The sequence below is a fragment of the Luteimonas suaedae genome (assembly GCF_008312895.1).
In the GTDB taxonomy this organism is placed as follows: domain Bacteria; phylum Pseudomonadota; class Gammaproteobacteria; order Xanthomonadales; family Xanthomonadaceae; genus Luteimonas; species Luteimonas suaedae.
This window is the reverse complement of sequence record NZ_VSSP01000007.1, coordinates 1-211,833: the sequence shown is the minus strand read 5'-3', so window position 1 is coordinate 211,833 and position 211,833 is coordinate 1. Positions and strand designations below refer to the sequence as shown.

The window sequence follows — 211,833 nt, the reverse complement described above, 5'->3', positions numbered from 1 at the left end:
GCCAGCTCACCTCTCTGTTATTGGGGGTCTCGGATGTCGCACTTAGTTTGGCAATCCTTGGCGCCTAACAGTTCGTTCAAGCCGAACTTGTCCCGCTACGCGGGCCAAGTCGGCTTAACTCAGGTGTTAGTCAGCAGAACATGCTCATTCGCGACTTCATTTCAGGCGAGGAAACGGAACTTCGACGTGTATTCATGTCGTCCGTTCATACGCTCGCCTGCGACTTCTATACGAAAGAACAACTCAATGCCTGGGCACCTGCTGCTTACGACCAGGAGAAGTGGATAAGCAAGATCGCCGCCCTGCGTCCGTTCGTTGCAACAATTGGCGGTCGAGTAGCTGGCTACGCGGATCTCCAAGAGTCGGGCTACATTGATCACTTCTTCGTATCAGGAGATTTTCCTGGGCGAGGCATTGGAAGCGCACTTATGCAGCATATCCATGAAGTTGCGGCCAAGCGTGGGTTGTTGCAGCTATCTGCTCATGTGAGCCTCTCAGCAGAGACGTTCTTTACCAAGCATGGGTTCCTAATAGATGAGCGTCAGACGTTAGCTGTCATGGGCATTCCAATAGGCAACTCAAGAATGAGCAAGGCGCTGCTGGCTAACAATTCATTCAAGCCGAACCCGCTTCGCGGCTCGGCTTAACTCAGGCGTTAGGCATCGTGTACGCCATCTCAATCCTTCTCGTGCTGGTGCTTGGCACTTTGCTAGCCTGCCGTCGCAGGCGTCGCCAGAAGGCCGAATTGGCTCTTCGCTCTTTGTTTGAGCCAGGCAGAGACTTCATCGGGAAGGACATCAAATACATTGTCACCAAAGCAGGGCCGTGCACGTTCTTTGGCGGCATGGATCATGGTCGAGATGTTGCCCAATGGCAGGCAGGCGGCTGGTTGCCGAAGCTTGGTTCCAGAGTGGCATCTGCACTGACGTCCAGGTTCGCTGAGAGCGAAATCGCTATTGCCTATAACGCTGATAGAGGACATGTGTATGAGCACATGAAGCACGTGTCCTACTCGATGACCGCCGCCCCCTTTCGATAGGCGCTTGGCGCCAGCCCGACATGGCGCCGGAACGCCACGCTGAACGCACTGCTCGAGCCGTAGCCCACGCGCTCGGCGATCTCCGAAGCGCGCAGTTCGCCCTGGCGCAGCAATTGCCTGGCGATCTGCATGCGCCAGGCCAGCAGGTATTCCATCGGGGCGACGCCCACTGTCTGGGTGAAGCGTTCGAAGAAGCTGGAGCGCGACAGCGCGGCGGCACTGGCCAATTGCGCCACGGTCCACGGCCGGTCGATGTGCGTGTGCATCCGGGTCAGGGCCACGGCGAGGCGCTCGTCGCCCAGGCCCCTGAGCAGCCCCGGCGGTGCGTCGCCCGCGGTCGTGGCGCGCATCGCCTCGATCAGCAACAGTTCGACCAGCCGCGACAGCGCCGACTCGCTGCCCGGCCGGGGCTGCGTGGTTTCCTCGGCCACCATCGCCACCAGTTGCGACAGCCGCGCGGCGCCACGCACGTGCACCACCGGCGGCAGCAGCGAGACCAGCAGCACCGGGTCGGCGCTGGCGAACAGGAAGGCGCCGCCCAGCGAGCGCATGTCGGGGGCACCGCCAGCGTCGCCGTAGCGCACTTCGCTGCCGTCGCTGGGCAGGGCGTCGGCGTCCCATAGCACCGGCGCAGGCGGATCGTCGCTGGAAAGTGTGAAGGCCGGGGTGGCGGGCAGCAGGACGAAATCGCCGGCGCCGATGTCGAAGGACGGGTGGCCGTCGACGGCCAGCCGGCAGCCGCCTGCCAGCACGATGCAGAAGCTCGGCCTGCCGTATTCGGCATAGCGCACCGCCCAGCGGCCCTTGCCGCTGATGACATTGGCGAAGGCCGCCCGCGGGCGCAGCAGGCCGACGACTTGGGAAAGCGGATCGGCCATCTTCGGACTTCTGCTAAATAAATACGGACATTTGACTATCGATCATCCGATGATCCTGGCCCACGCTGGCCTCCCCGTCAAACCAACCAGGGAGTCACCCATGAAGACCGCACTGATCACCGGCTGCTCGTCCGGCTACGGCCTGGCCACCGCCCGCCACTTCCATGCGCAGGGCTGGCAGGTCGTCGCCACCATGCGCCGCCCCCGCGCCGGGCTGTTCGACGGCGCGGCCGGCATCCGCGTGCTGGCGCTCGACGTCACCGACACCGCCAGCATCGCCGAGGCGCTGGAGGCCGCAGGCCCGATCGACGTGCTGGTCAACAATGCCGGCCTCGGCCTGTTCGGCGCCTTCGAGGCGACGCCGATGGCCACCGTGCGCGAGATCTTCGAGACCAACACCTTCGGCACGATGGCGATGTGCCAGGCGGCCATTCCGCGCATGCGCGCACGCGGCGCGGGCACGATCGTCAACGTCACCTCCAGCGCCACACTGGCGCCGTTCCCGCTGGTCGCCGCGTACACCGCCAGCAAGACCGCGATCGAGGGCTTTACCGGATCGCTGGCGCTGGAGTTGGCCGAATTCGGCCTGCGCGCGAAGCTGGTCGAACCCGGCTACTGCCCTGGCACGCGCTTCGCCGACAACGGCGCCGAGCGCATGCGGGGGCTGGTGACCGAGCCCTACGCGCCATTCGCGCACAAGGTGTTCGAGGGCTTCTCGCAACTCGAGGCCGTTACCCAGCCGGGCGACGTGGCCGAAGCCGTGTGGCAGGCGGCGAGCGACGCCACCGGGCGCCTGCGCTTCGCGGCGGGCGCGGACGCGCTGGCGCTGGCGTAGACGCGCACAGAGGGGACGGAGGGAATTCACCGGGATGTGGTGGCCCAGTTCCCTCCGTCTCCGTTTCTGGGTGCCCGACGCTGCGGGCGCGGCTTCGACCATTCGATCCGGTGGAGCGGAGTGCCGAGCTGGTGCAAGCACGAAGCCCTCGGGTAGTCTCAGGGGCGCCGACAAGGAATCCAGATGACCATCGAAACCGAAGCTGATGTCATAGCGCTGCAGCGCATCGGAGGGATCGTCGCCTCCGTTCTCGGGGAAATGCTCGAAGCCGCCGAGCCGGGCATGACCACACGCGAGCTGGATGCGCTGGGCGGGCGGTTGCTGGCGCGGCACGGTGCGCATTCGGCGCCCAAGCTGGTCTACGACTTCCCGGGCTTCACTTGCATCAGCATCAACGAAGAGGCCGCACACGGCGTTCCCGGCGAGCGGGTGATCCGCCCTGGCGACGTGTTGAACGTCGACGTGTCCGCCGAGCTGGATGGCTACTTCGCCGACACCGGCAGCACGATCGTCGTGCCCCCGGCCAGCCCGCAGAAGACGCGCCTATGCCACGCGGCCCGCGCCGCCCTGACCCACGCCATGCAGCAGGCCCGCGCGGGCCGCCCCTTGAACGCGATCGGCGCCGCCATCCAGCGGACCGCCAAGCATCACGGCTTCAGGATCATCCGCAACCTCGGCAGCCACGGCGTCGGCCGCGCGCTGCATGAGGCGCCCGAGAACATTCCCGGCTACTTCGATCCAACCGACCAGCGCATCTTGCAGGACGGGATGGTCATCACCATCGAGCCGTTCCTATCGACCAGGAGCCGCCTGGTGAGCGAGGCCACCGACGGCTGGACGCTGGTGGGCGGGCGCGGCAACCTGTCGGCGCAATACGAACACACGATGATCATCACCAGCGGGGAGCCGATCGTCGTCACCCGCCACTGAATAGCGACCTGGACCAGTTAAAGGGGAAGATTCCAGTACAGAGGCGGAGGCACTCACGATGGGTCCGGCGCCTCAATTGTCTCCGGTGGTTCCCGTTCACAGGGCGAATCCCGATTGACGATGGTGTCGGATGGAAATGGCGTAGACGGTGTCGCCCTCGATGGCATACAGCACCAGGTAATCGCCGAGGAGATACTCGCGCACCTCGCCCGCAGCGCCCAGCCGCACGCGCACCTGTTCGTGCAACGCCCGCGCCTGCGCGGTGGCGGGACGACGCAGCATGAAATCACGGCCGATGCGCGGGTCCTCGCGCAGCAACGCAGGCAGGTGTTCCAGCACGATGTCGGCCAACTGCGACGCGGCGTCGGGCGCATCGCCATCCAGCAGGAAATCCAGCGCCTGCTGTAGCGTCGACTCGAACTGCTGCGTGAACCGAAAGCGCACGCCCCGCCTTCCGGCTATTTCGCCAGCCTGCGCGCCAACTTGCGCTTCAGTTCGGCAGGCGTGGTGGTGCGGCCCTCGCGCACGTCCTCCAGCCCCTTCACCGCATCGCCCAGCAGATCCTGGTGCAGCAGTTCGCGCTCCAGGCGGTGGTAGTAATCCAGCTTGCGCGCATCCACCAGGGCCACGTAGCCCTCGCCGTTGCGGGTGATGATCTTCTCGCGCCCCCCACGCACCTCCTCGGCCAGCGCGGTCAACGACGCCCGCACCTTGTTCAGCGGCACGATGTCTTCACTGGTGATGGTCATGACGGGCTCCAGACCACGGAAACGTTAACGGATACATTAATCTCGGGATGGACCGACTTCAAGCGTGTCGGTGCCAGACCAGCCGCCAGCACGCCCAAGCGAAGGCGGTTTGCGCCTGATCGACGTCATCGGCGTCTCGCCGCTCCGCGCGCTCCGGGCTCATCGGTACGGCCTCGGGCCGGTCCAGACCCTTTCCCCGCGCCGATAGACCTGCTGCACGGTGATGACTTCGCGCGCGTCGCCGATGTTCGCCATTTCCGGGTCGTTCGGCGCGAGTAGGCGGCACGGGCCGGATTCGCGCTTCAGCGCGGTTTCCAGCGGGCAGACCATGTACTGCCGCGTGCCCGGCAAGGGAAGGAAGAGTTCGGTCATGCCCTGGTCGCGCCAAGCGCGCAGGCGGGTCTCGCTGCGCAGGTCGTAGACGACCTGGTAGCCGCCCACCTCGAGGTTGGGTTCGGAGCCGGACGCGTTGTACCTGCGGCCGCTTTCGGCGGCGGGGCTGCGGGCCGGCCCCGCGTTCACCGGGGCGTGGTCTTCGACCAGCATGCCCGGCGGCTGTCCCCAGGTGGGCGAGCGGCGCTGGCTGGTCGGGGGCGGGCTTGTGGCGGGGGCCGGTGGGGCCGGGCGCTGCGCGGGCCGGGGGATGCGGGAAGGGGTCGGAGCATTTGAAGTGGCCGCCGTGTCGGCGGGCAGCGGGTCCTCGGCCTGCGCCACCTGCGTGGTCTGGATGCGCGGGGCTGCGGGGGCCGCCTCGGCGGGTTCGCTCGCGGGCGCGGTGTCGGGTGGCGTCAGCGTGGGTTCCGGCGGGCTCTCGCCGATGAAGTTCACCTCCACCCGACTGCCGCCGGCGGCGTCGCCTTGCGGCTTCGACATGGTGATCGGGGGCGACAGCATCGCGACGAGCAGGACCAGCAGATGCAGCAGCACGCTGCCGAGCGCGGCGATCCACGGCTGCAAGCGTTCGATTCGGTGGTTTGCCCCGGCACCCGCTCGGGTAGACGCCCGGCTCATGCCGCCGGGGGGGTGTTGGATGGCGCCGCGAACCTCCGCGCGAACGCCGCCACCGCATCGCGATTGCGCGCGGCCAGCCCGCGAAGCGCTTCGGAGCCGATGCGCCGGTCGCCGGCCACCTGCTCCCAGAAGGCGCCGGCGATCGCTGCCGCGCGCGCGATGTGGTCCCGTTGACCGGTACGCTCCGGGACGCCGGGCTCGACCGGCACCGCCGGGCGCACCACCCCCGCGCGGGAGGGCGCCAGGTACATCGGCAGCATGTCGTAGGCCGGCGTCAGCGTGAGCGGCCCTTCATCGACCAGGCGGAAGCCGAGGTTGCCCGGGTGCATGTCGCTGTTGCCGATCAGGCGGCCGAACCAGTACAGCACCGCCATGTGCGCTGCGGTGGCGTCGTCGATCCAGCGCAGCGCGGCCAGCTGTTCGCCGGCCTGGCTCCAGTCGCGGCCGTCGTCGCCGACGAATGCGCCGTTGAGTGCCAGCAGCGAGACGAAACCGCGGCGGCCGAGGCTGTCGGGCGTCCGGTCGAAGCGTTCCACCTCGAGGAACTGGTGGCCGCCGGTCTCGATCAGCTCGGCCTGGGCGGCGGGAATGCCGGCCGTGCGCAGGCACTGCAGCGCGAGGTGCTCGCACACCAGCAGGTCGATCCGGCGCCGCGCTGCCGGGTCGTCGCCGGCAACGGCGAACTTCACCAGCGCGGCGTAGCGCCCGCCGGTGGTGGCGACGGTGGCGGTGAACTTGGGCTGCTCGCCGCCGGGCGACGACCCGATTTCTTCGCCGGCAAGCGCGGCCTCGGCCCACTGCGGATAGCGGGCGGCGCGGTTACCGGCCGCCACGGCGTCGGAGGGCGCGTCCAGATCCGCCAGGGCCTGCTCGACGGCGCGGCTGCCCAGCAGCAGGTCGCCGATGGCGGTGCCGCCGGTGAGGGTCATGGCGAGCAGGTTGTCGCGCAGCTGCCAGCGGTTGAGATCCACCGGCACGCCCAGCCGCGGGCCGCGCCGATGGGCCAGGCTGCGACCGAGGAAGCCCTGGGGCCGCAGGTCATCCAGGAACCAGGGCAGGCCGGGGAAGTGGCCCGGCACGCCTTCGACCGGCCGGGTGAGGTTCGGCCGCTCGCCTTCGGGCAGGAACTGGAACCGCTCGCCGCGCAGCAGGTACAGGGTGCCCAACTCCTCCAGGGTGGCGTCCGGCCGCATCCGCCACAGCGGCCAGGCGCCGCCGGCATCGGTGCTGGCGCGCGCGACGTAGGCCGTGGCCCGCGCCCGTCCGGTCCGCAGCACCTGGTCGCCGGCTTCCCTGACCAGGCGCGAGAGCACGGGCCGGGTCACGCCCAACGCCTGGAGCAGGCGGGACGCAGGCACCGCCTCGCCGCTGATGAGCAAGGCCATCAGGTCGGCGACAGTGGCGGAGGGCGGACGGGGCACGGAAGCTTCTGTTTCTTTACGATTAAAAGACGATACTGCGAACCTTGGGTGCCGTCAATCGCCCAAGCCATGCGCTTCTATGAGGAGAGTCGCCCTTGTTTCTTTACGTTTTTGAAACGAGCAACTTAAGGGGCGGAGGAATTAACTTGGATACGCCCCCTTAATTACGTACGTCCCCCCCTTGTGGCGTGCTCACGATAGAACATCCCCATTGACACATTTCGATAATTAGCTAATCATCGCAATATGAGCCAGGTGTTCAAAGCCCTTTCCGATCCCACCCGCCGGCGGGTGCTCCAGCTCCTGCGCGACGGGCCGATGAGCGCGGGCGAGCTGAGCGACCGGTTCGACGTGTCCAAGCCGACGATGTCGGCGCACTTCGCCGTGCTGAAGGAGGCCGACCTGGTGCACGCCGAGAAGGCCGGCAAGTCCGTCATCTACCACCTGAAGCTCTCGGTGCTCGAGGAAGCGCTGCTGGGCTTCGTCCACTCCGTCGGCGTGGGCGCAAAAGCGCCGAAACCGGAGAACAAGAAGGAGGTTCCGCGGTGAACAGAGAATTGATCGGATACTTCGCCTGGGCCCTCGGCATCGTCGCCGTGGCGCTCGGCGCGAGTTACGCGCGCAAGCTGGGCTACATCGACGGCGAGACGACCACCCGGGTAGTGATCGGCCTCAACGGGCTCATGATCGCCTGGATGGGCAACCGGATGCCCAAGGCCGTCGCCCCAAGCGCCAGGATCCGCCAGGTCAAGCGGGTGGGGGGCTGGTCCATGGTGCTGAGTGGACTCGTCTATGCCGGACTCTGGGCGTTCGCTCCGATCCCGGTGGCGAAAGTGGTCGGGTCCGGCGCGGTCATCATCGGGATCGCGGTGACGTTCGGCTATTGCCTGTCGCTGCGGGCCAAGGCGAAAGCCACCTGATTTCCGGTTCGTCGGGGTGTGCCTGGCGACCTCGCTCCATCGGCGCATGCAGCGCCCGGGTGTCGAGGAAGATAGTGGTGTCAGGGACGAATGGCGCTTACTTGAGCTGCTTCGCCCAATTGCGGGAGACCACAGTCATGCGCCGCTGCTTCGTAGGAGCGCGCCATGCGCGCGATGCCGGTGACGTCTCCGGTCCCGATCGTCGGCGGTCCCGCCGCGAACCGGAAGGCGCGCCGGTAGACGGAATCGCATGGCGGCACAGTGCCCGCGGCATCGCGCGCATGGCGCGCTCCTACGGATCTCCGGCCGTGTGCCTGAACCGCCCGGTTGATGCCTTGCATGCCCACGCAAATAGGCAAAAGGACCTTAAGTAAGTGCCATCCGGTCAAACATAAACAAGGCTGGGTTGAAACGGTGGCGTAAAAAGCAAAGGAGATTCAGTGGGGCTACAAAAGTAGAGTGCGGCGTAAAGGGCGGCTTGAGAGGTTGAAGTAGTGCACAGGGCGCCTTGTCGGGTGTCGCCTGACATTCATTCAAGCTGACGCCGTTTCGCGGCGGGGATAAACTCAGGCGCGAGGCCAACTCACTGGAAGGAACCCATGAACAGCAACATCCTCGATCGAATCTCGGACGGGCGCACCGATCTGGTGTTCGAATACGTTTCGGATGGGCACCCTGCGGCCTCCACGGATCGAAACGGCGTGCACCTCATCAGTTGGTGTGCGTACTACGGCGATGTCAGCGCGATACGGTTCCTGCTCGAGAAGGGCGAATCCCTGCAATCACTAGGCGAGAACATTGGCCTGAACGAGGCCGCATTTCACGGCCACTGGCCTCTATGCCAGTTCTTGATCGAGAACGGCGCAGATGTGAATCATCCGCTACCCGCCACCGAAGAAACGCCCCTGCACGCAGCGCTGTGCAAAGCCAATCGGCCCGCCTACGATCTCGTCTTGAGGGTTCTTCTGGCAAATGGTGCAAATCCAAACCGTGCGACCAGGCCTGGCGTCGAAACTGGCGGGTTCATGCGAGATTGCAGAACCAAGGCTGAAACGCCACTCCACCGCGCAGCTGCTTTTGGTAGCGAAATGGCCGTCGATCTGCTTATCGAAGCAGGTGCGCTCATCGATGCGAAGGACATGAACGGAGACTCTCCGCTTGCTTGGGCCAGCTGGCACTTGCGCCCGGATTCCATCCTCAGGAAGCTTTGCTATGGAGAACATTCTATCCATCCTGCGCGAAACTCGACCTACGATCACGGCACCGGCTGGAGCGTGATGGGTGTTGGTAGGCCCCATCTCTAGGATCGCGCGTTATGAGCCGTCCTTCGCTTTCGCGCGACAATGGAGAGGCGAGGATGTCCGTGACGGACTAGATGGCAAAGATCGCTTCAAGGGCCATTGCCCCACATCGCCGCAATTTGAAGGAGCAAATCACATGCCCGTGATTACGCACAATCCAGCTGGCCTGTTCCCGCAGTATCGCTGCTACAGCCATGCCACCGAGATCCGTGGCGACTCGAGGCTCTTGATCATCAGTGGCCTCAATGGCTATTTGGCCGACGGCACGACCATGCCGGACTCGTTTGAGGAACAAGCTGAGATCATCTGGGGCCACATTCGCACGCTGCTTCAATCGGCTGATATGGACCTGGGCAATCTCGTCTCCCTCCGCACTTATCTCGCCGACCCGATGTACGATGAGGCCAACGTGCAGATGCGGATCAAGCATCTAGGCGCCCATGAGCCGTCCTTGACTGTCATCTGCTGTCGGTTGCTGGATCCCAAATGGAAGCTTGAGATCGAGGCAATGGCCGCTGCATAGCAGTCCGGTTCGTTCGCCCCGAAGACGCTTCGCGGCTCGGCTTGAATTGGGCGTTGGCGGCCCATCCCTGGCTGAGAATGTCGCACCTGGCGGAACGCCCCTTGAAGAAACGACGGCTCATGTCGCTACTCGGTCGGATCGCGCTTTGCACGTTCGGCGCCGTCGCGATCCTGGTGGTCGCCGGTATCGTCTTCTTCTTTGCGACGCTCTACAGGGCCGGGGCCGCGCAGGAGGGAGATCTGGCCCTGGTCGGCGCCACCGTGCTGGTCGGCGAGGGCTTGGAACCCCATAGGAACGGCACCGTCCTGATCCGGGAGGGCGCGATCGTCCAGGTCGGAGACGCCGAGGACGTCGATGTCCCGCCGGAGGCGACCGTCCTGGACGTGAGCGGGTACACCCTCATGCCCGGCCTGATCGATCTCCACGTCCACCTCGGATCGCCGGCGCTCGAGGCGGACCAACGGCCGGGCGCGATGATGTTCCCGAGGCTGGTCGCCGACTGGATGCGCTTCTTCCCCGGCAGGCGGCGGGCCTTGCTGGAACATGGTGTGACCACGGTCCGGAGCCTCGGCGACGAAACCGAATGGGTGTTGGAATTTCGCCAATCGATCCGGGATGGCGAACTCGAAGGGCCGAACATCTTCGCCGCCGGCCCCATCTTCACGACGCCGGGGGGGCATCCCGTGGCGACCTTCGGGGTCGAGCCCGACTCGGGCGTCGTCCGGCTCCCGTCCACCGCAGAAGCGGCCCGGGCCGCCGTGCGCGAACTCGCCGGCGGTGACCGGGGTGTCGATCTCATCAAGGTCGTCCAGGAGCGAGGGCGGCCCGAATACCCCCTGGAACCGATCAGGCTCGAAGTGCTTCGCGCGATCGTCTCCGAGGCGCACCGACATGGCCTTCCCGTTATCGCGCATTGGGGCACGCTCGAAGACCTCGAGGACGTGCTCGATGCCGGTGTCGACGGGCTGGAGCACCTGGAGGCCCGGGGTGTGCTGGGGGGCTGGCCCCCGCAGATCCTGGACGAACTGGTGGGGCGTGACATGCCGATCTCGCCCACGTTGACCGTCATGGCGGTGGTCATTCCACCCGAGATCCTGCGGCAGTTGCAGCGAAGGGTCGGCGAATATCGTGCGGCCGGCGGTCGCGTGACCGTCGGGAGCGACGCGGGGATGCCGGGGGTCCCCTTCGGAGCCGGTGTTCATCGAGAGCTGGAACTCCTGGTGGGTAGCGGGCTCACGACTCGCGATGCGCTGAAGGGGGCGACCAGCGAGGCGGCCAAGGTCCTGCGGTCCGACCGGATCGGCGCCATCGCCAATGGACGTGCCGCCGACCTGGTGGCGGTGGCCGGGGACCCGCTCCGCGATATCACGGCGGTCCGGAGCGTGGTCATGGTCTTCCGGGATGGCAGGCTGGTGGTCGATCGTCGGCGTCGGTAAACCGTAAACCCGTGGGGTCGCCGGATCGGTTGCCTAACTCACGCGGCAGCGGACTCGGTCCGTCGCCGCGGCTTCTGGGGATATAGGCTTGTTCTCGGCAGGAATGATGTCAGGGACGAAGGGCACTTGCTTGAGCTGCTTCGCCCGATTGCGGGAGACCACAGTCGTGCGCCTCTGCTTCGTAGGAGCGCGCCATGCGCGCGATGCCGGCGACGTCTCCGGTCCCGGTCATCGGCGGTCCGGCCGCGAACCGGAGGGGGCGGCGGCAGCCGGAATTACATGGCGGCACAATGCCCGCGGCATCGCGCGCATGGCGCGCTCCTACGGATCTTCGGCCGTGTGCCTGGGCCGCCCGGCCGATCCATCAAGACGGCCTTGTCGTGGTCCAGAAGTCCTGGATGCCATCGAATGCGATACCCCAAACGGTCGAGGTCGCTTATGAAAGTTCAACGAATTGTCGCCAACATCGAGAACGTCGATATCGCTGACGCAGATGCGTTCTATCGTGATGTCCTGGGTCTTGAAGTGGTCATGGACCACGGGTGGATTCGCACCTACAGCTCCGGCGCAAAAATGTCTGTGCAAGTCAGCTTTGCTACGGAGGGTGGCTCGGGCACGCCCGTGCCACATCTCTCGATCGAGGTGGATGATCTGTCGGAAGCCCTGCGAAGAGTCGAAGATGCGGGCATTCCTGTCGAATATGGACCCAAGAGCGAGCCATGGGGTGTTCGTCGGTTCTATGTTCGGGACCCGTTTGGCAAGCTCGTCAACATCCTGCAGCATGAGTAGGCGATTCCCTTGTCCGATCCTGGAACTGCCGCTGCCCGGCGGGCTGCCAGTTGCTCTGTTATTCGCTGCGGCAAACGCCTCGACCGCACGCGGGGATTGGTAGCAGTCATGGCCACGTCAAAGACCACAATCGCCGTGCTCTTGGGGTCCACGGCGTTCGCCGTGTTCTCGCTCGTGTCCGGTGCCCCGTACCTCGAGGCGCGGCTGCCTGGCGGTTTGCCCATCGGCAATGTGCTGGCCGCGCTGGGCCTCTGTTCGCTGGCGGGCGCCGCGGTCGCGCTCAGTCCTCGCGGCTCCGTCGTCCGGGGGTTCTCATGGGTCTCGCTGGCGCTGGCCATTGCGTGGCTTCCCGTTTCCATTGCCCTGGCCGGGAACCTGGAGCTGACGTTCGGTGGCGGGCGTGGCACGTTGTGGATCACGGTCACCTTGGCGACCGCCTTCGCCGGAGTGGCCTGCCTGGGTTGGGCGCTGGCCTGGTCGCTGTGGAAGGCCGTTTCATCTTCGGGTGCGAGCTGACGGTCATCAGGCCCAAGCGCGTCGCGGTACGATTCACGCATCAGCTTCTTCTAAGAACCAAACGACGATGACCATCCGGGAATCCGACTGGAAAGTCTTCAAGAGGCTGCGGGCAATCGCGCTAGAGCGGCTGTCGCAGCGAATCCTGGACGAGTGCCGGGAGATCTGTGCAAGAGAAGGTGCCACGGCCCATGAACGCTACGGTGAGTTGTACGGATTGATCCGTGAGCGCAATCGGGAGATGGCGCAAGCTTTCGATGGTTTCAGCCGTTCCGATGCTGTTTTGCAGCTTCGATTGATCCGGGCGCACGACTTGTTGACGGAGGCCGAAATGGCCGAGTTCAGCGAGGAGACGCGGAGGATGGCCGACGTCACGATCTAGCGAACGCGCGCATTGCGCTGCGTTCGGGGCCGCGAAGCGGCGCGAGGGAGCTTCGTCGTGGCGCGGGAGGCCTGATCTTGGGTGCTCGAGTTCGTTGTCGTGCCCGTGTTCAAGCCGCGCCGGCATCGCGCGCATGGCGCGCTCCTACGAAAAACCGGCGCCCATATGCGTGGCGGACGCGCCGCCGCCCGTAGGAGCGCGCCATGCGCGCGATGCCGCGGGCATTTCACCGCCTGCGAATTCCGGTGACCGGCGTGCCTGCCGGTCCTGAGTCGCGGCATCCACCGGATCCTGCCGGCACCCGCGGTATCGCGCGCATGGCGCGCTCCTACGGAGGGCGGCGCGATCATGTTCAACAGGGGTTTGCGGCAAGCGCAGTCAGGAGCGTTTGGCGCGGGCGAAGGCGTCGGCCAGGGCGCTGTTGGACGGGGCGGGCTGCGGTTTGCCGCTTCCCTTGCCGGCGTGCTGAGCGCGGTCCGGGCGCGGGCCGCGGTTGCGCGCATCGCGTTCGCCGCCGCGCTGCGGGCGTGGGGCGGCTTCGCCGACGGGGTCGTCGAGGCGGCGGGTCAGGGCGATGCGCTTGCGGGCGACGTCGACCTCCAGCACCTTGACCTTGACGATGTCGCCGGCCTTGACCACCTCGCGCGGGTCCTTGACGAACCGGTCCGACAGCGCGGAGATGTGGACCAGGCCGTCCTGGTGCACGCCGATGTCGACGAAGGCGCCGAACGCGGCGACGTTGCTGACCACGCCCTCGAGAATCATCCCCGGTTCGAGATCCTTGATGTCCTCCACGCCCTCGGCGAAGGTCGCGGCCTTGAACTCGGGGCGCGGATCGCGGCCGGGTTTCTCCAGTTCCCCGAGGATGTCGCGCACCGTCGGCAGGCCGAAGCGTTCGTCGGTGAACTGCTCGGGCCGCAGCGTGCGCACGAACGAGGCGTCGCCGACGATCTGCTTCACCTCGCGGCCGCAGGCCTGCACGATGCGCTCGATCACCGGATAGGCCTCCGGGTGCACGGCGGAGGCGTCGAGCGGCTCGTCGCCGTCGGCGATGCGCAGGAAGCCGGCGCATTGCTCGAAGGTCTTGTCGCCCAGGCGCGGCACCTTCAGCAGGTCGCGGCGGCGCTTGAACGGGCCGTTGGCGTCGCGGTGCACGACGATGTTCTCGGCCACCGACGGCGACAAGCCGGCCACGCGCGCCAGCAGCGGCGCCGAGGCGGTGTTGACGTGCACGCCGACGGCGTTCACGCAGTCCTCCACCTTGGCCTCGAGCGCGCGCGCCATGCGGAACTGGTCGACGTCGTGCTGGTACTGGCCGACGCCGATCGACTTCGGCTCGATCTTGACCAGCTCGGCCAGCGGGTCCTGTAGCCGGCGCGCGATCGACACCGCGCCGCGCAGCGAGACGTCGAGGTTCGGGAACTCGCGCGCGGCCAGTTCCGAGGCCGAGTACACCGAGGCGCCGGCCTCGCTGACGACGAGCTTCTGCAGTTTCAGTTCCGGGTGGCGCCGGATCAGCTCGCCGGCCAGCTTGTCGGTCTCGCGGCTGGCGGTGCCGTTGCCGATGGCGACCAGTTCGACGCCATGTTCGCGGCACAGCTTGGCCAGCGCATGCAGCGACGCCTCCCACTGCCGCCGCGGCTCGTGCGGGTAGATGGTGTCGGTGGCGACCAGCTTGCCGGTGGCGTCGACCACGGCGACTTTGACGCCGGTGCGCAGGCCCGGGTCGAGCCCCAGCACCGCGCGCGGGCCGGCCGGCGCCGCCAGCAGCAGGTCCTCGAGGTTGTTGCCGAACACCGCGATCGCCTCGGCCTCTGCCTTCTCGCGCGCCTGGTTGAACAGGTCGATCAGCAGGTGCAGGTGCAGGCGGGCGCGCCAAGCCAGGCGACAGGCGTTGCGCAGCCAGGCGTCGGCGGGGCGGCCGCGGTCGGCGATGCCGGCGTGAAGCGCGATGCGCCCTTCGGCGTAGGCATTGCCGGACTCGGGATCGGTGCCCGGGTCCAGTTCCAGTTGCAGGAATTCCTCGCGGCGGGCGCGGAACAAGGCCAGCAGGCGGTGCGAGGGGATCTTTGCCAGCGCTTCGGCGTGGTCGAAGTAGTCGCGGAACTTTGCGCCGGCCGCTTCCTTGCCTTCGACCACGCTGGCGCGGATCACGCCGTGGGCCTCCAGCCAGGCGCGCAGCTCGCCGAGCAGCGTCGCGTCCTCGCCCCAGCGCTCCATCAGGATCGCGCGCGCGCCTTCCAGCGCCGCCTTGGCGTCGGCCACGCCCTTGTCGGCATCGACGAAACCGGCGGCGTAATCCTCCGGCACCCGGGTCGGGTCTTCGAGCAGGCCGTCGGCCAGCGGTTCCAGCCCGGCCTCGCGCGCGATCTGCGCGCGGGTGCGGCGTTTGGGCTTGTACGGCAGGTACAGGTCTTCCAGCCGCGCCTTGCTGTCGGCGGTCTCGATCTCGGCGCGCAACTCGTCGGTCAGCTTGCCCTGTTCGCCGATGCTGGCCAGGATCGTCGCGCGGCGGTCTTCCAGCTCGCGCAGGTAGGCCAGCCGCGTCTCCAGGTTGCGCAGCTGGGTATCGTCCAGTCCGCCGGTCGCCTCTTTGCGGTAGCGGGCGACGAACGGCACCGTGGCGCCGCCGTCGAGCAGGGCGATGGCGGCTTCGGCCTGTGCGGGCTGGGCGCCGATCTCGTCGGCGATGGCGTGGGCGATCTTGCGCGCGAGCGCGGGTGTGGAATCGTGCATCGTGTCCGTCGGCGTGCGGCCGTTCGCCGCGGAGCGGGGATTGTGGCAATGCGACGGGGCCGGCGGTAGCCGTTGACAGCCGCGGCCGGATCGCGATGGGTTGGCCGCGACGCCGTAGGAGCGCGCCATGCGCGCGATGCCGCGGGCATTTCACCGCCCGTGAATTCCGGTGACCGGCGCGCCTGCCGGTCCGGAATCGCGGCATCCATCGGATCCTGCCGACACCCGCGGTATCGCGCGCATGGCGCGCTCCTACGGAGGTTTAGAACGGCCGCGCCACTTCATCGCTGTCGTGGCGCCGCCGCCACGGCAGCGGGATGCCGAGCAGCATCAATGCTGCCCACGCCAGTCGGCTCGATCGCGACTCCCGGTACGGAGCGCGCAGCTCCGTGCCGGGAACCACGGGGACGGTCTCGTCCTCCAGTGCATAGGCGCCGTCGTCGAGCGCCTGCAGGACGCGCCGCGCGTGCATGGCCTGCTCTTCCGGCACCCGCAGCTTGACGCCGCCGATCGCCAGCCGCCATTCCCAGTTGGCCAACGCGCTGTGCTCGTCGCCCAGGTGCACCTCGATGCCCTCGGCCGCGAGCAGGCCGCGCGCGATCTGCGCCTCGATCGGGTCGGTGTAGCTGGCGACGATGACGAGCATGGGAAGGGCCGTTCGGTGGGACGGGACGCGCGCGCGGGCAGGGATCGCCGACGCAGGTTACGCTTGCGGGATGAACGCTGTCACGCCGTCTCGAATCCGCCGTTTCGCGCCGTTGGCCGCGCTGCTCCTGCTCCTGGCGGGCTGCGGCGGCGATCGCGATACCGCCCCTGGAATCGCGGCTGCCGGCGGCGACCCGGCGCTGCCGAGCCAGATCCTCGACTGGCCGTTGCCGGCCGTCACGCCGGGCACGACGGCGCCGGACCTGGTGCTGGCGCCGGACGGACGCGTGCTGCTGTCCTGGCTCGACTCGCGGCCCGGACGCCGCCACCTGTTCCGCTTCAGCGCCTGGGACCCGGTGCAGCAGCGCTGGCAGACCCGGTCGGTGACGATCGCCATCGGCAGCCGCATGTTCGTCAACTGGGCCGATACCCCGCACATCCTCGCCACCGCCGACGGCGCGCTGTGGGCGCACTGGCTGCAGAAGACCGCCGACGCGCCCTACGCCTACGACGTGGTGCTGACCCGCTCGCAGGACGGCGGCGCCAACTGGGCGCCGCCGATCACGCCGCACGACGACGGCACCCCGACCGAGCACGGTTTCGTGTCGCTATGGCCACAGGGCCGCGACCTGCTCGGCATCGCCTGGCTCGACGGCCGCAACACCGGCGGCGACGAGCATGCCGGCCACGGCGCGCACGGCGGCTCGATGATGCTGCGCTCGGCGCTGTTCGACCGCGATTTGCAGCCGGTGCAGGAGGCCACCGTCGACACCCGCACCTGCGAATGCTGCAAGACCGACGTGGCGATGACCGATCGCGGCGCGCTGCTGGTCTACCGCGGCCGCACCGGCGAGGAGATCCGCGACATCCTCGCTACCCGCCTGGACGGCAATGTGTGGACCGCGCCCAGGCGGGTGCATGCCGACGACTGGACGATGCCGGCCTGCCCGGTCAACGGCCCCGACCTCGCCGCGCGCGGCAGCGAGGCGGTGGTGGCCTGGTACACCGCGGCCGGCGACGAGCCGCAGGTCAAGCTGGCGCGCAGCAGCGATGCCGGCGACAGCTTCGGCGAACCGCTGGTGCTCGATCGCGGCGATGTGGTGCAGGGGCGCGTTGCGATCGCGCTCGACGCGCAGCAGGTGCGGGTGCTGTGGCTGCGCGAGGACGGCGACGGCCAGTCGCTCTGGCTCGCCCGCTATGCGCCCGACCTGTCGCGCGAGTTCGAGCGCATCGAGCTGGCGAAGCTGCAGGGCCGCGGCCGCGCCACCGGCTTCCCGAAGCTGGTGGTGCACGGCGGCGTGTCCCACGTGGTCTGGACCGACCTGCTCGACGGCCAGCCGCAACTGCGTGGCGTGCGGATCGTCGGCGCCGCGGCCGACTGAGCGGCCCGGCGCGACCAGCACCCGGCCTCTCTTGTAGAGCGGTGCTTGCTCCGCTGCCTCGCCGGCTGGAAGCCATCTCTTGCAAGAGCTATCTGCCACGTATCGACGCGGATGAACGCAGATAAGCGTTCAAGTGAATGCAAAGCGACTTCTCGCATCCTCACCGGCAGCTTATCCGTGTTGATCCGCGTCTATCCGCGGCTAAAAATGCTTTTTGAGACGAGCGCCAGACAAGCCCGGTTCCGCATGCAGGTGTGAATGCAGTCCAGGCGCATGCTGTGCGAGGCTTGTGCCCCCCGTCGCTGTCGGAGCAAAACGCATGGACTTGGGCATGATCGGACTCGGTCGCATGGGCGCGAACATGGCCGAACGGCTGTTGCGCGGGGGCCATCGTGTGGCCGGCTTCGACCCGGGCGAGGCGGCGCGCACCGCGGCGGCCGCGCGCGGGGTCGAGGTGGCGACGTCGCTGCCGGAGCTGGTCGCGCTGCTGCCGGCGCCGCGGGCACTGTGGCTGATGGTGCCGGCGGGCCGGATCGTCGACGACACGATCGCCGCGCTGCGTCCGCTGCTCGCGCCCGGCGACGTGGTGATCGACGGCGGCAACAGCTTCTATCGCGACAGCCAGCGCCGTGCGGCGCTGCTGGCCGAGGACGGCCTCGGCTGGCTCGACGTCGGCACCAGCGGCGGCATCTGGGGACTGGACGAAGGCTACAGCCTGACCATCGGCGGCGATGCCGCGCTGGCGCAGCGGCTGGCGCCGCTGTTCCGGGCGCTGGCCCCGGCACCGGAACGCGGCTGGGGGCACGTCGGCCCCGCCGGGGCCGGTCATTTCGCCAAGATGGTGCACAACGGCATCGAGTACGGCCTGATGCAGGCCTACGCCGAAGGCTTCGCGATCCTGCAGCGCAAGCAGGATCTCGGCTTCGATCTCGCCCAGGTTGCCGACATCTGGCGCGAGGGCAGCGTGGTGCGGTCGTGGTTGCTCGACCTGACCGCCGATGCGTTGCGCGGCAATCCGGGGCTCGACGGCATCGCGCCGTTCGTGGCCGATTCGGGCGAGGGCCGCTGGACCGTGGCCGAGGCCATCGACCTGAACGTCGCCGCGCCGGTGATCACCCAGGCGTTGCTCGAGCGCCTGCGCTCGCGCGACGACGATGCCTTCGCCGACAAGCTGCTGGCGGCGCTGCGCGACGCCTTCGGCGGGCACGGCGTCAAGCGCGACTAGGGGCCCGTCGCACGCACTGTTCCGGCGGATCGTCTGCTTCTCCGGCCGTGCGCCTTGCCGCGATCGCCTGACGCCCGGCTGTTGCGATCGTGGAACGCAGCACCCCGGTGCCCGGGGCCAGGATTCCGGAGACGGCGACGGCCGAATCGCGTAACGTCTGGCGCTGGCCACATGCCTCCGGATCGCCGACATGCCCGAGTCGTCCCAGCTGCTCGCCTTCGCGCTGATCTCGCTCGGCATGGTGCTCACGCCCGGGCCGAACATGGTCTACCTGATCTCGCGTTCGATCAGCCAGGGCGCGAGCGCCGGGCTGATCTCGCTCGCCGGCGTCGCGCTCGGTTTCGTGTTCTACATGGTCTGCGCCGCACTCGGGATCACCGCGCTGGTGATGGCGGTGCCGTACGCCTACGACGCGCTGCGGCTGGCCGGCGCCGCCTATCTGCTGTACCTGGCGTGGCAGGCGGTGAAACCCGGCGGGCGTTCACCATTCCAGGTGCGCGACCTGCCGAAGGACGGCCCGCGCAAGCTGTTCCTGATGGGCCTGCTGACCAACCTGCTGAACCCGAAGGCCGCGGTGCTGTACCTGTCGCTGCTGCCGCAGTTCATCAGCCCCGAGCACGGCAACGTGCTGATGCAGTCGCTGCTGCTGGGCAGTGCGCAGATCGCGATCAGCGTGATGGTCAACGCGCTGATCGCGATCCTGGCCGGGTCGATTGCCGCTTTCCTGGTGGCGCGGCCGCTGTGGCTGGCGGCGCAGCGCTGGCTGATGGGCACGGTGCTGGCCGCGTTCGCGGTGAAGATGGCGAGCGAGGCGCGGCGCTGAGCAGACATGCCGCGGCCGCGATGGTGTCTGGTGGCGGTTCTGCCGGGGCTGGATGCGCATTCGTAGGAGCGCGCCATGCGCGCGATGCCGCGGGTGCCGGCAGGATCTGGTGTAGGCCGCGATCCTGGACCGGCAGGCGCGCTGGTCGCCGGAATTCGCGGGCGGTGAAATGCCCGCGGCATCGCGCGCATGGCGCGCTCCTACGATGAATCCGGGTTGCTATGTCGCCACGGGCGGTGTGGGCGCCATCGTCACCGCCGCGCCGCGTTCGGCGCTGTCGCGTGCCGCCTCCAGCACACGCATCACCGCGAGCGCCTGCGGCGCGGTGACCGGGGGCGGCGTGCCCCCCACGATCGCGTCGCGGATGCCGGCGTAATAGTCGCGGTAGTCGCCGGGCACGCTCGCGGTCGTTTCCCGGCGCAGGGTTTCGCCGTCGGCGCGCACCAGTTCGCCCGGTAGCGGGTCGTGGTCCCAGCCCGCCGAACCCGGCGCGATGCCGGCGCGCAGCCGGTCCTCCTGCGGGTCCAGCCCGTGCTTGATCCAGCTGCCGGCGGCGCCGTGCGCGGCGAAGCGCAGGCCGTTGGCGGCGACCAGGGTCGAGGCGTGCAGCACCACCCGCCGCCGCGGCCAGCGCAGTGTCACCTGGAACCAGTCGTCGACCTGCGCGCCGTCGCGCATCAGGGCCAGGTCGGCCTGCACCGCGTCGGGCATGCCGAACAGCTGCAGCGCCTGGTCGACCAGGTGCGGGCCGAGGTCGAACCACAGCCCGGCGCCCGGCCCCGGGCGCTCGCGCCAGCGGTCCGGCACCTGCGGGCGGAAGCGGTCGAAATGCGAGTGCAGCTCGACGATCGCGCCCAGCGCGCCGTCGTCGATCAGCTTGCGCAGGGTGAGGAATTCGGTATCCCAGCGCCGGTTCTGGAACACGCTGACCAGGCGCCCGGCGCGGTCGGCCGCGGCGACGACGGCCTGCGCCTCGGCGACGGTGACGGTGAACGGCTTGTCGACCACCACGTGCCGCCCGGCCGCGAGCGCCGCCAGCGCCAGCGGCGCGTGGGTGCGGTTGGGACTGGCCAGCACCACGAGGTCGACGGCATCGTCGTTGAACGCGGCCTCCGGGTCGACCCGCACGCGCACGTCGGGGAAGTCCGCCCGCACCTTGGCGGCATCGCCCGACACCACCGTATGCAGCCGCAGCCCGGGCGTATGCGCGACCAAGGGCGCATGGAACACCTTGCCGACGAACCCGTAGCCGACCAGGGCCACGTTCAGCGGCGTCACCGGCACGCCACCGGCCGGCGGAATCGCGGTCGAGGCAACGGGATCGGCATGGCACGCTCCTGCAGTTTTCGGTCCAGTCCGATTATGCGGCGTCGCCCGGCAAGGCGCTGCGATGCCGGGCATGAAGTCACGGTGCCGTCCCGCACGCGCTAGCGCGTGCCGCGCTGGGCGACAGTCGGCCGCTCCATCGCCAGGAAAACCGGATATGCACAGCCAGCTTCTTCGCCGCATGGCCTTCAGCACGATCCTGCTCGCCGCCACGGCGCCGCCGGCGTTCGCGCAGGCCGCCGATCCGTCGCAGTGCGCGCGTATCGACGACGTCGATGTCCCGCACGAGGTGCGGATCGACCCGGACCAGGTCGTTTTCGGCGCTCGTGATGCGGCCGTCGCCGTGCGCGCGGATGCGATCGTCTTCGATGGGCGGCAGGTGGCGCAGGCCGACCCTGCCTACTACGCCGACCTGCGGCGTTTCCTCGGCGAAGCCGACCGCACGGCGCGCGAGATCAAGCCGCTGGCGGCATTGTTTCGCGGCCGCGGTGCGGAAGTCGCCGAAGCCGCGACCCGCATGTGCGGGGCGATTCTGGCACTGGCAGAGTCCACGGGCCGGGTGGAGGCGACCGTGCCGGGATTCGAGTCGCCGGTGCGCATCCGGTTGAAATGAACCCCGGACGCGCCCGCGCGATCACCACTCGAACAGCTTGAAATAGGTCTGCGGCGGATCGTCGATGTCGCTGTCGAGGCTGCCGTCGCCGTCGCGGTCGTAGAGGTAGTACGTCGGCCCGCGCGCCGGCTTCACCTGCACCACCCGCAGCTGTCCGCCGACCCGGTATTCGGTGATGACGTCGCCGTTGGGCTCGGTGCGGGTGGCCTCGACCGCGTCGGCCGGGATCTCCGGCCCCAGGCTTTCGGTGGTGGCGCAGGCGGCGAGCAACAACAGCGGGACCAGCAGCAGGAACTTCATCATGGACTCCATGGCATTCGTGGGCTTCGGGCGTGTCGCATTCGCGTTCGATTATGCGCCGGGCCGCGGCGAACGCGCCGTGACCGCGATTGGACGAAGCGGCGTCGGCGCCGGCACGGCGGTAGAATCGAGCGATGCCACGCCTAGTCCTGATCGACGGGTCCTCGTACCTGTATCGCGCCTTCCATGCGCTGCCGCCGCTGACCAACGCCCAGGGCGAGCCCACCGGCGCGCTGTTCGGCGTGGTCAACATGCTGCGCGCCACCCTCAACGAGAAGCCCGACTACGTCGCCTTCGTGGTCGACGCGCCGGGCAAGACCTTCCGCGACGACATCTATCCCGAATACAAGGCCAATCGCCCGCCGATGCCGGACGAGCTGCGCGCCCAGGTGCAGCCGATGTGCGACATCGTCGAGGCGCTGGGCATCAGCATCCTGAGCGAGCCCGGGGTCGAGGCCGACGACGTGATCGGCACCCTGGCGCTGGCGGCGGCGCAGGACGGCATCGAGGTCACCGTGTCCACCAGCGACAAGGACTTCGCCCAGCTGGTGCAGCCGCGGATCGCGCTGGTCAACACCATGAGCGGCAGCCGGCTGGACAGCGAGGCCGCAGTGATCGACAAGTTCGGCGTGCGTCCGACGCAGATCATCGACCTGCTGGCGCTGATGGGCGACACCGTCGACAACGTGCGCGGCGTCGACAAGTGCGGCCCCAAGACCGCGGCCAAGTGGCTGGGCGAGTACGAATCGCTGGACGGCGTGATCGCCAACGCCGACGCGATCAAGGGCAAGATCGGCGACAACCTGCGCGTCGCGCTGCCGCGCCTGCCGCTCAATCGCGATCTGGTGACGATCAAGACCGATGTCGCCATGGCGCGCGGCCCGCGGCAGCTGCAGCTGCGCGAGCGCGACGCCGACACGCTGCGCACGCTGTATACCCGCTACGGCTTCACCCAGGCGCTGCGCGATCTGGACGGCGCCGCGGCCGCGCCGCCGGTGGCCGGCGAGGCGCGGCGGATCGGCGTGCGCGGCACCGAGGCCGGCTATGCGCGGCCGGCGGCGAGCGCGGACGGCACCGCCGACCCGGCGCTGGCGGTCGCCGGCGAGTACGAGGCGATCCTCGAGCGCGCGCAGCTCGATGCCTGGATCGAGCGCCTGCGCGACGCCGGCGAGTTCGCCTTCGACACCGAGACCGATTCGCTCGACCCGATGCGCGCCAACCTGGTTGGCATGAGCTTCAGCGTCGAGCCCGGCCGCGCCGCCTACCTGCCGCTGGCGCACGACTACGGCGGCGCGCCGCCCCAGCTCGACCACGACGAGGCGCTGGCGGCGCTGCGGCCACTGTTCGAGGACGCGGGCAAGAAGAAGCTCGGCCACCACGGCAAGTACGACCTGCACGTGCTGCGCCGGCACGGCGTCGAGGTGCAAGGCTATGCCGACGACAGCATGCTCGAGAGCTTCGTCTACAACGCCACCGCCAGCCGCCACGACATGGACTCGCTGGCGCTGCGCTACCTCGGCTACACCACCGTCAAGTACGCCGACGTCGCCGGCAAGGGCGCCAAGGCGATCGCGTTCTCGCAGGTCGCGATCGACGACGCCACCCGCTACGCCGCCGAGGACGCCGACGTCACCCTGCGCCTGCACCGGCTGCTGGCGCCGAAGCTGGCCGAGGTGCCGTCGCTCGAGCGCGTCTACCGCGAGATCGAGGTCCCGCTGGTGCCGGTGCTGGCGCGGATCGAGGCCAACGGCGTGCGCATCGACGGCGACGAGCTGCGTCGGCAGACCGCCGACCTGTCGCGGCGCATGCTCGCCGCGCAGCAGAAGGCGACCGAACTGGCCGGCCGCACCTTCAACCTCGACTCGCCCAAGCAGCTGCAGGCGCTGCTGTTCGACGAACTCAAGCTGCCGGCGGTGCTGAAGACGCCCAAGGGCCAGCCCAGCACCAATGAAGAAGCGCTGGAGGCGATCGCCGACCGGCACGAGCTGCCGCGGGTGATCCTGGAATACCGTGCGCTGGCCAAGCTGCGCAGCACCTATACCGAAAAACTGGCCGATATCGTCAATCCCGAGACCGGCCGCGTGCACACCAGCTTCCACCAGGCCGGCGCCGCCACCGGACGCCTGGCCTCCAGCGACCCCAACCTGCAGAACATCCCGATCCGCACCGAGGACGGCCGCCGCATCCGCCGCGCCTTCATCGCCGACCCGGGCAACAAGATCGTCGCCTGCGACTACTCGCAGATCGAGCTGCGGATCATGGCGCACCTGTCGCAGGACGACGGGCTGCTCAAGGCGTTCGCCTCCGGCGCCGACATCCACCGCGCCACAGCGGCCGAGGTGTTCGGGCGGGCGATGGATCAGGTGACGCCGAACGAGCGCCGCGCCGCCAAGGCGATCAACTTCGGCCTGATGTACGGCATGAGCGCGTTCGGCCTGGCGCGCAATCTCGGCATCGGCCGCGGCGAGGCGCAGGACTACATCGCGCTGTACTTCTCGCGCTATCCGGGCGTGCGCGACTTCATGGAGCGCACCCGGCAGCAGGCGCGCGACCAGGGCTACGTCGAGACCGTATTCGGCCGCCGGCTGTACCTGGAGAACATCGCCGCCCGCAACCAGGGCCTGCGCGCCGGCGCCGAGCGCGCCGCGATCAACGCGCCGATGCAGGGCACCGCCGCCGACATCATCAAGCGCGCGATGATCGCGATCGACGCCTGGCTGCAGACTCAGGCCGGCGCCGCCCGGATGATCCTGCAGGTGCACGACGAACTGGTGTTCGAGGTGCGGGCGGACTTCGTCGACACCCTGCTGGCCGAGGTGGTGCCGCGGATGACCGGCGCCGCCGAACTGCGGGTACCGCTGGCGGTCGACAGCGGCGTCGGCGAGGACTGGGACCAGGCGCACTGACCGCCCGTGCCGGCGGGCGCCCGGCCTTCCTGAACCGGGCTTCGGCCCACCGGGGGCGGGCCGCTCCTGGCGTGTTTTTCGACGTCCCGGGGCCTTCTGGCTGATAGAAGCGTCAGGCGCGGATCCGGCGCCGATCCGAAAATGGCCCCTTCGGGTAAACGGTGGCTGAATTCTTCCGGGAAATGATCGGAATCTTCACGAACCATCCATGTGCGAAGTGGTCATATAGCTCGCGACAGATGCAACGTCTGTCGCTGATCTCTCCCTTCCCCTGGAGTGATCCCGGAACGTAAGGCTTCTCCCCGAGCCCCGTTCCACCGAGCCCCGCCGGCCCCCCCTGCCTGCGGGGCTTTTTATTGGGCGGGAATCGGGAATGGGGAGACGGGAATGGTATGAAGCCAGACGCCATCAGGCTTCGGTCCGCCGCTTCCGAGCCAGCTCTTACGATTCCCGACTCCCCATTCCCGATTCCCGGCTCTTCAGTCCGTCTCCCGCCGCCAATTCAGCGAGCCGCGGTTCTCGAGGGTGCTGGACTCGATCTCGATGTCGAAGCCGCGGCTGAGCAGGTATTTCAGGGTCAGCACCTGGCCGGTGCCGAGCAGGGACACGCCGAAACCGACGTACAGCCGCGGCGACAGCTGCTTGCCGACGCCGAGCACGCTGCCGCCGAGCGCGCGCGAGTGGCTGACGCCGGCGTCGTCCAGGCCGATGCTGGCGCCGAGCTGCGAGGCCAGCAGCCCGCCGCCGGCCGACAGCGCCGCCGAGGCCGCGTCGAGCTGACGGCTCTCGTCGCCGGTCACGCTGGACAGCGAGCGGCCCAGCGCCAGGTAGGCCAGGGCCTCGGACTGGTCGCGGGACGGATCGGTCCAGACATTGGCCTGCGGCGCCGAGGCGCGACCGGTGACGTCGATCCCGGCGGTCAGCTCCTCTGCCTCGATCCGGCGCTCGGCGCGGATGTCGAGTACCGGGTCGGAGATGATGTCGTTGCTCCAGACCAGGTTGCCGCGGGTGATGCGCAGTTCCTGGCCGTAGGCCTTGTAGCGGCCGCCGACCTGCAGCGTGCCGCTGCCGCGCATCTCGCGCCCGGGCGTCTGCCGCACCCGCAGTTCGCCGCCGAGCGTGCCCTCGAGACCGAAGCCGTTGAGCACGACGTCCTCGCCCATCGCCAGCGTCAGGTCGAGCTGCAGCACGGTCGGCGGGCCGTCGTTGGGGTCGGCCGGGTCGAGCACCACCACGTCGGGCGAGGCCGACACGCCGTCGTCCAGCCGCTCCAGGTCGATCCGCGCCTCGGGCACCGTGACCGTGCCGGTGACCGCCAGCGGCCGGCCGGCGCCGTAGCGCACGGTCAGGTCGGGATTGGCGATCGCGCGCAGGTCGCGGGTGTCGGAGACCAGCAGGTTCTCGCCGCGCAGGGCGAGTTCGAGCGGCGTCGCCGCGGCGTCGCCCCAGCCGAGCGTGCCGTCGATGTTCAGCGTGCCTGGGCCGGAACGCACGCTGCCGGCGATCCGGGCGCTGCCGTCGGCCAGCGCGTCCAGGCGCACGTTGCCCTCGGTCAGTGCGATCGCCAGCGAGGGGATCTCGGTGCCGAAATCGCTCAGCTGCGCTTGTCCGGCCAGCTGCGGTTCGGCGCGGGTGCCGCCCAGCGTGACCTGGCCCGCAAGCCGCCCCTGCGGCTCGACGATGTCCGGCGAGAACAGCTCCAGCCAGGTCAGCTCGTCGATGTCGACGTTGATCTGGCCCGCCAGCGCCGAATAGGCATCCCAGCCGGTGCGCACCTCGGCGCGCACGCGGCCGCGTTCGTCGATCACCGTCGACAGCGTGCCGGTGATCGCCTGTGGATCGAACTCGGCATCGAGCTGCAGCGCGCCGTAGCTGATCACGTCGCGCCGCGCGCGCTCGCTGAAGCGCAGGCCGCCCTCGTCCGAGCGCACGCTGACGTTGCCGCTGTAGGCATTGCCGGCCGGGCGCACGCGCGCATCGAGTGCGATCTCGCCACGCAGCTGCCACGGGCGGCCGTCGTCGCGCTCGGGCAGGTACGGCTCGGCCAGCGCCAGTGGCAGCTGCCGGCCAGTGGCGGTCAGGCCGTTGCGCGGCCAGTCGGCTTCGACGCAGAGCGAGCCGCCGCCGTCGCTGCCGAAGCAGGACTCGGACACCCGCCAGTTGGCGCCGTCCTGGGCGAAGCGGGCCGGGCCCTGCAGGGTCCAGGCGGCGCCGCGTGTCGGCGCCAGCCGCAGCGATTCCAGCACGCCCCGCCAGCCGCCGCCGCGCTGCTCGGCGCTGCCGGTCAGGTCGAGCGCGCCGATCTCGCCGCGCACGCTGGCGCTCGCGCGCAGCGATTCGATCGCACCGCTGGCCTGCACCGACACCGTGTCCAGCGCGACGCCCGCGTTGACGCCGCTGGCATCGATGTCGAGCTGGCCCTCGCGGCCGCGCTGCCACGGCAGGCGGCCACGGATGGCGGCCTGCTCGGCGCCGTAGGCGCCCCAGGCCAGGCCGCTGCCGTCGAGGTCGACGTCGATATCGGGCGCGGTGCGTGCACCGGTCAATCGCAGCTGCCCGTCGAGCCGGCCGCGCGCGTCCGGCAGGAAGTCGTCGAGCTGCAGCGGCGCCAGTTCGGCGTCGATGTCGAGGGTGTCGGTGACGCTGCCGCGGGCGTCGACGCGGCTGTCGCCGAGCGACAACGCGATCTCGCCCTCGTAGTGGCTGGGCGCGTCCTCAGCGGCATCGGCGGCCGGGCCGCGCATGGCGAAGCGGCCGCGGCCCGCCAGTGCGCGACCGCGCAGGCGACCATCGAACTCTTCGGCATCGACGGCGATGTCGAGGCCGCCGTCGTTGCGAGTGGTGCCGCGGGTCGCCAGGCGTCCGTTCACCGCGCCGTCCCAGTCGGGCACGAAATAGCCGGGATCGAAGCCATCGAGCGTCGCATCGATGTTCCAGCCCAGCGCCGGCGCCCAGGCGACCTCGCCCTGGCCGTCGAGGGTGCCGCTGGGCATCGTCGCGCGCAGGGTGCGCAGGGTCATGCGCTCGCCGTCGCCGCGGCCGTCCAGCTCGACCGTCGCGCTCTCGCCGTCGCGGGCCAGGGTGGCCTTGCCGATCGCCGCCCAGGCGGCCATGCGCCCGGCGACGCCGAAGTCGGCATCGGCGGTGACCGGCACGCCGGGGGTGCCGTCCGCGGCCGCGGCGCCGCCCCAGCGCAGCTCGCGCGCCGTCACCGCGAACTTGCCGGTGGGATCGGCGCTGTCGCGGAAATCGGCGCGCCCGCGCAGGGTCACGGTGCCGTCGAACAGCGCCAGCGCCAGCGGTTCGGCTTCGATCACTTGGTCCTGCAGCCGCAGCACCGAGGGCAGCAGTTCGGCGGCGAAGTCGCCCTGCGCGAATCGCCCCTGCAGTTTCGCCTCGCCGCCGACGCCGTCGGCGGCGAGTTCGAACGCGATCGGCATGCCGGGCTCGCCACTGCCGGCCAACAGGCCGGGGTCAAGCGCCTCGGCGTCGGCACGCAGCCGCCAGCCGGGGTTGTCGCGGCCACGCAGGGTGAGCACCGCGCGCGCCGGGGCCGGCGCATGGCCGGAGATCGCCACGTCCAGCCGCGTCACGTCGCCGCGCGCGACCAGGCCGATGCGCGGCCGGGTGCGGCCGGCCGGCGCCGGCAGCACCGCCGTGCCGGTCAGGTCCATGCGGTAGTCGGCGCGCGGTGCGTATTCGCCGTGCAGGGTGAAGCGGCCGCGGTCGCTGTCGGCCTGCAGCCGCTCGACGCGCAGGCGACCGTCGCGCGCGTCTAGCCCGCCGCGCAGGCTGTGGATGTCGATCAGCGGACCTTCCGCGCCAATCACGCGGAAGTCGTCGACGACGATCGCATCGGCCTGCAGCGCCAGCGGCAGCGGCCCGATCTGCGGCAGCGACTCGGGCCAGCGCGGCAGTTCGACCGGCGCGTCGCCGGACGGCGGCAGGGTCAGCACCGCGTCCTCGATCACCAGCGTGTCCAGCCGCAGCAGGCGGCCGAGCAGCGGGCGGATGTCGGGGTCGATGGTGACGCGTGCGGCCGCGAACGTCAGCGTCCGGGGATCGGTGCACTGGCCGTACGGTACCGGCTCGCCGTCGCGGTCGGGACAGCTTTTCATCGTGAAGCGCACGTCGTGCATGGTCAGCGGGCCCGAGGCCGGCCCTTCCGCCTCGCGCCATTCCAGGGCGGTGCCGGCCGGCAGCCGCGCCACCACCTGCGCCAGCAGGAAATCGCGGCCGCCCAGGGTCATCAGCAGCCAGTAGGCCAGCAGGCCCGCCGCCAGCAGCAGCACGCCCAGGCCGATCGCCGAGCGCAGCGCCAGCCAGCGCAGTCGCGCACGCCGGCGCGCGCGCAGTTCGGCGATGCGCGCTTCGCGCTCTTCGGGCGTGAGGTCCGGATCGAGCCGGCGGCGGCGCAGGATCGGGGCCATCAGAACGTTGAGCCGATGTCGAGATGCAGGGTGAACGGCGAGTCGGGATCGTCGAGGCCGCGGGCGATGTCGAAACGCAGCGGGCCCACCGGCGAACGCCAGCGCACGCCGATGCCGACGCCGGTGTGGAAGTCCGGCCTGTCGTCGAAGGCGCTGCCGCTGTCGACGAAACCAGCGACGCCGAAGCTGTTTTCGAAGTAGTGCTCGAACTCGACGCTGCCGGTGGTGACGTTCTTGGCGCCGACCGCGAAATCGCCCAGCCGCGGGCCGACCTCGCGCCAGTCGTAGCCGCGGATGCTGCGATCGCCGCCGGCGTAGAAGCGCAGGCTCGGCGGCATGTCGACCAGCGCGTCGGTATAGGTGTGGCCGAGTTCGCCGCGCACGATCAGCCGGTTGCGCTCGCCGATGCCGCGGTACCAGCTGGCGCGGGCGTGGATCTGCGCGAACGACGCGTCCGAGCCCACGCCCTCGACGCCGCCGCGCAGCACGATGTTGCCGCCGATGCCGCGGGTCGGGAAGATGCGATCGTCGACATTGACGTACTCGGCGCGCAGCGATGGATAGCTGAAGGTGGCGTAGCGGTAGTCCGGCTCCACGTCGGGCGCGTCGCCGTTTTCCTCCACGTAGGCCCAGCGCTCGCGCAGCACGTGCATCGAGGCGATCAGGTTGAGGTGCTGGTTGTACTGGCCGCTGCGGCTGCCGACCAGTTCCACGCGCCGGGTGTCGATGTAGTCGGTCTGTTCGTCGGCGGCCTGCAGGCTCACGGTGTACCAGCCGTCGAGCCAGGCGAAGGCGGGGATGCGGTACTGCAGGGTGAGGGTCTTGCGGCGCTGCGCGTAGTCCAGCTGCCACAGCGCCTTGTGGCCGCGGCGGTTGACGTAGCGGCGTTCCTCGCCCAGGCGGATGCCGGCGCCGCTGTCGGTGCCGTAGCTGACGCCCGCGGTCTGCACCTTGCGCTTGGCCGGCGAGAGCGTGACATCGACCGGCACCTGGCGGTCGGCGCCGGCGTTCTCCGGTTGCGGGCTGATGTCGATGCGGCTGAAGTAGTCCAGCCGCATCAGCGAGGTGCGCAGGCGATCCAGGCGGCCCTGGTGGTAGTACTCGCCTTCGTTCCAGTAGATGAGTTTTTCCAGCAGGTCGTCGTTGACGATCGATTCCGGCTCCTGCGTGAAGGTGATCGTCCCCATGTCGTAGCGCTCGCCGCTGGTCCAGACCAGCTCGATGTCCGCGGCCTGCTCGGCGCGCGTCACCGCCACCCGGCGGGCGCTGAAGTCGGCGTCGAAATAGCCGCGTTCGGCCAGGCGCCGGCTGATCCGCGCCTTGCTCGCCTCGTACACGGCGTGATCGAACACCGCCCCGGGCGACGGCGCGAACGCGCCCAGGTCCCGGCGCAGGTAACGGTCGTCGCTGCCGGCGCCGATGATGGCGATATCGCTGTTGCGCACCCGCACCGGCTCGCCCGGGTCGACGGTGACGGTCACCGACACCGCGCCCCCGCCGCGCTGGGGTTCCACCTGGATGTCCGGCGAGTAGTAGCCGAACGGCTCCAGCGCCTCGCGGGTCTGATCCTCGACCTCGCGGATCATGTAGCCCAGGCGCCGGCCGGGCACGTCCTTGCCGATGGCGTCGACCAGCGACAGCGACACCCGCACGTTCTCGGTCATGGCCTCGTCGAGGCCGCGGATCTCGACCTCGCCCACCTCTACGGCCTGTGCCGTGCCGCTGCCGAACAAAAACAGCCCCGACAACAACAGCGCCGGCAGACGCGGGGTCTGGGCGGGTGGAAAACGGGAACAGGCAGGCATGCGGCGAGCATACCGGGCCGCCATCAAATCTTCCTTAACATGGTCTGGCAAATCGCGATCAGCGAAGCGGTCGACGACGTGCCGCATTCGTGGAGGTGCTGCGCACATGTTCTGCCGCGCCGCGTGCGGCAGGAGACGAGGCGGCCTCACCGGCCAGGGACGTGATCGTCCCTGGCCGGTCCGGCGTCATGCCGATGGAAGTGGAATCAGGTGCGCTGGAATTCGATACCGCAGTTCTTGCTGGCCGAGGCGGCTTCAAGGGCTTCCATCTCGCCCTTCAGGGCAGCCAGGTTGGTCGCCGAGGATGCATTGTGCCCGTGGGCGAAGAACAGCGCCGGCCAGAACACGACCAGCCCGGCAGCGGTGATGCCCTGATCCTGGCGGCGATGCTTGCGCTCGAGATTGGCGGCGTCGTGGGCCTTGTTCGAAACCGTCACCGACTCCGCGGCGATCTGATCGCAGGACAGGTTGTTGTAGACCGCCTGCGACGCGTACGTCGGCTTGACGTTCTCGGGTTTCGGTGCGCAGGCCGCCAAGGCAACGCTCGCAACCACGGCAAGACACGAGAGGGTTTTCATCAGCATCAACTCCTTTGTGAGGGATATACCCACTCCCTGCATCGGAAAAACCCGGCCGCACAGGACACCGACGGCAAGCGCACATGGTTCACCGGGCTCCATCCCGGCACATCAGCGCTCGTCGACCATCACCCGCAAGACCAGCACCGTGCGGTCCGGGCGGACGATCCGCACCGGCACCGCGCCGTGTGCACCCGCGGGGATCCGCAAGCGGAAACGCATGTCTTCCCCGACCTCCAGCGTCTGGCCCGCGGCTTCGACCCGCGAGCCGGCCGGTGCACGCCCTTCGATGATGCTGCCGGCCCGTGCACGGTCCGGCAGCCCGACCTGGCTCCCGGGAACGGTAATCCCCGGCTGGCGGACACGCTCCCTGGTGCGCTCGTCCGGCCGGGACGGCGGCGCGGACGTGGCCGGAGCCGGCGGCGGCAGGCTGCAGGCGATGCCGGCGATCAGGAGCAGGCCGGCGCCGGCAACACGTGTGATGCGCATCACCTCTCCCGGACCGTCGTGCAGGCCGGCATCATCTGCTGCAACCGCGGGCGTGGGGTCGGGGAAACGGTTGGGCCGCATCTCGCCGGCCAACGCGGACAGCGTTTCGACGCCGGCCCTGAATCCGGCAATTTCATCTCCAGATGCCGCGATCATCAGGTCCTGGATCACCAGGATCCGGGCCAACGGCCAACTCACCGTCTCATCCCGATGATTCTCGTACTCACACGGCGGTTCGTTCCGCAGCACAGCCTCTACGTCGGAGGGGGCGGGAAGATCGAAGTATCGAACCTGGAAGTCGACCGCGTCCGTCGGGACGCCGTCGATCCGGCATCGATATGCCGCAATTGCAACCCATCCGGTCATACGTTCCCGCGCAACCTAGAACCTCGCGGAGAAACGGACGTTGACGCCGTGTTCCCTGGCGTCGCTGGCATGCTGGCCGCTGTAGCCGAACTCCAGCATCGTGTGCGCGCTGGTGCGGGCCGCGAATCCGGCTTCGGCCACCACCGCATTCTTCTCCACCGGCACGCCGCGGACGCCGAACGCGTCGCTGCCGTCGAACGCCAGCCAGGTCTCCGGCGTGCGGTGGCCGCCGACGCGCTGATAGCCCAGCATGCCGCGCAGGCTCAGCCAGGTCTGTTCCTGGCCGCTCGCGTTGAGATGGATGGCGAAGCGTGCACCCAAGGTGCCGACGTTGACGCGGTTGGCGACCCGTGGGCCGTGCAGCGCCGCGGAACCACCGGCCTCGTCGATCGCATCGTGATGGACGCGGATGTTGGCGTACTGCAGGAACGGCTCGGCCTCCCAGCGTTCCCGGCCGAAGCGGTAGCCGGCCTCGATCACCGCCTGGCGTGTGCGGCCGTCGAACGTCGCCGATGCGCGCTCGTCGAAGCCGGCAAAGACGATCCGGCGCTCGGTGTCGATGTCGTGGTGGGCCTGGATCCACGCCGCGCGCACGCCGAAGCCACCCCAGTGGCCGCCGCCGTAGACGCCGAACAGGCGGTTGTCGGCATGGCCGCGGTCGCCGAGGCCGCGCACATCGAAGTCGGTGCGGCCGGTGCCGATCATCGCGCCGGCCTGCCAGCCCGCGGCGAAGCGATGGTCGTAGCCGAGCAGCAGATCGCGGGTGCTGTGGTCGATGCGGTGGGCGTTGCCGTCGCCGTCGATGTGGCCGCCGCCGCGGTGGGCGTCGACCCACAACCCGTGGCCGCGGTCCTCGCGGCCCTGCATCGCGAAGCCATCGGCGCCGCTGCCCGCGCGCGCCATCACTGCGGCGCGTGGTGCGCGGCTGCTCTCCACCAGCACCGAGCGCAGGCTCGGGTACAGCTCGCCGGACAGCTGGTCGAAGGCGGCGACCGCTTGTTCGCCGTTGAGGTAGACCAGCGACTGCAACAAGGAGTCGCTGTCCGACAGGCCGTCCAGCGCGGTGGCGGTGGAGGTCTGGTTCCAGGTGGCGGCTACCGAGGCGAACGACGCACCGCGGCTCACGTCCAGATCCACCGCGAACGGCGAATAGGCCAGATCGAAGGACAGGAACGGCACGTCCCAGGCCGAGGTGTCGAGGCCGGCAAAGCTGCCGTCGACGCCGCCGTCGGCAGACAGGATGCGATAGCGCTGGCCGAGCACGGACTCGCCCGGCATCGCGGCCGCGGCCACGCTGCCGCCCTGCAGGTCCGCGCCGCCGCCGACCGCGATGCGATCGGAAGCGTCGGCCGACAGATCGACCCTGTAGACCGAGCCGGCGGCCTGGGTGTAGTCGCCGTTGAAGGTCAGCGCGCCGATCCCGCGCCCGAACCCGTCGCCGGGGGCGATGGTGCCGACGATGGTGGCGTCGCCGAGGGCGCCATCGCCGCCAAGCCCGCCGGCCACCCACGTGCTGCCGCCGCTGACGGTGCCCGCGATCAGGGCGAATCCGTTTTCGAACACCTGCAGCGCGCTGCCCTGCAGGCTGCCGTTGAGGATGAGGTTGCCGCCAACGACCTCGACATCGCCGGTCAAGGCGTTATCGCCGTCGAGCTCCAGAATGCCCGCACGCACCGAGGCGCCGGCGAAGCTGTTGTCGCCGGACAGGCGCAACCAGCCCGCGCCATCCTTGAACAGGCGGCCGGGACCGCCGATGTCGTTGGTCCAGTCGTCCCAGGCGTCGCCTTCCCAGACCTTTGCGCCGCCGGCGGCCTGGTCCATGTCGACCACGGTGTCGTAGCGCAGCATGCCCGGGCCCTCGATCGCCTTTTCCAGGTCGAGCAGGCCCCAGCCGTAGATCTCGTCTACGCCCGCTGCGCCCAGATCGGCAGCGGTGGTGAACATCACGTCACGCACCTGGGTGGCGGTGAGATAGGGAAAGCGCTCGAACAGCAGGCCTAGCGCCCCGGTTACGTGCGGGGTGGCCATCGAGGTGCCGTCCATGTCCTTGTAGAGCGGTTCGTGCTCCGTGGGAAGCATGTCGGTCAGCGCCGTGGCAAAGGCGTTCGGCTGGGTGAAGTCGATCCCGACCAATGCGTAGAGGTCCTGCAGCTGCTTCAGCTGCTCCGGGGTCGCTTCGCTGATGAGCGCCTGGCGGACGTTCTCCAGGACTTCCGCCGCGGTCTCGCCTTCGCTCTGGCGCCGCTTGGCCTCGGCCAGCAGGAAAGCGACGAGGTTGAGCCGGCTTTCACTGTCGTCGTACGGGTCGAAGCCGGTACTGGTGATGCCGCTCCCGGGCGCAGCGATGCACCAGTCCCTGGCTTCACCGCAAATGCTGGAAAAGCCGCTGCGCTCCAGGTCGCTGGTGACGGAAACCACCGAAACCCAGTGGCTTTCCAGCGCAGGAATGAAGGCCGGCAGGCTGGGTTCGACATCGGCATGGGTGAGCGTGCTCTCGTTCCCGCTGTTGCCGGCCGCAAACACGAACAGGACGCCATGGTCGCGCACGGCACGCACGGCGGCATCATGCATGGGCTGATCCTGCCTCCTGACATCTTCGTATGTCTGGGCGATGGCTTCGAACCCGCTGCCCAGGTCCGCAGTACGTCCCCAGCTGTTGCTGATCACGCGCACGCCCTGCTCCGCCATCTGGTCGAAGCCGTCGGCGACCAGCCTGGGGTCGAACGGGTCTGCCGACCATTCGCCTGGCAACAATGCAAGCACCTCGTCCTTGTCCAGGAGCGGCAGCTGTCGGTCCGGAGGGAGCTGCTTGTTCTGTTCCTCCAGGTACTTGTTGATCTCTCCGAGGATGCCGTAGTTGTCTTCGGTGCCTTCGCCCACCAGCTCGATGGTTCTGTCCAGCGCATAGCCGGATGCGACGAACAGGTTCGTGCCGAACGCCACGCCATGCATGCCAAAGCCATCGCGGCTGGCCGCGATGGTGCCGGCGGTGTGGGTGCCATGATCGCCGAACACCAGGCGGCCGATGCCGCCGTCGGCCTTCCACGGCGTGGAGTCCTGGAATTCGACGCTCGACAGAATCGGGTGCAGGCGCCCGGAACCGGCGAATTCCGGATGATCGGCCATGGCCCCGGTATCCAGGATGCCCAGCCTGGCGCCCGCGCCGGTCAGTCCACGCGCATAGGCATGGTGCGCGTTGACGGCGGCCAGACCCCAGTCCGCCTTGAACTCGTCAGTGACCCAGCTGTCCGGATCGCCGATCGCGCCCGGCTCCTGATAGTCCTGCGCGGCAGCGGTGGCGCTGACGCCGAGCAGCAGCGCGCAGGCCACGGCGTGCGAAAGCGAGGAGCGGGCGGGGCGAGGCGTGGAACCGGCAGCGGTCCTCCTTCTGGAAGCCGGACGCATGAGATCTCCTTGGCGGTTGGCATTTCGTGAGCGGGTAGGGAGGTGCGGCCACGCGCGGCCCGAGGGCCGGGATCGCTGCGGACCACTTCCCGCTTTTCATTCGCGAAACCGGTCCCGGACAGGACATGTCCTCTCGCCCGGGCATTTCCCGAGGCATTCACCATGAGGGACAGGTCGAAGAGAGGTGCGGATGCAGATCAATGGCTTGCCCGGCGCGGCGGACAAGCGTGCTCCCACGGGGACCATCTTCCAGGCCGCCTGGACATCAGGGCGCCAGACGACGCCTGCATGCACACCTGATCGAATGAAATGAGCAGCAAGCACTACATCCTGCACGTTGTCATGGTGCTCCTTGCCGTCACGCTCGGTACCGAGGTGCTTGCGCAGGACGCCGGTCCCGATCCTGCCGAGGAGGACACCAGCTTCTCCTTCTTCCCGTCCGAAAGCACCCGCGGCATCGAAGCCGTTCTCGATCAACTCGCCGAACCCGATGACGCCAGCCTCCAGTCCCTGGAGGAGCTCCTCTCGCCGGCGAACACCAACAGCCCCCGCGACACGATTATCAGCTTCCTCAAGCGGACCCAGCGCTACTACGACCTCCTGCGACAGGACACGTACACGGCGGAGGACGACGCGGAACTGCAGCATCTGTACGACGAGATGCAATGGTTCTTCGATCTCAGGAACGTCGCGCCGTCGCTGCGGCAGGATGTCGCGGTGAATTCCGCGGTCTATCTGCGAGAGGTCATCGACCGGGTCGGCCTGCCCCCGGTCGAAAGCATCCCGGACCGGAAACAGATGCTCGCCGCCATCGATGAGGGCTACCCGCCCGCCTGGAAGATCGGCAGCAGTCCGCTCGTCATCGCGCGCATCGACGATGGACCCAACCAGGGGAAATACCTGTTCAGCGAGGAGACGCTGGAGACGGCCGAGGATCTCTTCTGGCAACTCAAGTCGTTTCCGTACCGCAGCACCGCCGCGCAAGGTTTCTACGAGGCGTCCTTTCTGACGCCGCGCCCGACCCTCCAGGCATGGTCGGACGGACTGCCCGCCTGGATGCACAAGGGAATCCTGGGACAGACCATCTGGCAATGGATCGCAATGGTCCTGCTCTTTGCCGTTGCGTTCCTCTCGATCTGGTTCCTGTCGTCCATCCTCAAGCGGGCGACGCGGGACGCCGCGCCCCTTGCGCGCGATTCGACGCTGCTGCTCGTGCCGCTATTGACGATGTTCGCCAGCTATCTGCTCTATGACCTAATCGGCGACAAGATCTTCATCACCGGACCGGTGTTCCAGGCTGCCGTCTACATCATCTACGGCATGGGCCTGTTCGCGGGCATCGTCTTCCTGTTCTCGCTCGGAACCGTGTTGATCGAGCTGGCGGCCGCGACCGAGCGCGCGAAACGGCGCCCGGCCGACATCCATCTGGCGATCCTCGGCATTCGCGTCGTGAGCATCATCGCGATCGTCGCCGCTCTGCTGAAAGGAATGCACCTTCTGGGCTTCTCGCTGGCCACCATTCTCGCCGGTGCCGGCGTCACGGGCCTCGCGGTCGCGCTGGCTTCGCAGAACACGCTGCGCAACGTCTTCGGCAGTCTCATGCTGCTCCTGGACAAGCCTTTCGAGGTTGGCCAGCGGGTCAAGCTCCAGGGCTATGACGGCGTTGTCGAAGATGTCGGCATGCGCTCCACCCGGCTGCGGCTGCTTTCGGGGCATCTGGTCAGCATTCCCAACGAGAAGGTTGCCGGCATGGATGTCGAGAACGTCGACATGCGCCCATCCATCCGGCGCACGATCGACCTTCCCCTGGCCTACGACACGCCGCAGGAGAAGATTCAACGCGCCGTGGAGATCCTGCGTGAAATCCTGTCCGTGCCCGATGCCGGCGCCGCGGAATCGGACGGCGCGCCGCAGGCGGATTTGCATGGTGGGCAGGCGCCGGGAACGCGGCATCCGAACGAGGCCATCAATCATCCGGACCGGCCGCCGCCGCACGTCGTCTTCAACGAGATCAACTCCGATTCCCTCAACATCACGGCCACGTATTGGTACGGCCCGCCAGACCATCGGGCCTATCTGGAGCATTGCCAGATGATCAATCACGAAATCATCCGTCGCTTTCGCGAGCAAGGTCTATAGGGTTCCTTGGACGAAGTCCGAACGCAGCGCCGCTTCAGGAGATCGAATGAAGATGAGAGGGTGGAGTCGAGCCATGGACCTGCGTCCCGTGCTGATCGGGACGTGTGCTTTGCTGATGTCCTGCGGCAAGGGGGAGGTGGCCATCGTGGAGGAAGATGCAGCCGTCCTCGAGATGGGCGCTGCGTCGATGTTCGACAAGGCTTCCACGCCTGTCGGTCTGCCGAAAGCCTGCCGGGACTACGTCGAGCGCGTGGACGCATGCCTCGCCCGGATCGAGGGCCATCCATCGGCATCATTGCTGGAGGACTCGCTCGATCGGGCCAGGTCGCAGTGGACGGAAGCGCCCGACGTGCACGCCCTCGTTTCTTCCTGCAGGGCCGAGAACGCGGGATTTACCAAAAAGGCGGCCGCAATGGCTTGCGAGTGATGGCCGACGCTTGGCCGGCACCTCGCGTACTGGTTCGACCGAATCGCTACCGGCTGGCTTCGGATGTCAGGGGAGCCGTCTCGCCGCAGCCTTCCCACAGGGCGGCAGGCGTGTCTTGGATGCCGGCAAGATGGCACTGCAGGAAAGCGCGCGCCTTGCGCCAGTCGCGGCGCACCGTGCGGCTCGTCACCCCCAGAAGCTCGGCGATCTCGGTCTCCTCAAGGCCGCCGTAGTAACGCAGCTCGACCACCCGTGTCAGGCGGGGGCTGATTTCCGCAAGCGACTCGAGCGCCTTGTCGAGTGCAAGCACCTCCTCCAGCCGGTCATCCTCGGCGGCCGGTTCCCGGATCGAAGACAACCTTTCCGCAACCTGGCGGCCGCCCCGCTTGCTGGCCAGGGCCCGGCGCACCTCGTCGACCAGAACGAAACGCATCGCGCGGGCGATCAGGGAGACCAGGTGCGGGCGACTGCTGGCCGAGATCTGCGAGCGCACCAGCTTCAACCAGGTCTCGCTGATGAGCGATGTCGGCGACAACCCCGGGTTCATCTGCTGCCGGATCTGGGAACGGGCGATCCGGTGCAGGTCCTGATAGATCAGGCCGTAGATCCGGTTCCAGGCGTCGCCCCCGGTCTGTTCGGCTTCAACCAGGAGCTGTGTGACCGACTCGGCCATATCATCGCCGAGCGCAGGTGCCGTCAGATCCCCCGATGAAGACGGAAGCAGATTTTGACGGTACTCCATGTCCCCTCAAGCCCTGTTTTCACGAATCGATTGGATGACCGAAATCGTTCGGACAACCGCGGCAGCGCTTTGGTCCGAGCATAAGTCGGGCGCAAGTTCATATGACGTGAAGGCACAAGCCGTGATTGCAATCGGGCGTATCCAGCGGGCACACGGTATCCGGGTAATAGAACTCGATCACAATTTGAGGGGATTGCAATGAAACATTCAAACGACCTCCGCATCCGGACCGTGCTCGCCCTGGCCCTTCCGGCGATGGCCGTCGCCACCGATGCCGCTGCCGTGGAGGCGGTCGACAGGTTCTACATTTCGGCGGGCGCCTACAAGGCCAACAACGACGTCACGCTGCGCCGGGATTCCGCAACGGGAACGCGCCAAGGCACGCACGTCGACCTCCAGCGCGACTTCGGCCTGGACATGGACAAAACGGAATCCTATCTCGAGATCGGCGGCACGATCGGTCGGCGGCACCGACTCAAGGCGTTCCGCTACGGCCACGACGCCAGTGCCACGCGGGTCCTCGAACGGGACCTCGTCATCGGCGACGATATCTACCGCGAGACCGCCGCCGCCACGGGTGATATCGACATCAACCTGCTTGGCGCATCCTATTCCTGGCTGCTCCATCATGGCGAGCGAAGCGCCTTCGGCATCGGCCTGGGCGCAATCCGCTACAAGGTCTCGGCGAACCTGGCTGCCGCGCTTGATGACGACAGCGAGTTCGAGGCCGTTGCCAGTTCGATCTCGGAGTCCCACTGGGCACCGCTGTTGCACCTGGAGTACACCCGTTCGATTGCAGACCATTGGCGCGTCGGTATCGACGCGTCCTACGTGCGCAAATCGGGCGGCAAGGTTTCCGGCGATGCCGTCGACCTTGGCGTGAAGGCCGAGTTCTTCCCATGGGAACACTTCGGCTTTGCGCTGCGTTACAACTACAACGACATCGACCTGGAGTTCGAGCATAGCGCGCATCGCGACGAGATCAACATCAAGAACCGCGGGCCGCAATTGGTCGCGACGTATCGGTTCTGAGATCGCCTCGATGTCGCCGGAATCTGCCTCGTCATCCTCGGCATCGGCCCCGGGCCGGGCACGGCGCAGGCTTGCAGGGGCGATCGTGCCGCTGGCCCTGCTTGTGGTCGCGTTCGCCGGGGATGCGGTGGCGCAAGGGGGCGAATCGGGCGCCATGGAACGGCCCCGCACCTGCCTGGTGCTGGGCGGCGGCGGCGCTCGCGGCGCCGCCCACATCGGGTTGCTGAAGGTGCTCGAGCGCGAGCGTGTGCCGGTCGACTGCATCGTCGGCACTTCGATGGGCGCGATCGTCGGCGGCATGTACGCGGCCGGCTACGGCGCCGACGAAATCGAAACCATCCTGCAGCACGTCGACTGGGCATCGGTGCTGCACGACCGCACCCCGCGTGCGCAGCGCACGATGCGCCGCAAACGCGACGACCTGCGCCGCCTGGGTGGGATGCAGCTGGGCCTGCGCAACGGCAAGATCGCGTTTCCGCGCGGCATGATCCAGGGCCAGCGGCTGGAACTGCTGTTGCGCCGGCTGCTGCTGCCGACCTGGCGGATCGAGCACTTCGACGACCTGCCCATTCCCTTCCGCGCCATCGCCGCCGACATCGTCACCGGCGAGAAGGTCGTGTTCGACCGTGGCGACCTGCCCATGGCGATCCGCGCCAGCATGTCGGTGCCGGCTGCGTTCGCGCCCGTCCGCGTCGACGGACGCCTGCTGGTCGACGGCGGCATCGTCGACAACGTGCCGATCGACGAAGCGCGCAAGCTTGGCGCAGAGCGCCTGATCGTGTCGCGGGTCGGCTCGCCGCTGCTCGACGAGGCGCGTCTGAACACGCCGCTCGATGTCAGCCAGCAAGCGTTGCGGGTACTGATGAAGCACCTCGTCGAGGCCCAGGTCGCCAGTCTGGACGACGACGACCTGCTGCTGACGCCGCCGCTCGGCTACTTCGGCGCCCAGGAATTCAACCGCGCTTCGACGGCGATCGGCATCGGCTTCGAGGCGGCGGACAAGCGGACCCTGGACATCCGCCGCTTCAGCGCCTCGCCGGCCGAATACGCGCGGTTCGAACAGCACCACCGGCTGCCCGAATCCGATGCCCCGCTGATCGCCTTCATCGACGTGCTGCGTGACTCGACACGCACCGGAACGTACATCGCACGTACGACCCAATCCCATCTCGGGCATCCGCTAGACCTGGACGCGCTGGATGCAGACCTCGGCGCGGCCTACGGCGAGGACCGCTACGAACAGCTGCAATGGCAGCTGCAGACCCGTGACGGCCGGACCGGCCTGGTCATCGAGCCGCAGGACAAACGCTGGGGGCCGGGCTTCCTTCATTCGACCCTTGGCCTGTCCAGCGATTTCGATGGCAACAGCGCCTACCAGCTCGATACCGAGCTGACCCTGACCGGCCTGTCGGCCATGGGCGCCGAAGCGCGCCTGGGCCTCGGCATCGGCCGGATCGATCGCCTCGGCGGGGAATTGCATCAGCCCGTCGGCAGCGGCCATCAGGCCCTGCGGTGGCACGCCGGTTACCGTGCCTTCGACCTCCCCGTGGATGCCACCGCCCATCGCAGCACGGCCGAGTATCGCTACAGCGCCTGGAGCGGCGGGCTGACCTGGTCGTACGCCCTTCGCAACCGCTGGGAGCTGTCGGCCGGCCTGGCACGCGGACGCGAGCGGGCCCGCCTGCTGATCGGGGATGACGGCGAATACACCCGCGCCGACCTGGGCAGCTTCGCGCTCGGCGTCGCCTACGACACGCTCGACAGCGCGGCCTTCCCGCGCAGCGGCCAACGGCTCGACGCCAGCCACCGGCTGTACCGGGAATCGCTCGGCTCCGATCTGCATGCCGGTGTCACCCGGCTGGTCTGGGATGCGGTCTGGTCTTGGGGCGCGCACAGCGTGCTGGCCGGCATCCAGGGCTCGTCGGCGCACATCGACAAAGGGCTGGCATTGGATGCGTACGGCTTCCTCGGCGGACTCGGCCGGCTGTCCGGTTACCAGGACGACGCGATCTTCGCCAAGCACACCGGGCTTGCACGACTGGTCTACTACCGGCACCTCGGCCACGCGGATTCACTGCTGTCGATGCCGGTCTACCTGGGCGGAAGCCTGGAGGCGGGCGGCCACTCCGACGAATCGGGCTTCCTCGGATCGAAGGACCTGATCGGTGCGGGCAGCCTGTTCCTGGGGATCGATACCCGGATCGGGCCGATCTTCCTTGGATACGGTCGCGCCGAGCACGGCATCGATTCGCTTTACCTCAAGGTGGGGTCCATGCTGTCGACAAGCCGCCATCCGTGAGCCCGGACATCGCCTTCCTTATCAGGAGCAAACCATGAACATGAAGCCCACCGTATTGGTCGTCGCCGCCACCCTGGCGTGGCTCGGATTGCCGGCACCCGCGGCCGCGGAGACGACCGTGGAGTGCACGTCGCACAACTATCAGTACAACGAGTGCTATGCCCCATTGGGAGCGCCGCAGCTGGTCTATCAAAGCTCGCATGCGGCCTGCATCGTCAACCGGACCTGGGGCTTCAATCCCGCCACCAACCGGATCTGGGTCTCGGACGGCTGTTCCGGCGTCTTTGCCGACCCCGGCGGCTATCACCATGGCCAGGCCGGCACGCATGACGATGGCGCGCGCAGCTACGGCCATCGCGGCCACGATACCGGTGCGGTGGTGGCGGGCGCGGTGCTGGGCGCGCTGATCCTGGGCGCGGCCGAATCGGACCACAAGCACCACAGCACCAGCAACGCACACCACCATACCGGCAACTCGGGCTCCGGCTATACAGGCTGCCATGGTGTCGGCTGCCTGGTGGACGACCCGGATGGTCCGCCGGAACCGGGACAGACCACGTTCGAAGGCGGAGATTGACCGCGACATCCGACCCCACGACGGGATGCCTGCCGCAAGGACGTCAATGCCTCGTGTCCCGACCCAGCCACCAGGAGCGCGCCATGGACATGAAACTCCCCGTATTGACCATCATTGCCAGCCTTGCTTGGATCGGACTGCCGGCGCCCGCCGCAGCAGAGACGACGGTCGAATGCCTGTCCCACAACTATCAGTACAACGAGTGCTACGCTCCGCTGGAGGCGCCGCAGCTGGTCTACCAGAGCTCGCAGGCGGCCTGCATCATCAATCGCTCCTGGGGCTTCAACCCCGCCACGCGCCGGATCTGGGTGTCGCAGGGCTGCTCCGGCGTGTTCGCCGATGCCGGCGGCTACCACCACGGCCAGGCCGGGACCTACGACAACGGCGCGCGGACCTACGGTCCACGCGGCCACGACGCCGGCGCAGTGGTGGCGGGCGCGGTCCTGGGCGCGCTGATCGAAGGTGCGGCGGAGTCCGGTGACCGGCGTCACAGCACCACCAACAGCTACCATTACACCCGCAACTCCGGCTCCGGCTACACCGGCTGCCACGGCGTCGGTTGCCTGGTGGACGATCCGGACCAGCAGGTCGTCGATGATCGTCCGCAGTACGACCGCGAAGGCAATCCGAACTTCGACACCCATGGCAACTACCAGGGCTGCCATGGCATTGGCTGCGAGGTGGATGACCCCGGCTCGGACGACGATGCATCGGACAACGACGACTCGGACGACCCGCCAGAGCCGGGCCAGACGGAGTTCTCGAGCGACGAAGACGATGGGGACGATTGATCCGTCGTGTCCGGACCACCGGGTGCGCGATCCGCAGCATCTGCGACAAGGAGACCGAAATGCAGATCAGACAGGCAACCGCGCTGGCAGTGCTCCTGTTGCTGTCGGCCTGCGGCGACCCCGTTGATGACGCCCTGGACACCTCGCCATCTTCGGCAGGCACACCGAACGCAGCCGCCAGCGACAACGACACCGCGCAAGTTGCCCCGGCCCGGCCCGCAAGCACGACGCAGAACGCGAGCGATGACGACGACTGCTACAGCAAGGCCCAGAGCCAGGCCGAGCTGACAGCGTGTTCCGAGCATGACCTGAAGCCGGTCGATGACGAGCTGAACAAGCTGTACCGGGAAATGGAAGCGCGCCTGGAGGACGATGACGATACGAAGAAGCTGCTCATCGATGCGCAAAGGAAGTGGATGGCGTTCCGCGATGCGGAATGCAACCTGTCCGCGGCCCGATCGTCCGGCGGTAGCGCCTATCCCATGAACTTCAACAACTGCGCGACAGATCTGACGCAGAGGCGCGTCAATGACTTCCAAGGCTATCTGAACTGCGGCAAGGAAGAGGATAGCGATGACGGATGCGTAATTCCTGGTGCGAACTGAAATCGCACGGATCACAACACGAGGATGCTCTGGATGAACAGCGTAAATTCGATGGCCATCGTTGGCATGTTGCTGCTGCTGTCCGCATGCGGCGGTTCGGCCGATACCGCGTCGGAAGCATCGGCGCCGGTGGCCGATGCACCGGACGCTGCCGCGCCCTCGACCGGGGCCGTGGCGGATCCATTCGCCGCTGCCGCCGCGGGCGATGCGCCGCTTTGCACCGGCGCCGACATGGAACTCGCTGACGCACATCACAAGCAATACCCCAAGCTCGTTGTCGATGCGATGAACGCCGAGGTGAAGCCCACGGAGGTGGAAGTGGTCCGCTTCATGGGGATCGGCACGTGGAGCGCCGTGTTTGCAGCCACGCCGATCGCGGACCCTGGTTGGTTCGTGTTCGAGTCCGCCGATGGCCGGCTGCAGTTCAAGGGCGTCTGGGCAGGGATGGCTGAGGAAGACGACAGGCAGGGATTGATCGAATGGGCGGCGGGACTCGGTGCCCCGGCTGATTTCGCGGCGTGCTTTGCCGAGACGGTCATCAGCTGACGCAAGTGTTGCGCACGCATCTGTCATAGCGACCTGGAACGCGGGGAGGTCTGGATGAACACCGGAAACTCGATCATCTTCATTGGCGTGTTGCTGCTGTCCGCATGCGGCGGATCTTCCGACGCCGCGCCGGAAGCGTCGGCACCGGCGGCCGAAACGCAAGCCGCCGCCGCCGCCGACGGCACCGATGGTGCAGGCAATGACGGGGCGGTGGACGCACCTGCGGCGCCTGGCGAAGACGACGCCTCGGTCGCAGCGGACATCGAATCGATACTCGGCGGCAATGTGGATGACTACAGAGCGGCCTTCCTGGCCTTGCAGAAGGCCGTGGCTGCAGGCGACAAGGATGCCGTGTCGCAGATGGTGCTGTATCCGCTGGAAGGCGCCGTCGACGGAAAACGGACCATCAGGGACGCCGATCAGTTCGTGCAGGAATACGACAGGATCATCACCCCGGCTGTCTCCAATGCGATTGCCCGGCAGAAGTTCGCCGACCTGATGGTCAACAAGAACGGCCTCATGTTTGGCAATGGCCAGGTCTGGCTGACCGGCATCTGCGAGGACGACGCCTGCGAAAAGCAATCGATCATGGTCACCGCGCTCCAGGACACGAGCGATCTCGACGGCTAGACAGGCGGCCCGGAAACTCCGGGGAAGGCCAGCGGATGAAGCGCGCGGGGGGAACGACGATGACTGGCGGCAACGAGTTGCTGCTGCACGACAGTCTGCAAGGCGGGGGAGGACCACGACATGAAAATCAAAGCCACGTTGGTCTTGCTGGGGGCAATACTCTGGTTATCGGCATGCGGTGGTCGCCCGGGCACGGACCCGGACGCCTTGGTGCAGACGGGCGGACAGGACGCGGAAATCCGCAAGACGCCGGCCGGCGCAGAGCCCGCGGACGCGGTGGAACCGGCGGAGGAGGGCCGCGACGTCGTCGCCCAGATCGAGACGTTGTTCGGCAGTGCGGAGGAATACAGGTCGGCCTTCACCGCGCTGCAGACAGCTGTGGCCGCGGGTGACAAGGCCGCCGTATCCCGGCTGGTCGACTTCCCGCTGAGTATTTCGGTAGACGGCCGGAGGGTCGTCATGAACGCCGATCAGTTCGTACAGGAATACGACCGGATCATCACCCCTGCCATTGCCTCGACGATCACCACGCAGAAGTTCTCGGACGTCTTGGTCAACACCCAGGGCGTGATGTTCGGCGACGGCGAAGTCTGGCTCAGCGGCAGGTGCGAGGACGAGGCGTGCCAGACGCCGCGGGTCTCGATATCCCGGATCCAGGAAGCGGCCAAGGACGCCGTCGAGTTTCCGCTGACCGTGGACATCGAGCTTTCCGACGCCGCCGCCAGGCGGTTGCACAAGGACACCGAGACCATCGTGGTCTATGTTTCCTACTTCGGGTTTGCGACGCCTGCCGCCAGGGACATGGCGGACGACCTGGGCATGGTGGACCTGGGCTCCGCGTCACCCGAGCTTGCGCCCGGGAGCCATCAGGCCGTCTTTGACGGAAGCCAGTTCAAGCGCGACCGCGTGCGGCTCATTTCCGGTGGCCCGCGGGTCAACATCAACGTTCTTTCCGGCCGCCGTTCTTCCGAGGACAACATCCTCGACTGCGACTTGTACGAAGACAGTCTGGCCATTGCCACCCGTTCTCCGATCCGCCTCGGCTGCAAGCTGCTGCCGGACGAATGAAGACTGGCTTGAAACGTCCGTCCGGGCGCCATCCGGCTTTTGGGAACTGGTCCATCGCAGTGCACGGACATCATCGGCAACATGGGCGGCACGGCAAGCACAGCGCCGACCCATGCAGGAATACGGACCCGGCACCGCCTTCCGGTCATCCTATCGTTCTGCCATAGAAGGCACCATGACCAGCCCCGAGATTCGCGCCCTCCTGCTTTTCGATCGCTACGTCGGCATGCCGGAGAAAGAGCGCCGCCTGCGCCTGGCCGAGCTCGAGCACGCCGATCCGCAACTGCACGGCGCGCTCGCCGCGCTCCTGCGGGCCGATGCCAGTATCGACACGCGGCTGGACCGTTGGTCGTTGGATGCACTCGCCCCGCTGCTCTCGGACCACGAGGCCCCCCCGGCTCCCGACAAGCGCATCGGTCAGGAGGTCGGGAACTGGCGGATCGTGGATACCATCGCCAGCGGCGGCATGGGCACCGTCTACCAGGTGGAGCGCATCGACGGCCAGTACCAGCAGGTCGCCGCCCTGAAGTACGTCCGTGCGGATATTTCATCGCCCAGGCTGGTCAGCGCGTTGCTCAACGAACGCGACGTGCTGGCCCAGCTCAATCATCCCGACATCGTGCCGCTGCTGGACGGCGGCATCGACGATGAAGGCTATCCCTGGTTCGTGATGCAGTGGGTCGATGGCGAACCGATCACCGCGTGGTGCGATCATCATCGACTGGCGATCCGGAAGCGGGTCGAGCTGTTCATCGATGCCTGCGATGCCATTGCCTATGCGCATGCACGCGGCACGCTGCACCAGGATGTGAAGCCTTCGAACATGCTGGTGACACCGGAGGGTCGGCCGCGCCTGCTTGATTTCGGGCTGTCGAGCTCGCTGGTCGATGCCAGCGTCGGGGACTACAAGTCGCTGGCAATGACGGCGGGCTACACGCCTCCGGAGCTGAAGAAGGGAGAAAGCCCGGGATTCACGACCGACATCTATGCCCTCGGCGTCGTCCTGTGCCAGCTGCTCTGTGCCCGCCTGCCGGCCAAGCCTGCCGCGATCCGGCATGTCCCCATGCCTCCCAGTCGGTTGGCCGAAGGCATCACCGACAACGAGGTCACCGCCCGCGGCGCCCGCGGACAGCACGAGCTGTCCAGCCAGCTGAAAGGTGAACTGGACACGATCGTCCTGCGCTGCGTAGCGACCGATCCGGAAGCCCGCTATCCGGACGTCGAGTCGTTGCAGGCCGATCTGCGCGCCTGGCTGGCCACGCGGCCCGTCGCCACCCACGGGCGGGGGGTGCGCTATCGCTTCGGCTGCTTCGTCCGACGCAACCGCGACCTCTCGATCCTGGTCGCGGCCGCCGTCATCGTTGCGGCGGTCGCGGCGGCGTTTTGGGGCTGGCAGAGCCAGCGCGCACGGAGCGAATCGGTGGTGACCCACCGGGTGAACCAGTTGCTGGAAAACACCCTCGGCATGGCGACGCTTTCCGGATTGGGCGACATGTCGATGCAGGCGACCGAGCTGCTGGACCATGCCGAACGCACCCTGCGGGAGCAGGCGCGGGAAGGAGAGGCCGGAAGCCCGCAGGTGCTGGCGCGCGGCCTGTCCCTGTTGGCCCGGAGCCGCGCCCTGACCGGCGACTATCCGCGTGCCGAGGCACTGGCGCGCGAGGCCCTGGAGCACAGCGGCCGGGACGCATTGCAGACCGCCTTCAACCTTGCGACGCTGGCCCGGATCCAGAACTTGCAGGCTCGGCATGCAGAGGCCGAGCGCACCACGCGGCAAGGGCTGGCCGCGCTGTCGCTGCGCCTGACCGACCCGCATCGGCTCGCCTGGGTACGCCTGCAGGACCAGCTCGCGATTGCGCAGTCCGGACAGGGGCGATCGAAACTCGCGTTCCAGGCCCTGGCGCGGGCCATGGCCGAAGCCCGCAAGCTGTCGCCCTCGATCGGCGACCCGGTCCTGGCGCAACTTTTGATCCAGCGCGGGACCTGGTATCGCTGGCGCATGCGGCTGGCCGAATCCGAGGCCGAGCTGCTGCAGGCGATCGAACTGGCCGGGCAGAGCGACCCGGTTACCGCCGACGATGCCCGCGAGTCGCTCATACGCACCGTGCGCGCTTCACGCAAACCGGGGCGCGAAGCGCGGGCGCTGGAAATGGCGGAGCAGCTGCTCGCCAGTCGTCAGCGCACGCTCGGCAGCCAGCACATCCAGACCGGCCAGGCATGGACCGAGCTGGCCTTCATGCAGGGCCTCAATTCCGACTACGACTCGGCACGGACATCGCTGCAACAGGCACGCGACCTGGTCGAGACGCCGCTCGGGAAAGACCACCCGGCCACGGCGCGGATCGACATCGGCCGCGCCTTCGTCGAGATCCATGCCGGACGGGTCGACGAAGCCATCGCCCTGACGGAAAAGGCGCGGGCGATCTACGAGGCACACAACGGGCCGGCCCACGAACTCACCCTGCATGCCCGCTCCCTGCTCGCCAACCTGTACTGGTCGCGTGCGTCGATGACCGGCGACGAGGCGATGCGAGAAAAAGCGATCGACACACTGGGCGACGCCATCGCGGATGCCGAACGGGCACACGGCACGGTGGACGCGACCAATCGTATCGCCTTTGCCGATCTGCTCAGGAGCGTTGGCGAGAACGAGAAGGCGCGTCGGCAACTGCTGCGGGCACGGGAGGACACAGTGTGGCAGTACGGTGCGGACAGCCAGGAAATGCTGGCGCTGCGGCTGTCCGAGGCTTCGCTCCTGGCCGGCGACGACGACACCGATCCCGAGACGATGGAGCCCGCCCTGGATCGGCTGATCGCCGATGCCGCCAGGTTCGACACCCTCTATGCCATCGCCATCTTGCATACCGCCTGGCTGGTGAAAGGGGGCTGGCTGCAGGACCAGCAGCGGTTCGACGAGGCAGCAGCGGCATTCCGGCATGCCCGTGAAGCCGCGGAGCACGTCGGCCACCAGGGCTGGGTGACCACGGCCGAGCGTCGGCTCGCGGCACTGGAGCAGACCGCCGCGGTCGACGGATCCGGGCCGCGACCGTGACGCGGCGCCAGCGGACCTCCGGACAGGTTCGAAAGCTCCCCTGGGGCTGGCGATGTCCTGTCACGCGGCCAATTTCCGATAACACCCATGACCCCGACCGGTGACCGTCTGCGGCAGCATCGGCGGCAGGAAATCGACTGCCGCTGCCGCAAGCGCGGATCCGCCCTCCCTACACGACATGAGGCGTGACACGATGAAATCCTCCGCTGTTGTCCTGGCGATCGCGCTGGTCCTGGCGATGAGCGCCTGCGCTTCGCCGCAAGCCGCCGCGACCGGCCCTTCCAGGGCAGTGGCACAGGACACCGAGTTCCTGAATTGGGTCGTCTCATTGGGCGACGCCGCCGAACGCGATCCCAAGTACCGGCGGATTCCGCTGGACACCCCTCCGCAGGTGAATGCCTTCACCGAACGCCTGCACCGTCTGTATCGGGGCCAGGACGGCGAAGCCGAGTTCAGGACCTGGGTCGATGCGGAATACCCGGGCCACCGCTACGAGCAGGACTTCATCATCCAGTACCTCGCCCTGCAGGGGCATGGCGGGCACTGAAACGGAGACCGATGCCATGCGCACGGGCAGGACGTCCGGAAGCCGCCCCATGCCGGAGCCGGCCCGTACGCATGGCCGAGCGTGGTGGATCGCGCTTCCGGCGCTGCTGTGGGCCGCCATGGCCGTGCCGAGCCTGCATGCCCAGCAGCGGGCCTATGCGCCGGAGGACCTGCGGACGCTTTCCGTGCCGGACCAGACCCGGGTCATTCGTCTGGAATACAGCGAACAGTCGGGGGGAGGTTCGATCCCCAGCGACCAGTTGCGCTTCTATCTGGATCAGGTCAACCGCTCCGACTGGACCTTCAGCCGCATCAAGCAGGACATCGCCCGCTCCCTCGGCGACGGCCATGGCGGCGAGGGCGGCCCCGAGCCGAGCATCGTCTGCGGAAGCGAGCGCGGCGGCTATGCCGAATGCCGCACGGGCTGGACCAACGCGGCCCTGTCGCAGAACCTGTCCTCGATCCGCTGCAGCGAAGGCGTGAACTGGGGCGTGCGTCCGGGTCTGGTCTGGGTCGACCAGGGCTGCCGCGCACGCTTCGTGGAAGCCATGGCCGCCAGCGAGACCGTCCGCTGCGAAAGCCCGCGTGGCCGCCGCCAGGAGTGCCGGACCGGCTTTCGCGGCCAGGCGCTGCTGACGCGCCAGCTTTCGTCCACGGCCTGCATCGAAGGCCGCACCTGGGGGCAATCGCCGGGCCGGGTCTGGGTCGATGCGGGCTGCCGTGGCGAGTTCACCCGGATCCCCGGCAGCGCTCCGCCGCACCGTCCCACCCCGCCGCCGGTCGACGGCTACACGGTGACCTGCTCGAGCACGGACGGGCGTCCCTACAGCTGTGCCTGGGACAGCCGCCGGGGCCGCCCCGTGCTGGTCGAGCAACTGTCGCAGAATCCGTGTGACGAAGGGTTGGGCTGGGGCTACGTCGGCGACCGGCTGTGGGTGAACCGGGGTTGTCACGCACGGTTCGGCGTGGCCGGCTCGGCACGGCCCGAGTACAGCGTCCAGTGCACCAGCAGCGCTGGCGCGATCAGCTGGTGTGAATGGGACGACCGCAACGGCCGGCCCCGGCTGGCCCAGGAGTTTTCTTCCGGTCTGTGCCGCGAGGGCCGGACATGGGACTATCTGCCACGCCGCGGTATCTGGGTCAGCAATGCCTGCAGTGCGCGATTCTCGAATCGGTAGACCGCCACCCGAACAATGGGAATCGATCCCATGAAACACGGGTTCCCGCGCGCGGCATGCCTTGCGATCCTGGCCGTGCTGCTCGTGGCTGCGGGCACGGGCGCGGCCAACGCGGCCAAGGCACAAAATGACGCTGCCGATGCGGCTGAGGCCACTGCAGCGCCCAGGGAGCTGACGGTCGGGGTGTACGTCAGTCCTCCATTCGTGATGAAGCGGGACGACCGCTACACCGGCATGGCGATCGACCTGTGGGATGAGCTGGCCGGGCGGCTCCGCCTGCAGGCCCGCTATGTGGAGATGGAGACGTACCGGGAACTGGTCGATGCCACGGCCCGCGGAGAGGTCGATGTCGCGGTGACCAACCTGACCATCACCCGGAGCCGGGTGGAACGCATCGATTTCACCCATCCCTGGTTCGATGCCGGTCTCAGGATCATGGTCGGCAATGAACGTCGCGTGGGTTTCCGGGGCCTGATCGCGGGACTGAACCAGTCGGGCCACCTGCGGGCGTATGCCTGGATCGCCCTGGTCATCGTCGCCGCCACGATCCTGGTGACCTTGTTCGACCGGCATTTCGACAAGGAATTTCCGCGCAGCTGGCGCGACGGCGTTGCCGAGAGCTTCTACACCGTCATGTCGATCACCACCTCGGGCAAGTCGCCGTCGCGCAAGAACCTGTTCGGCTGGATCGGCCGGATCTGGCAGGGTCTCTGGCTGATCTGCGGCATCGCGGTGCTGGCCTACGTCACCTCGTCGGTGACCAGCGTGATGACCACCCTGTCATTGACCAACCAGATCAACAGCGTCGCCGACCTGTCCGGGCGTCCGGTCGGGGTCAGGACCGGCAGCGTGGCCGAGGAATATGCGCGTCAAGCCGGGCTGGAAGCCCGCAGCTATGCGCACATCGAGGAAGCCGTCGACGCCCTGGTCGACGGCCGGATCGACGCCATCGTCGGCGACGCGCCCGTGCTCGAGTATTTCGCCCATGGCAATCCGGACCGGCCGGTCGCGGTGGTGGGCGCCATCTTCGAGCCGGACAAGTACGGATTCGGGTTGTCCCGCCACAGTGAATTGACGCGACCGCTCACCGTGGAGCTGGTCGGTGCGCATCGAAGCGGCCTGATCGAGGAGCTCAGGACCCGCTACTTCGGCGAATCGCCATGAGCAGGCCCCGTCTCCATCGACGCCCGGCGCTCAGATCGACAGATGCTCGATCGCGGCGACGCTGCCGAGGCGGTCGCTCAGGCGCCTGAGCAGGGCCAGGCGGTTGCGGCGCAAACCCGGGTCGTCGACGTTGACCATCACCGCGTCGAAGAACGCGTCCACCTGCGGCCGCAGCCGCGCCAGGTGCGCCAGCGCGTCGACGTAGTCGCCGTGGGCGAGCGCGTGGCCGGTCTCGGCATACACCGCCTCCACCGCCTCGGCCAGCGCCAGTTCGGCCGGCTCGCGAAGCAGATCGCGATCCACGCTGCCGGGAATCTCGCCGTCGGCCTTGCGCAGGATGTTGCGGATGCGCTTGTCGGCCGCGGCCAGCGCCGCGGCCTCGGGCAGCGCGGCGAAGGTGCCGACCGCGTCGATGCGGCGGTCGAAGTCGTACAGCGACGGCGGACGTTTCGCGGCGACCGCGGCGAAGTGCTGCGGCGGTACGCCCTTGTCGGCGTAGTAGCCGCGCAGGCGGTCGAGGATGAAGTCGTAGAGATCGAGAAGCGCGGTTTCCGTATTCCGGTCGGCATGCGGCTGCACCGGTTCCGGCAGGGATGCAAAGGCCTGTTCGGCCAGCCGTGACAGATCCAGGTCGAAGCCGCTCTCGATGATCGTTCGCGCCAGCCCCAGCGCGTTGCGCCGCAGCGCGAACGGATCCTTGTTGCCGGTCGGCTTCAGGCCCGCGGCAAAGCCGCCGGCCAGGGTGTCCAGGCGTTCGGCGATCGCCAGCACCTTGCCGACGCCGGACAGGGCGATGTCGTCGCCGGCGAAGCGCGGGCGGTAGGCTTCGTCGATGGCGTTGGCCAGTGTCAGGCGGTCCTCGCGCGGCAGGCCGTCGAGCGACGGGTCCTGGGAGGCGTAGTAGCGGCCGGCGATGCCCTGCAGCTCCGGGAACTCGTTCACCAGCCGCGACTGCAGGTCGGCCTTGGACAACTCCGCCGCGCGCCGGGCCAGCGCCGGGTCGACGTCGACCTGCGCCGCGATCGCTTCGGCCAGTACCGCCACGCGTTCGACCTTGTCGGCGACGCTGCCCAGCTTCTGCTGGTAGGTGACGGTGCGCAGTCCGGCGTTCATCGACGCCAGCCCCTGCTTCATGTCCGCGACGAAGAAGAACTTGGCGTCGGCGAAGCGCGGGCGGATCACCCGTTCGTAGCCCTTGCGCACCTCGGCCGGATCCTTCGATGCGATGTTGGCGATGCCGACGAAGTGCTCGCGCAGGCGCCCGTCTTCGCCGAGCACCGGGAAGAACTTCTGGTTCGTCTCCATGGTCGCGATCAGCGCTTCCTGCGGTACCGCCAGGAATTCGGTCTCGAAGGCGCAGCCCACCGCCTGCGGCCATTCGACCAGGCAATTGACCTGCTCGAGGTTGTCATCGTCGATGCGCGCCTCGCCGCCGGCCGCGGTCGCCGCCTGCATCACCTCCTGCACGATGCGTGCGCGGCGCTCGTCGGGGTCGGCCAGCACCTTCGCCGCGCGCAGGGCGTCGAGATAGTCGTCCGCGCGCGCGATCCACACCGTCTTGTCGTGCATGAAGCGGTGGCCGCGGCTCATGCGGTCGGCCTGCAGGCCGAAGACTTCGCCGTCGACCACGGCGTCGCCGAGCAGCAGCACCAGCCAGTGCACCGGCCGCGCGAACGCATGCGTGTGCGCGCCCCAGCGCATCGGCTTGGGAATCGGCATCGCCGCCAGCGCCTCGTGCAGGATCTCCGGCAGCAGCGCCGCGGTGCGCGCGCCGGGCTTCACCGCGCGGTGCACGAAGCGCTCGCCCTTGGCGTCGCTGGTGCGCTCGAGCGCCGTCCACTCGACGCCGGCCTTCGACGCGAAGCCCTGCAGCGCGCGGGTCGGCTGGCCGTCGGCGTCGAGCGCGATGTTGAGATAGGGACCGAGGACTTCCGAGTGTTGCTCAGGCTGCTCCATGGCGACCGCCGGCAGCTGCACCGCCAGCCGGCGCGGGGTGTACAGCGGCTTCGCCTCGCCGCGCTCGACCGTGATGCCGCGCTTCGACAGCCCGTCGAGCACGCCGTCGAACAGCGCCTGCGCCAGTCCGGGCAGCGCCTTGACCGGCAGTTCCTCGGTGCCGAGTTCGATGAGCAGGGGCGCGAGCCGGGTCATGCCTTGTCCTTCCGCGTTTGAGCGAAGCGTTCGAGCCGGACCGCGTTCTTGGACAGCAGCGCGATGCCCGCGATCGGTGGCAGCAGCAGGCCGAGGAAAAACCAAAGCCAGGCGCTGCGTCCGGTTTCCTGGGCCCAATACGCGCAGAACACGCCGAACAGGAATGCGACCAGCCCGTACGGTGCGAAATCGCCGCCAACCGCGCTCATGCCGCTTCGGCCTCGCGCTTCAGGCCCGGGAAGCCGAGCTTCTCGCGCTGTGCGTGGTAGCTCTCGGCCACCGCCTGCGACAGCTTGCGCACGCGCAGGATGAAGCGCTGGCGCTCGGTGACGCCGATCGCGCGGCGCGCGTCGAGCAGATTGAAGCAGTGCGAGGCCTTGCACACCTGCTCGTAGGCCGGCAACGGCAGGTCGAGGCCGACCAGCTTCAGCGCCTCGGCCTCGCAGGCGTCGAAGCGGTGCAGCAGTTCCGGCACGTCGGCGACCTCGAAGTTGTAGGTGCTCTGTTCGACCTCGTTCTGGTGGTACACGTCGCGATAGGTCACCGGGGTGCCGTCGGGGCCGTGGGTCCACACCAGGTCGAACACGTCGTCGACGTTCTGCAGGTACATGCACAGCCGCTCGAGGCCGTAGGTGATCTCGCCCAGCACCGGTCGGCACTCCAGGCCGCCGGCCTGCTGGAAGTAGGTGAACTGGGTGATCTCCATGCCGTTGAGCCAGACTTCCCAGCCCAGCCCCCAGGCGCCGAGCGTCGGCGACTCCCAGTTGTCCTCCACCAGGCGCAGGTCGTGCACCTGTGGGTCGACGCCGAGCGCCTCGAGCGAGCCGAAGTACTGCGCGACGATGTCGTCCGGGCTCGGCTTGAGCACCACCTGGTACTGGTAGTAGCGCTGCAGCCGGTTGGGATTGTCGCCGTAGCGGCCGTCGGTCGGGCGCCGGCAGGGTTGCACATAGGCGGCGTTCCACGGTTCCGGTCCCAGCGCGCGCAGGAACGTCGCCGGGTGGAAGGTGCCGGCGCCGACCTCCAGGTCCAGCGGCTGGATCAGCACGCAGCCGCGCTCGGCCCAGTAGGCATTGAGGCGCTGGATCAGCTGCTGAAAGGTCGGACCACTCATAGGCAGGCGTCGGGCTCGAAACGCGGGCGCGCTAGTATAGCGGCCACCCCCGCGCCGCCCGGCGCCCGCACCGGTCCGGCCATCTCCGCGACAGCGAGCACGCCTTGAACGACCTGCGCCATTCGCCTGCCGATCGCCCCGCCTCCCGGCTGCCGCCGGGGCGGCTGGCGCTGGAATCGATACTTGACGCACTGGTCGCCGACGGCCTGGTCGATGCGCAGCAGGCGGAGCGCGCGCGGGTTTCCGGCCGCCACGGGCGCGGCCTCGACGCGGTGCATCCGCTGGTGCTGCTGGCCAACCTCAAGCTGCCCTCGGCGCGCGTGGCGGGCACCGATCTCGGCCTGGAACAGCTGACGGAGTGGCTGGCGGAAGTCAGCGGTCACCCGTACCGGCGCATCGACCCGACCCGGCTCGACGTCGCCGGCGTCACCGAGCTGATCTCGCACGCCTACGCCCGCCGCCATCGCATCCTGCCGCTCGAGGTGACCGGCGAGCACGCGCTGATCGCCACCAGCGAGCCGCTGGCGCTGGACTGGCTGCCGGACCTGCAGCGGCTGCTGCGGCGCCGGATCGACGTGGTGGTCACCAGCCCGCTCGACCTGCATCGCTACACCATGGAGTTCTTCGGCGTCACCCGCTCGATCCGCGGCGCGCATGACGTGCGCGAGGGCGGCAGCGAGGCGCCGAGCTTCGAGCAGCTGGTCGAGCTGGGGCGTTCGGGCGACGTCAACGCCGACGACCACCACATCGTCCACATCGTCGACTGGCTGCTGCAGTACGCCTACCAGCAGCGCGCCTCCGACATCCACCTGGAGCCGCGCCGCGACGTCGGCCGGGTGCGCTTCCGCATCGACGGCCTGCTGCACAAGGTGTTCGAAATGCCGCCGCCGGTGATGAACGCGGCGATCAGCCGGATCAAGGTACTCGGGCGCATGGACCTGGGCGAGCGCCGGCGGCCGCAGGACGGCCGCATCAAGACCCGCTCGCCGGGCGGCAGCGAGGTCGAGATGCGCCTGTCGACCATGCCCACCGCCTTCGGTGAGAAGACGGTGATGCGCATCTTCGATCCGGACACCGCGTTCAAGCCGATCGAGCAGCTCGGCTTCGACGCCGCCGAGGCCGCGGCCTGGAACGACCTGGTGCAGCGTCCGCACGGCATCGTGCTGGTCACCGGCCCGACCGGATCGGGCAAGACCACTACGCTGTACTCGGCGCTCAAGCGCCTGGCCACCCCGGACCTCAACGTCTGCACCATCGAGGACCCGATCGAGATGGTGGCGCCGGAGTTCAACCAGACCCAGGTGCACGCGGCGATCGATCTCACCTTCGCCTCCGGCGTGCGCACCCTGCTGCGCCAGGACCCGGACATCATCATGATCGGCGAGATCCGCGACCTCGACACCGCGCAGATGGCGGTGCAGGCCTCGCTCACCGGGCACCTGGTGCTGTCGACCCTGCACACCAACGACGCGCCTTCCGCGGTAACCCGCCTGCTCGACCTCGGCCTGCCGCACTACCTGATCGCCTCGACCCTCAACGGCGTGCTGGCGCAGCGCCTGGTGCGCACGCTGTGCCCGCACTGCAAGCAGCCGCGCAGCGTGCCGGAGGAGGCCTGGCAGGCATTGCTCGGCACCGACGCGCGGCCGCCGGCCGGGGAGACGCAGGGCGCGGTCGGCTGCCTGGAATGCCGCAACACCGGCTATCTCGGCCGCGTCGGCCTGTACGAGCTGATGCCGGTCACGCCGGCGCTGCGCAAGCGGATCCGCCCGGACATGGAGCTGGCCGACTTCGCCGCCGCCGCGCAGGAGGGCGGGCTGCGCACCCTGCGCGCCGCCGGCGCCGCCAAGGTCGCGCAGGGCGTGACCACGGTGGAGGAAGTGCTCACGGTGCTGCCGCCGCGGGAGTGAGGCAGATGCAATCGGAACCGGAAATCCAGGTTCGGATTCTGGATTCGTTCGGAGATGGCGCGGTCTGCCGCCGTAGGTCGAGCCAGGGAAATGACAACGGCGGTTTTGGCGTCGTCCTCCACGCGACGGCGCGACAGAGACGGACTTTCGGGGCGTTATCCCGGCGCAGGCCGGGATCCAGCTGCTCTTGCCGTTCTCTCTTCCGAAGGGCTAAAGGCACTGGATCCCGGCCTGCGCCGGGATGACGGGTCGAGGTGCGTATGCTTTCTCACTCCTCACTCCTCACTCCTCACTCCTCACTCCTCACTCCTGCACCCATGTCCCACGCCGCCCCGCCCCTGCTGATCATCGATACCGGCCAACCCGTGGCTCCCCTGCGCCGGCACGGCGATTTCGCGCACTGGATCCGGGTGGCGGCCGGGCTGCGGCGCCACGAGGCGACGGCGCTGAACGTGGAAGCGGGGGACGCGCTGCCGGCTCCCGCAGGTTTCGCCGGCGTCATCGTCAGCGGATCGGCGGCGATGGTCACCGAGCGCCTGGACTGGAGCGAGCGTGCCGCCGCCTGGCTGCGCGACGCCGCCCACGCCGGGCTGCCGCTGTTCGGCATCTGCTATGGGCACCAGCTGATCGCGCACGCGCTCGGCGGCACCGTCGGCGACAGCCCCGGCGGGCGCACGATGGGCACGGTGGAGGTCGCGCGCACCGCGGCCGCGCCCGAGGACCCGCTGTTCGCGGCGCTGCCGGCCCGCTTCGCCGCACAGGTCACGCACCTGCAGAGCGTGCTGCGCGCGCCGCCGGACGCGGTGGTGCTGGCGACGGCCGGGCACGATCCCTGTCATGCGTTCCGCTGGCGCGATCACGTCTGGGGCGTGCAGTTCCATCCCGAGTTCAGCGCCCTGCACATGCGCGGCTACATCCGCGCCCGTGCCGAGCTGCTGCGGCGCGATGGCGCCGATCCGGAGCGCCTGGCCGCGGCGGTGCGAGCCGCGCCGCAGGCGCGCCGCCTGCTGCGGCGCTTCGCGCGGCGGACGCGTACACTGGCAGCGACTCTGACCGATCGGGGACATGACAGATGACGGAAGCAAGGAAGGCGTCGGCTGGTAGCGGCGCGGAATGGTTGCTGGCGGGCTTCTCGCTGCTGCGGCGCTCGCCGCTGGGATTGGGCGTGCTGGGGGCGATCTTCGGCCTGCTGAGCGCGGTGCCGATGCTGTTCGCGGAGAGCAATCTCGGCATGTTCTTCGCCCTGCAGTTGCTGCTGGTGCTGCTCGGGCCGGTGCTGATGGGCGGTTTCATCTATGCCGTGCACGAGGTCGAGAGCGGGCGCCAGGCGCAGCCCGGTCATTTGCTGCAGGGATTCCGCGAGGGCAAGGCACTGCGCCTGGTGGCGCTGCTGCTGCCGCAGGTGGCGCTCGGAATCCTCGCCGTGTTGTTGCTGGTGGTGATGGTGGGGCCGGCGCAGCTGCAGGAAGCGATCGCCGTGCTCGAGCAGGTCGAGAGCCAGGCCAATCCCGATCCCGCGCTGTTCCAGGAACTGCCGGTGGGCGCCTTCCTGCTGTGGCTGTTGGCGGTGTTCGTGCTGGGCGTGGTGACCTACTTCTTCACCTTCGTCGCCACGCCGCAGATCATGCTGGAGAACCGCGGCGCGTTCGCATCGATGAAGCGCAGCTTCCGCGCCTGCGTGCGCAACATCCCGGCGATGCTCGTGTTCTTCGTGCTGCTGATCATCATCGCGTTCCTGGTCAGCCTCGGCGCGCAGCTGGTCGCGATCATCGCCCGCGTGGCCGCCGGACCGACGGCGATGCAGTTCGTGTCGCAGCTGCTGCTGATGGCGGTGCTGCTGCCGGTGATGATGGGCGCCACCTACCGCGCCTGGAAACAGCTGTTGCCTGTGGACGGAACCGGAACCGCCGCCGCTGCGCCGCCGCCGTCCGGCATCGAGGTCTGAGCGCTCCTGCCGCCGCCGCGTAGGAGCGCGTCATACGCGCGATACCGCGGGTGCCGGCAGGATCCGGTGGATGCCGCGATGCTGGACCGGCAGGCGCGCCGGTCACCGGAATTCGCGGGCGGCGCAATGCCCGCGGCATCGCGCGCATGGCGCGCTCCTACGCCAGCGCGCGCTTTACGGGCGGCTTGCAGCGCCCTGCATGTTCGTAGGAGCGCGTCATACGCGCGATACCGCGGGTGCCGGCAGGATCCGGTGGATGCCGCGATTCCGGACCGGCAGGCGCGCCGGTCACCGGAATTCGCGGGCGGCGAAATGCCCGCGGTATCGCGCGCATGGCGCGCTCCTACGCCAGCGCGCGCTCCATGGCCGCCTGCAGCACGCCCTGCATCGCCGCCAGCAACCACAGCGTGGCCGCGGCGGCGGCGAGCGCCTGTGCCGCGATCCAGATGCGCGCCCACCGTGGCAGTCGCGCCGTTCCGGCCGTCCACACCACCCGGGCGCCGGCGATGCGGTCGTGCAGCGCCTGCCGCTGCGGCGGCAGCGCGGCCAGGGCGTGGCCGAGGTTGAGCGTCAGCCATGACAACGCGCCGGCGATATGGCGCAGCAGGGCACGCGCCACGCTCACGCGGCCGCCGCTCTCGTCCGCCACCTGCAGGCGGAGTGCGCGTTTGCCGGCCGTCGCCTGCCCGGGCGCGGCTTCGCAGGCGACGTGGTAGAGCAGGCCGAGGACGACGAACGCGGCCAGCGGCGGCGCCAGCGTGGCGGCGATGGCATCGCTCAGCACGAGTGCCGCGGCCTGCAGGCGCGGGTCCGCGGCGGCCTGCAGCAGGCCTCCCAGTAACGCGCCCGGCGCGGCCAGTGCGGCCACCAGCGCCGCGGCGGCGGCATCGGCGAGCAGCGCGAACGACGCCACGATCTGCCCGGAGCCCGCAACGAGACGAGGCCAGCCGAACAGCAACACCGGGACCGCGACCAGTGCGGCATCCAGCGACCAGGCCGCATAGCGTTGCCAGAAACCGGCCGCCGCCGGCACGGTCACGGCAACGGACGGTCGGTTTCGTCGCTGTCGCGATCACCCTGCGACTTCGGCGCCAGCAGCCGCGCGGCGATGATGCCGGCCTCGTACAGCAGGTACATCGGGATCGCCAGCATCAGCTGCGAGATCACGTCCGGCGGGGTGATGATCGCCGCCAGGACGAACATGCCGACGACCGCATAGCCGCGCCACTCGCGCAGCTGCGTCGGCGTCACCCAGCCCAGCAGCGACAGGATCACCAGCGCCACCGGCAGCTCGAAGCTCAGGCCGAAGGCGAGGAAGATCACCAGCACGAAGTTCAGGTAGGCATGGATGTCGGTCATCATCGCCACGCCCTCGGGCGTGACGCTGGTGAGGAAGCCGAACACCGCCGGCAGCACCAGGAAGAACGCGAACGCGCAGCCGATGTAGAACAGCAGCACCGCCGAGACCAGCAGCGGCATCGCCAACCGTTTCTCGCGCCGGTACAGGCCTGGCGCCACGAACGCCCACAGCTGGTACAGCAGCCACGGCATGGTGGTGATGACGGCGACGAAGAGCGCCAGCTTGAGCGGCGCGAAGAACGGCGAGGCGACCTCGACCGCGATCAGGTGCGCGCCTTCCGGCAGCTTGTCCAGCAGCGGCTGCGCCAGTTGGCCGTAGAGGCGGTTGGCGAACGGCAGCAGGCCCAGCAGCACCAGCACCACGCCGGCGATCGCGCGCATCAGGCGCGAGCGCAGTTCGACCAGGTGGTCGAGCAGGCTGCTGTCGGTGGCGCTCTCAGCGTCGCTGGACATCGTCGTCGTCGTCAGGGGTATCGGGGCGCGCCCGCGGCGCGTCGAGGTCTTCGTCGTCCTCGCCGGCAACCCGGCCGCCGTCGTCATAAAAGAGAGTTTCGTCGGCGTCGGCGTCGGCGTCGGCATCGGCCGCGTCGATCGCGTCGCGATCGGCGAACTCGGCCTCGACCTCACGCGCGGTCTCGCGCACCGAGTCGCGCACCGCGTCGACCTCGCGCTTCACGTCGTCACCGACGCCGCGCATCGAGCTGTCGACCTCGCGCATCGCCCCCTCGGCCTCGTGCAGGCTGCGTTTGAGTTCCTCGGCGGCCAGTTCGTTTTCCAACTCCGACTTCACCGAGTACCACTGCGCGCGCCCGCGCCGCACCCACAGGCCGACGAAGCGCGCAGCCTTCGGCAGGCGCTCCGGGCCGAGTACGACCAGCGCCACGATCGCGATGAAGAAAATCTCGCTGAAGCCGATATCGAACATGGCCGGGCGCCGCGGGACGCGGCGTCAGCGCGGGGTCTTGTCGTCGTGCCGCTGCGTGTCGCGGGCGGCCGCATCGTCACGGTTGCGGTTGCTGTCTTCCAGCTGCGCCGACGGCTTGTCGTCGTCGCCGTCGGCGTCCTTCACGCCCTTCTTGAAGCCCTTGATCGCCTCGCCGAGATCGCGCCCGGCGCCGCGCAGGCGCTTGGTGCCGAAGACCAGCAGCACGACCACCAGCACGATGATCCAATGCCAGATGCTGAAACTGCCCATGGGGTGTCCGAAAAATGGGAAAGAGGCTCAGGATACCGCAGCCGCGCTGCCGGATGCGCTCACGTTGGCGATGAATGCGCACGCCGTCAGCAAGGTTGCGACGGCGCGCCCGGAACCGTCGTCGCCGGACAGGTTCGGTTACAGCGAATCGTCGAGCGGCTCGCTGTGGATTTCGCCCTCGGACACCGGCTCGAACGGCTGCGGCATGGGCGCGTCGGCCGGCGGCGGCAACGGCAACGCCTCGGTGCCGGCGGGCGCGGCCACCGGGCCCGGCGCCACCGGCTCACCTTCGGTGCCGCGGTTGGCGCGGGCGATGGCGGTGGCCTCCTCGAGCCGGTCGCGGAAATCGACCACGGCGTTGGATGGCGGCTGCGGTACGCGGCCCTCGAAGATCATCCGCGGGGTAATGCCCTGGCCATAGACGTCCCGGTTGGCCGCGTCGTCGATGCGCAGCACCGCGCCGTCGAGGGCGACACCGGCGAACAGGCCGCGCGCGCGCGACCACGACCAGATCTCTGCCTGCAGCTGGCCGTCGGTGGCGGTGGAGGCATTGCGGCCGAGCGGGCCGGCGGCGACGCCGGCGTCGGCGCCGAGGGTGAACTTGCCGTTGACCAGCGATTCCAGGCTGCGGTCGTTGCGGAACACCAGCACCACGTCCGCCGACTGCACCCCGGCCTGGAAACCGATGCTGCCGCCGGTCAGGGTGACGAAGACCGGCTGCGACCAGGTGCCGTCGGGGCTCTTGACCGACATCATGCCGTGGCCACGGCGCCCGCCGATCACCAGGCCGGCCTTGATCGTGTCCGGCACGATCACGATCGCGCGGGCGTCGTCGAGCAGCTTGTCGGGAATGGCGCTCTCCGGGATCGCCTGGATCTCCGTCAGCACGCGCACCGCGTTGCGCGCGCGCGCATCCTCCTGCGGGCCGGCAAAGGCGTTGGCGGCGGCCGTCAGCGCCAACGCCGCCAGGGTGGCGAGCAGCATCAGGCGCGGGGCGGGCGTACGGCGGGACGGCAGGGGCATGTGGGAGCTCCGAAGGTCGAAGGATCGGGCGATGGAAGACGGACCATGCGCGGCGGTGCAAAGTTCAGGCTAGGGCCGGGGCAATGAATCGCCGGTGAGCCGGCGCCGCACTGACAGGCGCCGCTCGCGCCTGTCATCCTATGCCGATGGCCGCTTCCGTTCATCCTTCCCGCGCCGACGCAGCGCCAGCCACCGGCCCGGAACAGGCGTTGCTACTCGTGAACCTGGGCACGCCGGCAGCCCCCACGGCGGCCGCCGTGCGCCGTTATCTCGCCGAGTTCCTGTCCGACCGCCGGGTGGTGGCGCTGACCCCTTGGCTGTGGTGGCCGCTCCTGTACGGCGTGATCCTGCCGTTGCGCGCGCCACGGGTGGCGAAGCTGTATGCCCAGGTCTGGATGACGGACGGCTCGCCGCTGGCGGTCCACACCGCACGCCTGGCGCAGGCGGTGCAGCGGCAACTGCCGGAACTGCGCGTGGCCCACGCGATGCGCTACGGCGAGCCGGCGCTGGCGAAGGGCCTGCGGGCGCTGCGCGACGCCGGCGCGCGGCGGGTGCTGGTGCTGCCGCTGTATCCGCAGTACTCGACCACCACCACCGCCTCGGTGGCCGACGTCGCCGCCACGGTCGAGGGCGTCGACGTCCAGGTGGTGCCCGATTACCACGACGATGCCGGCTGGGTGGCGGCGGTAGCGGACTCGGTGCGCGCGCACTGGGAAGCGCACGGGCGCGGCGAGCGCCTGCTGTTCTCGTTCCACGGCATTCCGCAGCGGCTGGTCGACGCCGGCGATCCCTACCAGGCGCAGAGCCGCGCCAGCGTCGCCGCGATCGCCGCTGCGCTCAGGTTACGCGACGAGGACTGGCTGCTGACGTTCCAGTCGCGCTTCGGCCGCGAGCCGTGGCTGCAGCCGTACACAGACCAGACCCTGCGCGCGCTGGCCGAAGCCGGCGTGCGGCGGGTCGACGTGGTCTGCCCCGGTTTCGCGGTCGACTGCCTGGAGACGCTGGAGGAGATCGCGCAACAGAACGCCGCACTGTTCCGCGCGCACGGCGGCGAGGCGCTGCGCTACATCCCCTGCCTCAACGATGCGCCGGAACACGCCGAGGCGCTGGCGATGCTGGCGCGGCGGGCGCTGGCGGAACGCGACTGATGCAGGCGTTCGAAGTCGGGATCGCCTGCGGCCGCATCGCCGGCCTGCGCAACGGCAACGTCGGCGCGCCGCGGGTGCTGGCGCTGCATGGCTGGCTCGACAACGCCGCCAGCTTCCTGCCGCTGGCGCCGTACCTGGCGCACCTGGACCTGGTGGCGCCGGACCTGCCCGGGCACGGGCGCAGCGCGCACCTGCCGCCCGGGACCGACTATTCCTTTTCCGGCGCGCTGCACGTCGTGCTCGACGTGGCCGACGCCCTGGGCTGGGAGCGCTTCGCCCTGCTCGGACATTCGATGGGCGCCGGCATCGCCAGCCTGGTCGCCGCCGGCTGTCCGCAGCGGATCGAGCGCCTGTTGGCGATCGAGGCGCTGGGCGCGCTGCCGGAGGACCCGGCACACACCGCCGCGCGCCTGCGCGAGGCGGTGGGCGCCACCCGCGCGCTGCGCGGCAAGCGGTTGCGGCTGTTCGTCGATCCGGCGCCGGCGATCCGCGCCCGCATGCAGGCCAACGGGCTCAGCGAGCCGGTCGCGCGGTTGCTGGTCGAGCGCGGTCTGCTGGCGGTCGACGGCGGCCACGTCTGGAGCAGCGATCCACGCCTGACCCTGCCGACCCCGATCCGCATGACCGACGCCCAGGTCGATGACCTGGTCGCCGGCATCGCCTGCCCGACCCGGGTGATCTACGCCGACCCGCCGCAGGCCTACCTGCCCGAACCCGAGCGCAGCCGGCGGGCACGGCTGCTGCCGCGGGGCGAGCTGGTCGTGGTGCCCGGCAGTCACCACCTGCACATGGAGGATCCGGCGGCGGTCGCCGCCGCGATCGGCGATTTCCTGGGCCCGCGCGCCGCCGCAGTCAGCGCCTGAAGCGGCCGCGGCGGTATGTCCCGACGCCCGTGGATGGGCCCAAGGACATGTCGACATGCCTGCTCCTGGTAGGAGGGGCTTCAGCCCCGACCCCGGCAAACGAGCGGAGCGCGAATAGCTTCACGCATGCAGCTTCCTGGCCGGCACCGCGCGCTTCCTGTTTCCTCGCGATCTTCGGCAGGTCGGGGCTGAAGCCCCTCCTGCAGCGGTCCGCGGAGGGCGTGACCGTCGATCGGCCCTAGTGCAGTCGATCGCGCAGCTGCAGGCCGATCACCGTGCCGCCGGCCTCGGGCTCGCGGCCGAACGAGAACACGGCGGCGCGCGGGCCCTTTTCGAAGGCGAGCATGGCGCTGCCGTCGCTGTCCTGCCGCGACAGCGTCTGCCGCCAGCCCAGGTGCATCATCGCGCTGCGTGTCTCGGCGAACAGCGCCCCGGCCGGGCCCGCGGCGCGCAGGCTCAGGACCGTGGCGCCCTCCATGTCGAGCACGCTGTCGATGCCGTAGCCGGGCGGCAGGTACACGTCCTCGGGGAAGTCGGCGGGCAGCGGCAGCGGCGCACGCGGGCGCACGGGCGTCGGCACGACCGCCATCGCTGCAGGCTCGCCGCCGTCACTGCGGGCGATCGCGGCATCGACCGTCTCGCCGGTGCGGCTGCAGCCGGCGAGCGCGATGCCGCCGATCGCGGCCAGCAGCACGGCGCCGCACCGGGCGGCCCCGCCGATTCGCATATTCGATGTCCTCGGTCGCGGCCGTGCCGTTGCCTGGGACAACGGCAGCCGGCCGCTCAGCCGGACAGCAGGGCGTGCAGCCGCGCCTTCAGGCGCCGGCCCTCGGCATGGAAATAGGCGCGCTGCAGGCGCCAGTCGGGGCAACGCGCCTCGACCTCGCGCCAGAACGCCGGCGAGTGGTCGGCGTGGACCAGGTGGCACAGCTCGTGCACCAGCACGTACTCGAAGGCGGCCGGCGCGCCGAGCACCAGCGACAGGTCCAGCGACAGCACCCCGTTGGCCGCCAGCGACCCCCACTGCGACGACATCGGCCGCAACCGGATGCGCGCCGGCGCGCGCGGCAGCCCGGACAGGTAGCGCGGCAGCCAGCGCCCGATGTCGGCGCGCGCCTGCGCCTCGTAGAAGTCGCGCAGGGTGCGCTGGATCGCCGAGGTGCCGGCGCGCGCCGGCAGCCGGAACTCGACGCCGTCGCCGCTGCATTGCAGCTGGGCAAAGCGGCCCTCGCTCCAGCGCAGCGGCAGCAGTTCGCCGCGCAACGGCAGGAACGCGCTGTCGCCGCGGACCAGCGCCACCACGCCGCCGGTGTCCTGCGCCGCCAGCTGCTGCGCCAGCCAGTCGCGGTGCTCGTGCAGGAAACGCTGGCCCGAGACCAGGCTCGCCCGTGGCGGCAGGGTCAGGCGCGCGCCGCGTTCGCCCACCGTCAGGCGCAGCCGGCGCGCGCGCGAATCGCGCACGCGTTCGATCTCGATCTCGCGGCCGTCGTCGAGATGCACGGCGGTGCGGTCGCGCAGCAACGTGCGCGGACGTGGACCGATCAGGCGGCGCAGGGGCGGGGGCATGACGGGAATTCTAGGTTCAGTCGACGGCGGGAGACCACGCCGGAGCGCAGCACGGCGGGGCGGAGACGCGTACCGCGAATCGGAAACCAAAACCGGGATTCGGAAAAGCGTAACGTCTTTGCTCGTCATCCCAGCGCAAGCTGGGATCCATCTTGGATGGTGCGGAAGGGCAAATGGGATCCCAGCTTACGCTGGGATGACGGTTGACAGGTCACCGGCAAGACGCACGCTGCCGTCCCGATTCCCGATTCCCGATTCCCGATTCCCGATTCCCGATTCCCGCCTCACGCGTCGGCCCGCGACAGTTTCAGCGCCGGCTCCAGCACCGAGAACAGGCGCCGGAACTCCGCGCTCATCAGCGCGAAGCGCGCATCGAGTTCGGCGCGCAGGTCCTCGCGCTCGGTGCTTTCCAGCTGGTCGACGGCGCCGTCGAGGAACTTCAGCTTGCGGATCACCAGGTCCTCGCCGAGCACGAACGAGACATGGTCGTCGAGCGTCAGCGCCAGGCGCGTGACCTGCTTGCCCGATTCCAGGTGCCGGGCGATCTCGTCCGACTGCAGGTCCTGGCGCTGGCATTTGACCACCGCGCCGTGATCGGCGGCATCCTTCAGCTCGCATTCCTCGCCCAGGCTGAGGCTGTCCGGCAGCGGTTCGCCGGCGATCCAGCCGGTCAGCACCGAGCGCGGCGCCACTTCGGCGTTCAGCGGCAGCGCCGGGAAGCTGCCGAGCGCGCGGCGGATTTCCGAGACCGCGGCTTCGGCGTTCTTGCGGCTGGAGGTATCGATCGCGCACACGCCGTGCTCGAGATCGAGCAACGCATCGGTGCGCGACGGCCGCACGAAAGCGCGCGGCAGCAGCTCGTGCACCAGTTCCTCCTTCATCCGCTTGCGCATGCGCCCGCCGGGCTTGCGGCCTTCCCGCTCCTCGAGTTCGGCGAGCTTCTTGGCCAGCATGTCGTTGACCACGGCGGACGGCAGCAGCCGGTCCTCGCCGCCCACCGTCAGCCATAGCGCATCGCCGATGCGGTGTGACAACGCTTCGGCGTCGCGGCCGAACGGCGAGATGAAGCCGCGCGAGGACAGCTCCAGCGGACCGACCGGCTTGAGCCGGGTTTCGGCGAGGCCGGCGTCGAGTTCGGACAGGTCGATGGTGGCGGGAAAGCGGAACAGGGTGAGGTTTTTGAAGAACATTTAAGGGCCGGGAATGGGGAATGGGAATTCGGGATTCGAAAGGGGGCGCTGCTCGTGTCGTTCCCGCCTGGACGGGAATGACATCTGCGAGGGCATCGGGATGTTCAGCGCTCGCCGTGGACGGCGGTTCGATCGTTGTGCGTCTCGTCCGTGCGCCAGGCATGCGCATCGGGTATCGCGGCGCCATCGCCGGAGCCCAGGGCCAGGAAGTCGAACAGCTTCGGATCGCTCAGCTGCGACGGGCGGACGTCGCCAAGCGCGTGCGCGATGGTCTCGACGCGGCCGGGCGTTTCGCGGTCCCAGGCGGCGAGCATGCGCTCGATTTGCTTGCGCTGCAGGTTCTCCTGCGAGCCGCACAGATTGCAGGGAATGATCGGAAACGCCTTCGCCTGCGCATAGGCGGCGATATCGGCCTCGCGCGCATAGGCCAGCGGCCGGATCACCACGTGCCTGCCGTCGTCGGACAACAGCTTCGGCGGCATGCCGCCGAGCCTGGCGTGGAAGAACAGGTTGAGGAAGAACGTGGCCACCAGGTCGTCGCGGTGGTGGCCGAGCGCGATCTTGGTGTAGCCGTGCTCGGCAGCGTAGCCGTACAGCGCGCCACGGCGCAGGCGCGAGCACAGCGCGCACATCGTCTTGCCCTCGGGCACCACCCGCGTGACCACCGAGTAGGTGTCCTGCTCGAGGATGCGGTACTCGACGCCGATCGAACGCAGGTAGTCGGGCAGCACGTGTGCGGGAAAACCCGGCTGCTTCTGGTCGAGATTGACCGCGGTGATCGAGAACGACACCGGGGCCTTCTTCTGCAGCTGCAGCAGGATGTCGAGCAGGGTGTAGCTGTCCTTGCCGCCGGACAGGCACACCATCACCCGGTCGCCGTCGTCGATCATGCCGAAGTCGGCGATCGCGCGGCCGGCCTGGTGGCGCAGGCGCCTGGCCAGCCGCTCGGCCTGGTGCGCAGCACTACGATCGTGGCGCGGCGCAGGTTCGGGCAGGGGCAGGACGTTGCTCATCGTGCGCATAGTCTACCGGCTGCGGCTGCGGTGACGGCGCGCCCGGCGAGCGCTAAGCTGCGATCACGATGCATCCCGTCGATCCCGCCGAAGTCTCCCGCAAGCTCACCGAACTCCGGATCGAGCATCGCGACCTCGATCTCGCCATCGCCCGGCTACAGGACGACCGCGGCGACGACGACCTGGCGGTCAAGCGCATGAAGAAGCGCAAGCTGCAGCTGAAGGACGCGATCTCGCGTCTGGAATCGGCGCTGATCCCCGACGAGCCGGCGTAGAAGCGGGCGAGCGCCGGCGCCGCGGCGGTCAATCCGCGGCGGGCTCCGGTTCCGAAGCCGGTTTCACCGCTTCCGGGCTCACCTTCTCGATGGTGTGGCGCAGCTCGCGGCCGAGGATGATCTTGGCGTCGCGTGCCCAGGCATCGAGGCGCTGATCGAAGCTCAGCTTGCTGTTGCCGTCCAGCTTCACCAGCTCCAGCTCGCGCAGCTTGCGGATGAAGCCGCGGAACAGCGACTTGTCGAAGAACTCCGGCGCCGCCGGTGCGTACAGCAGGCTCAGGCGCTGCGCGGCCAGCTGGCACAGGCCCTCGAGCTCGCCGGCGCCGAGGGTTCCGGGGCCGTTCTTGGCCAGCACCGAGATCGCGATGTAGTAGCGCTCGAACGCCTGCTGCAGCGGGTGGCCGAGCGCGCGCAGGCGGAACACCTCGTCGGTCTGGCCGGCGTTGCGCTGGAAGATGCCGCCGTCGTCGTCGCTGACACGCCGCAGCAGTCCTTCGCGCACGAACACGGCGATGGTGCGGTCGATGCGCTCGGCGAACCCGTCGGCGTCCCAGGGCAGGAACAGCTCGCCCTGCAGGAACGGGTACACCGCGCGCCCGAGCCGCAGCAGGTTGGCGTGGCTCATGCGGCGGTTGTGCAGGAAGCAGCAGGCGATCCAGGCCGAGGCCGTGTACAGGTGCACCACGTTGTTGCGGAAGTACGAGAGCAGCACCGCGGTGTCGTCATCGACCCGGAACACGTCGCCGAGCGGATGCGCGACGCGGTTGAGCACGCCGATTTCCTCGCCGTGGGCGACGATCTCGGCCGGCGCATGCGGCGTCACCGTCACCAGGTCGCTGTACGGCACCTCGGTCAGCAGGGTCTTGGACAACGCGATCTGCGCCAGCAGGTCGGCCTCGCCCATGGCGTGCTTGGGCGTGGACAGCAGCGCCAGCGCCAGCAGGTTGATCGGATTGACGTCGGCGGCGCGGTTGATGTGTTCCTGGATGCGCTGCGCGGTGGCGTCGACGGTGCGCGACAGCCACTCCGGGCGCTCCTCGTCCGGCAGCGGCTTGCCGTCCCACGCGGCGGCGTGCGTGGCCAGCATGTCGGCCAGCGGAATCGCCTCGCCGAAGTTCACCACCACCTGGCCGTAGTTGGAGCGCAGCACCTTGGGAATGCCCAGCAGCAGCTGCCAGATCGATTCCTTCGGCTTGGTCTTGCCCGACAGCTCGTCGAGATAGCTGGTGCCCTCCATCAGCTTCTCGTAGCCGATGTAGACCGGCTGAAACAGCACCGGGCGCGTGGGCTGGCGCAGGAATGCGCGCACCGTCATCGACACCATGCCGCCCTTGGGCGCGAGCAGGCGGCCGGTGCGCGAGCGCCCGCCCTCGATGAAGTACTCGATCGAATAGCCGCCGGCGACCAGCTGCGCGACGTACTCGGCCAGCACCGTCGAGTACAGCGCGTTGCCGCGGATCGAACGGCGGATGAAGAACGCACCGCCCTTGCGCAGCAAGGTGCCGATCACCGGCAGGTTGAGGTTGATGCCGGCGACGATGTGCGGCGGCACGATGCCCTTGTTGTACAGCAGGTAGGACAGCAGCAGGTAGTCCATGTGGCTGCGGTGGCTGGGCACGTAGACGATCTCGTGCCCGGGCGCGGCCGCCTTCAGCGCGTCCAGGTGGTGCACCAGCACGCCACGGAAGATCCGGTTCCAGACCGTGGTCAGCAGGAAGCTGGCCGAGCGCACCACCGGGTGCGAATAGTCGGCGGCGATCTCGTAGGCGTAGCCGTATGCCTTCTTCCAGGCATCCTCGGGCTTGCTGTCGTCGCGCCGCGCCTGGTCGGCGATGGCGTCCTTGACCGCCGAGGCCGACAGCACCTTGTCGACCAGCAGCCGGCGGGTCGACAGGTCCGGGCCGATCACCGCCTCGCGGATGCGGTTGAAGTGCGTGCGCAGCACCCGCGAGACCTTGCGTACGGTGCGCTCGGGGGTCAGGTCCTCGGCGATGCTGGCGCGCAGGTCGACCGGCGCGGCGAAGCGCACCAGGGTGTCGCGGCCGTTGAGCAGGATCGCCAGCAGCCGGCGGAAGCGGCCGACCAGCGCCCAGTTTTCCGAGAACAGCACCGAGAACCAGCCGCTGGCCTTGTCCGGCGAACGGCCGACGAAGATCGACACCGGCAGCAGCTGCACGTCCAGGGCCGGATCGGCGCGGTGCGCCTCCAGCAGCCGGGCCAGCGATTCGGAATGGGTCTTCTGCGGCGAACGCTTGCCCGGCGCCAGCGCGTTGAGGGCGCTGCCGGCGTTGCGCCGCGACAGCGCCACGTAGGCGCGCTTGCGGCCGAGCGGATCGCCCGGCAGCGGCTGCAGCGGCGAGGGCATGCCGGCGCTGCGGCAGGCGCGCTCGAGGATCAGGGCGTTGGACAGGCCGTAGTCCTCGAGCACGTAACAGACCGGGCGCCGGTCGATGAATTGTTCAGGCTCCGGCGGCTCGATCTTCAGCCCGATCCACGGTGCCAGCAACCGGCCCAGCAGGCGTGCCCACAGCGGCGGCCTGGCCGTGCGCGGTGCGCGGACGCGCCCGGGCGGTCGCGGCGCCGGCCCGGCATCGCCGGCCCCGGCTTCGTTCTCGACCCGGGCGGACGCAGCGGATTGCGCCGCCGGCGTGTCGGCGCGGCCGGAAGCCTCGGGGAAAGGCAGGGGGGACTGGTCGGGTTGCTGCGGCATAGGGCGGCATTATCGCCCAGCAGGGGGCGCTACCGGGGCCGGTGGCCCTCAGGTCCCGTCGGCCTGCGGTGCCGGCGGCGGCGCCCGCGGCGCCGGCGCGCCGGCGCTGGCTTCAGCGTGCTGCAGATAGTCGCTGCGGTACCAGCGGCCGTCATGGCGCTCGACGCCGATCCGGGTGTCCACCGGATGCCCGGCCACCTCGTAGCGCACCCGCAGCAGGGCGCTGTCGCCGGTCTGGCGCTCGAGGCTGATGTCGGCGCCGGACAGCGATGCGTCCACGTCCAGGCCGTAACCGCCGAGCACCCGCTTGACCTCCGCCAGGAACGGCGACAGCCGGCGCAGGGCATCCTCCATGCCGGCGGCGGCGAAGGCCTCCTCGTCGCGCAGCCCGGTGGCGCGGGCCGCCGCCGCCAGCCGTGCGATCGCCGCATCCGCGCGCGCGGGATCGGCCAGGGGTGCGTCCAGGCCCCAGCGGCCGAGTGCCTCGATCAGCTGCATCCGGCGTTCGCGTTCGTCCTCGTCCAGGGTCTCGTCGTTCTGCACGTAGTGCATGGCGAACAGGCCCAGCGTCTCCACCGCGCCGCGCAGCTCGCCGTCGGCGCCGGCGAACTGGGTGCGGAAGGCCTGGCGCAGTCGGGCTTCCGAGCCCTCTTCGGCCAATGTCGCCAGCAGCCTCGGCAGTTGCTCGTGCAGCGGCAATTCGTCCAGCGGCCAGCGGCTGCCGTTGCTCCAGGCCGTCTCGAGCTGCGCGTAGAGGGCCGGCGGAACCGCGTCACGGGCGAACGCCACCAGGTCGTCGTCGTGCAGGTGCCGCGCCGGCAGCCGCACCGCGTCGGCCGGGCGCGCGGCGGTTGCGGGCGCCGTGGCACCGGCCGGTTCGCGCTTGCAGGCGCTGGCGGCGCAGGCCAGCGCCGCGGCCAGCAGCAGCAGGCGGATGGTTGCGGACATGGTGCGTACTTCCCGGGACGCAGACGGCATCTTGGCCGTCGACCTCGACCGCGGCAAGTCGGACGCCAATGCGCCCAGGGCGTATCGACATTCGCTTTCCGTGCCAGTCGCCCATGCAGGAGGGGCTTCAGCCCCGACCCCGCGCGCGACCGGTCAATGCCCTCTGCCGGCGTTTTCCCTCGCAACGCGCGGCGGCGCGTTCATATGGTCGCCACCGGGGCGTCTGCCTGGCGCGGGCGGAAGCCCCGCCTACAGGTCGCGCACCACCCAGCCGCCGGGCGCCTGGTCGGGGACGGCGTCGAGCGCCGCCTGCGCCACCTCGTCGGGCGATCGCCCGGCCTTCCAGGCGGCCGCCACCGCCGCCAGCCGTTCGCGGGTGGCGCGGGTGTAGGCGCCCTCGAGTTCGTTCTCGGCGTCGGCCGCCAGCTTCTGCGGATACAGGCTGCGCGCGTCCTCGCTGTGGTTGAGCAGCGCGATCAGGTGCGCCAGTGCGTTGCGGAAGGCCTGCGCGCCGAGCGGCGTGCGCTGGGTGCGCTGCAGGTGCCAGACGGTGAGGTATTCCACCGGTCCGAGCAGGCGGCGCGGGGTGGCGCCGAAGAACTGCCCGGACAGCGCGCCGGCGGAGAACGGGGTGACGTTGTCCGGCAGCCGGGTCGCGCCCCAGGAGCTCAGCGCACCGCCGGGCAGGTCCATGCGCCGCAGCGCGGTGCCGAAGGTCTCGGCCAGCAGCCGCTTGGCGCGGTCGTCGTCGCTCTCGGCGACCACCGCGAGCAGGCGCAGGAACATCGGGTAGTGCTCCTCGCCGAGCCGCCGCGCCAGCCGCTTGAGCACGGTCAGGCGGTACTCGGCGTCGCCATGCGCGGCCAGCGCCGACACCAGGCGATCGGCGGCGGAGCGCAGGGAGGCGGGGGAAGGCACGGCTTCGGTCATGACGGCGCCGCGGTGGGGACGGCTTCGGACTCTAGCGCGGCGGGCATGCCGCGCGGAAGCGTCTAGGCGAGAGCGTCGAGGATCGCGTCGGTGGCGTGGTCGGCGGCCTGCGACAGGTCGAGTGCGCCGAGGCCGCTTTCGAAACCGAGATCGCCGGCCAGCAAGCGTGCGCCGGGATCGATGTCGTCCCAGGCGCTGGCGGCGAGCACCTGCTCGCCGGGATCGATCGCGGCGGGGGTGTCGGCCCGCAGCGCCTCGCGGGCGACGTCCGGCGCCTGCTGCGGTGCCTGCTGCCGCTGCAGATCGTCGAGCGCACCCTGCCCGCCCAGCCGGCCGAGACCGGTGACGTTGAGATGCGGATCGGAACCGATGCTGCTCATGTGCGGCGAACTATCCTGGTGTGCGGAGCGTGGTATGCGGAACGCGGAACGGGCCGCTTCTGCGGCGTTGCCGGCAATGTAACGAGGCTGCCGCGAGGCTGTCACCCCGGGGCAACCCTAGGTCCGGGGTCGCCATCCGGGCGCTGTTCAGGATCGATCGCGCGGCTGCGCCGGGCTGGCGGGCGCTGCGTGCCATGCTAGCCTCGCGCCGATGTCGCGGCAATGCGGGTAGGCACGGATGGCAGACAAGGACCAGGGCGCCGACAAGACCGAAAAACCGACGCCGAAAAAAATCCGCGACGCGCGCAAGGAAGGCAACGTCGCCAAGAGCAAGGAGCTGACCAGCACCGTGCTGGTGATGGGCTGGATCGCCGGCGCCTGGATGCTGATGGGCTTCATGCACACGCGCATCAGCGCGCTGTTCGACCGGAGCCTGGAGGCGGTCGGCGCGCCGTTCTTCGAGACCCTGCCGCGGCTCGCGTACCTGGCCTTCCAGACCCTGCTGTGGCTGACGTTGCCGTTGATGCTGCTGGCGATGCTGCTGGCGGTGGTGACCGAGTTCCTGCAGGTCGGGCCGATCGCGAGCATGAAGAAGCTCACCCCGAACCTGGACAAGCTCAACCCGGCCGAGGGCGTCAAGAAGATGTTCTCGATGGACAACCTGGTCGAGCTGATCAAGTCGGTGCTCAAGAGCGCGGCGCTGCTCGGCATCGGCTACCTCGTGCTGCGCGGCATGCTCGACGGCCTGCTGAAGCTGCCGTACATGACTCCGGCGGCGATGGGCTCGGCGATCTGGCACGCGCTGAAGTGGATCGTGCTCTGGACGGTGGTGGTGTTCTTCTTCGTTTCGGCGCTCGATGTCTGGTACCAGAAGTTCTCCTACACCAAGAAACTGAAGATGAGCCGCCGCGACATCAAGCGGGAGGTCAAGGAGAACGAGGGCGACCCCTACGTCAAGCAGCGACGCAAACAGTTGCACCAGGAGTGGTCGCAGCAGAACATGCTCAGCTCAGTCCGCAAGTCGAGCGTGGTCGTGACCAATCCCACCCACATCGCCGTCGCCCTGCAGTACGAGCACGGCGAGACCGACCTGCCGGTGGTGGTGGCGAAGGGCGAGGGGCATTTCGCCGAGATGATCAAGCAGGCCGCCGAGGAGGCGGGGGTGCCGATCCTGCAGAACATCCCGCTGGCGCGCGGGCTCAACGAGAAGGTGGAGCTCGACGACTACATCGGCAACGAGTTCTTCGACGCCGTGGCCGAGGTGCTGCACTGGGCCGAGGGCGTGCGCCGCGGCCGCGGCGGCATCTGAACGCGCTGTCGATCGTCTCAAGGGCGAGTCGACCTTCGTCCCAACTGTAGGAGGGGCTTCAGCCCCGACCGCACCAGGCAGCCCCATCGGTGGCGACCGCGATGAACGCGCCGCCGCGCGTCGCGAAGGAGAACGACGGCCGAGAACATCTGCTGTTGGCCCGCGTGGTCGGGGCTGAAGCCCCTCCTACACAGTGAACGATGTGGGTGACGCCGGGAAAACGTTCAGCCGCCGAACGTGGTGCGCAGCAGTTCCATCAGGCCGCGGCTGTCGGTCAGCCGCTCGACCAGGATCTCGACGTACACGCCGAGCATCAGCAGGATGATCGCGGTTGCCAGCCAGGCCTTGATCGGTAGGGTCAGCGCGAACACGTTGAGCTGCGGCGCGTAGCGGTTCACCAGGCCGAACGACAGGTCGATGATCAGCAGGATCACCATCGCCGGCGCCGCCAGCACCAGCAGCGTGGTCATCATGAAGCTGAAATGGCCGACGAACAGATTCATGCCGCTCGACGGCAGGTCGGGGAAGAACGAGGTCGGCGGCCAGATCGCATAGCTCGACAGCAGCAGGTCGAGGAAGATCAGGAACGCGCCGCTGGCCATGAACAGCCAGGCGGCGAAATGCGACAGGAACTCGGCGTGCAGCGAGACCTGGTGGCCCTGGATCGGGTCGAACACGGTCGACATGCCCATGCCGACTTGGCTGTCGATGACGCTGCCGGCGGCCGAGAACGCCCAGAACACGATGCCGAAGCAGAAGCCGATCGCCACCCCGATGAACAGCTCCTTGAGCACCATCATCGGCCACTGCAGGGTGCTCATGCTCTCGGTCGGCGCCGCCGCCACCGCCACCGGCAGCGCCACGATCGCCAGGCTGACCAGGAAGCTGTTGCGCACCATCGCCGGCATGTTGGACTGGGTGATCAGCGGCAGCATCAGGAACGCGCCGATGATCCGCGGCAGCGTCAGGCCCAACGCCAGCATCGCGTCGCCGATCGTGTCGTAGGGCATCAGAGGGTGCGGCCGCCGCGGACCAGGCCCGGGAAATCGATGAAGATCTGGTGCGCGTAGGTGTACAGCGTGCCGCCGATCAGCGAGCCGGTCACGAACAGCATCAGCACGATGGCGAGGAACTTCAGCGCGTAGGCGAACGTCTGCTCCTGCAACTGGGTGGCGGCCTGCAGGAACGCCACCACCAGTCCCACCAGTGCCGCGGCCGCGATCGGCGGCCCCGACAGCAGCAGCACCAGCCACAGCGCCTGCCGGGTGAGCTCCAGGACTTCGTTCATCTCAGCGTGCCTCCACTCGCCTGCATCAGCCGCCGCCGTAGGTCAGCACCAGGCCGTGCACCAGCTTGGCCCAGCCGTCGATCAGCACGAACAGCAGCAGCTTGAACGGCAGTGAGACGATCGTCGGCGACATCATCATCATGCCCAGCGCCAGCAGGATGTTGGCGACCACCAGATCGATGATCAGGAACGGCAGGAAGATCAGGAAGCCGATCTGGAACGCCGCGGTCAGTTCGCTGACGGTGAACGCCGGCACCACCACGATGAAGTCGTCGACCGTCAGCGATGCGCGTCGCTCCGGCGGCAGCAGCCGCTGCGCGCTGCGCAGGAAGAAGGCACGCTCGGCGTCCTGCGAATGCCGGATCAGGAACGTGCGCAACGGCTCCTTGCCGGCCTCCACCAGCGACAGCAGCCGCGCCGCATCCATGCCGCCGGTGGCGGCGGGAGCCGGCGGCGGTGGCGCGACGATGACGACCGGTTCGTCGGGATCGGTGGCCGGCTGCGCGTCCTCGGCGATGCTTGCCAGGGCGTCGGCGAGCGTCCCGCCGCTGACGTTGCGGAACAGCTCACCGCGCTCGGGCGCCGCCGTGGCGTCGTCGCCACCGGCCTCGGCCTCGGCGCGCAGCGCATCGGCCGCGGCCGGGCTCGCCGGGGCCGGGTCGTCGGCCGCTGCCCGCGACGGTGTCGCGGACGCGGACGCGGACGCGGACCGGGCGCGGCGCTCGGCCTGCGCCCGGGCCCGCGCGTCGATCTGCGCCTGCACCGAGGCCGGCGCCGGCTTGCCTTCCAGGCGCGCGTTGATCGCCTCGTGCGTGTCCAGGATCACCGGATACATGACATAGATCGACAGCACGATCGCCAATCCGTTGATCACCACGTTCGGCGGCACCTGCTGCAACCCGAGCGCGTTGCGCAGCAGGCTCAGCACCACCACGATCTTGGTGAACGAGGTCACCATCACCGCCACGAACGGCGCCAGCGCCAGGCTGACGACGATGACGAGGACCAGTGCCGGGGAGTAGTTGCTGAAATCCATCTCGCGGCGTCTCCTAGGTCCAGGACAGCAGCCGCACGCCGAGCGTGTCGCCGACGGCGACCAGCTCGCCCTGTCCGACCGTCTCGCCGTTGGCGCGGATGGTGACGTTGGTGCCTTCCAGTCGCGCCGGTAGCGCGAACACGTAGCCGGGCTGCAGTGTCGCCAGTTCGCCTACGCGCATCTCCAGTCGGCCGATCTCGAATGCGACCTGCACCGGGAGCGGGCGTACGCCGGCGTCGGCGTCGTGGGTGTCCGCGTCTTCGGCGGCCGGGGTTTCCTGCTCGCTCATGGTGGCTGTCTCCTGCGGCGAATTGGATGGATGTTGTACCGGACCCGCCACGCGCCAGCCCCGGGCATCGGCCGCGAGCGGCCACAGGCGGCCGCAGGCGTGGACCGCGAAGCGCGGCGGCTGGCCGCGACGACCGGCGACGATGACATCGCCCGGGTGCAGCGCCGCCCATTGGTCTGCGCGCAGCGGTGGCGGCGTCAATCGCAGCGACACGCTGGCCGGCAGTTCGCGCCAGCGGCCCAGCGGCGGCGGCGGTTCGCCTTCGACCGGCGGTTCGGCGCGGGTCAGCACGCGCTCCAGCCAGGCGGCCGGCAGCCGCAACGCACCCTGGATCGCCGGAGGGCGCCGTGCGGCGTCCGCCGCGGCATCGGAGGTGTCGTCGTCGATGACGAAATCCAGCCACACGGCATCCTCGCCGGCGGCGACGTCCGGATCGATGTCGAGCAATGGCGCGAGCGCCACCCCGAGGGCTTCGCTCAGGCGCATCAGGTGTGGTTCGTGCGCCAGGCTCCAGGCCAGCACCCGCGAACGCCCGCTGTAGTCGCTCCAGTGCAGCCCGTCGCCGGTGACGACCTGGGCGACCTGCAGGCGCAATCCCAGGCGGGTGCCCTCGGCATCGAGTTCGAAGGTCTCGCCGGCGGCCGTGGCGGTGCCGGGCATGAAGTGCAGCAGGCCGTTGTCCTGCAGGTACCAGCTTTGCGGCGCGGAGAAGAAGCCGCGCAGCGCTTCGGCCTGCGCCGCCCCCAGCGACGGGATGCGGCCGCGCAGCGGCGTCGCCTCGATCCCGGCGTGATCGCCGAGGCTGCCGGTCCGTCGCCTGGCGCGGTCGGACTGTGCCGTCTTCCTCGCTGCCTCAGCCATGCCCCAGGGCCACCTTCATCAGTTCGGGCAGCGAGCGTACACCGAGTTTGTTCATCATGTTCGCGCGATGCAGCTCCACCGTCTTGATGCTGATGCCGAGGATGTCGGCGATGATCTTGTTCGGCTTGCTGGCCACCACCAGGTCCAGGACCTGGCGTTCGCGCGGGCTCAGTTTCGCCAGCGCGGCGCCGTTCACCGCGCCGTCGCTGCGATTGCGCGTGTTGGCCAGCGCGGCACGGATCGCTTCGATCAGGGTGTCGTCGCCGAAGGGCTTCTCCAGGAAGTTGGAGGCGCCCTTGCGCATCGCCTCCACCGCCAGCGGCACGTCACCGTGCGCGGTCACGAACACCAGCGGCAAGGTGATGCCGCGCCGCAGCAGCTCGTCCTGCAGCTGCACGCCGCTCATCTGCGGCATGCGGATGTCGGACACCAGGCATTCCTCCTCGGCGCCGTGCCGATGGCCGGCGTAGGCCTCCAGGAAGGCGTGCGCGGAGGCGTAGGCCAGCACTTCGAAGCCGGCCGTCTCCAGCAGCCACACCGTGGAGTCGCGAAAGCCGTCGTTGTCGTCGACCAGCCAGACCCGGACCTGTCCCATCTCTCAAACCCTCCCTTCGGCACGCGGCAGGGTGAACCCGAACACGCTGCCGCCGCCCTCGCGCGGCTCGAAGAACAGCCGCCCCTCGTGGTATTCGATGATCGAGCGGCAAATCGCCAGGCCGATGCCCAGGCCGTCGGCCTTGGTGGTGTAGAACGGCGAGAACAGCTGTTCGCTCTCGGCCTGGCTCAGGCCCTGGCCGCGGTCGCAGACGCGGACCTCGATTTCATCGTCCAGGTTCACCCGGCCCTCGATACGCAGTCCGCGCTGCGCCGGCGCTACCTCGCGCATCGCCTCGATCGCATTCTTGACCAGGTTCAGCAGCACCTGCTCGATCATCACCCGGTCGGCGTAGACCGCGGGCAGCGGCGCGGCCAGGGCGACGTCGATCCGCAGCTGCTGGCGCTCCGCCTCCAGTCGCAGCAGCTCCAGCACGGTGGCGGCGATCGTCGCCAGGTCCTGGGTGTCGCGCCGCGGCTCGCGCGCACGCACGAACTCGCGTACCCGCGCGATCACCGCGGCGGCGTGCTCGGCCTGGGTACGCGCGGCCTGCAGCGCGCGCTCCACCTGCACTGGCCCACCGGCCTGGTCGACCAGCCGCAGGCTGCCGTTGAGATAGTTGACGATCGCCGCCAGCGGCTGGTTGAGCTCGTGCGCCAGGGTCGCCGCCATCTCGCCCACCGACATCAACCGCGACGTGAACAGCAGCTTCTCCTGGCGGCTCTTGTGCGAATCCAGCGCCTCGATGCGCTCGCTGATGTCGACCGCGGTCAGCAGTGACAACGCCTGACCCGCGTGCTCGGTCTCGCCCCAGTACAGCGAATACCAGCGGCCGTTGTGCGGGGCGCGGACCTCGTTGCCGGCGTCGATGTCGACCTCGCTGCCGTGCAGCGCCTGCAGCAGGCCGTCGCGCCGGGTGTGGCCCTCGAGGGTCGCGAACTCGTCGTGGTAGAGGCCGTTGGCGGCGAGCAGCGCGCCGTCCTCGCGCGCGAACGCGGCGCAGGCGAACGGCAGCGCCTGCAGCAGGGCCTGCAGTGCCGGCATGCGGTCGGTGCCCTGGCGCGTCCCCGCGTCGGCGCACTCGCCGCCCCGCGTCCCCGCGCCGCTGCGCGCGGCACTCATGTTGTCATTTCCCCCTTGCTCCGGCAGCGCCCGGGATCGGCAGGCCTGCCTGCCCCTGGCGGTGCATTCCGGTGTATCGCGGAAGTGTGACGAAACGCCGATGGCGTCCCGGCCTTGCGGTACTCTGCACCCGCGCCGACCCCCCGTCCGTTGCGGCGATCACGTTACCGCCTCCCTCATGCTGCGATTCCGGTGTCCTGACATGTCCCCTTCTCCCGTGCCGCCGCTGTCCGCCGCTGTCCTGTGGTCGTGTTGCGGTACGGCATTCGCGGCGGCCGAGCCAGCCGCGGCTGTGGCGCCCTCGGCGCTGCGCGAACTGCTGGGGATCGTGCTGCCACTGGCCTTCGTCATCTTCGCCCTGTTCGTGATTTGGCGCCTGGCGCGTCGCCGCTATGGCCTGGCCGGCAAGAACGCGCCGCTGTCGGTGCTGCAGATCCTCCCGGTCGGCCCGCGCGAACGCGTGGTGCTGCTGCGGACCCGCGCCGGCCGTGCGTTCGCCGTCGGCGTCAGCGCCCAGTCGGTGAACCTGATCACCTCCCTGGAGCAGGACGACATCGGCGGGACCGAAGCCGAAGCCGTGGAGGCATCGGATGCGCCGCAGGCCATTGATAACGTCTCGCCACGTTAACCCGCTGTGAGCCATGGGCCGGGTCGACCGTGACCGCTTCCACAAACATGAACAGAACAATGATCGAGCTCACACGGCTGCAAACACGATTTTCACGCATCGGTCACTTTACAAGGCTATCGTAAGTTGGCACAAAGTGACGCATGAGGGCAGGGGTAATGCGGCGACTGGGACGACAGGGGGGCGACGGGACAGCATTTGACATGTCCGTGCCAACCCTTGCGTGCCGTCCGCAACAGGGGGAGCGATGCGCGCGTTGATCGATTCGCTGTTCGCTGTGCCGGCGGGCATGGCGCCACGCAAGCGGCTGGGCTACAGCGATGTGGTGCTCGCGTTCGCCGCGGTCACGATCATCAGCGTGATGATCCTGCCGCTGCCGCTGGTGCTGATCGACTCGCTGGTGGCGATCAACATCTCGATCGGCTTCGGCCTGTTGCTGCTGGGCATCTACATCCCCAACCCGGTGGCCTTCTCCAGCTTTCCCAGCGTGCTGCTGCTGACCACGCTATTCCGGCTGGCGATCTCGATCGCGATCACTCGCTCGATCCTGCTCAACGCCGAAGGCGGCCACATCGTCGAGACCTTCGGCTCGTTGGTGGCCGGCGGCAACCTGGTGGTCGGCCTGGTGGTGTTCCTGATCATCACCGTGGTGCAGTTCATCGTCATCGCCAAGGGCGCCGAGCGCGTGGCCGAGGTCGCCGCGCGCTTCACCCTGGACGCCATGCCCGGCAAGCAGCTGTCGATCGACTCCGACCTGCGCTCGGGACTCATCGACAAGGACGAGGCGCGCCGCAAGCGCCGGCTGCTGGAGACCGAGAGCCAGCTGCACGGCTCGCTCGACGGCGCCATGAAGTTCGTCAAGGGCGACGCCATCGCCGGCATCGTCATCATCATCATCAACCTGCTCGGCGGCCTCGCGATCGGCGTGCTGCAGCGCGGCATGGAGCTGGCCGAGGCCACCCGCACCTACAGCATCCTGACCATCGGCGACGGCCTGGTGTCGCAGATCCCGGCGATCCTCAGCACGATTGCTGCCGGCCTGGTGGTGACCCGTACTACCGGCGAGATCGAGGACCGCCATCTCGGCGACGCCATCACCCGGCAGGTGACCGGGCAGCCGCGCGTGCTGCTGATCACCGGCCTGCTGGCGCTGCTGATGATGCTGGTGCCGGGCTTCCCGATCGGCGTGTTCGGGGTGCTCGGCGTGGCCCTGCTCGGCATCAGCGCCTGGCGCTACCGGCACAGCTTCGACAGCCTGCGTCGCCTGTTCCGTGTCTCCGACGAGGAGATGGCCGCCAGCCAGGCGCCGACCGACAACGACGACATGGCGCCGCCGCCGCCGCTGCAGCTCGACGTCGCGCCGTCGCTGATCGACGGGCTCGGGCAGGAGGCGATGCGCTCGCGCATCGCCGAACTCGCCCAGCGCCTGCGCGAGGAGTACGGCGTGCCGGTACCGGTGCCGTCGCTGCGCATCCATCCCGCGCTAGGCGAGGGCGAGTACCGGCTCAGCGCGTTCGGCGCGCGGGTCGCCTCGGGGCGCATCCGCGCCGACGCGCAGCTGCGCGCCGCACGTCCCGGTGCCGATGCCGGTGCGCGGCTGCCCGGCTTCTTTCCGCCGCTGGCCGGCGAATGGGTCACCGGACCGGCCGAGGACGCGCGCGCGCCGCTCGACGTCATCGTCGAGCACTGCCGGAGCGCGCTGCAGCGCCGGCTCGGCGGCTTCCTCGGCATCCAGGAAACCTCCAACCTGTTTGGCCGCATGCAGCGCGACTATCCGGACCTGGTGAAGGAGATGCTGCGGGTGGTCGCACCGCAGCGGGTCGCCGACGTGCTGCGCCGCCTCGCCGAGGAAGGCGTGCCGATCCGCAACCTGCGCGACGCCTTCGAGGCGATCACCGATGTCGGCGGTCGCGAGAAGGACGTGGTGCTGTTGACCGAGTACGTGCGCGTGGCGCTGAAGCGCGAGATCGCCGATCGCTATTCAGACAGCGAGCGCACCTTGCACGTACTGTTGATCCACCCCGAGCTGGAGGACAAGCTGCGCCAGTCGGTCCGCGTCGCCGGCGGCGCCAGCCAGCTGGCGATCTCGCCGGAACTGGCGGCGCGCCTGGGCAACGAAGTGCGCGCCCACCTGGGCCGGCAAGCGCCGGACGTGCGCCCCGTGCTGCTGTGCTCGCTCGACGTGCGTCGCCACCTGCGCAAGCTGATGGAAGTGGACTTCTTCGAGCTGCCGGTGCTGTCCTACCAGGAACTCGCCCCGGACCTGCGGATCGTGCAGGCGGGCCAGATCAACGCCTGAGCCGATCCGCAACGACGACCAGACAACGCAAGAGCAGACAATCAGAGTTTGCAAGGAGCGAAACCAGATGTCTTCCGCCGAAACCACCCGCGAGTCACCGATCAGCAGTCATCTGCTGCGGATCGTGGCGGGCCTGCATGCAGGCGCGAGCCGCGAACTGGCCGATCGCGAGATGATCCTGGTCGGCAGCGGTGACGACTGCGACATCGTGCTGGCCGACGACGGCGTCGCCAGCCACCACGCGCTGATCAGCCTGGTCGATGGCCATTTCCAGGTGCGCGCGCTGGACGCGCCGCTGCGGCTCGAGGGCCGCGTGCTGCACCCGGGCGATCCGGTCGAGCTGGACAAGGTGCAGCGGGTCGGCCTGGGCGATGCCGCGCTCGCCTTCGGCCATGCCGACGACCCGGCTTGGCTGGCGCTGGTGCCCGAGGGCACGAAGTTCGCGCCGCCGCCGCGCAACGTGGTTCCGTTCGCGCGGCGGTTGCCGATGATCGCCGCCATCGCCGTACTGTCGCTGGCCTCGCTGGCGATCTTCGCCGCGGTGATGCCGTCCCAGGAAACAGCGATCGACATCGAGGCGCGGCTGCAGAGCCTGGCGCGCGAATACCGTGTCGCCGAGGCAAAGGTCGAGCGCGACGTGAACGGCATCGCGGTGCTGTCGGGCACCGTCAAGGACGTCGCGACCCGCCTGCGCATGCGCCAGCAGCTCGACAGCGAGCGCATCGACGCCACCCTGACGCTGCGCACCGGCGAGGACATGGCGCGCGACGTCGCCGACGTGCTGCGCGGCCACTATCCCGCCGAGAAGACGCGCTACCTGGGCAACAACGATGTCGAGGTGACCGGCTATTTCGACGACATGGCCGCGTTGGAGGCGTTCGCCAAATCGCGCGCGATGCAGGAAACCGGCGTGCGCCGGGTGATCCCGATCAATCTGGCCACGCCGGTGGATGACGGCGAGGCCGCCGAAGCCGAGGAAGCGGTGCGGATCGTCTCGGTCGAACGCGGCGACAACGCGCACCTCGTCTCCGCCGACGGCGTCCGTTACCCGGTCGGTGCCGAACTGCCCGGCAGGGGCACGCTGCTGTCGATCGGCGAGCACGTGCAGGTGCTGCGTCCGGACGGCTCGCTGGTGAAGCTGCGGCCGGAGCCGGTGCAGGCCGATCCCGACCCGGACGAGGCCGGGGACCCGGCCCAGGACAAGGAGGCGGCGGCGGCGGCGCCCAAGTCGCGCGCCTACGCCACCGAGCAGGCCCGGGCGGCCAGGCAACGCATGTGACGAACGGCCCTGGGACGGTCCTAGGGCATACCCGAGGTTTCACGATTCCGACGGACGAATGGATTAGAGTCGGCATCGAACAGTCAGTATCCACCAAGGTCAGGAGGAGCAAGCGCATGAGCACGATCGACAGTTCCGTATTGAACAACTACATCGGCATGGCCACGTTCACGAACGGCCAGAACGGACCGCGCGGTACCAGTTCGGCCGGCGGCGGAGGCAGCTGGTACGAAGCGATGTCGCGTGCCTGGGGGCAGACGCTCGACGGCCAGGCGGCCAAGATCACGCAGATGTCGGACGCGATCAGCGCCGGCAGCGACCAGCCTTCGGACATGGTCCAGCTGACCGCCGCCAGCCTGAAGATGCAGTTCATGTCCAACAACGCCGCGACCTCGCAGAACAGCGTCGGCCAGGCACTGGAAACACTGGGCAAGCGCAACTGATCGCCGTGGCGTCCCGCGAAGGCGCGTGTCGCAAGGCGCGCAACCTTCCGTGGGACGGCGCTGGTGACGTGCAGGCGCATGGACATCACGGTTCGGGAGAACAGACATGATTGAAGCCATCCAGGTCGCCGCGATGGAAGGATCGCCGGCCGCGGCCGGCGGCGGCGGCGCCGCTGCGCAGCCTCAGGCCTCGGCCATCGAGGTGCGCGACTTCGCCCAGGCGATGCAGCGCACCGATGCCACCACGTCGCCGCAGCAGGCCGCCGCGCCCGATGCGGTCGCCGGGGCCGACAAGGCGGAGCCGTCCGAAGGCACGCGCATGATGATTTCGGCGTTCGACAGCCTCAACGGCAGCGCCAAGAACATCGAGGCCCTGTCGCAGGCAATGAGCGGCAGCGTCGCCGACCTCAAGCCGGGACAGATGCTGGAAATGACGATGAAATGCCATGAGTTCCTGTTCCAGTCGCAACTGACCTCGAACGTGGCGAACCGCACCTCCGACGGCGTGCAACAGCTGTTCCGGCAGCAGTCCTGAGCAACCGGGGGGACGTGATATGAGCACCTCGACATCGAAACGGGGGTCGTGGCGGGTCGCGCTGGGGCTGTTGGCGTGCCTGCTGCTGGCCGCCTGCGGCCGCACGACGCTGTACAGCGACCTGGAGGAGCGGCAGGCCAACGAGGTTCTCGCTGCCCTGTTGGCGACCGGGGTGAAGGCCGACAAGCGGCTTTCGGTCAGCAAGAACGGCTGGGAGATCCGCGTCGACGACAACGATTTCCCGTACGCGATGCAGGTGCTGCAGTCGCGCGGCCTGCCGCGCCAGCAGTACAGCTCCCTGGGCGACATCTTCAAGAAGGAGGGGTTCGCCTCCTCGTCGCTGGAGGAGATGGCGCGCCTCAAGCACGGCCTGCAGCAGGAGATGTCGAAAACGCTGGCGAGCTATCCGGGCGTGGTGGATGCACGCGTGCACATCAACCTGCCCCAGCGCGATCCGCTCGGCGGCAACTCGAGCGATGCCTCGGCGTCGGTGGTGATCTTCGAGCAGCCCGGGGCCAATCTCAGCGACAAGGAAACCGAGATGAAGGTGGTGGTCAAGGACGGCGTACCGGGACTGAACGATGTCAACAAGGTCACCGTCAAGTTCACCACCGTGCCCGGTCCGGCCGAGAACCGGCAGGGCCAGCGCAGCGCGACGCCGGTGGCGATGTCGGCGATCAGCCCGATGGCGATCGGCATCGTGGCGGCGGTGATCGCGGTGATCGCGCTGGTGCTGGCGTTCGGCGGCCGCCTGCGCCAGCGGCTGCAGCCGCAGCCCAAGCAGAGCCCACGGGTCTGGAACGGGTGATCCGCCGGCATGCCGTTGCAGGCGCTGCTCGCCGAGGTCCACCCCAGCTGGTACGTCCGTAGCGGCGAGGCGCCGCTCGCCCCGGGTCTGGTCGATGCCGCCCGGCGCAGCGTACTCGGGCGCCGGCTGTTGGCCCGCGCACTGCTCGCTTCCGGCAGCGGCGATGCGCTGCTGGCGCCCAGGCCCGGCAGGGGGCTTCCGACCGCGATCACCCGCTGGCCGCCCGCGCGCATGGCGCGACTGGTTCGCGATCTCGGCGTGCTCGCCCATGCGCCGGTGATCCGCGCCGAGGTGCGGCGCGAGCCGGTGCGCCGGCTCAGGCGCCTGCTCGGCAACAGCTATCTGCTGGCGCTCGATCCGACGGTCTGGGATGCCGCCGTCGCGCGCGACGTGCAGGCGCGCCTGTCGGCGAACTGGGAACGTCTGTTGCGCGAGACCGACGATGCGCGGCTGCTCGCGCTGTTCGACGGCCAGGGACGCAACGAACTGCGGAGCTGGGCCGCACAGCGCGATCCCGCCCTCGGCGAATGGGTCGCACTGCTGCACGAATACGAGACGGCGGGTCCCGCGCACCTGCCGGAAAAGCCGGTGCTGCTGTTGTGCACGCACCACGAATCCCGGCCCGAGAGGGCCTGACAGGCGAGGAACAGGCAGCATGCAGACGCGCAAGGCTCCAACGGCGGATGCCGGCGACCTGGCAGGGTCGGCGGGCGTGGCGCTGTTCGAGCGCCGCGAATTCGAGCGCGCGGTGACCTCGCGCATCGTGCCGGCACGGCAGTGGAACCGGCTGGACGAACTCGATGCCCTGCTCGAGCGCGTCAACACGCTGTATGCCGAGGCCGAGGCCGAGATCGCGAAGGCCCGTGCCGAAGGCCAGGCCGCCGGCTTCGCCGAGGGACTGGCACGCGCGCAGCAGCAGATGGCCGAAAAACTGACCGGACTCAACGAGCGCCGCGCGCGGGTGCTGGCCGAGGCCGCCGGCCGCATCACCGACCTCGCCTGTGCGATCGTCGCCCGCATCGCCCCCGGTTTCGACGCCGCTGGCGTGGTCCCGTCGCTGGTGATGCAGGCGGTCGAGGCCGCGCAGGCGGAACAGTTCCTGCTGATCCGCGTGCACCCGTCGGTGCGCGGGGCCGTGGAATCCGGGCTCGGCGCCGTGCGCCAGGCGCATCCGGCGGTCGGCGTGATCGAGCTGGTCAACGACGAGAGCCTGGATCCGCTGAGCTGCGTGGTGGTGTCCGAGGCCGGCGAGGTGCGCGCCGGCGTGGCCCAGCAGATCGAGGCGATCCGCGCCGCGCTCGCCGGTGCCGGCGGCGAGGGGACCGCGGCATGAACGCGCCCGCTTCCGATCCGCTGCTCAGCGCGCTGTCGTCGGTCAAGACGATCCAGCGCGTCGGCCGCGTCGCCGATGCCTACGGCACCCTGATCCGCGCCACCGGGCTCAAGGCCTCGATCGGCGAGTTGTGCCACCTGCGCCACCCGCGCGGCGAGGGCGATCCGGATTTCGAGCTCGCCGCCGAAGTGGTCGGCGTGTCCAAGCAACACACCCTGCTGACGCCGCTCGGCGCGCTCGACGGCATTTCCGCGACCACCGAGGTCTACGCCAGCGGCCGCCAGGCCTCGGTGCGCGCCGGCGACGGCCTGCTCGGCCGCGTGCTCGACGCACACGGACAGCCGATCGACGATCGCGGCCCGCTGGGACCGACCGTCGAAGCGCCCATCTACGCCGCTTCGCCCAATCCGCTCGCGCGCAACCTGATCGAGCGCCCGTTCTCCACCGGCGTACGCGCGATCGACACGGTGATGACCACCGGCGAAGGCCAGCGCGTGGGCATCTTCGCCGTTGCCGGCGGTGGCAAGAGCACACTGCTGGGCATGCTCGCGCGCGGCGGCGATGCCGACGTCAACGTCATCGTGCTGGTCGGCGAGCGCGGTCGCGAGGTCAACGAGTTCATCCATGACAACCTCGGCGAGCAGGGACTGGCCAAGTCGATCGTCGTGGTGGCGACTTCCGACCGTCCGGCGCTCGAGCGCAGCCGCGCGGCCTGGGTCGGCACCGCGATCGCCGAGCACTTCCGCGACCGCGGCAAGCGCGTGCTGCTGCTGCTCGACTCGGTGACCCGCTTCGCGCGCGCGCTGCGCGACGTCGGCCTCGCAGTCGGCGAGCCGCCGGCGCGGCGGGGTTTCCCACCCTCGGTGTTCAGCGCGCTGCCCCGGCTGTTCGAGCGCGCCGGCAACAACGACCGCGGCAGCATCACCGCCTTCTACACCGTGCTGGCCGAGGACGAGGATGGCGGCGACCCGATCGTCGAGGAAGTGCGTTCGATCCTCGACGGACATATCGTGCTCTCGCGCAAGCTGGCCGCCGCCTATCACTACCCGGCCATCGATGTGCTCACCAGCCTCAGCCGCACCATGCCGCGGGTGGTCGACGAAGCGCACCTGCGCGCCGCCGGCCAGCTGCGCAAGTACCTGGCCAAGCACCAGGACATCGAGCTGCTGCTGCAGCTGGGTGAGTACAAGCGCGGCAGCGATCCCGAGGCCGACGTGGCGATCGAGAAGATCGGCCCGATGCGCAAGCTGCTGCAGCAGCCGTCCACCGAACTGGTGCCCTTCGACCAGTCCGCCGACGCGTTGAAGAAGCTCTTCAGATGAAGCGCTATCCACTACAGACGCTGATCAAGCTGCGTGCGCACCGCACCGAGCTCGCGCGCAAGGTGGTGCTGGAAAAACAGCAGCAGGCGCGTGCCTGCCGCGAGGCGTGCACCCGCATCGAAGGCGAAATCGAGGCGCTGCGACAGGAACGTTCCGGGCACCGCATGCGCCTGCTGGACCCGCCGCCGCCCGGCGTGCACTGGCCGCAGGTGCTCGAGCAGCGCGAGGCGCACATCGACCTGCTGGGCGAGCAGGTGCAGGCGGCCTGCCAGCGCCTGCAGCAGGCGCAGCAGCAGCTGCAGGCGGCCGAGCGTGCGCTGGAGGAGGCCAAGCAGGCGTTCTTCCGCGCCAAGGCGCGCGAAGACGCCCTGGAGAAGCGCAAGGGCGTGTGGCGCGACGAGCAGGTGGCGCTGGAAATACGCAAGGAAGACGCCGCCGCCGCCGATCTGCCGCTGGCACGGCGTCTCACCCCCGGACAAACGTGAGGTCAACATGAGCATCGAACGCAGCCAGTCGCCGCAATCGGCCGAGCAGGCCCGCAATACCGATGGCGAGCAGAAAACCGACGCCAAGCGCGAGCCGCCGCCGAAGGAGACCGTGGACCGCTTCCGCCAGGTGCTGCAGAGCAAGCAGGAAGCGAAGGACGAATTCCTGTCTGCCCGGGCCAAGGGTGCCGGCGAACTCAGCGGCCAGCAGCGCGCGGAGGCTGAGGCCGCCGCGCGCCAGGCGGCGACGCAGGACGCGGTGGAGGCCGCGCGCCAGGCGCCGGGCGACAGCGAGCAGGCGATGCAGACCCTCGACCCGGCCGAGGTCCTGGCGATGATGCAGGCGCAGTCCGCATTGCGCGACGGCGCGCACGTCGCTCCGGTCACGGCGCCGGTCAACACCTCCGCGTTCGCGGACCTGATCGCGCGCCACGTGCGCCAGCTGGCGGTGGACGAGGGCGCGGCCAGCGATCGCGACGGCCAGGTGCTGCTGCGGATGGCCGACAGCACCCTGCCCGGCACCGATCTGCTGCTGAGCAAGACCGCCGACGGCTGGCTGCTGCGCGCCGACGTGCGCTCGCGCGGCAGCTACGACGCCATCCGCGAGGCCGCGCCCGAGCTGGCCCGGCGCTTCGCGGAACGCAACCTCGGCATGCTGGAGATCGATCCGCACTTGCACGTCTGACCGGCTGCCCTGGGGTTTGCCCCAGGTCGGGTTCGCCCCAGCTTGGGCGGGGGGCAAAGAAGGGGAAGAGTGGATGTCGAGGAGAGCCCCCATTGGCGGGGGCGCTCACCAGGAGGACTCACTATGTTTGATGGGATCAGTGACATCGTCAAATCCGCCGCGCAAACCCTCGGCGGCACGATCGGCGGCCCGATCGGCGCGACGATCGGCGGCATGCTGGCGGACTTCGCCATCCAGGCGATCAGCGATCAGCTCGACCAGTCGCTTTCGAACGCGAACCTGCCGTTCGACGCGCAGAGCCTGTTCAGCGGTCAGTACATGAAAGCCTTCCAGGGCGCCCTGCGCGGTTGAGCGCAGCACATGAACGCCGCCGGCCAGACCTGGATGGAGCGGATCGAGCAGCTGCGCGCCGAAGGTGTGATCAATGCCGATGACGAGGCCGCGCTCATCCGTCACGTCAACGATCATCAGCGGTTGATAGAAGAGGAGCTGTTCGCCATCGCGCCCGAGTACCAGCGCCGGCTTGCCGGCGACGGGCGGCAGGCAGCCGATGAATGGCTGGCGGAGACCGCCCGGGAGCTTGGGCAGCGCGAAGGCGAGAAGATGCAGCGGATTTTCGAGCAGTTCTCCTGCACGGATTGGACCTTGACCGCCTAGGGTCGCCCCCAGCTTGCCCCGCCGGGGATCATGGTTAGACTCGTTTCGAGGATTCGATTCGCGCCGCAGCCGCCCCAGAACCCATTCATCTGGAAACGAAATGCCACCTCGCCCGCCCCGCCGAGCCACCCCCAACCGGACACGGCCATCGCATGTCCCTGTCCGCCAGGATTCGGTGGATCCGGGCGAAACGGGTCGCGATCAGGCGGAGGTGAATCCCGAGGTCGAGGCGCTCCAGGGGGCCGTCAGCGAGCTGCTGCAGGAATTCGAAGCGATGCTGGTCAACGACCCCGGCATCGACCAGGAAACGCGCGATTTCGTCCAGAAGCAGTTCGCCGATGCGCTGGACGAGGCCGCCGCCGAGTCGGAACCGACGGCGGCCCTGGATCGCGGCGCATGGATGGACGTCGTGGAAGGGCTGCAAGGTAGCGGCGCGGTCACCGAGGACGAAGCCAACGTACTGATCCGCCAACTCAATCAGGCACTGCGCCCGCTCGAAAGCCGGGAATCGCAGATCGCGATCGAGTTCGGTCGCCGCATGCAGACCGAAGGCCAGGAAAAGGCCCTGGCCTGGTTCCGTGAGCAGAAGAGCCAGGCATCGGCCGATCCGGAGCAGGACGCCTCCTCCGGAATCCGGAAGGATCCTCCACAGCCTCTCCGCAGCGAGATGGTCAACTCCCGTTCGCGACGGGTTCGCGGTCCGCCAAAGCACGCCTGACACCAGGTTGCGTACCGAGAGCACTTCATTCGCTGGACCCCGAACAACGGAGAACCGAAATGTCTGATGTCGTCAACATCGATTCCAAATCCTACGCCTACAACTTCATCGACAACGCGCAGATCGACGCGCGGACCAAGGCGCAGGCGAGCAAGGCAGCCGGCGGCAGCGTGCTGATGGCACTGGCCATCGCGATGGGCCTGATCGCGGACAAGATGACCGACCGCGTGTTCGCGCTGGCCGAGAAGCTGGACAACATCCAGAACGAAAAGGCCAAGATGGAGAACAACGGCAAGTCTCCGGGCAGCATGTCCGAGAATCTCATCACCGCCCAGCTTCAGGCCCAGACCCAGATCATGAACATGTTCATGCAGGCCATGAGCACCGTGATCAAGAGCTACGGCGAAGCCAACACCCAGGTCGCCCGCAAGTCCGGCTAATCCAATCGGACGGCCTGTTCCAGACAGCAGACGCCCCCGGCATTGTCCGGGGGCGTTCTGCTTACGCGGGAGGAATCTCGATGCGTCTCATGCAACGGATCGTCGCCCTGGCCGCGCTCCTGTTGGCGACGGCGTGCAGCGAACTGGCGGGAGGGGAAGCGGAGCAGCAGCGTCCGCCTCCCCCGTATCTGGGGGATCCCTACCTGGGAAGCGTCGACGTGCGCGCATCGCTCCCGGACGATCACCTGCGTGACGCGCTCAACGCCACCGGCACCGGCAGTGCGCAGTTCGTCGACGAGGGCGAGGGCCGTGCGCGGTTGATCCTGGTGGGGAACATCGAGCGCGAGGGCGACGCGGGCTTCGTGCTCGAAGGCAGCTACGACGAGAACGGCTGGCGCAGCCGGGACCAAGCGATCACCCTGGCGCTCGACGCCGACGGCAGGATCGAGGGCACGGGCCTGGTACACCCGCATCGCCTGCACATCCGGGGAACGGCCGCCGAGACCTCGCTCATGCTCAAGGTCGAGATCGAGCTGCTGGAACCGAGCGAGAGTGGCTTTCCCGAAGGGGCGATCTTCCAGTTCGATTACGCGCTGCACCGGGACGCGGCGGATGCGGACGCGCCGGTGACCGCGGCGCAGCCCCAGCCCGACGGCGACGGAAACTGCAAGGCGGTCAAGTGGCGCATGCGAAGCGTGGCGAACTTCTCGGGCGGGCCCGCGCACCGAGTCCGGGTGCCGGTCTGCATCAAGTAACCGATCGAGGCGGGTGTGTCGCCGTGCCCGCGTTCCTACACGCGCGGGTGCTCCGCCTGCAGGCGACGTGATCCGCTGCGGAAGAGTGCCGTGGATGCAGGGCGCGAACCCTGCTCCGGCCGACCCGGCGATGCCGTCATTTCAATCGCCGCGCCAGCAGCCAGGCGCCGATGCCGGCTGCCAAGCCCAGCATCGCGAAACCGCCGACCCAGACCGGGGTCTGTGGCGCCGGGGCGACGTTGCCGTCCAGGACCGGCAGGAAGACGAGGATCGACAGCGCCAGGCAGCCGTAGGCGACGATCGCCAGCACCCAGTACAGCCACTGGAACACGCGTTCGACCAGGCGTTGTTCGGCGAACTCGGCCTCGCGGCGGGAGCGCTCCGCATGCTCGCGCGATCCCAGCGCCGCCAGCAGCGCCGACACGCCGTACAGGGATTTCCACGCGCGCCGCTGCTGCGTACCCGCGACGGTATGGCCGTGGGCGACGGTGCCGTCGGCGCGTGCCGCCTGGGCGCGATCGCCTGCGGCCAGCATGGTGGCGCCCTTGGCGTCGCCGGGAGACTGCGAGGCCGGCACGGCGGACGCCAGCACGGTGGCCACCGTCGCCTGCGTGGCGCCGGCCGGCGCCGCTGTCGCGGCGGTCGTTCCCGCGGCCGCGGCGGTGGATCCGGCGGGGGTGGTCGCGCTGGGCGCGCCCGGCATGGAGGACGGCGCGCGTTCGACGACCGCGCCGTCGGCACGCATCGCGAGCGGGACGGCGTCCGGCCGCGCCTGCGGCGCCAGCATCGGATGCGCCTGCGCGGGCGACGCGGCGACGTTGGCCTGCGCGGCCTGCAGCGGCACCGCCACCGCATCGGGCCTGGCGGCGGCTTGTAGCGGCGCCTGCGGCGCCATCAACCCCGCGGGCTGTTGCACCACGGAAGCCGGTGCGGCCTGGAGGCCGTAGCCGGTCGGCGCCGCCGGCGTACCTGATTGTGCTGGTTGTGCCTGCGCCGCTGCCGCGGAAATCGCCCCCTGCGTCATGGCCGCGACGTTGGCGGGGCCGGGCTGCATCGACGGCGCCGCGCCGGACAGCTGCCGGGCCAGGCCGGGCGGCAGGGACTGTTGCTGCGTCAGCGCCTGCAGCGCATTGCCCAGGGTCGATGCGACCGCTGATGCGACGGTGGAAACGAACAGCGCGTTTTGCCCGGACCCCGGCGTCATCGGCGGCGGCGAACCGTTCGATGGCTGCGATGGGCCGCCGGAGGCGGCGTGTGGCGGTGGCCCCGGCACACCCGCGTGCACAGGCGGCCCCTGCACACCTGCATGCGCGGGTGGTCCGCCCGCGTGATGGTGCGCGGGCTGCGTGGACGAGCCGGGCAAACCGGAAGGCACCTGCGAGAGCGGCGACGAGCCCGGTCCGGACGGCGGCAGCGACGGTCCCGCGCCGGGAAAGTTCGACGGCCCGCCGAGGCTGCGCGCCAGGCTGGAAGTCAGATTGCCCAGCAGATGTTTCAGCCCGCCGAGTCCGGGCGGACCGTGGGACAGTCCGGGCGGGCCGGAAGAGAGCGGACCGATGGGCATGGCAAGACCCCCGTATGGCGTCGGGTGGCGGGACCGGGCCCCTGATGCACCGGGATAGCCCACGCTACGGCGTTTGTCCGTCGCGGACGACCTAGGGCCAACCCTAGGGCGACCCTGGGGTCGGCCGGACGTATCCGGCCAGACGGGAGGACGTCCGGATCACCACCGCGGCTCAGGCCGGCCGAGTGTCGCGGTGGCGCGTCCGGGGCCGAAGTTCGGCCGGGCGGCGTGCCCAGCTCACTTTTACTTGGGATCGAGCGCGTCGCGCTTGGCTTGGCGGCGCGCCTCGCGCGGCAGATCCCGGGCGTTGCCGAATGCCGCCGCCTCCCAGCCACCGTAGCTCGGGTTGGGCAGCATCCACCAGCGCTCGCCGAACCACTCGCCGTGGGTCGCCAGCAGCTGCGCCCGTGCCTGCGGAGTATTGCGCTCGACCCGGACGAAATCGCCGAGCTGGTCGCCGAACTGCATCAGCACGCGGTAGCGGCGGCCGGCCAGCACACGGCGGCAGTCCTTTTCGCTGCCGCGCGACTGGCAGCCCTCCACTTCGGTCCCCAGGCCGAGGAACACGCTGTCGTCGGCCACCGGAAAGCCGACGGCGCGCAGATTGGCCACGGTGGCGTCGGCCGACGCCTGCGTCCGATTGGACAGGTAGACCAGGGTGACGCCCCGGGCATCGGCCAGGCGCGCGAATGCCAGCGCGCCCGGGATCGGTCCGGCCTGGCGTTCGTCGACCCATGCGGCCCAGGTCGCCTCGTCGTATTCGGCGCCGCCGCGCACCAGGCGCGCCTGGTACGGGGAGTTGTCGAGCACGGTCTCGTCGATGTCCACGATCACCGCCGGCGGCCGTCCGGCCGCGCTGCCCGCGGCCGCGCGCTCCTCGGCAACGAGCGCGTCCCAGTCCGGGTCGGCGAGTGCTTCGTCGAGCCGGTCGCCGGCGGCGCGGTACAACGACAGCGCCGCGGCATGGTACTCGGCAGAAGCCTGCATCCAGAGCACCGCATTGAGGTTGTCGTCGGCGGTGGCGGTTGGTGCCGCGGGCGCGGCCGGCGGGCCGGTCTGGCAGGCGGGCAGGGTCAGCGCGAGCAGGCAGAGGGCCAGCAGGGTCGTGCGCACGGCGGTCTCCGGCGTTGCGGGGCGTCGAGTGTAGCGGACGGCTGTGCCGGCTCAGGCGTCGAGCAGCGCCTTGATCGCGGCGAAACCGGCGTCGGCGCGCTCGCGTTTGTGTTCGGCGTCGGCCACCGGGTCGGCGCCGTCGCGCTGCAACTCGTCGGCGGGCAGTTCGTCGAGGAACCGGCTCGGCGTCAGTCGCAGCCGGCTGCCCCATTTCTGCGCCTCGCGTGCGTACGACAGCCACAGCCGTTCCTTGGCGCGGGTGATGCCGACGTACAGCAGTCGCCGCTCCTCGTCGATGCGGCCTTCGTCGACGCTGGCCTCGTGCGGCAGGGTGTCGTCATCGACGCCGACGATGAAGACGTAGCGGAACTCGAGTCCCTTGGCGGCGTGCAGGCTCATCAGCCGCACCTGGTTGCCGCCGTCGTCGCGGTCGGCGTGCGTGAGCAGGGCGAGCTGCGCCGCAAGCTCGCCCGGGCCGGCGCCGCGGCCCTGAAGGGAATGCCCGCCGTCGAACCAGTCGGCCAGCTCGTCGAGGTTACCGCGGCGCATCGCGAACTGCTGCTCGCTCTTGCACTGCGCGCGTACCGCGGCCAACAGGCCGGAACGCTCGTTGAGGTTGCGCACCAGTTCCGCCGGCGGCAGCCGCGCCGCATCGGCGCGCAGCCCGCGGAGGATGTCGGCGAACCCGCCCAGCGCATTGGCGGCGCGTGCCGGCAACTGCTTCAACAGGCCGATCGATTCGGCCGCGCGCGACAGCGGCAGCTGCGCGTGCTGCGCCAGTTCCGAGAGCTTCGCCAGGGTGGTCGCGCCGACCTCGCGCCGCGGCGACTGCACCGCGCGCAGGAACGCGGCGTCGTCGTCGGGATTGGCGACCAGCCGCAGCCACGACAGCGCATCCTTCACTTCGGCGCGTGCAAGGAACGCGGTGCCGCCGCTGAGGTGGTACGGCACCCGCAGCAGCTGCAGTGCCTTCTCCAGCGCGCGCGACTGGTGGTTGCCGCGGAACAGCACGCAGACCTCGTTCCACTGCGCCTTGCCGGCGGTCTGCAGGAACTGGATCTCGGCGGCGACGCGCTCGGCCTCGTGGTTGCCATCGCGGCATTTCCACACCCGGATGCGCTCGCCATCGGCCTGCGCGCTCCACAGCGTCTTCGGGTGTTCGTGCGGATTGTTGGCGATCAGCGCGTTGGCCGCGCGCAGCACGCGATTGGAGCAGCGGTAGTTCTGCTCCAGCTTCACCACCGTCAGCGCCGGGTAGTCCTGCGCCAGCTGCGACAGGTTCTCGGGATTGGCGCCGCGCCAGGCGTAGATGCTCTGGTCGTCATCGCCGACGCAGGTGAAGTGGCCCTTCGGCCCGGCCAGCGCCTTCAGCAGCCGGTACTGGGCGTCGTTGGTGTCCTGGCATTCGTCGACCAGCAGGTAGCCGATGCGCTCGCGCCAGCCCAGGCACAGGTCCTCGTGCGATTCCAGCAGCTGCACCGGCAGCCGGATCAGGTCGTCGAAATCGACCGCGTTGAACGCCGCCAGCCGTGCCTGGTAGCGCGCGTACAGCGCCGCGGCCTCGTGCTCGCGGGTGCTGCGCGCCGCCGCCGCGGCCTCCTCGGGCGAGAGGCCGGCGTTCTTGGCGCGCGACACCAGCTGCTGCATCGCCTGCGCCACGTCGGGCTTGGTCCCGGGCAGCAGGTCCTTGAACTGCGCCAGGCTGTCGTCGGCGTCGAAGATCGAAAAGCCGCGCCGCAACCCGGCGGTGGCGTGCTCGATCTGCAGCAGCTTCAGGCCGAGCGCGTGGAAGGTGGAGACCGTCAGGCCGTCGGCGGCGTCGCCGCGGATGCGCTTGCCGACGCGTTCACGCATCTCCCTGGCCGACTTGTTGGTGAAGGTGATCGCGGCGATGCGTTTGGCCGGATAGCGTCCGGACGCGACCAGGTGCGCGATCTTCTCCACGATCACCCGGGTCTTGCCGCTGCCGGCGCCGGCGAGCACCAGCAGCGGGCCGTCGCAATGGGCGACCGCGGCGGATTGTTGGGGATTGAGACCGTGCATGCAGACTTCCCGGGGCGGGCGATTGTAGCGCCTGCGCCCCGCGGCGACTGCGGATGCGCGCGGCTGCGCCGATTCCGCGCCGTGCTGCCGGCTGACGAGCCGACCGGCGGATTCCGGCGCGCGCGCGCCGGAGCGAGGCCGGCACGGGACCAGACTCGCGCAGCGGCCCGGCGCGCGGAGGGAGCACTCCAAAGCACGCAGGACACGCTCTAGACTGCGCGCATGGCCAAGCTCTACTTCTACTATTCGGCGATGAACGCCGGGAAGACGACCACGCTGCTGCAATCGGCGCACAACTACCGCGAGCGCGGGATGCGGGTGGTGATCCTGACGCCGCGCCTCGACGATCGCGCCGGCAGCGGCCGCGTGGCCTCGCGCATCGGGCTGCAGGCCGACGGCATCGCCTTCGAGCGCGGCACGGATCTGGAGAAGCTCATCCGTGACGACATCGCCGCGCACGGCGAGCTGGACTGCGTGCTGGTCGACGAGGCGCAGTTCCTCGGCCGCGCCCAGGTGTGGCAGCTGTCGGAGGTGGTCGACGAGCTGCGCATCCCGGTGCTGTGCTACGGCCTGCGGACCGACTTTCGCGGCGAGTTGTTCGAGGGCAGCCAGGCGCTGCTGGCCTGGGCCGACGAACTGAGCGAGATCAAGACCATCTGCCACACCGGCAAGAAGGCCACCATGACCGTGCGTGTCGATGCGCAGGGCCTCGCGCTGCAGCAGGGGCCGCAGGTGGAGATCGGCGGCAACGAGCGCTACGTGTCCGTCAGCCGGGCCGAGTTCAAGCGGATCATGCGTGGCGAAGGCCGGATCGAGCAGTTGCAGCCGGACCTGCCGCTGACGTAGGCCGCGGTCGCGTCATCGCCCGGAGGTGTCGCAGGCACGCCGCAGGGCACGGACTTCGCGCAGCACGCTGCCACCCTCGGGCAAGGCCAGGTGGATGTCCTTCTCGAGCCCGCCCAGTGTCGTCAGCGCCTGCGCCCGGCGCGGCCCGTTGCAGCCAAGGGCCGCGACGTGGGCGCGGGCCAGCCAGGCCACATCGCGCGTGTCCGGGTCCGTCTGCGCCAGTGCGCCCAGCCGCTCGAGCTGCTGCAGGGCCTGCGCATCGCCGTGCCGCGCCTCGAACGCCGCCAGCGCCAGTTCGGCCCGCGCCGCGGCGCCGTCCCGGTTCGCGGCGCGCGTGGAGACCGCCAGGCGCAGGCGTTCGCGGGCGCGCTCGGTGTTGCCGAGCGCGGCGTCGATCTCGCCGGCCAGGCGCATCGCATCGCATGGTTGCGCCCGCAGCGCGACCTGCCGCTGCAGCCGCAGCGCTTGCTCCAGCAGTGGCTGCGCGGCGGCGGAGTCGCCGGTGCCGTGCAGCACCATGGCCTGCTCGCACAGCACGCTTCCGAGCCACGGGTGGGCGTCCTCATTGCGCCAGATGGCCGCCGCGCGGCGCAGGTCGCGCAACGCCTGCGGCGCGTCGCCGCGTTCCCAGGCGATCAAGGCCAGGCGGCGATAGGTCTGCGCGACATCATCGTGGTTGGGTCCCAGGCGCGCCACCTGCCAGGCCAGCAGGCCGCGGTACTCGGCGTCGGCTTCGGCGTAGTGCCCTTGCTCGGCGTGGATCGCGGCCAGCTGCCGCCGGGCGTCGATGGTGACGTGGTGTTGCGCGCCGTGCAGCGCCACCGCCAGCGACACGGCATGGGCGCACGCGTGTTCGGCCGCCTCCGGCCCGCGCTCGCGGCGCTCGAGCGCGCAGACCTCGCGCCGCATTTCGATCGCCAGCGGATGCCGCTCGCCGACGCTCTCATGCAGCTGTGCCAGCGCCGCACGCAGTTCGCGCAGGGCCGCGACGTGGTTGCCGGCGTCGGCGTGCAGGCCCGCCAGGTCGGCCAGGCTCTCGGCGATGCCGGAACGGCTGTCGCGCGCGCCTTGGCGCAGCGCGAGCGCGCGCCGGAACAGATGGCTTGCCGGTTCGCCTGCGCCCAGCGCGCGATGGCAGCGGCCGAACTGGGAATAGAACCCGGCGACCTGCAGCGGCAACCGCCGTTCCTGCCGCCGTGCCAGCGAGTGCAACGGCTGCATCGCGGCGACGCAGTGGTCGGACCGCTGCAGCTGTCGCAGCACGTGGCCGAGATCGCTGGCCGCCTCCAGCCGCAGGCTGGCGGGAGAGCGATCGAGCGTGGCGAGGAGCGTGGATTGCCGCTGCAACAGCGCCAGCGCCTGCGGGTGATCGCCCAGGCCCATCCGCAGGCGCGCGATCACGCCGAGCAGTTCCGCGCGCGCCAGCGGCTGCTGGGCCAGTTCGATGTCGCCGCGCTCCACGCCCGCAGCCAGCAGCTGGCGCACGTCCAGCGGCGCGCCGTCCGGCAGGCTGCCGGTGTTCTGGAACAGGCCGATGATGAAATCCTGCATCGCCTGCGCACGCGCCGCCTCCTGCTGTGAAAGCCGCGCCTGCCAGGCGACCAGGCCGAGGGCGGTCGTCAGCACCGCCGCGACCAGGGCCGCGGTCGACAGCGCCCAGCGGTGCCGGTGCAGGTACTTGCGGAAGCGGTAGGCCAGGCGTTGCGGCCGCGCCAGTACCGGTTTGCCGTCCAGGTGGCGTTGCAGGTCCAGCGCCAGTGCCTCGACCGACGGATAACGCTGTTCGTAGCGCTTGGCCAGCGCCTTGAGCACGATGTTGTCGAGGTCGCCGGCGATCGCGCGTGCACGCCGGCGCAGGAGGGCCGAGTCGGCGGATCCGGCATCGGCGCGACGCAGCAGCAGCGACGATGGCTTGGCCGGATCGGTGTCGAGGATCGCCTGCTCCCATTGCGCGTCGCTGTGCCGCTCGGGCTCGTACGGCTTGGCGTCGGTCAGCAGCTCGTACAGCACCACCCCGAGCGCGTAGACGTCGGTGACGGTGGTGACCGGCTCGCCGCGGATCTGCTCGGGCGCGGCGTAGTGCAGGGTGAAGGTGCGCATGCCGGTCCGCGTCTGTTCCGGCAGTTCGGCACTGTCGAGCAGCTTGGCGATGCCGAAATCGAGCAGCCGCACCTCGTCCAGCGGCGTGACCAGGATGTTGGACGGCTTGAGATCGCGATGCACGATCAGGTTGGCATGGGCGTGGCTGACCGCCTCGCAGACCTGCAGGAACAGGCGCAGGCGCGAACGCAGGTCGAGCGCGCGCGCGCGGCACCAGTCGGTGATCGGCTCGCCGTCGACGTAGTCCAGCGCCAGGTACGGCTGGTTGTCGGCGCTGATCCCGGCATCGAGCAGACGCGCGATGTGGGCATGCTCGAGGCGGGCGAGGATCTCGCGCTCGCGGGTGAAGCGCAGCCGCAGGTTGGGATCGGCGAGGCCCGGCCGCAGCAGTTTCAGTGCGACCCGGCGCTGGTAGAGGCCGTCGGCGCGACTGGCCAGCCAGACCTGGCCCATGCCGCCTTCTCCGAGCAGCCGTTCCAGGCGATAGGGACCGACCTCGCTGCCCGGTCGCGCCCCGGGCAACGGCGCCACCAGCGGCGTCTCGAGAAAATCCTCGTGCGTCTGCTGCAGCGCGAGCAACTGCTCGAGATCGGCCGCCAGCCCGGGGTCTTCCTCGCGCATCGAGGCGAGGCTGGCGGCACGCTCGCCCGGCGTCAGTTCGAGCAGGGCATCGAGCAGTGGCGACAGCCTGCGCCAGCGTTCCGGATCCATGGCGTCCTCAGCGTGCCATGGCGTCGTGCCGGCCACGGCGGCCGCGTCCCGGCCCCTGCCGCCGGGCGGCCCGCATGGTGGTGTCAGGGTGCCGGTTCATCCTGGAGCGCCGCCAGCAGGAACATCCGCGCCTTCTGCCAGTCGCGGCGGATGCTGCGTTCGGAACGCTGCAGCAGATCGGCGATCTCCAGTTCCGACAGGCCGGCGAAATAGCGCAGTTCGACCACCCGTGCCAGGCGGGCGTCGGCCTTGTGCAGCTGGGTCAGCGCCGTGTCGAGCCCCAGCATCTCTTCGTCCAGGCGCAGCCCGCCGGCGAGGTCCTCGGGCAGGTCGGTCACGCGGTGCTGGTCGCCGCCGCGCTTGCGCGCCAGGCGCTGGCGCGCATAGTCGACCACCACGCTGCGCATGGCCGAGGCGGCATAGGCGAAGAAGTGCGCGCGGTCCTCGAAGCGGGCGCCGGTGCCGCCGATCAGTTTCAGGTAGGCCTCGTGCACCAGTGCGGTCGCGTCCAGGGTCTGGCCGTACTGGCCGGCCAGCTGGCGGCGGGCCATCGCGTGCAGTTCCTGGTAGAGCGTGGACAGCACCCGATCGAGCGCGTCGCGGTCGCCGTCGCGCGCCGCGTTCAGCCATTGTGTGATGTCGGCGGTGTCCGCCATCGCTTTCCCCCGCGATAGGCGATCACTATATACCTGCGGCTCCCGGCAGTCCGTGGGAGTGGCCTGTGGGAGTGGACGGTCCGTGCCCGGCGACGTGGTGGGCCAAGGCCCACCCTATGTCGATGGCGGGCGTGCGGTCATGCGGTGGGTTGGCGGGCCGGCCCGGGATGCGCCGCTATTTCTGGCAGTGGCCGCACCAGACGGTGGCGCGCTGGCCGATCCAGGCCTGGCTGAGTGCGCGGCCGCAGCGGCGGCACGGCGCCCCCCCACGGCCGTAGGCGGCCAGATCCTGCTCGAAGTAGCCGGGCGCCCCGTCGGGGCTCAGGAAGTCGCGCAGGGTGGTGCCGCCGCGGCCGATCGCATCCTCCAGGATCGCCTTCACCGCAGTGGCGAGCCCGCGGTAGCGCGCACGCGAGACCCGTCCGGCCGGCCGCAGCGGCGAGATGCCGGCCGCGAACAGCGCCTCGGCGGCGTAGATGTTGCCGACGCCGACCACCACCCGCTGGTCCATCAGGAACGATTTCACCGGTGCCTTGCGGCCGCGGCTGCGCGCGAACAGCGCATCGCCGTCGAAGGCGTCCGACAGCGGTTCCGGGCCGAGGCCGCGCAGCAGGGGATGCGTGTCGCCCGCCGGCTGCCACAGCAGGCAGCCGAAGCGCCGGGGGTCGTTGAAGCGCAGCACGCGATTCCCGGCGAGCACGAGATCGACATGATCATGCGCCTGGACCGGCGTGGCGGCCGGCAGCACCCGCAGGTTGCCGGACATGCCCAGGTGCAGCAGCGCACTGCCGGCATCGGTGTCGAGCAGCAGGTATTTCGCGCGCCGGCGCACCGCTTCGATGCGGCGGCCCGGCAGCCGTTGCGTGATGTCGTCCGGGATCGGCCAGCGCAGGTCGGGGCGGCGCAGCAGCACCGACCGGATCTGGCGTCCTTCCAGGTGCGGGGCAAGGCCGCGCCGGGTGGTCTCGACTTCAGGGAGTTCAGGCATGTCGTGAAGATGGCGGCAGTTCTTGACGACGGCAAGCGTCAGCTGAACGACGCAGTGCTCCGTACGGTCGCGCAGGGATGGCAATCGCGCATTCCACGCCCCATCATGATCGGACTCACCGCTTTAATGATCTTCCCAATGCCCGCTCCCCTACTCGATTTCCTGGCTGGTGGCCTGCTGCAGTTCGGCTTCTGGCCGCTCGCGTTGCTGTTCCTGGTCGCCACCCAGCTGACGATCCTGTCGGTCACCCTGTACCTGCACCGCAGCCAGGCGCACCGCGGCGTCGATTTCCATCCGCTGCTCGCGCACGTGTTCCGCTTCTGGACCTGGCTGACCACCTCGATGATCACCCGCGAGTGGGTCGCCATCCATCGCAAGCACCACGCCAAGTGCGAGACCGAAGAGGATCCGCACAGCCCGCAGTTCAAGGGCATCTCGACGGTGTTCTGGCGCGGCGTGGAGCTGTACCGCGAGGCGCGCGCGCAGCGCAACGACATCGAGCAGTACGGCAAGGGCTGCCCGGACGACTGGATCGAGCGCAACGTCTACACCCCGCATGCGACCCTCGGGCCGACCCTGCTGCTGTTCGTCATGTTCGCGCTGTTCGGCTTCGCCGGCGTGGCGATCTGGGCGCTGCAGATGGCGTGGATCCCGTTCTGGGCCGCCGGCGTGGTCAACGGCCTAGGCCACTGGTGGGGCTATCGCAACTTCGAGACCACCGACACCGCGACCAACCTGACCCCGTGGGGCGTGTGGATCGGCGGCGAGGAGCTGCACAACAACCACCACGCCTTCCCGAGTTCGGCCAAATTCGCGCTGCGCCGCTGGGAGTTCGACATCGGCTGGGCGACCATCAAGGGCCTGGAGAAGCTCGGCCTGGCCAAGGTGCTGCGGGTGGCGCCGTCGCTCGACGTGCGCCCGAACATCAACGTGCCCGACACCGACACCATGCGCGCGCTGCTGGCGCACCGCTTCCAGGCGATGACCGATTACCAGCGCGACGTGATCAAGCCGGCGCTGCGCGAGGAGGCGCGGGCCGCCGGCGAGAAGCTGCGTGCGCTGCTGCCGCGCAAGCTGCGCAAGGGTCTGGTCGACGACGGCCGCTGGCTCGAGCCGGAAGCGCGCCAGGAGCTGCAGCAGTGGGTCGAGCAGCGTCCGCGGATCCACACCCTGATCGAATACCGCGCGCGCCTGACCGCGCTGCTGGAGGCGCGCAGCCAGGACGCCAGCGAGCGCCTGCGCCAGCTGCAGGCCTGGTGCCAGGAGGCCGAGGCCAGCGGCATCCGCGTGCTGCAGGAGTATTCGGCGCGGCTGAAGGGATACTCGCTGCAGCCGGCCCGGGCGTGAACCCCGGCGGAATTCCGCCGCGGCGAAAGATCGACGAGCCCGGCCGGCGACGGCCGGGCTTTTTCGTGTCTGTGCTTGCCGCTTCGATCGCCGTGGTGGCGATGCCGGCGCTCCGGGCGCAGATCACCGAAACCGGGGAATACCTCGTGCGCATGGACGGCGACGGCGACGGCCGCGTGTCGCTGGCCGAGTACCAGGACTGGATGAGCTACGCCTTCGAGGCCATGGACGCGAACGGCGACGGCACGCTGGCTGCGGACGAACAGCCCGGCGGCAAGGGCAAGCCGATCGTCCGCGCCCAATACCGTGCGCGGCTGGCGGACCGGTTCAACCGCCAGGACCTCGATCGCAACGGATTTCTCGATGCCCGGGAACTGGCGGCGCCGCCGCAGTGAAGCAGAAGCGAGTGGAGCGGAGTGAGGAAGGTCGCGCGCATCTCAGTGTACTGATGAGCTATTGACCGGACGATCCTGCTGATTCCCCTCGCGACCGATAGCTGCTCGCCTCACGGACTAGTCTGGCGCAACGCTGCTTCACCTCATCGCGGCACATCTCCCGCGCGCTCGGCGATCGGGCGCAGGTACTGAACGAGCGACAGAAAGAACTTGCCAGGCTCTTCGGTCATTGGCATGTGCGCCGAGTTCTCAAACCAGACGATGTGTTTTTCGGGCGCCTTCAACCGGGCGAGCCATTCGGCGCCTACATCGGCGTTGACGTTGATGTCATGGCGCCCGGCAAAGAGGATGATCGGAACCGCGAGCTCCCTGAAGTTCGGGTCGTGATCCAGCATCTGCGGGAGCAGAATCGGCGTGGCGAACGAATTTCCTTCCCATACACGGCGACTCTCTTCGTCACTATAGTCGGGCGAGAGGCGGGCGAGCGCGCTGTCGGCGTTGTTGTCTCGCCGGTACGCCATCGTCCCGCCGTAGTGGGCGACCCAGCGGCGCTGGGTGTACAGATCTTCGATCTTTATCGGTTTGCCCGGCGCAGGATAGGGTGCGATCGCCTCGAGCTCGCGCATCGCTTCCGCATTGCCGTCGCGCCTTGCAGCGTCCATCGCGAACACCCAGCCGCGCCGCTCGCCTTCGCGGGTGTTCACCACCTGGCCAACCCCGACATAGCCGTGCAGCCACTCGGGGCGGCGCTGCGTCATGTGAAGGCCGAGCCAACTGCCCCCCGAGTGGCCGACGATGAACACCTTCTCCTTCCCGAGTGTCTCGCGTGCCCAGGCGATGAGCGCCTCAGCATCGGCCAGCGCCTGCTCGGCCGAGAGCGTGGGCCTGATTTTCTCCGGATCGGTCAGGAGATGGGTCCTGCCCGATGCGCGCTGATCCCAGTGCACGACGGTGAAGTATTCCTCCCAGCCGCGGCCGAAGTACCAGCTCATCGGGGTCGCCACATAGCCCGGCCCTCCGTGCAGGAAGATCAGCACCGGGTTTCGCCGATCCATGCCGCGGATCGACACCCACTGGTCGATACCTCCAATGCGCACCTTCTCCGTCCGGTCGATGCCGTGGGGCGCCAGGATCTTGCGGGCTTCGGCGATGATCGCCGTCGCCTGTGCGCGGCTGGCCGGCTTCGCAGGGGACTCAGTCGCCCAGGCGGGGACCGCAGCAAGCGCGACAGACAGGGCGAGCAAGCACAGCGTCGCCCGGTTCCACGAACGTACAAGGCGGCTGTTTCGGCGGCAGTGCATAGCCTTCTCCTCTGATCTCCGTCAGGGAGGCGACGAATCCAGCAGCCGCGGCCACGCACGACGGTCAATGATTCAAAGTCTCGGCGGATCAGCTCGGCGCGCGGCGCGTACACCTTGCTGAACGGCGAGCCCGGATCTTACATGGTGCGAACGACCGCGGCGGCTCCCCGCAGCGCCAGCCAGCACAGCGCCACCGTCGTGGCATCGCCCAGGGCGCTGTGCCGCGCCAGGGCCGGCACCCCCAGCGCCTCGGCGATATGGCGGAACTCGAGGTTGGGCGGAACGTCGGGCCGGGCGCGCCGCGCGCGTGCGGCGAACGCATCGGCGAGTTCGACGCGGGGATTGGGAAGCGCGAAGCCGGTGAGCGCCTTCACGTGCGGGGCCAGCATCGCGAGGTCGAATACCAGGTGATAGCCCAGCAAACGGCGGGGGCCCAGCCAGAGCAGGAACTCGCGCACCGCGGGGGTCACCGAGATGCCGCCGGCGGCTTCGTCGGGGGTGATGCGGTGATGGCGGATCGACTCGATGTCGAAGCCGCGGTCCGGCCGGATCCGTCGCTCGAACCGTTCCGACAGCAGCACCCGCCCGTCGCGGACGGGCACCGCCGCGAGGCTGAGGATGTGATCGCGCTGCGGGTCCAGGCCGGTGGTCTCGACGTCCAGGCTCACCCACTCGCCCGCCGGTGCCGGCTGCAGCAGCGCCGCCCACTCGCCACCGCCGTGCCGACTCCGCAACCACCATCTGCGCAGGGCGTGCATCCGCGGCGTCAGTCGACCAGGTGGAAGGCGCGGCGCACGTGCTCGCGGAACTCCTTTACCACGTGCAGCGCGTCGCGCAACAGTTCGCGGTCGAGCCGGCGCAGGGCCTGGGGGTCGAGGTGGTTGTCGGGAACGCGACCGGCCTGGAGCGCGGCCAGCTGCGCGTCCAGCCGCATGCGCTGGAACACGTTGAGCGCCTGGGGCAGGTCGCGGCCGAGCTCGCGCGGCAGCGCCGCGCGCTCGGTGAGCGCCTCGCAGCGTTCGATGCTGGACGTGGCGGCCACCCCATGGCGCAGCGCCAGGCAGCGCAGGCCGTGCACGACCGGGAAGATCGCGCCCTTCTTGAGGTCGATGCCGCGCGCGTCGCCGCGCACCCGCCCGAACAGCGTCAGCGGGGTGTTGAAGTTCAGCGTGGCGGAAGCCAGGTGGTGCAACAGGATCTGGTCCTGCCCGAGCGCCACGAGGCCGGCCTTGACCGGGGCGAACAGCGCCGGGTCGCCGGCGATGGGGCGGGCATCGAGCGCGATCGACAGGTCCAGCGCCGCCTCGCCGCCGTGGCGCCGCTGCCAATGGCCGATGCGCGCCTGCCATTGGCTGGCCGTCATCCGCCAGTGCGGCTGGTTCACCATCACCTTGCCGGGACACGGCGGATAGCCGACCGCATCGAGCGCGGCGCTGAAGCGCGCCATGGCCTCGTCCAGGCCCGGCCAGTCGAGATCGTCGGCGACCACCAGCGCGTTGTCCTGGTCGGTCTTGAGCAGCTGCTCGCGGCGCCCCTCGCTGCCCATCACCAGCAGGCAGATCCGCCCGCGATGCTCGGCCGGCACCAGCAGCTCGAAGATCTGCGCCATCACCCGGCCGTTGAGCGCGCTCACCAGCCCCATCAGGTAGGGCATGCGCGCGCCGTGCGCGGCGAGGCTGCGGATCAGCTCGTTCATCCCGGCGGCGGCGCTGGCGATGTCCTCCAGGGTGTGGGCGCGGGCCAGTCGCACGCTGATGAGGTGGGAATGGCTGGCGAAGTGCGAGAGCACCTCGGCGATGCCGAGGGTGCCGGCGATGGCGCCGCGATCGCGGACCACGACGCGTTCGATCCGGTGCTCGGTCATCTCGATCAGCGCCTGGAACAGCACCTCGTCGGAGCCGACGCAGACCAGCGGCCGGCTGGCCATCGGCCCGACCGGCGCCTCCAGCGGCAGCCGCTGCAGCGCCACCGCGTCGAGCAGGTCGGTGCGGGTCACGATGCCGGGTTCCTGGTGGTCGGCATCGTCCACCAGCAGGCAATCCACGCGGTGCTCCCGCAACCGCGCCGCGGCTTCGGCAATGGAGGTCGCGGCGGCGATGCGCTCGGCCGGCGCCAGCTGCGCCTCGCCGACCCGGGTGCCCATCAGCTCGGCCGCTTCGCGGCGATCCGACCCGGAGACCGACAGTTGCCCCTTGGTCGCGAGGCCCTCGTTGAAATAGGCGGCGAAGCACGGGTCGTCGTCGATCAGCCGGCGGAACACCTCGGCCGGGATCAGGAAGCTCAGGCACTCGCCTTCGGCGCGGTAGCTGAGCCGGGCGCGGCCGGCTATCACCGCCCAGGCGCCGAACACGTCGCCCGGGCCGTAGTCGGCGAAGCGCTGCTCGCCGCCCTGGCCATCGGCCTGGTAGGCGTGGACGAGTCCCTTGAGGATCACGTGCACGTGCGGCGAGGCCTTGCCGGCCTCGATCAGGGTGCTGCCGGCGGCATGGAAGCCGACGTCCACGCTGGCCTGCAGGCGGGCGCGGCCGGCATCGTCGAGCAGGTCGAACGGAGGCTGGCTCAGGTCGAGGCCGGGCACGCTGTCCATGGCGCTATTGTCGCGCGCTGCCGCGCAACCCGCCGCCGCGCGCGGGCGTCGGGGACGTGCGCCGCGATCGGTGGTGGCCGCTCATGGGCCGCAGGCGGCGCGCAGCAGGCTGTCGTCTTCCGCCAGCGGGATCCAGCGGGCATTGCGGGGCGCGCCGTCCTCGTCGAACACCACCTCGTCGACCAGATCGGCGCGGCGACGGCGCGCGCAGTCGAACACTGCGCCGAACTGCCGGGAGGGCTCCCATCGGGCCACCAGCAGCACCTGGGTCAGCACCTGGTCGGGCATCGCCGGATTGCGCCGATCGAAGCGGTGGTCGATCGCGATCAGCCGGCTGGTCTGCGGGACCACGTAGGTCCACGGGCGATACCAGACCCGCAACTCGTTGGTCGAGGCGACTTCGACCTCGTCCGGGAACGTGGCGGTGACCCGATCCAGCCACGAGTACTCGAGCCAGACCGCCATCGCCAGCATGCCGGCGCCCGCCGCGGCGGGCACGATCCAGCCGGGCAGCCGTTTGCGGACCAGGAAGTTGAGCGCCAGGACCATGCCGCCCAGGCCGAAGCCCGCGGCGATGATCGCGATGAATTCCAACAGCATGCCGCTCCCCCGTGGTGTCAGGCGATCGCGCGCCGTGCGCCATCATGACAAATCGGCCGCGGCGTTGTCCCGCGCGGCGCAGGCGCGCGGGACAACGGGATCCGGCGCTCACAAAAAACCCGCCCCCGCGACGCGGGGGCGGGTCCTGGAGAGAACCGGACTCAGTGTGCGATGTGGACCGCGCTGCCCGCGCCACGCGGCACGCGGATGCCCTCCACCAGTTCCTGGATCCGCTCCGGCGCCGGCTTGGTCATCGACAGCACCAGGTACGCGGCGGCGAAGTTGAGCACCGCCCCCACCGCACCGAACGACAGCGGAGAGATGCCGAACAGCCAGTTCTCCTCCACGTTCTCGAGCATGTTGGTCTCCGGAATGAAGAACCAGCCCAGGTAGGTGAAGATGTACACGCAGGTGGCCACCAGGCCGACCAGCATGCCGACGATCGCGCCGGTGGCGTTCATCTTCTTCGAGAAGATGCCCATCATGATCGCCGGGAACAGCGACGACGCTGCCAATCCGAACGCCAGCGCCACCGTCTGTGCCGCGAATCCAGGTGGATTCAATCCCAGATAGGTGGCCAGGACGATCGCCGCGGCCATCGAGACGCGTGCGGCCAGCAGTTCCCCCTTCTCCGAGATGTCCGGTTTGAAGGTCGACTTGATCAGGTCGTGGCTGACTGCCGACGAGATCGCCAGCAACAGCCCCGCCGCCGTGGACAGCGCGGCCGCGAGGCCACCGGCGGCGATCAGGCCGAGGACCCAGCCCGGCAGCTGCGCGATCTCGGGATTGGCCAGCACCAGGATGTCCTGGTTGAACGTCACCATCTCGTTGCCTTCCCAGCCGCGCGCCTCGGCGGTGGCGGCGAACTCCTCGTCGGCGCCGTTGTAGTACTGGATGCGGCCGTCGCCGTTGAGGTCCTCGAACGCCAGCAGCCCGGTTTGCTCCCAGTTGCGCATCCAGTCGGGACGGGCCTCGTACTCGATCGGCGCAGCGGCCGTACCGGCCGGGTAGATGGTGTTGATGATGTTCAGCCGCGCCATCGAGCCCACCGCGGGAGCCACGGTGTAGAGCAGGGCGATGAACACCAGCGCCCAGCCTGCCGACCTGCGCGCATCGGACACCTTGGGAACGGTGAAGAAGCGGATGATCACGTGCGGCAGTCCCGCTGTGCCGATCATCAGCGACAGGGTGAACAGCACCATGTTGAGGGTCGAGCCGTGGTGGCCGGTGTAGTCCTGGAAGCCGAGTTCGACCAGCACCTGGTCGAGCTTGGCCAGCAGCGGCAGGCCGGACTCGGTGTGGGTCGAGAACAGCCCGAGCTGCGGCACCGGATTGCCGGTGAGCTGCATCGAGATGAAGATCGCCGGGATCGTGTAGGCGATGATCAGCACCACGTACTGCGCCACCTGGGTGTAGGTGATGCCCTTCATGCCGCCGAGCACCGCGTACACGAACACCACCGCCGAAGCGATCAGCAGGCCGGTGGTCGCGTCGACCTCGAGGAAGCGCGAGAAGGCGACCCCCGCGCCGGTCATCTGCCCGATCACGTAGGTGATCGAGATGACCAGCAGCGCCGCCACCGCGACCATCCGCGCGGTGCGGCTGTAGAAGCGGTCGCCGATGAAGTCCGGCACGGTGAAGCGCCCGAACTTGCGCAGGTACGGGGCCAGCAGCAGCGCCAGCAGCACGTAGCCGCCGGTCCAGCCCATCAGGTAGGTGGAATTGCCGTAGCCGACGAAGGCGATCAGGCCTGCCATCGAAATGAACGAGGCGGCCGACATCCAGTCGGCGGCGGTGGCCATGCCGTTGAGCACCGGGTGGACGCCGCGGTTGGCGGCGTAGAACTCGGCGGTGGTACCGGCGCGGGCCCAGATCGCGATGCCGATGTAGAGCAGGAAGGAGCCGACGACGAAGATGAGGTTGATCGTGAACTGGTCCATGGTCATTGGGTCCTTATTGCTCGTCGACGCCGTACTCGCGATCGAGCCGGTTCATGTACCAGGTGTAGAAGAAGATCAGGGCGATGAAGACCAGGATCGAGCCCTGCTGCGCGAACCAGAACCCCAGGTCGGTCCCGCCGAACTGGATGCCGGCCAGCATGGGCCGGAGCAGGATTCCGAATCCGAACGACACCAGCGCCCAGATCGCCAGGCAGATGAAAATGATCCTGAGATTGGCCTTCCAGTAGTTGCTCGCGGTTTTGTCCAGCATGTGTCGTTCCCCTCAGAAGCTGTACTTGACGTGGGTCTGCAGGCGGTTGATCTCGCCGCGGTCGCCGCTCTCGATCTCGCGCTGGCCCCAGATCAGCTCGGCGCCGACGTCGAGCTTGGGCAGCGGGGTGTAGATCAGGTTGGCATGGGCCGACTGCGCCGACCGGGTGATGCCGAGACCGGTCAGGTCGGTGTCGTTGTCGTACTCGGCGCGCGAGTAGAAGAGGTTGCCGCGCAGCTTCGGGCTGAACACGTGCCGCCAGCCGACGAAGCCGGCCAGCACGCCGATGTTGTCCAGGCTGCCGTCGGCCTCGAGCACCGCGTCGTTGTTGAGCGCCAGGCCGACATAGCGGCCGATGCCGTCGCCGGCGGTGACCATGTAGCGGATGTCGTCGCTGGCGCCGAGGTTGAACTTGCCCGAGACGCTGACGCCGAAGCCGGTGCCGGTCTCGCTGATGCCGGCGGCGCCGTCCTGGTACTTCAGCTGCCGCGCCAGGCCGGCGACGCTGAAGTGGCCCCAGTCGCCGGTGGTGTTGTAGCGCGCGATGACGTCGGGCATGGCGCCGTCGTCGCCGGAGATCTGCGCCATGTTGCCCTGGTACGGCGTGAGCACCGTCTGCGGGTTCTCGATCGAGAACGACCACGGGCCGTTGCTGTAGCGGATCTGTGCCTGGCGCACGAACACCGTGCCTTCCGTCGGGCCGAGGAAGTCGACCGCGTCCGGCAGCGCCGCCACGTCCTGGAAGTTGGTCCAGGCCTGGCCGGCCAGCCAGTTGTTCCAGGTCACGTAGGCCTGGCGCAGGGTCAGCGCGTAGGTGTTTGTGGCGACTTCGTTGCCGGTGAACGCGGTGCTGCCGCCGCCGAACAGGTCGAACTCCAGGTAGGACTTGAGCGTGTCGCCGCTGTCCAGGTCGGTGTCGGAGGCGAACCAGAAGCGCGAGAAATTGGCGCCGAAATCGGTGTCCGCGCCGCCCTCGGAGGTGGCGCCGCCGCCGACCGGGATCGTTTTGGGCACGTAGAACAGCCGGCCCACCGAGCCGTCGGCGAGATCGCCGTCGTTGGTGCTGGTGACGCTGGCGTCCATCTTGATGAAGCCGCCGTAGCTGAAGCGGGTGCCCGGATTGCCGGCGCTGTTGATCTGGGTGCGCTGGATGCCCGGCTTGCCGTCGGCGGCCGCTGCAGGCGCCTGCGCCTGTGCGGTGCGGACCTCGGTGACCTGCGTCTGCGTTTCGGAGATCTGCGACTGCTGTTGCTGCTGCTGCGACAGCAGGGCCTGGACCTGCGCCTCGAGTTGCGCGATCCGGGCCTCGAGCTCCTGTTCCTTGGCGGTCTGCGCGAACACAAGACCGGGCGCGGCCAGAGCGGCCAGCAGCGCGACCGCGAGCACTCGCGGCCGCGCCTTCGCTGCGACGTGTCGATTCATGATTCCCCTCCCGAGGATGCTGGACGCGGGCCGTAAGCAGAGGCCCACTCGTGCATGAGCCTGCGCGCTGGCGGAGGGGGCGCCAATTCACCATTGGTCGAATGCCCAGGCGCAGTCTTAGACGAAGGTCTAAGGCCCGGCCGCAATGGATGCGGCACACTTGTCGTCGAACCGCCGATTCGGGAACCGCCATGTCCAGCAGCCAGACCCTCTATCCGGTGCCGGAAGGCATCGCCGCCGCCGCCACGATCGGCAAGGACGACTACGCGCGCCTGTATGCCGAATCGCTGCGTGATCCGGACGCGTTCTGGGGCAAGGTCGCCGAACGCCTGCAGTGGACACGCAAACCCACCCAGGTGCGCGACGTCAGCTTCGACCTGAAGGACTTCCGCATCCGCTGGTATGCCGATGGCGAACTCAACGCCAGCGTCAACTGCCTCGACCGCCATCTCGAGGCCCGCGGCGACAAGACCGCGCTGATCTGGGAAGCCGACGATCCGGCCGTCGAGCCGCAGCACGTCAGCTACCGCGAACTGCACGCCCGCGTCTGCCGCCTGGCCAACGCGCTGCGCAACCTCGGCGTGAAGAAGGGCGACCGCGTCACCCTGTATCTGCCGATGATCGTCGAGGCGACGGCGGCGATGCTGGCCTGCGCCCGCATCGGTGCGATCCACTCGGTGGTGTTCGGCGGCTTCTCGCCGAACTCGATCGCCGACCGCGTCGCCGACTGCGGCAGCAAGCTGATCATCACCGCCGACGAGGGCGTGCGCGGCGGCAAGAAGATCCCGCTCAAGGCCAACGTCGACGCCGCGCTCAAGCTGCCCGGCACCGCCAGCGTGGAGACGGTGCTCGTCGTGCGCCACACCGGCGGCGCCGTGGAGATGCAGATGCCGCGCGACCGCTGGTACGACGCCGTGGTCGACGACCAGCCGGCGACCTGCGAGCCCGAGCCGATGAACGCCGAGGATCCGCTGTTCATCCTCTACACCTCGGGTTCGACCGGCAAGCCGAAGGGCGTGCTGCACACCACCGGCGGCTACCTGGTGTTCGCCAGCTACACCCACGCCTGCGCGTTCGACCTCAGGGAGGACGACGTCTTCTGGTGCACCGCCGACGTCGGCTGGGTCACCGGGCACAGCTACATCGTCTACGGGCCGCTGGCCAACGGCGCCACCGCGCTGATGTTCGAGGGCGTGCCGAACTATCCCGACACCTCGCGCTTCTGGCAGGTGGTCGACCGCCACAAGGTCACCCTGTTCTATACCGCGCCCACCGCGATCCGCGCGCTGATGCGCGAGGGCGACGCGCCGGTGAAGAAGACCGACCGCTCCTCGCTGCGGATCCTCGGCACCGTCGGCGAGCCGATCAATCCCGAGGCCTGGCGCTGGTACTTCGACGTTGTCGGCGACGGCCGCTGCCCGGTGATCGACACCTGGTGGCAGACCGAGACCGGCGGCCACATGATCACCCCGCTGCCGGGCGCCACCGACCTCAAGCCGGGCTCGGCGACGCTGCCGTTCTTCGGCGTGCGCCCGGCGATCGTCGACACCAACGGCAAGGAACTCGAGGGCGAGGCCGAGGGCAACCTGGTGATCCTGGATTCGTGGCCGGGACAGATGCGCACCGTGTACGGCGACCATCAGCGCTTCATCGACACTTATTTCAGGACCTATCCCGGCACCTACTTCACCGGTGACGGCTGCCGCCGCGACGCCGACGGCTACTACTGGATCACCGGCCGCGTCGACGACGTGATCAACGTCAGCGGGCATCGCATCGGCACCGCCGAGGTCGAGAGCGCGCTGGTCTCGCATCCGAAGGTCGCCGAGGCCGCGGTGGTCGGCTTCCCGCACGACGTCAAGGGCCAGGGCATCTACGCCTACGTCACCCTGGTCGCCGGCGAGCAGGGCGGCGAGGACCTGCGCAAGGAACTGGTCGCGCACGTGCGCAGCGAGATCGGGCCGATCGCCTCGCCCGACCACCTGCAATGGGCGCCGGGCCTGCCGAAGACGCGCTCGGGCAAGATCATGCGCCGGATCCTGCGCAAGATCGCCGAGGACGCGCCCGACCAGCTCGGTGACACCAGCACGCTGGCGGACCCGTCGGTGGTCGAGTCGCTGGTGAAGGACCGGCGGGTGCCGTGAAGCGAGAAGCGAGAAGCGAGAAGTGAGGAGTGAGGAGTGAGGAGTGAGAAACGAGTAAAAGCGGATGCGGCGTCCGGCAACGGGCGCGGCGATAGGCCCGGAAATAGCGCACACTCATTTCTCACTCCTCGTTTCTCACTCCTGGCTCTTCGTTTCTAGCCCCAACCATGCCCACCCTGCTGATCGCCGACGACCACCCGCTGTTCCGCGAGGCGCTGCGCGGCGTGGTGGCGCGGTTGCTGCCGCAGGCGGTGCTGCGCGAGGCCGACAGCACCGATGCGCTGTACGCGCTGGTCGAGGCCGATCCCGATGCCGACCTGCTGCTGCTCGATCTCAACATGCCCGGCGCGCAGGGCTTCAGCGCGCTGGTGCACTTGCGCGCGCAGCATCCGCAGCTGCCGGTGGTGATCGTGTCCGCGCGCGAGGAGGCGGGCGTGATGCGGCGCGCGCTCGACCACGGCGCGATGGGCTTCATCCCGAAATCGGCCGATGCCAAGACCCTGGCCGAGGCGCTGCGGCACGTGCTCGACGGCGACCGCTGGGCGCCCCCGGCCGCTTATGCGGCGCCGGCGGCAAGCGAGGCCGAGCACGACGTCGCCGCGCGCGTGCGCGAACTCACCCCGCAGCAGTTCCGGGTGCTGCAGATGCTCGGCGTCGGCATGCTCAACAAGCAGATCGGCTACGAACTGAACGTGTCCGAGGCCACCGTCAAGGCGCACATGAGCGCGATCCTGCGCAAGCTCGGCGCCTCCAACCGCACCCAGGCGGTCCTGATCGCGGGCCGGCTGGCGATCGATCCGGCCACGGCCGAGGCGCCGTCTGAGCCATAGGCGGTTCGCCTGGCCGAAGGCCGGTGCAGGCGCCTGGCGGACTCCGATGACAACTTCGCGACGTCTGCCGCAGTCGTGAACCATTTGACCTTGGTTTTACCGGCCTCCTCTAGGGTCGCACTCCACACGAGTGGAGAAACGACATGTGGAAGAAGCTGTGCATCACCACGGGTGCAGTGTTGGGCCTGCTACTGCTGCTGTCCGTTGCGGGTTGGAGCTATGTGCACAGCCTGAAACTCGACAACGAACCGTTGGCCGATCCGGCCATCCAGGCGTCCGAGCTGGACTTCATGGCCCACCGCGTGAGCGCGGCACGCGGCCGCGTGCTGGCAGTGGTCAGCAGTACCGCCCGCTTTCCCGACGGCGGGCGCAAGGCCGGCTACGAGTTGACCGAACTGTCGCGCGCCTACTGGGTATTCGTGGCCAACGGCTACCAGGTCGATATCGCCAGTCCGCGCGGAGGCGAACCGCCGATGGTCAAGGACGACGATGAGGAACTGGTGGAAGCCGACCACGCCTTCCTCAACGACCCGGTGGTACAGGGCAAGCTGGCCGCAACCCTGCCGCTCGCGCAGATCGATCCATCACGCTATCGGGCGGTCTACTTCGTCGGCGGCAAGGGCGCGATGTTCGATTTTCCGGGCAATCCGGACATCGCCCGGATCGTGCGCGACATCTATCCACGCGGCGCGGTCGGCGCGGTCTGCCATGGTCCGGCGGCGCTGCTGGACATTCCTTCGGCCGTCGGCGGACGCTTGCTCCATGGCCGGCGTGTTACAGGCTTCACCAACGCCGAGGAACTGTTCCTGATCGAGGACGCCCGCGAACGTTTTCCATTCCTGCTGCAGGATGCGCTCTCCGCCCAAGGGGCGCGATTCATCGAGGCGCCGATGTACCTGGACAATGCGGTGACCGACGGTCGGCTGGTCACCGGCCAGAATCCCTGGTCCACCTGGTCGGTGGCCGAGGCGATGGTGCGCGTGCTGGGCCATGCGCCAATCCCGCGTGAAACGACCGCAGAGGAGTACAGCGTTCGCCTGCTCGCCACCTATCATCGGCGAGGACTCGCCGCGGCGTTGGCCGAGAAACGTACGTTGCCGCGCAGCGACAAGCGCCTGCTGTTGTTGCACGCCGTGGTCGCCGCCATGCAATGGCGCCCGGTCGACGCCTATCGGCTGCAGCGCCTGGCCAGGGCCTGAGCGCATGGCAGGATGAGCCTGCCCCGGATGCCTGCGGAAATTCCATGCCGATACGCGTGTTGCTGGTGGAAGACGATCTGGACATCGCCGCCGGCCTGGGCGATTACCTCGCTGCGCACGGGCTCATCGTCGACTTCGCCGGCAACGCGACCGAGGCGCGGGCGCGGCTGCTCGACGGTCGCTTCGACGTGCTGGTGCTGGACGTGAACCTGCCCGGCGAGGACGGCGTCGCCTTGTGCCGTTCGCTCAAGCAGGACCAGTCGCTCCGGCTGCCGGTGATCTTCCTGACCGCGCACGGCAGCCTGGACGACAAGCTGCGCGGCTTCGCTGCCGGCGCGCTGGACTACGTGCTCAAGCCGTTCGCACCGGCCGAACTGCTGGCGCGGCTGAACGCGATCGCCGTGCAGGCGGGCGGCGCGGGCGGCGTCTGCTTGCGGGTCGGCGACTACGTGCTGGATCCACAACGGGGCCTGTTGCAGCGCGGCGACGTGCATCTGTCGCTGCACGCCACCGGCCTGGCGATCCTGCGGCGGCTGATGCAGGCGCATCCGGGCAGCGTCGGCAAACAGGCGCTGAGCGAAGGCCTGTGGGGCGACGAGCCGCCCGACAGCGATCCGCTGCGCGCGCACATCTATCAGTTGCGCCAGGCGCTGCAGGCGCGCTTCGGCGAAGCGCCGATCGTCACCGTGCGCGGGGTCGGCTACCGTTTCGGTGCGGCGTCGTGAGCGGCCGGCAGAGCCTGCGCGCGGTGCTGGCGCGACAGTGGATCGTGTTCGGGCTGGTGCTGTTCGCCGGATTCACCGCGATGACCGTGCTGCTGCTGTTCATTCTCGAAGACAGCTTCATCGACCGCCGCCTGCGCGATGTCGCCGCGCGCATCGTCGATCCGTCGGCACCCACTGTGCTGCCGGAGGGCTTCGCGGTCTATCCCGCCGATGCCGCGCCGGAGGCGCTCCTCGTCCGCAGCCGCGGCATGCGCACGCGGGGCGTGCGCGAGTTTCGCCTGCCCGACGGACGCTATGTCCACATGCTGTCGGCGCGCACCGCCGAAGGCGCCGCGTTCCTGCTGGTACACGATGTCAGCGATCAGCTCGCCGTCAACGCCGCGCTAGCGCGGGCATGGCCGTGGCTGCTGCCGATGGCGGCGCTGCTAGCGCTGGGCGCCTATGCGCTCGCGCGCGCCTTCATGGGCCGTGTTTCGCGGCAGACCGCTTCCCTGGTCGCCCGCGTCGGCGAGGGCGACGATCCGTCCGCGCTGCATGCATACGCACGGGAGGCGCCGGTGCGCGAGTTCGGCCAGCTCGCGCAGCACCTTGCGGACGCGTGGGAGGCGCGCCTGGCGGCGCTGCAACGCGAGCGCGAGACCCTGTCGTTTCTCAGCCACGAGCTGCGCACGCCGCTGCAGTCGGTCCGCAACAGCCTGGAACTGCTGCGCAGGCAGCGCGACGACACCGTCGCGTGGCAGCGGCTGGAGCGGGCGGTCTCCCGCCTGACCCGAGCCAGCGCCAGCATCCTCTGGCTCGCCGGAGACGCCGCGCGGGCTCCCGAGGCCGGACCGACCGCCCTGCGCCCGCTGCTGGCCGGCCTGATCGACGAATTCGCGCCGCTCGCCATCGCCCGCGGGCAGGTCCTGCATCTGGCGGCCGGCGCCGATTGCACCTGGCCGCTGCCGGAGGACGTCGCCGAAACCGTGCTGTCCAACCTGCTGCTCAATGCGATCCAGCACGGCGGGCCGGGCGACGTCCGGATCGACCTGGGCGACTCCGGCTTGCGGCTGACCAATCCGGTATCGCCGCATCTGGGCGACGACGGCTATGGCCTGGGCCTGCAGCTGGTGAGGCGCATCCTGGCCCGGATCGGCCGCGTGCCGTTGCTCGAACGGGACGGCGACGCCGTGCTCCTCACCGTGACCGCAGGGGATGTCCCACCGCAGGCCGGCTGAGACTTGCCCTGTTTCCCCGGTATCGGCTGTACAACTGCGATCCGTCCGCAGGGACGCCAGCGGCGCGCGCCGCGACGATCCGCCGTCAACCGCCGGGCGTTGCCGTCGGACGGCGTTGCGCCGCGAGGAAAGCGCGCAGCGAGGCCGGCTTCACCGGCTTGGTCAGTACACGGTAGCCGCGCCGGCGCGCGGCCTGCTTGAGGGCGTCGCTGCCGTCGGCGGTCAGCAGTGCGCCGGGGGTATCCGGTGCAAGCGCGCGCAGCGCGTCGAGCGTATCCAGGCCGTCGAGGCGGTCGTGCAGGTGGTAGTCCACCAGCAGCACGTCCGGCTGCGCCGCCATTTGCGCCAGCGCTTCGTCGACGGTGGTCGCGCACGACGGCTCGATCCGCCAGCGCCGCAGCAGCGTCGCCATGCCGGCGAGGATGTCCGGGTCGTTGTCGACACACAGCACGCGCAGTCCCGCCAGTGAATCGGCGAGATCGAGCGCCGGCTTCGGCGTCGCCACCAGCGCGTTTTTGGCGCGCGGAACCAGGATCGAGAACATGCTGCCGCGGCCGACCTTCGAACGTGCATCGAGCCGGTGCTGGAGCAGGCGCGAGACGCGCTGGCAGATCGACAGGCCCAGGCCCAGGCCGCGCTCGTCCCAGTCGAACGGCTGCTGGTAGCGGTGGAACTCGTCGTAGATCTGGCGCATGTGGTGCTCGGGGATGCCGGGGCCGGTGTCCCAGACCTGCAGCGCCACCGCGCCTTCGTGCGGACGCGCGGCCAGCACGATGCGTCCCTCGCGGGTGTAGCGCATGGCGTTGGCGAGGAAGTTCTGCAGCACCCGGCGCAGCAGCCGGCGGTCGCTGTGCACCGGCAGCGATTGCGCATACAGGCGCAGCGAGACGCCGCGCGTCGCGGCCATCGGCGCGTACTGCGCGGCCAGCTGGCGCAGCAGTTCTCCGGCGTCGAAATCACTCCATTCCGGCTGCAGGGCGCCGGCGTCCAGGCGTGAGACGTCGAGCAACCCGTCGAGCAGTTCCTCGGCGGCGCGCAGCGAGGTGTCGACGCGCTCGGCCAGGCGCTGCTGCTCGTTGGGCTCGCCGCTCTCGCGCAATGCCGAGGCGAACAGTCGCGCGGCATTGAGCGGCTGCAGCACGTCGTGGCTGAGCGCCGCCAGGAAACGGGTGCGCGACTGTTGCGCCGCCTCGGCCTCGCGGGTGCGTACGGTCACCCGCTGCTCCAGGGTCTCGTTGATCTCGCGCAGAGCGCGTTCCACGCGTTTGTGCTCGGTGACGTCGCTGTAGCTGGTGACGTAGCCGCCGCCGGGCAGCGGCTGGCCGCGCACCTCGATCACCAGGCCGCTGCCGAGGATGCGTTCGGACACGTGCGCGGAGCCGGCGCGCATGTAGCCGACGCGCTTGTCGATCTCGGCCTCGATGCCGTCCTTCGACAGCGCTCCCAGCTCGCCGCGATCGACGTTGTAGCGGATCAGGTCGGCGACCGGGCGGCCGACGAACAGCATGCCGTCGGGATAGCCGAACAACTCCTGGTAGCGCCGGTTCCAGGCCACCAGGCGCATGTCGGGATCGACCACGCTCACGCCCTGGTCGATGTTCTCCAGGGTGGTGGAGAGGATCTCGCGGTTGAATCGCAGCTCCTGCCCGGCCTCGTCCAGCACCGCCACCACCTCGGCCAGGTCCATGCCGGAGCCGCGCAGGGTGCTGGTCAGCACCAAGCGTGCCGAGGCGGCGCCGATCGCCGAGGCCAGCAGCCGTTCGGTGAACTGCACCCAGGCGCGGTCGGCCGGCGTGTGCGGCTGCAGTTCCTGGCCCAGCGCCTGCGCCTGTTCGTCGAACGCGCGCTGCGCGTTGCGCACGCCGACGATGCGCCGCGCCAGCGCCAGCAGGTCGGCGACGTGCAGGCCGGCGCGCCAGTCGCTGCCGGCCAGCGTGCGGCGCGCGGTGTAGGGATTGAGGAAGGGCGCGGCGCGCAGGCGCTCGTCCAGGCTCGGGCGCCAGCGCACCGAGACCAGCAGCAGCGCGCCGGTGTTGAGCAGCAGCGACCAGAACGTGCCGTGGGTCAGCGGGTCCCAGCCTTCCAGGCCGAACAGCTGCCGCGGCCGCAGCCAGCCGATCCCGAACAGCCCGTGCTCGACCCACGCCGGCCCGAACCAGCCGGCGTCGGTCAGCGTCGGCAGCAGCAGGGTGTAGGCCCAGACCAGGAATCCGATCAGCAGGCCGGCCTCGGCGCCCTGGCGGCTGGCGCCGCGCCAGTACAGGCCGCCGATCAGCGCCGGCGCGAACTGCGCCACCGCCGCGAACGCCATCAGCCCGAACGCCGCCAGCGTGGTGTCGGTATTGCTGGCGCGGTAGTAGCCGTAGGCCAGGGCGGCGAAGCCGACGATCGCCACGCGCCGGATCCACAACACGGTCGAGGCGACGTTGCCGCCGTGGCGCTGCGCCCAGCCGCGGCGCAGCAGCAACGGCATCACCAGGTCGTTGCTGACCATGGTCGCCAGCGCCACGCTGGCCACGATCACCATGCCGGTCGCCGCGGAAAAGCCGCCGATGTAGGCGAACAGCGCCAGCGCATCGCGGTTTTCCGCCAGCGGCAGTGCCAGCACGTAGGTGTCGGCGATCGCCGCGCCGTCGTCGAACAGGGCGATGCCGGCGCTGGCGATCGGCAGCACCATCAGGCAGATCAGCACCAGGTAGGTGCCGAACATCCAGCGTGCGCGGCGGATGTCGGAGACGTCGATGCACTCGACCACGGCGACGTGGAACTGCCGCGGCAGGCAGACGATCGCGGTGAACGCCAGCAGGGTCTGGCCGACGAAACCCACCGGCGGCGAGTTCGACAGCAACTCGCGGGTCGCGGGAATCAGGTCCAGTTCGTGGTCGCCGAACCAGAAGATCGCGAACACGCCGACCGCGATCAGCGCCATCAGCTTGACCAGCGACTCCAGTGCGATCGCCAGCATCATGCCGGGACGGTGCTCGGTGGCGTCCACCTGGCGGGTGCCGAACAGGATCGCGAACAGCGCCATCATCAGCGCCGTGTACAGCGCCGGATCGCCCAGGGTGCTGGTGGCGGCCGGGCCGTCGCTCAGCACCTGCAGGCTCAGCGCCACCGCCTTGTACTGCAGCGCCAAGTACGGCACCGCGGCGATCAGCGCGATCAGCGCCACCATGGCCGCCAGCCGCTGCGAGCGGCCGTAGCGGGCGGCGATGAAGTCGGCGATCGAAACCGTGCTCTGCGACTGCGCGATCAGCGCCAGCCGCTCGAGGATGCGCCAGCCGAACAGCAGCAGCAGCAGCGGGCCCAGGTAGATCGGCAGGTAGCCGATGCCGTTGCGCGCGGCGCTGCCGACCGCGCCGTAGAAGGTCCACGACGAGCAGTACACCGCCAGCGCCAGGCTATAGATCACCGGGCGCAGGCCCGGGCGCTGGGTGTACATGGGGTTGCGATCGCCCCACCACGCCACCGCGAACAGCAGTGCGGCATAGCCGAGCGAGACCAGCAGCAGTACCCAGTCCGACAGCATTCCGATCCCCGAATGTCGGTACCAGTGTACGCGGCGGCGGTGGAGCGGTCGCCGCTGGCTGCCCCGTTGTGCGAGCGAATGAGGTCGATCATCGCCGGCTGCGCCGGACTGTGGGCGCGACGAAAGTCGCGACTGCGCGGCATCCGGTCGTCGCGACTTCTGTCGTGCCCACAGGAGAATGCGCCACCGATGTCGTCGTGGGTTGCTCCTGCGGCCGCCCCTGCAGGACCGCCCGGACGGGTCGCCTTGTGAATCACCTTGTGGAAGCGACTGAAGCCGCGACATGTTTCCAAACCACCGCAGTCGCGGCTTCGCGATGGCAAGCAAGCAACCGCGGCTCCGCCCCAGAGGTCTCGATCGCAACCTGGAACGTCTCCAGCCAGGAAACGAGAATCAACATTATGTGATAATGATTCGCATTCCCTGCCCCAAGACGAATCGCCCTCATGCCGCTACCGACAAGAGCAAGGCGCCCAGCGCCCGCCACCCGCCGGGTCCCCGCCTTGCCCGCCGTCCTGCTCGCACCGGTCCTGGGCCTGTCCACCCTCGCCTCGGCGCAGGAATCGGTCACCGACCTGGACGCGGTGCAGGTCGTCGGCCGCGCGCAGACCCTGTACAAGGTCGAGGACTCCACCACCGCCACCCGCACGCCGACGCCGCTGGAATGGGTGCCGCAGTCGGTGCAGGTGCTGCCGCGCGAGCTGATCGACGACCAGGCCGCGCGCCAGGTCACCGACCTCTACCGCAGCATCAGCGGCATCAACTTCTTCAGCTACGCCGGCGTCACCCTGCGCGGCTTCCGCCAGGAGAACGTGCTCTACGACGGCCTGCGCGGCGACCCCTACGCCGGCTTCTCGGTGCCGCAGCTGTTCGACATCGAGCGCGTGGAGGTGCTCAAGGGGCCGGTCGGCGCCCTCTACGGCGGCGGCGATCCCGGCGGCGTGATCAACTACGTCACCCGCAAGCCGCAGCGCGATCCGCAGACCAGCGTGGAGCTGCGGGTTGGCAACGACGACTTCGCCGCCGCGTCGTTCCAGTCGACCGGGCCGCTGGCCGGCAACGAGCGCCTGCGCTATCGCGTCGGCATCTACGGCGAAGACGAAAAGCCGTTCCGCTGGAACACCGACAACGAGGTGCGCATGGGCGACGTGGCCGCCGCGCTCGACGTCGGCGCCACCGGCACGCTCACCCTCAAGCTGACCGACATCGCCCAGGACCAGGCCGGCAACCGCCTGCGCGGCGTACCGGCCGACGACAACGGCCACTTCCTCGCCGACCGCCGCTGGAACCACAACGAGGCCAGCGACTTCCTCGACATGGACGCGCGCATCGCGCTGGCCACCTACACCGCCTCGCCTACCGACGCGCTCGACATCGACGTGTCCGCGCGCTGGTTCGAGAACGACGAGCATCAGCAGTACCACGAGCCCTGGGGCCTGATCGACCGCGACGGCGACGGCACCGCGGAATGGATGACGCGCCAGTTCCGCGACCAGGTGCGCCATGTCGAGGGCCTGGCCGCGAACGCCAACGGCGTCTGGCGCACACGGGCCGGAGGCCTTGACCACACCGTGCTGTTCGGGATCGACGGGTACCGCGAGGACAACGACTTCGAGGGCCGCACCGCGCACAGCGACGTCGCCGGCGGCAACGTGCCGGGCGTCGACCTGTTCGCGCCGGTGTACGGGCTGACCTCCGGCGCCGACTACACCTTCGATCCCTGGCGCACCACCCGCAGCCGCGGCACCCGCTACGGCGGCTATCTGCAGGACCAGGTCGAACTGACCCCGCGCTGGCAGCTGCTGGCCGGGCTGCGCTGGGACGGCTTCGAGGACGAGAATCGGGTGGACGGTTCGAAGGTGGACGGTCACGACCTCAGCTGGCGCCTGGGCAGCACGTACGTCCTGGCCGAGGGCGTCAACGCCTACGCCAACGTCGCCAGCGGCTTCCAGCCGCAGTCGACCGGCAACCAGCGCCGGGAGGTCGGCGGCCCGTTCGATCCCGAGCGCAGCCGGCAGTGGGAGCTCGGCCTCAAGACCGCGCTCGCCGGCGGCCGCGTCACTCTCAACACGGCGCTGTACCGTATCGAGCGCAGCAACGTGCTACAGGCCACCGGTGAGAGCATCGACGGCGTCAACCAGCTCGCGCCGCTGGGTCTGGTGCGCAGCGAAGGTTTCGAACTCGACGTGCTGGCCGACGTCACCGCGCGTTGGGTGCTGAGCGCCGCCTACGCCTACAACGACGCCCGCGTGCGCGACGCCGGCACCAACGGCATCACCAACTCGGTCGGCGACAAGTTCGCCAACGCGCCGCAGAACACGCTGGGCCTGTGGACCCGCTACGAACTGCCGGCGCTGCTGTCGTCGGTCGGCTTCGGCGTCGACTACGTCGACGAGCGGCTGAGCATCGACGGCCAGCGGGTCAAGCCGTACACCGTCTATGATCTCAGCTGGCAGACCGACTGGAACGGCTGGCACTTCCAGGCCAACGTCAAGAACCTGTTCGACAAGGTCTACGCCGCCAGCGGTTTCATCGAGCGCACCGGCCACTTCCCGGGCGAGCCGCGCCGTGTCTATCTCCAAGCCCGCTATACCTTCTGACAGCTCTTCCCCCTTTGAAAAAGGGGGGCAGGGGGGATTTGCTCTTCGCCAGACGCTTCGCAAAGCAACAGCAACAGCAAATCGCTACGCGATTCCCGGCCCTCGCGCAGCGCGCGAGGGCGCTCGAGCCGCCGCAAGCCTACGGCTTGCAAGCGGCGGCTTTCGCCCCCTTCAATCCCCCTTTTTCAACGGGGGAAGCAGCAAGCAGGGACGCTTCGACTTTCATCGTCCTTCCCCGCTACGAGAGGAAATCAGAGACCATTCCATGGGCCAGCCGTCGCCAGTCCAGACCGACCACCGCAAGCCCCGCGGCCGCCGCCTGTGGTTCGACCTGCACAGCTGGGTCGGCCTCAAGCTGTGCCTGTTCCTGGGCTTCGTCTGCTTCACCGGCACCCTGGCGGTGCTGGCGCACGAGATCGACTGGCTGCTGCATCCGGAGATCCGCGTCGCCCCCGGCCCCGAGCGCATCAGCTGGGGCGCGATGCTCGCCGCCGCGCGCAGCGCCCATCCGGACTGGGAGATCAGCGCCATCGAGGCCCCGGAGGGCAGCCGCTTCGCCGCGCGCGTGCGGGCGCGCACGCCGGAAGGGCGGCTGCGCTTCGTCTGGGTCGATCCGTACCGCGGCCAGGTCACCGGCGACACCCACTGGTTCAACGCCCACCGCTTCCTGCGCAACACCCATCGCCATCTGATGCTGCCGGTGCTTTATGGCGTGCCGCTGGTGGCGGCGCTGTCGATCCCGCTCGTCATCACCCTGGTCAGCAGCCTCTACATCTACCGGCACTGGTGGCGCGGCTTCTTCGTACGCCCGCGCGGCGACCGCCCGCGTCGGTTCTGGGGCGACCTCCACCGCCTGGCCGGCGTATGGAGCCTGGGTTTCATCGCGCTGATGGCGCTTACCGGCACCTGGTACCTGGTGGAATCGCTCGGCGGCGGTGCCGAACCGCCGGCAAAACTGCAGGCCGGACAGGCGCAAGGCGATGCGGGTCCCGCCAGTGCCGCGGTGGTTGACCGCGCCGTGGCGGAGGCGCGCGCACGTTGGCCGGCATTCGAGGTGCGCGTCGTTCGCCCCGCCGGTGTCGGTGGCACCCTGCTGATCGAGGGCGAGGCCGAAGCCGTGCTGGTGCGCCCGCGCGCGAACGCCATGGCCTTCGACGTCGCTGAAGGCCGCTGGGTCGGCACCCGCGACGGTCGCGACATGGACGTGCACCAGCGCATCGCCGAGATGGCCGACCCGTTGCACTTCGGCAACTTCGCCGGCCTGCCGGTCAAGCTCGTCTGGTTCGTCTTCGGCGCCCTGCTCACCACCCTGTGCATCACCGGCGTGTACCTCTACGGCCTGCGCATCGCCGACGCCCTGCGCTCCGGGCAACGGCGCGCCACCAGACGCCGCGCCGCGGAGGCCGCCGCATGAGCCCGTGGAAACTCGCCTGGCGCGGCATGGGCCGCTGGCGCTGGCTGTGGCTGGCGCTGCTGTTGGCGTGGCTGGGGCTGATTCCGATGGAGATCTTGAAGTGACAGCGAACGTTCCGGATCGTGGCCCTCAGGCGTTTCCCGCATCCGGAGCCGCAGCCGTCATGAAATGGCGTGGGAGGTCGATGGTGAACACGCAGCCTGAACCCGCCACGTCGCGCACGCTCAGCACGCCATTGTTGGCCTCGACGCTGCGGCGCGAGATCGACAACCCCAGGCCCAGGCCGCTGCGATCCTCCGCGCCTTGGGTGAAGGACTTGAACATGTCTTCTGCCAGGCCGGGTGGCAGGCCGCCGCAATGGTCCTGCACGTCGATGAGGATACGGTCGGCCAGCGCATAGGCATTGAGGGTCACTTCGCTGTGCGGACGGGTGAACTTGAACGCGTTCTGCAGCAGGTTGCCGATCGCCGACAGCAACAGGTCGCGGTCCGCGTCGACGGCCAGCAGCGGGTCGACGTCGGAAACGGTCAATACGCATCCCTTGACCTGGGCCTCCAGCGTTGCCGACAGCTTGATCTCGGCGATGAAATCCGCCAGCGAGAACAGACGATGCTGCACCTCCAGGCCGGCGGTGATGCGCACTTCGGCCAGGGAACGATCGATCAGGTTGCCCAGCCCCACCAGGGCACGGTCCAGCACGCCGCCGGTGGCACCGTTCAAGCCCACGTTGCCCTGCTTGATGACGGACAACGCCAGCGTCGCGGTGCACAGCTGGTTGCGCAGTTCATGGGCGAAGAAGCCAAGACGCTCGTTGAGCGCGACGGCCTGTCTGTCGGCGATGACGGAATCGCGCTGGTAGCCGAATTCGGTCACGGCGCTGGCGATGGCGTTGTCCAGGCAGCGGTTGAGCGTGCGGAACTCGTCGATCTCGATGTCGACGCCAGTCTCGAAGGCCAGGTCCGAGATCGACTGACACAGGTCGCCATAGTCGTGGACCACTTCTTCCACGGTGAATCCATGTTCCTGCAGTTCCTTGCCGTGCCGGGTCGCCGAATCGCTCATTTCCGAAAGCGCAGGCTTGCCGCCGCCCGATGGTCCGGACACCTTGTGGCTCTGCATGGGGGCTTCGGTCTGTTCCATCACCAGCGTCTTGATCAGCTGGTCCAGGAAGATGCTGACGCCGTTGGCCAGTTCCTTCGCAGGCACGCCAGGCGGCGAGCGCTGGGCAACCTTCGTCCGGCAACGGGCAATCAGCCCGGCCCGGTTCGCGGTGAGGAACTCGTGCATCATGGCGCACCATAGCGCTTTATCCGCTGCACTGCGTCAATTGCCGCCCAACGGCAGCGACGGCAACCTTAAGGAACCTCTGAAACACCTCGACTCTTGATCGTCATTCCCGCCTTCGCGGGGATGACGGCAAATGTCAGGCATTCCCTGATGGGGCAGTAGCTGCTCTGGGTCGAAACTCGGGCAGCGGCCGACGAACGGCACCGAAATGCACCGCATCGACATCACGGTAGCGCTCGCGGTCAGCGCTCCGGCCGCGGTCGATCGATGCCCTGGATGCCGGCGATCTGGTCGGCCAGGAAGTCCACCAGCAGCCGCACGCGGGTGATGCCGGCGCGCTCCGGCACGATCAGCATGCTCAGCGGGACCGGCGGCAGCGAATAGTCGGGCAGGATCGCCTTCAGCCGGCCAGCGGCCAGGAGATCGCCGACGAGCCATTGATGGGTGGGCGCGATGCCGCGCCCGGCGACCAGCGCTTCGCGCACGGCGAGTCCATGGTCGACGCGGAAGCGTCCGCCGAAGGGCACCGCGTGGCGCGCACCGTCCGGGCCCTGCAGGGCGAGGGTGTCGCTGCCCGCCACGTTCGACATGCGGATGCCCTCGTGGCCGGACAGGTCCTGCGGGACCGTCGGCGTGCCCCGCGCCGCCAGGTAGTCCGGCGCCGCTACCAGCAGGCGCCGGGACTGGCCGAGGGTCCGCAGCTTCAGCGAGCTGTCGGCGAGCGGGCCCAGGCGCAGTGCGACGTCGACGCCCTCCCGCACCAGGTCGACGCGCGCATCGGTGAGGTTGAGATCGACGCCGATGTCGGGATAGCGGTCCTGGAACGCGAATACCAGGCGGCTGGCGTGCAGTACCCCGAAGGCCGCCGTGCAGGAGATCCGGACCATGCCGGCAGGCGCGCCGCGCGTGCCCCGCGCCTCGTCGCCGGCCTGCTCCACCATGCGCAGGATCAGGACGCAATGGGCGTGGTAGCGGCTGCCTTCGTCGGTCACCGTGACGCGCCGGGTGGTCCTGCTGAGCAGTGGCACGCCGACGGCCTCCTCGAGTTCGCGCAGGTGGCGGGTGACCGTTGATTGGCCGATGCCGAGCTCGCGCGCCACCGCCGACAGGTTCCCGCGCTCGGCGACGCGGACGAAGGTGCGCATGCGCTCGAGGGTGATGTCCGATTTATCCATTATTCGGAATGATCCTATGCATTGATACATCTATCGGATCGTGCGGGCGTTGTCTAGCGTATGCATCCCGTCACTGATCACCGATGTCCCCATGAACGTCCTGCTCGTCTTCGCGCATCCCGAACCCCGCTCCCTCAACGGCGCGCTCCGCGACATTGCCGTCCAGGCGCTCGAGGCCGAGGGCCACGAGGTGCGGGTATCCGATCTCTATGCCGACGGCTGGAAATCCGAGGTCGACCGGGCCGACTTCACCCAGCTGGCACCGGATGCGCGGCTGCGGGTGGCCGCGGCGTCCGCGGAGGCCTTCGCCGCCGGCGCGCTGACCGCCGACGTCCGCGCCGAGCACGAGAGACTGCTGTGGGCCGACGCCCTGATCCTGCAGTTCCCGCTGTGGTGGTACACGATGCCGGCGATTCTCAAGGGCTGGGTGGATCGGGTGTATGCGTACGGCTTCGCCTACGGCGTCGGCGAACACAGCGACGACCACTGGGGCGACCGCTTCGGCGATGGGACTCTTGCGGGCAAGCGCGCGATGCTGATCGTGACCACCGGCGGCTGGGAAACGCACTACGCCGCCCGCGGGATCAACGGGCCGATCGACGACCTGCTGTTCCCGATCAATCACGGCATCCTCTACTACCCGGGCTACGAGGTGCTTCCGCCGTTCATGGCCTACCGCGTCGATCGTCTCGACGACGCCGGCTTCGCGCGCGTCGCCGAACGCCTGCGCGAGCGGATGCGCACGTTCGCGACCACCGCGCCGATTCCATATCGGCGGCAGAACGGCGGCGACTACCTGATCCCGAGCCTGCAGCTCCGCCCCGGCCTGGGCGATCCGGATGCGGCCGGTTTTGCGCTGCACTTGGACGGCGCGGGCGCCGCCTGTTCGGGCCGCGTCGGCCGATCCCGTCGCGCTGTTCCGGAAGCGCCTTGAACCAAGCGCGTTACTGCCGCGGAAGCGAGGCGCCTCAGAACACCAGCGAGCGGTGCAGGGCGGTGCCGGCCATGACGCCATCGGCGCTGGCGAAGGTCGCGCTGTGGGCGCCGCGGGTGATGTCGCCGGCCGCGTAGACGCCGGCAACCGACGTCGCTTTCTGGTCGTTGGTGCGGACGATGGGGCCGAAGGGCGCCTCGTCCAGTTCGCAGTCCAGCTGTTCTGCGATCGCGCTGTTGAAGCGCGTGCGCGTGCCGATGTAGAGCGCGTCGAGATCCGCCATGCGCCCGCCGGCCAGTTCGATCGCGGAGAGTCCGGTGCCCGCGCCGTGCAGCGCCTTTACTGGTGCCGCCTCGATGGCAACGCCGCGTTTTTCCAGTGCGGCCAGCGCCGCCGCATCGGGCTCGGAAGCGCCATCGAGATACAGCGTCGTCGGCCCCCACTCCGCGATCAGCAGGGCCTGGTGAACCGACATCGGCGAGACGTGCAGCACGCCCAGCCGTTGGCTGCTGAACTCGAAGCCATGGCAGTACGGGCAATGGAGCACCGACTTGCCCCAGCGTTCGGCCAGGCCCGGAACGTCGGGCAGCTCGTCCGAGATGCCGAACGCCAGCACCAGCCGGGCGCCTTCGAGCACCTCGCCGTCCGCCAGCGCGACCGAGTAGCCATCCTCCTGCTTCACCGCGTTGACCGCTTTCCCGTCGATGAAATGCACCGTCGGATACGCCGCCACCTGCGCACGCGCGGTGGCGAGCATCGTGCCCGGCGCGCTACCGTCCTGGGTGAAGAAGCCGTGGGAGTGCTCGGAGAAGCGGTTGCGGGGCCGGCCGGCGTCGATGACGCAGACCGAGCGCCGCGCCCGTGCGATGTACATGGCGGCGGACAGCCCGGCGAAGCTGCCGCCGACGACGATGGCGTCATGCCGGTTCATGCGTAGCCCACCCATCCGCGGAAGGTGAACGCGGCGTAGAACAGGGCGATGTCGGAGAACCCGGCTTCGCGCAGGATCGCCCCGTCCGCTTCCGGGTCGAGCAGGTCCAGATGCGCCCCGACCGCCTTGCGCGCGCCCTGCGCCTTGTCCGGATCGGCGCCTGAGGCGATCGCGAACGCGGCGTAGCGCGACAGCCAGCGCCCGCGCTCGGCCGCGCCCTGCGGAAAGCTGGCATGCGCGGCCACGAACGGCGCGCCGGGCTTGAGCCGGCGCCGGATTTCGCTTGCGGTGCGTCGCCGTTCCTCCGGCGCCAGGAAGTGCAGGGTCAGCAGGCAGGCGGCCGCGTCGAACGGCCCGTCCGGCGCATCGTCGATGGTGCCCTCGTGCAGCCGCGCGCGCGACGCATGCGGCCCGAGCGTGCGCCCGGCGAGCTTCAGCATCTCGGCCGCCGGATCGACGCCGTCGAACGTCCAGCCCGGATGGGCCTCGGCGAACGCCTTCAGCTCGAGGCCGCCGCCGGCGCCGAGGACCAGCACGCGGGCGTTGGCGGGAGCGCGCTCCGCGAGCAGGACGGCGGCCATCCGGTGCAGGTCCGCGAATCCCGGCACGAAGCGCGGCGGGCCCTCGGCATAGCGGGCCACGGCCTGCGGGTCGGAGAACGGCGCCATCAGTTCGCTCATGCCGGTCACTTCCATCGCCGGGAATCCGTCGCGTCACGCCACATGTGCTGATTCCAGGTCGTGGTGGCCGCCGCGGACGGCGAAGCGCTCGTGGAAATCGGCACTCAACATCGCCAGCGTCACTTCGCCCAGGCGCGAAAGCAGCAGTGCTTCCGCCGCCTCGAACGTCTGGCCGAGGGCCGCATTCACCGCCTGCTCGACCAGGCAGCCGGGCGATTCGGTGCGGTTGCCCATGGCCAGCAGCGAGGGCCGCCCGAGCGCGTCGTAGACGTCGCGCAGCGTCACCTGCGACAGGTCGCAGGCCAACGTCCACCCGCCGCCATGTCCCTTTTCGGAGCGGACATAGCCTTGCTCGCGCAGGCCCGCCATGACCCGACGGATGACCACCGGATGGGTGCCCATCGCCAGGGCGAGGACCTCGGAGGTCACGGGGCCGTCGTGCTCGGCCATGTGCAGCAGGACGTGGAGCACGCCCGACAGTCGGCTGTCTCGCTTCATGGAACTTATGATGTTGCATGAAAGGGCGGAAGTCAATCGGCGCCGCCTACCCGTCGACGAACCAGACCTTGGAGATGCCCTCCGCCGTGATCGCGGCGACCTCCACGGGGGAGTCGGACAGGCCGGTGACGCGCTCGTGGTCGATGACCTTGTTGCCGAACACCATCCTGTCGATCAACTCGGCGTGCAGGCCCGGCAGGTTGAACCTGTGCCTGCGGTAGTGGTCCGCGAGGGCGGGCTTGCCCCGCAGAACTGGCGCGACGCCGGGTAGCCGGTAGACCAGCACATCGTCCGTGTACGCCTGCAGGAAGCGGGCGAGGTCGTGGTCGTTGTAGGCGTCGAGCTGCCGTTGAACAAAATCTGCCGGACCGGATTGTCTGGACATCGATGGCCTCACATGAAGGAATCCGCCAGCCGCGCGATGCCGCCCAGACTGCGCTTCCAGGCCGGCCGCGTGCGCCACGCCGCCAGCGACAGCTGTTCGGAATCGCGCAGGTACTCGGCCTCCACCTCGCGCATGCGCGCGACCACGGCGCGGTCGTAGCAGAGCAGGCCGATTTCGGCGTTGAGGGCGAACGAGCGCATGTCGAGGTTGATCGAGCCGAGCAGGGCGATGTCGTCGTCCACGCTCAGGTGCTTGGCGTGCAGGAAATGCGGCCGGTAGCGGGCGATGCGCACCCCGCAGGCGAGCAGTTCGTCGTACCAGGCCTGCTGCGCCCAGGCAGTCAGGCGCTGGTTGTTGCTGGCCGAGAGGATCAGCTGCACGTCCACGCCCGAGAGCGCGGCGATGCGCAGCGCGCTGAGGGTGGCGTCGTCGGGCACGAAGTACGGCGTGGTCAGCACCAGCTTGCGCTGCGCCAGGTGGATCACCGCGTTGACCACGTCGCGGGCGTTGGCGAACGGATAGGCCGGGCCGCTGGGCAGCAGCTGCACGGCGCTGTCGGCTGGCTGCATCGGCCGCGTGGCGGACACCTCCAGGATCTCGCCGGTCTCCAGGTACCAGTCGCTGGCGAACACCGCCTCCAGGTGCGCCACCGCCGGGCCGCGCACGCGCGCCACCAGCTCGCGATTGGGAAAGCCGCGCACGAACTCCGCTTCGGCCAGGTTCTGCGAGCCGACGTAGGCGACGTCGTCGTCGACCATGGCGATCTTGCGATGGTTGCGCAGGTCCATGCGCCCGCTGCGGCGCCAGCGCAGGCCGCCGGGCAGCATGTCGTGGACCTCGATCCCGGCCTTGCGCAGGCGCCGGGCGTAGCGGCGGAAGCCGCGCTTGGCGCCGACGGCGTCCAGCAGCAGCCGGATCTTGACCCCGCGCGCGGCGGCACGCTCGAGCGCGGCGACCACGGCCTCGCCGACGGCGTCGTCGAACATCAGGTAGTACAGCAGGTGCACGCGTTCGCGGGCGCCGTCGATGTCGTCGAGCAAGGCGTGCAGCGAGCCGTCGTAGTCGTCCAGCAGTTCCACCGCGTTGCCGCGCACCGGCATGAAGTCGCCCAGGCGCTCGACCAGCGGCGCCAGTTCACTTTGGGCGTCGCCCTCGGGCGGGGTCCAGCGCAGCGCCGCCTGTGGCGCCTGGCCCTCGCGGATCGCCTGCGAGGCCTGCGCCTGGCGGCGGACGCGTTCGCGCGACAGCCACGGATGGCCGAACAGCAGGTACAGCGGCAGCCCGGCCAGCGGCAGGAAGAACACCAGCAACAGCCAGCTGCGCGCCGCCGCCGGGGTGGTGCGGCTGGGAATCCAGGCGAGCGCCGCCAGGCGCACGGTCCAGTCCAATGCCAGCAGCCAGGCGCCGAGGGACAGTTCCCAGGTCATCGCGATGTCGCGGTCGCGGTGGTCATCGTGGCGATTGTGGGGTGCGGCCGGCTGGACGCAAAGCGGGGCCTATCTGGGAAATCCCCCCTTTGAAAAAGGGGGGCAGGGGGGATTTGCTTTTGCTCTTGCTCTGCCGGCCGCCTAAATTTCCCAACCCCCCTTTTTCAAAGGGGGCTTGGTCAGATGCACTGTAGGGGCGGGATGAAAAAAGCCCGCCTTGCGGCGGGCTTTTTCTGGATCCCGGCTTTCGCCGGATGACGTAGCGTTAAGCGGTGAGGCACTGGATCCCGGCCTGCGCCGGGATGACGTTCCGGCAAAGCCGCGCGCGTAGCGCGCGGGCCGGAACGTCACTTGATCTTGCCTTCCTTGTACGACACGTGCTTGCGGACGACGGGATCGTACTTCTTGATCTCCATCTTGCCCGGGGTGTTCTTCTTGTTCTTGTCGGTGGTGTAGAAGTGGCCGGTACCGGCCGAGGAGATCAGGCGGATCTTGTCGCGCTTGGAAGCCATGGGTCAGTCCTCCTCAGATCTTTTCGCCGCGTGCGCGGAGGTCGGCGAGGACGGAGTCGATCCCGTTCTTGTCGATGGTGCGCAGGGCCTTGGCGGAAACGCGCAGCTTCACCCAGCGGTTCTCGCTGGCAACCCAGAACCGGCGCTCGTGCAGGTTCGGGAGGAAACGGCGGCGGGTTCGGTTCATGGCATGCGAGACGTTGTTGCCGGTCGTCGTTCGCTTGCCGGTCACTTGGCATACTCGGGACATACGCACCTCGAGAAAATCGGTTGTGCCTCCCTTGGCCAGGGAAGCGTCGGCCCCCGGGTGTCGCCACCGCGGCGCGATACGGGTCTGGATTCGCTGCGCGGACCGGCCGGAGATCGCGCTTCCGAGCGGTTTCCGGGCCCCGCGACAGGCGGGCCGGACACAGCGAGCCGGGCATTATGTCGGGATTCCCCTTGTGCCGCAAGCACTTGGGCGCGCGGCCGGGGAGGTCGTCGGCACGCGGCGGGGCCGGCCGCCGTAGGAGCGCGCCATGCGCGCGATGCCGCGGGCATGGCGCCGCCCACGAACTCCGGTGCCCGGCGCGCCTGCCGGTCCCGCAGCGCGGTCTCCACCGGAGCCGGCCGGCCCCCGCGGCATCGCGCGCATGGCGCGCTCCTACGGGCACCTGCCTGGCAGGAGGCGATCGGCGATACGCTGGCGGCTCCGCCCAGGAGACGTCCCGATGGCCCGAACCGCCACCTGCCGCTGCGGCCGGCTGCAGCTCGCCTGCGAGGGCGAACCGGTGCGCGTGTCGGTCTGCCACTGCCTGGCCTGCCAGCGTCGCACCGGCAGCGCCTTCGGGGTGCAGGCGCGCTTCCCGCGCGAGCGGGTGGCGTTCGGCGAGGGGCCCGTTTCGGAATACGTCCGCACCGCCGACGGCGGCAACCGCGTCACCTATCGCTTCTGCCCGCCTGCGGCAGCACGCTCTGGTACACGATCGAGAACGCGCCGGACCTGATCGCGGTGCCGGTCGGCGCCTTCGCCGATCCCGGGTTTCCGGCGCCCGGGGTTTCGATCTATGAGGCGCGGCGCCATCCATGGCTGGCGTTCGCCGAGGAAGCCGGCGTCGAACACATCGATTGAGAGCGAACCAGCGGTTTGCGGTACCGCTCCCGCCCGGTCCGCGGGAGGGTTTCCGGTCCGACTCCGGGCCGAAGCCGGACCGAGGCATGCATAGGCAGCCGAAGTGCGTTCCGCCGTTTTCGACCGGCGCTTTCCGGTGCCGTGACTGCGCCGCTCAGGGCGCCTGCGTCTGGTCGTCCGCGGCCGCCGCGGCCGGCGTCGCCTTGCTCTCGGCAACGAAGGCGCGGATCTGCGACTCCAGCAGCGGGATCGGCACCGCGCCCTGCGCCAGCACCGCGTCGTGGAAGGCCTTGATGTCGAACTTCGGCCCCAGTTCGCGCTCGGCTTCCTCGCGCAGGCGCACGATCGCGATCTCGCCGAGCTTGTAGCTCAGCGCCTGCGCCGGCCAGGAGATGTAGCGATCGACCTCGGTGGTGACCTCGTGCTCGGACAGGGCGGTGTTGTCGCGCAGGAACGCCAGCGCCTGCTCGCGGGTCCAGCCCTTGTGGTGCACGCCGGTGTCGATCACCAGGCGCGCGGCGCGCCACATTTCGTAGGTCAGGCGGCCGAACTCCTCGTAGGGCGTCTCGTAGATGCCCATCTCCTGGCCGAGCTTCTCGGTGTACAGCGCCCAGCCCTCGCCGTAGGCGGAGATGTACTCGCCGCGGAATCCGGGCCAGTCGTCCTCGCGCTCGGCCACCAGCGCGCCCTGCAGCGCGTGCCCGGGTTCGGCTTCGTGCAGGGTCAGCGCCGGCAGGTTGTACAGCGGGCGCGACGGCAGGTCGTAGGTGTTGAGCCAGTAGGTGCCCCTGCCGCCGCGGCCGGCGGTCCAGTACGGGGCGATGTCGTCCGGTACCGGGATGATGGTGAAGCGCCCGCGCGGCAGGGTGCCGATGAACTTGCCGATCTCGCCGTCGACGCGCTTGGCGATCCAGGCGGCGCGGTGCAGCAGCTCCTCCGGGGTCTTGGCATAGAACTGCGGATCGGTGCGCAGGAACCGGAGGAAGGCCGCGAAGTCGCCGTCGAAGCCGGTGCGCTCGATCACCGTGTCCATCTCCGCGCGGATGCGCGCGACCTCCTCCAGGCCGATCGCGTGGATCTCTTCCGGCGACAGGTCCAGCGTGGTGTATTCGCGGATCTGCTGGCGGTAGAACGCCTCGCCGTCCGGCATCGCCTCGGCGGCCAGGGTGGTGCGCGCCTGCGGCACGTATTCCTCGCGGAAGAAGGTGAGCAGTTCCGCGAAGGCGGGGATCACCGCCTCGCGGATCGCGGCGCGGCCTTCGGCGCGCAGGGTTTCCTGTTCGGCGGCGGGGATCGACGCCGGCATGCGCTCGTAGGGCGTCCAGAAGTTCGCCTGTTCCGGATCCTCGAGCTCCGCGACCGTGGCGATCGATACGTCGCGGCCGTCGAGCACCGCGCGCGGCACGCTGAAGCCGCGGGCGAGGCCGGCGCGCATGTTGGCGACGTGCTGGTCGAAGTAGCGTGGTACGTCGCGCAGGCGCGCCGCATAAGCACGGTAGTCGTTGGGGTCCGCGAACGGCCGCCGGGTCATGAAGCCGAGGTTGGCCCAGAACGAGCTGTCGGAGTTGAACGGCATCTCGTAGGCGCGCACGCGGATGCTGGCGGCCAGGTTCTCGATCTGCGGGCGGTACACCGCGAGGTTGACGCGGTTCTCGGCCGAGAGCCGGGCCGGATCGATCGTGTCGAGCTGGCGCAGCACGTCCTCCCAGACCTGCAGTCGGCGCGCCTGGGCTTCGGCGCCGACGTCGGTCAGGCGGCGGTCGGCGGCTGCGACGGTGTCCTCGTCGTCGTGGCTGAACTCGGCTTCGCGCCAGGCCCATTCCTTCTCGTGGATCGCCTGGAATGCGGCGTCGGCGTCCGTGGGCTGCGCCCAGGCGGCGGGCGCGAGGAAAAGGAGTGCGAGCAGCAGGGCGGAGAGGGTGCGTTTCACGTGTTCGGATCCGTCGGCGGTACCAGCCGGCATCATCGCATCCAGGCGAATCCGGCGCGTGGGCCGGAAGTCGCAGGGGCCGAGAGCGGATCAGCTGTAGCCAGTAGTTGGTAGCAGCCGGAAAGCGTCCGGACCGTCATCCCAGCGCAAGCTGGGATCCACTTTGATCTTTGCCTTTCGATAAGCGAGAGCAACAGCAAATAGATCCCAGCTTGCGCTGGGATGACGGGCGGACGATGCTTTTCCCGATTCCCGATTCCCGATTCCCGATTCCCGATTCCCGATTCCCGATTCCCGATCAAGCGCGATCGCCGAAATACTCGCGGCACCAGGCCACCACCGGCGGCAGCCCGGTGGCGATCGGCGTCGACGGCTCGAAACCGAACGCGGCGTGCGCGCGGCGGGTGTCGGCCATGGTCTCGACCATGTCGCCGGGCTGCATCCCGCGATAGACCTTCTGCGCATCGCGGCCGGCGGCGCGTTCGATCACCGTGATGAAGGCCTCCAGCTCCACCGGTGTGTGGTTGCCGAGGTTGAACACCCGGTGCGGCGGCGTGTCCTGCGGCGGATGGTCGAAGGCGCCGAGCACGCCGGCAACGATGTCGTCGATGTGGGTGAAGTCGCGGCGCATGCGGCCGTGATTGAAGACCTCGATCGTACGTCCGGCCAGCACCGCGCGGCTGAAGATCAACGGCGCCATGTCCGGCCGGCCCCATGGGCCGTACACGGTGAAGAAGCGCAGACCGGTCGCGCGCAGGCCGTACAGCTGCGCGTAGGTATAGGCCATCAGTTCATTGGCGGCCTTGGTCGCGGCGTACAGCGAGCGCGGGCGGTCGATGCGCTGGTCCTCGGAGAACGGCGGCGTGGCCGAGTCGCCGTAGACCGAGGACGAACTGGCATACGCCAGATGCTCGATGCCGCGGTGCCGGCACAGCTCCAGCAGGTTGACGAAGCCGACCAGGTTGCTGTCGACGTAGGCATGCGGGTTCTGCAGCGAATAGCGCACGCCCGCCTGCGCCGCCAAGTGGATCACCCGGGTCGGCGCGATCTCGTCGAACAGCGCGGCCAGGCCGTCGCGGTCGCACAGGTCGAGCCGGCGGATGTCGGCATCGGCGCACAGCGCGGCGACGCGGTCGCGCTTGAGCTGCGGGTCGTAGTAGTCGTTGTAGCTGTCGAGCCCGACGACGGCTTCACCGCGCGCGGCGAGCGCGCGCAGGACGTAGGCACCGATGAAACCGGCCGCGCCGGTGACGAGAGTAGGCATGGGGGCGTGGGCGGTTGGGTGGCAGCAGCGGGCATGGTAACCGTGGAAGCGACGGTGACCCTGACTGGTCCTTCACCGGGCGTCGTGATTGCCGTCGCTCCCGTGGTGCTTCGTTTACAGGCCAAGGTGCGATTTTGAGCCCCTCTCCCTTTGGGGCGAGAGCGCGCGGCTTGCGCGCCATTGACGCGCGTGCGCTGGAGCGTCCGTTCCGCTGGCACGGACCGGGGCGCGGAGCGGGGGTTGGGGTGAGGGTACGGCGAAGCCGCGATGGTTCAGACCGCTGCCGCTTCGCCGTACCCTCATCCGGCGCCCCGACTAAAGCATTCGGGGGCAGGCTCTTCGGGCCACCTTCTCCCGGAGGGAGAAAGGAAATGCAACTGCCGCGTCCAGGCGGCGCATGCCTTGCCTTGACCAGTCCCGTTTCAGGACTCTTCTCTAAGGCCGACTCGCCGAATCAGCCGCGCTTGCCCCGCAGCCGCTCCAGCAGGCCATCCAGGGTGTCGAGGTCGCTGTAGTGGATCACCAGCCGGCCCTTGTTGCCGCGGCCGTGGGCGATGCTGACCTTGGCACCGAGGGTCTCGGCCAGTTCGTTCTCCAACGCGGCGATGTCCGCCTGCTGCGGTTTCGGCTTGCTGCCGGCCTTCTTGCGCGCCGGGATGCGGCCCTCGGCGAACTGCTGCGCGCGATGCTCGACCTCGCGCACCGACCAGCCGTGTTCGGCGGCCTCGGCCGCCAGCTTGCCCGCCAGCTCCGGCGACAGCGTCAGCAACGCGCGCGCGTGGCCCATCTCCAGCCGCCGCGCCTCCAGCAATGCGCGGATCGCCGGCGGCAGCTCCAGCAGCCGCAGCAGGTTGGACACCGCCGCGCGCGAGCGCCCGACCGCTTCGGCCGCCTGCGCATGGGTCAGCATGAATTCCTCGATCAGCCGCTGCAGCGCCTGCGCTTCCTCCAGCGGGTTGAGATCCTCGCGCTGGATGTTCTCGATCAGCGCCATCGCCACCACGGTGCGGTCGTCGACCTCGCGCACCACCACCGGCACCTCGGCCAGCCCGGCGCGCTGCGAGGCGCGCCAGCGGCGCTCGCCGGCGATGATCTCGAAGCGGCGGCCGCCGAGGTCGCGGACCACGATCGGCTGGATCACCCCCTGCGCGCGGATCGACTCGGCCAACTCGTTGAGCTTGCCCTCGTCCATGGTGCGGCGCGGCTGGAATTTGCCCGGCGTCAGCGCATCGACCGGCAACGTCTGCAGCGTGTCGGCCGCGGTGGCTTCCAGCACCGGTGCCGTCTCGGCGCCCTTGGGGCCGAGCAGGGCTTCCAGCCCACGCCCGAGGCCGCGCTTCTTGGCCGGGGCGGTCTTCTGTTTCGCAGCGGTCATGCCGCCTTCTCCTTGAGATCGCGTTCGCGCTGGCGCCGCACCACTTCGCCGGCAAGGCCGAGATAGGCGATCGCCCCGCGCGAGCCGCGGTCGTAGCCGACGATGCTTTGGCCGTGGCTGGGCGCCTCGGCCAGGCGCACGTTGCGCGGCACGATGGTGCGGAACACCTTGTCGCCGAAATGCCCGACGAGTTCGTTCGAAACCGCATTGGTGAGGTTGTTGCGCACGTCGTACATGGTACGCAGCACGCCTTCGATCTCCAGCGCCGGGTTGAGCCGGCCCTTGAGCGCGTCGATGGTCTGCAGCAGCGCGGTGATGCCTTCCAGCGCGTAGTACTCGCACTGCATCGGCACCAGCACCGAGTCGGCGGCGGTCAGCGCGTTGAGCGTGAGCAGCGACAGCGCCGGCGGGCAGTCGATGATGATGAAGTCATAGTTCGCGCGCAGCGGGTCGAGTGCGCGCTTGAGCCGCTGCTCGCGGCCTTCCTCGTCCATCAGCTCGATCTCGGCGGCGGTGAGGTCGGCATTGGCCGGCAGCAGGTCGAAGCCTTCCTCGGTGCGCACGATCGCGGCATCGGCGTGCTGCTCCTCGAGCAGCACGTCGCAGGTCGAGGCCGTCAGCTCGCGCTTGTCGACGCCGCTGCCCATGGTGGCGTTGCCCTGCGCGTCGAGATCGACCAGCAGCACCCGCCGCGGCGTGCCGGCCAGCGCAGCGGCCAGGTTGACCGCGGTGGTCGTCTTTCCGACGCCACCTTTCTGGTTGGCGATGGCGATGATGCGGGCCATGGGCTCCGGAACCTCGAGATGCGGGATGCCGGCCGCGAACCGGGGCCGGACCGGGGATTATGCAGGAGAGCCGCCACCGGGACAGGCCGCCGGTCGCCGGCGGCCGATTACGGCGATCGCCGCACCACCGCAAGATGACGCTCGGCCGCCAGCCCCGGCACCGCCAGCCGATGCAGCGCCTCCAGGTGCCAACCCGGCGGCAGGGCGGCGATCTCGGCGTCCGGCGGCGCGCCCTTCATCGCCAGCAGGCGGCCGGCCGGCGCCAGCAGGTGGCCGCCGACGGCCAGGATCCCGGGCAGGGTCGCCAATGCGCGGGCGGTGATGGCATCGAAGGCGCCGGGCGCATCGACCGCCTCCGCGCGCGACTCCAGCACGCGGGCGTTGTCCAGGGGCAGCGTCCGCACCGCCTCGCGCAGGAAGCGTGCCTTCTTGCCGTTGGATTCGACCAGCGTCACCTGCAATGCCGGGTGTGCGATCGCCAGCGGGATGCCGGGCAACCCCGGTCCGGTGCCAAGGTCGGCGAGGGTGCCGGTGGCGGCGAGGTACGGATGCATCGCCAGCGAATCGAGCAGGTGCCGCACCACCATCTGCCCGGGGTCGCGGATCGCGGTGAGATTGTAGGCGCGGTTCCAGCGCAGCAGCAGGTCGAGGTAGGCCAGCAGCGGCGTCGCAAGCGCCTGGTCGAGGCCGAGCGCGTCGAGGCCGGCGTTCAAGGTGTCGTGCAGCTGCGGGGAGATGGTGTCCGGCATCCTGCCATTGTAGGAGCGCGCCGCGCCAAGCAGCCTTTTTCGCCGCGGTGAGATCAGGCCCGTCGCCACGGGCAGTGCAAATAGGCAACCGAGCCTTTCGCAATGGGCTGACAAGATCAAGGGCTTGAAGCCTCGGTTATTCATTGGCGAAACCCGTGGCGACGGCCCGCTCCTCACCGCGACGGAAAGGACTGCTTGGCGCGGCGCGCTCCTACGGAATGCGCCAGGCCAGGGTGGCGAGATAGCCGGGCGCGGGCACGAATCCGTGCAGCGTCCAGTCGGCGGGCGCGCCGAGCGCCGGGTCGCAGGCCAGCAGCGCAAGGGCGCCGTCGCGCTCGCCGAATTCCAGCCGGTGCAGGCCGAAGGCGATGCCGCGGCCATAGGCCTTGAGCACCGCTTCCTTCGCGCACCACAGGCGCACGAAGGCAGCCTCGCGCCGTGCCGGCGCCAGCGCGGCCAGCCGGTCCGCCTCGGCGGTGGTGAAATAGCGCCGCGCCAGCTCCAGCGCGCGTGGCCGCGGCCGCAGCCATTCCAGGTCGCAGCCCAGGCGCACGTCCTCGCCCAGCGCCATCAACAGGCCGTCGCCGCTGTGGCTCCAGCTCACGTCGCGCGACTGCGGCGGCGCGCCGAACTGCGGGCGGCCGTGGGCGCTGCGCTGCAGGACCAGCGCCTCGGGCGCCAGACCCAGCGTGTCCTCGAGCCAGGTGCGCACCTGCGGCTCGGCGGCGTCGCCGCGCCGATAGGGCCGCCAGGCGCAGCGCACGCGCTCGAGCCGCAGTTGGCCGGGAGACAGGGACATGAAAACGGTTTGACCGGATCGTGGGGCCGCAGCGTAAGCTATCGGCGGGGAAGCGGCGAACGTCGCGAAGGCACAGCAGGAGGATGTGGCGCAGCCCGCCATGCAGCTCATCAGGATGTCCGCAGTCATCGCCAGCCAGCCATCGCCGTCCGCCCACCCCGGTCCTCGCCATCCGCTCGCCGTGGGCGATCCGTCGCGGATCCTGGCGATCGTCGGCGACCAGCGGATCACGCTCGGCACGTTCTTCGCCCAAGTACACGGCCTGGCCGCGTGCCTGCCGCACGCCGCCTGCGCGGTGAACCTGTGCGAGGACCGCTACCGCTTTCTGGTGGCGTTCTGCGCCGTCGCCTTGCGCGGACAGACGACGCTGCTGCCGCCGTCGCGCACCCGCGCGGCGATCGACGAGGTGCGCGCGCAGCATCCCGACAGCTATTGCCTCGGCGACTGCGCGCCGTGCGGTTGCGATGCGCCGTCGCTGTCGCCGTTGCCGCACTTCGTGCACATGCCCGATCCGCTGCCGCTCGCCGACGGGCCACCGCCGACGATCGACGATGCGGCGCTGGCGGCGATCGGTTTCACCTCCGGCAGCACCGGTGCGCCGACGCCGAACCGCAAGCGCTGGCGCGGATTCCGCGCCGGCACCGTGCAGAACCTCGCCGCGCTCGCCGGCCTGTGGCCGCGGGATGCGACGGCGGAGATCGTCGCCACGGTGCCGCCGCAGCACATGTACGGCATGGAGATGTCGGTGCTGTTCCCGCTGCTGGCCGGCGCCGCGGTGCATGCGGCGCGCCCGTTCTTTCCCGGCGATATCGCTGCCGCGTTGCGCCAGACGCGGGCGCCGCGCCTGCTGGTGACCACGCCGGTGCATCTGCGCGCGCTGCTGGAATCGACGGTCGCGCTGCCGCCGCTGGCCGGCATCGTCAGCGCCACCGCGCCGCTGCCGCAGGCGCTGGCGGTCGATGCCGAGGCCCGCTTCGGTTGCGAGGTGCGGGAGGTGTTCGGTTCCACCGAGACCTGCATCATCGCCCGCCGCCGCACCGCCCGCGAACAGGCCTGGACGCCGCTGCCCGGCGTGCGCCTGCATCCGCAGCCGGACGGCACCCAGGTCGACGGCGGACATCTCGATGCGCCGGTGACACTGGCCGATCTGGTCGAGCTGCAGACGGATGGCCGCTTCCTGCTGTGCGGTCGCCGCTCCGACCTGCTCGAGATCGCCGGCAAGCGTGCCTCGCTCGGCGATCTGACGCGTCGGCTGCTGGCGATTCCTGGCGTCGAGGATGGCGTGGTGCTGCAGCTGGACGAGTGCGATGCCGGCGGCGTGCGCCGCATCGCCGCGCTGGTGGTGGCGCCGGAGTTGGACGTGGCGGCGATCCACGCGGCCCTGCGCCGCAGCGTCGATCCGGTATTCCTGCCGCGGCGGCTGCGCCGCGTCGCCGCACTGCCGCGCAACGAGACCGGAAAACTGCCGCGCGCGGCGTTGCTGCGTCTGTTGCAGGGCGGCATGCAATAGCGACCGGCCTGCGGTATCAAGGACTTGCAGGCGGGCAGCGCCCCATGCCCGCGCCGGGTTTCCGCTGACGTCGCCATCACGTACGGCTGTTCAGACTGACTCCCGCCCCCACACATAGGGGAGGCGTCTTAAATCCCTTTCGTTACGCTAAGGAGTCCGGAGCATGGGCATTATCATCTGGTTGATCGTGGGCGGTATCGTCGGCTGGCTCGCCAGTTTGATCATGAAGACCGATGCGCAGCAGGGCATCATTCTCAACGTGGTGGTCGGCATCATCGGCGCCTTCATCGGCGGCTGGCTCATCGGTCCGTTGCTCGGCGCGCCCTCGATCAACGAAGGCATTTCGATCATGAGCGTCATCGTGTCGCTCCTCGGCGCCATCATCCTGCTGGCGATCGTCAACCTGTTCCGCCGCGGCCGCGTGCGCTGAAAGTCGCACCCAAGGTTCCGCGGTGACCAAAGGCCCGGCATTGCCGGGCCTTTGTTTTTGCGGCCGTGATTGGTGATTAATCCGTGATTGGTGATTCGTGATTCGTGATTCGTGATTAGTAGGAGCAGCCGCGCGGCGGCTTCTTGGCGTTTGCGAATCACCAATCACGAATCACCAATCACGGCTCTCAATAAAGTACCCGCGTGCGCAGCGTGCCCGGGATTGCCGCCAGGGCGCTCTTCAGGTCCGCCGCCTGTTTTTCGGATGCGGTGACGTCGATCACCACGTAGCCGACGTTGCTGTCGGTGCGCAGGTACTGGCCGTCGATGTTGATGCCGTGCTCGCGGAACAGGTCGTTGGCCTGCGACAGCACGCCCGGCACGTTGCGGTGGATGTGCAGGATGCGGCGGCTGCCCTCGTGCCCGGGCAGCGCGACCTCGGGGAAGTTCACCGCCGACAGGGTCGAGCCGTTGTCGCTGTAGCGGATCAGCTTGGCGGCGACCTCCAGGCCGATGTTGTCCTGCGCCTCCAGGGTGCTGCCGCCAACGTGCGGGGTGAGGATCACGTTGTCGAGCCCGCGCAGCGGCGATTCGAACGCTTCGTCCTTGCCCTTGGGCTCGACCGGGAACACGTCGACCGCGGCGCCGCCGAGGCGGCCGTCGCGCAGCGCCGCGGCCAGGGCGTCGATGTCGACCACGCTGCCGCGCGAGGCATTGAGCAGGTGCGCGCCGGGCTTCATCGCCGCGATCTCGGCGGCACCGAACATGCCTTGGGTGGCGGGCGTTTCCGGCACGTGCAGCGAAACCACGTCGCTGTGCGCGAGCAGCTCGTACAGGTCGGCGGCGGCGCGGGCATTGCCCAGCGACAGCTTGGCTTCGATGTCGTGGAACAGCACCTGCATGCCCAGCGACTCGGCCAGCACCCCGACCTGGGTGCCGATGTGGCCGTAGCCGACGATGCCCAGGGTCTTGCCGCGCACCTCGTGGCTGCCGGCGGCGGTTTTGGACCAGCCGCCGCGATGGCATTCGGCGTTCCTGCGCGGGATCCCGCGCATCAGCAGGATCGTCTCGGCGATCACCAGCTCGGCGACGCTGCGGGTGTTGGAGTATGGCGCGTTGAACACCGGGATGCCGGCCAGTTCCGCGGCCTCCAGGTCGACCTGATTGGTGCCGATGCAGAAGCAGCCGACCGCGATCAGCCGCCGCGCATGCGCCAGCACGTCCTCGCTCAACTGCGTGCGCGAGCGGATCCCGACCAGGTGCGCTTCGGCGATCGCGCGTTTGAGTTCGGCGTCGGGCAGCGACTTGTCGTGCAGTTCGATCTGCGAATAGCCGGCGGCCCGGAACGCGTCGACCGCGGTCTGGCTGATCCCTTCCAGCAACAAGATGCGGATGTCCTGCTTGGGATAGGAGGTCTTCGGGAGCGTCATCGCGGTGGTCGCGCGGCGGGAACGGGGATCGTGCACTATGCTTGGCGTGTCGCTGCATCGCAACAACGTGCCGCGCGTACCTGGCCTCCTCCGGCCGTCCTGCCCGCGTAGGCGGCATTCAAGGATGTTCCGCAACGGCGCTGATGTTGCGGGTACGACGGAACGGATTTGGGCCCACGTAGTCGGCAAGCGTATCCGCCATTTCTTCCTCAACACGACCGCTCCCGATGAACGACCCGCGTCTCGATGCCCTGCGCCAGGCCATCCCCGGCCTGCACCTGAAGACCGAGCCGGCCGACCTCGAGCACTACGGCCGCGACTGGACCCGGCGTTGGACGCCGGCGCCACTGGCGATCGCGCTGCCCGGCAGTATTGAGGAGGTGCAGGCGATCGTGCGCTGGGGCAACGCGCAGCGCGTGGCGCTGGTGCCGTCCGGCGGGCGCACCGGCCTGTCCGGCGGCGCGGTCGCGGCGCACGGCGAGCTGGTGGTCAGCCTGGAGCGGATGAACCGCGTGCTCGGATTCGACGCCGTCGAGCGCACGCTCACCGTGCAGCCGGGGATCGCGCTGCAGGCGGTGCATGAGGCCGCGGCCGCGCACGGCCTGCTGTATCCGGTCGACTTCGGCGCCCGCGGCTCCTGCTCGCTCGGCGGCAACATCGCCACCAATGCCGGCGGCATCCGCGTGATCCGCTACGGCAACACCCGCGAGTGGATTGCCGGCCTGAAGCTGGTCACCGGCACCGGCGATCTGCTCGAGCTCAACCGCGGCCTGGTGAAGAACTCCAGCGGCTACGACCTGCGGCATCTGGCGATCGGCTCGGAGGGCACGCTCGGCATCGTCGTCGAGGCAATGTTGAAGCTGACCGACCCGTCGCCGCCGGCGCAGACCATGCTGCTGGCGCTGCCCTCGTTCGAAGTGCTGATGCGGGTGTTCGCCGAATTCCGTGCGCGGCTGCGGCTGCAGGCGTTCGAATTCCTGACCGACCGCGGCCTGCGGCACGTGCTGGCGCACGGTGGCAATAATCCCTTCGACGACGTGCATCCGTATTACGTCGTCGCCGAGTTCGACGCCGCCGACGAGGTGCAGCAGGCCGCGGGCCTGGCCGCGTTCGAGGCGTGCATGGAGCAGGGCTGGATCCTCGACGGCGCCATCGCCCAGAGCCAGGCGCAGGCGCAGCAGCTGTGGCGCCTGCGCGAGGGCATCACCGAGGCGGTGGCGCGCTACCGGCCGTACAAGCACGACGTCGCGGTGCGGATCTCGGCGATGCCGGCCTTCCTCGCCGAGGCGCAGGCGCTGCTGGCCGAGGCCTACCCGCAGTTCGACGTGGTCTGGTTCGGCCACATCGGCGACGGCAACCTGCACATCAACGTGCTGCAGCCCGACGATCTCGCCGACGAGGCGTTCATTGCCCAGTGCGGCCGCGTCACCGAACTGCTGGCCGACCTGCTGCGGCGCCATGGCGGCAGCATTTCCGCCGAGCATGGCATCGGCCTGGTGAAGAAGCCCTATCTCGACAGCACCCGTAACGCGGCGGAGATCGCGGTCATGCGCGGCATCCGCCACGTGCTCGATCCGAACGGCGTGATGAATCCCGGCAAGCTGTTCGACTGAATTTCCGTTCCCTTTTCGCAAGTGCGCCCATGCGCACGAAGCCGAGGGATTCGGGATTCGAGAAAGCAGCATCATCCTGCCGATAGCCCGTCATCCGTCATCCCGGCGAAAGCCGGGATCCAGCTCTTGATGTACCCAAAAGGCTGGATCCCGGCTTTCGCCGGGATGACGAGCAAGGGCGTTACGCTTTCCCGATTCCCGATTCCCGATTCCCGATTCCCGATTCCCGATTCCCGATTCCCGATTCCGCAACATCGCGCGCTCCGCGAAAGCGCAGCGCGGGAACAAGAGCGGTACGCCGCGGACGGCGCACCGCCGATGCGAGGTTATTGCACCACCGCCAGCACCGAGACGCCGCGGTACGGCACGTCGCTGCGCAGGCGCAGGAACCAGGTGCCGGCCGCCGGAGCGGCGATCGTCACCGACTCGCTGTTACCCGCGTGCCGCGAAGCGCGGTCGTGGTCCTGTTCGGTCGGCACGCGTTCGCGGGCGGCGAACAGGTCGACGTTGCCGACGCCGCCGTAGCTGCGCAGGGTCAGGCTGCGCGCGCCGGCCGGCACCGCCACCTTGAACAGCAGGTCCTCGGCCGCCTCGCCGCCGCCGCCGTTAACCGGGACGCGGTTGGTCAGCGGCAGCGCCAGGTCACCCTCATCGAAGCCCTCCGCGGCCGCGACGGCGGCGCGTGCGGTATCGACGATACCGGTGCCGATGGGGCGGTTGCTCGGCGGCGCCTGGCCGAACGGCTTGGCGGTGCCCTTGAGCACCGCCTTGGCCTGGGCCGGGGTCAGCGGTGGATGCCCGGCGGCGACCGCGGCGCTCTGCATCAGCGCCACCGTGGCGGCCACGTGCGGCGCGGCCATCGAGGTGCCCGCTTGGCCGATCAGCACGTCGCCCTCAGGGCTGGCCACCGGCGAGGTCTGGCCGCTGTTGCCGGTCGACCAGATCCAGCCGGTGTCGTCGGGCTGCGCGCCGCCGCCGGGCGCCGCCAGGCTGACGTTGTGGCCGAAATTGCTGTAGTAGGTGATCGCGCCGTTGACGTCGGTCGCGGCCACGGTGACCACGCCGGCGCAGCTGGCGGGACTGTGGTTGGCGGCGTCCTGCCCCGAGTTGCCGGCCGCCACCACCACGGTCACGCCGCGGCCGAGGGCGGCATCGATCGCCGCCTGCGTGGCCGGATCGGCCGAACAGGCGTTGTTCGAACCCAGGCTGAGGTTGAGCACCTCGGCCGGGGTGGTGTTGTCGGGCACGCCGTCGACCCGGCCGCCCGACGCCCAGACGATGGCGTCGACGATGTCCGAGGTCAGCCCGCCGCAGTGCCCCATCACCCGCACCGGCTGTACCCGCGCGCCGTGGGCGAGGCCGGCGATGCCACGTCCGTTGTTCGCCACCGCCGCCACCGTGCCGGCGACGTGGCTGCCGTGCCAGGAGCTGGGGGCGATCGCACCGCACCAGCCGGCCATGCTCTGGTCGGTCCAGTCGCCGGGATCGCGGGCGTCGGCGTCGCGGCCATCGCCGTCGCCGGCGATGTCGGGGTAGGTTTCGCCATCGATCTGCTGGCCGTACCAGCTGACGAAGTCGTAGCCCGGCACCAGGTTGGCGGACAGATCAATGTGCTCGACGTAGCCGGTGTCGATCACCGCCACCACCACGCCCTCGCCGCCGGACACGTCCCAGGCCTGCGGCGCGTTCACGCCGCCGACCGGATGGTGCAGGTCCCACTGCAGGTCGGTGTAGCGCGGATCGTCCGGTACGGTGTCCAGCGTGGTCTTGAGATAGTCCGGCTGCGCGAAGGCGACCCCGGGGTCGAGGCGCAGGCGCGCCAGGAAGCGCTCGGCCTCCGCCGCGTCCAGCGGCCGCGAAGCGGCCACCACGTCGCCGCCCAGGGCCGTGCGGCGGAGGTGCCGCAGGCGCAGGCCCGCCGCGCCGGAGGCGGCCAACCCCGCGTCCGCGGCGGCGGCGTTGATCCTGCGTAGGGCCGTGGCCGCCGCGGGCCCGCCGCGGCCGGCATCGCGGTACTGGACGATGAAGCGGCTGAAGCGGGCCGGCTGCGGCGACTGCCGGCGCGGCGGCGGCGCATGGACGATGGTGCCGGGACTGCGCAGCGATGCCGGCGCGCGGGCGGCGGGCGAGCGGTCGTCCGCCGCGGACACGGCGGCGGTGGCGCCGAGCGTCAGCCCGGCGAGCGTGCGGAGAAACATGTGCATGGGAAAACCTCGTCGTGGGTCGGCGGTCCCGGCAAGGCCGGCACCGCATGGTTCGGAAGACGACGGCCGCGGCCTCCGCGGCCGTCGCGCGGTGGAGAACCGCGTTACAGGTCGAGACCGAAGCCGATGCCGGCCGAGCTCTCGTCGTTGGTGAAGGCGCCGCCCAGGCTGAACGAGGCGCGGTTGCCGATGGCCTTCGAATAGCCCACCGACAGCGCGCTCTCGCCGCCCTGCCAGCCGGCGCCCACCGCGATGCGTCCGCGCGGGCTGCGGCTGTTGGCGGCGTTGATCGACATGCTCATCATCGCCGTGCTCATCGCACCGATCTTGTCGATCCGCCGGTCCTGCTGGTCCAGGCGCCGGCCGACGTTCTGCTCCAGGCGCAGGAAGTCGTCGTTGAGCGCGGTGAAGCGCTGGTCGGTGTAGGCCTTGGCCGAGGACAGGGTGCGCGTGGACGCGACGTCCGTGTAATCGCGCGCCGAGTCCAGGGTGGCGGCGTCGCCGGCGTCCATCTGCCGCTTGTTGACGGCATCGGTCGCGGCCGTGCCGTCGGCGACGTTGCGCACGCGGGTGCCGCCCTCGCCTTCCAGAGTCAGCGTCGATTTGCCGTCGTCGTCGTAGTCGATCCCGCCGCCGCTGCCGGCCGGACCTTGCGGTCCCTGTGGTCCCTGCGGCCCCGGAGGCCCGGGCACCGGCTCGGTCCCGTCGATGGCGTCCTGCAGTCCGCTCAGGCGGCTGTCGATCGCGCTGAAGGTGGAGCCGATGTCGAAGTAGTCCTGCCCCTGGATGCGGTACGTGGGCAGGCCCAGCACGCCGTCGACGAGCGTGGCACCGCCGCCCAGCACCGGCGCGAACTGGCCGAGCTGGGCCACGTTGACCGCGTCGTGGTCCTGGGTGCCGGCGGCGACGTTGATGATCTGGCGCTGCATCGCGGCGTGCAGGGTGCCGTCGGAGGCGCGCCATTCGGCGCCGGCGCCCACCGAGACCACGTTGTCGCGATCGGCATGCGAGCCGGCGCCGAGCGCCACGCTGTTCTCGGCGAAGGCGGCGGCGTACTCGCCGATCGCCAGGCTGCGGTCGGCCCAGGCCTGGGCGTGGTGGCCGACGGCGACGGCGTTGACCGCGTCGGCCGGCTGGGTGACGCCGTCGCCGAGCGGGCTGGCGGCCATGGGGCCGTCCTCTTCCGGCGGGCAGATCCAGCAGGGGCCGCCGGGATCCTCGTCCGGCGGCTCCTTGGGCAGGTAGCCGCCGGTCTCGGCGTACTCGCCGATGGCGACGCTGCCGCTGCCGCGCGAGGCGGCCTGGAAGCCGGTGGCGACGGAGAAGTCGCCGTAGGCGTGCGAGCCGCCGCCCAGCGCCGCCGAGAGATACCCGATGGCCTCGCTGCCCGGGCCGATCGCGGTCGACAGCAGGCCTTCGGCGCGGGCCACGCTGCCCACCGCGGTGCTGTCCTGGCTGGCAAAGCTGCCCTGGCCGAACGCAGTGGCGCCGTAGCCGTCCGCATTGGCGCCGGCGCCGACCGCGGTGCTGCTCTCGCCCTCTGCGCGCGAGGCCACGCCCATTGCGGTGGCGCCCAGCCCATCGGCGTAGCTCCAGGCGCCGAGCGCCGTGGAGAATCCGCCGACCGCCTGCGCGCGCAGGCCCATCGCGACGGAAATGGGACCGGACGCTTCGGCCCCGGCACCGAGCGCCAGCGCCGCCAGGCCGTCGGCGCTGGCGCCGGGGCCGACCGCGGTGGCGTTCTCGCCGTTGGCCGAGGTCACCATCTCGATCATCGGCGCCGAACCGGAGTTGTACTCGGGCAGCACCGCGTAGCCGCCGATCGCCAGCGCCGAAGTGCCGCCGCTGCTGGTGCCGTAGCCGATCGCGGTGCTGAAGTCGCCGACCGCGGTGGATAGGTGCCCCAGCGCCAGCGACTCGGCGCCCAGCGCCAGGCTGCCGGCGCCGACGGCGGTGGCATAGTCGCCGAGCGCCAGCGCGTCGTCGCCGCCGTCCGGATCGCCGTTGGCCTGGAAGTAGCGTTCGGCGGCCTCGATGCTCTCGATGTCGGCGTCGGTGAGCGTCGCGGCGTCGGTGTCCCCGGTGCCGTCGGGCCCGTCGGGCGTTTCGGCCACGGGCTCGGCGAGGGATTTCGCCGCCGGACCGGGATCGCCGGCGACGGGCTGGGCCCAGGCAGACGCCGCGAAGGCCAGCGGTAGGGCGGCGCACATCGCCAGGACCAGGGTGCGGCGGCCGGCGAGAAAGGGGTCGGAACCGGAAGGCCGCGGCTGCCGGGCGGCCGCGGCCGCGATGCCGGCAGCCGCCGGCGGGGCCGAGAGAATCGACTTCATCGTGCTTGTGTCTCCGCGTTCGAGGAATCGCGGCGAACCGGTTGCCGATCCGTCCGCGGACGCGTCGGCGGATGCCGGGCGTACCGACATCGATCCCATGCCGCCTGGAGGGCGGCACTCCATTCCCGTGACTATTTCATTGCATCGACGAAAATCGCATCGGCATCAGGCGCTTGCATGGACACCGTCTCGGGTGGCAACAGCAGGAACGGGGCGATCGCGCGTTCCCCCGCCAGCCGTCGCACGTCCTGCAGCGCCGCCTGCCAGGCTTCGCGTTGGCCCAGCGCGTGATGCATGCGCAGCTGCAGCACGGCGGCGTCGAAGTCGTGCCGCGCCCACGGCGCCGTGCGACCGGCCAGCTCGGCCGCCTCGGACAGCCGCCCGAGCTTGATCAGCCAGGGCACGTAGCCGGCCGCCACTTCGACCAGGTCGCGCGGTGCGCCGGCACGGTCCGCTTCCGCCAGGGCCTGCCGATAGGCATGGTGCGCCGCGGCCTCGTCGCCGTCGCGCTGCAGTGCGATCGCCCGGAGCAGGTGGTCGGACAGAGACGGCTCGGCACCGGCCACCGCCTGTCCGGATGCCAGGCCGGGCAGCTCGGCGGCCAGCGCCGCCTGTTCGCGCCGCAGCAGCATCCAGTCGCGGATCGGTTCGGCCGCCGCCGGCCATTCCGCGAGGGCCGCGTCCGCCAGCCGCACCGCGGCGCCGGCGCGGGCGGCCTGCAGTGCCAGCTCGACCCGCAGCAGCGCCGCTTGCCCGCGCAGGAATTCGGTGGGGCGGCTGTCGGCTGCCGGCGCCGCCAGCAGGCGACTGGCCTCGCGCAGGCGGCCCAGGCGCAGCAGCGCCTGGGCGCGGCTCAGGTCGACCATGGCCCGCTGCGCGACGTCGCCGATCCGCGGGCGCATCGCCAATGCCCGCTCGCTGGCCTGCGCGGCCTCGGCGTTCTGCAGCAGCTGCAGGTGCGTGTCGACCACCATCGCGCGCGTGCTCGCCAGCTCGTTGATCGCCCCCAGCGACTCGAACGCGCGCGTGGCCGCGACGAAATGCGCCAGCGCCTGGTGCGGATGGTCGCGGCGGCGCTCCAGGTGGCCGAGGTTGGCGTCGATGCGGGCCGCGCCGACCGCATCGCCGATGCGCATGAGCAGGATCCGCGCGCGACCGAGGTCGGCCAGGGCGCCGTCGAAGTCGCCCAGGATCAGGCGGGTGATGCCGCGCCCGTTGAGCGCCTTGCCGGCCTCGGCCGGATGCCGCTGCGGATCGAGCAGGGCCACGGCGGCCTCGAAGTCGCGCTGCGCCTGGCGGTGGCGGTCCAGGCGGATGCGGTTGGCGCCGCGTGCGTTGAGCAGGTTGCCGCGGAACAGCGGATCGTCGCTGCCGGCCTGCGCCAGCAGCGCGTCCAGTTCGGCCAGCGAGCGCTCGTAGAGGCCGGCATGGAAATCCACCTGCGCCAGCCGGTAACGGAGTTGCGGTGTCTGCCGTTGCAGTTCCGGCGCCGTGCGCAGGAGCGCGCGCGCGGCGTCCAGTTCGTTGGCGAGGGTAGCCGCCTGCGCCCGCAGCAGGCGTTCGTGCAGGTCGGGCGGCGGCGCCTCGCCGTCGTCGGGCGGCGTCCGCCCCAGCGCCGCCAGCAGCCGGTCGCAGGCGGTCCGGGCGGCGCGGATGAGGTCCGCGTGCTCGGCGCGCGCGCGTTGGCTGATGCCGTCGTCGGCGGTCGCCGCCAGCGCCACTCGCCAGCGTCCTTGGCGATAGCTGGCATGGCTGTCGACCAGCCACTCGGCGCCGGAGCGCTGGCGCACGTCTCCGGGCCCGGCGCCGGCGGCCAGGCGCAGCGTGGTCTCGCTGGGCGGCACCGGCAGGCCGGCGCGGCGCAGGCGGTCGGCCAGGTAGTCCATCAGCCCGATCCGCGCCCATTGCGTGTCGTCGGGGCCGTCGATCCGGCTGGGCAGCACCACGACGGCGGCGCGTTGCGGGGCGGCCGCGGCGGCCTTCGGCGCCACGGCGGGCGCCGCTGGTGCGCGCAGCAGCGGCCGTGCGGCGAGGAGGGCGAGGACGGCCACGGCGGCTGCGAGCAGCACCGCCGCTCCGCGGCGGCGTGCCGTACCGGATCTCGGCTGCGATTGGATGACGGGCAGGCGAGCGGTGGCCGGCGCGTCGGTCGCGATCGCGGCCGGCTCGGCTTCGCCGCCGGGTGCGTCGGCGAGCGCCTCGGCCGCGCCGACCCAGCGGAACCCGAACCTCGGTACGGTGCGGATGTGCCGCTGGCCCTGGCCGTCGTCGCCCACCGCCCGCCGCGCACGCAAGACGATCTGCCCCAGCTGCGCGTCCGACACGTCCGGGCGTCCGAAGAGCGTCGCCACCAGTTCGTCGCGGCCGACATCGCGATCGCGATGCGCAAGCAGATGCGCCAGGCAGTCGAAGGCCCGCGGCGACAGCCGCACCGGGACGCCGGCGCGGGCAAGCTCGCGCTTGGCGACGTCGAGGACGAAATCGTCGAAACGGTACGCGGTCATGGAGGCAGGGGCGACGGTGCCATCCGCCGTCGGGGCCGCACCATCCTAGCGCCGCGGGAGAGCGAGCGCCGCCGGTCCGGCCCCGGCGTCCGCTCGCCGGAAGGCGCGCGGTGGCCTCAGAGGGCCAGCTGCACCCACGCCGGTGCGTGGTCGCTGGGCCGCTCCCAGGTGCGCGGCTCGCGATCGATGCCGGAGGCGACCGCGAGCGGCCTCAGCGCATCGGACACCAGGGTCAGGTCGATGCGCAGGCCCATGCCGCGGCGGAATGCGGCCTGGCGATAGTCCCACCAGCTGAACACCCCGGCCTCGTCATTGTGCAGGCGGAAGGCGTCGTGCAGCCCGAGCGCCAGCAGCCGCTGCAGCGCCGCGCGCTCGGCGCTCGAGGTCAGGATGTGGTCGTCGTTCCAGACCGCCGGATCGTGGACGTCGCGCGCGTCTGGAGCGATGTTGAAGTCGCCCAGCACCACCAGCTTCGGGTGCGCCTGCAGTTCCCGTGCGATCCAGTCGTGCACCGCCTCCAGCCAGCGCAGCTTGTAGGCATACTTTTCGGTGCCCACGTCCTGGCCGTTGACGACGTACAGGTTGATGATGCGGACGTCGTCGACGGTGGCCGCGACCACCCGCTTCTGATCGTCGTGGAAATCGGGAATCCCCATCTGCACGTCGGCGATCATGCGGTCGCGCGCCAGGATCGCCACGCCGTTGTAGGTCTTCTGCCCGTGGAACACGGTGCGGTAGCCGAGCGCGGCGAGCACCGCGTCCGGAAAGCGCGCGTCCTCGAGCTTGGTCTCCTGGATGCCGACCACGTCGGGCGTGGCGTCTCGCAGCCATTGCTCCACATGCGGCAGGCGCACGTTGAGCGAGTTGACGTTCCAGCTGGCGATTTTCATCGGTCGATGTTCCCTGCGCCGCGGTGCACGTGATTGTAGAAGCCGCCGCTGTCGATGTCCCGCCGGTGCGGGAGCAACGGCAGTCGCGACAGCCGGCAGACCGCGGCGACAGCCCGGCGGCGGCACGCCGCCACCGCCCAACGGTGCATGCCGTCATGGGCGCGTCAGCGCAGCAGCAGGCGGATGAAGCGGTCGACCTTCGCGTACGGCGGCTTCAGCAGGTCGCTGGCGGCGCGCCGCGACTGCCACAGGATCGGCAAGGCCTTGCTCATGGCCTCGAAGCCGGCGCGGCCGTGGTAGGCGCCCATGCCGCTGGCGCCGATGCCGCCGAACGGCAGCGCACTGGTAGCGAAGTGCAGCAGGGTGTCGTTGACGGTGACGCCGCCGACCAGCGTGCGCTGCAGGATGCGCTCGATTCGGGCGCGGTCGCGGCTGAACGGATACAGCGCCAGCGGCCGGTCGCGGGCGACGATGAAGTCGATCGCCTCGTCCAGCGTGCGGTAGCTTTTGATCGGCAGGATCGGGCCGAAGATTTCCTCCTGCATCACCGCCGCGTCGTCGGGCGGATCGAGTACCAGCGTCGGCGCCATCGCACGTTCGCCGGCGACCTCGGCGAGCCTGACCGTCTGCAGGCCGCGCCGTGCCGCGTCGTCGAGATAGCCCTGCAGCCGTGCGGCCTGGCCGTCGTTGACGATGCGGGTGTAGTCGGCGGCGGCGCCGGCACCGGCGTAGCGCGCCTGCACCTCGGCCCGCAGCGCGTCGACCAGCGCGTCGCGGCGGGCCGCGTCGACCAGCACGTAGTCGGGCGCGATGCAGGTCTGGCCGGCGTTGAACCATTTGCCGGTCGCCAGCCGGGCGGCGGCCTGCTGCAGTGGGAAGTCGTCGCAGACGATCGCCGGCGACTTGCCGCCGAGCTCCAGCGTCAGCGGCGTGAGGTTGGGCGCCGCCGCGGCCATCACCTTGCGCCCGACCGCGGTCGAGCCGGTGAAAACCAGATGGTCGAACGGCAGCGCGGCGAAGGCCGCGCCGACCTCGGCACCGCCGCAGGCCACGGCCACGCGTTCGGCCGGGAACACCTCGGCCAGCAGTTCGCGCAGGAAGCGGGTGGTGTGCGGCGTCTGTTCCGACGGCTTCAGGAACACGTGGTTGCCGGCGGCGATCGCGGTCGCCAGCGGGATCAGCGCCAGGTTGACTGGATAATTCCAGGGCGAGATCACCCCGACCACGCCCACCGGCGCCATCCGCACCTCGGCGCGCGCCGGCCACAGCCGCCAACCGGCGCCGACCCGGCGCGGCGTCATCCAGCGGCGCAGGTGCCGGCGCAGGTGGTCGAGTTCGGCCAGCACCGTCATGCCGTCGGCGAGCAGCGACTCATGATGGGAGCGATGGCCGAAATCGGTGGCGATCACCCGCGCCATCTCGTCGAGGCGGGGCTTGAACGCCGCGCGCAGGCGCGCGAGATCGTCGCTGCGCTGGGCGTAATCGGGTTGCCGCGCCTGCCAGGCTGCGCGCAGCCGCGACAAGGTGAGCGGCAGTTCGGCGACGGAGGTGTCGGAGGCCGTGTCCATCGCCGCAGTGTAGCCCTGTGCGTGGGAGCGGCTTCGGGCAGAGACATAGTGCGAGCTGTCGTCGGGGCGACGGCGACTGCGGTGGGTGTGCACCCTGTCGGCGACTTCGCGGCGGCGGCCATGCCGCCGCCGGGGAGTCGCGACGCCGCGGCCTGCCAGCGCCGGCGCCAAGCCGGCCATGCGCGTGCCCGCGTGGCGCGTGCCGGTTAAGCTGGCGCGACACGCCAACCCCCTGCCGCCATGCACCTGCGCCCCTACCGCGACCAGCTTCCGAGACTCGGCGAACGCGTCTACGTCGATCCCGCCGCCACCGTGATCGGCGATGTCGAGCTCGGCGATGACGTCTCGGTCTGGCCCTCGACCGTGATCCGCGGCGACGTCAACTTCGTGCGCATCGGCGCCCGCAGCAACGTGCAGGACGGCACCGTGGTGCACGTCAGCCACGACGGCCCGCACGCCAAGCTCGGCGGGTTCGCCACGGTGATCGGCGAGGACGTCACCATCGGCCACAAGGCGGTGATCCACGCCTGTCGCATCGGCGATGCCGCGTTGGTCGGCATGGGCGCGATCGTGCTCGACGGTGCGGTGATCGAGCGCCATGCCTTCGTCGGCGCCGGCGCGCTGGTGCCACCGGGCAAGACCGTCGGCGAGGGCGAGCTGTGGCTGGGCAACCCGGCGCGCAAGGTGCGCATGCTCTCCGATGCCGAGATCGAAGGCCTGCACTACAGCGCCGCGCACTACGTGCGCCTCAAGGACGAGTACCTCGCCTTCTCGTAGGAGCGCGCCATGCGCGCGATGCCGCGGGCCGTTTGCCGCCCGCAAATTCAAGTGGCCGATGCGCCTGCCGGTCCAGATCGCGGCATCCACCGGATCCGGCCGGCACCCGCGGCATCGCGCGCATGGCGCGCTCCTACGGCGGCGGTGCGCCTGGGGGCTTCGTCTCGCGCCGGAGCCCGTTCATGGGGCGGTGGCACGCTCCAGAGACAGGAGCATGTCCGAAGCCTGCCGCCGGTCGCGCCCGCACATCTCCGGTGACGGCCGCAGCGAGGCGCAGAAGGCCGGCCGCTCCGGGCGACCGAACAGGCGGCAACGGTAGTCGTCGTCGAGCTGCACGCAGGGAATGCCCGCGGGCTTGCCGTGCGGCATGCCCGGAATCGGCGAGGTGATCGACGGCGCGATGCAGCAGGCGCCGCAGCCGCTACGGCACTGCACGGTGGCGCTCAGTCGGCGGTGACGAGTGCGGCATAGCGCTCGCGCAGGCCGGCGTAGACCTCGTCGGTGGTCGGGCGGCGGCCGTGCCACAGCGCGAAGCTCTCGGCGGCCTGCTCGACCAGCATGCCGAGGCCGTCGATCGCATCGTGGGCGCCGGCCGCGCGTGCCCAGGCCAGGAACGGGATCGCGCTGTCGCCGTAGTTGAGGTCGACCGCGGTGGCGCGGGTGCCGATCAGCGACATCGGCAGCGACGGCAGCGAGCCGCTGCGCGTGGCCGAGGTGGCGTGGACGATCAGGTCGAACTCGCCCAGCATCTTCAGGTCGTCCATGTAGCGCGGGTGTACCCGTCCCGGCTCACCCAGGGCGTCGGCCAGAGCGTCGGTGCGCTCGGGCGTGCGGTTGACTACGAACAGGTCGCCAATGCCGGCATCGAGCAGCGCCGGCGCCACGCCGCGCGCGGCGCCGCCGGCGCCGATCAGCAGGGTGCGGCGCTGGCGCAGGTCGAGGCGGTGGCGTTCGGTGAGATCGCGCACCAGGCCGCGGCCGTCGGTGTTCTCGCCATGCCAGCCGCCGTCGTTGCGGACCAGGGTGTTGACCGCGCCGCTGCGGCGGGCGCCGTCGCCGAGGCTGCCGCACAGCGCCGCCGCCTGCTGCTTGAGCGGCAGGGTGACGTTGGCGCCGGCGCCGCCCTGCACCGCGAAACGCGCCAGCAGGTCGGCAAAGGTCTCCGCCGTGGCTTCGATCGCCGTGTACTGCAGCGGGACCGACAGCTGTCGGGCGAACGCGGCGTGGATCTGCGGCGACAGCGATTGCGCGACCGGATGGCCGAACAGGGCGAAGCGGGCGGGGGCGGAATCGGTCGGGGTCATCGAGGAACTCGTTGCTCGGTCGTGGTTACACTCGGCCGGTCCATGCATCGAAACTCCACGGATGCCACGCAAACCAGCCGTCCTGTGCCTCAGTCTACTCTGCGCGGCCGTGACCGCGGCCGGAGCCGCCGTCCTGCAGCCTTACGGACTCGAGGGCATCGGCGTCGTGTCGACGGCGGCCTCCGAGGTGCGCGCGAGCGTGAGCCCCGACGGGCAGTGGATCGTCTGGGGCAGCACCGATCGCACCGGCGGGCCCGGCGGCTGGGATCTGTGGCAGGCGCGGTTGCGCGACGGCCGCTGGGTCGAGGCGCAGCCGCTGCCGGTCAACTCGCCGCAGAACGATTTCGACCCGATGTTCAGCGCCGATGGCCGTTGGCTGTACTTCTTCTCCAATCGCGCCGGCGGCTTCGGCGGCGACGACCTGTATCGTGCGCCGGTGCTGGCCGATGGCGGGTTCGGCGCGGCGGCGAATCTCGGCGCCGGGGTCAATGGCGCCAGCGACGAGTGGGCGCCGACGCCGGACTTGGACGGGCGGCGCCTGCTGTTCGCCAGCGACGGCCATGGCGGCGCCGGCGGCCACGACCTGTTCGTCGCGCGCTGGGACGGCGGCGCCTTCGTCGACCCGCTGCCGGTGCCGGGCGTCAACGGTCCGGAGGACGACTTCGACGCCGCCTGGCTGGAGGGCGGCCGCGCACTCGTGTTCGCGCGCTCGCGCGATCCGGCCACCGCGCCGGTGCGGCTGCTGGTGGCGCAGTGCGACGGTGGCGCCTACGCCGACTCGGCACCGTGGGCGATCGCGTTCAACACCGCGGACGGCACCACGCTGGGGCCGGTGGTGGACCTGTCGAAGCCGGCCGAGATCCTGGTCAGCGGCGCCGCGCCGGCGCCGAAGGCGGGCAAGCTGGACATCTATCGCGCCCGTGCGCCGGCGGTCACGGGCAGCGATGGCTGCCTGCCGTGAGGCACGTTTGATATGACCGTGCCCCTGTAGGAGGGGCTTCAGCCCGCGCCAGGCAGACACATCGGTGGCGACCATGATGAACGCGCCGCCGCGCGTTGCGAAGGGAAACAACGGCAGAGAGAGCATTTGCCGTTTGCGTTCGCGGTCGGGGCTCAAGCCCCTCCTACAGGGATAGGCGGAGAGACCGGGGGTCGATACAGCCTAGTCCCGTTCGCGCAGCCAGCGCGCGGCGTCGGGCGCGAAATAGGTCAGCACGCCGTCGGCGCCGGCGCGCTTGAACGCGATCAGCGATTCCAGCACGCAGGCGCGTTCGTCCAGCCATCCCAGCTGCGCGGCGGCCTTGAGCATCGCGTACTCGCCGCTGACCTGGTAGGCGAAGGTCGGCACGCCGAAGTGCTCCTTCACCCGGCGCACGATGTCCAGGTACGGCAGGCCCGGCTTGATCATCACCATGTCGGCGCCCTCGTCGAGGTCCAGCTCGACCTCGCGCAAGGCCTCGTCGGAGTTGGCCGGGTCCATCTGGTAGGTGGTCTTGTCGGCCTTGCCCAGCGCCGCGGCGGAGCCGACCGCGTCGCGGAACGGGCCGTAGAACGCCGAGGCGTACTTGGCGGCGTAGGCCAGGATGCGGGTGTGGACGAAGCCATCGCATTCCAGTGCATCGCGGATCGCGCCGATGCGCCCGTCCATCATGTCGCTGGGCGCGACCACGTCGGCGCCGGCGGCGGCGTGCGACAGCGCCTGCCGCACCAGCGCGGCCACGGTGGCGTCGTTGAGCACATAGCCGCCGTCGTCGACCAGGCCGTCCTGGCCGTGCGCGGTGTAGGGATCGAGGGCGACGTCGGTGATCACGCCCAGCTGCGGGAAACGCTGCTTGAGCGCGCGCACCGCACGCTGCACCAGACCATCGTCGGCCCAGGCCGCGGCGGCGTCGAGCGACTTGGCGGCCGGCGCGGTCACCGGGAACAGCGCCAGCGCCGGGATCCGCAGTGCGCAGGCCTGCTCGGCGCTGCGCAACAGCTCGTCGATCGACACCCGCTCCACCCCAGGCATCGACGGCACGGCGGCGCGGCCGTCGTGCTCGTGCACGAACAGCGGCCAGATCAGGTCATCGGCGGTCAGCACGTGCTCGCGCATCAGCCGGCGCGAGAAGGCGTCGCGGCGCATGCGCCGCGGGCGGGTCGGCAGGGTGGTCATGGGCGCATTCTATGGCGAGACGAAGAGCGAGGAGTGAGAAACGAGAAGTGAGAAATGAGTAAGAGCGGGATGCTCTCTCTCGTTTCGCACTCCTCTCCACTCGTTTCCGGCTTCAAATGATTCCGCCCCCCAGCGTCAGCCGGAACACGCCGACCACGATCACGACGCCATTGAGCAGCAGCCCGGTCTTGGCACGGCCGCGATTCTCGCGTGAGGTCACGGCGATGCCGATCGCGGCGATGATCGCGCCGACCGCGGCGAACGGGATCAGGAACCAGTTGCCCCATCCCAGCATCGGGATCAGCGCGACGATCATCCACAGCATCGCGACGATGCCCCATAGCAGACTGATCAGGCCCATGGCGTATCTCCGAGGTGACGGTGCGGATGAGGATAGTGCATGGGCCGTGAGAGCGTGATGGGAACCTTGAGCGAGAAATGAGTGGAGAGGAGTGAGAAACGAGAGAGAGAATACCGTGCCGCTCTTAACTCATTTCTCACTTCTCGTTTCTCACTCCTGGCGATGCACGCCATCGATCTCCACCGCCAGCTCGCGGCGGCAGATCGCCGCCTGCAGCAGCAGCCGCGGCACGCGGTCGCCGAAGCGCGCGTCCAGCGCCTGTGCCACCAGCGGCAGGTCGTCGCGGTCGCGAACGTAGACCTTCAGCCGGCTGCCGGCGCCGAACTGCGCCGGCAGGTCGGGGCGGGCGGCGCGCGCGGCGCCGAGCAGGGCGTCGAAGTTGGCCAGCGTTTCCTGCAGCTGCGCCTGCAGTTCGCCGGCGTGCTGCGATACGTGCCCGACGATGCTCGCGGTGCCGGACAGCAGCAGCGGCATGGCGATGCCGTCGGCCGGCAGCATGGCGCGGGCAAAGGTGGGTGACTGCGGGCCGTACTGGCGCGGATAGCGGTAGGCGCTGACCTGGCGCGGGTTCTCCAGCGGCGTGCCGGGCGCGCGCGCCGACAGCCAGTAGACCTGGACCACGCGGGCGTCGTCGCAGCGGCCGATCGCGGTCGCCGCCGGGAGCCGGCCGGTGTCGAAACTGCCGAATCCGACGGCGCGGCCGAGGCAGAACTGCCGATAGCGTTCGGCGTCGCCTTCGCCCAGGGTGATCGCGTCGAGATAGTTCCAGACCCGCAGCAGGTGCGGCGTGTCGCCGCCGGACACGAACCGGGTCAGCGCCGCATAGGCCTTGCGTGCGGCCTCGGTGATGCCGCCCGCGCCCTCCTCGACCTCGATCGCGCCGAAGCCGAGGTGGCCGTCAGTGGCCCAGGCGATGGCGCCGTCGCGCCCACGGCGCACCGGCGCGTTGACGCGCCAGACCTCGAACGGCGCGGCCCCGTAAGGCTGCAACGGCACCCGCAGGTAGCGCGGGTCATCGCAGTGCGGCGCGTCGTGGCCGAAGCCGAGCACGGCCAGCACGTCGTCACCGAACAGCGCGTCGGGCGCATCGGCATCGGCGTAGTCCACCTGCAGGCGCGCCGGTTCGTCGTGCACCGCGATCAGCGGGCGGCTCACGGATTGCCCTCCTGCAGGGTGTCGCCGGCGAACGCCAAGTCGATCTGGTGCCGCCGCCGCCGCCAGCCCCGCAGCGCCTGCGGCGCGATCGCCAGCGCGTTCAGCGCGTACAGCAGGCGGAAGGCCCGCAGCCGCCACAGCACCGCGCGATTGTCGAACACGTCGCCGGCGAGCATCGAGATCACCGCCTGCTCCAGCTTCCAGTCGTTGCGCGGGCTGGCGAACAGGCGCTGCATCACCGGCGTGGTGAAGCGGTGGATGAACCAGGAGAAATGCCGCAGCCCGCGGCTCAGGCGCCTGTCCATCGCGCGCTGCAGCGCCGGCTCGCGCGCCGGCTCGCGCAGTGCGCCGTCGACCACCTCGGCCGCATGCTCGGCGCTGTTCATCGCCAGGTACACGCCGGAGGAGAACACCGGATCGATGAAGGCGTAGGCATCGCCCGCCATCACCCAGCCGGGGCCGGCCATGCGCGTGCAGCGGTAGGAATAGTTGCCGGTCGCGTGCACCGGCGCCACGCGTTCGGCGCGTTGCATGCGCGTCCATACCGACGGTCGCGCCGCCAGCGTCTGCATCAGGAACTCGGCATTGTCGCCGCGGCGCTGCTTGAGATATTCGGGCGTGCACACTGCGCCCACGCTCATGACGTCGTCGGGCAGCGGGATCAGCCAGTACCAGCCGTGCTCGAAGCGGTCGACGGTGATGTTGCCGGCGTCGGCGCCTTCGCGCCGCTCGACGCCGCGGAAATGGCTGAAGATCGCCGCCGACTGATGGGCGCGGCTCTTGCGCTTGAGCTTCAGCTTGCCGCCGAGAAAGGTGTCGCGGCCGCTGGCGTCGACCAGGTAACGGGTGCGGAAGGCGAGCGCGCGTCCGTCGGCGCTGCTGGCGTGGACCTGACGCGGGCGCCCGGCCTGGTCGAATTCGACCCGTTCCACCCGTACCTGCTCGCGCGCGTCGGCACCGCAGCTGCGCGCGTGTTCGAACAGCAGCCGGTCGAAGTCGGCGCGGCGCACCTGGAAGGCGTGGTCGTACTGCGGATCCAGGGCGCGGGTGAAGCGGAATACGTTGGTACGCCGCTCGCACAAGGGGAAATCGGCGCCGGCCTTGTGGACACCGATCGCGCGGACCTGGTCCAGCACGCCCAGGCGCTCGAGGATCGGCAGGTTCATCGGCAGCAGCGATTCGCCGATGTGAAAGCGCGGGTGCGCGTCCTTCTCCAGCAGGGTCACGCGCCAGCCGCGGCGCGCCAGCAGCGCGGCGGCGGTGCTGCCGGCGGGCCCGCCGCCGATCACCAGCACGTCCACCTCTTCCATGGCGGCGTTCGTGGCTTCGCCGTTTTCCGTCGGGTTCAACATCTCGCGGTGACCGTCAGCCCATGCCATCATTCCGGGCGCGCATGATAGCGCGGTGCCCGCGCCCGTCCGCCGCAGCGGGTGCGTTCATTCACTACACACGGAAAACCGCATGCCCACCCAATCTCCCGCCGAACGCGAGCTCGCCGAACTCCTGGTCGAAAGCCTGAACCTGGAGGAGGTGCAGCCCGGCGAGATCGATCCGGAGGCGGCGCTGTTCAATACCGGACTGGGGCTGGACTCGATCGACGCGCTGGAACTGGCGCTGGCGATCAGCAAGCGCTACGGCTTCCAGCTGCGCTCGGACAGCGAGGAGAACCTGCGCATCTTCGCCTCGCTGCGGGCGCTGTCGGCGCATGTCGAGCAGCACCGGACGACATGACGGCGCGGCACCACATGCGGTGCCCGGCCGGGTGACCGAAGCGCGCCGGCACCGGCCGCACCGCCGCCACGGGCGCAGCGATCCCTTCGGGGGAGGCCGCCCGCGACAGGGAGGCGTGGGCGAGCGATGCTGCTGATCGTCGAAGTCCTGCTGGCGATCGGCTATGCCCTGTTCGCGCACCTGGCCAGCGCCCGCGACAGCGACGCGCTGGCATTGACGGCGTTGCTGACGCTGGTGCTGCTGGTGCTGGCCTCGCCGCTGGCCGCGCGCCGGCGCTGGGCGTGGCTGGCGTTGCCGCTGCTGTTCGCCGCAGCCTGGAGCCTGTTCCGCGCTGGTCACGCCGGATTGCCGTTGCTGCTGGTGCCGGTGGCCTTCATCGGCCTGATCGCCTGGATGTTCGGGCGCACGCTGCGGCCCGGGCGCGCGCCGCTGATCGCGCGGATCGTGGCGGCGCTCGACCGGGTGGAACCGGCCGCGCTGCCGCCGGACCTGCGCGCCTATACCCGCGGCCTCACCGCCGCCTGGGCGTTGCTGCTGGCGGCGCTGGCGGTGGTCAACCTGCTGCTGGCGCTGATCGCCGTTCCCGACGGCCTGCTGGCGGCGCTGGGCCTGCAGGCGCCGGTGGCGATCACCCGCACGCAATGGTCGTGGTTCGCCAACCTGTGCAACTACGGCATCGTCGGCGGCTTCTTCTTCGGTGAATACCTGATGCGCAAGCGCCGTTTTCCCGGCCGTTACCGCAGCTTCGCCGACTTCCTGCGCCGGCTTGCCAGCCTCGGCGCGCCCTTCTGGCGCGATCTGTTGCGCTGAATGGGAGCCGCGCGCAGCGCGCGGCGCGGGCGCCTGCGCAGCGACAACGGCGAGGGAGACGCACGGTATGCTTGCACGGTGAACCAACGCATCGAATCCCTGCGGCTGCAGCCCGCGTCCTTGTGGCGATGGCTGTGGACCGCCTTCAACGTACTCCAGTTCGGCTTCACCCTGCTGTGGACCGCGGGCTTGATCAGCGTGGCGCTGCTGCTGCACGTGCTGTCGGGCGGCGACCGTCGCCTGCCGCTGCGGATGGCCTCGCGCTGCTGGGCGCCCGGACTGCTGGGCGGCGCCGGCGCGGGGCTGGAGGTCGAGGGGCTGGAACACGTGGACTGGTCGCGGCCCTACGTGCTGGTCGCCAACCACCAGTCGGTGATCGACATCTGCGCCCTGTTCCGGGCGGTGCCGGTGCCGCTGCATTTCCTGCTCAAGCAGGAGATGGACCGGGTGCCCTTCGTCGGCTGGTACGCGAAGGCGATGGGAATGGTGTTCATTCGTCGCGACAATCGCCGCGCCGCCACCGCCAGCCTGCGCCGCGCGGCGACGCTGGTGCGCGGCGGTGCGATCCTGTGCATCTTCCCGGAAGGCACGCGCAGCCGCGACGGCAGCGTGGCGCCGTTCAAGCCGGGCGCGTTCCAGGTCGCGATCGACGCCGACGCACAGGTGCTGCCGGTGGCGCTGGAGGGCACTGGTGCGGTGCTGCCGCCCGACGGCTTCTTCCGGGTGCGGCCGGGCCCTATCCGGGTGCGTTTCGGGGCGCCGCTGCCGCTGGCCACCGCTGCCGGTCCGCTTGACCGCCAGTCGCTGGCGTCGCAGGCGCGTGCGTCGGTGCTGGCGCTGCTGCGGTAGGGCGCATTCGCTTCCCACGCCCGTTGCCCTTGTAGGAGGGGCTTCAGCCCCGACCCGGGAAACGAGCGAAGCGCGGAAAAGACCCACCCACGCAGCTTCCCGGCCGGCATCGTGTGCTCGCTGTTTGCTCGCCGTGATCTTCGGCAGGTTGGGGCTGAAGCCCCTCCTACAGAGTAGGCGGTGGGAGTGAATGACGATACAGCCTAGGGCCGGGAGCGGTTGACGGCTGGCCCCGTTGCGCTTCAGGCAGTCTGGAGATGATCCCGTGACGTCACCCATGGCGACGGCCCGTTTTCCACCGTGGCGGAAAGGGCTGCCTGGCGCGGTATTCTCTTGCGCCTCACGCGCACGCCGGCTCCGTACATGCAGTTCAGCATTCCGCACGATCACCCCAGCCTGCCCGGGCATTTTCCGGGACGTCCGCTGGTGCCCGGCGTGGTGCTGCTGGAGCGGGTACTGGCGGCGGTCGAGGCGCAGCACGGTGAACTCGGCGCGTTGCGGCTGCCGCAGGTGAAGTTCCTGCAGCCGCTGCTGCCGGGGCAGATTGCGCGGATCGAACTCGATGGTGCCGGCGAAGCAGCTGCCCCGCGCTGGAAGTTCCGGGTGCTGCGCGACGCCGTGCTGATCGCCAGCGGCGAGATCGCGACGGCATGAGTGCGCAGTGGAAACGGCGCCACGAGGGCGGGGGCCGGCTGGCGCTGGCGCTGATCCGGTTGGTCGGTTGTTACGGCGGCCGCGGCCTGGCGCGGCTGCTGCTGCACCCGATCGCGCTGTACTTCCTGCTGCGTCGGGGCGAGGAGCGCCGTGACTCGCGCGCCTACCTGAGCCGCGTGTTCGGGCGCCCTGCCGGCTGGCGCGAGGTGCTGCGCCACATCCGCACCTTCGCCGAGACCATCCTCGACCGCCTGTTCCTGCTCAGCGAGGACCTGCGCCGCTTCCAGGTGCGCGTCGACGGTCTCGATGCGCTGCACGCGCAGCTCGACCGCGGCCGCGGGGTGCTGCTGTTCGGTTCGCACCTGGGCAGTTTCGAGGTGCTGCGGGTGCTGTCGCGGCGGCGACCCGACTACAAGATCCGCGTGCTGCTGGACAAGAGCCACAGCGCGGCATTGATGCAGATGCTCGACGCGCTCAATCCCGAGATCGCCGCCACCGTGATCGACGCCGGCCAGCCCGGCCCGGCGATCATGCTGGCGATCCAGCAGGCCGCCGACGAGGGCGCGATGATCGCGCTGCTGGTCGATCGCACCCAGCCCGGCGAGTCGTCGGTGCGGGTGCCGTTCCTGGGTGCGCCGGCGGCCTTCCCCACCGCGCCGTGGCAGATCGCGGCGGTGCTGAAGATCCCGGTGATGCTGGCGTTCGGCCTGTACCGTGGCGGCAATCGCTACGACCTGGTGTTCGAACCTTTCAGCGACGGCATCGACCTGCCGCGTCGCGAACGCGCGGCGGCGATCCCGGCGCTCATCCGCGGTTACGCCGCGCGTCTGGAACATCATGTGCGCGATGCGCCCTACAACTGGTTCAACTTCTACGATTTCTGGGAGCACGACGATGAAGGCGACGATGCCGAGGACGGTGCGACGGACGAACCGGGGACGCAAGGCCGCAGGCATGGCCGCACTGCTGTGCGCGCTGGTCCCGTGCTGGGCGATGGCGCAGGCGGCGGACGATGAGTTCGGCAGCGCCTGGATCCTGGAGAAGCTGGCGCGTCCGGCACCGGTGCGCACCTCGTTCGTCGAGGTGCGCAACTCGCGGATGCTGAAGACGCCGCTGCGCGTGACCGGCGAATACCTGCGGCCGGACGCCGAGACCCTGGTGCGCGAAGTGCATGCGCCCTATGTCGAGACCACCACCCTGCGTGACGGCGAAGCGACCATCGCCCGCGCCGGGCGTTCACCGCGCACGTTCGCGTTGTCGCGCGCGCCGGAGTTGGCGGCGCTGCAGGCGAGTTTCGGCGCGCTGCTCGATGGCGACCATGACGCACTGGAACGCCACTACGACATCGAGATGCGCGGCGTGCGCGAACGCTGGACCATGACCCTGACGCCGAAGGACACGGCGTTGGCGGCGGAAATCCGCGACGTCACCCTGTACGGCCGCGGCGCCGAACTGCGCTGCATCGAGACGCGCCCGCGCGAGGGCGAGCTGCAGCGCACGCTGCTGGCCGGCGCGGCGCGCAGCGTCGATACGCAGAGCGACGCCGCCGCGTTGCAGGCGCTCTGCCGCGGCGGCGAACCGGGTTGATGCGGATGGCGCGCATCGGCGGGCGCGACTTTCGTGCCGGTCCCACGGGGTGGTGCCGCCGCCGCCGGTCGCCGCCGGGCCCGGTTTCATGCGGCCGCCGTCCGCTCGATGTTGCGGGCTATGCGGGCTAGATTCGCCCTGGCCTTGGCGTGGCTGGCGCTGCTGGCGCTGGCCGGCGTATGGCTCGGGCAGCGGCTGCAGCTGTCCGGCGACCTGCGCGCGTTCATGCCGGCGCCGGAGACGCCGGAGCAACAGCTGCTGATCGACGAACTCGGCGACGGGCCGGGCGCGCGGCTGCTGCTGGTGGCGCTGTCCGGCGCCGAGCCGCAGGTGCTGGCGCGGCAGTCGCGGGCGCTGCATGCGGCGTTGCGCGACGATGCGCGGATCGAGCTGGTCGCCAACGGCGAGGACGAAGCCGGTCTCGACGCGGTCCCGCAGCGGTTGCGTCCGTACCGCTACCTGCTCTCGCCGGGCTTCGACCGGCAACCGCTGGACGCGGACACCCTGCGCGACGCACTCGATGCGCGGCTGCAGGACCTGGGCTCGCCGGCGGCGGCACTGGTGGAACCGCTGCTGCCGTCCGACCCCACCCTGGAAACGCTGGCGTTGGCCGAGGCCTGGACGCCGGCCAGCGCGCCGCAACGCCTGCATGGCGTCTGGTTCGACCGTGCCGGCCGCGAGGCGCTGCTGCTGATCCGCACGCACGCAGCCGGCTTCGATCCGGCTGGGCAGGGGGCCGTGGTCGAAGCCATCCGCGGCGCGTTCGCGAACGCTTCCGCCGAGTCGGGGAGCCGCCTGACGTTGACCGGCCCCGGTGCGTTTTCGGTCGAGATCGGCGCGCGCACCGCCGGCGAGGCGGCGCGACTGGCCGGCATCGGCGGCCTCGGTCTGCTGCTGCTGTTCTGGTTCGCCTACCGCAGCGGACACCTGCTGCTGCTCGGCGTGCTGCCGCTGGCGACCGCGGCGCTGGCCGGGATCGCCGCGGTGACCGCATTGTTCGGCGGCATGCACGGCATCACCCTGGCGTTCGGCTTCACCCTGATCGGCGTCGCCCAGGACTATCCGGTGCACCTGTTCAGCCACCTGCGCGACGGCGAGTCGCCACGCGCGACCGCGCGCGCGCTGTGGCCGACCCTGCTCACCGGCGTGCTCTCCACCTGCATCGCCTACTTGACCTTCCTCGTCTCCGGCGTCGACGGCCTGCGCCAGCTGGCGGCGTTCACCGTCACCGGGCTGCTGACCGCGGCCCTGGCCACACGCTTCCTGCTGCCGGCGCTGCTGCAACCAGGCCAGGGCGATGCCGCCGACGCAGCCTGGCTGCAGCGCGTTGCGCGGCGGATCGACGGCCTGCCGCGCCCGCGCACGGCGGGGCCGTTGCTGGCGGCGTTGGCGCTGGTGTGCGCGGGCGTGGCGGCCTTCGCGCCGGGAGACTTCTGGGAGAACGACCTGTCGCGGCTGACCCCGGTGCCAGCCGCGGCGCTGGCCGAGGACGGCCGCCTGCGTGACGAGCTCGGCGCCGCGGACGTGCGCTACGTGCTGGCGTTGCGGGCGGACGATGCCGAGGCCGCGCTGCGGAAACTGGAACGGCTGCATCCGGCGCTCGACCGGCTGGTGGCGGACGGCGCGATCGCCGGGTACGAGTCGGCCGCGCGCTACTTGCCCAGCGCCGCCACCCAGCGCGCGCGGCAGGCGCGGCTGCCGGATCCGGATGCGCTGCGGACCGCGCTCGCCGCGGCCCTGGCCGGCAGCCCGTTCCGCGACGATGCCTTCGATCCGTTCCTGGCCGATGTGGAAACCGCGCGCACCGCCGCGCCACTGACCCCGGACGCGCTGGCCGGCACGCCCCTCGACGCGGCGGTGTCGGGATTGCTGCTGCCCGGCGAGGACGGCACCACCGCGCTGGTGACGCTGGGCGGCCTGCGCGATCCGGCGGCGGTCGCGCGCGTCGCCGCCGCCGCCGGCGACGTGCGGCTGCTCGACTTCAAGCGCACCTCCGAATCGCTGGTCGCCGCCTGGCGCGGGCAGGTGCTGATGGCGCTGGCATTGGCCGCGCTGCTGCTGGCGCTGACGGTCTGGATCGCGTTGCGCTCGCCGCGCCGGGTCGGGCGGGTGCTGTTGCCGATGGGGCTGACCGTGCTGGTGACGCTGGCACTGCTGCGCGGCTTCGGGATCGAGCTGACGCTGTTCCACCTGGTGTCGCTGATCCTCGCCGCCGGCCTCGGCCTGGACTATGCATTGTTCTTCGAGCGCGCCGGCGGCGATCCGCGCGAGCGCCTGCGCACCCTGCACGCGATCCTGGTGTGCGCGGCGATGACCGCACTGGTGTTCGGCGTGCTGGCGCTGTCGTCGATCCCGGTGCTGCGTGCGATCGGGGTGACGGTGGCGATCGGTGTGGTCGGCAACTTCGTGCTGGCCTTGCTGATCGCGCGCCAGCGGCTTCCGGCGCAGACCGGACGCGCGCCATGACGGTCGGGCGCGACGGAATCCAGGCGCTGATTCCACACCACGGCGCCATGTGCCTGTGGGACGAGGTGCTCGACTGGGACGCGCGATGTATCCGCCTGCGTGCGGACAACCACCGCGATCCCGCGCACCCGCTGCGCAGCGATGGCCGCCTGCATGCGCTGCACCTTTGCGAATACGGCGCCCAGGCGATGGCGGTGCACGGTGGCCTGCGCGCGCGCGAACGCGGCGACACCGCCCCGCCGGGCCTGCTGGTGGCACTGCGTGCGGTGCGGCTGCACGTCGCCCGCGTCGACCGACTGCCCGGCGCGCTGGAAGGCGAGGCCGAGGCGCTGGCGGAAACCGCGGCCAGCCAGCAGTACGCGTTCCGCATCGTGCATGCCGGCACGCTGCTGGCCGAGGGCCGTGCCGCGGTGATGCTCGGCGCGTAGGCGCGCGCCATGCGCGCGATGCCGCGGGCATTGTGCCGCCCGGGGATTCCGGTGACCGGCGCGCCTGCCGGTCCCGAATCGCGGCGTTCACCGGATCCTGCCGGCACCCGCGGCATCGCGCGCATGGCGCGCTCCTACGGAGGAGGCCATTCGACGGCCGCCGGCGGCCGGCATGAGGACTGCTGCACAGAACGGCCCGCGCATCCGGCCTAAGGTCGTGCGCGGGAGGTTGCGTGCCGGTCCGCTGCATGGCCGTCTCCTCCCGCGACCGCACCGGGTCGCCGGTGCGGAAATTCCCCGCATCCAGGAGTCCAGCATGAAACTCGATGGCCAGAAATGCCTCGTCGCCTATTCGGGCGTGTTGACGCTCGGCGTGATCGCCGCCCTGCTCGCCGGCTTCACCAGTGCCGGCGGCAACCCGCGCTTCGATACCGTGACCGTCCAGCGCATCAACGTGGTCGAACCCGACGGCACCCTGCGCATGGTGATCAGCAACACCCGGCGCATCCCGGGCATCATCGTCAAGGGGCATGAATACCCCGACCTCACCAACCGCAAGGCGTCCGACACCGCCGGCGCGCTGTTCTTCGACGCCGAGGGCACCGAGAGCGGCGGCCTGACCTTCGGCGGCCGCAAGGACGCGGAAGGCAACATCTCGCGCTGGGGCCACCTGAGCTTCGACGGCTACGACCAGGACCAGCTCTTCGCCATCGACGCGCTCGACTACGGCAGCGTCAAGGGCGCGACCATCAAGACCTGGGATACGCCGGACTGGCCGATCCAGGACTACCTGGACCTGCTGGTCGACATCGAGGGCCTGCCGGAGGACGAGCGGCAGCGGCGGATCGACGCGTTCAACGCCGACCATCCGGCCGGGGTGGCGCGCATGACCCTGGGCAACGTGTCGTTCCCGGCCGACGCGGCGCAGAACCAGGGCCTGCTGCAGTTCAACGACGCCCGCGGCAACCGCCGCCTGGGCGCCGCCGTCGAGGGGGCGGACGGCGATCCTGCGCTGCGGTTCTACGAGGCCGATGGCAGCACGGTGATCGAGGAACTGCCGCACTGACGTCGCGGGCCGCGGGCGTCCGCGCCCGCGGTCCCCTCCCGCCGCGCGGCGGGTTAGCATCGCGGCATGACTACGACGACTCGCAGGCGCGCGCTGGTCACCGGCGGCAGCGGCGACATCGGCGGCGCGATCTGCCGTCGGCTGGCCGCCGACGGCCTGCACGTGATCGTCCATGCCAATGCCAATCGCGGCCGCGCCGAATCGGTGGTGACCGCGATCGCCGAGGCCGGCGGCAGCGCCGAGGCGATCGCCTTCGACGTCGCCGACGGCGAAGCCACCGCCGCCGCGCTGCAGGCGCTGCTGGCCGAAGGCCCGGTGCAGGTGCTGGTCAACAATGCCGGCATCCACGACGACGCGCCGATGGCCGGCATGTCCGACGCGCAGTGGAAGCGGGTGATCGACGTGTCCCTGCACGGGTTCTTCCACGTCACCCGGCCGCTGCTGCTGCCGATGGCGCGGACGCGCTGGGGCCGCATCGTCAGCGTCTCCAGCGTGGCCGCGGTGCTCGGCAACCGCGGCCAGGCCAACTACGCCGCGGCCAAGGCGGCGCTGCACGGCGCCTCGAAGTCGCTGGCGCGGGAAATGGCCTCGCGCGGGATCAGCGTCAACGTGATCGCGCCCGGGGTGATCGCCGGCGCGATGACCGCGAAGATGTTCCCGCCCGAGCAGGTGAAGCAGATGGTGCCGGCGGCCCGTGCCGGTACGCCCGAGGAGGTCGCCGCGCTGGTGGCATTCCTCTGCTCGGATGCCGCCGGGTACATCAACGGCCAGGTGATCGGCATCAACGGCGGCATGGGTTAGCCGCGCGCCGCCATCGGCGACAAGGCCGTTCGGCGCCACCGACACGACCATGCTGGTCCGGGCCTCGACGAGGATCAGCGATGCCTCCGGTAGCGCCATGTGCAGGCGGTGGGCGACCCATCCGGCCAGGCACCGAAGGTCAGGAACAGGGCATGATCGACCGGGCGCAACGCCGGCCGGCCGGCATGCACGCAGGATTCAGATGGCCTGGGCGATGATGCCCGGGTCCCAGTCGTGAGGACCCCAGACATGCGAGCTTTCCGCGTTTTCTTCCTGCTGCTGGTCGCGCTGGCGGCGGCCGGGTGCGCCACGTCCCACGTCCTCACCGGCACCCCGCGGCCGCCGATCGATCCGGCCCAGGTGCGCATCTACCACGGCCCACCGCCGGGTGGTTACGAGGAGATCGCGATCCTCGAGACCGCCAGCGGCGCGTTCACCTACGGCGAACAGAACAAGACCGATTCGGTCCTGCGCAAGCTGCGCGAGGAGGCCGCCAGCCTCGGCGCCAACGGCGTGCTGTTCCAGGGCAGCGCCGATGGCTACGGCGGTGGCGGCGTAAGCGTCGGTGCCGGCGGCGGCCGCGTTGGCGGCAGCAGTTTCAGCGGAGCCGGCGTCGGCGTGAACATCAGTCCGCGGCAGAAGCACGCCAGCGGCATCGCCATCTACGTGCCGAACCCGCCGCCGCAAACCGCACCGGTGCCGCCGGGGGAATAGCGGCACCGGCCGCATCGCGGTGCCCGCACGGGTCTCCCGGCGCGGGCGGACGTTTTCGGCAACGGCGGCGTCGCATTCGTAGGAGCGCGCCATGCGCGCGATGCCGCGGGTGTCGGCGGGATCCGGCGGTTGCCGCGATTCCGGACCGGCAGGCGCGCGGGTCGCCGGAATTCGCGGGCGGCGCCATGCCCGCGGCATCGCGCGCATGGCGCGCTCCTACGGCCCATGCGTCGTCATGCCGCGTCGGCGTACCAGGGCGGCGCCAGCGAAGGCGGTGGCGGGTCCGGCTGCCCTAGCAGGTCGTTGAGGCCGTAGGTGTCGATGCCGGCGTGCACGCGCCGCGCCTGCGCCAGGATTTCGGCCGCCAGCCAGCGCATCCGCGCCAGGTTGTCGTCGATGCGGCGGGCGAAGGCATCGTCGTCGAGCACGTCGTTGAGCGCGCGGTTCATCTCGTGGAACCAGTCGATCCCGTACTGGTCGAGCAGCCGCCCCGGCGGCTGCGTGCGGCCGCGGTTGTGCTCGCCCCATGCGCGTAGCAATGCCTGCATGGCGCTGTTGAGCGCACCGGCTTCGACGAACTGCAGGCGTAGGCGCCCGAACATGGCGATATCGGTCATGCGCCGGCCGAAGAACAGCGGCGCCAGCAGGGCCCAGTAGAACGTGTAGTCCCAGATCACCTTCAGCGGCATCACCTGGGAATCGCCGAACAGCGGGTACTGGTCCTGGTACAGCGTGAGCGTGTTCTCGTAGAACGAGAAGTACAGCTGCTGGTACAGATCGGCGTACGGTGCGAACGCTTCCCCGGCGCGGTCCTTCTCGATCAGGTCGCAGATGTAGGTGTTGGCGATGGCGATGAAGTCGGTGCCCGGCGAATAGAACGGATCCAGGAACAGCCCGGCCTCGCCGGTCAGCGCCCAGCGGTCGGCGGAAAATACCTGCTTGCAGCCGTAGGAGAAGTGGCGCAGGAACAGGAAGTCCTGCAGCGCATGTCCGCCGCCGTCGAGTGCCGCGGCGACCCGCGGCTGGTGCGTGCGCAGCCAGTCCATCGCCTTGGCGTGGGTGTTCATCGTCTCCAGCGGATGCAGCTTCGCGTCGCAGACGATTCCCAGCGAGTGCGCGCCGGAGGCCAGCGGGATCAGCCAGAACCAGTAGCCCGGCCCGCACATGTGGTTGGTCGAGCGCCAGCGCTCCGGCGGCGTGCAGCGCCCGATCCACGCTGCATCCTCCGACCAGAGGTTGGGATCGACGCAACCGTCGACCCGCCACCAGGCGGCGTTGGCGTCGTGGTCGTTGGCCTGCGCCAGGCTGAGCTTGCGCTTGAGCAGGCCGGCGCGGCCGCTGGCGTCGACCAGCCAGCGCGCGCGCAGGGTGTGCTCGTCGCCGGCCTGCGTGAAGGTCACCGCGTGCGGCGCATCGCTGCCACTGGCGGCCATGCCGATTTCGCGCACGACGGCGTTATCGTGGAAGCGCACGCCGAGCGCGCGCGCCCGCACGCCGAGGAAGTTCTCGAAACGGCCACGATCGATCTGCCAGGACGGCGTCGGCAGCAGCCGGCTGACCCCGATTTCGGTGCAGCGGTCGATGTCGTGGCGCCCGTCCGAGAAGAAGAAGCGGAAGCCGAACTTGCGGATCTGCTCGGTCTCCAGGTGCTCACGCAGGCCGAGGACGTCGGCGAGATAGTGCGCGCCGATCTCGACCGTCGACTCGCCGACCTTGTGCGCGGCCTCGGGCACCGGGTGCGGCCTGCGCTCGATCACCGCGACCTGGAGTGCCGGGTCGCGCCGGCGCAGCTGGAGGGCGAGCGTCAGCCCCGCAAGTCCACCACCGATGATCAGAACGTCAGCGTCGGTGTCATTGCCGGGAGCGGTGCCGTCCATGTCAACCTGCCTGCTGCGAATCGTGCGGAAGGGGGGCGCCGGCGAACTCGCCGTCGGGATCGTCGATCACCGGCGGCGTGGCGCGCGCGCGGCGATAGGCGTGGAGCATGTCGCCCTGGCGCCAGATCTGTAGCGCGACATGCGAGCTGATGTTGTACAGGTCGCGCCACAGGCGGAAGTGGCTCTTGCGGAACTGTACCGGCTCGCCGGGCATGGCGTAGCGCGACTCCACCGGCAGCGAGACGATGCCGGCGCCGGCGCAACGTGCGGCCGCGATCAGCATCTGCGCCTCGAACACGAAGCCTTCGCCGGGCACGTTCTCCAGCGCGCAGACGACGTCCGGGTACAGCCGCTGCCCGCTCTGCGAATCGACGATGCGGAAACCGCAGCCCCAGGCGATGCCCCAGTCGCCGAACTCGTTGCCCAGGCGCCGGTGCCAGGGCTGGCAGCGGCGCTTGCGCAGGCGCGCGCCGATGATCACGCAGCCGGGGTGGCGGTTGGCGCTGTCGAGCAGCCGCGGGATGTCCGCGGCCGAATGCTGGCCGTCGCCGTCCATGGTCAGCACCGCGCGCGCGCCCTGGTGCAGCGCCTCGCGGAAGCCGTCGCGCAGGCTGGCGCCCTTGCCCAGCCGCTGCGGATGCCGCAACACGGTCACCGGCAGGCCGGCGATGCATTCGGACGTGCCGTCGTCGGAACCGTCGTCGACCACGATCACCCGGTCGCACTGTGCCAGTGCGCCCTCGACCACTTCGCGGATGCGCAGCGATTCGTTGAGCGCGGGAATGACCACGGCGATGTTGCCGCGGTGCAGGCGGACGAAGTTCTCAGGCATGGTCGATCTCCACGCGCAGCGCGCGTCCGGGACCGGCGTCGAGCAGGACCCGTCGGTCGTGCGTGGCCAGTGCGTCGAACAGGGGCAGCATCGGCGCCATCGCGTTGTCGTGGCGCAGCGATGCCAATGGACCGGCGCCGGCCGGGGCCGCGACGTCGACGCGCGTCGCGCGCAGCCGCGGGCCGGCGTCGCCGCGGTCCTCATCGGACGCCAGCACCAGGGCGCCGCCGAGCAGGCCGCGGCTGTCGGTCATCGTCGCCAGCGGCCCGACCGCGGTGATGTCGTAGGCGACCAGCAGCACCGCATCGGCGCCGTCGCCGAGCTGCACCAGGGCTTCCAGCAGGCCTTCGGCGAAGGTCGCGCGGCCGGCGCTGATCGCGGTGGTGGTCATCATGCAGCCGGAGCCGATGGTCCAGTAGCCGGCGGCGGCGTTGTGCACCGAGTTGTGGAAGCGGGTCGGCGAGATCGCGCGCGGCTCGTTGGCCAGGGTTTCGCACATGTAGTCGGTGATGGCGAAATCGCCATGGCCCGAGGCGAATACCGACGGCAATGCCTTCGGGTCGCGCCCCGCCGCCTCGCAGGCGGCGAGTGCGACCTGCAGCGCGACCGCGACCGATTCCGGCGCCCGGCGGCGTTCGTTCGGCGCCAGCAGCCGCGGCGACGGCCGGCGCGCGGCGGCGTCGGACAACGCGCCGCCGGTGGCGAAGTCGCGCGCAGCCGGCCAGTCGGGCAGGCCCTCGCTCCAGAAGCCGATGCCGGCGATGCGCGCGCTGCAGGTGCTCATGCAGCACCGAACAGCAGCGAACAATTGTTGCCGCCGAAGCCGAAGGAGTTGTTCATCGCGTAGCGGATGCGGTCTTGCGCGTTGTCGAAGCGGATCTGCGCACCGCAGGCCGGGTCGCGGTCGCGGCTGTTGAGCGTGCCGGGCAGCAGTCCGTCCTCCAGCGCGATCAACGCGAACACCGACTCGATGATTCCCGCAGCGCCCAGCGTGTGCCCAGTCCAGCCCTTGGTCGAGCCGGCGTGCAGCGCGTCGTCGAATACCGCGGCCACCGCTTGCGCCTCGATCGCGTCGTTGGCCGGGGTGGCGGTGCCGTGCAGGTTCAGATAACCGACCGCGTCGGCGGCGATGCCGGCGCGCTGCAACGCATCCTGCATCGCCATCCGCGCGCCGAGCCCCTGCGGGTGCGGCGCCGACATGTGGTGCGCGTCGCTGGATTCGCCGTAGCCGCGCAGCAGCAGCGGGGCGTCGTCGCCGCGTTCGAGCACGGCGAAGCCGCCGGCCTCGCCCAGCGACAGGCCGTCGCGGGCCAGGTCGAACGGCCGCGCCGGCTGCGCCGAGACCAAGCCCAGCGCATTGAAGCCGAACAGCACGCTGCCGCACAGGGTGTCGACACCACCGACCAGGGCGGCGTCGACGATGTCGGCACGGATCAGCCGTGCCGCCTGCGCGAACACCTTGGCGCTGGACGAGCAGGCGGTGGCGACGGTGACGCAGGGCCCGCGCAGGCCGGTGGCGTGACGGACGAAGTCGCCCAGCGAGTGCGGCTGGTGCACGATTGGACGGGCGAGGTCGGCGGGAAAACGGGGGCTGCCGGTACCGTGGTCGCCTTCGAGGCGCGCGTAGGCTTCCTCGGTGGCACCGATGCTGGAGGTGGACGTGCCCAGCACCACGGCGACCCGTTCTGGACCATAGCGCTCGCGCACGGCGGCGACGGCGTCGGGCAACCCGTCCTGCTGCAACGCGAGCCAGGCGAGCCGGTTGTTGCGGCATTCCCAGTCGGCGAACTCCGGCGGCAGCGGCGCGTCCTCAAGCCCGTCGACGCGGCCGATCCAGGTGTCGAGCGGATCCGGGCCGAAGTCGTTGCGGCGCAGCCCGCCGCGGCGTTCCGCCATCGCCGTCGCCTGTGCGGCGCGGCCGCGTCCGAGCGCCGTGGTGGCGGTGTAGGCGCGGATCGCCAGCGCCGGAATCGGGGACAACGACATCGACTGGGCGGCGCTCCATTCCTGACTGGCCGGCAGTATACGAGCGGCGGCGGGCTAGACTGTGAACCGCCCGACGCCGAGTCCGCCGATGGCCAGCCGCCTCGCCCACCGCATCCGCCTGTTCATCGACCGCGACGCCCTGCATGCACTGACGGTCGCGGCCGCGGCGTGTGCGCTCAGCGTGGGCCTGGTGTACGTGGTCTATTTCGTCCACGTGCTGCGGATCGCGCGCAACGCACCGTGCCTGCCGGCGCGTGGCGAGTGCGTGCTGCTGTTCGGCAAGCACGCGCCGCGTGGCCGTATCGACGCCGACTTCGACGCGCGCCTGACCCGTGCCGTCGCCTTATGGCAGCAGCGCCCGCCGCGCCATCTGATATTGCTCGGCGGCGGGCCCCCGGGGGCGCTCAGCGAGGCCGAGCTCGCGCAGGCGGCATTGCTCGCACGCGGCCTGGGCGCCGATGCCCCGCTGCGGCTGGAGTCGCGTTCGCGCGACACCCTGCAGAACCTGCGCAACGCGCGCGAGCTGCTGCGTGCCGATATCGCCCTCGGCACCGTCACCCTGCTCAGCAGTCGCTATCACCTCGCGCGTTGCGCGTTGCTGGCGCGCCAGCTCGGCTTCGAGCCGGAGCTGTGCGCGGCCGAGCCGCACTGGCGCTGGCATCCGGTCGCGCTGTGGCGCGTGGCGGGCGAGGCGGCCTACGTGTGCTGGGCCGACATCGGCATGCGCTGGGCGCGCCTGGTCCGGCACCGCAGGATGCTGGCGCGGCTCGGCTGAGCGAGTTCGGCGCTACGCAAGCGGGCGTCGGCGCGCGATGCTCAGCGCAGGCAGCGATCGAAGAACGATGTGCTCAACCGATAGCGGTGCAGTGCGTCCTTGCCGCGCAGGCCGTGCTTGGCGCCGGGATAGGTCATCAGTTCGAACGGCACGCCGGACTGCTGCAGGGTGCTCATCAGCCTGGTGGAGTTGGTGAACAGTACGTTGTCGTCGGCCATGCCGTGGATCAGCAGCAGGCTGTCCGGGCGGATGTCGCCGGCATGGGTGAACACGCTGGCCTCGCGGTAGCCGTCGACGTTGGCCTCCGGCAGGTGCATGTAGCGCTCGGTGTAGTGGGTGTCGTACAGCGCCCAGTCGGTGACCGGCGCGCCGGCCACGCCGCAGGCGTAGGCATCGGGCGCCTTGCCGAGCAGCATCAGGGTCATGTAGCCGCCGTTGGACCAGCCGTGCACGCCGATGCGCTCGCCGTCGACCCACGGCTGCGTGCGCAGCCAGTCCACGCCCGCCACCTGGTCCTCGACTTCCACCGTGCCCTGCCTTTCGTACAGCGATCCGCCGAAGGCGGCGCCGCGGCGTGGCGTGCCGCGATTGTCGAGCGAGAACACCACATAGCCCTGTTGCGCCAGGTACTGATTGAAGAATGCGTCGGCGCGCCCGGGCCAGGCATCGATCACGGTCTGTCCCGCCGGGCCGCCGTAGACGTACACCACCACCGGGTGGCGCCGCGCCGGATCGAACCTGGCCGGCCGGATCAGGCTGTAGTGCAGCCGGGTGCGGCCGTCGGCGGCGGTCAGGGTGCCGAACTCGGTCGGCAGATGCGCGTCGCGGAACGGGGCGTAGGGATGGTCCGGCGCGTCCAGGTCGTTGTCGACGAGCGCGGCGATGCGGCTGCCGTCGGCGCGGAACAGTTCGACCTGCGGCGGCGTGCGCGTGTTCGACCAGCTGTCGACGTAGACGCTGGCGTTCTTGGCAAAGCTGGCGTTGTGCAGGCCGGGCGCCTGCGACAGCCGCTCGATCCCGCCGCCGGCCAGCGGCACCGCGTAGAGGTGCTTTTCGGTCGGCGATTCGCGCCCGGCGCTGAAGTACACGCGGCCGGCGTCCTGGTCCACCGCCAGCAACTCGTCGACCGGCCAGTCGCCGGCGGTCAGGGCGGTGAGTTCGCTGCCGTCCTCCGACGCCAGGTACAGGTGCTCGAAGCCGCTGTGCTCCGAGCTCCACAGGAAGCGGCCGTCCTCGAGGAAGCGCAGGCTGTCGTGCAGCGGCACCCAGGTCTTCGAGGTCTCGGTGACCAGGATCCGCTGCTTGCCGGTCGCGAGCGTGATCTCGACCAGTTCCAGCGTGCGCTGGTCGCGCGACTGCCGCTGGAAGGTCAGCCGCTGCGGGTCGCGCCAGTCGACGCGCGCCAGGTAGATGTCCGGATCGTCGCCGAGATCGACGCGCAGCGGCGCCGCCGGGCCCATGCGCGTCTGCACCCGCACCGTACGCGGGCCGTCGGCGGTATCGATGCCGCCCTCGCGTGTCGGCGGCGGGCCGGCGTCCGCCAGCCGCGCCACCCGCAATTCGGTCCGCACGTTGGGATCGCCGGCGGCCGGGTAACGCTGCTCGACCACCTCGGTGCGGTCGGCATACACCTCGTAGCGTTTCTGCACCGGCACCGGCGATTCATCGATGCGGGCGTAGGCGATCGCCGAGTCGTCCGGCGCCCACCAGTAGCCGGTGTGGCGGCCCATCTCCTCGTCGGCGACGAACTCGGCGACGCCGTTGCCGATGGTGTCGGACCCGTCCTCCGTCAGGCGGAGTTCCTTGCCGCTGGCCAGGTCGATCACCCACAGGTCGCGCTCGCGGACGAAGCTGACGTAGCCACCCTTGGGCGAGAGTTTCGGGTCGGTGGCGAAGCCGCCGCCGTCGGTGAGCTGGCGCACCGCATCCGCGCCCTGCTTCGTCAGGTCGTACAGATAAAGCTCGCCGCCGAGCGGAAACAGCAGCCGCTGCCCGTCCGGCGCCCAGTGGTAGTCGACGATGCCGGAAAAGCCGGCGATGCGCTGGCGCTCGCGGCGGGCCTTTTCCTCGTCGCTGAGCGTTTCCTCTCCGGGCAGCAGCACCTGCGAATCGACCAGCAGGCGGGTCTGGCCGCTGTCGACGTGGTACTCCCACAGGTCGAGCCGGTTGCGGTCCTCGTCCTTGCCGCGCAGGAAGGTCACGCGCGAGCCGTCGGGTGCGATCTTCGGCTTGGTCAGGGTGGGCCCGGACAGCGCCGCATCGCCGGTGATGGCTTCGAGGGTGAGCTTGCGATCGTCGGCGAAGGCGGTGGCGGTGGCGGCGAGCATCAGGACGGCGGCGGTGAGCAGGGGACGCATGGTCTCTCCCGGCGGGCGGAAGCGCCAAGTCTAGCGGCCCGCCGCGCCTCCGTAGGAGCGCCCCGTGGGCGCGATACCGCGGGTGCCGGCAGGATCCGGTGGATGCCGCGATTCCCGACCGGCAGGCGCGCCGGCCACCGGAATCCCGCGGGCGGCGAACGGCCCGCGGCATCGCGCGCACGGCGCGCTCCTGCGACGGAGCACCGAAGCCGTACCGGACTCAGGCCGGCGCCTTGCCGAACAACAGTGCGCGTTCCTCGTCGCTCATCGGCTTGCCTGCGTCCCGGTTGACCTGTTTGGTCAGCGCGTACGCGCGCTGCGTGGCGGGCCGCGCGGCGATCGCCTCGTGCCAGCGCCGGACCTCGGGAAACGGCGCCAGGTCGAGCGGCGCCTTGTCGTATGGGTTGATCCAGGGATAGCTGGCCATGTCGGCGATGCTGTAGTCGTTGCCGGTGATGAAGGCGCGGCCCTGCAGCTGCTTGTCGAGCACGCCGAGCAGGCGCGCCGCCTCGTTGTGATAGCGCTCCATCGCATAGGGGATCTGCTCCGGCGCGTAGACGTGGAAATGCCCATACTGCCCGGTCATGGGCCCGAGGCCGCCCATCTGCCACATCAGCCATTGGTTGACCTCGACCTTGCGGCGCACGTCTTCGCCGAAGAAGCGGCCCGTCTTGTTGGCGAGGTAGAGGAGGATCGCGCCGGATTCGAACACGCTGATCGGCTCCCCGCCGTCCGCGGGCGCGTGGTCGACGATGGCCGGCATCTTGTTATTGGGGGAGATGGCGAGGAAGCCGGGTTCGAACTGGTCGCCCTTGCCGATGTTCACCGGCTTGATGCGGTATTCGAGCCCCGCTTCCTCGAGGAACAGGGTGATCTTGTGGCCGTTGGGGGTGGGCCAGTAGTAGAGATCGATCATGGTCGGATGCTCCTCGTGCGGGAGGGCACGATTCTAGGCCGGTGGCTGCGCCCCGGCTGCCCACCCGGACAGACCGCTGTGTTGCAGCCTCCGGGGCGGCCGGCGTGGTGGCCGGCGCGCACCGGTGGAGGAAGCGGCTACTGCGTCGCGCAGTCGACCTTGTGGTCGAAATCGGTGCCCGGGGCGACGTGGCTGAGTGCGATCCGCGCGCCGGCGCCGGTGCGCAGCGCGAACGGCATGTCGAGCCGGGCGGTATCGGCGCCGGCCGCGCGCAGGCACTTGAGCTGCACCCCCAGGCGCGTCCATTCGCCCTGTGGCAGCTTCGCCAGCGCATCGCCGATCGGCAATTCTCCGGCGCAGTCCGGGCCGCAGCCGGCGAGCAACGTCGCCTCGCCGTCGCTGGGCAGCGCGTCTACGCGCACGGTCGCGACCACGAACACGTCGCCGTTGGTCTCCCGCTCCAGGTCGAGCGGGGTGTTGGCGCGCAGCTGCACGGTGCCATCGCCGGACCAGGCAAACGCGCGTGCGCCCTCCTGGATCTCGGTGTTGACCGCGCTCATTTCCAGGCTGCCGTCGGTGGTCTCCGCAGCCGGATGCACGACGTCCGTGGCGCTGTCGTCGGCGCCGACCAGGCGCAGGGTCAGCCCGGTGGTCGCCACGCCGCGTTCGAACCAGGCGTTGCTGCGGGCGGCTTCGGGGTCGACGCCCGGCTCCTCGGACAGCGGGGCGAGGTCGCCATCGTCGGCGTAGGTCAGGCCGAAGCCGAATGCGAACAGCGGGTCATAGTTTTCCTGGCCGTGGTTGTTCGCGAACTGGTCGGCGCGACGCGGCCACGAAAAGCCCAGCTTGCCCTTGAAATCGTGCTGGATGTCGCCGTCGGCACCGCGCAGCAGGACGTCGGCGATCCCGCCGCCCTCCGAGCCGGGCAACCACGCGGCGACGAAGGCGTCGGCGGCGTTGATTTCGCGGTTCAGCCACAGCGGCCGTCCGCTGAGGAACACCGCCACCACCGGAATACCGTCGGTCTTGAGCTTGCGGATCAGCTCGAGATCGCCGGACTTGCCGCCCTTGAACATGAGGTCCGGCAGGTCGCCCTGGAACTCGGCATAGGGCGCCTCGCCGAAGACCACGATCGCCACGTCAGGCTTGCGCGCATAGCCGCCGTCGACCGCCAGCTCGGCGCGGCCGCCAGCCGCTTCGACCTGCGCCTTCAGTCCGTCCCAGATCGAGTCGGCGTTGGGGAAGTCCTCGCGCCGGGTATCCGTGCCCTGCCAGGTCAACGTCCATCCGCCGGCCTGCTTGCTCAGGTTGTCCGCGCCGTCGCCGGCGACCAGCACGCTGGACGTCGGCGACAGCGGCAGGATGCCGTCCTGGTTCTTCAGCAGCACCAGCGATTCGCGCACCGCCCGGCGCGCGACCTCGCGGTGCTCCGGCGCGCCGAGCAGCTCGAACCGGCCGCCGAGCGCACGCTCGGAGGGCTTCGGCTTCTCGAACAGGTTGGCGCGGAACTTCACCCGCAGGATGCGGCGCACCGCATCGTCGAGGCGTTCCATCGGGATCGTGCCCGCCTGCACATGCGCGAGCGTGGACTCGTACATGCCCTTCCAGCTGTCCGGCGCCATCGCCATGTCGAGGCCGGCGTTGAAGGTCTGCGCGCAATCGGTGTTGGTGCAGCCGCGGACCTGGCCATGGCCGTTCCAGTCGCCAACGATGAAGCCGCCGAAGTTCATCCGCTCCTTCAGCACGTCGGTCAGCAGCGGCCCGTGCCCGTGCATCTTCTCGCCGTGGAAGCTGTTGAACGAGGCCATCACCGCCTGCGCGCCGGCCGCGATCGCCGGCACGTAGCCGGCGGCGTGGATGTCGCGCAGCTGCGCCTGGCTCACCACCGTGTCGCCCTGGTCCTTGCCGTCGCTGGTGCCGCCATCGCCGAGGTAGTGCTTGACCGAGCTCATCACGTGATGGTCGTCGAGGAACTCGGGCGTGCCGGGCTTGCCCTGCAGACCCTGGACGAACACGCCGGCGTAGCTGGCGACCAGTTCCGGATCCTCCGAGTAGCCCTCGTAGGCGCGGCCCCAGCGGTCGTCCCGCGGCACCGCGACGGTAGGCGCGAAGGTCCACTCCATGCCGGTGGTACGCGTCTCGATCGCGGTGATGCGGGCGATCTCGTGCAGCAGCTCCGGATTACGGGTGGCGCCGAGGCCGATGTTGTGCGGAAACAGGGTGGCACCGACGATGTTGCTCTGGCCGTGCATGGCGTCGATGCCCCAGATGATCGGAATCGCCTTGCCGCCGCCGCTGGTGTCCATCGAGGCTTCCCAGAACGCGTCGGCCAGATCCAGCCAGTCCTGCGGCGCGGCGTTGTAGCGGCGGCCCGGATCGGAGCCGCCGCCGGCGAGGATCGAGCCGAGCCGGTACTTGCGCACCTCCTCGGGGGTGATGCTGTCGATGTCGCCCTGCATGATCTGGCCGACCTTCTCCTCCACCGTCATCGTCGCCAGCAGCGCGTCGATCCGGTTCTCCAGGTCCGGGTCCGCCGCCAGCGGCCAGTCCACCTCGGGCCACTGCGTGGGGGTGATCTCGGCGCTCGGCGCCCCGCTGTCGGCGGGCGCGGGCGCGGGCGGCGATGTGGCCGCGGCGTCGGTGTCGTTGCCGGACGGCGTGCAGCCGGCCAGCGCCAGGGCCAGTACGCCGATGCGCAGGCGTGCGTTCCAGGTCGTGGGCATCAGGGGTGTTCTCCGCGGTGGTTGGCTGGCGGTCCGATGGATGACAGCGTTGTCAAGATATGGGCAGAATAGCCGCAAGCTGCCGGCGATGCTTGTTGCATCACGGAAAGATGCCGGTGGGCCATGCCGGGGACGGCATCGGCGACGCCCACAGGAAGGAGACGCCCCGATGAATCCGTTCCCGCCGCCGCGGCACGTGCGCTGACATGCGCGCGCGCGTGCATCTGGCAGAATCGCAGCCGGTCATGGCCGAGCCGGGACGAGGCAACATGCGAATCCGCATCGAGGACGTGGCCGCCGCCGCCGGCGTGTCGATGAAGACCGTCTCGCGCGTGCTCAACCATGAGCCGAACGTCGCCGACGCGACCCGGCAGCGGGTCGAGGCGATCGTCGAGAAACTGCGCTACCGCCCGCATCCGTCGGCGCGCACGTTGGCCGGCCGGCGCTCGTACCTGGTGGCGATGCTCTACGACAACCCGTCCAGCAACTACCTGATGGAGGTGGAGCTGGGCGTGCTCGACGCCTGCCAGGCGCATCATTACAACCTGATGCTGGCGCCGCTGGTCTATGACGCGCGCGACATCGTCGCCAAGGTCGAGGCGCTGATCGACCAGTCGCGGCTCGACGGCGTGGTGCTGACCCCGCCGATCACCGACGACCCGGCGCTGCTGCAGCGGCTCGACGCACTGGGCGTGCCGTACGCCAGCATCTCGCCGATGGAGGCGCACCGCCGCATCGGCGTGACCGTAGACGAGCAGAGCGCGGTGGCCGAGATGATCGCGCACCTGGTGCAGCTGGGACATCGGCGCATCGCCCACATCAAGGGCCATCCGGCGCACGGCGCCAGCGGCTGGCGGCTGGCGGGCTACCGCGAGGGCCTGAAGCGCGCCGGCATCCGCTTCGATCCCGCGCTGGTGGCCGAGGGCGAGTTCTACTACGACTCCGGCTTCGCCGCGACCAATCGCCTGCTCGACCTCGCGCGCCCGCCGACCGCGATCTTCGCCGCCAACGACGACATGGCCGCCGGCGCGATCTGCGCGATCTGCGAACGCGGCCTGTCGGTGCCGGGCGATGTATCGGTCTGCGGCTTCGACGACACCCCGATCGCGCGGCACATCTACCCGGCGCTGACCACGGTGCGCCAGCCGACCCGCGATATGGGACGCCTTGCCGGCGTCGAGCTGCTCAAGGCGATCCGCGACCGCAACGCCGGCGCGATGGTGGTCGTGCCGTACACCTTGCAGCTGCGGCGTTCGACCGGGCCCGTATCCACGCGATAGCGTCCACGCCGGTACCCGCTGCGAACACGCACGACCGACCGCAGCGGATGGGCATGGGCGCCGGTAGGCGACAGCCAGCCTGGCGCGCGCCGGGCGTTCAGGAGAGGTCACGATGGCGCGCCAGCAGGGACAGGCCATCGGCGGCCAACCGTTCGGAGTGACGCTGGGTTGCGATGCCGGAGGCGGCGAGGGCGCGGGCATAGGCATCGAGCAACGCGGCATTGCCGATCAGGTGCGCCGTCATGCCGCCGGTCCTCACCGACATCGGCAATAGCGACCGGACTTCGTGTCCGATCAGCAGGCCGGAGAGATAGTCGGACAGGCGCTCGGCGGGCAGGCTGTCGAACAGCACATGCGCGCGCGCGCCGAACAGATGGTGCAGCAGGCCGCCGTCGGCCGCGCTGTCGTGCAGGCCACGGTCGAACACCTCGGTCTCGGCGGAGCCGGTATCGGTGCCGGTGCGGCCTGCGCCTGCAGGCACCAGTTCGGCCAGCGTGCCGTGCCGGCGCAGCAGGTCGAACACCTCGCCGGTCATCGCGGTCGCGATCGAGACGATGCGGCCGTCGTCCGCTTCGACCCATTTGCTGTGGGTGCCCGGCAGGCAGACGACATGGCGGCCGCGGCCGAGCCGCTCGAGCAGTGCCAGCACCTGGGTTTCCTCGCCGCGCATCGCATCGCCGGCACCGCTGCGATCGGCCATGCCGGGCACGCACCAGAGCCGGCGGCCCGGTAACTCGGGCGTGTCGCAGGGTTGCAGCGCTGCCGCAAGTTCGTCGACGCCGGCGGGACAGTCGACGTAGGGCACCTCCCTCCAGCCGTTGCGGCTGCCGACCATGCCGCACAGCATGACGAGCCCGTCGTCCCAGTCGCCGATGCAGGCGCGCAGCACCTCGGCATGACGGCCGCGGCAGGCGGTGGCGCCTTCGGCCGCGCGTCGCTGCGCGGTCACGGCGCCGGTGTCGTCGATGCGATAGGCGCGCAGCTGGCTGGTGCCCCAGTCGACCGCGATCATGCGCCGTGCTCCGGGAATCCGGACGAACCGACCACGGCGGTGCTCCGGATCATCGGTGCCTCACCACTCGGCCACGCTGCCGTCGGCGTGACGCCACAGCGGATTGCGCCAGGCCGGCGGCGAGCGGCTCGCTTCGAGCAGGCGCTCCTCGTCGATCTCCACGCCCAGGCCCGGGCCGGGCAGGGCGCGGATGTAGCCGGCCTCGCAGCGGAAGTCGTCGGGGTTGCGCACGTAGTCGAGCAGGTCGGCATGTTCGTTGTAGTGGATGCCGATGCTCTGCTCCTGCAGCACCGCGTTGTGCGAAACGAAATCGACCTGCAGGCACGCGGCCAGCGCCACCGGCCCCAGCGGGCAATGCGGCGCCAGCGCGACGTCGTAGGCTTCGGCCATGGCGGCGATGCGGAAGCACTCGCTGATGCCACCGGCATGCGACAGGTCCGGCTGCAGGATCGACAGGCCGCCGGCGGCGAGCACCCGCTTGAACTCGAACCGCGAGTACATGCGCTCGCCTGCGGCCAGCGGGATCGCGCTCATCGCGGCAAGTCGCGGGTACTCCTCCGCCTGTTCCGGCAGCACCGGTTCCTCGACGAACAGCGGCCGGTACGGCTCCAGCTCGCGCAGCAGCACCCGCGCCATCGGCGCGCCGATCCGGCCGTGGAAGTCGATGCCGAAATCCACCGTGTTGCCGAACGCCTCGCGCACGCCGGCCACCTTGGCGATCAGCGCGTCGATCGCCGCGGTGCCGGCGAGCGGCGCCAGCTCCTCGCTGCCGTTGAACTTGAACGTGTCGTAGCCTTGCTCGGTGAGCGTGCGGATCTGCGCGATCAGCTCGGCCGGCCGGTCGCCGCCGACCCAGCGGTAGGTCTTCATGCGATCGCGCACCAGCCCGCCGAGCAGTTCGTAGACCGGCACGCCCAGCGCCTTGCCCTTGATGTCCCACAGCGCCTGGTCGATGCCGGCGATGGCGCTCATCAGGATCGGGCCGCCGCGGTAGAAGCCGCCGCGGTACAGCGTCTGCCACAGGTCGTTGATCCGCGCCGGATCGCGGCCGACCAGGTACTCCGACAGCTCGTGCACGGCCGCCTCCACGGTTTGCGCGCGGCCTTCGATCACCGGCTCGCCCCAGCCGGTGACGCCCTCGTCGGTCTCGATCTTCAGGAACAGCCAGCGCGGTGCCGCGTGGTAGGTGCTCAGGCGCACGATCTTCATGGCAGGACTTCCAGATAGGCTTGCTTGAACGCGCGCGCGCTGTCCTGCGTGCGGTCGACGGGTTGCCCCGGCCGATAGAGCTCGCCGCCGATGCCGGCGCCCGTGCTGCCGGCGGAGAGGTATCCGGCGAGCAATGTCGGATCGACGCCACCGACGACGAACAAGGGGACGGGCGGCAGCACGGCGCGCAGTGCGCGCACGTGGGCCGGCCCATAAGTGGATGCGGGAAACAGCTTGAGCATCTGCGCGCCGGCGTCGAGCGCGGCGAACGCTTCGCTGGGCGTGGCGAAGCCGGCGACGACCTGCAGGCCGCGCGCCACCGCATGGCGGATCAATGCGGGATCGGTGTTGGGGGTGACGATGAAGCGCGCGCCCAACTCGACCAGCGCGTCGGCGTCGGCGGTCCGCAGCACGGTGCCACCGCCGATCCAGGCGCGGTCGCCGAAGGCGCGGACGGCGCTGCCGATGCTGTCGGCCCAGTCGGGTGAATTGAGCGGGATCTCGATCGCATCGAAGCCTTCGTCCACCAGCGTCTCGACGTGCGCCAGGACTTCCTGCGGCCGGATGCCGCGCAGGATGGCGATCAGCGGAAGCCGGAATGGAGGCGCGCTCATGCGCACCGGGGCGCCGGCATCGACAGGCGGACGATCCGCGCGGCGTTGCGCAAGACATGGATGCCGATGGGATGCGCCATGGACCCTCCTCCTGGCATGAGGCCTTCGGCAGTGGCGGGACGTGCCCGCCGTCCTGCGCCGGGCGACCGTTCACGATGCGCGTCGGTGCGGCGTTACGCCAACCGCCGGGCCGCATGCGCCCATGCCGGTCACGCCCCCTCGCGGGGTTGGCGATGGGTCATAGCGTTGCCCGCAAACCTATGTTCGACAAATGAAATTTTCGGCAGATGCTATTCCCCATGTGAATACGTATCATCGACCGGCGAGCCCTCGGCGGCCGTGGCTTTATCCGTGATCGTCCGCCGCCGGCCGGCACGCATCCGCAGCCGCACCGCACCCTGGGGAAGGTGGTCCGCATGGTCCAGGCAAGCACCAGCTGGTTCAACGCCTCGCGCCTGAAGACGCGGCATCTGCTGCTGTTGCTGCATCTGTACGAGCAGCGCAGCGTGCTGCGCGCCGCCGAGGCGGCCAGCATGACCCAGCCGGCCGCCTCCAAGCTGCTGGCCGAGATGGAAAGCGTGCTGGGCGTGAAGCTGTTCGAACGCCATGCCCGCGGTGTCGAGCCGACCTGGTATGGCCAGGTCCTGATCCGCCGGGCGCGCTCGGCGCTGTCGGAAATCGGCCGCGCCCACGACGAGATTGCGGCATTGCGCAGCGGGCAGATGGGGCAGGCGGCGATCGGCACCGTGGTCAATCCCGGCACCAATCTGGTGCCGCAGGCGGTCGCGATGGTCAAGCGCGATTTTCCCGACATCATGATCCGGGTGGAGATGGACTACAGCCGGCCGCTGGTGGCCAAGCTGCTGGATGGGCAACTGGACATCGTCATCGGCCGCATCATGGGTCCGGAAGGCGCCGGCGAGCTGGACTTCGAGCCGCTCGCCGACGAGCCGCATTCGGTGATCGCGCGGGCCGGACATCCGTTGGCCGGGCGTACGCGGCTGCAGCACGCCGACCTGATCGACTACGGCTGGATCCTGCCGCCGGCGGAGAGCGTGCTGCGCGCGCGCTTGGATTCGGTGTTCCTGGAACACGGCCTGCAGCGGCCACACAACATCATCGAGACCTCGGCGCTGCCAGTCATCACCAACCTGCTGCGCAGCGGCGACCTGTTGACTGCGCTGCCGATCGATTCGGTGGCGCCGTACGTGCAGGCGGGCCAGCTGGTCGCGCTGCCGATCGAGCTGGGCGTGCGCATGGAATTCTTCGGCATCGTCCGTCGCCGCGACCAGTTGCTGTCGCCCGGCGCCGAACGGGTGCTGGAGGCGCTGCGGAGCACGGCGCGGCGGTTGTACGCGGATCTGCCGCCGCGGCATCTTCCTTAGAACGCTGCCCTTGTAGTTTTTTCCCCTTGGGGTTGCGCTGCAAAGCCCGCCATGCACCGCCAATGAAATTTCGGAAGTCATGGCTCCCGACCGGCTGCCCGGGCCTCGCCGAAGACGGAAAACGTTTTCATCGTAAAGCGGTGAAGGTTGCCGATTTTCGGGAGTGAGTGTCGCCCGCGAAGCGCGGGGCGGGATTTATGGGCATCACCCATTCGGCGATCTCTTATATTCCAAAGAAATATAGATCTTTGTAAATATTTCATTGGTATGGCATCGCGCCTGCCGCCTATGCTCCGACGGAAGTCACGTTTCACGATTCCGATCGGTCAACGGCATTCATGGGCGGCGCCGCAGTTCGACGCGGCCCATTTGCATCACTCAGGAACACGCGCGCCATCGGAGCGCGCGATAGGTCGCCAGGCGGAGCCCGGCGCTTGCGTGCCGGACCCGTCATCCAACAAGAGCGGAACGCCGAGCCGAAGAACGAGCGACCACAGGGAGCACGCGGCGCTACGGCGTCCGGGCCCCAACCGACAACGCAAGTCATGTGTCCTTGGGAGGGAACAACCATGTCAACGCGTCATCGCCGTGACCCGGCAAGCCGACTTGTGAGCCGCAGTTCCAGTCGCAATCACTTTCCTCATACTGTCATTGCACTGAGCATCGCCGCATTGCTCAGCGCGCAGGCGCATGCACAACAATCTACCGAGAGTCCGAGTGGGGCGGATCAAGATGACGCCACCGAGTTGGACAGAGTGGTGGTCACCGGCGTGCGCGGCAGCCTTACCAAGGCGCAGATCATCAAGGAAACCACCGACCAGATCGTGGATTCCGTCGTTGCCGAGGACATCGGCAAGCTGCCCGACAACAACATCGCCGAGGCGCTGCAGCGCATCTCGGGCGTGCAGATCCGGCGCAACAAGGGCGAGGGCAGTGAAATCGCCATACGCGGCCTGACCCAGGTGCGCACCGAGCTCAACGGACGCGACATCTTTACCGCAAACGCGGGCCGCGCACTGAGCCTCGAGGACGTGCCGGCCGAACTCCTCGCCGGCGTCGACGTCTACAAGAATCCGAACGCCGAACTGATCGAAGGCGGTATCGGCGGCCTGGTCAACCTGCGCACGCGCATGCCGTTCGATGCCGATGGCATGCGGCTCAGCGGCAGCTTCACCGTCAACCGCTGGGACCTGCGCGATTCGGTGCAGCCGTCGGCCTCGTTCCTGTTCAGCAACCGCTGGCAGACCGGCGTCGGCGAGATGGGTTTCCTGTTCAACATCGCCCGCCAGGAAGGCCAGTATCGCGAAGATCGCATCAATCTCGGCAGCTATCTGGTGTTCGACGATGTCCCCGGTTACGAGGGACAGGAGGTCGTGATCCCCACCGAGATCGGCATGTACAGCCACTTCGGCGATCGCGAGCGCGACGGCCTGGCCGCGGCATTCCAGTGGAGGCCCAACGACGACATGGAGGTCTATGCGCAAGCGTTGCGCTCGGACTACAAGTTCCGCAACCGCGAGTACAGCGTCCGCGCCGGCAACTTCAACAACGACACCGAGGACTTGGTGAACTTCTCCGGCAACGGCTGGGGCTTTGTCTCGCCGTCGATCCCCGGCTACGAAGCCTTCACCGATCCGTTCGGCTTCACCCCGGAAGGCGAGTTCCAGTACGGGACGTTCAACAACGCGCTGGTGACCACCACCGCGCGCATGGACTGGCGCAATTCGGTGACCAGCGACTACAGCACGGGATTCAAGTGGCAGGTCAACGACCGGCTTCATTTCTCCACCGACCTGCAGTATGTCGACGCCACCACCGAGAGCGTGAACTACTGGGTCGACCTGCTGGCGGGGCAGTTGGCCGATCCGAATGACTGGCGTGGCTGGGCAGGGCTCTACGGCATGCCGCCCGTGGTCGTGGACTTCCGCGGCGAGCGGCCGTCGATCAGCGTCGTCGAACAGGCCACCGGCCAGCCGATCCCGGGCTACATGAGCAACATCGAGAACTATGCCGGCTGGATGTCGCACCTGGACAAGCGCGACGACAACGATGCCGACCAGATCTCGTGGCGGGCGGACGTGCGCTGGGATTTCATTGAGAGCGACTTCCTGCGCGACCTGCGCTTCGGCGTCCGCATGACCGATCGCGACTCGATCGTGCGCAGTTCCAGCTGGAACTGGCAGAAGATCCCGCCGCCGGGTTCGGACAACGCCTGGGGCACGTGGGCCGCGGTGCCCCTGTCGGAGTACCCGGACGCGTGCTACAGGCTGTTCCCGTTCGAGGATCATTTCCGTGGCCAGAGCGGCCTGCCGACCGGTTACGTGGCCTGCGACGAGATGGTCGCCGACTACGAGAACACCGTGCGCATGTTCGGCCATGATCCGGTGACCTACAACGCGCAGACCGACATTCGCGAATTCGGCGAGAAGACCTATGCCGCCTACGCGATGCTGCGCTTCGGCAACGACAGCGGCCGCTTCCCCTGGGACACGAATGCCGGCGTGCGCCTGGTGCGCACGGAGACCACGGTCGACGGCTGGGAGCGCGAGCAGGACGTGCCGGTGAACGAACTGGTGCCGGTCAGCGTGAAGCACGCGTACACCGACGTGCTGCCGAGTTTCAATTTCCGCATGTTCTTCACCCCGCAACTGCAGTGGCGCGTGGCCGCCTCGCGCGCGATGTCGCGTCCCAACTTCGACCTGCTCGACCCGTACGTGCATCTGGGCAACACCTTCTTCGACTTCAACACCGGCGGCCTGTCCTACGCCAACCGCGGCAACCCCTACCTGGAGCCCATGTACTCCAATCAGTTCGACACTTCCCTGGAGTGGTACTTCGGCGAAGGCTCGATGCTGTACGGCACCGCCTTCTACAAGCAGGTCAAGGGCTTCTATTTCTACGACACGGTGACCGCCAACTACTACGATCCGGCGTACGAGGTGCAGGACACGCCGGACAGCTCGGCGCGTCCCTGCGTGGGCGCCGAGTGCGTGCGCCCGTTCGAGCTGCAGACCCGCGCCAACGGCGAGGACGGCAAGATCAAGGGCCTGGAGCTTGGCTACCGGCAGATCTTCCAGTCGGGGTTCGGGTTCGAGACCAACTACACCTACGTCGACAGCAGCGCGCCGTCGCCGGACGCGCAGACCACCGACGGCATCGAGGTCGCCTACCTGCCGCTGGAGGGGCTGTCCAAGCACAGCTACAACGTGGTGCTCTTCTTCGAGCGCGAACGTTTCTCGGTCCGTGCCGCGTACAACTGGCGCGATACCTGGCTGGTCACCACCCGGCCGCCGAACGCCGGCCACGTGCCGCAGTACCACGACGAGACGGGGCAACTGGACGCGTCGATCCGATTCAACTTCGACGAGGTCTGGTCGATCTCGCTCGATGGCACCAACCTGCTGGATGAAGAGCGCTTCGACTACTACGGCAACCCGAGTCGTCCCAACGGCTCGTACCTCAACGATCGCCGGATCGGCCTGACCGTCCGCGCCAACCTGGACCTGTAGGACCCCGGTCCCGCCAGCGACGCCGCGGGCGGGATCGCAACAGTCGGAAGTGCGATGCAAGCGTGCGTTCCGGCGCATGACCAGCGGGGAGCCGTCTTGTCCCCGCATTTCCACGACTCGGGGTGCGCCGGCGGTGCGCCGGGCCTGCGCCCCCGCGTCGCGGAGGCGAAGGATCGTGCACGTGCTGGCGGCTGGCCTGGCATCGACGCAGGCGGCCGGCGATGCATAGCGCAATGTCGCCATCGATGGCGGCTTCACCGGGCTGGTGTTCCACTCTTGCGAGCCCGGTCTGCCGTACACGCGCGCGCGCAGCGGTGGCGTATATCGCGGGCATCCGGATGCGCGCCGCCTGCTGCCGCTGGACTGGATGGGACACGACCACCATCACCCTCGAATGGCGTGACAGCGATGCGGCGTGTCGTGGCGACGCACGTTGAGGATTTCATTCCCGCCAGCAGGGCGAAATTGATGCGATGCATCATTCGATGGTGATATAGCTCGCGGCGAATATTTCATTGGTATGGAATGTCACCCCCTCCTATGCTGCGGGCGAGCCTGCGGTGCCGGGGTATGCCTCCACTGACCGGTAAGGCATGCGGCCCGGGGGCATGCACGCAGTGCCATGCGCATCGGGCGATGGAATGCCGGCGGGCCCCTGCCCTGCGAGCAGCGGTCGACCCGGAGCACGAGCATGGCCCGGCTGATCGGCATGCCGGGACGCTCGACAACATTCGTCGTTCAAGTGGGTCCTGGGAGGGAACAATCATGTCAACACGTCAGCGCCACGCTTCGGCGGGCCGGGCCACCGGCCGCGCATCGGTCCGCGGCTTGCGGCATTCGGCCATCGCGCTCGGCATCGCCGCGCTGATGGGCGGCAACGCGTACGCACAGCAGCCCGCGCCCGATGCGGATCAGGAGACGGACGACGCCACCGAACTCGACGCCGTGGTGGTCACCGGCGTGCGCAGCAGCGTCACCCAGGCGCAGGCGATCAAGCAGAACGCCGAACAGATCGTCGACTCGATCGTCGCCGAGGACATCGGCAAGCTGCCCGACAACAACGTCGCCGAGGCGCTGCAGCGCATCTCCGGCATCCAGATCCAGCGCAACTACGGGGAAGGCAGCGAGATCGCCATCCGCGGCCTGACCCAGGTGCGTACCGAACTCAACGGTCGCGACATCTTCACCGCCAACGAGGGCCGCGGGCTGAGCTTCGAGGACGTGTCGGCCGAGCTGCTGGCCGGCATCGACGTCTACAAGAACCCCTCCGCCGAAATGATCGAGGGCGGCCTCGGCGGCACCGTGAACCTGCGCACGCGCCTGCCGTTCGACTACGACGGTCGAACACTGGCCGGCAGCCTCCAGTACAACCACTACGACCTAGCGGACAAGGGTGAAACCGCCTTCTCCGGACTGTTCAGCAATCGCTGGCAGACCGGCATCGGCGAGATCGGCCTGCTGGTGAACCTGTCCAAGCAGGAGGGCTCGTTCCGCCAGGACACGATCTCGATCGAGCCTTGGTGGGATCTGGCTACCGTGCCCGGCTACGAAGGCCAGGACATCTCGGTTCCGCGCGGCGCCGGCATCAACACCACCAATGGCAAGCGCGACCGCGAGACCAGCGCCATCGCGTTGCAATGGCGTCCCAACGACGATGTCGAGGTGTATCTGCAGGCGCTGCGTTCGGACTACGAGTTCAGCTGGCTGGACTACTCGTTCTTCGCCTACAGCGGTGGCAGCCCGATGGTGCCGGTTCCCGGCAGCAGCTTCGTGGTCAACGACCGCGACGAATTCGTCAGCGGCACGTTCCAGGACACTCCGGTCGACTCCAACACCAGCCTGACCGAACGCCACTCGGTGACCACCGACTACTCGGCGGGCGCCAAGTGGACGGTCAATGAGCGGCTTTCGCTGAGCACCGATTTCCAGTACGTCGATGCCACCACCGAGTCCACGCGCTACATCGTCGGCACCGGCATGACCGGCGTGCCGCGCTTCACCATGGACTTCAGCGGCGACCTGCCGCGCCTGGCCGTGACCGACGCCAGCGGCGCCGAAGGCTACCTGGCCGACAGCGCCAACTACATCGGCTGGAAGTTCCACCTGGACAACAAGGACGACAACGAGGGCACCGAGTTCGCCTGGCGCAGCGACATGGACCTGGCGTTCGACGAGGGCTTCTTCCGCAGCTTCAAGGCCGGCGTGCGCTATACCGACCGCGATGCCGAGAACAAGGGCAACGTCTGGCGTTTCATGTGTTTGAACGACTGTGCCGGCGCCCCGTTTGCCGACTATCCGAACATCCCGCTGGTGCCGAACCCGACCACCGATTTCTTCCGTGGCGACGGCGACACCTTCGGCCCGACGCTGACCGCGTCCGACGTCGCGGTGGCGAACTATGAAGAGACCCTGGCGGGATTCGGCGCCCCACCGCTGACGTTCGGCCCCACCAACATCAACACCCAGAGCGAGCAGACCTACGCGGCCTACGGCGTGCTGCGCTTCGGCAACGACGTTGCCGCCGTGCCGTTCGACGGCAACGTCGGCGTGCGCGTGGTCCGCACGGAGCTGGAATCCACCGGCGTCATGACCGATCCGGACGACCTGACCGGCCTGTTGCCGATCAGCGTGACGCAGAGCTACACCGACGTGCTGCCCAGCCTCAACCTGCGCTGGTTCCTGCGCGACAACCTGTTGTGGCGCATCGCCGCGTCCAAGGGCATTTCCCGCCCGACCTTCGACAGGCTCAATCCCAACCTGGGCCTGAGCGTCGATGCGGGCGGCCGCCGCACCGGTTCGGCGGGCAATCCGAACCTGAGCCCCATGGAAGCCGACCAGTTCGATACCTCGCTGGAGTGGTACTTCGGCGAAGGCTCCATGCTGTATGGCACCGCCTTCTACAAGAAGGTCGACGGCTTCATCGCCAATGCCACGATCGTCGAAACCATCGACGGCGAAGAGTGGGAGATCACCCGCCCGGTCAACGGCGACGACGGCAGGATCAGGGGCGTGGAGCTGGGCTATACCCAGTTCTTCGATTTCCTGCCCGGCTGGCTGGGCGGTTTCGGCCTGCAGACCAACTACACCTACGTGGACAGCGAGGCGCCGAGCCCCACCGCGACCGACACCAACGGCCAGCCGCTGACGGTGCCGCTGGAAGGGCTGTCCAAGAACAGCTACAACGTCATCCTCAGCTACGAGCAGCCCCGCTTCGCCACGCGCGTGGCCTACAACTGGCGCAGCGACTGGCTGGTGACGACCGCCGGCAACGGCACCGGCAACCTGCCGGTCTACAACAAGGGCTTCGGCCAGCTGGACGCATCGGTCCGCTTCAACATCAACGACAACTGGTCGATCTCGCTGGACGGCGTCAACCTGCTGGACGCCCAGCGCGAAAGCTACCTGGGTTACGAATCGCGCCTGCGCGACTTCGTCATCAACGACCGCCGCTACGGCATCACCCTGCGCGCCAGCCTCTGAGCAGGATGCGCGCGCCTGCCCGACCAATGCTTGCCCCGACCGCGCTTACGGTCCTTCCGGGTCGGGATGGGCGGAAGCCGCCGTCCCGTTCCCGTTCGCTTCTGCGCCTCCGCGGCCGGGCGCCGAGGGACGCATTTCGCACCGCGGCCGGCTACGGGCTCGGCATCATGCTGGCGCTGGCCGCGTGCGCGTGTTTCGCGGCCGCGCCCTACGCCTGGCGCAACGTCGCCATCGGCGGCGGCGGTTTCGTCACCGGGCTGGTGTTCCATCCCACCGAGCAGGGGCTGCTGTACGCGCGCACCGACATCGGCGGCGCTTATCGCTGGGACGCCGCCGCACGACGCTGGATCCCGCTGACCGACTGGATCGGCGCCGAGGACGAGAACCTGCTCGGTATCGAAAGCCTGGCGATCGACCCCACCGACCCCGAGCGCGTGTATCTCGCCGCGGGCACCTACACCAACGCAAAATCGGCCAACGGCGCGATCCTGCGTTCGTCCGATCGCGGCGGCACGTTCCAGCGCACCGACCTGCCGTTCAAGCTCGGCGGCAACGAACAGGGCCGCGGCAACGGCGAGCGGCTCGCGGTCGATCCGAATGATGGCCGCGTGCTGTTCTTCGGCTCGCGCGGCGCGGGACTGTGGCGCAGCGGTGACCGTGGCGCGAACTGGTCGAAGATGGATTCGTTTCCCGCCATCGCCACATCCGCCTCTGCAGGCGTGCAGACGCCGTGGCGCGGCCTGCAGCACGTCGGCATCGTGTTCGTGGTGTTCGATCCGGCGAGTGGGAAGCCCGGTGCGCCGACGCCGAAACTCTATGCCGGCGTGTCCACGCGCGGGACCAGCCTGTACGAATCGAATGACGGCGGCGCGACATGGACCGCGGTGCCGAAGCAACCGGAAGGCCTGCGTCCCAACCACATGACGCGCGCCAGCGACGGTGTCTTTTACCTGAGCTACGGCGACGAACCGGGCCCGAACGAAATGAACGACGGCGCGGTGTGGAAATACGCGCCGGCCTCGGGCGAATGGCAGGACATCACGCCGGCACCGCAATCGATCGACACCGAGGGCGACGGGTTCGGCTGGGGCGCGGTGGCGGTGGATCCGCGCAATCCGCAGGTGTTGCTGGCGACGACCTTCAAACGCTACGGCCCGCACGACGAGATCTTCCGCAGCACCGACGGCGGCCGCAACTGGAAACCGGTACTCGCGCAGTCGCGCTTCGACCATTCGACCGCAGTGTGGACGCGCGACCACACGCCGCACTGGATGGCCGACATCGAGATCGACCCCTTCGATGCCGACCACGCTGTGTTCGTCACCGGCTACGGCCTGTGGGCTTCGCGCAACCTCACCGCGTTCGACCGCGGCGACAAAGTGGACTGGTGGTTCAAGAGCACCGGGCTCGAGGAAACCGTGCCGCTGGCGTTGCTCAGCCCGCCTGGCGCGCCGTTGCTCAGCGGGCTCGGTGACATCGACGGCTTCCGCCATGACGATCCCGACACGCCGACGCTGCAATACGCAGGCCCGCGCCTGACCAACACCGAAAGCATGGCCTACGCAGGACAAGCGCCGCAGATCGTGGTGCGCAGTGGTACCGTGCGTGATCGCGAACACGACGAAATGCGCGCGGCTTATTCGCTCGACGGCGGCAAGGCCTGGACCGCATTCGCCAGCGAACCGCCGGACGGCGAGGGCGCCGGCCACATCACCATCGCCGCCGACGGCAAGCGCGTGATCTGGACGCCTTCGAAGGCGGCGAACGCGTGGATCAGCGACGACTTCGGTAAACGCTGGCGGGAAGCGAAAGGGCTGCCCGCGCGCGCGGCGGTCGAGGCCGACAAGGTCGACGAGGGACTGTATTACGCTTTCGACGGCGCCACCGGAAAGTTGTATGCCAGCGGCAACGGCGGCGTGGAGTTCAAGGAAGTCGCAGCGAGCGTCGGCGAATCCGGCGACAGGTTCGATCCGCAGGTCCGGCCCGATCCGCAACGCAGCGCGGTGGTCTACCTCGCCGCGTCGTGGCGCGGATTGCTGCGCTGGTCGGCGGGCAAACTGGAGCGGTTGGCGGGCGTTGAACATGCCGATGCGTTGGGACTCGGCAAGGCGAAGGACGGCAGCGATGCCCCGACGCTGTTCGTGTCCGGCAAGGTCGACGGCAGGAGCGGGCTGTTCCGTTCCGACGACGACGGCCGCCACTGGCAACGCATCGACGACGACGCGCATCGCTACGGCAGGATTCGCATCATCGTCGGCGATCCGCGCGTGCATGGTCGCGTGTACCTCGGCACGCATGGCAGGGGGATCGTGTATGGCGACCCGCTTTGAATTTCGCCGTGCCGAAGTCGCGCTGCTTGCGGCGTTGGCGTGCGTGCCGCTACTGGCAAACGCACAGGGCTACACGCCACGCCCGCAAGACCGCGCCACCACACCCGCAACACCTGCACAAGAAACCACCGACGCCACATCGACACCGCTGACCAACCTGCCGGCGCGCCAGCGGCGCAGCCTCAACGGCGAATGGCAGGCGCTGGTGGATCCCTACGCCTCCGGGATCGGCGACTGGAAGGCGGTGTGGAAGGACCGTACTGCGACCGGCAAGACCGATTTCTACGAGTACGGATTCGACGACGGCCTCACCCTGGAAGTGCCGGGCGACTTCAACACCCAGCGCCCGGAGCTGATGTACCTGGAAGGCTCGGTCTGGTACCGCAAGGCGTTCGAATACGACGCCACCGATGCGCGTCGCGACGGGCGCCGGCTGTTCGTGCATTTCGGCGGCGCCAACTACCGCACGGACGTACTCCTCAACGGCGAGAAGCTGGGCAGCCACGAGGGCGGGTTCACCCCGTTCCAGTTCGAGCTGACCGAACGCGTGCGCGACGGCGAGAATCGCCTGCTGGTGCATGTCAACAACGAGCGGCGCAAGGACGGCATCCCGGCGCAGGGCTTCGACTGGTTCAACTACGGCGGCCTGACCCGCGACCTGGACCTGGTGGAAACGCCGGCGACCTACGTCCAGGACTACTTCATCCAGCTGGCGCCGGACTCGCTGCAGCGCGTCGACGGCTGGGTCCGCGTGGCCGGCAGCGCGCCGCGACAGCCGGTGCGCGTGCGCATTCCCGAACTGGGCGTGGACGTGCATGCGCAGGCCGGCGCCGACGGCCTTGCGCGCATCCGCTTCGAGGCGCCGTTCGAGCCGTGGTCGCCGGAGCGTCCCAAGCTCTACCGCGTGCACGTCTCCACGCCCGACGACGCGCTGGCGGAGGACATCGGCTTCCGCAGCATCGCCGTGCGCGGCGACGAGATCCTGCTCAACGGCGAACCGGTGTTCCTGCGCGGCGTCAACCTGCACGAGGAGATCGACGGCCGCCGCGCGCATTCCGAAGCCGATGCGCAGCGTCTGCTGGACCAGGCCGTGGAGCTGGGCGCCAACTTCCTACGCCTGGCGCACTATCCGCACAACGAGCACCTGGTGCGCCTGGCCGACCGCATGGGGCTGCTGCTGTGGCAGGAGCTTCCCGTCTACCAGGGCATCGACTTCGCCGACCCCGACATGCGCGCCAAGCTGGACGCGATGCTGGCCGAGATGATCGGCCGCGACCGCAACCGCGCCGCGGTGGTGCTGTGGGGCATCGCCAACGAGACGTCCTCCGGCCCCGAGCGCGACGCGGCGCTGGCGGCGCTGGCGCAGCGCAGCCGCCGGCTGGATTCCACCCGCCTGGTCGGCGCGGCCCTGTACGGGCCGGGCTTCGACGGCAACACGCTGACAGTCGGCGATCCGCTGGTCGACGCGCTCGACGTGGTTGGCGTCAACGAATACTTCGGCTGGTACACGCCCTGGCCGGTCGAACCCGAACAGGCGCTGTGGAAGCCGTTCGGCAAGCCGCTGCTGATCACCGAATTCGGCGCCGAGGCGCGCCACGGCCACCGCGGCAGTGAGGACATCGCCAGCGCCTGGAGCGAGGATTTCCAGGCGGCGTTCTATCGCAAGCAGCTGCGCATGCTGGCCGGCATTCCGTTCCTGCGCGGCGTCGCGCCCTGGGTGCTGGCCGATTTCCGCTCGCCGGTGCGCCTGCACCCGTTCCAGCGCGACGCGCACGGACACGGGTATAACCGCAAGGGCCTGCTGTCCGAAGACGGCGAGAAGAAGCAGGCCTGGTACGTGATGCGGGACTATTACAAGGAGCGGGGCGCGCCGGCCGCTGCGGAAGCGACCTTGGAGAATGACCAATGAACGCGATGCCGCGCTCAAGCGGAGCCTCCGCGGAGAACAAAGCCGGCCCGCAGGGCCTCGAGCATTTCCCCCCTTTGAAAAAGGGGGGCAGGGGGGATTTGCTCGGTGCCTGGCGAAGGCCACAGCTAGAACAAATCGCTGCGCGATTCCCGGCCCTCGCTCGCGGCAGCCGCCTTGCGGGCAGGAGCATCGCGCTGGTCCTGCTCCTGCTTGCGTTCTCCCTTCCCGCTCACGCCGCCGTCGAGTTGCCGTTGCTGTTCTCCGACGGCGCGGTGCTGCAGCGTGACCGTCCGCTGCCGGTCTGGGGCTGGGCGGCGCCGGGCATCGCGGTGCAGGTCGCGTTCGACGGGCGGCGGGCCGAGGCCGTGGCGGACGCCGACGGCCGCTGGTTGGCGGTGCTGCCGGCGCATGCCGCGGGCGGGCCGTTCGAGATCACGGTGACCGCCGGCGACGAGACGGTCACCGTGCGCGACGTGTTGGTCGGCGACGTGTGGCTGGCGTCCGGTCAGTCGAACATGGAATGGCCGCTGCTGCAGACCAACGACGCCGAGGCCGAGATCGCGCGCGCCGACGACCCGCAGATCCGGCATTTCAAGGTGCCGAAATCGTGGGCGGACACGCCGCAGGTGCGGCTGGCCGGCGGCGCGTGGGCCGCGGCCTCGCCGCTGACCGTCGGCGACTTCTCCGCGGTCGGCTACCACTTCGCGCGCGAACTGCGCGCCGCCACCGGGGTGCCGATCGGCATCATCGACAGCAGCTGGGGCGGCAGCGCGATCGAGGCGTGGATGGACGCCGACATGCTCGGCCTGGACACCGCCGCGCTGTCGGAAAAGATGCGCGGCAAGCGCGAGGCGGACACCGAAGTGGAAGCGCGCACGCGCGGGCTGATCGCGCGCTGGCCTGAAACTGCCGCCGGGGGAGCCGCATTGTCCGTGGACGCACTGGATACCGCCGACTGGGCCGACATCGAGGTACCGGCGCTCTGGGAAGCGCAAGGCTATTCCGGCATGGATGGCGAGGCCTGGTACCGCACTACGTTCGAACTGAGCGCCGACGAGGCCGCGGCCGGCGTGACCCTGGGCCTGGGCCAGATCGACGATAGCGACCGGGCCTGGGTCAACGGCCAGCCGGTCGGCGGCATGGAGAACGGCTGGAGCACGCCGCGCGCGTATCCGGTACCGGCGGCGGCGCTGCGTGCGGGCGCCAACACCCTCGCGGTGCGGGTCACCGATACCGGCGGCGGTGGCGGCATCGCCGGCAGCGCGGAGCAGTTGTACGTGGCGCCGGCCGACGGCGCGCGGCGTCCGCTTGCCGGCGAATGGAAGTTCCGCACCACCGCCGTCACCGTCTCGCTGCTGGACGACAAGAACCAGATCGACACCCTGCTGTACAACGCCATGATCCGCCCGCTGCAGCCGTATCCGCTGCGCGGCGCGATCTGGTACCAGGGCGAGACCAACGCTTGGCCCGAAGGCGCCTGGCGCTACCGCGAGCAGTTCGCGGACATGATCCGCGGCTGGCGCGGCGACTGGAATGCGCCGGAACTGCCGTTCCTCTGGGCGCAGCTGGCCAGCTTCGCCTCCGGCGGCGACCGCACGGACGCCGACGGCCGCGTGTTGGAGAGCCCGTGGGCGGTGCTGCGCGAGTCGCAGACGGTGACGCTGGCGCTGCCGGCCACCGCGCAGGCGGTGACGATCGACGTCGGCGACGCGCATGACATCCACCCACGCGACAAGCGAACGGTCGGCCAGCGCCTGGCGCTGGCGGCCCGCCACGTCGCCTATGGCGAAGACCTGGTGTTCTCCGGGCCGGTTTACCGCGCGATCGCGATCGAAGGCGACCGCGCCGTGCTGCGCTTCGACCTGCAGGGCAGCGCGCTGGCAGTGCGCGGCGGAGGCGAGGCGGTGCATGGCTTCGAGATCGCCGGCGCCGACCGCGTATTCCGTCCGGCGCAGGCGCGCATCGCCGGCGACACCGTCGTGGTGCGGAGCGACGCGGTGCCGGCGCCTGTCGCGGCCCGCTACGCCTGGCGCGACAACCCCGAAGACGCCGACCTGGCCAACCGCGAAGGCCTGCCGGCCTCGCCGTTTCGTACCGAAGAGTGGTGAACCGAATGACGAGCAGCACACCAAAAATGACGAATGTGCCCGCGCCCGCTTTCGCTCCCTCTCCCCCGCTTGCGGGGGAGAGGGCCGGGGTGAGGGGGAGCGCCGGCGCCGATAATCGTTCCATGCTTGTGTCGTTTCGAGTGAGGCGTTTAGCTTCACGGCACTCGATGCTTCGCCGTTTCTTAGAAATGAAGGCTCCGTCGGCCCCATCACCCCAACCCTCTCCCCCGCAAGCGGGGGAGAGGGGGCTAAAAGCCCTGTTCGTTCCGCTGCTGCTCGCTTCGGCGCTGCTTGCGGGCTGCAGCGGCGGACCAGCGCAGGATTCCGCAACTGCAGACGGGAAAGCCGCAACGCCCGCCGCATCGGCAAAGCGCGAGGCAGCCGCCGAAGCCCCGATCCCGAAGCTCGTCACCGAGAACGGCCGCCACGCCCTGCTGGTCGACGACGAGCCCTTCCTGATCCTCGGCGCCCAGGTCAACAACTCCAGCAACTATCCGGCCGCGCTGGACAAGGTCTGGCCGGCCATCGACGTGATCGAGCCGAACACGGTGATGGTGCCGATCGCCTGGGAGCAGGTCGAGCCGGTCGAGGGCGAGTTCGACTTCTCCTTCGTCGATACCCTGCTGGCGCAGGCGCGCGAGCGCGAACTGCGCCTGGTGCTGCTGTGGTTCGCGACCTGGAAGAACAACGGCCCGAACTACGCGCCGGCCTGGGTCAAGCTCGACAACGAGCGCTTCCCGCGCGTGATCACCGCCGACGGCAAGACGCTGAACTCGCTGTCGCCGCTGGCCGCGAGCACGCTGGAGGCGGACACCAAGGCGTTCGTGCAGCTGATGCGTCACCTGAAGCAGGCCGATCCGCAGCGCACCGTGATCATGGTGCAGCCGCAGAACGAGCCCGGCACCTACGGCGCCCCGCGCGATTTCTCGCCGATGGCGCAGCGGGTGTTCGATGGCCCGGTGCCCGATGCGCTGGTGCAAGGACTGGAGAGGGAACCGGGCAGCTGGCGCGAGGTGTTCGGCAACGACGCCGACGAGTTCTTCCACGCTTGGCACGTGGCGCACTACATCGACCAGGTCGCGGCGGCCGGCAAGGCCGAATACCCGCTGCCGATGTACGTCAACGGCGCAATGCGCGATCCGTTCGACCCGGGCCTACCGGGCCAGTACGAAAGTGGCGGGCCGACCGACAACGTGCTCGACATCTACAAGGTCGCAGCGCCCAACATCGACCTGCTCGCGCCCGACATCTACATGCGCGAGTACGAGAAGCACACCACCGTGCTGGAGCGCTACTCGCGCCCGGACAATGCGCTGTTCGTCGCCGAGACCGGAAACGACACGCCGTACGCGCGCTTCTTCTTCTCCGCGCTCGGACAGCAGGCGATCGGCTGGTCGCCGTTCGGCATCGACTACACCAGGTACTCGAACTGGCCGCTGGGCGCCAGGCGCATGAACGAGGAAACGCTGGCGCCGTTCGCGCTGAACTATGCGCTGACGCGCCCGATCGCGCGGCTGCTGGCCCGCAAGAGCTTCGAGGGCAAGGTGCACGGCACCGCCGAGCAGCCCGGGCAGCCGGCGCAGCTGCTCGAGCTCAACGAGCGCTGGAACGCCTCGGTCATGTACGGCGTGCCGCAGTTCTGGTTCCAGGGGGAGCCGCCGGGCAATCCGGAACCGACCGGCGCGGCGCTGATCGTCGAGCTCGGGCCGGACGAATTCCTGGTCACCGGCTATCACGCGCGGGTGACGATCTTCCCGGCCGATGAAACGGTGAACATGATCTACGACCGGGTCGAGGAAGGCACCTACGACGAGAGCGGCGAGTGGCAGTTCCAGCGCGTCTGGAACGGCGACCAGACCGACTACGGCCTGAACTTCTCCAGTGCGGTACAGCTGCTGCGCGTGAAGCTGGCGGAGTGGAAATGAGGGGCGCGCGAGAATCAATCTCGTCATTCCCGCGCAGGCGGGAATCCATGAACGTCAGGCCTGCGAAAAGGCCCATGGATCCCTGGCTGCGCGGGGATGACATCGAAAAGCCACGGGAAATGATCGGGAGTGGAACCATGAGATACGTGACCTGGCTGGCGTTGCCGCTGGCTGCGCTGCTGGCCGCCTGCGGTGCGGAAAGCGCCTCGCAACGCTACGAAACGACCGACCGGGGCATCGTGGTGCACCCCACCGAAGAAGGCGCGGCCGCGGTCCGACTGCAGGCGGTGAGCGACCACATCATTCGCGTCAGCGCCGATCCCGCGGGCGAATTCGCGCGTACGCCCAGCCTGATGCGGGTCGAGGACGAAGGTCCGGCGCCCGCGTTCGAGGTCGCCGAGGTCGACGGCCAGTTGCGGCTGAGCACCGGCAAGGTCACCGCCGAGGTGTCGCTGCAGGACGGCCGCGTGCGCTTTCTCGATGCCGACGGCAACGAACTGCTGGCCGAGCGCGCCGGCGGCCGCAGCTTCGAGCCGCTCGAGGTGGAGGGCAAGCAATATTTCAGCGTCCGCCAGCGCTTCGAATCGCCCGCCGACGAGGCGATCTACGGCACCGGCCAGCACCAGCAGGGCTGGATGGACCTGAAGGGCCGCGATGTCGAGCTGCTCCAGCACAACATCGACAACGCGGTGCCGTACCTGGTGTCCAGCCGCGGCTACGGCCTGCTGTGGGACAACAATGCGATCACCCGCCTGGGCGATCCGCGCGGCCTGCAGCCGCTGCCGCAGAGCCTGAAGCTGTACGCCGCCGACGGCGAGGAGGGCGCGTTGACCGCGCGTTACTCGGTGAACGGCGAGCAGAAGGTCGAGCGCCGCGAGTCCGAGATCAACTACCAGCACATCAAGGACCTGGCGAACTTTCCGGAAGAGGCCAAGAGCCAGGACCAGCCGATGCAGGTGGTCTGGGAGGGCGAGATCGAGGCGCTGTCGCCGGGCCGCCACACCTTCTCGCTGTACGGCAGCGAGTACATCAAACTGTGGATCGATGGCGAACCGCAGGTCGACCGCTGGCGGCAGAACTGGAATCCGTGGCACCACGAATTCGCCCTGGACATGCAGCCGGGCGAGCGCCGCAAGCTGCGCATCCAGTGGGACCTGATCGATCCCAGCTACATCGCGCTGCTGCATCGCGATCCGCTGCCGCAGGACGAGGCTGCCGACCTGTCGCTGTGGTCGGAAGCCGGACAGTTCATCGACTACTACGTCGTCGCCGGCGACGAGCGGGGCTACGACGACCTGGTCGCCGGCTATCGCCGCCTGACTGGCAAGTCGGTGATGCTGCCGAAGTGGGCCTACGGTTTCTGGCAGAGCCGCGAGCGCTACAAGTCGCAGGACGAACTGCTCGGCGTGCTGGCCGAGTACCGCAAGCGCGAGCTGCCGATCGACAACATCGTGCTCGACTGGTCGTACTGGCCGCAGGACGCCTGGGGTTCGCACGACTTCGACAAGCAGCACTTCCCCGACCCGAAAGGCATGGTCGACCAGGTCCATGCGCAGCACGCGCAGATCATGATCTCGGTGTGGCCGAAGTTCTATCCGACCACCGAGCACTTCAAGGAGCTCGACGCCAAGGGCTACATCTACAAGCGCAACATTGAGGTCGGCGAGCGCGACTGGATCGGCGAGGGCTATCTCAGCTCGTTCTACGACCCTTATTCGGAAGAAGCGCAGCAGATCTTCTGGCGCCAGCTGAACGACAAGCTCAACACGCTCGGCTTCGATGCCTGGTGGCTGGACGCCACCGAGCCGGACGTGCACTCCAACCTCGACATCGGCGAGCGCAAGGCGCGCACCACGCCGGCCGCGCTGGGCCCGTCCACCGAGTTCTTCAACTCGTACCCGCTGCCGCACTCGCACGGCGTCTACACCGGCGACCGCGCGGCCGATCCGGACAAGCGCGTGTTCATCCTGTCGCGCAAGGCCTACGCCGGCACCCAGCGCAACGCCGTGGCGAGCTGGAGCGGCGACGTGGTCTCGCGCTGGGACGACCTGCGCGAGCAGATCCCGGCCGGCGTGCACATGTCGCTGTCTGGCCTGCCTAACTGGACCGTGGACAGCGGCGGCTTCTCGGTCGAGAAGCGCTACGAGAACCAGGATCCGGCGCACCTGCCGGAGTGGCGTGAACTGAACACCCGCTGGTTCCAGTACAGCGCGTTCCTGCCGCTGTTCCGCGCGCACGGCCAGTTCCCGTACCGCGAGATCTGGAACATCGCGCCGGAAGGCACGCCGTACCACGACAGCATGGCGTACTACCTCAAGCTGCGCTACACGCTGCTGCCGTACGTCTATTCGCTGGCCGGCGACACCTATCATCGCGATGGAACGATCCTGCGCGGCCTGTTCATGGACTTCCCGCAGGACGCGAACGCGCGCGACGTCGCCGACCAGTACCTGTTCGGTTCCGCGTTCCTGGTCAACCCGGTGCACGAGTTTAAGGCCACGAGCCGCAAGGTCTACCTGCCGGCCGGCACCAGCTGGATCGACTTCCACAGCGGCCGCCGCTACGAAGGCGGGCAGACCATCGATGCCGACGCGCCGCTGGCCCGCATGCCGCTGTTCGTGCGCGCCGGCTCGATCGTGCCGACCGGGCCGGTGCGGCAGCACGTCGACGACCAGCCCGACGCGCCGGTCACGCTGGTGGTCTACACCGGCGCCGACGGCACGTTCTCGCTGTACGAGGACGACGGCCGCAGCTACGACTACGAGCAAGGCGAGTTCAGCCGCATCCCGCTGGCGTGGAACGAAGCCAAGGGCGAGCTGACCCTCGGTGCACGCGAGGGCGACTGGTCCGGCATGCCGGGCCAGCGCACCTTCCGCGTGCGCTGGATCGACGGCCCGCGCGAGGACGCGGGGCAACTGGAAGCGGCGTCCGACGTCGAAATCGAATACACCGGCGAAGCGCTCGTGGTGCCGCGCGATGCTGCAGGTGCGCAATGACAGTGCATCCCGAAGCCGGCAAGATCGTTGTCGCCCGGTAGACATCTTGATGGAGAGCAGTACCCGTGAGTGATGACCAGTGAGTGATGAAGCGCGAGACGGGTCCGGCTCCGGCCGGCCCGCCCCGGGCCGGCCGGACGATCCTTCGCGGCGCCTGTTGTTCAAGGGGGTGGCGGCCGGCCTGACGGTCGCTGGATTGGGCGCCGGTATCGGCACGGCGGCGGCGCAAGGGCGGCCGCCGGCGGCGCAGGGGAACGCCGGCGGAGCGGCCGCAAAGACAGCGATGCCACCGGCTTCGGGCGGTGGCGAACTGGCGCTGTGGTACGACCGTCCGGCCACGCAATGGGTCGAGGCGTTGCCGCTGGGCAACGGCCGACTCGGCGCGATGATGTGGGGCGGCGGCAAGTACGAGCGCCTGCAGCTCAACGAGGACACGCTATACGCCGGCGGCCCGTACGACCCCACGTCGCCGGAAGCGCTGGCGGCGTTGCCGGAGGTGCGGCGGCTGATCTTCGCCGGCCGCTACGCCGAAGCCGAAGCGCTGGCCGACGCCACGATGATGGCGCGGCCGATCAAGCAGATGCCGTACCAGACGCTGGGCGATCTGGCGCTGGACTTCTTCGAGGTGTCCGACGTCAACGGCTACCGGCGCACGCTGGACCTGGACAGCGCGCTGGCGAGCGCCACCTTCGAGAGCCGCGGCGTGCAGCACCTGCGCGAGGCCTTCGTCTCGCCGGTGGACCAGTGCATCGCGGTGCGGCTGAGCGTGGACGAGCCGGGTCGGCTGGGCCTGCGCATCGGCCTGGAAAGCGATCAGGTTTCCGAGGTGGCCGCCGACGGCGACGACGGTCTGCTGCTGCGCGGGCGCAACGGTTCCAGCCGCGGCATCGAGGGCCGCCTGCGCTTCGCCCTGCGCCTGCGCGTGCTGCCGCGCGGCGGCCGCATGCAGCGGCAGGGCGACCGCATCGAGATCGTCGGTGCCGACGAGGTGGTGCTGCTGCTCACTGCCGCCACCAGCTACCGCCGCTACGACGACATCGACGGCGACCCCGAGGCGATCACCCGCGCACAGCTCGACGCGGTCGCGCGCAGGTCCTGGCAGGCGCTGCTCGACGACCACGTGGCCGAGCACCGCCGCATGTTCCGGCGCGTGTCGATCGACCTGGGCCGCACGCCCGTCGCCGACCTGCCCACCGACGTGCGCGTGGCGCGTTTCGCCGAGGGCGGCGATCCGGCGCTGGCGGCGCTGTATCACCAGTACGGCCGCTACCTGTTGATCTGCAGTTCGCGCCCGGGCACCCAGCCGGCCAACCTGCAGGGCATCTGGAACGATCTGATGGCCCCGCCCTGGGACTGTAAGTACACGATCAACATCAACACCGAGATGAACTACTGGCCCAGCGAGGCCAACGCGCTGCCCGAGTGCGTGGAGCCGCTGGAGCGCATGCTGTTCGAGTTGTCCGAGACCGGCGCGTACACGGCCGAGGCCATGTACGACGCGCCCGGCTGGGTCGTCCACCACAACACCGACCTGTGGCGGCAGACCACCCCGATCGACGGCGCCAAGTGGGGCCTGTGGCCGCTGGGCGGCGCCTGGCTGCTGCAGCAGCTGTGGGACCGCTGGGACTACGGCCGCGATCCGGCGTACCTGGAGAAGATCTATCCGCTGTTCAAGGGCGCGGCCGAGTTCTTCGCCGCCACCCTGGTGGAGGATCCGAGCACCAGGGCGATGGTCACGGTACCGTCGATGTCGCCGGAGAACGTGCATCCGCACGGCGCCTCGATCTGCGCCGGCCCGTCGATGGACGCGCAGATCCTGCGCGACCTGTTCGGCCAGTGCATCCAGATGAGCGAGCGGCTCGACGTCGACCATGCGTTCGCACAACGGCTGGCGGCGCTGCGCGAACGCCTGCCGCCGCACCGCATCGGCAAGGCCGGCCAGCTGCAGGAATGGCAGGAAGACTGGGACATGCAGGCGCCGGAGATGGACCACCGCCACGTCTCGCACCTGTACGCGCTGCACCCCAGCAGCCAGATCAACGTGCGCGACACGCCGGAACTCGCGGCGGCGGCGAAGACCTCGCTCGAAATCCGTGGCGACGAAGCCACCGGCTGGGGCATCGGCTGGCGCCTGAACCTGTGGGCGCGGCTGTGGGACGGCGAGCATGCGTACAAGGTGCTGGGCATGCTGCTTAGTCCCTCGCGCACCTATCCCAACCTGTTCGACGCGCATCCGCCGTTCCAGATCGACGGCAACTTCGGCGGCACCGCCGGCATCACCGAGATGCTGCTGCAGAGCTGGGGTGGCACGATCTTCCTGCTGCCGGCGCTGCCCGCGGCCTGGCCGGAAGGTTCGGTGCGCGGGCTGCGCGCACGCGGCGCCGCCGGCATCGACCTGGCCTGGGCGGCCGGCCGCCTGGCCGAGGCACGGCTGCGCAGTGATCGCGGCGGCGAGTACCTGGTCGCCTATCGAGACCGCACGTTGAAGCTGACCCTCGAGGCCGGCGAGTCGGCACGGCTGCGTTGGCGCGGCGGTGCGCTGGTGCGCGCGTGAACACGTCATCGCGCCATCCGCGCGTATCGCCCGATCACGGCCGGCGCCTGCACCGGCCCGGCCCCTCATCTCGAACCCAGGACTGACCATGAGCAGCATTTCCATGACGAGCGATGCGGTGCCCGCGGAGTCGCCCAACACCCGCTTCATCGTGCTGATCAGCCTGGTGGCGACGTT

General features: G+C 69.6%; 181 protein-coding genes. 93 read left to right on the top strand and 88 right to left on the bottom strand.

Going from position 1 to position 211,833, the window contains the following annotated elements; translation table 11 throughout:
- The first annotated feature begins 140 nt into the window (after positions 1-140).
- Positions 141-647, top strand: coding sequence for a GNAT family N-acetyltransferase (locus tag FXO19_RS12495; RefSeq protein ID WP_149195431.1), 507 nt, complete (start codon positions 141-143; stop codon positions 645-647).
- A gap of 361 nt (positions 648-1,008) precedes the next feature.
- Here FXO19_RS12495 and FXO19_RS12490 read toward each other — a convergent pair whose 3' ends face one another.
- Complete coding sequence (locus FXO19_RS12490; protein ID WP_187775767.1) at positions 1,009-1,917, bottom strand: AraC family transcriptional regulator; 909 nt, start codon at positions 1,915-1,917, stop codon at positions 1,009-1,011.
- Positions 1,918-2,017: 100 nt separating this feature from the next.
- Between FXO19_RS12490 and FXO19_RS12485 the strand changes: the two genes are divergently transcribed.
- Together FXO19_RS12485 and map are read left to right on the top strand one after the other, a co-directional pair.
- Positions 2,018-2,752, top strand: a complete 735-nt coding sequence (locus tag FXO19_RS12485; RefSeq protein ID WP_149195429.1) for an SDR family oxidoreductase — start codon at positions 2,018-2,020, stop codon at positions 2,750-2,752.
- Between the two features lie 183 nt (positions 2,753-2,935).
- A complete protein-coding gene (map, locus tag FXO19_RS12480) occupies positions 2,936-3,682 on the top strand; it encodes a type I methionyl aminopeptidase (protein ID WP_149195428.1) in 747 nt (248 codons plus the stop codon).
- A gap of 96 nt (positions 3,683-3,778) precedes the next feature.
- Here map and FXO19_RS12475 read toward each other — a convergent pair whose 3' ends face one another.
- The 4 genes from FXO19_RS12475 to yjjJ form a co-directional block, all read right to left on the bottom strand.
- A complete protein-coding gene (locus FXO19_RS12475) occupies positions 3,779-4,126 on the bottom strand; it encodes a type II toxin-antitoxin system RelE/ParE family toxin (protein ID WP_187775766.1) in 348 nt (115 codons plus the stop codon).
- A 14-nt stretch (positions 4,127-4,140) separates the two neighbouring features.
- A complete protein-coding gene (locus tag FXO19_RS12470) occupies positions 4,141-4,431 on the bottom strand; it encodes a type II toxin-antitoxin system Phd/YefM family antitoxin (RefSeq protein ID WP_149195426.1) in 291 nt (96 codons plus the stop codon).
- Between the two features lie 159 nt (positions 4,432-4,590).
- On the bottom strand, positions 4,591-5,388 hold the full coding sequence (locus FXO19_RS12465; RefSeq protein WP_255516398.1) for a type II toxin-antitoxin system RelE/ParE family toxin: 798 nt from the start codon (positions 5,386-5,388) through the stop codon (positions 4,591-4,593).
- A 50-nt stretch (positions 5,389-5,438) separates the two neighbouring features.
- Positions 5,439-6,863 carry a type II toxin-antitoxin system HipA family toxin YjjJ gene (gene yjjJ, locus FXO19_RS12460; protein WP_255516397.1) on the bottom strand — a complete coding sequence of 475 codons (1,425 nt, stop codon included), beginning with the start codon at positions 6,861-6,863 and terminating at the stop codon, positions 5,439-5,441.
- Between the two features lie 246 nt (positions 6,864-7,109).
- Between yjjJ and FXO19_RS12455 the strand changes: the two genes are divergently transcribed.
- From FXO19_RS12455 to FXO19_RS12420, 8 genes are all read left to right on the top strand, one after another.
- The gene (locus tag FXO19_RS12455) at positions 7,110-7,412 is read left to right on the top strand and encodes an autorepressor SdpR family transcription factor (RefSeq protein ID WP_149195424.1); all 303 of its coding nucleotides are present in this window, start codon (positions 7,110-7,112) and stop codon (positions 7,410-7,412) included.
- Positions 7,409-7,783 carry an ammonium transporter gene (locus FXO19_RS12450; RefSeq protein ID WP_187775765.1) on the top strand — a complete coding sequence of 125 codons (375 nt, stop codon included), beginning with the start codon at positions 7,409-7,411 and terminating at the stop codon, positions 7,781-7,783. The genes FXO19_RS12455 and FXO19_RS12450 overlap by 4 nt, the downstream gene beginning before the upstream one ends.
- Before the next feature lie 599 nt (positions 7,784-8,382).
- The gene (locus FXO19_RS12445; RefSeq protein WP_149195423.1) at positions 8,383-9,087 is read left to right on the top strand and encodes an ankyrin repeat domain-containing protein; all 705 of its coding nucleotides are present in this window, start codon (positions 8,383-8,385) and stop codon (positions 9,085-9,087) included.
- Between the two features lie 133 nt (positions 9,088-9,220).
- Positions 9,221-9,607 carry a RidA family protein gene (locus tag FXO19_RS12440; protein WP_149195422.1) on the top strand — a complete coding sequence of 129 codons (387 nt, stop codon included), beginning with the start codon at positions 9,221-9,223 and terminating at the stop codon, positions 9,605-9,607.
- Positions 9,608-9,708: 101 nt separating this feature from the next.
- On the top strand, positions 9,709-11,043 hold the full coding sequence (locus FXO19_RS12435; protein ID WP_223115498.1) for an amidohydrolase family protein: 1,335 nt from the start codon (positions 9,709-9,711) through the stop codon (positions 11,041-11,043).
- Positions 11,044-11,481: 438 nt separating this feature from the next.
- On the top strand, positions 11,482-11,832 hold the full coding sequence (locus FXO19_RS12430; protein ID WP_149195421.1) for a VOC family protein: 351 nt from the start codon (positions 11,482-11,484) through the stop codon (positions 11,830-11,832).
- A gap of 108 nt (positions 11,833-11,940) precedes the next feature.
- Positions 11,941-12,348 carry a hypothetical protein gene (locus FXO19_RS12425; RefSeq protein ID WP_149195420.1) on the top strand — a complete coding sequence of 136 codons (408 nt, stop codon included), beginning with the start codon at positions 11,941-11,943 and terminating at the stop codon, positions 12,346-12,348.
- A gap of 67 nt (positions 12,349-12,415) precedes the next feature.
- Positions 12,416-12,730 (top strand): peptide ABC transporter substrate-binding protein, encoded by a 315-nt coding sequence (locus FXO19_RS12420; RefSeq protein ID WP_149195419.1) that lies wholly within the window; start codon positions 12,416-12,418, stop codon positions 12,728-12,730.
- Positions 12,731-13,108: 378 nt separating this feature from the next.
- Here FXO19_RS12420 and FXO19_RS12415 read toward each other — a convergent pair whose 3' ends face one another.
- Both FXO19_RS12415 and FXO19_RS12410 read right to left on the bottom strand, forming a co-directional pair.
- On the bottom strand, positions 13,109-15,466 hold the full coding sequence (locus FXO19_RS12415) for a Tex family protein (RefSeq protein WP_149195418.1): 2,358 nt from the start codon (positions 15,464-15,466) through the stop codon (positions 13,109-13,111).
- 262 nt (positions 15,467-15,728) lie between these two features.
- Positions 15,729-16,112 (bottom strand): putative signal transducing protein, encoded by a 384-nt coding sequence (locus FXO19_RS12410; protein WP_149195417.1) that lies wholly within the window; start codon positions 16,110-16,112, stop codon positions 15,729-15,731.
- Positions 16,113-16,182: 70 nt separating this feature from the next.
- On the opposite strand from FXO19_RS12410, the gene FXO19_RS12405 reads away from it, so the two are divergent.
- The 3 genes from FXO19_RS12405 (at position 16,183) to FXO19_RS12395 (ending at position 19,541) form a co-directional block, all read left to right on the top strand.
- On the top strand, positions 16,183-17,493 hold the full coding sequence (locus FXO19_RS12405) for a sialidase family protein (RefSeq protein WP_149195416.1): 1,311 nt from the start codon (positions 16,183-16,185) through the stop codon (positions 17,491-17,493).
- Between the two features lie 319 nt (positions 17,494-17,812).
- Positions 17,813-18,718, top strand: coding sequence for a phosphogluconate dehydrogenase (NAD(+)-dependent, decarboxylating) (gnd, locus tag FXO19_RS12400; protein WP_149195415.1), 906 nt, complete (start codon positions 17,813-17,815; stop codon positions 18,716-18,718).
- A gap of 190 nt (positions 18,719-18,908) precedes the next feature.
- Complete coding sequence (locus tag FXO19_RS12395) at positions 18,909-19,541, top strand: LysE family translocator (RefSeq protein ID WP_149195414.1); 633 nt, start codon at positions 18,909-18,911, stop codon at positions 19,539-19,541.
- Between the two features lie 219 nt (positions 19,542-19,760).
- On the opposite strand, the gene FXO19_RS12390 is transcribed toward FXO19_RS12395, so the two are convergent.
- Positions 19,761-20,819 (bottom strand): oxidoreductase, encoded by a 1,059-nt coding sequence (locus FXO19_RS12390; protein ID WP_425481470.1) that lies wholly within the window; start codon positions 20,817-20,819, stop codon positions 19,761-19,763.
- Between the two features lie 112 nt (positions 20,820-20,931).
- Between FXO19_RS12390 and FXO19_RS12385 the strand changes: the two genes are divergently transcribed.
- Positions 20,932-21,480 (top strand): hypothetical protein, encoded by a 549-nt coding sequence (locus FXO19_RS12385; protein WP_149195412.1) that lies wholly within the window; start codon positions 20,932-20,934, stop codon positions 21,478-21,480.
- Between the two features lie 21 nt (positions 21,481-21,501).
- Here FXO19_RS12385 and FXO19_RS12380 read toward each other — a convergent pair whose 3' ends face one another.
- Positions 21,502-21,780 carry a DUF2782 domain-containing protein gene (locus tag FXO19_RS12380; RefSeq protein ID WP_149195411.1) on the bottom strand — a complete coding sequence of 93 codons (279 nt, stop codon included), beginning with the start codon at positions 21,778-21,780 and terminating at the stop codon, positions 21,502-21,504.
- A gap of 134 nt (positions 21,781-21,914) precedes the next feature.
- Here FXO19_RS12380 and polA point away from each other — a divergent pair, with 134 nt between their 5' ends.
- Positions 21,915-24,686, top strand: a complete 2,772-nt coding sequence (gene polA, locus FXO19_RS12375) for a DNA polymerase I (RefSeq protein WP_149195410.1) — start codon at positions 21,915-21,917, stop codon at positions 24,684-24,686.
- Positions 24,687-25,165: 479 nt separating this feature from the next.
- On the opposite strand, the gene FXO19_RS12370 is transcribed toward polA, so the two are convergent.
- The 5 genes from FXO19_RS12370 to FXO19_RS12350 all read right to left on the bottom strand — a co-directional run bounded on the left by FXO19_RS12370 (position 25,166) and on the right by FXO19_RS12350 (position 35,684).
- A complete protein-coding gene (locus FXO19_RS12370; protein ID WP_149195409.1) occupies positions 25,166-29,116 on the bottom strand; it encodes a translocation/assembly module TamB domain-containing protein in 3,951 nt (1,316 codons plus the stop codon).
- Positions 29,116-30,921, bottom strand: coding sequence for an autotransporter assembly complex protein TamA (locus tag FXO19_RS12365; RefSeq protein WP_149195408.1), 1,806 nt, complete (start codon positions 30,919-30,921; stop codon positions 29,116-29,118). The genes FXO19_RS12370 and FXO19_RS12365 overlap by 1 nt, the downstream gene beginning before the upstream one ends.
- Before the next feature lie 206 nt (positions 30,922-31,127).
- On the bottom strand, positions 31,128-31,499 hold the full coding sequence (locus FXO19_RS12360; RefSeq protein ID WP_223115497.1) for a hypothetical protein: 372 nt from the start codon (positions 31,497-31,499) through the stop codon (positions 31,128-31,130).
- Between the two features lie 111 nt (positions 31,500-31,610).
- Positions 31,611-32,354 carry a hypothetical protein gene (locus FXO19_RS12355; protein ID WP_149195406.1) on the bottom strand — a complete coding sequence of 248 codons (744 nt, stop codon included), beginning with the start codon at positions 32,352-32,354 and terminating at the stop codon, positions 31,611-31,613.
- A gap of 15 nt (positions 32,355-32,369) precedes the next feature.
- Positions 32,370-35,684, bottom strand: coding sequence for a S8 family serine peptidase (locus FXO19_RS12350; protein WP_255516396.1), 3,315 nt, complete (start codon positions 35,682-35,684; stop codon positions 32,370-32,372).
- A 384-nt stretch (positions 35,685-36,068) separates the two neighbouring features.
- Here FXO19_RS12350 and FXO19_RS12345 point away from each other — a divergent pair, with 384 nt between their 5' ends.
- On the top strand, positions 36,069-37,898 hold the full coding sequence (locus FXO19_RS12345) for a mechanosensitive ion channel family protein (RefSeq protein ID WP_149195404.1): 1,830 nt from the start codon (positions 36,069-36,071) through the stop codon (positions 37,896-37,898).
- 73 nt (positions 37,899-37,971) lie between these two features.
- Positions 37,972-38,325 (top strand): hypothetical protein, encoded by a 354-nt coding sequence (locus tag FXO19_RS12340; protein ID WP_149195403.1) that lies wholly within the window; start codon positions 37,972-37,974, stop codon positions 38,323-38,325.
- Positions 38,326-38,371: 46 nt separating this feature from the next.
- Here the strand turns inward: FXO19_RS12340 and FXO19_RS12335 are convergent, their stop codons facing one another.
- The gene (locus tag FXO19_RS12335; RefSeq protein WP_149195402.1) at positions 38,372-39,067 is read right to left on the bottom strand and encodes an ECF-type sigma factor; all 696 of its coding nucleotides are present in this window, start codon (positions 39,065-39,067) and stop codon (positions 38,372-38,374) included.
- Between the two features lie 198 nt (positions 39,068-39,265).
- On the opposite strand from FXO19_RS12335, the gene FXO19_RS12330 reads away from it, so the two are divergent.
- The 12 genes from FXO19_RS12330 (at position 39,266) to FXO19_RS12275 (ending at position 52,555) form a co-directional block, all read left to right on the top strand.
- Entirely contained in the window at positions 39,266-40,099 is an 834-nt protein-coding gene (locus FXO19_RS12330) for a porin family protein (protein ID WP_149195401.1), read from the top strand.
- Between the two features lie 154 nt (positions 40,100-40,253).
- Positions 40,254-42,398, top strand: coding sequence for a patatin-like phospholipase family protein (locus FXO19_RS12325; RefSeq protein ID WP_187775764.1), 2,145 nt, complete (start codon positions 40,254-40,256; stop codon positions 42,396-42,398).
- 34 nt (positions 42,399-42,432) lie between these two features.
- Positions 42,433-42,975 carry a DUF3011 domain-containing protein gene (locus tag FXO19_RS12320; protein ID WP_149195399.1) on the top strand — a complete coding sequence of 181 codons (543 nt, stop codon included), beginning with the start codon at positions 42,433-42,435 and terminating at the stop codon, positions 42,973-42,975.
- A gap of 83 nt (positions 42,976-43,058) precedes the next feature.
- The gene (locus FXO19_RS12315) at positions 43,059-43,766 is read left to right on the top strand and encodes a DUF3011 domain-containing protein (RefSeq protein ID WP_149195398.1); all 708 of its coding nucleotides are present in this window, start codon (positions 43,059-43,061) and stop codon (positions 43,764-43,766) included.
- A gap of 59 nt (positions 43,767-43,825) precedes the next feature.
- Positions 43,826-44,371 carry a lysozyme inhibitor LprI family protein gene (locus tag FXO19_RS12310; RefSeq protein ID WP_149195397.1) on the top strand — a complete coding sequence of 182 codons (546 nt, stop codon included), beginning with the start codon at positions 43,826-43,828 and terminating at the stop codon, positions 44,369-44,371.
- 33 nt (positions 44,372-44,404) lie between these two features.
- Positions 44,405-44,917 carry a hypothetical protein gene (locus tag FXO19_RS19280; protein ID WP_187775763.1) on the top strand — a complete coding sequence of 171 codons (513 nt, stop codon included), beginning with the start codon at positions 44,405-44,407 and terminating at the stop codon, positions 44,915-44,917.
- Positions 44,918-44,971: 54 nt separating this feature from the next.
- Positions 44,972-45,547, top strand: coding sequence for a hypothetical protein (locus tag FXO19_RS12295; RefSeq protein ID WP_149195394.1), 576 nt, complete (start codon positions 44,972-44,974; stop codon positions 45,545-45,547).
- 120 nt (positions 45,548-45,667) lie between these two features.
- Positions 45,668-46,615 carry a hypothetical protein gene (locus FXO19_RS19600; protein WP_255516395.1) on the top strand — a complete coding sequence of 316 codons (948 nt, stop codon included), beginning with the start codon at positions 45,668-45,670 and terminating at the stop codon, positions 46,613-46,615.
- Positions 46,616-46,727: 112 nt separating this feature from the next.
- Complete coding sequence (locus FXO19_RS12290; protein WP_317133787.1) at positions 46,728-49,667, top strand: protein kinase domain-containing protein; 2,940 nt, start codon at positions 46,728-46,730, stop codon at positions 49,665-49,667.
- A gap of 193 nt (positions 49,668-49,860) precedes the next feature.
- Complete coding sequence (locus tag FXO19_RS12285) at positions 49,861-50,214, top strand: hypothetical protein (protein WP_149195392.1); 354 nt, start codon at positions 49,861-49,863, stop codon at positions 50,212-50,214.
- A gap of 49 nt (positions 50,215-50,263) precedes the next feature.
- A complete protein-coding gene (locus tag FXO19_RS12280) occupies positions 50,264-51,391 on the top strand; it encodes a DUF3011 domain-containing protein (protein ID WP_149195391.1) in 1,128 nt (375 codons plus the stop codon).
- Between the two features lie 30 nt (positions 51,392-51,421).
- The gene (locus FXO19_RS12275) at positions 51,422-52,555 is read left to right on the top strand and encodes a transporter substrate-binding domain-containing protein (protein ID WP_149195390.1); all 1,134 of its coding nucleotides are present in this window, start codon (positions 51,422-51,424) and stop codon (positions 52,553-52,555) included.
- Positions 52,556-52,585: 30 nt separating this feature from the next.
- Here the strand turns inward: FXO19_RS12275 and glyS are convergent, their stop codons facing one another.
- Genes glyS through glyQ form a run of 3 tightly spaced genes read right to left on the bottom strand, consistent with a single transcriptional unit; the run spans position 52,586 to position 55,820 of the window.
- Positions 52,586-54,706: a glycine--tRNA ligase subunit beta gene (gene glyS / locus FXO19_RS12270; RefSeq protein ID WP_149195389.1), complete on the bottom strand. Its 2,121-nt coding sequence runs from the start codon at positions 54,704-54,706 to the stop codon at positions 52,586-52,588.
- Positions 54,703-54,915 carry a hypothetical protein gene (locus tag FXO19_RS12265; RefSeq protein ID WP_149195388.1) on the bottom strand — a complete coding sequence of 71 codons (213 nt, stop codon included), beginning with the start codon at positions 54,913-54,915 and terminating at the stop codon, positions 54,703-54,705. The genes glyS and FXO19_RS12265 overlap by 4 nt, the downstream gene beginning before the upstream one ends.
- Positions 54,912-55,820 carry a glycine--tRNA ligase subunit alpha gene (glyQ, locus tag FXO19_RS12260; RefSeq protein ID WP_149195387.1) on the bottom strand — a complete coding sequence of 303 codons (909 nt, stop codon included), beginning with the start codon at positions 55,818-55,820 and terminating at the stop codon, positions 54,912-54,914. The genes FXO19_RS12265 and glyQ overlap by 4 nt, the downstream gene beginning before the upstream one ends.
- Before the next feature lie 272 nt (positions 55,821-56,092).
- On the opposite strand from glyQ, the gene FXO19_RS12255 reads away from it, so the two are divergent.
- The 3 genes from FXO19_RS12255 (at position 56,093) to FXO19_RS12245 (ending at position 59,672) form a co-directional block, all read left to right on the top strand.
- Positions 56,093-57,727, top strand: coding sequence for a GspE/PulE family protein (locus tag FXO19_RS12255; RefSeq protein WP_484496923.1), 1,635 nt, complete (start codon positions 56,093-56,095; stop codon positions 57,725-57,727).
- Positions 57,728-58,044: 317 nt separating this feature from the next.
- Positions 58,045-58,803: a glutamine amidotransferase gene (locus FXO19_RS12250; RefSeq protein WP_149195386.1), complete on the top strand. Its 759-nt coding sequence runs from the start codon at positions 58,045-58,047 to the stop codon at positions 58,801-58,803.
- Positions 58,800-59,672, top strand: coding sequence for a BPSS1780 family membrane protein (locus FXO19_RS12245; RefSeq protein ID WP_149195385.1), 873 nt, complete (start codon positions 58,800-58,802; stop codon positions 59,670-59,672). The genes FXO19_RS12250 and FXO19_RS12245 overlap by 4 nt, the downstream gene beginning before the upstream one ends.
- A gap of 343 nt (positions 59,673-60,015) precedes the next feature.
- On the opposite strand, the gene FXO19_RS12240 is transcribed toward FXO19_RS12245, so the two are convergent.
- The 5 genes from FXO19_RS12240 to FXO19_RS12220 all read right to left on the bottom strand — a co-directional run bounded on the left by FXO19_RS12240 (position 60,016) and on the right by FXO19_RS12220 (position 63,249).
- Positions 60,016-60,711 (bottom strand): RDD family protein, encoded by a 696-nt coding sequence (locus FXO19_RS12240; protein WP_149195384.1) that lies wholly within the window; start codon positions 60,709-60,711, stop codon positions 60,016-60,018.
- Positions 60,708-61,484 carry a twin-arginine translocase subunit TatC gene (gene tatC, locus FXO19_RS12235; protein WP_149195383.1) on the bottom strand — a complete coding sequence of 259 codons (777 nt, stop codon included), beginning with the start codon at positions 61,482-61,484 and terminating at the stop codon, positions 60,708-60,710. The genes FXO19_RS12240 and tatC overlap by 4 nt, the downstream gene beginning before the upstream one ends.
- On the bottom strand, positions 61,468-61,956 hold the full coding sequence (tatB, locus tag FXO19_RS12230) for a Sec-independent protein translocase protein TatB (RefSeq protein ID WP_149195382.1): 489 nt from the start codon (positions 61,954-61,956) through the stop codon (positions 61,468-61,470). Before tatB ends, tatC begins: the two co-directional genes overlap by 17 nt.
- A 24-nt stretch (positions 61,957-61,980) precedes the next feature.
- Positions 61,981-62,226, bottom strand: coding sequence for a Sec-independent protein translocase subunit TatA (gene tatA / locus FXO19_RS12225; protein ID WP_149195381.1), 246 nt, complete (start codon positions 62,224-62,226; stop codon positions 61,981-61,983).
- A gap of 138 nt (positions 62,227-62,364) precedes the next feature.
- Positions 62,365-63,249 (bottom strand): lipid-binding SYLF domain-containing protein, encoded by an 885-nt coding sequence (locus tag FXO19_RS12220; protein ID WP_149195380.1) that lies wholly within the window; start codon positions 63,247-63,249, stop codon positions 62,365-62,367.
- A gap of 146 nt (positions 63,250-63,395) precedes the next feature.
- On the opposite strand from FXO19_RS12220, the gene hemH reads away from it, so the two are divergent.
- Positions 63,396-64,397 (top strand): ferrochelatase, encoded by a 1,002-nt coding sequence (hemH, locus tag FXO19_RS12215; RefSeq protein WP_149195379.1) that lies wholly within the window; start codon positions 63,396-63,398, stop codon positions 64,395-64,397.
- Entirely contained in the window at positions 64,397-65,260 is an 864-nt protein-coding gene (locus tag FXO19_RS12210) for an alpha/beta fold hydrolase (protein ID WP_149195378.1), read from the top strand. The genes hemH and FXO19_RS12210 overlap by 1 nt, the downstream gene beginning before the upstream one ends.
- A 238-nt stretch (positions 65,261-65,498) precedes the next feature.
- On the opposite strand, the gene FXO19_RS12205 is transcribed toward FXO19_RS12210, so the two are convergent.
- The 4 genes from FXO19_RS12205 to ttcA all read right to left on the bottom strand — a co-directional run bounded on the left by FXO19_RS12205 (position 65,499) and on the right by ttcA (position 69,038).
- Positions 65,499-65,987 (bottom strand): hypothetical protein, encoded by a 489-nt coding sequence (locus FXO19_RS12205; protein ID WP_149195377.1) that lies wholly within the window; start codon positions 65,985-65,987, stop codon positions 65,499-65,501.
- A 56-nt stretch (positions 65,988-66,043) separates the two neighbouring features.
- Entirely contained in the window at positions 66,044-66,826 is a 783-nt protein-coding gene (locus FXO19_RS12200; protein ID WP_149195376.1) for a M48 family metallopeptidase, read from the bottom strand.
- 284 nt (positions 66,827-67,110) lie between these two features.
- A complete protein-coding gene (locus FXO19_RS12195) occupies positions 67,111-68,016 on the bottom strand; it encodes a recombination-associated protein RdgC (RefSeq protein ID WP_149195375.1) in 906 nt (301 codons plus the stop codon).
- Positions 68,017-68,120: 104 nt separating this feature from the next.
- Entirely contained in the window at positions 68,121-69,038 is a 918-nt protein-coding gene (gene ttcA / locus FXO19_RS12190) for a tRNA 2-thiocytidine(32) synthetase TtcA (RefSeq protein WP_149195374.1), read from the bottom strand.
- Positions 69,039-69,097: 59 nt separating this feature from the next.
- Here ttcA and FXO19_RS12185 point away from each other — a divergent pair, with 59 nt between their 5' ends.
- Positions 69,098-69,304 (top strand): YdcH family protein, encoded by a 207-nt coding sequence (locus FXO19_RS12185; protein ID WP_149195373.1) that lies wholly within the window; start codon positions 69,098-69,100, stop codon positions 69,302-69,304.
- A gap of 28 nt (positions 69,305-69,332) precedes the next feature.
- Here FXO19_RS12185 and plsB read toward each other — a convergent pair whose 3' ends face one another.
- From plsB to FXO19_RS12165, 4 genes are all read right to left on the bottom strand, one after another.
- The gene (gene plsB / locus FXO19_RS12180) at positions 69,333-72,014 is read right to left on the bottom strand and encodes a glycerol-3-phosphate 1-O-acyltransferase PlsB (protein ID WP_149195372.1); all 2,682 of its coding nucleotides are present in this window, start codon (positions 72,012-72,014) and stop codon (positions 69,333-69,335) included.
- Positions 72,015-72,062: 48 nt separating this feature from the next.
- Positions 72,063-72,962, bottom strand: a complete 900-nt coding sequence (locus tag FXO19_RS12175) for a hypothetical protein (RefSeq protein WP_149195371.1) — start codon at positions 72,960-72,962, stop codon at positions 72,063-72,065.
- Between the two features lie 249 nt (positions 72,963-73,211).
- Entirely contained in the window at positions 73,212-73,892 is a 681-nt protein-coding gene (locus FXO19_RS12170; protein ID WP_149195370.1) for a hypothetical protein, read from the bottom strand.
- A gap of 62 nt (positions 73,893-73,954) precedes the next feature.
- The gene (locus FXO19_RS12165) at positions 73,955-74,272 is read right to left on the bottom strand and encodes a hypothetical protein (RefSeq protein WP_149195369.1); all 318 of its coding nucleotides are present in this window, start codon (positions 74,270-74,272) and stop codon (positions 73,955-73,957) included.
- Between the two features lie 238 nt (positions 74,273-74,510).
- On the opposite strand from FXO19_RS12165, the gene sctU reads away from it, so the two are divergent.
- A complete protein-coding gene (gene sctU / locus FXO19_RS12160) occupies positions 74,511-75,581 on the top strand; it encodes a type III secretion system export apparatus subunit SctU (RefSeq protein WP_149195368.1) in 1,071 nt (356 codons plus the stop codon).
- A 224-nt stretch (positions 75,582-75,805) separates the two neighbouring features.
- Here sctU and sctT read toward each other — a convergent pair whose 3' ends face one another.
- Genes sctT through FXO19_RS12125 form a run of 6 tightly spaced genes read right to left on the bottom strand, consistent with a single transcriptional unit; the run spans position 75,806 to position 80,772 of the window.
- Positions 75,806-76,591, bottom strand: coding sequence for a type III secretion system export apparatus subunit SctT (gene sctT, locus FXO19_RS12155; RefSeq protein WP_149195367.1), 786 nt, complete (start codon positions 76,589-76,591; stop codon positions 75,806-75,808).
- Entirely contained in the window at positions 76,591-76,869 is a 279-nt protein-coding gene (gene sctS / locus FXO19_RS12150; RefSeq protein ID WP_149195366.1) for a type III secretion system export apparatus subunit SctS, read from the bottom strand. Before sctS ends, sctT begins: the two co-directional genes overlap by 1 nt.
- A 25-nt stretch (positions 76,870-76,894) precedes the next feature.
- Positions 76,895-77,905 carry an EscR/YscR/HrcR family type III secretion system export apparatus protein gene (locus FXO19_RS19710; protein WP_305067720.1) on the bottom strand — a complete coding sequence of 337 codons (1,011 nt, stop codon included), beginning with the start codon at positions 77,903-77,905 and terminating at the stop codon, positions 76,895-76,897.
- Between the two features lie 13 nt (positions 77,906-77,918).
- Positions 77,919-79,055: a type III secretion system cytoplasmic ring protein SctQ gene (sctQ, locus tag FXO19_RS12135; RefSeq protein WP_149195365.1), complete on the bottom strand. Its 1,137-nt coding sequence runs from the start codon at positions 79,053-79,055 to the stop codon at positions 77,919-77,921.
- A complete protein-coding gene (locus FXO19_RS12130) occupies positions 79,048-79,650 on the bottom strand; it encodes a response regulator transcription factor (protein ID WP_149195364.1) in 603 nt (200 codons plus the stop codon). Before FXO19_RS12130 ends, sctQ begins: the two co-directional genes overlap by 8 nt.
- Positions 79,651-79,653: 3 nt before the next feature.
- Positions 79,654-80,772, bottom strand: a complete 1,119-nt coding sequence (locus FXO19_RS12125) for a sensor histidine kinase (RefSeq protein WP_149195363.1) — start codon at positions 80,770-80,772, stop codon at positions 79,654-79,656.
- A gap of 202 nt (positions 80,773-80,974) precedes the next feature.
- Here FXO19_RS12125 and FXO19_RS19275 point away from each other — a divergent pair, with 202 nt between their 5' ends.
- The 16 genes from FXO19_RS19275 (at position 80,975) to FXO19_RS12050 (ending at position 93,159) form a co-directional block, all read left to right on the top strand.
- On the top strand, positions 80,975-81,400 hold the full coding sequence (locus FXO19_RS19275; RefSeq protein WP_187775760.1) for a FliO/MopB family protein: 426 nt from the start codon (positions 80,975-80,977) through the stop codon (positions 81,398-81,400).
- Between the two features lie 247 nt (positions 81,401-81,647).
- Positions 81,648-83,699 (top strand): type III secretion system export apparatus subunit SctV, encoded by a 2,052-nt coding sequence (gene sctV, locus FXO19_RS12115; protein ID WP_223115496.1) that lies wholly within the window; start codon positions 81,648-81,650, stop codon positions 83,697-83,699.
- Between the two features lie 67 nt (positions 83,700-83,766).
- On the top strand, positions 83,767-84,978 hold the full coding sequence (locus FXO19_RS12110; protein ID WP_149195361.1) for an FHA domain-containing protein: 1,212 nt from the start codon (positions 83,767-83,769) through the stop codon (positions 84,976-84,978).
- 116 nt (positions 84,979-85,094) lie between these two features.
- Positions 85,095-85,421, top strand: coding sequence for a hypothetical protein (locus FXO19_RS12105; RefSeq protein ID WP_223115495.1), 327 nt, complete (start codon positions 85,095-85,097; stop codon positions 85,419-85,421).
- 106 nt (positions 85,422-85,527) lie between these two features.
- On the top strand, positions 85,528-85,956 hold the full coding sequence (locus tag FXO19_RS12100) for a hypothetical protein (RefSeq protein ID WP_149195360.1): 429 nt from the start codon (positions 85,528-85,530) through the stop codon (positions 85,954-85,956).
- Between the two features lie 19 nt (positions 85,957-85,975).
- On the top strand, positions 85,976-86,764 hold the full coding sequence (gene sctJ / locus FXO19_RS12095) for a type III secretion system inner membrane ring lipoprotein SctJ (RefSeq protein WP_149195359.1): 789 nt from the start codon (positions 85,976-85,978) through the stop codon (positions 86,762-86,764).
- Positions 86,765-86,773: 9 nt separating this feature from the next.
- Complete coding sequence (locus FXO19_RS19270; RefSeq protein WP_187775759.1) at positions 86,774-87,400, top strand: hypothetical protein; 627 nt, start codon at positions 86,774-86,776, stop codon at positions 87,398-87,400.
- 19 nt (positions 87,401-87,419) lie between these two features.
- Entirely contained in the window at positions 87,420-88,097 is a 678-nt protein-coding gene (locus tag FXO19_RS12090; RefSeq protein ID WP_187775758.1) for a FliH/SctL family protein, read from the top strand.
- A complete protein-coding gene (locus FXO19_RS12085) occupies positions 88,094-89,419 on the top strand; it encodes a FliI/YscN family ATPase (RefSeq protein ID WP_149195357.1) in 1,326 nt (441 codons plus the stop codon). The genes FXO19_RS12090 and FXO19_RS12085 overlap by 4 nt, the downstream gene beginning before the upstream one ends.
- Positions 89,416-89,904, top strand: coding sequence for a hypothetical protein (locus tag FXO19_RS12080; protein WP_149195356.1), 489 nt, complete (start codon positions 89,416-89,418; stop codon positions 89,902-89,904). Before FXO19_RS12085 ends, FXO19_RS12080 begins: the two co-directional genes overlap by 4 nt.
- Positions 89,905-89,911: 7 nt before the next feature.
- Entirely contained in the window at positions 89,912-90,589 is a 678-nt protein-coding gene (locus FXO19_RS12075; RefSeq protein WP_149195355.1) for a hypothetical protein, read from the top strand.
- Between the two features lie 123 nt (positions 90,590-90,712).
- Positions 90,713-90,940: a hypothetical protein gene (locus FXO19_RS12070; protein ID WP_149195354.1), complete on the top strand. Its 228-nt coding sequence runs from the start codon at positions 90,713-90,715 to the stop codon at positions 90,938-90,940.
- Positions 90,941-90,949: 9 nt separating this feature from the next.
- Positions 90,950-91,246, top strand: a complete 297-nt coding sequence (locus FXO19_RS12065) for a hypothetical protein (RefSeq protein ID WP_149195353.1) — start codon at positions 90,950-90,952, stop codon at positions 91,244-91,246.
- 175 nt (positions 91,247-91,421) lie between these two features.
- Complete coding sequence (locus FXO19_RS12060; RefSeq protein ID WP_149195352.1) at positions 91,422-91,964, top strand: hypothetical protein; 543 nt, start codon at positions 91,422-91,424, stop codon at positions 91,962-91,964.
- A 59-nt stretch (positions 91,965-92,023) separates the two neighbouring features.
- Entirely contained in the window at positions 92,024-92,404 is a 381-nt protein-coding gene (locus tag FXO19_RS12055) for a hypothetical protein (protein ID WP_149195351.1), read from the top strand.
- An 80-nt stretch (positions 92,405-92,484) separates the two neighbouring features.
- On the top strand, positions 92,485-93,159 hold the full coding sequence (locus FXO19_RS12050) for a hypothetical protein (RefSeq protein WP_149195350.1): 675 nt from the start codon (positions 92,485-92,487) through the stop codon (positions 93,157-93,159).
- 136 nt (positions 93,160-93,295) lie between these two features.
- On the opposite strand, the gene FXO19_RS12045 is transcribed toward FXO19_RS12050, so the two are convergent.
- From FXO19_RS12045 to FXO19_RS12035, 3 genes are all read right to left on the bottom strand, one after another.
- Positions 93,296-94,363, bottom strand: a complete 1,068-nt coding sequence (locus FXO19_RS12045; protein ID WP_149195349.1) for a hypothetical protein — start codon at positions 94,361-94,363, stop codon at positions 93,296-93,298.
- Between the two features lie 603 nt (positions 94,364-94,966).
- Positions 94,967-95,824 carry a 5'-nucleotidase, lipoprotein e(P4) family gene (locus FXO19_RS12040; RefSeq protein ID WP_425481472.1) on the bottom strand — a complete coding sequence of 286 codons (858 nt, stop codon included), beginning with the start codon at positions 95,822-95,824 and terminating at the stop codon, positions 94,967-94,969.
- A gap of 63 nt (positions 95,825-95,887) precedes the next feature.
- Positions 95,888-97,879, bottom strand: a complete 1,992-nt coding sequence (locus FXO19_RS12035; protein ID WP_149195348.1) for a UvrD-helicase domain-containing protein — start codon at positions 97,877-97,879, stop codon at positions 95,888-95,890.
- A 222-nt stretch (positions 97,880-98,101) separates the two neighbouring features.
- On the opposite strand from FXO19_RS12035, the gene FXO19_RS12030 reads away from it, so the two are divergent.
- Positions 98,102-98,725, top strand: coding sequence for a thymidine kinase (locus FXO19_RS12030; RefSeq protein ID WP_149195347.1), 624 nt, complete (start codon positions 98,102-98,104; stop codon positions 98,723-98,725).
- A 12-nt stretch (positions 98,726-98,737) separates the two neighbouring features.
- Here the strand turns inward: FXO19_RS12030 and FXO19_RS12025 are convergent, their stop codons facing one another.
- The 3 genes from FXO19_RS12025 to mutM form a co-directional block, all read right to left on the bottom strand.
- A complete protein-coding gene (locus tag FXO19_RS12025) occupies positions 98,738-101,536 on the bottom strand; it encodes a serine/threonine-protein kinase (protein ID WP_149195346.1) in 2,799 nt (932 codons plus the stop codon).
- An 83-nt stretch (positions 101,537-101,619) separates the two neighbouring features.
- A complete protein-coding gene (locus tag FXO19_RS12020) occupies positions 101,620-102,192 on the bottom strand; it encodes an ECF-type sigma factor (protein WP_149195345.1) in 573 nt (190 codons plus the stop codon).
- 175 nt (positions 102,193-102,367) lie between these two features.
- Positions 102,368-103,180, bottom strand: a complete 813-nt coding sequence (gene mutM, locus FXO19_RS12015) for a bifunctional DNA-formamidopyrimidine glycosylase/DNA-(apurinic or apyrimidinic site) lyase (RefSeq protein ID WP_149195344.1) — start codon at positions 103,178-103,180, stop codon at positions 102,368-102,370.
- Between the two features lie 138 nt (positions 103,181-103,318).
- On the opposite strand from mutM, the gene FXO19_RS12010 reads away from it, so the two are divergent.
- On the top strand, positions 103,319-104,527 hold the full coding sequence (locus tag FXO19_RS12010; protein WP_149195343.1) for a DesA family fatty acid desaturase: 1,209 nt from the start codon (positions 103,319-103,321) through the stop codon (positions 104,525-104,527).
- Positions 104,528-104,628: 101 nt separating this feature from the next.
- Positions 104,629-104,922 carry an EF-hand domain-containing protein gene (locus tag FXO19_RS12005; protein WP_149195437.1) on the top strand — a complete coding sequence of 98 codons (294 nt, stop codon included), beginning with the start codon at positions 104,629-104,631 and terminating at the stop codon, positions 104,920-104,922.
- 143 nt (positions 104,923-105,065) lie between these two features.
- Here the strand turns inward: FXO19_RS12005 and FXO19_RS12000 are convergent, their stop codons facing one another.
- The 7 genes from FXO19_RS12000 to FXO19_RS11970 form a co-directional block, all read right to left on the bottom strand.
- Entirely contained in the window at positions 105,066-106,166 is a 1,101-nt protein-coding gene (locus FXO19_RS12000) for an alpha/beta fold hydrolase (protein WP_223115494.1), read from the bottom strand.
- A 194-nt stretch (positions 106,167-106,360) separates the two neighbouring features.
- A complete protein-coding gene (locus FXO19_RS11995; protein ID WP_187775756.1) occupies positions 106,361-106,957 on the bottom strand; it encodes an exonuclease domain-containing protein in 597 nt (198 codons plus the stop codon).
- A 32-nt stretch (positions 106,958-106,989) separates the two neighbouring features.
- Positions 106,990-108,810 carry a putative nucleotidyltransferase substrate binding domain-containing protein gene (locus tag FXO19_RS11990; protein ID WP_149195340.1) on the bottom strand — a complete coding sequence of 607 codons (1,821 nt, stop codon included), beginning with the start codon at positions 108,808-108,810 and terminating at the stop codon, positions 106,990-106,992.
- 81 nt (positions 108,811-108,891) lie between these two features.
- Positions 108,892-109,410, bottom strand: coding sequence for a hypothetical protein (locus tag FXO19_RS11985; protein ID WP_149195339.1), 519 nt, complete (start codon positions 109,408-109,410; stop codon positions 108,892-108,894).
- 161 nt (positions 109,411-109,571) lie between these two features.
- Positions 109,572-111,350 carry a sodium:solute symporter family protein gene (locus tag FXO19_RS11980; protein ID WP_149195338.1) on the bottom strand — a complete coding sequence of 593 codons (1,779 nt, stop codon included), beginning with the start codon at positions 111,348-111,350 and terminating at the stop codon, positions 109,572-109,574.
- A 13-nt stretch (positions 111,351-111,363) separates the two neighbouring features.
- Positions 111,364-111,621, bottom strand: a complete 258-nt coding sequence (locus FXO19_RS11975) for a DUF4212 domain-containing protein (protein ID WP_149195337.1) — start codon at positions 111,619-111,621, stop codon at positions 111,364-111,366.
- A gap of 12 nt (positions 111,622-111,633) precedes the next feature.
- Positions 111,634-113,043, bottom strand: a complete 1,410-nt coding sequence (locus FXO19_RS11970; protein WP_149195336.1) for a DcaP family trimeric outer membrane transporter — start codon at positions 113,041-113,043, stop codon at positions 111,634-111,636.
- Positions 113,044-113,234: 191 nt separating this feature from the next.
- Here FXO19_RS11970 and acs point away from each other — a divergent pair, with 191 nt between their 5' ends.
- The 5 genes from acs to FXO19_RS11945 all read left to right on the top strand — a co-directional run bounded on the left by acs (position 113,235) and on the right by FXO19_RS11945 (position 119,158).
- Positions 113,235-115,187 (top strand): acetate--CoA ligase, encoded by a 1,953-nt coding sequence (gene acs / locus FXO19_RS11965; protein ID WP_149195335.1) that lies wholly within the window; start codon positions 113,235-113,237, stop codon positions 115,185-115,187.
- Between the two features lie 167 nt (positions 115,188-115,354).
- Positions 115,355-116,017 (top strand): response regulator transcription factor, encoded by a 663-nt coding sequence (locus FXO19_RS11960; protein ID WP_149195334.1) that lies wholly within the window; start codon positions 115,355-115,357, stop codon positions 116,015-116,017.
- Between the two features lie 143 nt (positions 116,018-116,160).
- Complete coding sequence (locus FXO19_RS11955; RefSeq protein WP_149195333.1) at positions 116,161-117,216, top strand: type 1 glutamine amidotransferase domain-containing protein; 1,056 nt, start codon at positions 116,161-116,163, stop codon at positions 117,214-117,216.
- A 44-nt stretch (positions 117,217-117,260) separates the two neighbouring features.
- The gene (locus FXO19_RS11950) at positions 117,261-117,941 is read left to right on the top strand and encodes a response regulator transcription factor (protein WP_187775754.1); all 681 of its coding nucleotides are present in this window, start codon (positions 117,261-117,263) and stop codon (positions 117,939-117,941) included.
- Positions 117,938-119,158 (top strand): sensor histidine kinase, encoded by a 1,221-nt coding sequence (locus tag FXO19_RS11945; protein ID WP_149195331.1) that lies wholly within the window; start codon positions 117,938-117,940, stop codon positions 119,156-119,158. The genes FXO19_RS11950 and FXO19_RS11945 overlap by 4 nt, the downstream gene beginning before the upstream one ends.
- Before the next feature lie 85 nt (positions 119,159-119,243).
- Here FXO19_RS11945 and FXO19_RS11940 read toward each other — a convergent pair whose 3' ends face one another.
- A complete protein-coding gene (locus tag FXO19_RS11940) occupies positions 119,244-122,687 on the bottom strand; it encodes a hybrid sensor histidine kinase/response regulator (RefSeq protein WP_149195330.1) in 3,444 nt (1,147 codons plus the stop codon).
- Positions 122,688-123,133: 446 nt separating this feature from the next.
- On the opposite strand from FXO19_RS11940, the gene FXO19_RS11935 reads away from it, so the two are divergent.
- Positions 123,134-125,287 (top strand): TonB-dependent siderophore receptor, encoded by a 2,154-nt coding sequence (locus FXO19_RS11935; RefSeq protein ID WP_149195329.1) that lies wholly within the window; start codon positions 123,134-123,136, stop codon positions 125,285-125,287.
- Positions 125,288-125,552: 265 nt separating this feature from the next.
- Complete coding sequence (locus FXO19_RS11930; RefSeq protein WP_149195328.1) at positions 125,553-126,701, top strand: PepSY-associated TM helix domain-containing protein; 1,149 nt, start codon at positions 125,553-125,555, stop codon at positions 126,699-126,701.
- Positions 126,702-126,830: 129 nt separating this feature from the next.
- Here FXO19_RS11930 and FXO19_RS11925 read toward each other — a convergent pair whose 3' ends face one another.
- A complete protein-coding gene (locus tag FXO19_RS11925; RefSeq protein ID WP_223115493.1) occupies positions 126,831-127,907 on the bottom strand; it encodes a sensor histidine kinase in 1,077 nt (358 codons plus the stop codon).
- A gap of 323 nt (positions 127,908-128,230) precedes the next feature.
- On the bottom strand, positions 128,231-129,163 hold the full coding sequence (locus FXO19_RS11920) for a LysR family transcriptional regulator (protein ID WP_149195326.1): 933 nt from the start codon (positions 129,161-129,163) through the stop codon (positions 128,231-128,233).
- 91 nt (positions 129,164-129,254) lie between these two features.
- Here FXO19_RS11920 and FXO19_RS11915 point away from each other — a divergent pair, with 91 nt between their 5' ends.
- On the top strand, positions 129,255-130,097 hold the full coding sequence (locus FXO19_RS11915) for an NAD(P)H-dependent oxidoreductase (protein ID WP_149195325.1): 843 nt from the start codon (positions 129,255-129,257) through the stop codon (positions 130,095-130,097).
- Positions 130,098-130,131: 34 nt separating this feature from the next.
- On the opposite strand, the gene FXO19_RS11910 is transcribed toward FXO19_RS11915, so the two are convergent.
- The 7 genes from FXO19_RS11910 to rpmB form a co-directional block, all read right to left on the bottom strand.
- Positions 130,132-131,028 (bottom strand): NAD(P)/FAD-dependent oxidoreductase, encoded by an 897-nt coding sequence (locus tag FXO19_RS11910; RefSeq protein ID WP_149195324.1) that lies wholly within the window; start codon positions 131,026-131,028, stop codon positions 130,132-130,134.
- Positions 131,025-131,696, bottom strand: a complete 672-nt coding sequence (locus tag FXO19_RS11905) for a class I SAM-dependent methyltransferase (protein ID WP_223115499.1) — start codon at positions 131,694-131,696, stop codon at positions 131,025-131,027. Before FXO19_RS11905 ends, FXO19_RS11910 begins: the two co-directional genes overlap by 4 nt.
- A 45-nt stretch (positions 131,697-131,741) precedes the next feature.
- A complete protein-coding gene (locus tag FXO19_RS11900; protein WP_149195323.1) occupies positions 131,742-132,206 on the bottom strand; it encodes an Rrf2 family transcriptional regulator in 465 nt (154 codons plus the stop codon).
- Positions 132,207-132,252: 46 nt separating this feature from the next.
- Positions 132,253-132,591, bottom strand: a complete 339-nt coding sequence (locus tag FXO19_RS11895; protein ID WP_149195322.1) for a nuclear transport factor 2 family protein — start codon at positions 132,589-132,591, stop codon at positions 132,253-132,255.
- Positions 132,592-132,599: 8 nt separating this feature from the next.
- Positions 132,600-134,018 carry a cardiolipin synthase gene (cls, locus tag FXO19_RS11890; RefSeq protein ID WP_149195321.1) on the bottom strand — a complete coding sequence of 473 codons (1,419 nt, stop codon included), beginning with the start codon at positions 134,016-134,018 and terminating at the stop codon, positions 132,600-132,602.
- 347 nt (positions 134,019-134,365) lie between these two features.
- Entirely contained in the window at positions 134,366-134,530 is a 165-nt protein-coding gene (gene rpmG / locus FXO19_RS11885; RefSeq protein ID WP_149195320.1) for a 50S ribosomal protein L33, read from the bottom strand.
- A gap of 13 nt (positions 134,531-134,543) precedes the next feature.
- Positions 134,544-134,780: a 50S ribosomal protein L28 gene (gene rpmB / locus FXO19_RS11880; RefSeq protein ID WP_149195435.1), complete on the bottom strand. Its 237-nt coding sequence runs from the start codon at positions 134,778-134,780 to the stop codon at positions 134,544-134,546.
- A gap of 460 nt (positions 134,781-135,240) precedes the next feature.
- Between rpmB and FXO19_RS11875 the strand changes: the two genes are divergently transcribed.
- Positions 135,241-135,516: a GFA family protein gene (locus tag FXO19_RS11875; protein ID WP_255516393.1), complete on the top strand. Its 276-nt coding sequence runs from the start codon at positions 135,241-135,243 to the stop codon at positions 135,514-135,516.
- 279 nt (positions 135,517-135,795) lie between these two features.
- Here FXO19_RS11875 and FXO19_RS11870 read toward each other — a convergent pair whose 3' ends face one another.
- The 6 genes from FXO19_RS11870 to FXO19_RS11840 all read right to left on the bottom strand — a co-directional run bounded on the left by FXO19_RS11870 (position 135,796) and on the right by FXO19_RS11840 (position 142,543).
- Positions 135,796-137,604 (bottom strand): DUF885 domain-containing protein, encoded by a 1,809-nt coding sequence (locus FXO19_RS11870; RefSeq protein WP_425481469.1) that lies wholly within the window; start codon positions 137,602-137,604, stop codon positions 135,796-135,798.
- A 265-nt stretch (positions 137,605-137,869) separates the two neighbouring features.
- Positions 137,870-138,835 carry an NAD-dependent epimerase/dehydratase family protein gene (locus FXO19_RS11865; RefSeq protein ID WP_149195318.1) on the bottom strand — a complete coding sequence of 322 codons (966 nt, stop codon included), beginning with the start codon at positions 138,833-138,835 and terminating at the stop codon, positions 137,870-137,872.
- Between the two features lie 454 nt (positions 138,836-139,289).
- The gene (locus FXO19_RS11855) at positions 139,290-140,210 is read right to left on the bottom strand and encodes a ParB/RepB/Spo0J family partition protein (RefSeq protein WP_149195317.1); all 921 of its coding nucleotides are present in this window, start codon (positions 140,208-140,210) and stop codon (positions 139,290-139,292) included.
- The gene (locus FXO19_RS11850; RefSeq protein ID WP_149195316.1) at positions 140,207-140,995 is read right to left on the bottom strand and encodes a ParA family protein; all 789 of its coding nucleotides are present in this window, start codon (positions 140,993-140,995) and stop codon (positions 140,207-140,209) included. The genes FXO19_RS11855 and FXO19_RS11850 overlap by 4 nt, the downstream gene beginning before the upstream one ends.
- Before the next feature lie 107 nt (positions 140,996-141,102).
- On the bottom strand, positions 141,103-141,744 hold the full coding sequence (rsmG, locus tag FXO19_RS11845; RefSeq protein WP_149195315.1) for a 16S rRNA (guanine(527)-N(7))-methyltransferase RsmG: 642 nt from the start codon (positions 141,742-141,744) through the stop codon (positions 141,103-141,105).
- A 211-nt stretch (positions 141,745-141,955) separates the two neighbouring features.
- Positions 141,956-142,543: a 4'-phosphopantetheinyl transferase family protein gene (locus FXO19_RS11840; RefSeq protein ID WP_149195314.1), complete on the bottom strand. Its 588-nt coding sequence runs from the start codon at positions 142,541-142,543 to the stop codon at positions 141,956-141,958.
- A gap of 127 nt (positions 142,544-142,670) precedes the next feature.
- Here FXO19_RS11840 and FXO19_RS11835 point away from each other — a divergent pair, with 127 nt between their 5' ends.
- Positions 142,671-144,053: an AMP-binding protein gene (locus FXO19_RS11835; RefSeq protein WP_187775771.1), complete on the top strand. Its 1,383-nt coding sequence runs from the start codon at positions 142,671-142,673 to the stop codon at positions 144,051-144,053.
- A 163-nt stretch (positions 144,054-144,216) separates the two neighbouring features.
- Positions 144,217-144,483 (top strand): GlsB/YeaQ/YmgE family stress response membrane protein, encoded by a 267-nt coding sequence (locus FXO19_RS11830; protein ID WP_149195312.1) that lies wholly within the window; start codon positions 144,217-144,219, stop codon positions 144,481-144,483.
- A gap of 187 nt (positions 144,484-144,670) precedes the next feature.
- On the opposite strand, the gene serA is transcribed toward FXO19_RS11830, so the two are convergent.
- On the bottom strand, positions 144,671-145,912 hold the full coding sequence (gene serA, locus FXO19_RS11825) for a phosphoglycerate dehydrogenase (RefSeq protein ID WP_149195311.1): 1,242 nt from the start codon (positions 145,910-145,912) through the stop codon (positions 144,671-144,673).
- A 227-nt stretch (positions 145,913-146,139) separates the two neighbouring features.
- Here serA and FXO19_RS11820 point away from each other — a divergent pair, with 227 nt between their 5' ends.
- On the top strand, positions 146,140-147,525 hold the full coding sequence (locus tag FXO19_RS11820; RefSeq protein ID WP_149195310.1) for an FAD-binding oxidoreductase: 1,386 nt from the start codon (positions 146,140-146,142) through the stop codon (positions 147,523-147,525).
- Positions 147,526-147,851: 326 nt separating this feature from the next.
- On the opposite strand, the gene FXO19_RS11815 is transcribed toward FXO19_RS11820, so the two are convergent.
- The 5 genes from FXO19_RS11815 to FXO19_RS11795 all read right to left on the bottom strand — a co-directional run bounded on the left by FXO19_RS11815 (position 147,852) and on the right by FXO19_RS11795 (position 157,021).
- Positions 147,852-149,729 carry a S8 family peptidase gene (locus FXO19_RS11815; protein WP_149195309.1) on the bottom strand — a complete coding sequence of 626 codons (1,878 nt, stop codon included), beginning with the start codon at positions 149,727-149,729 and terminating at the stop codon, positions 147,852-147,854.
- A 104-nt stretch (positions 149,730-149,833) separates the two neighbouring features.
- Entirely contained in the window at positions 149,834-152,059 is a 2,226-nt protein-coding gene (locus FXO19_RS11810) for a hypothetical protein (RefSeq protein WP_187775752.1), read from the bottom strand.
- A 131-nt stretch (positions 152,060-152,190) separates the two neighbouring features.
- A complete protein-coding gene (locus FXO19_RS11805) occupies positions 152,191-154,563 on the bottom strand; it encodes a winged helix-turn-helix domain-containing protein (protein ID WP_149195307.1) in 2,373 nt (790 codons plus the stop codon).
- 116 nt (positions 154,564-154,679) lie between these two features.
- Positions 154,680-155,453 (bottom strand): exodeoxyribonuclease III, encoded by a 774-nt coding sequence (xth, locus tag FXO19_RS11800; RefSeq protein ID WP_149195306.1) that lies wholly within the window; start codon positions 155,451-155,453, stop codon positions 154,680-154,682.
- 164 nt (positions 155,454-155,617) lie between these two features.
- Positions 155,618-157,021 carry a coniferyl aldehyde dehydrogenase gene (locus FXO19_RS11795; RefSeq protein ID WP_149195305.1) on the bottom strand — a complete coding sequence of 468 codons (1,404 nt, stop codon included), beginning with the start codon at positions 157,019-157,021 and terminating at the stop codon, positions 155,618-155,620.
- Positions 157,022-157,261: 240 nt separating this feature from the next.
- Here FXO19_RS11795 and FXO19_RS11790 point away from each other — a divergent pair, with 240 nt between their 5' ends.
- On the top strand, positions 157,262-157,798 hold the full coding sequence (locus tag FXO19_RS11790; RefSeq protein ID WP_149195304.1) for a gamma carbonic anhydrase family protein: 537 nt from the start codon (positions 157,262-157,264) through the stop codon (positions 157,796-157,798).
- A 180-nt stretch (positions 157,799-157,978) separates the two neighbouring features.
- Here the strand turns inward: FXO19_RS11790 and FXO19_RS11785 are convergent, their stop codons facing one another.
- Both FXO19_RS11785 and aroE read right to left on the bottom strand, forming a co-directional pair.
- Entirely contained in the window at positions 157,979-158,233 is a 255-nt protein-coding gene (locus tag FXO19_RS11785; RefSeq protein ID WP_255516392.1) for a YkgJ family cysteine cluster protein, read from the bottom strand.
- An 8-nt stretch (positions 158,234-158,241) separates the two neighbouring features.
- A complete protein-coding gene (gene aroE, locus FXO19_RS11780) occupies positions 158,242-159,102 on the bottom strand; it encodes a shikimate dehydrogenase (RefSeq protein WP_149195303.1) in 861 nt (286 codons plus the stop codon).
- 61 nt (positions 159,103-159,163) lie between these two features.
- Here aroE and FXO19_RS11775 point away from each other — a divergent pair, with 61 nt between their 5' ends.
- On the top strand, positions 159,164-160,063 hold the full coding sequence (locus FXO19_RS11775) for a TolB family protein (protein ID WP_149195302.1): 900 nt from the start codon (positions 159,164-159,166) through the stop codon (positions 160,061-160,063).
- A gap of 201 nt (positions 160,064-160,264) precedes the next feature.
- Here the strand turns inward: FXO19_RS11775 and hemB are convergent, their stop codons facing one another.
- The 4 genes from hemB to FXO19_RS11755 all read right to left on the bottom strand — a co-directional run bounded on the left by hemB (position 160,265) and on the right by FXO19_RS11755 (position 164,083).
- The gene (gene hemB / locus FXO19_RS11770; RefSeq protein WP_149195301.1) at positions 160,265-161,257 is read right to left on the bottom strand and encodes a porphobilinogen synthase; all 993 of its coding nucleotides are present in this window, start codon (positions 161,255-161,257) and stop codon (positions 160,265-160,267) included.
- A 112-nt stretch (positions 161,258-161,369) separates the two neighbouring features.
- Positions 161,370-161,618, bottom strand: coding sequence for a hypothetical protein (locus FXO19_RS11765; protein ID WP_149195300.1), 249 nt, complete (start codon positions 161,616-161,618; stop codon positions 161,370-161,372).
- A 150-nt stretch (positions 161,619-161,768) separates the two neighbouring features.
- Positions 161,769-162,773, bottom strand: a complete 1,005-nt coding sequence (locus FXO19_RS11760) for a chorismate transformation FkbO/Hyg5 family protein (RefSeq protein WP_425481468.1) — start codon at positions 162,771-162,773, stop codon at positions 161,769-161,771.
- Positions 162,770-164,083, bottom strand: coding sequence for an NAD(P)/FAD-dependent oxidoreductase (locus FXO19_RS11755; protein ID WP_149195299.1), 1,314 nt, complete (start codon positions 164,081-164,083; stop codon positions 162,770-162,772). The genes FXO19_RS11760 and FXO19_RS11755 overlap by 4 nt, the downstream gene beginning before the upstream one ends.
- 151 nt (positions 164,084-164,234) lie before the next feature.
- Here FXO19_RS11755 and FXO19_RS11750 point away from each other — a divergent pair, with 151 nt between their 5' ends.
- From FXO19_RS11750 to FXO19_RS11700, 11 genes are all read left to right on the top strand, one after another.
- The gene (locus FXO19_RS11750) at positions 164,235-164,504 is read left to right on the top strand and encodes a phosphopantetheine-binding protein (RefSeq protein WP_149195298.1); all 270 of its coding nucleotides are present in this window, start codon (positions 164,235-164,237) and stop codon (positions 164,502-164,504) included.
- A gap of 126 nt (positions 164,505-164,630) precedes the next feature.
- Positions 164,631-165,314, top strand: a complete 684-nt coding sequence (locus tag FXO19_RS11745) for a COG4648 family protein (protein WP_149195297.1) — start codon at positions 164,631-164,633, stop codon at positions 165,312-165,314.
- 105 nt (positions 165,315-165,419) lie between these two features.
- Positions 165,420-166,163 carry a lysophospholipid acyltransferase family protein gene (locus FXO19_RS11740; protein WP_255516400.1) on the top strand — a complete coding sequence of 248 codons (744 nt, stop codon included), beginning with the start codon at positions 165,420-165,422 and terminating at the stop codon, positions 166,161-166,163.
- A gap of 363 nt (positions 166,164-166,526) precedes the next feature.
- Positions 166,527-166,817, top strand: coding sequence for an ApeI family dehydratase (locus FXO19_RS11735; RefSeq protein WP_149195295.1), 291 nt, complete (start codon positions 166,527-166,529; stop codon positions 166,815-166,817).
- Entirely contained in the window at positions 166,814-167,833 is a 1,020-nt protein-coding gene (locus FXO19_RS11730; RefSeq protein ID WP_149195294.1) for a lysophospholipid acyltransferase family protein, read from the top strand. The genes FXO19_RS11735 and FXO19_RS11730 overlap by 4 nt, the downstream gene beginning before the upstream one ends.
- Complete coding sequence (locus tag FXO19_RS11725) at positions 167,772-168,404, top strand: LolA-related protein (protein ID WP_149195293.1); 633 nt, start codon at positions 167,772-167,774, stop codon at positions 168,402-168,404. Before FXO19_RS11730 ends, FXO19_RS11725 begins: the two co-directional genes overlap by 62 nt.
- A gap of 120 nt (positions 168,405-168,524) precedes the next feature.
- Positions 168,525-170,870, top strand: coding sequence for an MMPL family transporter (locus FXO19_RS11720; protein WP_255516391.1), 2,346 nt, complete (start codon positions 168,525-168,527; stop codon positions 170,868-170,870).
- Complete coding sequence (locus FXO19_RS11715) at positions 170,867-171,298, top strand: hotdog family protein (RefSeq protein ID WP_149195291.1); 432 nt, start codon at positions 170,867-170,869, stop codon at positions 171,296-171,298. The genes FXO19_RS11720 and FXO19_RS11715 overlap by 4 nt, the downstream gene beginning before the upstream one ends.
- A 316-nt stretch (positions 171,299-171,614) precedes the next feature.
- A complete protein-coding gene (locus FXO19_RS11710) occupies positions 171,615-172,364 on the top strand; it encodes a hypothetical protein (RefSeq protein WP_149195290.1) in 750 nt (249 codons plus the stop codon).
- Positions 172,365-172,430: 66 nt separating this feature from the next.
- Positions 172,431-173,165 (top strand): 3-oxoacyl-ACP reductase FabG, encoded by a 735-nt coding sequence (gene fabG, locus FXO19_RS11705; protein ID WP_149195289.1) that lies wholly within the window; start codon positions 172,431-172,433, stop codon positions 173,163-173,165.
- A 249-nt stretch (positions 173,166-173,414) separates the two neighbouring features.
- Positions 173,415-173,879: a hypothetical protein gene (locus tag FXO19_RS11700; RefSeq protein ID WP_149195288.1), complete on the top strand. Its 465-nt coding sequence runs from the start codon at positions 173,415-173,417 to the stop codon at positions 173,877-173,879.
- Positions 173,880-174,112: 233 nt separating this feature from the next.
- Here FXO19_RS11700 and FXO19_RS11695 read toward each other — a convergent pair whose 3' ends face one another.
- The 4 genes from FXO19_RS11695 to FXO19_RS11680 are packed head-to-tail and all read right to left on the bottom strand — an operon-like array spanning position 174,113 to position 178,574.
- A complete protein-coding gene (locus FXO19_RS11695) occupies positions 174,113-175,756 on the bottom strand; it encodes an NAD(P)/FAD-dependent oxidoreductase (RefSeq protein WP_149195287.1) in 1,644 nt (547 codons plus the stop codon).
- Position 175,757: 1 nt separating this feature from the next.
- Positions 175,758-176,588 (bottom strand): glycosyltransferase family 2 protein, encoded by an 831-nt coding sequence (locus tag FXO19_RS11690; RefSeq protein ID WP_149195286.1) that lies wholly within the window; start codon positions 176,586-176,588, stop codon positions 175,758-175,760.
- Complete coding sequence (locus FXO19_RS11685; RefSeq protein ID WP_149195285.1) at positions 176,581-177,372, bottom strand: beta-ketoacyl synthase chain length factor; 792 nt, start codon at positions 177,370-177,372, stop codon at positions 176,581-176,583. The genes FXO19_RS11690 and FXO19_RS11685 overlap by 8 nt, the downstream gene beginning before the upstream one ends.
- On the bottom strand, positions 177,369-178,574 hold the full coding sequence (locus FXO19_RS11680) for a beta-ketoacyl-[acyl-carrier-protein] synthase family protein (RefSeq protein ID WP_149195284.1): 1,206 nt from the start codon (positions 178,572-178,574) through the stop codon (positions 177,369-177,371). Before FXO19_RS11680 ends, FXO19_RS11685 begins: the two co-directional genes overlap by 4 nt.
- Positions 178,575-178,662: 88 nt before the next feature.
- On the opposite strand from FXO19_RS11680, the gene FXO19_RS11675 reads away from it, so the two are divergent.
- Positions 178,663-179,349, top strand: a complete 687-nt coding sequence (locus FXO19_RS11675) for a YdcF family protein (protein WP_149195283.1) — start codon at positions 178,663-178,665, stop codon at positions 179,347-179,349.
- Positions 179,350-179,390: 41 nt separating this feature from the next.
- Here FXO19_RS11675 and FXO19_RS11670 read toward each other — a convergent pair whose 3' ends face one another.
- The 3 genes from FXO19_RS11670 to FXO19_RS11660 form a co-directional block, all read right to left on the bottom strand.
- Positions 179,391-181,706 (bottom strand): S9 family peptidase, encoded by a 2,316-nt coding sequence (locus tag FXO19_RS11670; RefSeq protein WP_149195282.1) that lies wholly within the window; start codon positions 181,704-181,706, stop codon positions 179,391-179,393.
- 220 nt (positions 181,707-181,926) lie between these two features.
- Positions 181,927-182,622: a glutathione binding-like protein gene (locus tag FXO19_RS11665; protein WP_149195281.1), complete on the bottom strand. Its 696-nt coding sequence runs from the start codon at positions 182,620-182,622 to the stop codon at positions 181,927-181,929.
- A 137-nt stretch (positions 182,623-182,759) separates the two neighbouring features.
- Complete coding sequence (locus tag FXO19_RS11660; RefSeq protein ID WP_149195280.1) at positions 182,760-185,345, bottom strand: glycoside hydrolase family 3 protein; 2,586 nt, start codon at positions 185,343-185,345, stop codon at positions 182,760-182,762.
- 269 nt (positions 185,346-185,614) lie between these two features.
- Between FXO19_RS11660 and FXO19_RS11655 the strand changes: the two genes are divergently transcribed.
- Positions 185,615-186,625: a LacI family DNA-binding transcriptional regulator gene (locus FXO19_RS11655; protein WP_149195279.1), complete on the top strand. Its 1,011-nt coding sequence runs from the start codon at positions 185,615-185,617 to the stop codon at positions 186,623-186,625.
- Positions 186,626-186,722: 97 nt separating this feature from the next.
- Here the strand turns inward: FXO19_RS11655 and FXO19_RS11650 are convergent, their stop codons facing one another.
- From FXO19_RS11650 to FXO19_RS11640, 3 genes are read right to left on the bottom strand one after another with little or no spacing between them, the layout of a single operon-like run.
- Positions 186,723-187,637 carry a 2-dehydro-3-deoxygalactonokinase gene (locus FXO19_RS11650; protein ID WP_149195278.1) on the bottom strand — a complete coding sequence of 305 codons (915 nt, stop codon included), beginning with the start codon at positions 187,635-187,637 and terminating at the stop codon, positions 186,723-186,725.
- 60 nt (positions 187,638-187,697) lie between these two features.
- On the bottom strand, positions 187,698-188,846 hold the full coding sequence (gene dgoD, locus FXO19_RS11645) for a galactonate dehydratase (RefSeq protein ID WP_149195277.1): 1,149 nt from the start codon (positions 188,844-188,846) through the stop codon (positions 187,698-187,700).
- Positions 188,843-189,460: a 2-dehydro-3-deoxy-6-phosphogalactonate aldolase gene (locus tag FXO19_RS11640; RefSeq protein WP_149195276.1), complete on the bottom strand. Its 618-nt coding sequence runs from the start codon at positions 189,458-189,460 to the stop codon at positions 188,843-188,845. The genes dgoD and FXO19_RS11640 overlap by 4 nt, the downstream gene beginning before the upstream one ends.
- A gap of 416 nt (positions 189,461-189,876) precedes the next feature.
- Here FXO19_RS11640 and FXO19_RS11635 point away from each other — a divergent pair, with 416 nt between their 5' ends.
- The 10 genes from FXO19_RS11635 to FXO19_RS19430 all read left to right on the top strand — a co-directional run.
- Positions 189,877-190,845: a LysR substrate-binding domain-containing protein gene (locus FXO19_RS11635; protein WP_149195275.1), complete on the top strand. Its 969-nt coding sequence runs from the start codon at positions 189,877-189,879 to the stop codon at positions 190,843-190,845.
- A 569-nt stretch (positions 190,846-191,414) separates the two neighbouring features.
- Positions 191,415-194,354, top strand: coding sequence for a TonB-dependent receptor (locus FXO19_RS11630; protein WP_149195274.1), 2,940 nt, complete (start codon positions 191,415-191,417; stop codon positions 194,352-194,354).
- 765 nt (positions 194,355-195,119) lie between these two features.
- Positions 195,120-197,834, top strand: coding sequence for a TonB-dependent receptor (locus FXO19_RS11625; RefSeq protein WP_149195273.1), 2,715 nt, complete (start codon positions 195,120-195,122; stop codon positions 197,832-197,834).
- 167 nt (positions 197,835-198,001) lie between these two features.
- Entirely contained in the window at positions 198,002-200,164 is a 2,163-nt protein-coding gene (locus FXO19_RS11620) for a WD40/YVTN/BNR-like repeat-containing protein (RefSeq protein ID WP_149195272.1), read from the top strand.
- Positions 200,148-202,073 carry a glycoside hydrolase family 2 protein gene (locus FXO19_RS11615; RefSeq protein ID WP_149195271.1) on the top strand — a complete coding sequence of 642 codons (1,926 nt, stop codon included), beginning with the start codon at positions 200,148-200,150 and terminating at the stop codon, positions 202,071-202,073. The genes FXO19_RS11620 and FXO19_RS11615 overlap by 17 nt, the downstream gene beginning before the upstream one ends.
- Before the next feature lie 188 nt (positions 202,074-202,261).
- Entirely contained in the window at positions 202,262-204,181 is a 1,920-nt protein-coding gene (locus FXO19_RS11610) for a sialate O-acetylesterase (RefSeq protein WP_255516399.1), read from the top strand.
- Positions 204,182-204,369: 188 nt separating this feature from the next.
- Positions 204,370-206,106, top strand: a complete 1,737-nt coding sequence (locus FXO19_RS11605) for a DUF5597 domain-containing protein (protein WP_149195270.1) — start codon at positions 204,370-204,372, stop codon at positions 206,104-206,106.
- A 137-nt stretch (positions 206,107-206,243) separates the two neighbouring features.
- Entirely contained in the window at positions 206,244-209,102 is a 2,859-nt protein-coding gene (locus tag FXO19_RS11600; protein ID WP_149195269.1) for a TIM-barrel domain-containing protein, read from the top strand.
- A 154-nt stretch (positions 209,103-209,256) separates the two neighbouring features.
- Complete coding sequence (locus FXO19_RS11595) at positions 209,257-211,656, top strand: glycoside hydrolase family 95 protein (RefSeq protein ID WP_425481471.1); 2,400 nt, start codon at positions 209,257-209,259, stop codon at positions 211,654-211,656.
- The coding region (locus tag FXO19_RS19430) for a hypothetical protein (protein WP_223115491.1) at positions 211,637-211,833 on the top strand (197 nt) is incomplete at its 3' end. The genes FXO19_RS11595 and FXO19_RS19430, both read left to right, overlap by 20 nt.

Bases quoted from the DNA above. Each gene is read 5' to 3' on its own strand.
- FXO19_RS19270 (WP_187775759.1), top strand. From the start codon at position 86,774: ATGCCGTTGCAGGCGCTGCTCGCCGAGGTCCACCCCAGCTGGTACGTC.
- polA (WP_149195410.1), top strand. From the start codon at position 21,915: ATGCCACGCCTAGTCCTGATCGACGGGTCCTCGTACCTGTATCGCGCC.
- aroE (WP_149195303.1), bottom strand. From the start codon at position 159,102: ATGACCCCGACCGATTCCGCCCCCGCCCGCTTCGCCCTGTTCGGCCAT.
- FXO19_RS12125 (WP_149195363.1), bottom strand. From the start codon at position 80,772: ATGAGTGCCGCGCGCAGCGGCGCGGGGACGCGGGGCGGCGAGTGCGCC.
- FXO19_RS11775 (WP_149195302.1), top strand. From the start codon at position 159,164: ATGCCACGCAAACCAGCCGTCCTGTGCCTCAGTCTACTCTGCGCGGCC.
- FXO19_RS11915 (WP_149195325.1), top strand. From the start codon at position 129,255: ATGAACGTCCTGCTCGTCTTCGCGCATCCCGAACCCCGCTCCCTCAAC.
- FXO19_RS11810 (WP_187775752.1), bottom strand. From the start codon at position 152,059: ATGAAGTCGATTCTCTCGGCCCCGCCGGCGGCTGCCGGCATCGCGGCC.
- FXO19_RS11815 (WP_149195309.1), bottom strand. From the start codon at position 149,729: ATGCACATGTTTCTCCGCACGCTCGCCGGGCTGACGCTCGGCGCCACC.
- FXO19_RS12295 (WP_149195394.1), top strand. From the start codon at position 44,972: ATGAACACCGGAAACTCGATCATCTTCATTGGCGTGTTGCTGCTGTCC.
- FXO19_RS12365 (WP_149195408.1), bottom strand. From the start codon at position 30,921: ATGCCTGCCTGTTCCCGTTTTCCACCCGCCCAGACCCCGCGTCTGCCG.
- FXO19_RS12370 (WP_149195409.1), bottom strand. From the start codon at position 29,116: ATGGCCCCGATCCTGCGCCGCCGCCGGCTCGATCCGGACCTCACGCCC.
- rpmB (WP_149195435.1), bottom strand. From the start codon at position 134,780: ATGTCCCGAGTATGCCAAGTGACCGGCAAGCGAACGACGACCGGCAAC.
- FXO19_RS11725 (WP_149195293.1), top strand. From the start codon at position 167,772: ATGGCCGCACTGCTGTGCGCGCTGGTCCCGTGCTGGGCGATGGCGCAG.
- xth (WP_149195306.1), bottom strand. From the start codon at position 155,453: ATGAAAATCGCCAGCTGGAACGTCAACTCGCTCAACGTGCGCCTGCCG.
- FXO19_RS12415 (WP_149195418.1), bottom strand. From the start codon at position 15,466: ATGCACGATTCCACACCCGCGCTCGCGCGCAAGATCGCCCACGCCATC.
- mutM (WP_149195344.1), bottom strand. From the start codon at position 103,180: ATGCCTGAACTCCCTGAAGTCGAGACCACCCGGCGCGGCCTTGCCCCG.
- FXO19_RS11955 (WP_149195333.1), top strand. From the start codon at position 116,161: ATGTGGAAGAAGCTGTGCATCACCACGGGTGCAGTGTTGGGCCTGCTA.
- FXO19_RS12380 (WP_149195411.1), bottom strand. From the start codon at position 21,780: ATGAAGTTCCTGCTGCTGGTCCCGCTGTTGTTGCTCGCCGCCTGCGCC.
- FXO19_RS12360 (WP_223115497.1), bottom strand. From the start codon at position 31,499: ATGAAAACCCTCTCGTGTCTTGCCGTGGTTGCGAGCGTTGCCTTGGCG.
- FXO19_RS12070 (WP_149195354.1), top strand. From the start codon at position 90,713: ATGTTTGATGGGATCAGTGACATCGTCAAATCCGCCGCGCAAACCCTC.
- FXO19_RS12385 (WP_149195412.1), top strand. From the start codon at position 20,932: ATGCCGGGCATGAAGTCACGGTGCCGTCCCGCACGCGCTAGCGCGTGC.
- FXO19_RS12430 (WP_149195421.1), top strand. From the start codon at position 11,482: ATGAAAGTTCAACGAATTGTCGCCAACATCGAGAACGTCGATATCGCT.
- FXO19_RS11735 (WP_149195295.1), top strand. From the start codon at position 166,527: ATGCAGTTCAGCATTCCGCACGATCACCCCAGCCTGCCCGGGCATTTT.
- FXO19_RS12005 (WP_149195437.1), top strand. From the start codon at position 104,629: ATGCCGGCGCTCCGGGCGCAGATCACCGAAACCGGGGAATACCTCGTG.
- FXO19_RS11910 (WP_149195324.1), bottom strand. From the start codon at position 131,028: ATGAACCGGCATGACGCCATCGTCGTCGGCGGCAGCTTCGCCGGGCTG.
- FXO19_RS12220 (WP_149195380.1), bottom strand. From the start codon at position 63,249: ATGCCCCTGCCGTCCCGCCGTACGCCCGCCCCGCGCCTGATGCTGCTC.
- FXO19_RS11970 (WP_149195336.1), bottom strand. From the start codon at position 113,043: ATGAATCGACACGTCGCAGCGAAGGCGCGGCCGCGAGTGCTCGCGGTC.
- FXO19_RS12170 (WP_149195370.1), bottom strand. From the start codon at position 73,892: ATGACCGAAGCCGTGCCTTCCCCCGCCTCCCTGCGCTCCGCCGCCGAT.
- FXO19_RS12175 (WP_149195371.1), bottom strand. From the start codon at position 72,962: ATGTCCGCAACCATCCGCCTGCTGCTGCTGGCCGCGGCGCTGGCCTGC.
- FXO19_RS11605 (WP_149195270.1), top strand. From the start codon at position 204,370: ATGAAGGCTCCGTCGGCCCCATCACCCCAACCCTCTCCCCCGCAAGCG.
- FXO19_RS11980 (WP_149195338.1), bottom strand. From the start codon at position 111,350: ATGGACCAGTTCACGATCAACCTCATCTTCGTCGTCGGCTCCTTCCTG.
- FXO19_RS12050 (WP_149195350.1), top strand. From the start codon at position 92,485: ATGCGTCTCATGCAACGGATCGTCGCCCTGGCCGCGCTCCTGTTGGCG.
- FXO19_RS11820 (WP_149195310.1), top strand. From the start codon at position 146,140: ATGAACGACCCGCGTCTCGATGCCCTGCGCCAGGCCATCCCCGGCCTG.
- FXO19_RS11795 (WP_149195305.1), bottom strand. From the start codon at position 157,021: ATGGACACGGCCTCCGACACCTCCGTCGCCGAACTGCCGCTCACCTTG.
- FXO19_RS12485 (WP_149195429.1), top strand. From the start codon at position 2,018: ATGAAGACCGCACTGATCACCGGCTGCTCGTCCGGCTACGGCCTGGCC.
- FXO19_RS11650 (WP_149195278.1), bottom strand. From the start codon at position 187,637: ATGATCGCGGTCGACTGGGGCACCAGCCAGCTGCGCGCCTATCGCATC.
- FXO19_RS11640 (WP_149195276.1), bottom strand. From the start codon at position 189,460: ATGAGCGCGCCTCCATTCCGGCTTCCGCTGATCGCCATCCTGCGCGGC.
- FXO19_RS12055 (WP_149195351.1), top strand. From the start codon at position 92,024: ATGTCTGATGTCGTCAACATCGATTCCAAATCCTACGCCTACAACTTC.
- FXO19_RS11960 (WP_149195334.1), top strand. From the start codon at position 115,355: ATGCCCACCCTGCTGATCGCCGACGACCACCCGCTGTTCCGCGAGGCG.
- FXO19_RS12100 (WP_149195360.1), top strand. From the start codon at position 85,528: ATGATTGAAGCCATCCAGGTCGCCGCGATGGAAGGATCGCCGGCCGCG.
- FXO19_RS11755 (WP_149195299.1), bottom strand. From the start codon at position 164,083: ATGGAAGAGGTGGACGTGCTGGTGATCGGCGGCGGGCCCGCCGGCAGC.
- FXO19_RS12440 (WP_149195422.1), top strand. From the start codon at position 9,221: ATGCCCGTGATTACGCACAATCCAGCTGGCCTGTTCCCGCAGTATCGC.
- FXO19_RS11625 (WP_149195273.1), top strand. From the start codon at position 195,120: ATGTCAACACGTCAGCGCCACGCTTCGGCGGGCCGGGCCACCGGCCGC.
- FXO19_RS12265 (WP_149195388.1), bottom strand. From the start codon at position 54,915: ATGAGCGCGGTTGGCGGCGATTTCGCACCGTACGGGCTGGTCGCATTC.
- FXO19_RS12105 (WP_223115495.1), top strand. From the start codon at position 85,095: ATGAGCACGATCGACAGTTCCGTATTGAACAACTACATCGGCATGGCC.
- glyS (WP_149195389.1), bottom strand. From the start codon at position 54,706: ATGACCCGGCTCGCGCCCCTGCTCATCGAACTCGGCACCGAGGAACTG.
- FXO19_RS12030 (WP_149195347.1), top strand. From the start codon at position 98,102: ATGGCCAAGCTCTACTTCTACTATTCGGCGATGAACGCCGGGAAGACG.
- FXO19_RS12110 (WP_149195361.1), top strand. From the start codon at position 83,767: ATGTCTTCCGCCGAAACCACCCGCGAGTCACCGATCAGCAGTCATCTG.
- FXO19_RS12455 (WP_149195424.1), top strand. From the start codon at position 7,110: ATGAGCCAGGTGTTCAAAGCCCTTTCCGATCCCACCCGCCGGCGGGTG.
- cls (WP_149195321.1), bottom strand. From the start codon at position 134,018: ATGACCTGGGAACTGTCCCTCGGCGCCTGGCTGCTGGCATTGGACTGG.
- FXO19_RS11615 (WP_149195271.1), top strand. From the start codon at position 200,148: ATGGCGACCCGCTTTGAATTTCGCCGTGCCGAAGTCGCGCTGCTTGCG.
- FXO19_RS12010 (WP_149195343.1), top strand. From the start codon at position 103,319: ATGCCCGCTCCCCTACTCGATTTCCTGGCTGGTGGCCTGCTGCAGTTC.
- hemH (WP_149195379.1), top strand. From the start codon at position 63,396: ATGGCCGCTTCCGTTCATCCTTCCCGCGCCGACGCAGCGCCAGCCACC.
- FXO19_RS12250 (WP_149195386.1), top strand. From the start codon at position 58,045: ATGTCCCACGCCGCCCCGCCCCTGCTGATCATCGATACCGGCCAACCC.
- FXO19_RS12445 (WP_149195423.1), top strand. From the start codon at position 8,383: ATGAACAGCAACATCCTCGATCGAATCTCGGACGGGCGCACCGATCTG.
- FXO19_RS12395 (WP_149195414.1), top strand. From the start codon at position 18,909: ATGCCCGAGTCGTCCCAGCTGCTCGCCTTCGCGCTGATCTCGCTCGGC.
- FXO19_RS12185 (WP_149195373.1), top strand. From the start codon at position 69,098: ATGCATCCCGTCGATCCCGCCGAAGTCTCCCGCAAGCTCACCGAACTC.
- FXO19_RS12035 (WP_149195348.1), bottom strand. From the start codon at position 97,879: ATGCACGGTCTCAATCCCCAACAATCCGCCGCGGTCGCCCATTGCGAC.
- rsmG (WP_149195315.1), bottom strand. From the start codon at position 141,744: ATGCCGGACACCATCTCCCCGCAGCTGCACGACACCTTGAACGCCGGC.
- acs (WP_149195335.1), top strand. From the start codon at position 113,235: ATGTCCAGCAGCCAGACCCTCTATCCGGTGCCGGAAGGCATCGCCGCC.
- serA (WP_149195311.1), bottom strand. From the start codon at position 145,912: ATGACGCTCCCGAAGACCTCCTATCCCAAGCAGGACATCCGCATCTTG.
- FXO19_RS12245 (WP_149195385.1), top strand. From the start codon at position 58,800: ATGACGGAAGCAAGGAAGGCGTCGGCTGGTAGCGGCGCGGAATGGTTG.
- FXO19_RS11665 (WP_149195281.1), bottom strand. From the start codon at position 182,622: ATGATCGATCTCTACTACTGGCCCACCCCCAACGGCCACAAGATCACC.
- dgoD (WP_149195277.1), bottom strand. From the start codon at position 188,846: ATGAAGATCGTGCGCCTGAGCACCTACCACGCGGCACCGCGCTGGCTG.
- FXO19_RS12165 (WP_149195369.1), bottom strand. From the start codon at position 74,272: ATGAGCAGCATCGGTTCCGATCCGCATCTCAACGTCACCGGTCTCGGC.
- sctU (WP_149195368.1), top strand. From the start codon at position 74,511: ATGGCAGACAAGGACCAGGGCGCCGACAAGACCGAAAAACCGACGCCG.
- FXO19_RS12340 (WP_149195403.1), top strand. From the start codon at position 37,972: ATGGACCTGCGTCCCGTGCTGATCGGGACGTGTGCTTTGCTGATGTCC.
- FXO19_RS11680 (WP_149195284.1), bottom strand. From the start codon at position 178,574: ATGTCGTTGTCCCCGATTCCGGCGCTGGCGATCCGCGCCTACACCGCC.
- gnd (WP_149195415.1), top strand. From the start codon at position 17,813: ATGGACTTGGGCATGATCGGACTCGGTCGCATGGGCGCGAACATGGCC.
- FXO19_RS12410 (WP_149195417.1), bottom strand. From the start codon at position 16,112: ATGCTCGTCATCGTCGCCAGCTACACCGACCCGATCGAGGCGCAGATC.
- FXO19_RS11630 (WP_149195274.1), top strand. From the start codon at position 191,415: ATGTCAACGCGTCATCGCCGTGACCCGGCAAGCCGACTTGTGAGCCGC.
- FXO19_RS11895 (WP_149195322.1), bottom strand. From the start codon at position 132,591: ATGTCCAGACAATCCGGTCCGGCAGATTTTGTTCAACGGCAGCTCGAC.
- FXO19_RS11715 (WP_149195291.1), top strand. From the start codon at position 170,867: ATGACGGTCGGGCGCGACGGAATCCAGGCGCTGATTCCACACCACGGC.
- FXO19_RS12330 (WP_149195401.1), top strand. From the start codon at position 39,266: ATGAAACATTCAAACGACCTCCGCATCCGGACCGTGCTCGCCCTGGCC.
- FXO19_RS11600 (WP_149195269.1), top strand. From the start codon at position 206,244: ATGAGATACGTGACCTGGCTGGCGTTGCCGCTGGCTGCGCTGCTGGCC.
- FXO19_RS11745 (WP_149195297.1), top strand. From the start codon at position 164,631: ATGCTGCTGATCGTCGAAGTCCTGCTGGCGATCGGCTATGCCCTGTTC.
- FXO19_RS12205 (WP_149195377.1), bottom strand. From the start codon at position 65,987: ATGCGAATCGGCGGGGCCGCCCGGTGCGGCGCCGTGCTGCTGGCCGCG.
- ttcA (WP_149195374.1), bottom strand. From the start codon at position 69,038: ATGCGCACGATGAGCAACGTCCTGCCCCTGCCCGAACCTGCGCCGCGC.
- map (WP_149195428.1), top strand. From the start codon at position 2,936: ATGACCATCGAAACCGAAGCTGATGTCATAGCGCTGCAGCGCATCGGA.
- FXO19_RS11840 (WP_149195314.1), bottom strand. From the start codon at position 142,543: ATGTCCCTGTCTCCCGGCCAACTGCGGCTCGAGCGCGTGCGCTGCGCC.
- FXO19_RS11870 (WP_425481469.1), bottom strand. From the start codon at position 137,604: ATGCCGGCTGGTACCGCCGACGGATCCGAACACGTGAAACGCACCCTC.
- sctJ (WP_149195359.1), top strand. From the start codon at position 85,976: ATGAGCACCTCGACATCGAAACGGGGGTCGTGGCGGGTCGCGCTGGGG.
- tatA (WP_149195381.1), bottom strand. From the start codon at position 62,226: ATGGGCAGTTTCAGCATCTGGCATTGGATCATCGTGCTGGTGGTCGTG.
- FXO19_RS11875 (WP_255516393.1), top strand. From the start codon at position 135,241: ATGGCCCGAACCGCCACCTGCCGCTGCGGCCGGCTGCAGCTCGCCTGC.
- FXO19_RS19710 (WP_305067720.1), bottom strand. From the start codon at position 77,905: ATGGATTTCAGCAACTACTCCCCGGCACTGGTCCTCGTCATCGTCGTC.
- FXO19_RS12195 (WP_149195375.1), bottom strand. From the start codon at position 68,016: ATGTTCTTCAAAAACCTCACCCTGTTCCGCTTTCCCGCCACCATCGAC.
- FXO19_RS19600 (WP_255516395.1), top strand. From the start codon at position 45,668: ATGAAAATCAAAGCCACGTTGGTCTTGCTGGGGGCAATACTCTGGTTA.
- FXO19_RS12470 (WP_149195426.1), bottom strand. From the start codon at position 4,431: ATGACCATCACCAGTGAAGACATCGTGCCGCTGAACAAGGTGCGGGCG.
- FXO19_RS12085 (WP_149195357.1), top strand. From the start codon at position 88,094: ATGAACGCGCCCGCTTCCGATCCGCTGCTCAGCGCGCTGTCGTCGGTC.
- FXO19_RS12285 (WP_149195392.1), top strand. From the start codon at position 49,861: ATGAAATCCTCCGCTGTTGTCCTGGCGATCGCGCTGGTCCTGGCGATG.
- FXO19_RS11990 (WP_149195340.1), bottom strand. From the start codon at position 108,810: ATGGACAGCGTGCCCGGCCTCGACCTGAGCCAGCCTCCGTTCGACCTG.
- hemB (WP_149195301.1), bottom strand. From the start codon at position 161,257: ATGACCACCCTGCCGACCCGCCCGCGGCGCATGCGCCGCGACGCCTTC.
- FXO19_RS11855 (WP_149195317.1), bottom strand. From the start codon at position 140,210: ATGACCGCTGCGAAACAGAAGACCGCCCCGGCCAAGAAGCGCGGCCTC.
- FXO19_RS12325 (WP_187775764.1), top strand. From the start codon at position 40,254: ATGGAACGGCCCCGCACCTGCCTGGTGCTGGGCGGCGGCGGCGCTCGC.
- FXO19_RS12315 (WP_149195398.1), top strand. From the start codon at position 43,059: ATGGACATGAAACTCCCCGTATTGACCATCATTGCCAGCCTTGCTTGG.
- FXO19_RS11685 (WP_149195285.1), bottom strand. From the start codon at position 177,372: ATGAGCACCTGCAGCGCGCGCATCGCCGGCATCGGCTTCTGGAGCGAG.
- FXO19_RS12310 (WP_149195397.1), top strand. From the start codon at position 43,826: ATGCAGATCAGACAGGCAACCGCGCTGGCAGTGCTCCTGTTGCTGTCG.
- FXO19_RS11905 (WP_223115499.1), bottom strand. From the start codon at position 131,696: ATGGCGCCGTTCTCCGACCCGCAGGCCGTGGCCCGCTATGCCGAGGGC.
- glyQ (WP_149195387.1), bottom strand. From the start codon at position 55,820: ATGAGTGGTCCGACCTTTCAGCAGCTGATCCAGCGCCTCAATGCCTAC.
- FXO19_RS12075 (WP_149195355.1), top strand. From the start codon at position 89,912: ATGAGCATCGAACGCAGCCAGTCGCCGCAATCGGCCGAGCAGGCCCGC.
- tatC (WP_149195383.1), bottom strand. From the start codon at position 61,484: ATGTCCAGCGACGCTGAGAGCGCCACCGACAGCAGCCTGCTCGACCAC.
- plsB (WP_149195372.1), bottom strand. From the start codon at position 72,014: ATGCCGCAGCAACCCGACCAGTCCCCCCTGCCTTTCCCCGAGGCTTCC.
- FXO19_RS12130 (WP_149195364.1), bottom strand. From the start codon at position 79,650: ATGGGACAGGTCCGGGTCTGGCTGGTCGACGACAACGACGGCTTTCGC.
- FXO19_RS11635 (WP_149195275.1), top strand. From the start codon at position 189,877: ATGGTCCAGGCAAGCACCAGCTGGTTCAACGCCTCGCGCCTGAAGACG.
- FXO19_RS11690 (WP_149195286.1), bottom strand. From the start codon at position 176,588: ATGCCTGAGAACTTCGTCCGCCTGCACCGCGGCAACATCGCCGTGGTC.
- FXO19_RS12425 (WP_149195420.1), top strand. From the start codon at position 11,941: ATGGCCACGTCAAAGACCACAATCGCCGTGCTCTTGGGGTCCACGGCG.
- FXO19_RS12405 (WP_149195416.1), top strand. From the start codon at position 16,183: ATGAACGCTGTCACGCCGTCTCGAATCCGCCGTTTCGCGCCGTTGGCC.
- FXO19_RS11655 (WP_149195279.1), top strand. From the start codon at position 185,615: ATGCGAATCCGCATCGAGGACGTGGCCGCCGCCGCCGGCGTGTCGATG.
- FXO19_RS12025 (WP_149195346.1), bottom strand. From the start codon at position 101,536: ATGGATCCGGAACGCTGGCGCAGGCTGTCGCCACTGCTCGATGCCCTG.
- sctQ (WP_149195365.1), bottom strand. From the start codon at position 79,055: ATGGCTGAGGCAGCGAGGAAGACGGCACAGTCCGACCGCGCCAGGCGA.
- FXO19_RS11920 (WP_149195326.1), bottom strand. From the start codon at position 129,163: ATGGATAAATCGGACATCACCCTCGAGCGCATGCGCACCTTCGTCCGC.
- fabG (WP_149195289.1), top strand. From the start codon at position 172,431: ATGACTACGACGACTCGCAGGCGCGCGCTGGTCACCGGCGGCAGCGGC.
- FXO19_RS12490 (WP_187775767.1), bottom strand. From the start codon at position 1,917: ATGGCCGATCCGCTTTCCCAAGTCGTCGGCCTGCTGCGCCCGCGGGCG.
- FXO19_RS11805 (WP_149195307.1), bottom strand. From the start codon at position 154,563: ATGACCGCGTACCGTTTCGACGATTTCGTCCTCGACGTCGCCAAGCGC.
- FXO19_RS19275 (WP_187775760.1), top strand. From the start codon at position 80,975: ATGTCCCCTTCTCCCGTGCCGCCGCTGTCCGCCGCTGTCCTGTGGTCG.
- FXO19_RS11660 (WP_149195280.1), bottom strand. From the start codon at position 185,345: ATGCCCACGACCTGGAACGCACGCCTGCGCATCGGCGTACTGGCCCTG.
- FXO19_RS12200 (WP_149195376.1), bottom strand. From the start codon at position 66,826: ATGCCCCCGCCCCTGCGCCGCCTGATCGGTCCACGTCCGCGCACGTTG.
- FXO19_RS11935 (WP_149195329.1), top strand. From the start codon at position 123,134: ATGCCGCTACCGACAAGAGCAAGGCGCCCAGCGCCCGCCACCCGCCGG.
- FXO19_RS12080 (WP_149195356.1), top strand. From the start codon at position 89,416: ATGAAGCGCTATCCACTACAGACGCTGATCAAGCTGCGTGCGCACCGC.
- FXO19_RS12320 (WP_149195399.1), top strand. From the start codon at position 42,433: ATGAACATGAAGCCCACCGTATTGGTCGTCGCCGCCACCCTGGCGTGG.
- FXO19_RS12290 (WP_317133787.1), top strand. From the start codon at position 46,728: ATGCAGGAATACGGACCCGGCACCGCCTTCCGGTCATCCTATCGTTCT.
- FXO19_RS11865 (WP_149195318.1), bottom strand. From the start codon at position 138,835: ATGCCTACTCTCGTCACCGGCGCGGCCGGTTTCATCGGTGCCTACGTC.
- FXO19_RS11670 (WP_149195282.1), bottom strand. From the start codon at position 181,706: ATGCGTCCCCTGCTCACCGCCGCCGTCCTGATGCTCGCCGCCACCGCC.
- FXO19_RS11700 (WP_149195288.1), top strand. From the start codon at position 173,415: ATGCGAGCTTTCCGCGTTTTCTTCCTGCTGCTGGTCGCGCTGGCGGCG.
- FXO19_RS12045 (WP_149195349.1), bottom strand. From the start codon at position 94,363: ATGACGCCGGGGTCCGGGCAAAACGCGCTGTTCGTTTCCACCGTCGCA.
- FXO19_RS11720 (WP_255516391.1), top strand. From the start codon at position 168,525: ATGCGGGCTAGATTCGCCCTGGCCTTGGCGTGGCTGGCGCTGCTGGCG.
- FXO19_RS12210 (WP_149195378.1), top strand. From the start codon at position 64,397: ATGCAGGCGTTCGAAGTCGGGATCGCCTGCGGCCGCATCGCCGGCCTG.
- FXO19_RS12090 (WP_187775758.1), top strand. From the start codon at position 87,420: ATGCAGACGCGCAAGGCTCCAACGGCGGATGCCGGCGACCTGGCAGGG.
- FXO19_RS12280 (WP_149195391.1), top strand. From the start codon at position 50,264: ATGCCGGAGCCGGCCCGTACGCATGGCCGAGCGTGGTGGATCGCGCTT.
- FXO19_RS12495 (WP_149195431.1), top strand. From the start codon at position 141: ATGCTCATTCGCGACTTCATTTCAGGCGAGGAAACGGAACTTCGACGT.
- FXO19_RS12065 (WP_149195353.1), top strand. From the start codon at position 90,950: ATGAACGCCGCCGGCCAGACCTGGATGGAGCGGATCGAGCAGCTGCGC.
- FXO19_RS11985 (WP_149195339.1), bottom strand. From the start codon at position 109,410: ATGCTGTTGGAATTCATCGCGATCATCGCCGCGGGCTTCGGCCTGGGC.
- FXO19_RS12335 (WP_149195402.1), bottom strand. From the start codon at position 39,067: ATGGAGTACCGTCAAAATCTGCTTCCGTCTTCATCGGGGGATCTGACG.
- FXO19_RS11850 (WP_149195316.1), bottom strand. From the start codon at position 140,995: ATGGCCCGCATCATCGCCATCGCCAACCAGAAAGGTGGCGTCGGAAAG.
- FXO19_RS11710 (WP_149195290.1), top strand. From the start codon at position 171,615: ATGAAACTCGATGGCCAGAAATGCCTCGTCGCCTATTCGGGCGTGTTG.
- sctT (WP_149195367.1), bottom strand. From the start codon at position 76,591: ATGCCCTACGACACGATCGGCGACGCGATGCTGGCGTTGGGCCTGACG.
- FXO19_RS11900 (WP_149195323.1), bottom strand. From the start codon at position 132,206: ATGAAGCGAGACAGCCGACTGTCGGGCGTGCTCCACGTCCTGCTGCAC.
- FXO19_RS12345 (WP_149195404.1), top strand. From the start codon at position 36,069: ATGAGCAGCAAGCACTACATCCTGCACGTTGTCATGGTGCTCCTTGCC.
- FXO19_RS11930 (WP_149195328.1), top strand. From the start codon at position 125,553: ATGGGCCAGCCGTCGCCAGTCCAGACCGACCACCGCAAGCCCCGCGGC.
- sctV (WP_223115496.1), top strand. From the start codon at position 81,648: ATGCGCGCGTTGATCGATTCGCTGTTCGCTGTGCCGGCGGGCATGGCG.
- FXO19_RS11765 (WP_149195300.1), bottom strand. From the start codon at position 161,618: ATGGGCCTGATCAGTCTGCTATGGGGCATCGTCGCGATGCTGTGGATG.
- FXO19_RS12020 (WP_149195345.1), bottom strand. From the start codon at position 102,192: ATGGCGGACACCGCCGACATCACACAATGGCTGAACGCGGCGCGCGAC.
- tatB (WP_149195382.1), bottom strand. From the start codon at position 61,956: ATGTTCGATATCGGCTTCAGCGAGATTTTCTTCATCGCGATCGTGGCG.
- FXO19_RS11950 (WP_187775754.1), top strand. From the start codon at position 117,261: ATGCCGATACGCGTGTTGCTGGTGGAAGACGATCTGGACATCGCCGCC.
- FXO19_RS11750 (WP_149195298.1), top strand. From the start codon at position 164,235: ATGCCCACCCAATCTCCCGCCGAACGCGAGCTCGCCGAACTCCTGGTC.
- FXO19_RS11730 (WP_149195294.1), top strand. From the start codon at position 166,814: ATGAGTGCGCAGTGGAAACGGCGCCACGAGGGCGGGGGCCGGCTGGCG.
- sctS (WP_149195366.1), bottom strand. From the start codon at position 76,869: ATGAACGAAGTCCTGGAGCTCACCCGGCAGGCGCTGTGGCTGGTGCTG.
- FXO19_RS12275 (WP_149195390.1), top strand. From the start codon at position 51,422: ATGAAACACGGGTTCCCGCGCGCGGCATGCCTTGCGATCCTGGCCGTG.
- FXO19_RS11675 (WP_149195283.1), top strand. From the start codon at position 178,663: ATGGCCAGCCGCCTCGCCCACCGCATCCGCCTGTTCATCGACCGCGAC.
- FXO19_RS19280 (WP_187775763.1), top strand. From the start codon at position 44,405: ATGAACAGCGTAAATTCGATGGCCATCGTTGGCATGTTGCTGCTGCTG.
- FXO19_RS11620 (WP_149195272.1), top strand. From the start codon at position 198,002: ATGCTGGCGCTGGCCGCGTGCGCGTGTTTCGCGGCCGCGCCCTACGCC.
- FXO19_RS11940 (WP_149195330.1), bottom strand. From the start codon at position 122,687: ATGCTGTCGGACTGGGTACTGCTGCTGGTCTCGCTCGGCTATGCCGCA.
- FXO19_RS11975 (WP_149195337.1), bottom strand. From the start codon at position 111,621: ATGCTGGACAAAACCGCGAGCAACTACTGGAAGGCCAATCTCAGGATC.
- FXO19_RS12355 (WP_149195406.1), bottom strand. From the start codon at position 32,354: ATGACCGGATGGGTTGCAATTGCGGCATATCGATGCCGGATCGACGGC.
- FXO19_RS12420 (WP_149195419.1), top strand. From the start codon at position 12,416: ATGACCATCCGGGAATCCGACTGGAAAGTCTTCAAGAGGCTGCGGGCA.
- FXO19_RS11695 (WP_149195287.1), bottom strand. From the start codon at position 175,756: ATGGACGGCACCGCTCCCGGCAATGACACCGACGCTGACGTTCTGATC.
- FXO19_RS11830 (WP_149195312.1), top strand. From the start codon at position 144,217: ATGGGCATTATCATCTGGTTGATCGTGGGCGGTATCGTCGGCTGGCTC.
- FXO19_RS11790 (WP_149195304.1), top strand. From the start codon at position 157,262: ATGCACCTGCGCCCCTACCGCGACCAGCTTCCGAGACTCGGCGAACGC.
- rpmG (WP_149195320.1), bottom strand. From the start codon at position 134,530: ATGGCTTCCAAGCGCGACAAGATCCGCCTGATCTCCTCGGCCGGTACC.